Annotated in this window: 160 protein-coding genes, 4 pseudogenes and 1 riboswitch (1 of these 165 only partly in view); of the genes and pseudogenes, 50 read left to right on the top strand and 114 right to left on the bottom strand. The window is 47.3% G+C overall.

Features of this window, described 5'->3' with window-relative positions:
* From AC3WQ3_RS06330 to AC3WQ3_RS06295, 8 genes are all read right to left on the bottom strand, one after another.
* The coding region (locus AC3WQ3_RS06330) for a protein kinase domain-containing protein (protein WP_492471742.1) at nucleotides 1–795 on the bottom strand (795 nt) is incomplete at its 3' end.
* A gap of 195 nt (nucleotides 796–990) precedes the next feature.
* Entirely contained in the window at nucleotides 991–1,764 is a 774-nt protein-coding gene (locus AC3WQ3_RS06325; RefSeq protein ID WP_492471741.1) for a hypothetical protein, read from the bottom strand.
* Nucleotides 1,765–2,437: 673 nt separating this feature from the next.
* Nucleotides 2,438–2,701, bottom strand: a complete 264-nt coding sequence (locus AC3WQ3_RS06320; protein WP_492471740.1) for a tyrosine-type recombinase/integrase — start codon at nucleotides 2,699–2,701, stop codon at nucleotides 2,438–2,440.
* Nucleotides 2,686–3,498 (bottom strand): tyrosine-type recombinase/integrase, encoded by an 813-nt coding sequence (locus AC3WQ3_RS06315; RefSeq protein WP_492471739.1) that lies wholly within the window; start codon nucleotides 3,496–3,498, stop codon nucleotides 2,686–2,688. Before AC3WQ3_RS06315 ends, AC3WQ3_RS06320 begins: the two co-directional genes overlap by 16 nt.
* 285 nt (nucleotides 3,499–3,783) lie before the next feature.
* Nucleotides 3,784–4,956 carry a glycoside hydrolase family 88 protein gene (locus tag AC3WQ3_RS06310; RefSeq protein WP_492471738.1) on the bottom strand — a complete coding sequence of 391 codons (1,173 nt, stop codon included), beginning with the start codon at nucleotides 4,954–4,956 and terminating at the stop codon, nucleotides 3,784–3,786.
* Between the two features lie 77 nt (nucleotides 4,957–5,033).
* On the bottom strand, nucleotides 5,034–5,837 hold the full coding sequence (locus AC3WQ3_RS06305) for a polysaccharide deacetylase family protein (RefSeq protein ID WP_492471737.1): 804 nt from the start codon (nucleotides 5,835–5,837) through the stop codon (nucleotides 5,034–5,036).
* Nucleotides 5,838–5,848: 11 nt separating this feature from the next.
* On the bottom strand, nucleotides 5,849–7,051 hold the full coding sequence (locus tag AC3WQ3_RS06300; RefSeq protein WP_492471736.1) for a serine hydrolase domain-containing protein: 1,203 nt from the start codon (nucleotides 7,049–7,051) through the stop codon (nucleotides 5,849–5,851).
* Nucleotides 7,018–8,991 carry an alpha-amylase family protein gene (locus AC3WQ3_RS06295; protein WP_492471757.1) on the bottom strand — a complete coding sequence of 658 codons (1,974 nt, stop codon included), beginning with the start codon at nucleotides 8,989–8,991 and terminating at the stop codon, nucleotides 7,018–7,020. Before AC3WQ3_RS06295 ends, AC3WQ3_RS06300 begins: the two co-directional genes overlap by 34 nt.
* Nucleotides 8,992–9,149: 158 nt before the next feature.
* Between AC3WQ3_RS06295 and AC3WQ3_RS06290 the strand changes: the two genes are divergently transcribed.
* Nucleotides 9,150–10,019, top strand: a complete 870-nt coding sequence (locus AC3WQ3_RS06290; RefSeq protein WP_492471735.1) for a helix-turn-helix transcriptional regulator — start codon at nucleotides 9,150–9,152, stop codon at nucleotides 10,017–10,019.
* 92 nt (nucleotides 10,020–10,111) lie between these two features.
* Here the strand turns inward: AC3WQ3_RS06290 and AC3WQ3_RS06285 are convergent, their stop codons facing one another.
* A complete protein-coding gene (locus tag AC3WQ3_RS06285) occupies nucleotides 10,112–10,972 on the bottom strand; it encodes a helix-turn-helix domain-containing protein (RefSeq protein ID WP_492471734.1) in 861 nt (286 codons plus the stop codon).
* A 76-nt stretch (nucleotides 10,973–11,048) separates the two neighbouring features.
* On the opposite strand from AC3WQ3_RS06285, the gene AC3WQ3_RS06280 reads away from it, so the two are divergent.
* From AC3WQ3_RS06280 to AC3WQ3_RS06270, 3 genes are all read left to right on the top strand, one after another.
* Nucleotides 11,049–11,705: a hypothetical protein gene (locus tag AC3WQ3_RS06280; protein WP_492471733.1), complete on the top strand. Its 657-nt coding sequence runs from the start codon at nucleotides 11,049–11,051 to the stop codon at nucleotides 11,703–11,705.
* Between the two features lie 30 nt (nucleotides 11,706–11,735).
* Nucleotides 11,736–15,728 (top strand): glycoside hydrolase family 2 protein, encoded by a 3,993-nt coding sequence (locus tag AC3WQ3_RS06275; protein ID WP_492471732.1) that lies wholly within the window; start codon nucleotides 11,736–11,738, stop codon nucleotides 15,726–15,728.
* 78 nt (nucleotides 15,729–15,806) lie between these two features.
* Entirely contained in the window at nucleotides 15,807–16,772 is a 966-nt protein-coding gene (locus tag AC3WQ3_RS06270) for an alginate lyase family protein (protein ID WP_492471731.1), read from the top strand.
* A gap of 53 nt (nucleotides 16,773–16,825) precedes the next feature.
* Here the strand turns inward: AC3WQ3_RS06270 and AC3WQ3_RS06265 are convergent, their stop codons facing one another.
* The 4 genes from AC3WQ3_RS06265 to AC3WQ3_RS06250 form a co-directional block, all read right to left on the bottom strand.
* Nucleotides 16,826–21,337: an Ig-like domain-containing protein gene (locus AC3WQ3_RS06265; protein ID WP_492471730.1), complete on the bottom strand. Its 4,512-nt coding sequence runs from the start codon at nucleotides 21,335–21,337 to the stop codon at nucleotides 16,826–16,828.
* A gap of 51 nt (nucleotides 21,338–21,388) precedes the next feature.
* On the bottom strand, nucleotides 21,389–22,258 hold the full coding sequence (locus AC3WQ3_RS06260; RefSeq protein WP_183522861.1) for a carbohydrate ABC transporter permease: 870 nt from the start codon (nucleotides 22,256–22,258) through the stop codon (nucleotides 21,389–21,391).
* Nucleotides 22,259–22,277: 19 nt separating this feature from the next.
* Nucleotides 22,278–23,177 carry an ABC transporter permease gene (locus AC3WQ3_RS06255; protein WP_236414948.1) on the bottom strand — a complete coding sequence of 300 codons (900 nt, stop codon included), beginning with the start codon at nucleotides 23,175–23,177 and terminating at the stop codon, nucleotides 22,278–22,280.
* An 84-nt stretch (nucleotides 23,178–23,261) separates the two neighbouring features.
* Nucleotides 23,262–24,824 (bottom strand): extracellular solute-binding protein, encoded by a 1,563-nt coding sequence (locus tag AC3WQ3_RS06250; protein WP_492471729.1) that lies wholly within the window; start codon nucleotides 24,822–24,824, stop codon nucleotides 23,262–23,264.
* Nucleotides 24,825–25,152: 328 nt separating this feature from the next.
* On the opposite strand from AC3WQ3_RS06250, the gene AC3WQ3_RS06245 reads away from it, so the two are divergent.
* Nucleotides 25,153–27,510, top strand: a complete 2,358-nt coding sequence (locus AC3WQ3_RS06245) for a helix-turn-helix domain-containing protein (protein WP_492471728.1) — start codon at nucleotides 25,153–25,155, stop codon at nucleotides 27,508–27,510.
* A gap of 190 nt (nucleotides 27,511–27,700) precedes the next feature.
* On the opposite strand, the gene AC3WQ3_RS06240 is transcribed toward AC3WQ3_RS06245, so the two are convergent.
* The 9 genes from AC3WQ3_RS06240 to AC3WQ3_RS06200 form a co-directional block, all read right to left on the bottom strand.
* The gene (locus AC3WQ3_RS06240; protein WP_492471727.1) at nucleotides 27,701–29,422 is read right to left on the bottom strand and encodes a helix-turn-helix domain-containing protein; all 1,722 of its coding nucleotides are present in this window, start codon (nucleotides 29,420–29,422) and stop codon (nucleotides 27,701–27,703) included.
* A 45-nt stretch (nucleotides 29,423–29,467) separates the two neighbouring features.
* Entirely contained in the window at nucleotides 29,468–30,244 is a 777-nt protein-coding gene (locus AC3WQ3_RS06235) for a ferric iron reductase (RefSeq protein WP_492471726.1), read from the bottom strand.
* A gap of 1 nt (nucleotide 30,245) precedes the next feature.
* Nucleotides 30,246–31,286: an ABC transporter substrate-binding protein gene (locus AC3WQ3_RS06230; protein WP_492471725.1), complete on the bottom strand. Its 1,041-nt coding sequence runs from the start codon at nucleotides 31,284–31,286 to the stop codon at nucleotides 30,246–30,248.
* Nucleotides 31,287–31,772: 486 nt separating this feature from the next.
* The gene (locus AC3WQ3_RS06225) at nucleotides 31,773–32,369 is read right to left on the bottom strand and encodes a chloramphenicol phosphotransferase CPT family protein (RefSeq protein ID WP_492471724.1); all 597 of its coding nucleotides are present in this window, start codon (nucleotides 32,367–32,369) and stop codon (nucleotides 31,773–31,775) included.
* Nucleotides 32,370–32,566: 197 nt separating this feature from the next.
* Nucleotides 32,567–33,082 (bottom strand): NUDIX hydrolase, encoded by a 516-nt coding sequence (locus tag AC3WQ3_RS06220; protein ID WP_492471723.1) that lies wholly within the window; start codon nucleotides 33,080–33,082, stop codon nucleotides 32,567–32,569.
* 79 nt (nucleotides 33,083–33,161) lie between these two features.
* Nucleotides 33,162–33,449 (bottom strand): hypothetical protein, encoded by a 288-nt coding sequence (locus AC3WQ3_RS06215; protein ID WP_492471722.1) that lies wholly within the window; start codon nucleotides 33,447–33,449, stop codon nucleotides 33,162–33,164.
* Complete coding sequence (locus AC3WQ3_RS06210) at nucleotides 33,446–34,174, bottom strand: hypothetical protein (RefSeq protein ID WP_492471721.1); 729 nt, start codon at nucleotides 34,172–34,174, stop codon at nucleotides 33,446–33,448. The genes AC3WQ3_RS06215 and AC3WQ3_RS06210 overlap by 4 nt, the downstream gene beginning before the upstream one ends.
* A gap of 64 nt (nucleotides 34,175–34,238) precedes the next feature.
* Nucleotides 34,239–34,805, bottom strand: a complete 567-nt coding sequence (locus tag AC3WQ3_RS06205; protein ID WP_492471720.1) for a histidine phosphatase family protein — start codon at nucleotides 34,803–34,805, stop codon at nucleotides 34,239–34,241.
* A 573-nt stretch (nucleotides 34,806–35,378) separates the two neighbouring features.
* Nucleotides 35,379–35,945, bottom strand: a complete 567-nt coding sequence (locus AC3WQ3_RS06200; protein WP_433708328.1) for a TetR/AcrR family transcriptional regulator — start codon at nucleotides 35,943–35,945, stop codon at nucleotides 35,379–35,381.
* A gap of 177 nt (nucleotides 35,946–36,122) precedes the next feature.
* Between AC3WQ3_RS06200 and AC3WQ3_RS06195 the strand changes: the two genes are divergently transcribed.
* Both AC3WQ3_RS06195 and AC3WQ3_RS06190 read left to right on the top strand, forming a co-directional pair.
* Entirely contained in the window at nucleotides 36,123–36,824 is a 702-nt protein-coding gene (locus AC3WQ3_RS06195; RefSeq protein ID WP_492471719.1) for an NAD(P)-dependent oxidoreductase, read from the top strand.
* A gap of 113 nt (nucleotides 36,825–36,937) precedes the next feature.
* Entirely contained in the window at nucleotides 36,938–37,867 is a 930-nt protein-coding gene (locus AC3WQ3_RS06190; RefSeq protein WP_492471718.1) for an oxidoreductase, read from the top strand.
* Between the two features lie 106 nt (nucleotides 37,868–37,973).
* On the opposite strand, the gene AC3WQ3_RS06185 is transcribed toward AC3WQ3_RS06190, so the two are convergent.
* The 4 genes and pseudogenes from AC3WQ3_RS06185 to AC3WQ3_RS06170 form a co-directional block, all read right to left on the bottom strand.
* A complete protein-coding gene (locus tag AC3WQ3_RS06185) occupies nucleotides 37,974–38,159 on the bottom strand; it encodes a patatin-like phospholipase family protein (protein WP_492471756.1) in 186 nt (61 codons plus the stop codon).
* 456 nt (nucleotides 38,160–38,615) lie between these two features.
* Nucleotides 38,616–40,625: a B12-binding domain-containing radical SAM protein gene (locus tag AC3WQ3_RS06180; protein ID WP_336780972.1), complete on the bottom strand. Its 2,010-nt coding sequence runs from the start codon at nucleotides 40,623–40,625 to the stop codon at nucleotides 38,616–38,618.
* 506 nt (nucleotides 40,626–41,131) lie between these two features.
* Nucleotides 41,132–43,012 (bottom strand): DNA helicase RecQ, encoded by a 1,881-nt coding sequence (recQ, locus tag AC3WQ3_RS06175; protein WP_492471717.1) that lies wholly within the window; start codon nucleotides 43,010–43,012, stop codon nucleotides 41,132–41,134.
* A 338-nt stretch (nucleotides 43,013–43,350) separates the two neighbouring features.
* Nucleotides 43,351–43,620, bottom strand: a pseudogene (locus AC3WQ3_RS06170) (Rpn family recombination-promoting nuclease/putative transposase); the annotation flags it as partial.
* 155 nt (nucleotides 43,621–43,775) lie between these two features.
* On the opposite strand from AC3WQ3_RS06170, the gene AC3WQ3_RS06165 reads away from it, so the two are divergent.
* On the top strand, nucleotides 43,776–44,300 hold the full coding sequence (locus AC3WQ3_RS06165) for a DUF5412 family protein (protein ID WP_492471716.1): 525 nt from the start codon (nucleotides 43,776–43,778) through the stop codon (nucleotides 44,298–44,300).
* 236 nt (nucleotides 44,301–44,536) lie between these two features.
* On the opposite strand, the gene AC3WQ3_RS06160 is transcribed toward AC3WQ3_RS06165, so the two are convergent.
* From AC3WQ3_RS06160 to AC3WQ3_RS06140, 5 genes are read right to left on the bottom strand one after another with little or no spacing between them, the layout of a single operon-like run.
* The gene (locus AC3WQ3_RS06160; RefSeq protein ID WP_492471715.1) at nucleotides 44,537–45,673 is read right to left on the bottom strand and encodes a glycosyltransferase; all 1,137 of its coding nucleotides are present in this window, start codon (nucleotides 45,671–45,673) and stop codon (nucleotides 44,537–44,539) included.
* Nucleotides 45,674–45,721: 48 nt separating this feature from the next.
* Nucleotides 45,722–46,468: a class I SAM-dependent methyltransferase gene (locus AC3WQ3_RS06155; protein ID WP_492471714.1), complete on the bottom strand. Its 747-nt coding sequence runs from the start codon at nucleotides 46,466–46,468 to the stop codon at nucleotides 45,722–45,724.
* Complete coding sequence (locus AC3WQ3_RS06150; RefSeq protein ID WP_492471713.1) at nucleotides 46,455–47,930, bottom strand: nucleotide sugar dehydrogenase; 1,476 nt, start codon at nucleotides 47,928–47,930, stop codon at nucleotides 46,455–46,457. The genes AC3WQ3_RS06155 and AC3WQ3_RS06150 overlap by 14 nt, the downstream gene beginning before the upstream one ends.
* Nucleotides 47,931–47,962: 32 nt before the next feature.
* Nucleotides 47,963–48,952, bottom strand: a complete 990-nt coding sequence (locus AC3WQ3_RS06145) for a polysaccharide biosynthesis protein (RefSeq protein ID WP_336780975.1) — start codon at nucleotides 48,950–48,952, stop codon at nucleotides 47,963–47,965.
* Between the two features lie 18 nt (nucleotides 48,953–48,970).
* The gene (locus tag AC3WQ3_RS06140; protein ID WP_492471712.1) at nucleotides 48,971–49,660 is read right to left on the bottom strand and encodes a glycosyltransferase; all 690 of its coding nucleotides are present in this window, start codon (nucleotides 49,658–49,660) and stop codon (nucleotides 48,971–48,973) included.
* A 250-nt stretch (nucleotides 49,661–49,910) separates the two neighbouring features.
* On the opposite strand from AC3WQ3_RS06140, the gene AC3WQ3_RS06135 reads away from it, so the two are divergent.
* A complete protein-coding gene (locus AC3WQ3_RS06135; RefSeq protein WP_336780977.1) occupies nucleotides 49,911–50,621 on the top strand; it encodes a GT-D fold domain-containing glycosyltransferase in 711 nt (236 codons plus the stop codon).
* Nucleotides 50,622–50,865: 244 nt separating this feature from the next.
* On the opposite strand, the gene AC3WQ3_RS06130 is transcribed toward AC3WQ3_RS06135, so the two are convergent.
* Nucleotides 50,866–51,273: a hypothetical protein gene (locus tag AC3WQ3_RS06130; protein WP_153977464.1), complete on the bottom strand. Its 408-nt coding sequence runs from the start codon at nucleotides 51,271–51,273 to the stop codon at nucleotides 50,866–50,868.
* Nucleotides 51,274–51,463: 190 nt separating this feature from the next.
* Here AC3WQ3_RS06130 and AC3WQ3_RS06125 point away from each other — a divergent pair, with 190 nt between their 5' ends.
* The 12 genes and pseudogenes from AC3WQ3_RS06125 to AC3WQ3_RS06070 all read left to right on the top strand — a co-directional run bounded on the left by AC3WQ3_RS06125 (nucleotide 51,464) and on the right by AC3WQ3_RS06070 (nucleotide 61,008).
* Complete coding sequence (locus AC3WQ3_RS06125; RefSeq protein ID WP_154892473.1) at nucleotides 51,464–52,585, top strand: RluA family pseudouridine synthase; 1,122 nt, start codon at nucleotides 51,464–51,466, stop codon at nucleotides 52,583–52,585.
* Nucleotides 52,586–52,639: 54 nt separating this feature from the next.
* Nucleotides 52,640–53,218 carry an SLOG family protein gene (locus tag AC3WQ3_RS06120; protein WP_095360495.1) on the top strand — a complete coding sequence of 193 codons (579 nt, stop codon included), beginning with the start codon at nucleotides 52,640–52,642 and terminating at the stop codon, nucleotides 53,216–53,218.
* Between the two features lie 112 nt (nucleotides 53,219–53,330).
* Nucleotides 53,331–54,167 carry an adenosylmethionine decarboxylase gene (speD, locus tag AC3WQ3_RS06115; RefSeq protein WP_095289300.1) on the top strand — a complete coding sequence of 279 codons (837 nt, stop codon included), beginning with the start codon at nucleotides 53,331–53,333 and terminating at the stop codon, nucleotides 54,165–54,167.
* Between the two features lie 180 nt (nucleotides 54,168–54,347).
* Nucleotides 54,348–54,839 (top strand): annotated as a pseudogene (locus AC3WQ3_RS06110) (GNAT family N-acetyltransferase); the annotation flags it as partial.
* Between the two features lie 120 nt (nucleotides 54,840–54,959).
* Nucleotides 54,960–55,394: an NUDIX domain-containing protein gene (locus AC3WQ3_RS06105; protein WP_492471755.1), complete on the top strand. Its 435-nt coding sequence runs from the start codon at nucleotides 54,960–54,962 to the stop codon at nucleotides 55,392–55,394.
* Between the two features lie 16 nt (nucleotides 55,395–55,410).
* Nucleotides 55,411–55,932, top strand: a complete 522-nt coding sequence (locus AC3WQ3_RS06100; protein ID WP_492471710.1) for an ankyrin repeat domain-containing protein — start codon at nucleotides 55,411–55,413, stop codon at nucleotides 55,930–55,932.
* Nucleotides 55,933–56,142: 210 nt separating this feature from the next.
* The gene (locus tag AC3WQ3_RS06095) at nucleotides 56,143–56,652 is read left to right on the top strand and encodes an RNA polymerase sigma factor (RefSeq protein WP_354477818.1); all 510 of its coding nucleotides are present in this window, start codon (nucleotides 56,143–56,145) and stop codon (nucleotides 56,650–56,652) included.
* Nucleotides 56,653–56,654: 2 nt separating this feature from the next.
* Nucleotides 56,655–57,992 (top strand): DUF4179 domain-containing protein, encoded by a 1,338-nt coding sequence (locus tag AC3WQ3_RS06090; RefSeq protein WP_492471709.1) that lies wholly within the window; start codon nucleotides 56,655–56,657, stop codon nucleotides 57,990–57,992.
* A gap of 94 nt (nucleotides 57,993–58,086) precedes the next feature.
* Complete coding sequence (locus AC3WQ3_RS06085) at nucleotides 58,087–59,130, top strand: S66 family peptidase (protein WP_492471708.1); 1,044 nt, start codon at nucleotides 58,087–58,089, stop codon at nucleotides 59,128–59,130.
* A gap of 64 nt (nucleotides 59,131–59,194) precedes the next feature.
* On the top strand, nucleotides 59,195–59,500 hold the full coding sequence (locus AC3WQ3_RS06080) for a hypothetical protein (protein ID WP_095289295.1): 306 nt from the start codon (nucleotides 59,195–59,197) through the stop codon (nucleotides 59,498–59,500).
* Between the two features lie 344 nt (nucleotides 59,501–59,844).
* Nucleotides 59,845–60,540 (top strand): threonine/serine exporter family protein, encoded by a 696-nt coding sequence (locus tag AC3WQ3_RS06075; protein WP_483312574.1) that lies wholly within the window; start codon nucleotides 59,845–59,847, stop codon nucleotides 60,538–60,540.
* A gap of 18 nt (nucleotides 60,541–60,558) precedes the next feature.
* Complete coding sequence (locus AC3WQ3_RS06070; RefSeq protein WP_402873608.1) at nucleotides 60,559–61,008, top strand: threonine/serine exporter family protein; 450 nt, start codon at nucleotides 60,559–60,561, stop codon at nucleotides 61,006–61,008.
* A gap of 132 nt (nucleotides 61,009–61,140) precedes the next feature.
* Here the strand turns inward: AC3WQ3_RS06070 and AC3WQ3_RS06065 are convergent, their stop codons facing one another.
* The 10 genes from AC3WQ3_RS06065 to AC3WQ3_RS06020 form a co-directional block, all read right to left on the bottom strand.
* Nucleotides 61,141–61,686, bottom strand: a complete 546-nt coding sequence (locus AC3WQ3_RS06065; protein WP_492471707.1) for a DUF2569 domain-containing protein — start codon at nucleotides 61,684–61,686, stop codon at nucleotides 61,141–61,143.
* 103 nt (nucleotides 61,687–61,789) lie between these two features.
* On the bottom strand, nucleotides 61,790–63,652 hold the full coding sequence (locus tag AC3WQ3_RS06060; protein WP_492471706.1) for a transglycosylase domain-containing protein: 1,863 nt from the start codon (nucleotides 63,650–63,652) through the stop codon (nucleotides 61,790–61,792).
* Nucleotides 63,649–64,371 carry a HAMP domain-containing protein gene (locus AC3WQ3_RS06055; RefSeq protein WP_492471705.1) on the bottom strand — a complete coding sequence of 241 codons (723 nt, stop codon included), beginning with the start codon at nucleotides 64,369–64,371 and terminating at the stop codon, nucleotides 63,649–63,651. The genes AC3WQ3_RS06060 and AC3WQ3_RS06055 overlap by 4 nt, the downstream gene beginning before the upstream one ends.
* A gap of 116 nt (nucleotides 64,372–64,487) precedes the next feature.
* On the bottom strand, nucleotides 64,488–65,630 hold the full coding sequence (locus AC3WQ3_RS06050) for a sensor histidine kinase (RefSeq protein WP_492471704.1): 1,143 nt from the start codon (nucleotides 65,628–65,630) through the stop codon (nucleotides 64,488–64,490).
* A 66-nt stretch (nucleotides 65,631–65,696) separates the two neighbouring features.
* Nucleotides 65,697–66,428, bottom strand: a complete 732-nt coding sequence (locus AC3WQ3_RS06045) for a response regulator transcription factor (RefSeq protein ID WP_492471703.1) — start codon at nucleotides 66,426–66,428, stop codon at nucleotides 65,697–65,699.
* Complete coding sequence (locus tag AC3WQ3_RS06040) at nucleotides 66,425–67,366, bottom strand: aminoglycoside phosphotransferase family protein (RefSeq protein ID WP_492471702.1); 942 nt, start codon at nucleotides 67,364–67,366, stop codon at nucleotides 66,425–66,427. Before AC3WQ3_RS06040 ends, AC3WQ3_RS06045 begins: the two co-directional genes overlap by 4 nt.
* A gap of 134 nt (nucleotides 67,367–67,500) precedes the next feature.
* The gene (locus tag AC3WQ3_RS06035) at nucleotides 67,501–67,959 is read right to left on the bottom strand and encodes a DinB family protein (RefSeq protein ID WP_492471701.1); all 459 of its coding nucleotides are present in this window, start codon (nucleotides 67,957–67,959) and stop codon (nucleotides 67,501–67,503) included.
* 197 nt (nucleotides 67,960–68,156) lie between these two features.
* A complete protein-coding gene (locus AC3WQ3_RS06030; protein ID WP_492471700.1) occupies nucleotides 68,157–69,098 on the bottom strand; it encodes a YwqG family protein in 942 nt (313 codons plus the stop codon).
* Between the two features lie 150 nt (nucleotides 69,099–69,248).
* Nucleotides 69,249–70,538, bottom strand: a complete 1,290-nt coding sequence (locus tag AC3WQ3_RS06025; RefSeq protein WP_492471699.1) for an ammonium transporter — start codon at nucleotides 70,536–70,538, stop codon at nucleotides 69,249–69,251.
* On the bottom strand, nucleotides 70,535–70,954 hold the full coding sequence (locus AC3WQ3_RS06020; RefSeq protein ID WP_127539634.1) for a hypothetical protein: 420 nt from the start codon (nucleotides 70,952–70,954) through the stop codon (nucleotides 70,535–70,537). Before AC3WQ3_RS06020 ends, AC3WQ3_RS06025 begins: the two co-directional genes overlap by 4 nt.
* 196 nt (nucleotides 70,955–71,150) lie before the next feature.
* Here AC3WQ3_RS06020 and AC3WQ3_RS06015 point away from each other — a divergent pair, with 196 nt between their 5' ends.
* Entirely contained in the window at nucleotides 71,151–71,642 is a 492-nt protein-coding gene (locus tag AC3WQ3_RS06015) for a DinB family protein (protein WP_492471698.1), read from the top strand.
* A 134-nt stretch (nucleotides 71,643–71,776) separates the two neighbouring features.
* Here the strand turns inward: AC3WQ3_RS06015 and AC3WQ3_RS06010 are convergent, their stop codons facing one another.
* Together AC3WQ3_RS06010 and AC3WQ3_RS06005 are read right to left on the bottom strand one after the other, a co-directional pair.
* Nucleotides 71,777–72,283, bottom strand: a complete 507-nt coding sequence (locus AC3WQ3_RS06010; protein WP_286458640.1) for a GNAT family N-acetyltransferase — start codon at nucleotides 72,281–72,283, stop codon at nucleotides 71,777–71,779.
* Nucleotides 72,284–72,416: 133 nt separating this feature from the next.
* The gene (locus tag AC3WQ3_RS06005; protein WP_154892485.1) at nucleotides 72,417–72,839 is read right to left on the bottom strand and encodes a winged helix-turn-helix transcriptional regulator; all 423 of its coding nucleotides are present in this window, start codon (nucleotides 72,837–72,839) and stop codon (nucleotides 72,417–72,419) included.
* Between the two features lie 167 nt (nucleotides 72,840–73,006).
* On the opposite strand from AC3WQ3_RS06005, the gene AC3WQ3_RS06000 reads away from it, so the two are divergent.
* On the top strand, nucleotides 73,007–73,213 hold the full coding sequence (locus AC3WQ3_RS06000; RefSeq protein WP_492471697.1) for a DUF1272 domain-containing protein: 207 nt from the start codon (nucleotides 73,007–73,009) through the stop codon (nucleotides 73,211–73,213).
* Between the two features lie 58 nt (nucleotides 73,214–73,271).
* Here the strand turns inward: AC3WQ3_RS06000 and AC3WQ3_RS05995 are convergent, their stop codons facing one another.
* The 3 genes from AC3WQ3_RS05995 to AC3WQ3_RS05985 form a co-directional block, all read right to left on the bottom strand.
* Nucleotides 73,272–74,198: an alpha/beta fold hydrolase gene (locus AC3WQ3_RS05995; RefSeq protein WP_492471696.1), complete on the bottom strand. Its 927-nt coding sequence runs from the start codon at nucleotides 74,196–74,198 to the stop codon at nucleotides 73,272–73,274.
* 310 nt (nucleotides 74,199–74,508) lie between these two features.
* On the bottom strand, nucleotides 74,509–75,747 hold the full coding sequence (locus tag AC3WQ3_RS05990; RefSeq protein ID WP_492471695.1) for an MFS transporter: 1,239 nt from the start codon (nucleotides 75,745–75,747) through the stop codon (nucleotides 74,509–74,511).
* A gap of 22 nt (nucleotides 75,748–75,769) precedes the next feature.
* Nucleotides 75,770–77,446, bottom strand: coding sequence for a glycoside hydrolase family 43 protein (locus AC3WQ3_RS05985; RefSeq protein WP_492471694.1), 1,677 nt, complete (start codon nucleotides 77,444–77,446; stop codon nucleotides 75,770–75,772).
* A gap of 273 nt (nucleotides 77,447–77,719) precedes the next feature.
* Between AC3WQ3_RS05985 and AC3WQ3_RS05980 the strand changes: the two genes are divergently transcribed.
* Both AC3WQ3_RS05980 and AC3WQ3_RS05975 read left to right on the top strand, forming a co-directional pair.
* The gene (locus tag AC3WQ3_RS05980; RefSeq protein ID WP_154892488.1) at nucleotides 77,720–78,619 is read left to right on the top strand and encodes a helix-turn-helix domain-containing protein; all 900 of its coding nucleotides are present in this window, start codon (nucleotides 77,720–77,722) and stop codon (nucleotides 78,617–78,619) included.
* A gap of 220 nt (nucleotides 78,620–78,839) precedes the next feature.
* Nucleotides 78,840–79,385, top strand: coding sequence for a GNAT family N-acetyltransferase (locus AC3WQ3_RS05975; RefSeq protein WP_492471693.1), 546 nt, complete (start codon nucleotides 78,840–78,842; stop codon nucleotides 79,383–79,385).
* A 24-nt stretch (nucleotides 79,386–79,409) separates the two neighbouring features.
* On the opposite strand, the gene AC3WQ3_RS05970 is transcribed toward AC3WQ3_RS05975, so the two are convergent.
* From AC3WQ3_RS05970 to AC3WQ3_RS05960, 3 genes are all read right to left on the bottom strand, one after another.
* Nucleotides 79,410–80,342 (bottom strand): prenyltransferase/squalene oxidase repeat-containing protein, encoded by a 933-nt coding sequence (locus AC3WQ3_RS05970; RefSeq protein WP_492471692.1) that lies wholly within the window; start codon nucleotides 80,340–80,342, stop codon nucleotides 79,410–79,412.
* Nucleotides 80,343–80,424: 82 nt separating this feature from the next.
* The gene (locus AC3WQ3_RS05965) at nucleotides 80,425–81,930 is read right to left on the bottom strand and encodes an alpha/beta hydrolase family protein (RefSeq protein WP_492471691.1); all 1,506 of its coding nucleotides are present in this window, start codon (nucleotides 81,928–81,930) and stop codon (nucleotides 80,425–80,427) included.
* Nucleotides 81,931–82,260: 330 nt separating this feature from the next.
* Nucleotides 82,261–82,833, bottom strand: a complete 573-nt coding sequence (locus tag AC3WQ3_RS05960) for a Crp/Fnr family transcriptional regulator (RefSeq protein WP_336780995.1) — start codon at nucleotides 82,831–82,833, stop codon at nucleotides 82,261–82,263.
* Nucleotides 82,834–82,943: 110 nt separating this feature from the next.
* Between AC3WQ3_RS05960 and AC3WQ3_RS05955 the strand changes: the two genes are divergently transcribed.
* The 5 genes from AC3WQ3_RS05955 to AC3WQ3_RS05935 all read left to right on the top strand — a co-directional run bounded on the left by AC3WQ3_RS05955 (nucleotide 82,944) and on the right by AC3WQ3_RS05935 (nucleotide 87,716).
* On the top strand, nucleotides 82,944–83,906 hold the full coding sequence (locus AC3WQ3_RS05955; protein WP_336780996.1) for an NAD(P)-dependent alcohol dehydrogenase: 963 nt from the start codon (nucleotides 82,944–82,946) through the stop codon (nucleotides 83,904–83,906).
* Between the two features lie 256 nt (nucleotides 83,907–84,162).
* Nucleotides 84,163–84,510, top strand: a complete 348-nt coding sequence (locus AC3WQ3_RS05950; RefSeq protein WP_183522822.1) for a winged helix-turn-helix transcriptional regulator — start codon at nucleotides 84,163–84,165, stop codon at nucleotides 84,508–84,510.
* Between the two features lie 162 nt (nucleotides 84,511–84,672).
* The gene (locus AC3WQ3_RS05945) at nucleotides 84,673–85,014 is read left to right on the top strand and encodes an antibiotic biosynthesis monooxygenase (protein WP_154892494.1); all 342 of its coding nucleotides are present in this window, start codon (nucleotides 84,673–84,675) and stop codon (nucleotides 85,012–85,014) included.
* A 244-nt stretch (nucleotides 85,015–85,258) separates the two neighbouring features.
* The gene (locus AC3WQ3_RS05940; protein ID WP_492471690.1) at nucleotides 85,259–86,140 is read left to right on the top strand and encodes an SDR family oxidoreductase; all 882 of its coding nucleotides are present in this window, start codon (nucleotides 85,259–85,261) and stop codon (nucleotides 86,138–86,140) included.
* A 382-nt stretch (nucleotides 86,141–86,522) separates the two neighbouring features.
* Nucleotides 86,523–87,716 carry an MFS transporter gene (locus AC3WQ3_RS05935; RefSeq protein ID WP_492471689.1) on the top strand — a complete coding sequence of 398 codons (1,194 nt, stop codon included), beginning with the start codon at nucleotides 86,523–86,525 and terminating at the stop codon, nucleotides 87,714–87,716.
* A 421-nt stretch (nucleotides 87,717–88,137) separates the two neighbouring features.
* Here the strand turns inward: AC3WQ3_RS05935 and pyrH are convergent, their stop codons facing one another.
* The 8 genes from pyrH to AC3WQ3_RS05895 all read right to left on the bottom strand — a co-directional run bounded on the left by pyrH (nucleotide 88,138) and on the right by AC3WQ3_RS05895 (nucleotide 96,389).
* Nucleotides 88,138–88,875, bottom strand: coding sequence for a UMP kinase (pyrH, locus tag AC3WQ3_RS05930; RefSeq protein ID WP_336780999.1), 738 nt, complete (start codon nucleotides 88,873–88,875; stop codon nucleotides 88,138–88,140).
* A gap of 488 nt (nucleotides 88,876–89,363) precedes the next feature.
* Nucleotides 89,364–90,143 (bottom strand): alpha/beta hydrolase, encoded by a 780-nt coding sequence (locus AC3WQ3_RS05925; protein WP_492471688.1) that lies wholly within the window; start codon nucleotides 90,141–90,143, stop codon nucleotides 89,364–89,366.
* A 533-nt stretch (nucleotides 90,144–90,676) separates the two neighbouring features.
* Nucleotides 90,677–91,252, bottom strand: a complete 576-nt coding sequence (locus tag AC3WQ3_RS05920; protein ID WP_492471687.1) for a GNAT family N-acetyltransferase — start codon at nucleotides 91,250–91,252, stop codon at nucleotides 90,677–90,679.
* Nucleotides 91,253–91,614: 362 nt separating this feature from the next.
* Nucleotides 91,615–92,001 carry a nuclear transport factor 2 family protein gene (locus tag AC3WQ3_RS05915; protein WP_336781010.1) on the bottom strand — a complete coding sequence of 129 codons (387 nt, stop codon included), beginning with the start codon at nucleotides 91,999–92,001 and terminating at the stop codon, nucleotides 91,615–91,617.
* Nucleotides 92,002–92,640: 639 nt separating this feature from the next.
* Nucleotides 92,641–93,102, bottom strand: coding sequence for a GNAT family N-acetyltransferase (locus AC3WQ3_RS05910; protein WP_336781011.1), 462 nt, complete (start codon nucleotides 93,100–93,102; stop codon nucleotides 92,641–92,643).
* Between the two features lie 92 nt (nucleotides 93,103–93,194).
* Nucleotides 93,195–93,761, bottom strand: coding sequence for a DUF1361 domain-containing protein (locus tag AC3WQ3_RS05905; RefSeq protein ID WP_492471754.1), 567 nt, complete (start codon nucleotides 93,759–93,761; stop codon nucleotides 93,195–93,197).
* A gap of 437 nt (nucleotides 93,762–94,198) precedes the next feature.
* Nucleotides 94,199–95,839 carry an SNF2-related protein gene (locus tag AC3WQ3_RS05900; RefSeq protein ID WP_492471686.1) on the bottom strand — a complete coding sequence of 547 codons (1,641 nt, stop codon included), beginning with the start codon at nucleotides 95,837–95,839 and terminating at the stop codon, nucleotides 94,199–94,201.
* 61 nt (nucleotides 95,840–95,900) lie between these two features.
* On the bottom strand, nucleotides 95,901–96,389 hold the full coding sequence (locus AC3WQ3_RS05895) for a DUF6022 family protein (protein ID WP_154892517.1): 489 nt from the start codon (nucleotides 96,387–96,389) through the stop codon (nucleotides 95,901–95,903).
* A gap of 154 nt (nucleotides 96,390–96,543) precedes the next feature.
* Here AC3WQ3_RS05895 and AC3WQ3_RS05890 point away from each other — a divergent pair, with 154 nt between their 5' ends.
* Nucleotides 96,544–97,239: a MerR family transcriptional regulator gene (locus AC3WQ3_RS05890; protein WP_492471685.1), complete on the top strand. Its 696-nt coding sequence runs from the start codon at nucleotides 96,544–96,546 to the stop codon at nucleotides 97,237–97,239.
* Nucleotides 97,240–97,421: 182 nt separating this feature from the next.
* On the opposite strand, the gene AC3WQ3_RS05885 is transcribed toward AC3WQ3_RS05890, so the two are convergent.
* From AC3WQ3_RS05885 to AC3WQ3_RS05860, 6 genes are all read right to left on the bottom strand, one after another.
* Complete coding sequence (locus tag AC3WQ3_RS05885) at nucleotides 97,422–101,090, bottom strand: GH32 C-terminal domain-containing protein (protein WP_492471684.1); 3,669 nt, start codon at nucleotides 101,088–101,090, stop codon at nucleotides 97,422–97,424.
* A gap of 287 nt (nucleotides 101,091–101,377) precedes the next feature.
* A complete protein-coding gene (locus AC3WQ3_RS05880) occupies nucleotides 101,378–102,280 on the bottom strand; it encodes an ROK family protein (protein ID WP_492471683.1) in 903 nt (300 codons plus the stop codon).
* A 19-nt stretch (nucleotides 102,281–102,299) separates the two neighbouring features.
* Nucleotides 102,300–103,775 (bottom strand): glycoside hydrolase family 32 protein, encoded by a 1,476-nt coding sequence (locus AC3WQ3_RS05875; protein WP_492471681.1) that lies wholly within the window; start codon nucleotides 103,773–103,775, stop codon nucleotides 102,300–102,302.
* 31 nt (nucleotides 103,776–103,806) lie between these two features.
* The gene (locus tag AC3WQ3_RS05870) at nucleotides 103,807–105,414 is read right to left on the bottom strand and encodes an ABC transporter substrate-binding protein (protein ID WP_492471680.1); all 1,608 of its coding nucleotides are present in this window, start codon (nucleotides 105,412–105,414) and stop codon (nucleotides 103,807–103,809) included.
* Between the two features lie 56 nt (nucleotides 105,415–105,470).
* Nucleotides 105,471–106,352: a carbohydrate ABC transporter permease gene (locus AC3WQ3_RS05865; protein ID WP_095289251.1), complete on the bottom strand. Its 882-nt coding sequence runs from the start codon at nucleotides 106,350–106,352 to the stop codon at nucleotides 105,471–105,473.
* 15 nt (nucleotides 106,353–106,367) lie between these two features.
* On the bottom strand, nucleotides 106,368–107,303 hold the full coding sequence (locus tag AC3WQ3_RS05860) for an ABC transporter permease (protein WP_492471753.1): 936 nt from the start codon (nucleotides 107,301–107,303) through the stop codon (nucleotides 106,368–106,370).
* A 464-nt stretch (nucleotides 107,304–107,767) separates the two neighbouring features.
* On the opposite strand from AC3WQ3_RS05860, the gene AC3WQ3_RS05855 reads away from it, so the two are divergent.
* Nucleotides 107,768–108,835 carry a LacI family DNA-binding transcriptional regulator gene (locus AC3WQ3_RS05855; RefSeq protein ID WP_492471679.1) on the top strand — a complete coding sequence of 356 codons (1,068 nt, stop codon included), beginning with the start codon at nucleotides 107,768–107,770 and terminating at the stop codon, nucleotides 108,833–108,835.
* Between the two features lie 193 nt (nucleotides 108,836–109,028).
* On the opposite strand, the gene AC3WQ3_RS05850 is transcribed toward AC3WQ3_RS05855, so the two are convergent.
* From AC3WQ3_RS05850 to AC3WQ3_RS05835, 4 genes are all read right to left on the bottom strand, one after another.
* Complete coding sequence (locus AC3WQ3_RS05850; protein ID WP_492471678.1) at nucleotides 109,029–109,475, bottom strand: DUF1569 domain-containing protein; 447 nt, start codon at nucleotides 109,473–109,475, stop codon at nucleotides 109,029–109,031.
* A gap of 173 nt (nucleotides 109,476–109,648) precedes the next feature.
* Nucleotides 109,649–110,827, bottom strand: a complete 1,179-nt coding sequence (locus AC3WQ3_RS05845) for an MFS transporter (protein ID WP_336781020.1) — start codon at nucleotides 110,825–110,827, stop codon at nucleotides 109,649–109,651.
* Nucleotides 110,828–110,849: 22 nt separating this feature from the next.
* Nucleotides 110,850–111,668 (bottom strand): MerR family transcriptional regulator, encoded by an 819-nt coding sequence (locus AC3WQ3_RS05840; RefSeq protein ID WP_492471677.1) that lies wholly within the window; start codon nucleotides 111,666–111,668, stop codon nucleotides 110,850–110,852.
* A 756-nt stretch (nucleotides 111,669–112,424) separates the two neighbouring features.
* Nucleotides 112,425–113,141: a class I SAM-dependent methyltransferase gene (locus AC3WQ3_RS05835; RefSeq protein ID WP_492471676.1), complete on the bottom strand. Its 717-nt coding sequence runs from the start codon at nucleotides 113,139–113,141 to the stop codon at nucleotides 112,425–112,427.
* 318 nt (nucleotides 113,142–113,459) lie between these two features.
* Between AC3WQ3_RS05835 and AC3WQ3_RS05830 the strand changes: the two genes are divergently transcribed.
* Both AC3WQ3_RS05830 and AC3WQ3_RS05825 read left to right on the top strand, forming a co-directional pair.
* Nucleotides 113,460–113,702: a (4Fe-4S)-binding protein gene (locus tag AC3WQ3_RS05830; RefSeq protein WP_095289244.1), complete on the top strand. Its 243-nt coding sequence runs from the start codon at nucleotides 113,460–113,462 to the stop codon at nucleotides 113,700–113,702.
* Between the two features lie 2 nt (nucleotides 113,703–113,704).
* Nucleotides 113,705–113,983, top strand: coding sequence for a GNAT family N-acetyltransferase (locus AC3WQ3_RS05825; protein WP_336781024.1), 279 nt, complete (start codon nucleotides 113,705–113,707; stop codon nucleotides 113,981–113,983).
* A gap of 331 nt (nucleotides 113,984–114,314) precedes the next feature.
* On the opposite strand, the gene AC3WQ3_RS05820 is transcribed toward AC3WQ3_RS05825, so the two are convergent.
* The 3 genes and pseudogenes from AC3WQ3_RS05820 to AC3WQ3_RS05810 all read right to left on the bottom strand — a co-directional run bounded on the left by AC3WQ3_RS05820 (nucleotide 114,315) and on the right by AC3WQ3_RS05810 (nucleotide 116,391).
* Entirely contained in the window at nucleotides 114,315–114,518 is a 204-nt protein-coding gene (locus tag AC3WQ3_RS05820) for a hypothetical protein (RefSeq protein WP_492471752.1), read from the bottom strand.
* 246 nt (nucleotides 114,519–114,764) lie between these two features.
* A pseudogene (locus tag AC3WQ3_RS05815) lies at nucleotides 114,765–114,926 on the bottom strand (maltose acetyltransferase domain-containing protein); the annotation flags it as partial.
* Between the two features lie 88 nt (nucleotides 114,927–115,014).
* Nucleotides 115,015–116,391 (bottom strand): MATE family efflux transporter, encoded by a 1,377-nt coding sequence (locus tag AC3WQ3_RS05810; RefSeq protein WP_492471675.1) that lies wholly within the window; start codon nucleotides 116,389–116,391, stop codon nucleotides 115,015–115,017.
* A 120-nt stretch (nucleotides 116,392–116,511) separates the two neighbouring features.
* On the opposite strand from AC3WQ3_RS05810, the gene AC3WQ3_RS05805 reads away from it, so the two are divergent.
* Nucleotides 116,512–117,390, top strand: a complete 879-nt coding sequence (locus AC3WQ3_RS05805) for a helix-turn-helix transcriptional regulator (RefSeq protein ID WP_336781027.1) — start codon at nucleotides 116,512–116,514, stop codon at nucleotides 117,388–117,390.
* A gap of 141 nt (nucleotides 117,391–117,531) precedes the next feature.
* Here AC3WQ3_RS05805 and AC3WQ3_RS05800 read toward each other — a convergent pair whose 3' ends face one another.
* The 3 genes and pseudogenes from AC3WQ3_RS05800 to AC3WQ3_RS05790 all read right to left on the bottom strand — a co-directional run bounded on the left by AC3WQ3_RS05800 (nucleotide 117,532) and on the right by AC3WQ3_RS05790 (nucleotide 120,195).
* Nucleotides 117,532–118,005, bottom strand: a complete 474-nt coding sequence (locus AC3WQ3_RS05800; RefSeq protein WP_492471674.1) for an HIT family protein — start codon at nucleotides 118,003–118,005, stop codon at nucleotides 117,532–117,534.
* Between the two features lie 123 nt (nucleotides 118,006–118,128).
* Nucleotides 118,129–118,512, bottom strand: a pseudogene (locus AC3WQ3_RS05795) (helicase); the annotation flags it as partial.
* A 540-nt stretch (nucleotides 118,513–119,052) separates the two neighbouring features.
* Nucleotides 119,053–120,195 (bottom strand): M23 family metallopeptidase, encoded by a 1,143-nt coding sequence (locus AC3WQ3_RS05790; RefSeq protein ID WP_492471673.1) that lies wholly within the window; start codon nucleotides 120,193–120,195, stop codon nucleotides 119,053–119,055.
* 251 nt (nucleotides 120,196–120,446) lie between these two features.
* Here AC3WQ3_RS05790 and AC3WQ3_RS05785 point away from each other — a divergent pair, with 251 nt between their 5' ends.
* The 4 genes from AC3WQ3_RS05785 to thrS all read left to right on the top strand — a co-directional run bounded on the left by AC3WQ3_RS05785 (nucleotide 120,447) and on the right by thrS (nucleotide 125,375).
* Nucleotides 120,447–121,208: a response regulator transcription factor gene (locus AC3WQ3_RS05785; RefSeq protein WP_492471672.1), complete on the top strand. Its 762-nt coding sequence runs from the start codon at nucleotides 120,447–120,449 to the stop codon at nucleotides 121,206–121,208.
* Nucleotides 121,205–122,971 (top strand): sensor histidine kinase, encoded by a 1,767-nt coding sequence (locus AC3WQ3_RS05780; protein WP_336781031.1) that lies wholly within the window; start codon nucleotides 121,205–121,207, stop codon nucleotides 122,969–122,971. Before AC3WQ3_RS05785 ends, AC3WQ3_RS05780 begins: the two co-directional genes overlap by 4 nt.
* A 330-nt stretch (nucleotides 122,972–123,301) precedes the next feature.
* The gene (locus tag AC3WQ3_RS05775) at nucleotides 123,302–123,451 is read left to right on the top strand and encodes a hypothetical protein (protein WP_164764247.1); all 150 of its coding nucleotides are present in this window, start codon (nucleotides 123,302–123,304) and stop codon (nucleotides 123,449–123,451) included.
* The gene (thrS, locus tag AC3WQ3_RS05770; protein ID WP_492471671.1) at nucleotides 123,444–125,375 is read left to right on the top strand and encodes a threonine--tRNA ligase; all 1,932 of its coding nucleotides are present in this window, start codon (nucleotides 123,444–123,446) and stop codon (nucleotides 125,373–125,375) included. The genes AC3WQ3_RS05775 and thrS overlap by 8 nt, the downstream gene beginning before the upstream one ends.
* Nucleotides 125,376–125,485: 110 nt before the next feature.
* Here the strand turns inward: thrS and AC3WQ3_RS05765 are convergent, their stop codons facing one another.
* Nucleotides 125,486–126,349 (bottom strand): SDR family oxidoreductase, encoded by an 864-nt coding sequence (locus tag AC3WQ3_RS05765; protein ID WP_492471751.1) that lies wholly within the window; start codon nucleotides 126,347–126,349, stop codon nucleotides 125,486–125,488.
* A gap of 137 nt (nucleotides 126,350–126,486) precedes the next feature.
* On the opposite strand from AC3WQ3_RS05765, the gene AC3WQ3_RS05760 reads away from it, so the two are divergent.
* Both AC3WQ3_RS05760 and AC3WQ3_RS05755 read left to right on the top strand, forming a co-directional pair.
* Complete coding sequence (locus AC3WQ3_RS05760; RefSeq protein ID WP_492471670.1) at nucleotides 126,487–126,984, top strand: hypothetical protein; 498 nt, start codon at nucleotides 126,487–126,489, stop codon at nucleotides 126,982–126,984.
* A 54-nt stretch (nucleotides 126,985–127,038) separates the two neighbouring features.
* Entirely contained in the window at nucleotides 127,039–127,770 is a 732-nt protein-coding gene (locus AC3WQ3_RS05755) for an MBL fold metallo-hydrolase (RefSeq protein WP_492471669.1), read from the top strand.
* Between the two features lie 170 nt (nucleotides 127,771–127,940).
* On the opposite strand, the gene AC3WQ3_RS05750 is transcribed toward AC3WQ3_RS05755, so the two are convergent.
* Nucleotides 127,941–129,146 (bottom strand): PQQ-dependent sugar dehydrogenase, encoded by a 1,206-nt coding sequence (locus AC3WQ3_RS05750; RefSeq protein WP_492471668.1) that lies wholly within the window; start codon nucleotides 129,144–129,146, stop codon nucleotides 127,941–127,943.
* Between the two features lie 328 nt (nucleotides 129,147–129,474).
* Between AC3WQ3_RS05750 and AC3WQ3_RS05745 the strand changes: the two genes are divergently transcribed.
* Nucleotides 129,475–130,563, top strand: a complete 1,089-nt coding sequence (locus AC3WQ3_RS05745; RefSeq protein WP_154892539.1) for a M24 family metallopeptidase — start codon at nucleotides 129,475–129,477, stop codon at nucleotides 130,561–130,563.
* 130 nt (nucleotides 130,564–130,693) lie between these two features.
* Here AC3WQ3_RS05745 and AC3WQ3_RS05740 read toward each other — a convergent pair whose 3' ends face one another.
* Together AC3WQ3_RS05740 and AC3WQ3_RS05735 are read right to left on the bottom strand one after the other, a co-directional pair.
* Nucleotides 130,694–131,377 (bottom strand): queuosine precursor transporter, encoded by a 684-nt coding sequence (locus AC3WQ3_RS05740; RefSeq protein ID WP_154892540.1) that lies wholly within the window; start codon nucleotides 131,375–131,377, stop codon nucleotides 130,694–130,696.
* A gap of 224 nt (nucleotides 131,378–131,601) precedes the next feature.
* Nucleotides 131,602–132,999, bottom strand: a complete 1,398-nt coding sequence (locus tag AC3WQ3_RS05735; RefSeq protein WP_492471667.1) for an L-cystine transporter — start codon at nucleotides 132,997–132,999, stop codon at nucleotides 131,602–131,604.
* Between the two features lie 335 nt (nucleotides 133,000–133,334).
* Between AC3WQ3_RS05735 and AC3WQ3_RS05730 the strand changes: the two genes are divergently transcribed.
* On the top strand, nucleotides 133,335–135,035 hold the full coding sequence (locus tag AC3WQ3_RS05730; protein WP_492471666.1) for a methyl-accepting chemotaxis protein: 1,701 nt from the start codon (nucleotides 133,335–133,337) through the stop codon (nucleotides 135,033–135,035).
* A 176-nt stretch (nucleotides 135,036–135,211) separates the two neighbouring features.
* Here AC3WQ3_RS05730 and AC3WQ3_RS05725 read toward each other — a convergent pair whose 3' ends face one another.
* The 11 genes from AC3WQ3_RS05725 to cobD all read right to left on the bottom strand — a co-directional run bounded on the left by AC3WQ3_RS05725 (nucleotide 135,212) and on the right by cobD (nucleotide 146,745).
* On the bottom strand, nucleotides 135,212–136,774 hold the full coding sequence (locus AC3WQ3_RS05725) for a cobyric acid synthase (protein WP_492471750.1): 1,563 nt from the start codon (nucleotides 136,772–136,774) through the stop codon (nucleotides 135,212–135,214).
* A gap of 94 nt (nucleotides 136,775–136,868) precedes the next feature.
* Nucleotides 136,869–137,855, bottom strand: a complete 987-nt coding sequence (gene cobS, locus AC3WQ3_RS05720; RefSeq protein ID WP_492471665.1) for an adenosylcobinamide-GDP ribazoletransferase — start codon at nucleotides 137,853–137,855, stop codon at nucleotides 136,869–136,871.
* Nucleotides 137,852–138,412: a bifunctional adenosylcobinamide kinase/adenosylcobinamide-phosphate guanylyltransferase gene (gene cobU / locus AC3WQ3_RS05715; RefSeq protein ID WP_492471664.1), complete on the bottom strand. Its 561-nt coding sequence runs from the start codon at nucleotides 138,410–138,412 to the stop codon at nucleotides 137,852–137,854. Before cobU ends, cobS begins: the two co-directional genes overlap by 4 nt.
* A complete protein-coding gene (gene cobT, locus AC3WQ3_RS05710; protein ID WP_492471663.1) occupies nucleotides 138,409–139,536 on the bottom strand; it encodes a nicotinate-nucleotide--dimethylbenzimidazole phosphoribosyltransferase in 1,128 nt (375 codons plus the stop codon). Before cobT ends, cobU begins: the two co-directional genes overlap by 4 nt.
* A 48-nt stretch (nucleotides 139,537–139,584) precedes the next feature.
* A complete protein-coding gene (locus tag AC3WQ3_RS05705; RefSeq protein WP_492471662.1) occupies nucleotides 139,585–140,418 on the bottom strand; it encodes an ABC transporter ATP-binding protein in 834 nt (277 codons plus the stop codon).
* Nucleotides 140,415–141,461, bottom strand: a complete 1,047-nt coding sequence (locus AC3WQ3_RS05700) for a FecCD family ABC transporter permease (RefSeq protein ID WP_095360590.1) — start codon at nucleotides 141,459–141,461, stop codon at nucleotides 140,415–140,417. Before AC3WQ3_RS05700 ends, AC3WQ3_RS05705 begins: the two co-directional genes overlap by 4 nt.
* A complete protein-coding gene (locus AC3WQ3_RS05695) occupies nucleotides 141,458–142,459 on the bottom strand; it encodes an ABC transporter substrate-binding protein (RefSeq protein WP_375335116.1) in 1,002 nt (333 codons plus the stop codon). The genes AC3WQ3_RS05700 and AC3WQ3_RS05695 overlap by 4 nt, the downstream gene beginning before the upstream one ends.
* A gap of 409 nt (nucleotides 142,460–142,868) precedes the next feature.
* Nucleotides 142,869–142,997: riboswitch (cobalamin riboswitch) on the bottom strand.
* A 172-nt stretch (nucleotides 142,998–143,169) separates the two neighbouring features.
* Entirely contained in the window at nucleotides 143,170–143,817 is a 648-nt protein-coding gene (locus AC3WQ3_RS05690) for a histidine phosphatase family protein (RefSeq protein WP_492471661.1), read from the bottom strand.
* Nucleotides 143,808–144,788 carry an adenosylcobinamide-phosphate synthase CbiB gene (gene cbiB, locus AC3WQ3_RS05685; protein WP_492471749.1) on the bottom strand — a complete coding sequence of 327 codons (981 nt, stop codon included), beginning with the start codon at nucleotides 144,786–144,788 and terminating at the stop codon, nucleotides 143,808–143,810. The genes AC3WQ3_RS05690 and cbiB overlap by 10 nt, the downstream gene beginning before the upstream one ends.
* Nucleotides 144,789–144,829: 41 nt before the next feature.
* Nucleotides 144,830–145,627 (bottom strand): adenosylcobinamide amidohydrolase, encoded by a 798-nt coding sequence (locus AC3WQ3_RS05680; RefSeq protein ID WP_492471660.1) that lies wholly within the window; start codon nucleotides 145,625–145,627, stop codon nucleotides 144,830–144,832.
* Nucleotides 145,627–146,745 (bottom strand): threonine-phosphate decarboxylase CobD, encoded by a 1,119-nt coding sequence (gene cobD / locus AC3WQ3_RS05675; RefSeq protein ID WP_492471748.1) that lies wholly within the window; start codon nucleotides 146,743–146,745, stop codon nucleotides 145,627–145,629. Before cobD ends, AC3WQ3_RS05680 begins: the two co-directional genes overlap by 1 nt.
* A 221-nt stretch (nucleotides 146,746–146,966) precedes the next feature.
* Here cobD and lplA point away from each other — a divergent pair, with 221 nt between their 5' ends.
* Together lplA and AC3WQ3_RS05665 are read left to right on the top strand one after the other, a co-directional pair.
* The gene (gene lplA / locus AC3WQ3_RS05670) at nucleotides 146,967–147,968 is read left to right on the top strand and encodes a lipoate--protein ligase (RefSeq protein WP_492471658.1); all 1,002 of its coding nucleotides are present in this window, start codon (nucleotides 146,967–146,969) and stop codon (nucleotides 147,966–147,968) included.
* Between the two features lie 280 nt (nucleotides 147,969–148,248).
* Nucleotides 148,249–149,052, top strand: a complete 804-nt coding sequence (locus AC3WQ3_RS05665; protein WP_095289219.1) for a Cof-type HAD-IIB family hydrolase — start codon at nucleotides 148,249–148,251, stop codon at nucleotides 149,050–149,052.
* Nucleotides 149,053–149,247: 195 nt separating this feature from the next.
* On the opposite strand, the gene AC3WQ3_RS05660 is transcribed toward AC3WQ3_RS05665, so the two are convergent.
* Nucleotides 149,248–149,580: a hypothetical protein gene (locus AC3WQ3_RS05660; protein WP_492471657.1), complete on the bottom strand. Its 333-nt coding sequence runs from the start codon at nucleotides 149,578–149,580 to the stop codon at nucleotides 149,248–149,250.
* A gap of 40 nt (nucleotides 149,581–149,620) precedes the next feature.
* Nucleotides 149,621–150,559 carry a DMT family transporter gene (locus tag AC3WQ3_RS05655; protein ID WP_492471656.1) on the bottom strand — a complete coding sequence of 313 codons (939 nt, stop codon included), beginning with the start codon at nucleotides 150,557–150,559 and terminating at the stop codon, nucleotides 149,621–149,623.
* 120 nt (nucleotides 150,560–150,679) lie between these two features.
* Between AC3WQ3_RS05655 and AC3WQ3_RS05650 the strand changes: the two genes are divergently transcribed.
* Nucleotides 150,680–152,104 carry an aminotransferase-like domain-containing protein gene (locus AC3WQ3_RS05650; RefSeq protein ID WP_492471655.1) on the top strand — a complete coding sequence of 475 codons (1,425 nt, stop codon included), beginning with the start codon at nucleotides 150,680–150,682 and terminating at the stop codon, nucleotides 152,102–152,104.
* Nucleotides 152,105–152,262: 158 nt separating this feature from the next.
* On the opposite strand, the gene clpP is transcribed toward AC3WQ3_RS05650, so the two are convergent.
* From clpP to cysT, 8 genes are all read right to left on the bottom strand, one after another.
* Nucleotides 152,263–152,847 carry an ATP-dependent Clp endopeptidase proteolytic subunit ClpP gene (clpP, locus tag AC3WQ3_RS05645; RefSeq protein WP_492471654.1) on the bottom strand — a complete coding sequence of 195 codons (585 nt, stop codon included), beginning with the start codon at nucleotides 152,845–152,847 and terminating at the stop codon, nucleotides 152,263–152,265.
* 17 nt (nucleotides 152,848–152,864) lie between these two features.
* Complete coding sequence (locus AC3WQ3_RS05640) at nucleotides 152,865–153,734, bottom strand: RNA polymerase sigma factor (protein WP_492471653.1); 870 nt, start codon at nucleotides 153,732–153,734, stop codon at nucleotides 152,865–152,867.
* Nucleotides 153,735–153,891: 157 nt separating this feature from the next.
* On the bottom strand, nucleotides 153,892–154,674 hold the full coding sequence (locus tag AC3WQ3_RS05635; protein ID WP_127538237.1) for an MBL fold metallo-hydrolase: 783 nt from the start codon (nucleotides 154,672–154,674) through the stop codon (nucleotides 153,892–153,894).
* A gap of 187 nt (nucleotides 154,675–154,861) precedes the next feature.
* A complete protein-coding gene (locus AC3WQ3_RS05630) occupies nucleotides 154,862–155,308 on the bottom strand; it encodes a hypothetical protein (RefSeq protein ID WP_492471652.1) in 447 nt (148 codons plus the stop codon).
* A gap of 145 nt (nucleotides 155,309–155,453) precedes the next feature.
* On the bottom strand, nucleotides 155,454–156,506 hold the full coding sequence (locus tag AC3WQ3_RS05625) for a sulfate ABC transporter substrate-binding protein (RefSeq protein ID WP_492471651.1): 1,053 nt from the start codon (nucleotides 156,504–156,506) through the stop codon (nucleotides 155,454–155,456).
* A gap of 35 nt (nucleotides 156,507–156,541) precedes the next feature.
* Nucleotides 156,542–157,606, bottom strand: a complete 1,065-nt coding sequence (locus AC3WQ3_RS05620; RefSeq protein WP_095289209.1) for a sulfate/molybdate ABC transporter ATP-binding protein — start codon at nucleotides 157,604–157,606, stop codon at nucleotides 156,542–156,544.
* Nucleotide 157,607: 1 nt separating this feature from the next.
* Complete coding sequence (locus tag AC3WQ3_RS05615; protein ID WP_127538228.1) at nucleotides 157,608–158,405, bottom strand: sulfate ABC transporter permease subunit; 798 nt, start codon at nucleotides 158,403–158,405, stop codon at nucleotides 157,608–157,610.
* Nucleotides 158,402–159,217, bottom strand: coding sequence for a sulfate ABC transporter permease subunit CysT (cysT, locus tag AC3WQ3_RS05610; protein WP_127538227.1), 816 nt, complete (start codon nucleotides 159,215–159,217; stop codon nucleotides 158,402–158,404). The genes AC3WQ3_RS05615 and cysT overlap by 4 nt, the downstream gene beginning before the upstream one ends.
* A gap of 302 nt (nucleotides 159,218–159,519) precedes the next feature.
* On the opposite strand from cysT, the gene AC3WQ3_RS05605 reads away from it, so the two are divergent.
* Complete coding sequence (locus tag AC3WQ3_RS05605; protein ID WP_153977375.1) at nucleotides 159,520–159,921, top strand: secondary thiamine-phosphate synthase enzyme YjbQ; 402 nt, start codon at nucleotides 159,520–159,522, stop codon at nucleotides 159,919–159,921.
* Between the two features lie 180 nt (nucleotides 159,922–160,101).
* Here the strand turns inward: AC3WQ3_RS05605 and AC3WQ3_RS05600 are convergent, their stop codons facing one another.
* The 5 genes from AC3WQ3_RS05600 to tkt form a co-directional block, all read right to left on the bottom strand.
* The gene (locus AC3WQ3_RS05600; RefSeq protein WP_095289205.1) at nucleotides 160,102–160,683 is read right to left on the bottom strand and encodes a TetR/AcrR family transcriptional regulator; all 582 of its coding nucleotides are present in this window, start codon (nucleotides 160,681–160,683) and stop codon (nucleotides 160,102–160,104) included.
* A 5-nt stretch (nucleotides 160,684–160,688) separates the two neighbouring features.
* Nucleotides 160,689–161,321 (bottom strand): YigZ family protein, encoded by a 633-nt coding sequence (locus AC3WQ3_RS05595; protein WP_492471747.1) that lies wholly within the window; start codon nucleotides 161,319–161,321, stop codon nucleotides 160,689–160,691.
* A 167-nt stretch (nucleotides 161,322–161,488) separates the two neighbouring features.
* Nucleotides 161,489–162,844: a glucose-6-phosphate isomerase gene (locus AC3WQ3_RS05590; RefSeq protein WP_095289204.1), complete on the bottom strand. Its 1,356-nt coding sequence runs from the start codon at nucleotides 162,842–162,844 to the stop codon at nucleotides 161,489–161,491.
* A gap of 184 nt (nucleotides 162,845–163,028) precedes the next feature.
* Complete coding sequence (gene ppnP / locus AC3WQ3_RS05585; RefSeq protein WP_095289203.1) at nucleotides 163,029–163,346, bottom strand: pyrimidine/purine nucleoside phosphorylase; 318 nt, start codon at nucleotides 163,344–163,346, stop codon at nucleotides 163,029–163,031.
* A 145-nt stretch (nucleotides 163,347–163,491) separates the two neighbouring features.
* Complete coding sequence (tkt, locus tag AC3WQ3_RS05580; RefSeq protein ID WP_095289202.1) at nucleotides 163,492–165,534, bottom strand: transketolase; 2,043 nt, start codon at nucleotides 165,532–165,534, stop codon at nucleotides 163,492–163,494.
* Nucleotides 165,535–165,956: 422 nt separating this feature from the next.
* Here tkt and AC3WQ3_RS05575 point away from each other — a divergent pair, with 422 nt between their 5' ends.
* Nucleotides 165,957–166,442, top strand: a complete 486-nt coding sequence (locus AC3WQ3_RS05575) for a hypothetical protein (RefSeq protein WP_492471650.1) — start codon at nucleotides 165,957–165,959, stop codon at nucleotides 166,440–166,442.
* A gap of 71 nt (nucleotides 166,443–166,513) precedes the next feature.
* On the opposite strand, the gene purU is transcribed toward AC3WQ3_RS05575, so the two are convergent.
* A complete protein-coding gene (purU, locus tag AC3WQ3_RS05570) occupies nucleotides 166,514–167,407 on the bottom strand; it encodes a formyltetrahydrofolate deformylase (protein WP_127538223.1) in 894 nt (297 codons plus the stop codon).
* Nucleotides 167,408–167,429: 22 nt separating this feature from the next.
* Nucleotides 167,430–168,557 (bottom strand): deoxyribonuclease IV, encoded by a 1,128-nt coding sequence (locus AC3WQ3_RS05565; protein ID WP_095289199.1) that lies wholly within the window; start codon nucleotides 168,555–168,557, stop codon nucleotides 167,430–167,432.
* Nucleotides 168,558–168,724: 167 nt separating this feature from the next.
* On the opposite strand from AC3WQ3_RS05565, the gene AC3WQ3_RS05560 reads away from it, so the two are divergent.
* Nucleotides 168,725–169,195 (top strand): DUF2621 domain-containing protein, encoded by a 471-nt coding sequence (locus AC3WQ3_RS05560; protein ID WP_095360610.1) that lies wholly within the window; start codon nucleotides 168,725–168,727, stop codon nucleotides 169,193–169,195.
* A 148-nt stretch (nucleotides 169,196–169,343) separates the two neighbouring features.
* The gene (locus AC3WQ3_RS05555) at nucleotides 169,344–170,255 is read left to right on the top strand and encodes a TIGR01777 family oxidoreductase (protein WP_154892559.1); all 912 of its coding nucleotides are present in this window, start codon (nucleotides 169,344–169,346) and stop codon (nucleotides 170,253–170,255) included.
* On the opposite strand, the gene AC3WQ3_RS05550 is transcribed toward AC3WQ3_RS05555, so the two are convergent.
* The 8 genes from AC3WQ3_RS05550 to AC3WQ3_RS05515 all read right to left on the bottom strand — a co-directional run.
* On the bottom strand, nucleotides 170,244–172,049 hold the full coding sequence (locus AC3WQ3_RS05550; RefSeq protein ID WP_492471649.1) for a DUF6382 and FHA domain-containing protein: 1,806 nt from the start codon (nucleotides 172,047–172,049) through the stop codon (nucleotides 170,244–170,246). The genes AC3WQ3_RS05555 and AC3WQ3_RS05550 overlap by 12 nt on opposite strands.
* Before the next feature lie 56 nt (nucleotides 172,050–172,105).
* On the bottom strand, nucleotides 172,106–172,618 hold the full coding sequence (locus AC3WQ3_RS05545) for an A24 family peptidase (RefSeq protein WP_336781511.1): 513 nt from the start codon (nucleotides 172,616–172,618) through the stop codon (nucleotides 172,106–172,108).
* A gap of 19 nt (nucleotides 172,619–172,637) precedes the next feature.
* Entirely contained in the window at nucleotides 172,638–173,669 is a 1,032-nt protein-coding gene (locus AC3WQ3_RS05540) for a TadE/TadG family type IV pilus assembly protein (protein WP_492471648.1), read from the bottom strand.
* Between the two features lie 31 nt (nucleotides 173,670–173,700).
* Nucleotides 173,701–175,845 carry a hypothetical protein gene (locus AC3WQ3_RS05535; RefSeq protein WP_492471647.1) on the bottom strand — a complete coding sequence of 715 codons (2,145 nt, stop codon included), beginning with the start codon at nucleotides 175,843–175,845 and terminating at the stop codon, nucleotides 173,701–173,703.
* Between the two features lie 64 nt (nucleotides 175,846–175,909).
* On the bottom strand, nucleotides 175,910–176,584 hold the full coding sequence (locus tag AC3WQ3_RS05530; RefSeq protein ID WP_492471646.1) for a TadE/TadG family type IV pilus assembly protein: 675 nt from the start codon (nucleotides 176,582–176,584) through the stop codon (nucleotides 175,910–175,912).
* Nucleotides 176,568–176,756 carry a Flp1 family type IVb pilin gene (locus AC3WQ3_RS05525; protein ID WP_095289191.1) on the bottom strand — a complete coding sequence of 63 codons (189 nt, stop codon included), beginning with the start codon at nucleotides 176,754–176,756 and terminating at the stop codon, nucleotides 176,568–176,570. Before AC3WQ3_RS05525 ends, AC3WQ3_RS05530 begins: the two co-directional genes overlap by 17 nt.
* An 11-nt stretch (nucleotides 176,757–176,767) precedes the next feature.
* Nucleotides 176,768–177,637 carry a type II secretion system F family protein gene (locus AC3WQ3_RS05520; protein WP_492471645.1) on the bottom strand — a complete coding sequence of 290 codons (870 nt, stop codon included), beginning with the start codon at nucleotides 177,635–177,637 and terminating at the stop codon, nucleotides 176,768–176,770.
* A gap of 12 nt (nucleotides 177,638–177,649) precedes the next feature.
* Nucleotides 177,650–178,206, bottom strand: the 3' portion of a protein-coding gene (locus AC3WQ3_RS05515; RefSeq protein WP_492471644.1) for a type II secretion system F family protein. 205 nt of this gene lie beyond the right edge of the window; 557 of the gene's 762 nt are visible here — the last part of the coding sequence; its start codon lies beyond the right edge, outside the window; the stop codon is at nucleotides 177,650–177,652.

Genomic DNA, 178,206 nt, shown 5'->3' with positions numbered 1-178,206 from the left:
TACAGGTCTTTCACTAGGTGTATTTGAAGTTGATTCTTTTAACAATGTATGAAGAGTAACTGTAAATTTCTTTTGATAAGCTTTAAAACATATTTTTGAATCTAAATTGAAATCATCAACTTTATGCGAATATTGACCGTCAAATCCGTCTTTTACATCTGTTAAAAGTATCCATAGTGTTTTAGCTAAAGAGTAAATATCTGCAGGTTTACCATCAGACTGTATTGCATTTCTTTTCATTTCAGGGGCGATAGTATTTCTCGGACCTACAGACTCGCCTTTTTCTGTCAATTCAGTTTTTTCAGGATATTCTACTAATCCAAAATCTCCAAAAGCCCATTTATCTTTATAGTAATAAATATTACTTGGCTTTATATCTCTATGCACAATGTTCTTTTCGTGTAACGAAACTAATATTTTGCTTAAATCATAAACGCACGAAATGACATCTTCCATGCTTTTATTGTTTTTTTTACTTAATGGTATGGCTATCGGCATTGTATACCAAGGCCGATTATCTACAGCAGGTTTTTCTGGAAGGTAAATATCTATTATAGGTATTATTCCTGTTATTTTTTTTTGGTTTTCTTTTACTACGTAAATTTCATCTTTAAATCGACTATATTTTTTATTAAAACTCTTATTATCTGACACTACCAACATCTTCATTGCAAAATAATTATTATCTTTTTGAACTTTGAACACATCTGCATTTCCACCAGTACCCAAGTGACCGATTATTTTATAGCTACCAATAGTCCTACCAAACATTTTTTTTATTTGAAAATTTACCATATTGGATACTCCTTTAATGTCACCGTTTTAGCTTCTGTTATTATAGTATTGTCTCTTAGAAGTTTCGCTTAAAGTTCCTTATATTCGCGACGTCCGACGTAAGTCGGATGTGTCCGGCTGTTAACTCTCCCCTGCCTATTGCATCTGTCCGGACCGAGGGCGAAGCCCGAAGCTTGAATATATTGTTATACGCTGTTACTGCCTACTTGAGATACTTACAAATTCTTCTGATAATTTTTGATAAGCTTTTTCAATATTCCTAATAACATACTTTCTACTGGCAAATGCTTTCATAATATTTAATAAGTAAAGACAACGAAGGTAAAATGCAAAGCCTTTGTACTCGTTGAAATTAATCTCTACAATCTCTTTATTATCAATTTCATTTGTAGATGACCAGATTGCAATCATTTTGGGCTCAGTTTCTCTGTCGAGTCTCAACGTAAAGTAAATATCAAATTTCCCATCCTCTCCATACTTAAATAAGTTAATCTCATCCCACTGTAAGACAGTTATTAAAGACTCAAGATTAGATACGAACGAAGAAACCAAATCAAAATACAAATCAATTTCATTAATATCAGGAATTATGTATTCATGTTCCATCTTATTTCTAATTCTATTTAATTTTGCAAGTGAACTTGAATTAAATATTCCAATTGAGTTTAGTAGTTCAAGTTTTTTCTCGAATTTTAAGTTTCTTTTTGCGAAGATATCCTGTAGAGAGAGGGTGTACAAGAATGTATCGGTCTGACAATCAACTGCTCTCTTCAAATTCGAAATACAATTAATTAATGCTTCTGTCGTCCCTTGTATTAATTGGTTCTCGGCAAATTCTAAATAATCACGAGCATATAAATCATACTCTGGAATATCAAATCCATATCCACTAGAAGCATCCTCTTCAAGTTCTTCAAGATGGTTTAATATAAAGATAAATATTTTTTTCACTTTTTCCGATTCTGTCACCGAATTAACCTCCAAAAAGTTTTTAATGATTGCAGTAATTGCGTATAACGTTCCTGTATTCACGAACCCCGAAGGGGTTGTCTGCTGAATTCTCTTCGAATTCCTTCCCGCAGACCAAGGCTCCAACGGAGCCGCTGCTTGAATATGATGGTATTGGACGGTCTTGCCTCCTTCGAATCTACTGCACATTTCTCTTCAATGTTTCTTCATGTATTTGTTTTATGTGTTTTTTGATCTTTCATGGTTCTCATTTTTTATGTCATTTCATTTTCATTGGTCTTCGTTCTCAATATGTCCTTGATCCTCAATCTCTTCTGATCTTTTGAATGTTACTTGACCTTTTTTTTATTCCGATTTTTAAAATCGCTTTTGTCCTTCAATGTCATTTGATCTCTTCTTTGTTCCTTTTTTGTTAATTGATTTTTGACCTTTCAATTCTTTCATCCGATCCATTCAACGTTTTTAATCCATTGCAAGTCTGTTCCAATAACATCTAATTTATGCACTTCGTGAATACCACACATTCTGTACGTTATCCGAACTACGTATATGATAACCCAAAATGTTACATTTGCGTAGAAAAGTTTGGAGATAAAGGGAGACTTAGAGTAGCCCTCAACCCCCCAAATCCTTCCGATCCAGCGGGCTTTGAATACGCTGGATATTTTTCGTACTAACATGCGTATATCGCTGAGTTGTACGTTGCACTCGTATGACCAAGTAGCTCCTGAATGTAGCGCAGGTCTGTCCCGTTTTCCAACAAATGAGTGGCAAAGGAATGCCTCAGTGCATGAATACTTACCTTCTTCTCAATACCTGCACGTCGTCTTGCTTCTTCAAAAACCTTCTGCACGCTCCGCTCGGTAAGATGTCGATCAGAAGATTGCCCCGGAAACAGCCAACGATTAGGTCTATACTCAGCTATGTATTTCTGCACGATATCCCAGGCAAGATTTGAAAGAGCGTCCTCCGATCCTTGTGTCCCTTCCCCTGTCTCACGATGATTGTTTTCCTTTCAATATCCAGATCACTGCAACGCAGACGCACAACTTCACCTACTCGAAGCCCGGAAGAATAGATCAGAAACAATATGGCCTTATGTTTAGGGTTGGTTACGGATTTGAGTAATTGAGCAACTTCCTTTTCGGACAGCACTTTTGGAAGCTTGGTCTGCTTCTTGGGACGAATATACTGGATATCCGTAGGTTGAAGGAGCACATGTTTGCAATAGAAGCGGAGCGCGCTAATGGTCTGATTCACACTTGAATGGGAGATCCCTCGCTCAAGCAAACCTAAACAATACGTCTGAACATTGGATGTAGTCACATCCGTACTTTTAAGTGGAAAGCTACTCAGAAAACGTTCAACCTGATTACAATACGCTTTAATCGTTTTGCGGCTGTATCCTCGTAACTTTAGCGCCTTGATCAACTGTTCTTTGCTCCATGACTTGTTGTTTCCTCTACTAGTTTTCCATTGCTGTAGATCTTCGTTCTCAACCCATAACTCCGGGGTAATCTGAACATCATTTGGATCGAACTGATTTATGAACTCCTGAACAGCAGCGACAGTGTAGGGAATGATCCAGACTTTAAGTTTGGATTCCCACTGTCTATCCGTAATCTGGCGAATACGCTGAATATATGCTGGGTTGTATGGGATGCGAATGTGCAGTGAGTCTGTGGAACCTTTTGTTATAGTAATCTTTTCTTTATATTTAGCATGTTCACTCATCGGAAATCCTCCCCTTATTTGCATAGTTATGTTTTCCTCGAAATTCTAAAAAATAAAAAAAAGGAAGGCTCTCTTCATCCCAATAGGGAATCAGATGACCTTCCGATGCTTTCGGAACACTTATGATGTTGTAAAAGTAGTAGAGATGAGCACAGCCAGTTCAACAGCTTTTCCTCCAGCTCCAATTCGAACCGAGGATCATCATCCCAAAGCGTCAGTACGTTGTTTTTTCCAAGTCTCTTATCCATATCTCCAACGCCTTACATCATGTTCGTTATTACAGTGTTATTCCCCGTTACGCTCATACCAATAACCAGGAATATCATGCGCAAGACGCATTAACGCTTCCAGGTAAAAGTAGTCGCCCCAGATCATATAATCATCAGGGGATAAACCGCCATGGATATGATATGAGCCATGTTTAAGAAAGCCCTCAGCTTCATCGTCACCGATCGTGGCATAGTTGTTGATCAGCGATTCCATGCTTGTTGCCAGCATCTGCTCGAAATATAGACGATCTGGATCAACAGCAGGCAAATGAGAGATGAGCTCCGCCAGTCCGGCAGCGACGATCGCTGAGGCTGAACTGTCCCGGTAAGTATCCTCAGCTACAGGGGCATTGAAGTCCCAATAAGCAACATTGTCCTCGGGTAAATGTTCAAGGAAATAACGTGCCATGCGCTTGGAAGTCTCCAGAAACGCCTTATTTCCAGTATAGCGATAGGATAGCGCAAACCCATATACTCCCCAGGCTTGACCCCGCGTCCACGTCGAACCATTGCTGTAGCCTTGATGTGTGGCGCCACCTATGGGGACACCCGTCTTCGTATCCAAGAAAAACGTATGATACGAACTATCATCCCCTCTAACGATATAACGCCGTGTTTTCTCTGCTTGGATCTGTGCTATTTCACCATACGTTGGATCACCTGTCTGTTCACTTGCCCAGTACAATAACGGCAGATTAAGCAGGCAATCAATAATAATCCTCCCCGCTTCTTGCTCGTTATCTGGGGCCCCCCAGGCTTGAATATAACCGCTGCCGTCACTCGTAGTCCGCCAACGTTTCACTAATACATCAGCTGCAGCAAGAGCCAGCTCCCGAGCGCTTTCATCGCCAGTGATGATCCACTGGGCTTTGGCTGATAAACTATACAGAAATCCGATATCATGGTGATCCAGGGAGACATGCTGCTCAAGCCGCTGACGTAAACTTGCTACAGCCTCTTCTGCTGCCTTCCGGTAGCGTTCATCGTGTGAATATTCATAGCACAACCACAATATCCCCGGCCAGAAGCCATCTGTCCAGTCGTCGTTATCATTCAAAATATAAGTTCCATCCAGACTGACATGGGGAAAACGAGTCCCGAACTTATCCATATTATTTAGCGTTTTCGATAGAATGTCCTCAATGGCTCGTATATAACGTTGTTTCCCTTGTAATTCGGTTGTTTGCATTCCCTCGGTAGACATCGCACTTCAGTCCTCTCTTCATCTATTAGGAGAAATGATCCAGAGAATACAGCAAAAAAGGATCATGAACCGAGCTCGGTCAATTGGCCTGCCGCAAGCTCTACGACGTCCGTTTCCACGCTTACCCATACACGTTGTGCAGATGGATTATGGACGATCCGGTAATCTGCCGAGAATCGGAGCTGCCACAATGCATGCATATACGAAACAATTTCAGCATTCGTAGCAAACCAGATGTTTTCGTTTCCGGCAACGAGTTCTCCAAACCGATCGATCAGCTCCCAGTTGTTGTCGTTCTCAAATTCATAGCTGTGCCCCCACACATACAGCAAAGCCATCTTGGTATGCCTCTGTTTTAAAGCGAGTAACTGCTGCGCGTACTCCACCATTTGCCGATAATGGCAGGTCGGATGCCATCTCAGGAAATCTGAAGGCATATTGAACCCGAACTCGTTTGCTGCTGTCCGGGCATATTCGATCCCTAGCGAAGGCAGCAGCGAGACAAGCTGGTCGTTATATGTACCAAAAGGATAGCTCAACCCACGCACAGGATAACCAACCAGAGCCTCCAGTCCCTTTCGATCCTCCGTGATTTCCTGAACCATTTGTTCGACCGGCGACTGTTCGAGAAAAGGATGGCTGACGGTATGTGCAGATACTTCATGCCCTGTAAACAGGGGGCGTATCTCCTCCCGTGTAAGAAATCCCTCTTTTCCGAGCGTACCGCTGTTTAAGTGAAACGTGCCTTTGAGACCATATTCATTAAACTTCTCGACCAGTCTCCTGTCATGAATCTGACCATCATCGAAACTCAGAGTGATGGCCTTATGCACCCCACCCGGAAAACGATCATAGCGAATTCTCATACCAATTCCTCCTAACGATGGTTCAAGCAAGCGTATACGAGATTTCTCAATCGTGGATGCACATAGGGCTCTTGATTGTTCAACATATGCTGCGCATACATGACGGTCAGCTGAGAAGACGGGTCCATGATCGCCAGAGCACCGGCTGCGCCGCTCCAGCCAAATTCACCAAGCGGACTGAGCGACCCGCTGGTCTGCTTGGAACAATGGGTGCGAACACCAAGCCCGTAACCATACCCCGCAAGCTGCGACCACGTATAATGACTGCGGGTTGCTTCCGTCAGATGATCCGTTCTCATGAGATTCACCGTCTCGGCAGCCAGGATTCGAACGCTGTCGGGGCTTGTTCCTTGATGGGTAAGTGCATTCAGAAAGACGGCGTAGTCATCCACCGTGGAGTATAACCCGGCACCACCGCTCTCATATTCCGAACCGATCCGGTAATCGTTCCCCTCCTTGGGAATAGGTTTGCCTAAGGACTCGCTATATTCATACTGTGGAGCCAAACGGCTTCGTTTCTCTTCCGATACATCGAAGCTGGTATCACGCATCCCGAGCGGGCCGGTAATTTCCTCCCGAACATAGGCGCCGAACCGTCTTCCATCGACAACTTCGATCAAGGCGGCAAGAACGTCATGGCTTAAACTGTAGCTCCACCTCGACCCTGGTTCGAACAACAGCGGTTCTTCGGCGATGGCCGCCGCAACTTCACGGGTTGGCGCTCTTCCGCTTGTGCGTCTTACGACTTCCCGGATCGAGGGGGAACGGATATCATAAGAGAGCCCGGCCGACATGGTAAAGAGATCCCGTACCCGGATCGCTCTCTGTGCTTTCTCCAATACCATTTCACCGCTGGGCAAGGTCACTTTCACGGCCATCTCGCCATATTCCGGAAGATAGTCCGACAGCGGGTCATTTAACAGGATAGCTCCCTTTTCTACCAGCTGAAGGGCTGCCGTGCAGGTCAGAATTTTGGTCAGTGAATACAGCCGAATAATGTGCCTGTCGTGGATGGGAATACGTTGTTCCAAGTCAGCATAGCCGCTGCGGTAGCGGAAGACCTCTTGATTACGATGCAGAACCAAAACCTCCGCCCATGGAATACGCCAATCCGTCAAGCGGTCGATAAATATGGATAGCGGTTTGAAGTCCATCGCTTTGCTTCCTTCCTGTCTCAATATCACTCGTAATCGATAACTACCATCTGATGGCATTCAAGCTTCGGAACCTTGTAGCTAACCGAACCCTTCTCCCACTGAAAGGGAATGGACTGCACTTGCGGCGCCAAATACACATTCTTCACTTGATGGGGGGTCCGGATGGACACCTCAACATCATATAGGGGGATGATATCCTCAATGACTTCGATCTGTTTGCCACGGCGGACCGGGGATGCATACAGCAGATGATGGACCAGCCTTTTCTCTTGCTTTTGATCCTGCAGGGTGGTTACGCCCTGGGCAGGCAGATCGGTGTTCAGCGTTTTATTAGGCAGCAGGCGGTTCAGCGCATACAGGATCGTCTCCTTCAGGATCAGACTTCCCTGGTTCGCATAATCTTCGAACACGTTCCAAGCCAGATAGATGCCGCTGCGGCTCTCTACCATACCTGGTCCACCATATACATCGCTGCTTGGTGTATGCTGATGCGAACAGAAGGTAAAGACATCGCGGTTAAAGTACGGATCTTTCCTGCTTCCAAGCTCCGTTCCGCCGGCAAGTTCAAGCTTCTGGCCTTCCGTATACATGACAAAGGAAGCTTCCCCCAGGCTTGCAGGCTTGAACAACGGATGAAAAAAGTCCGGACGGTATGGATTCACTCCCACATATCTCACTCCGAAATCAATGGCGAAGGACGTGCCCTCCTGATCCAGACCCGACCAGCCTGTGGCGAGGACCTTACCTCCCTGCTGCAAAAACAAATCCAGCTTATCCTTCAGCTCGTCATTCACCGCCACATAATCCGGTAAAATTAGCACCTGATAATTCGTAAAATCATGCTCCGTATCAATCACATCAAATAGGATATTGCCCTCCAGCAACATGCGTACAGCGCCTGCATCCGAATCGTTCCGACTTGCGTCTTCTTGGGCTTTAGGGTGCACACCCGCTGCTTCTAAGGACAACAACGCTACATCTGCAACGTTCGCGGCATTCACGCACCATGCTTCCTTACTTTCGACTTCACGGTAAGCCGTACCGATCAATTCATAGGTTGCCGGATCCATACGGCCATCAGGTTGAAGCTGATCCCCAATCGAACACTTTGCACCATTTGCAAGACTGAGAGCGGTTTCATAGCAAAGTGCGTTTGGATGTTTATATCCGCCGAATTCTCCCCACGCGGTATGGAATTTGCCGGTCATGCCAAGAAATTCGAATCCGAGCGTTTGTACGTACCTGGCCGATAGAGGAAAATGGTCATAACCCCATCCACCTGTAGGCAGCGACTCCAGTTCCAAATGGGTATTCATTGCAGCCAAATCGCGACGACCGCGCTTGATATGTCCTCCGTTATGGAAGATGGGCAGACCTGGTTTTATCGATTCCACCGTTTCCTTCACTCTGGCTGTGTAATTGGCATATGTGCTCTCCCATAGGCTCTTCATCGCTTTCTCGTTGCGGGGGTCATCCCCCTTATGCCGTATGGTGTTTACACAGTTATGACAATAACATTTGCGTACACCCACAATATCGAGAAACAATCCGTCTGCATCATATCGGAGCAACACTTCCCGAATCTGTTCGATCAGGATATCGAGATAAGGAGAGTTCATGCAAAACTGATGGTAGCCTGGCTGCATGAAGCCTTCGGCCCAATTCGTTCGATCATTCATGTCACGGATCAGCCATTCGGGATGACGCCGGGCTAGCTTTTCATCCAAACCGGCCGAAAGGTACACTGGTGTTTTTACGTTGATTTCATGAGCTGCCTCAATCTGCGCCGCAAGCAAATCGAAGCTTAAACCCGGATGAATCTCATTGGCCTCCGAAGGATGATACGCCCAGCCATGATGGCACTTGGAGAAAACCGTAATGGAGTCAACATGCCCAAGCTTCAACATGTCTTGAAACTGCCTTTTGTCAAAACGGTCCCCAATGGGAACAATGGCTTCCGAGGTGTGAAAATCCAGATGGACTTGACGGAATCGCATGATTTCGCTTCCTTTCTCGTTCATATACCCCTAATATAGGCCTTCCAGCATTGAACGAATAGGTGTAAAGACGACTTTTTATAGCACAATTCCGACCATTCGTAATTCAGTGCATGATACAATAGGTGCACCAAAAAGTAATGGAAAGGGCTGGCCTTATGAATTGTCTTGAGCTAACCATCCCCCCACTTCCGCAGTTAGTGACGATCGGTCACTCCATCTGGGATCCGGGGCAGCAGCACCTGAGCCGTTCGTTTAACTTGTATGACATGCTCTTTGTGATGAAGGGTACCTTGTACATGGCGGAAGATGATGTGCCATTCGAAATCACAGCAGGCTCCTTGCTTGTGCTTGAGCCGAACCGTCTACATGTCGGGCATCGCCCTTGCGAGGAAGAAACGGAAATATACTGGCTCCACTTGGCCCACCCAGCGCCTGTCCGAACGATGGATAGCGGACAAATTCCATGGTCGACCCCCTTCACGAAAGGCTCCAACCTGGATGTCACTCCGCACCGGCAGGTCATGTACATTCCCAAATTCACAAGCCTGCACACCCCAAGCATTCTTCCCTTCCTACAGCGAATGATGGAGCTTCACCTAAGCTTGTCGCCCGCAACATCCTTGCCGCTGCAGGGACAGCTCGCTGGCTTGTTGACCGAACTGCAGTCAGCTATGCGCCTGCAGTATGCTCCACGCTCGAGAATATTGTGTGATCAAACGATAACCTATCTCGAACAGCATATTACCCGTCCCTTCGATGCGAAGCATATGGAAGAAACGCTCCATTTCCATGTGGACTATCTCTCCCGCTGCCTGAAGAAATACACAGGACTGAGTCCACTTCAATACCTGCACGAGCTGCAGATGAGTAAAGCTAAATCTCTTTTGGAAAATACGAGCCTTCCCGTATCCGAGATCGGTGTGCTGATCGGGATTGAGAACGCCAATTATTTTATTCGCTTATTCCGAAAAAAACTGGGAATGACACCCGGTCAATATCGTAGCACCCGCTTGGGCCGCACATGACAAAAAACAGCAGGAACGTAATCGTTCCTGCTGTTTTCTTATAGTTTCCTATAGTTTTGTTATGAGTTCCTGTTGTCTTCTTATCAAGACGTTTAGACGTATTTCTCACGATATTCCGTAGGCGTACACAGGTAAACCTTCTTGAACTGGCGGGCGTAATAATTCTGGTCCCGGAAGCCGCTCTCTTGAGCCACTTGCAGAATGGACAGGTCGGGATTACGCAGCAGCGTACAGGAATAATCCAGTCTCCGACGGATCACATAATCCATGGGCGTCGTTTGGAAATTCCTTGCGAATTCGCGAAGAAACTGTCTTTTGGACAAATACGCCCTTTCCGCGAGCATATCCAGATTGAGAGGCTCCTGAAAGTGTTCCTCCAGATACGTAATGGACTCGGCGATTCGCAGCGCTTTATTCTGAGGCCACCCGTTGTTCGCCACATAATAGCGGGAGAGCACACCCATGAGTGCCGTAAAGTAGGAACGGATCAGCATTCGGTAACCTTCTGGCCGCTGATCATGCTCATCCAGAATAACATCCAGCAGACCGGTGACCTGCCGCAGCTGTTCATCATTCAGGGTAAGCATGCCTTTGAAGTTCATTTCCTTCCGGTAGAACGGCTCGAAATAAAATAATGCCTGAAAGCCGGCCATCAGCTTCAGTTCCTGCAGCTGAGTCATCTGGTCAGGATGAAACATGACGTTGACGTATTGAATATGATCCACGTCTTTATAGCCGTGGGCTACATTGCCATGGATGAAGAACACCTGCCCGGCAGAGATCGGATACTCCCTTCCTTCGATAATGTGAGTTGCGGTACCTCCAAGAATGACAACGAGCTCGGAATAGTCATGGTGGTGGACATCAAAATCATGAGTTAGAGGGCATTTTTCGATGCGAAAAATAAAATCCGGTTCCAGCCCCAGATCCAGATAATGGCTTTTTCTATTCATGTCGCTATTATGCTAAAGAAGGTCACTATCGTCAAGGAATCCTGAAGCAAATTACAGTAACATGGGGATAAACGACATGAAACTGAGGTGGCTTATGTACCGCTATCATTTCCGTGCGCAGTGCCGCGAAAATATGGACCCGAAGCAATTGTTCCGCGAAGCTCTACCCGTACTTCAAACCCAGACGCGGGAACTCGGCGCCCATCAACTTAGTCTGTTCCATTTCGGGACACAGCTGTTTCTTTATTATGAAAGTCCGCTCCAATCGGTTAATCCTCATGATCTCTTCGCTCACTGTGAAGACGCTTTGGAAATCTGGCCCGGAACGAGCAGTGCTAGAAGGTGGGTACCGATGATCGATATATTCCACTATCACAAGCCGGTCAGCGAGAAACAATGGTTAAGACAAAACGCTTCGGCCCGGCCTTATGCCAGAATCGCCCATCTCAAGCCAGATCAAGTCGCCAGTTATGTTTTTTACCATTATCAGTATCAGGAGGAGAAGCCGGGGGATGGCGATAAGTACGGGATGATTGCCCTGCATGAGAATCTGATGTTCTTCTACTCGGAAGATCCGGCAACTATCGAGAAGCCGTCCTATTCAGGCAAGCTCTCCACATCCCATACGCCGTCTGATTGGGCGGGAACGATGGAGCCTCACTTCATACCCTGGGATTCGTCCGATGGGAGCTCACTGATCTGGCTGGAAATTCCGCTCGTTATCCGGGCATAACGAATGTCAAACGAAAGGAGTATTCCTACCATGCGAACTCAATTTTGCTTAAACGGTGAATGGAATTTCATGCCTTTGTATGAGCAGGGTACTGGCTTCGGCCTTCCTGGAGAGCTGGTTTACGAAGAGCAGAAGGTTCAAGTGCCCTCCAGCTGGAGAAGCTCCTACGAAAGGCTGCCGGGAAAGAGCTTCGGGATCATTCCTGAGTACGAATATGCGCCATATGATGTATTTCAATATCCGAAGGAGTGGGCGCAAGCCGAAGCGGGAGTTCTTCATCGATCGTTCCGGATACCTCCATCCATGAAAGAACCAGGGACACGCATCTTCCTCCGTATGGACGGGATCATGCAAAAGGCTGCCGTGTATCTCGACCATCATCTCGTAGCCATGTGGGAGGATGGTTACCTGCCTCTTCTCGTGGAGATTACTGAACTGGTCAGACATGATACGGAGCACGAACTTCATGTAGTCTGCGGCAGTTTTGACAAGGTGGAGATTCCTTCGGGTCAACAGAAAATCACAGGTCTTGCAGGCTCGTGGTTCGGTTCGATTGCCAGAGGGATATGGCAGGACGTAAATCTGGAAAGTCGGCCGGAGATTTCGCTTGCCGATGTAACGATCCGAACGTCGGTACGGAAGAATCGGCTGGAAGTAGATGCTGCGGTAATCCATCCCTTGGCTTCCTCCTTGAAGACATCCCACAAGGCTATTCTTCATGTGCGCGAAAACGGTGATTCGGCGTCCTCCCCCATTCTTCAGGCTGAAGCTGATGTGTTAGCCGTGAGCGGCCAAGGGGATTCAAGCCGACCCACGTTCCGCCTGGATTGGGAGGACGCCAAGTACTGGAATCCGGAGCAGCCTTTCTTGTACAGCTTGGAGCTTGTGCTTCTGGACGGTGACCGGGTTATCGACCGGGTGGAACAGCCATTCGGCTTCCGTGAGATCTGGACCGAGGGTTCGCAGTTTATTCTTAACGGTACGCCCATAAACTTGCGCGGTGACTCCTGGCATTTCCAGGGTGCCATTCAACAAACGCAGGAGTACGTACGCACCTGGTATGGCATGTGCAAGGAGGCCGGAGTTAACTGTGTTCGTCTGCATGCCGCGCCTCATCCGACCTATTATCTGGATATCGCCGATGAGATGGGCATGCTGATTGTGGATGAAACGGCCATCTACGGTTCGAGCAAATCCATGCCTGCCGATCATCCCGCTTATATCGCGAACTGCACAGCCCATGTCCGCAGACTGGTAGAGCGTGACCGTAATCATCCATCCATTATCCTGTGGAGCTTGCAGAACGAGATGCGCTGGGTGGACGGCCGCGATATATTCAAGCAGCATATGCCTTCCATGATGAACCTCATTCGCGAGTTAGATCCTACCCGCCCGATCATCGCAGAAGGCGATAACCGTCTCCTCCCCCAAGAACTCACAGAGGTGGAGAGCAGGCACTATAACATAGACGGCACCATTGATGCATGGGATCGGAAGGCACCTCTCGTATTCGGCGAGCATGGCGGCTGGTGGTATGTCTGTCCCCAGAACAGCAGCATGTACGTAGGCTTGGCCGCGTATCGAAACACGGATGAATGTATCCGAGGTCTGGCCGAGAAGGAGCGGCTGTTCGTGGAATATGCGAGGCGGCAAGGCGTTTCGGGAATCTCCACCTTCAACTTCGCCCATTACTTCATGCGGGCCATGCCGGAGCAAGATATTGTGCTTCCTCCATCCGCTCCAGATACGCCGGGGCCGAAACCAAAAGTCATACCCAAATACGCGCTAACGCTGAATAACGGTCTTCTTCCGAAGGAATATCCGCTTTATATGAAGAACCCGTCCTTCCCGATCATGGAAGCCTCTTTCAAGCCAGCTACCATGATACCGGCAGAATACAATCGTTCCTTCTTCGATGATGGGCCGATTTCCAGAAGCTTCGATGTCTATAACGATACCTTCCATTCAAGTCAGACTCGGATTGAATGCGAAGTACGTCAGGAAGGCAGACTCCTTCACCATGAGCTCTTCCTATTCGACCAAGAACCGGCGGATCATGAGATCGTGACCGTAACCTGGAAACCTGAGCTTGTTAAGGATGTAGCCGCTATACAAGTTCATGCTGTAATGTTTCACGATGACAAGCTCGTTCATGAGCTGAATTTGCAGTACAAACTGTATCCCTCACATTATAAAACCACCCCTGTCTCTATAGGCCGACCTGTGGCCTTCATAGGTCGGGACGAAGACTTCCATTTGTTGAACAGCCTTGTCCCGGAATGCAGACGAATCCGGCTTGAACAGCTTGGTGAGCTTTCACCCAATCACCTCGTCGTTGCAGGCAGCGGGCTGGAGGATGAGGGCGGTCAACTAGAGATCACGCTCCAAAATTATGTACGGAGGGGCGGGCGTCTTCTGCTGTTGGAACAGCTCCATCTGTCTCTGGGTCAGCTGACAATTTCGCGGCAGGATTTCATCCGCGCCCACGCGGGCAGCTATGACCATCCCATCCTTCAGGGCTTGAACGATGATGATTTGATGTATTGGCACGAAAAGATCCGTGAGGATGGCCCCCCTCCTATCATCCACGCCGCTTTCGAGAAACCGATCAAGGGCAATTTCAATATGATCTTGGAGTGCAGCGCAGGGGACTTTGGAGATGGCGGGGATCTGTGGTCCCCTCTACTGGAATACCGGAACGGCAGCGGCCTCTTCATCGCTAATCAGCTGCAGCTCATGGAGCATTTCGACAGCGTCCCTGCGGCCTGCTGCTTGTTGCGCAACATGCTCGCTTATGCAGGAAACGTCGAATCGATATCGATCCGAACGGGTGCATGGGTTGAACCGGGAGGAGCAGCAGCGCATTTCCTGCGGTCCCTTTGCCTTTCCTTCGACGTGCTCGAGAATATCACGAGCAGCCTTCTCGGGACATATCAACTTGTTGTCGTGGAGCCAAACCTCCTGTTAGATTCGAATTCCATAGCCGTTTTGAATGAATATGTTCGGCATGGCGGTAAACTCGTTGTCCTTCCCGCTGCTCCAGATCATGAAGCCTCCCTTTCTGCTCTATTGAAGCGCCCTGTCTCGATCCTGAAGCATGAAACGTATCACTTGGAGGCGAATTACGATAGGCCTGCGGTCCAAGGATTAAGTCCGGTTGACCTGTTCGGTTTCGATAAGGTTTTTCTCTCCCCCAGAGAAGTCGTTAATCGTCCCTTGGCCTCTTACAGTCTGGATACGACCGATGCGGCGCTACTATGCGCAAGCGTAGAAGGGACAGCATGGAAGGATTATTTTGTGCAAGGGCATACGTCGGAATACAGCAGGCTGGCATTGGTGGAGCTAAACAGGGATCACCAGCGTCCTGCCGGGAGTTTCGTACTGCAAGCGGAACAGGAACAAGGATGTATCATTTTATCTCAACTGCTCCTTGAACCGGATTCCGCCAAGTCCATACGCTTATACAGCCGACTTTTGGCCAATCTGGGGGCCGCCATAGACGACGGTCTTCTCTATAGCTCCAAAGGAGACGCGCACTGGTCCGTTGAAAAGGTCATGGCACTGCCTTGCAAGCCGTGGATCAATTACGAGGAAATGAAGGCCTATTATACGGATCCGGAATTCTCGCTGAACAATCTGGGCGAGGGGCTCTACGGCTGGATGCTCAAGAAAGAGCGAAGCTCTTCAGACGGTGGCTTTCATATCCAGGACCCTGGGGAGGTGCGCTGGTTCCTGAGCTGTTTCGTTCATGGTTTGGACCCCTCATGCAATCCGGTCGATGGTATCCTTCGAGGTAAGCTTCAAGTCAACACAAACTGCGAATATGAGATTTATATAAACGGGAGTCATGTTCCCGATCCGGAGAGACATATCGAGCTGCGTGCCGGCATTAATCGTCTGATCGCCATCGTGCAAGGAGCCGGGGAAGACATCCGGTTCGGAATGGTATTTAGGAACGCAGACGGTTCATACATGAGGCATCTTCAATATCGTCTGACCCTGGATGATGTGGAGCCCAAGTAAGTTTACTTTTCCGTATCTGTTACTACGACAAGGATATTAATGAATCATTCCATTTCAGAAGAGGTGGGCTGCATGCATATGAATCATCCGACTGCACTTGAAGTTCTTCTTGATCAAGCAAACGGGAGTCTATCTGCGAACAGCCATGCGATTGCCACTTGGGGGATTCCCGGCTTTTACCAGGATACTGAGGGGCACACGCTCGCGAAGCGGCGGATGGAGAAGGACGCCCAGACGGCCTATACGACTGCACTGGCTTACCGGCTGACAGGAACAGCTGCTTATGCAGACAAAGCGAAGGAAATCATCATGGGCTGGGCAGTGGTTAATCGGGAGATTACAGGTGCGGACGGACCATTGGTATCCGCCTATCTGGGGGTTGGACTCCTTCTGGCGGCGAATGAAATCAAAGAATATGTGGACTGGAGCAAAAAGGAGCGAGAAATGTTCACCCAATGGATGACCCGGGTGTGCCTGCCGGAGTGGGATCGAATCCCCCTCCGCAACAACTGGTGGAGCTGGAGTCTGTATGCCCAGTTAGCGCTGTATCGTTTTATGGAGGATAAGCTTCATTTAGCAGAAAAGGTGACCGCGCTCAAAGAACATCTCGACCACTCCCTCTCCATCGAAGGATTCATTCCGGAAGAAGCCTCCAGAGGCAAGCATTCCCTGTGGTATCATTATTTCGCTCTCGCTCCGCTAACTGCCGCCGCCAAGCTCGTCCTGGACACGACGGGAGAGGATTTGTTCCGCTGGGTCTCACCTGGCGGCAAAAGCCTCCATTGTGCCGTCGAACAATTCTTCCATTATGTCAACGGACATCTGAAAGAATGGCCATACGACGATAATCCGATCTTCCCGGCACAGCTCTCTGGCGGCACATGGCCCCTCGATCTGGTCGAGGCGATGGCGAACATCTATAAGAATCCGGACTTTGAACGTTTTGTCGCCCCTTACCGCCCAATCACAGGCAATATTAATATCAATAGCGGCCATTATCATGCTTATGCCTGGATCTATCCCGAGCTGCAATTTCAACGTTAGCTATAAGAAAAGAGCCTTTCCGAATATGATCGGAAAGGCTTTTTTTCTGTCGTCTATTCTTTTGTTACAGCCTGCACATCCCGAAGCAGGTAGGCTGCCGCCTCCTCCGTAATATGTTTGCCGCTCTGGGCTCGAACCTCATGGAGAAACGCTTCCGTATTCCCATTATCCAGTTTCTTGAGCAGGCTGTTAGCGATCCCGCCATTGTCAATCCAGGACTTTTCCTGAAAAAGTGCTACCAACGCTTTCAGTGAGCTGATGTCTGCAGAAGTTGAGAATGTCACAACCGCTTCCTGTTCATTCCCCGCTTCGTCTGTGGCGGTTACTGTGAAGGTGTGAGTTCCCAGGGGCAGCGTATAGAGAAGCACCGCCGCTCCCTGCTCGATCTGCTGATCATTGAGCCTTGCTGTACTCTTCAATTCATCAACCCCGGATACCTCATCGACAGCTGTCCAAGACAGATTCAGGGAGTCTGCACTTGTATAATCTCCAGCAAGCGGCTCTGCCACCGAAATGATGGGAGCCGAGGCATCCAGATTAAACTCCAGAGATTTCGCTTCCTCCGCGTTTCCAGATGAATCCAGTGATCGGTATAGAATGGAATAACGGCCATCCTGACTGAAGGTCAGAGAGTCTTGATATGCCAGCCAGGTATCCCCTCCATCCAGACTATATTCTGTCGATGCGGATTCAGGGCCTTCAGAAGAATGCAAGGCAAGGGTTATAGGCTGTGTATACCACCCATTCATGCCGTCCGGTTCTGCCGGACTCATGACGGCCGTGGTCTCAGGAGCAGTTCGATCCGTATCAATTAGGGAAAACTTGATATCATCAAACCACATTTCGCTGAACCCGCCTACATAGAAACCTACCGTTCCAGATGAATTGTGCTTGGTATCCGAACCTTCAAGTCTAAGTTCCCCGTTTACGTACACGCGGATGTCGGCACCTTCGGCCCGGATGCGGATGGTATACTCGGTATTAGGCTTCAGGTCCTGATCAGGCAGATTTGTCGTTTTCAGAGCTGTCCATGCCCCATTGTAAAGAATCCACTGTGAAGTGCCGTCTCCCAGCTTCTTGTATGCAATTTTCCCGGATGTGCTGGAGACGGAACGATCATATACATAAAGTGTTCCCGTATCCGGCATGACCGCCGGCGTCTTCAGCGTGAAGGTAAGGTCATAGTCGGTATATGTCTTCGAATGAAGGGCCGAGGCACCTTTGAGAATTTTATACTTTTTGTTGCCATCTACAGTTGTGATACTGCGGTTCGGGTCCACCGGCCATCCGTTCGCTCCCGAATCGAAATCCGTAAAGTGCATCACATCAGATACCTGAATGCGTACGGATGCTGAAGCTTCCGGGTTGGCGACTGATGTTACGGTGATTTCAGCCTCCCCTTCCGCCAAAGCAGTTACCAATCCATGTTCATCCACAGCGGCAATTCCCGGTTGGGAGGTATGAAAGATGACCTCCTTATTCTCGGCGTCAAGGGGATCAAATTGAACCTGCAGCTGCTTTTGTTCCCCCTTGACCATGTTGACATGGCTCTCACCCAGCAGCAAACCCGATACTTCCCTGCTTGGAACGGTAAATTTGATGTCATCAAACAGAAGCTCACTGAACCCCCCGGCATAAAAGCCAACCTGGCCAGATGCATTGAATGTCGAATCGCTCGCCTTTAGCTTCAATTTGTTATCCACGTAAACACTAATCTCCGGACCCTTAACGATGACTTTCATGTTATAGACCGTATCCGGCTGCAGATCAGGTGCAGCCAGCGTATTCTGCTTCACTGCAGCCCAGGCCGCATTATACAGGAGCCAGGCAGATGTTCCGTTTGCATACTTCCGATAACCAATCCTGCCGCCGCTTCCGCCAGAGTTCAAACGGTCAAACACATAGAATGTGGCATCATCTGCAATGATTTTCGGCGTCTTCATCTTAAAAGTCAGCTCATAATGGTTAAACTCGTTCTCATTTAACGTTGTTGCTCCTTTAACGAGCTTATACATATGGTTGCCGCCTTCCACCTCGACAATGCTCCGATTCGGGTCTGTCGGCCAGCTGTTCCTGCCGTTTTCGAAATCGGTATAATCGATAATGCCATCCCCAACTTCAACAGTAACCTGAAGCTCATCTTTCAAAGCCGGATTGTCAGCAGATACGGCTGTAATCGTAGCATTCCCTATACTAACACCCTTCAGCTTGCCGCTTGGATCCACCTTAACAATCGAAGGGTCGCTCGACGTGTACTGTATAGCGGGGTTAGTTGCGTTCCAGGGAATGACTGCGGAATACAGAGCGTATGACTTCCCGATGCCGATGGTTACGCTTTCGTCATACAATTGGATCCGATCCACAGCAATGTGATTCGGAGCCAGGTATGGACCGGCTTTTCCCTGGATTCCCATCTCGCTGAAAGGGATGCCCGGGAAGCCAGGGATCTTTTGGAACACTTCCGCATCCGGCTTCAAATTCAAATCCCCATTCGCCAGATTAACGAAGCCAGGATCATGATCCGTAATCCAGTTGTTCGCATACTGGAGCAGGTTGCGTTTGTCATTTGCTCCCTGATTATTCGTGCCGCTTAATTTCCTCGTCGGGTTATAGATCACATTGTTCTGAAACGTGTTGGTATCCGGATAAAACCGGTTCTCCGTGAAGAAATCCGCCAGTTCCGGATATTTCTCCATATGCGGTGTGCCTTCGAAATTATTGTTCTTTTCAAACAACGCCTTCCATTTGGGCATATAATTTTTGGAGATTTGCTGATCCGGTTGATCGCCTAGATACATGTCCGAATATTCATACGGTACCTTTGCATCAATAAAAAGGTTGTTCCGGGTCTTGATATGGGCACCGCCGTTATTAAGAATGGCATCGTTACCCATGCCGTTAAATATGTTCTCTTCAATGGTAATGCCCATCGTAAAGTTATCCGGATATACCCCTTGAACCCCTGCCTTGCCTTCCCCGATATTGTGGAAATAATTCCGGCGGATCAGCGATCCCCGTTCCTGAGGCGACTCGCCCAGATTCATATAGATGGCACCGAGGTCCGAGAAGGTTTTGCAGACGTCATAAATATTGTTATATTCCACGAGATGATCATTACCAAAGATCAGCATTCCCGGATGAGGAGCGTCATGAATTTCGTTGTGTGAAACCTTGTTCCCAGCACCGGTCAGGAAGATGCTCGGATTATAGGCTTTATGGTAATAAGCAAAATCATGGATATGGCTGTTCTCCACGACATTGTTGCCTGGCTCAAGCGTCTTCTTATCTCCACCATTCAGAATCACCCCGGTCCCTCCGATGTGATGAATATGGGAGCTGATCACCGCATGATTCACTCCGTCCACTTTGGCAAAGTCGTTATACAACCAGCGGCTCTGCGTATTAATCAATACGCCCCCATTGGAGAAACTCCGTATTTCGCAGTGCTCCAATCGGACGCTGTCCCCGCCCATAATGACTGCTGCGGAGTCCCGACCATTCTCCAGGATCAGGTCCTCAAAGGTCACATGCGAAAGATTGTTCGCGTTAATCATCGGTGTTTTAAGCATTGTAACCATGATCTCAGGATGATCACTTTCAAAGGCAGCCGTAGGCATAAAGTAGAGTTTGCCTTGCTTCCGGTCGATGAAATATTCACCTGGCATATCGATCTCCTCAAGCAGGTTCTGGGCAAAATGGAAGTCCGGGTACCAGTTGGTAAACAGACCGCTCATCTCTCCGTATGCCAAGGTAATCGTCTTGTTGCTTGTATCGATGGATGCCACTTGGTTGTACGACCATTCCCAGCTGTAACCGAATATGCCATCCAACCAGATGTCATCGGCCTCTTCCCAGAGATCAGGTCTTTCGTAATTGTAGGTAAAGGTCCCGCCGCGTGTCTGCAAATCAGGATCATTGCGGGTTGGTCCGGGATCGGTGATGGCGCCCATCTGGACCGTTCCATTGTTTGGCCAGCGGGCAAGGGTCATGCCTTGACCTTCGACATACAGCTCCATCGGAGGAACCTGACTGACGTCATTGGCTTTGTAATACCCATGCCGGCTCATTACACCGTAATCGGTGATGCCTTGAGCTTTCAGGTCTACCTGAAGAACCTTCGTTCTGGCATCCGCACTGATGATTCGGTCCAGGACATTCGTGTCCGTTACCGGAGAAAACCAGTTTTTTTGAAGTTCCAGACCGCCGTTTAACCGTACGCTTTCTCCGGGATAAGCCTTGTAGGTTATCCGCTTATTCTCCGTACCGGAGTCCTGCTCCTCCAGAAGAAAGCTTTCGCTTCTATTATAGGTGCCGCCCCTTAAATAGACCGTCACACCACCTTCAGGCAGCCCGGAACCCTTCTTCAATTCCCGGATTGCATCCCTGGCCTTTTCAAGTGTACGGAATGGAGCGGCTTCCGTTCCCGGATTCGAATCGTCACCATCATTTGAAATATAAAAGACAGCACCAGGGTTCACCGCATCTTCCGCATTCGCTCCCGTAACCGGCAGACACCCCACCAACAAGACCAGGATTAATGCAATAATGATTGGTCTCCTCATCATCTTTGGAAATACCTCCCTTATCAGATCAATCAGATAAAATACACATGATCACTACCCTTTTACAGATCCAATCATGGTTCCTTTTTCGAAATATCGAAGCAGGAAAGGATACATGACAATCACCGGCAAGGAGCTGACAATGACAGCCGCCATTTTCAAGCTCTCCGGCGCAGGCGGGGTTGCAAGCGTCGCCGTAGTAAACGGGTCGAGCTTGCTCTCGATGAGGATCTGGCGGACAACCTGCTGCAGCACAAATTTGGATGAATCGGTGACGTAAAGCAGGTTATCCATAAACGCATTAATGTGGTAAACGAGATTCCAGAGCCCGATCGTCACAAGAGACGGAATGGACAGCGGGAGCAGGATACGAAACAGAATTCGCAAATCCCTTGCCCCGTCAATACGAGCTGCTTCGATCAGCGCATCCGGAACGGAGCGAAAAAATGAGATCATCACAAGTACATGAAAAGCATTCGCAGCGGATGGCAGCACATAGACCCAGTGCGTGTTAAGCAGGTGCAGTTCTTTGATTAATAGATATTGGGGGACAATCCCGCCATCGAAGATCATCGTGAACAACAGCAGCATGATTAGCAGCCGCTTCATGGGCAGATCGGGTCGGGAGAGCGGATAAGCGGCGCAGACGGTAACGAGAAGAGTTAAGGTCGTCCCTACGACCATCCGAAACAGCGTATTCGCATATCCTGACCAGATTAGAGGATAGTCCAGCAGCCCGCGGTATGCTTCCCACTCGAAATCCCGAGGATAAAAATGAAATCCGCTTCGAAGTGCTTCTCCCCTACCGCTGAAGGAGACGGACAGGACATGAATGAACGGGTACACAACGATGAGTGCCAGGATGGACAATATAAGGTAGATCATGGCGGGTGCAATGAGCTCTTGCCATCTTTTTATTTTCATGACTGTCTTCCTCCTGCCTTTACCATAGACCGCTCTCGCCGCGGCTCAATTTTCGCACGGTCAGATTAGCCCCCAGAATCAGCAGGAGCCCCACAAGCGATTTAAACAAGCCAATGGCTGCCGTGTAGCTGTACTGAAACTGCTGCAGACCTACCCGGTAGACATAAGTATCGATGACGTCACCGGTTTCGTAATTGACCGGGTTTAGCAGATTGATGATTTGTTCGAAGTTTGCGCTTAGGAAACCACCAAGACTCAGAATGAACATAATAGCGACGGTGGGCATAATGGATGGGATATTAATTCGAATGATTCGCTGCCACCGATTGGCTCCGTCAATGACGGCCGATTCATGCAGCTCCGGGTTGATCGCCGCCAAAGCAGCAAAGTAGATGATCGAGCCCCAGCCGATATCCTTAAGAATTGAAGAAATGACCACAATCGGACGGAAATATTCCTTCTTTCCCATATAAAAGACAGGTTCCCCTCCAAACCACTTCACGATTTCCCCTACAACGCCGGACGTGGGAGAGAGAAAATAAATAATCAGCCCGGACATGACGACCCACGATACGAAATGAGGCAAGTACATGGTCGTCTGGATGAACCGCTGGAAATACCTTGACCTCACCTCGTTAAGTAAAATCGCCAGTATGATTGGTGCGGGAAAAGCAAAGATCATCTGATACAAATTCAGGAGCAGGGTGTTTTTAAGTAATCGATAGAAATCCCCATTCTGAAATAATTCTTGGAAATGGCGAAATCCGACCCATGGACTTCCCCATATCCCGTCGACGACCCGGAAATCCTTGAAGGCAATGACGACGCCATATAAAGGGCCGTATTTAAATACAACGAAGAATGCGAAGGCGAATAGAAATAATAAAAGCAGCTCTCCGTGTTTTTTTATTGTTTTCATGACGCACTTCCTTGTTAAACCGAACCTGGAAGACCTTCCGCAAGGGATCACTAATCCCTCACGGGTGTCCAGACCAAGTCCGAGTTATTTTTTGAATTGTGCTTGGTACATTTCATTGGCTTCCTTCGTTAATTCATCGCCTCCTTTTGCCTTCCATTCCGTTACGAATGTATCAAAATCAGTCAGAGGAATTTCGCCGCTGATGATTTGTGCAAAATATTTTTGCATGAGTGACGTCAATTCCTGTTTGTATTTTCCGTCCGAAGGCAGCACAGAGAATAACAGCGCATCGGTCCATCTTGGAGCAGATGAATATGTTTTGACCGCCTCATTCAGCTTCGGATCGGAATATTTGTCCCGATAAGCCTGAGTGGTAATGTTACCAAAAGAGAACAGACGGATTCCCAGTTGATCACGCTGCTCCTGCTTATCGAATCCAGGCAGGAATGTCGTCGCCCCCGAGGTAGCACCGCTTTCAGCAAAATCCCATTGCTCCCCCTTTACACCAAGGCTGGTCATATTGATGGTCTCTTCATCATTGCTCTGTGCCTGTAGAATTTCGAACAGCTTCTCAAGCTTCTCTGGCTGATCCTTGACTTTGCTGCCGATAACCAAGAAATTGCTCTTGATTCCCCAATCCCATGAGCCGTCACCGCCAGGTCCCTTCGGATTTTTGGAGAATGCCATCTTGGCATCCGGATTTAGTGCCAGCATTTCCTTGACTGTGGCAGATTCCGGCAGAGCGCCTTTGCTAATCTGCTCTTCAATGACGCCGATCCGGTTGTTATACAGTTTCTTACGATAGGAATCCTGTGTATCTGTAATAAATTCCGGATCGATGACCCCATCCGCATACCACTTGCGCAGCATCGCCAAGGCTTCCTTGGTCTCAGGCATGATCGATCCATTTATAATCTGACCATCCCTCTCCATCCACATGGTCGGCTCCACACCGAATGCACCGAAGATGGAATAGAATCCGGATGACCACGTGGACGTAGCCGTTCCTGTCAACCCGTACGTATCCTTCACACCGTTACCGTCCGGATCCTTTTGTGCAAAGGCATAAACGGCTTCCTCGAATTCATCCAACGTCTCCGGGACTTTCTGAATGCCAACCTGATCCAGCCAGTCCTTACGCCACAACATCCCCAGATCGTAAGGCTTCAAATCGATAAACATCGGGATAGCCCACAGCTCGTTATTAACGGTAACCGTCTGAAAAAGCTCTTTCTTTTTCTCAATATCCGCGTAATACTCCGGCATTTTCTCCTTCAACATGTTCTGATCAATGCTCATTAACACGCCCTGATTTTGGTAAGCGATTACATTAGAAGGATCACCGAGCATGAATATGTCTGGTATATCCCCGGAAGCGATACTGGCGTCCGTTACCTTCACGGGTTTGATCTTTACATTAAACTTCTGCTCCAGCCACTTCTGAACCTCCGAGTCATTGACAACTCCATCTGCGGCAAAGTGAATGCCCCAGGAGATTTCGATCGGATCGGAGTTTGCTGCCGGCGTTTCTCCTGCATTTGAACTCGGGCTTGAGGTATTCGTCTCGGAAGTGCATCCGGTAAGCAAGCTTGCCGTTAAACTTACAGCCAGTAAGATAACGCTTACAAATTTGATTCTTTTACTCAAAAGAACCTACCCCCTGTAGTTGGATTGGTTTTGGATTCGAGAATCCCGCATCCTGCATCATGACCCGGCCGGGTATTGGAAACGGTTTTTTACATACTTAAAATTTAAGCTTTAACCCTTCCGGCGCACAATCCTCTCATTCCATTTTTTTTATGTTTTTGGCTTCAGAAGCCGCGTAGAGCCACTGACGTTATTCCGTTTTTTGTATGTTTTTCAATTTCGATCTGTTCTAAGTCCGCTGGTGTGATATATAATGGACTGCACAACTGTTGAGATCATCAAATTTTATTGTAAGCGCTACCACATCTAAGGTGAGGAGTGGATTGCCATGAGGGGACTTTTTGCCATGAAAAATAACTCCATGTTCGTGAAACTGCTCCTATCGATGACTGCCATAGCTTTGATCACTGTTATTCTCATTTCTTCGGTCACTTACATGATTTCGGCTGATAACAGTGTCCGTAACGCCATCGGTTATAATGAATCTGTCTTGACTCAGCAGAAAGAGCTAATTCATAAGGAGCTGACAACCATCGGAAATGCGGCCAATAGTCTGCTGATGGCTCAATCCTATGTGTACCATACCATCGGAGGCAAGCTCTCTGTAGGTTCATTAATTGATCTATCCACTCTTGTAGAAGAGCAAAAAAAGCTCAGTCCCTACATCGATTCCATATATCTGTACTATGCCCCGCTCGAACTAGTCCTGACATCACGCCCGGAGGTAAAGACATCTCCTATAGCCGACTTTGCTGACCAATCTTGGATGGATACCTTAAATCAAGACTCAACATCTCGTACCGTCTGGTTAACGGGAAGAACGAATGGATTTTCTCCGGATCATTCTGCGACCTCCCTCATTCAGAAGATGCCACTGATTGGCCAAGTGGAGGGCGCGATCGTCATTAATTTGAATCTGGATCGACTCTTCGCTGACTACTTAAGTCATTACAATAGCAAGAAAGGCACCATCATGGTCATTGGCCCACAGGGTGAACTTCTCTATTCCGATGCTCATGACAGAGAAGCACTCCTTCAGGAATGGGATGCCGAACAGGTCACATCGGACAGCGGCTACTATATTGGCGATTCTGATCAGATCGTATCCTACACTTCATCAAATATGACAGGCTGGCGATTCGTCGATATCACCGAACGATCCGTCCTTCTGCAAGGCATGAACCGAATTAAAGTCCTCATTTGGACAGTCGCCATCCTATATATAACGGCTGCTGTTGCTATCTCCTATTTTTTATCGAGAAGACTGTATCGCCCGCTGCAAAGTGTGATTTCCTATATTGTGAGCTCTGAAGGATCCGAACGGCGCGACAGATCCGGTGCCCCTAGCAGCACGGATGAAGCAGGCTTTATCCGTCATTCATTTGAGCAGATGACACGGAACCGCGATATGTTAATCAAAGAAAAGCTAAAAGTGGATGAACTCCTCACCGGAAATCGCACGGCTATTAAGGAAAAGTATTTGAACGATTTAATCCAGGGAAACGTACAGGAGGAAGCACCAAACAGACCGGACCATGCGGCAGAGCTGCTTGGATTACAGGTTAATTTCAATCGTTTTGCCGTCCTGACCCTTGAACTCGAGGAGCATCAGCCGATGAGCGGATCGGAGGATCTATTCCATTCCCATCTGCTCCAGTACGGTCTGATGGAAGAGCTGGGAAAGGATATCAACGGAGAAATTTTTGTCAAAGACAGCAGGCACACGGTCATCCTTCTCTCCTTACATTCGGATGCCGATGATACCTTTCCTGTGGAACAAGCGAGAAGCCTCAAATCATATTTTCTCAGTCGTTATGGCATCTCTGTGACCATCGCTGTCAGCCGCATTCACTCCGGAGAACAAGCCGTGCGTGCAGCCTACAACGAGACTCAAGAGGCTTTAAATATGAAAATCTACATTGGGAAGGGCGAAATTCTGCCCTATTCGATCCTTGATGAATGGAAATCGGAAGAAGGTACCTACTATTATCCGTATGAACTCGAAACGAAGCTGCAGCAAGCCCTGCTCAAGACGGATAAAGAGGAATGTACTGCCGTAATCCGGGCCATTACCCGGGAGGTACTGAAGCAAAGGCTGGGTAAAGCGAACATTCACCAGCTGTATGTTCAATTAAGCGGGGAGCTGGTTAAAACACTCGTTCAGACTGGCGGCGAGGTGACTGCTGTTATTGGTGAAGGATCGTCCTATACCGATGCTCTGGCGCGTGCCGAAACCGTTCAGGATATGGAGACATGTGTGTTAACGATATGCAGCAAGATCATTGACTACCACCGGGAGAAGCGCTCCAAAATGACGGATGTGACTCTTCAGCTGGCAACGGAATTCATGGACAACCATTACAATAAGAATATATCTGTGGATAACGTGGCGGAACATGTAAAACGCAGCTCGTCCTACTTGGGTCGCATCTTCAAAGAGTCAACGGGCATGACGGTTAACGACTATCTCATTCAGCTGCGCATCAAACGTTCCATGGAGCTGTTGAAGCAGACAGATGCTTCCGTTGAGGAGGTTTGCCGGGATATTGGGTATGCAAACGTCAGCTATTTCAACAAAATATTCAAAGCCAGAACAGGACTTACCCCAGGACAATTTCGGCACCAACACGCGGCAGACCAACGGTTAACGCAGGGAAAGGGACCGAAGACATCCTATTTGGAATAATTTCCGAATGGATCGTCAATCAGGCCCGTCCCCAACATTCCGTTTGTTCCTGGCATTCCGTAAATAGCGATATATCACATAGAGACTCGCCTAGAAATGTAAAAAGAAACCGTCCCTTAGGTATGTGGTTGCGCACACTTCCATTTTACAAGGACGGTTTCTTTGGGTTTATCATTTTCAGGATGGGCTCTCAAGCCAACAAAGCCTGAGCAATCTGATCGATCATGCCATTGATGCCGGTCGGTCCATAACATCCAATCCATGTTGCAGCATCAACCGAGTATATATGTTGTTGCTCATTTGTATCCAGCATGCCCCAGACACTCTGCTCTGTCGCAGACATTCCCTCCTGCATGATCTCGCTGCTAAGCAAAAAGTAGTGGCTGGCATGTACGGCCGGCAGTCTGTCAATCGAAATATGATAAGCCGTGTCGGAGGGATCGGCTACAAATAACGGGGCAGGCAGACCCAGGTCTCGATAGAGCACAGCGCCTGTACGATGTGAGGCTGTATGCACCCGAACCATAGACTCGAACGGGCGAATTAGTGCCACGCTCTTACCTGCCAGTACAGGAGCAAGTTCTTCTGACAGCAATGCAGTTCGTCGATGATAATCTGCAACGATTCGCATGGCCTCTGCTCGCTTGCCTGTCAGTTCACCGAACAGACTCAGAATGGTCTGCCAGCTCTCATTGCGTTTAAACATGAGAACCGGAGCGATCCGGCTTAACCGTTCATAGTGCGCTTCATGCACCTCCGTACATATAATCAGATCCGGACACAGTCGTTCCACCGCTGGCAGATCGGGATACTCATACGTTCCGAGTAATTCGGTACCCTGAAGCCTTGCCCTGATATATTGAGGGAAATGGAATGCCGCGCTTCCCGATCCTACACTGCCTGCAGGGGACACCCCAAGTGCAAGCAGATGATCCGCATATTGTACATCGAGTACAGCAATACGCTGTGGAGATATGGTCACATCATATTGACCTCGCAAATGGCAAATCACGGTGCCTTTTGACGACTCGTACCAGGAAGCCATGCGGTTCTGCGGCAAGGGATACATCGAGAGAGCACTTGCTCTCGAAGCAGCATTTTGCCTATAGAACTGCGGAGGAACTCCATGGTATTTCTTAAACGCCCTGCTGAAATAATACATATCGCGATAGCCCATTCTGTCTGCAATTTCCCCAATGGGAGCATCCGTATGACGGAGAATCCGCGACGCACTCTCCATCCGCAGCTGGATGACGTACTCCATCGGTCCAATTTGCTTCTCCTGTTTGAACCGTCGCTGCAGTTGTCTTACGCTGCATCCCGCAAGTGCTGCCAGCTGTTTCAGCTCCAGATTCTGGCGATAATGCCCCGCTATATACGCAGCGACAACATCCACCATGTCTGACGCTGTCCCGCCCTGACCACGCTCATACTCCATAATGAGTTCGTAGAGCATCCCCTGCAGCAGTGCATTGGCATGAAATCGTTCCAGTCCTTCGCCCCTACTCCATTTCGCTGCGATTTTCTCCGCCATCTGAACCCATTCCGCCTGAGTTCGCGGGTGCTCAACAAACGAAGTACGCAGCGGGTGATTGCGGTGCGAGGGCAAAACAAGGGAGACTCCTTCCATGGAGACTGCCTTATACATGATCAAGATATAATCCATGTTGTCTGAGGTGGCCGTCAGTGTAAAGGAGGATCCCTCTATCACATGAGCAGCAAAAGAAGCTCCAATGTGGCAAACCTCACCATTCATTGCAAGCTTCCCTTCTCCGCCGCCGGCCAGCAGCAACAGATTTGATGTTAATTCGGCTTCGCTAAGACTACTGCCTGGCTGCAACGTACCGCTATGTACGTCAAGCATCTTGATCGTCGTTTCACTCCATAGACTTGTCTGTTCTTGCAGCGGCATTTCTCTCATCTCCTGACAATAGCAAAGGTAAGGTTGTTGCTGCTGTCATTTTAATTGAGATTCATTCTCATTGTCAATTTTCGGACATTTGTTGCAATACTCCTCTGACATCTGATAGTACAAGCAGCAGGTAAGGCGCTTGCTCTTCGCAACAGGAACGTTGTTTTGGATTTCTGTAAATCGCGTAAACGGATTACGTTTTACACCGAACACCTGCCCTGGCGCGCCTTGTGTCAGATAAGTAAAATCATTCTGAACGTGCTGGCTTTCCAGCCCATCATCATCTGCATCAGGTGTATACAACCGGCCAATACGTACCATGATATTCTCCCAGAGAATACTCATGGATAGAGGTGCAATCGCCGCAAGGGACTTTAACAGCGGTGTAAGCTGTACCGCAAACATCTCTTCTACCACCTTTTCCCGCCACATTTCCCTGTCTCCTGTCACTGCATCTGCCTGAAGCCGATTCACCGCCAGAAAAGGAAAACGCGTCCCCCCCTCATGAGCGGAGAGCGTCGGATGATAGAGGAAACTGTTCTCCAGCTCAAAGGAAACATGCTGATGATGAAAAGTCATCGCCGTCACCAGCGGAGCGGTCCACAGATAGCCAATTCGCTTGGCTAGCATCGAAGCGGCAACCTTCATGTCTGGCGCATCAATATACCCCTGAAACCAGCTTATATATTCTCGGCAGGCAGATGCTTCATGCAGCTCGCTCAAAGCAATGGTACGGACACTATGTTCAGGCGGCTCACCGAGCCATATCGAATGATCCTCCACGGTCTCTTTCCATAAGTCTGTCGACAGATACGGGTTCATGTTAATTCGATCCGAGCAGGGCTTCCGAAGCCTGATCTACAATCAGATTAATAGCAAGAGGTCCGTAGTATGCGATCCAAAGTGTTGAATTTACATCATACGCACGGTTATTTTTCACGGCATCAAGAGACTTCCATACTGGATTGTTAATCATCGCCTCTGCTTCTGCGGCAAACAGCTCATCCGACAGTACGAAATAACGATCCGCGCCAATCTCAGGAACCTTCTCCATTGAGATTTCAACAGAGGTATCATCCTTGATTCCCTCAACGAGTGCAGGCATGTTCAAGCCCAGATCCTGATACAGAATGCCGCCTGTGCGATGCTCAATACCATGAACACGAATGCCTTCTTTTCTCGGACGGATCAGGGCTACCGTTTCATCTCCCATTTTCTCTGACAGCTTCGCCTTCAGACCAGCAACTTTGTCCTCATACGCCTGACGCACCGTCTCTGCCTCGTCCTGCTTGTCTGTAATCTTAGCGACCGTAGCTAACGTATCGCGCCAATCCTCGTAGAAGTCGAGTACGAGGGTCGGTGCAATTTTGCTTACATTCTCATACTGTTTCTCCTGAAAGTCGGTCATGATAATCAGATCGGGGTCCAAGGCTACAATCGCTTCCAGATTCGGCTCGTCCCGTGTACCCAGAACCTGTACGTCACTCGGCTGATCACCTAGGTATTCTGGAAAATCGGTGTTGCCTCCAGCGATAACACTGCCTGCCGGCTTCTCGCCAACGGCTAACATTTGATCCAGAAACTTAACATCAAGCACAGCAATTTTATTTGGTTTTTCGTTTAGTGTCAGCTCACCCTTCATGTGCTTGATCGTTACAGGGAACGCTCCGGCAGTCTGAACTTCTTCATTCGCAGGTGTCTCCGCTGGTGCTGCAGCAGACTGTTTACCACTATCTGTACCTGTTGCGGCACCGCAAGCCGTCAGAACAAGAATCAGGGCCAGCATCAGGCCCATTAACAATCGTGATTGGCGGGCAGTGTAGGCATTGCTTCCAGCCCCTTGCCCCTTCGTTCTATGATTCATGATGAATCCCCCTTATGGTTAATACTGATAATGATTTTCATTATCGAAGCATAAGGAGAGTATAAACGATCTCCGCATCGCGTTACCATGTACTTTTGCGACATTTCAGCCGGACTAATGCGACATCAACAAGCCCGTACCTAACACGTTTGATATAGAACTCACCATTTCCAAGCTACTCTGGATACTCCCTTGAGGCCTCGATCAAATCATCTTCTTCATCAAAAACGTTCAAAACTCTCTCAATGTCATTCACTTCATAGCTTCTAACAACAATAAGCTGTTGCATATGAAGACCTGGTGGGTCTATGTCCGGTCGTGACAAGTTATTTAGTAAACGTTCTGGTGTATATAAGATGCTCCACCTTCTGGAGCCGTCCGTGAAATACATTGTGATCTCTATCCAATTCCATTCTTCTGGATGATCCGATCTCACTTCATCATCAAAATGCCACTTGATCAACCTTGGTCTTGAATTCCGTTCTTTTACGATAGTATAACCTCTCTTCTACTCAACTTCTTAAATGCCGAGAATTCCTGTTTGGAATTGATATAATCTAATATCTTTGCCGCACAGTCCGCTGAACTGAGTTCTTCCGTGTTCACTTCAAGATCATATTCATCATAGGCATATATGTAGTCAAATTGGGAATGGGCAAGTCCAATTGCACGATCTCCCCTGCTTTGCTCTCTTCTGGTGAGTTCTTCCTTGGAGCAGTGCACGCCCACAAACAATATCGGATAATCTGAAAGCAAATCATAAAAACCGTTAAACCACTTGTCATTGGTAATGACCGTATCCACAATGACATTCAAACCCATCTCCGAAAACAGTTTAATGGTTGAATAGAACAATGAAACAATCGGGTCAAAAAGGATACCTGTCATCACATGAGGTTCCAATTCTCTTGTAGGTTTCATATCCGGGTATGTATTGTCGATAAACTGGTCATAATTCTGGAAAAATTGATCTACAGACAAATGATGTAAGGGAATGTCTCCCTGCTTTTTCATTTCCATCGCGATACTTGTCTTCCCCGAACTTGACGTTCCGTTCAAAAAAATAATGAGTCCTCGTTCCACATGAATCACCCTCACGTATCAGATTGGCGTATCTTTCAGAAACATGTTCCCATATCCTTGTGCCGGGGTAGTTAGCACCTGTCAAATCAAGGCCCTATGCCTGCAGCTTGAATATGATGTTATGTTTAGTCATCTTCTCTTATCAAGCAGATTTACGTATTCTTGCTCAATGGTAAGAAGACCTTTAACTTCTCCTACTATTTTTGCCTAGCCACTTCTCCTTCAAGTTCTTTTCCAAACCTGTGCTTCAAATAATATATTATTCCTGCGCGATCCACATCTGAGAACTGTCTTGGATCATCGATCATGCGATCATAGACCTCATCAATCGTTCTCCAGCCGATATTTGTCGTTTCGTCACCCTCTTGCAAGAGCTCTCCCTCCACCTGACATATAAAATACATGCCGATTGAATCCACAGGCCCTTTAATAGTTTGATATACGCAATACGGCTCCAAACATTCAACTTCAAAATTCGGGTTGATCCCACATGTATCTATTCGCTTGTGACTACCTTCTACGGCTACAACGGTCAAACCTGTCTCTTCATATACTTCTCTTCTCAATGCATCTATGATGGATTCGTAAAGTTCCAATCTGCCGCCCGGCAATTCCAATGACTCCTCATTCTTTTTATTTCGAGTTTGAATTATGATTTCTGTTCTTTCCTTATCTTGGCGTTCAATAAAAGCTCTGGCATTAACATAGAACATGAATGATTCTCCTTTAGTTAATGTCTTCATATCAAAGGGTTCATGAACATCAAAGTGTGTAAAACATAATGTGTAACTTTTATTTTCCCCATCCACCCTTTAACTTCTCAGCAATGTATAGCTGCAAACTGTGGATTTCCGAACAAACCTCTTCTTCCTCAGGTGTATTCCCATATTCCCCAAGCCAACGGGGTGTGTTGATATACCAATCGTTTGACAAATATTGTTTACGATTCCGATACTCTATCATATGGTCCAAGAGATACTCCAGAGAGCCGAAGGATTGCTTACTTTGATCGTTAACTATGATTTGTAATTTTTCAATGATCACCTGTAACATGTGTTGGATATATCCTTCTGTATTCATGAGCGTCTACCAATAAATAGCTTACTCTGAGTCCAATGTAGATTATAGCCATAACGATATAGCTCAAAGTATGGATACAGGCAGTCTTCTGCCTCCTGCAAACCTTGATAGCGGGGCCACTGCAAGTAATAGGCTACCCAATAATCGCATGCGATGGAATAGTATGCTTCACTCAACAGCTCGATATCTCCCTTGTAATTGCTACGCGAGCGAAGAAGGTCTCCAAGTGCTTCGTAAACGACCTCACTATCCTCTTCATCCGCACCTTGAATCAATCTTTGCTCTAACTTGTTAATTTCGCCTGGCTGTAATACAACAACTTCTTTCATACATGACAAAGCCCCGAATGCTTCCTTAGCTGCGTCCGCCGCTTCGTCATCCTCCGGTACCTTGGAGAACAGGAGCTTCAATCTTTGGATTAACTCCTCCCCCAGACTACGCAATGTGTCCTCGAAAGCATCCTCATTCCCACCATTGAAATAACCTGGCACATATTCGCCGGCGAAATCCTCTGGGTTCAACATCTCATAGAGCGGACGTATTCTGTCCAGAAAACGCTGACCGTCTGGAATCGGCTCAAATACTCGTTCAACCCCTGCTCCCGTTGGCATAAACCACTGAAATAATCCATAGAAATGGTCTGCTTCAACCTCATCATTATCTTCTGGCTCAAATTCGTCTCCGCCCATCGCTAGTAAATAGCGGCCGTATTCCTGTTGTTCCATCCATACCATCCCTCTCTCAGTTCAACCCAATGACTACTCTCTCTACCTACCAATTACTTTTACCCTATGCTTCCCATAACCTTGTCACTTGCTCTAATTCCATCCCTTCAAATTGAAGCTTATAGATATCGGGTTTGCTGGTTTGATTAGAAAAATCAAAGCCGTAGCTTGCATCAAAGTAATTCATTATCAACGTCATGACATGTCCGTGCGTACCAATAGCTACCTTTTTCCCCTGGTATTCTTCTAGAATTTGCTTGAACACATATACAGCTCTATTCTGGCAGACAGTGTTAGACTCGCCTCCTGGTAATGCATAATCAGGGTCTTCAAACATTCGCTTCGAAGCAGGTATAACTTCTTCATCCCTAATATGATCATCTGAAAAATGCCTTTCCCGAAGGTCCTCCATAATATGAATGTCTAATTCCAATGCTGTTGCAAGCCCCTCCAAGGTTAAGACAGCCCGGGCATACGGGCTTGAAAAGATGGTATGTATTCCTTCATCCTTTAATATTTCTGTGATTTGGGCTGCATCCCCTTTGCCCTTCAAGGTAAGTCCTCTCGTTCTTTCCGTCCCTTCCGTATACGGTGACTCCGCATGCCTAACCATATAAATGGTGGTTTTCATATGCCCCTCCTTGAATTCTTCTGACTTATAAAATTAAATTTACAATAATTTTCAGATATGTGTATAGTAGAAATAAAGCAATATTATTGGAAGTGAAATACATGTAACCAAAAGGATGAGATCATGTTTCTTTTCAAAAAAAGTATCTACTAATCTATGTATTCTTTGTACTGGCTGTCTCTGTTAGTACAATAGCGTATATGAACGGTCCATCGAAACTGGAGGAGCCAATCCACCAAGTAGTCAACCTTTCAGCCAATTCATTAACCTTCCGTGAACCAGACAAGTTGGATGCGTTTGCTGAACTCCTTGCTTTCCAGCCAGAACTTTCGTTAGGGAAATAGAGAGCGATTCACATTAGGTAAGGCAGGGCGCGGCTGTACAGTGGCAAGCCGCGTAAGGGTGAGGTGCTGCATCCAATATGTGCAGCATCTCATGGGTGGGGTTGCCCCGCGATAAGTGATCGCGTGGCCTGCTGGTATCACGGGCGCACGGTCGTGATGCACGCCAAAAGCACCACAATCGCATCGTCGTGGCGCTTCTCCCCGCTGCATGATGCCAATCCGTCTTCTTTCAACTATCAGTATCCAGATTCCTTTCCAGCAATGCACCTATGCGCTCAGCCATAATAAACGGTGGAAGAGGCTTCTCATTTTTGAACCACCATTCCACTACACCAACGATCGCCGCCCCCAGAAACTGAACCTCCACATTCATTCCTTCCGTTAATTCTGGATTGCTCCCTTCGGACATGCTGTTCCCTTTCTCCAGTTCTCCGATGAAAAACGCAAGAAACTGATTGCGGAAAAAAGGGCTTCCTTTACTCGCTAGTAGTGCAGAGAAGAATAAAGAGTGATCCTCGAAATACTCGAACCATAACAACCCCATATCGCTATAAGCGACGTCATCTTCTGTAGATTCACAGATCCCCCGTAAATTATCAATGTGTTCTTCGATGAGTTTATCCAGAAGATCGAATTTGTCCGTGTAGTGGAGATAGATCGTTCTTCGACTAACATCCGCTCTGTCGGAGATATCTTGTATCGTAATTTGATCAAATTCTTTTTCCATCATTAATTCAATAACAGCCATTTTGATAGCTTCTTGGGATTTGCGTATTCTGCGATCCACCTTTAACACTTGAGAACCACCAACTTTCCAATAATCACTACACAATTTCAGAGGATTTGTGAACTAATACACGGAATCGGTCTTTTTAAGACTTGTAGCAATTATATTTCTGTATACCATTATACATAGTTGCTTATTAATACACTACTGTGCATTTATGCATGAATGGGAATGGAGTCAATTATAATGAAAATTGCAATTATTGGAGCCACAGGGGGAACTGGAAGGAAAGTGATGAAGCGGGCACTTGAACTGGGACATGAGGTTGTAGCCATGGCTCGTCGGCCGGGAGTGTTATCCCCCGCAGAGGGACTCACCGTCAGACAGGGGGATGTATTTGACGAGTCCAGTCTGGTCAAAGCCATTGCTGGTGCAGATGTGGTCATCAGTTGCATAGGTCCTCCCAGTAACTTTTCGCCAGATTCCGCCAAGAAGAACTTTCTAAATATTAGGGCTGGAATAAATGTCATGACGGCAAACTTCTCACCAGGTACCGTCATGTCCGAAGGAATTCCGAATATTGTTGCAGCCTGTTATCGTGCTGGCGTAAAGCGCCTGGTTATGCAGAGCGGCATTAATTTGAGCGATGGAAGAGAGCTTTCCCCCGTCAATCGGTTGGCAGTTCACATGATGCGTCGCATCTTTTGGAAAGCGATTAAGGATAAAGGTATTGCAGAGCAAGCGCTAATCCAGAGTGATTTGGAATGGGTCATTGTACGGGCATCAGTACTTCAATACGCGGAAGGCACTTTTAAATATAAGGCAGGCCCATTAGCTCGCATCAATCCACTCGGGGCGCTGCCCTTTGCAGACTGTGCTGACTGCCTGGTGCGGGCGGCAATCAGTGAGCTTGCATGGACCAGAAAGATTATAAATGTTGGACGATGACATCGATGACACATGGATTTCATTGTGACATAAGCAACCTTACATTTTGGCATAAACAGCATTAATTCGTACGTTAATCGAAGGTAAATCTAACATGAATAAGGAGAATGTATATGGCAGAACGAAAATGGACCTATGATTATATCCCCAACCAAAGTGGGCGGGTTGTTCTCATTACGGGGGCCAATTCGGGGTTAGGATATCAGCAAGCGCTAATGATGGCCAAAAAAGGAGCAGAGGTGATTCTGGCAGGTCGTGACCGAACTAAAATCGATAAAGCAATAGAATTGATTGCCAATCAGGTTCCTACCGCCAAGCTGTCCAGCGTCATGTTGGATTTAGCTAATTTGCATTCAGTAGCGAAATGCGCAAAAGAAGTTAGGCAGAAATATGATCGCCTCGATCTACTGGTCAACAACGCTGGCGTCATGATCCCCCCTTTTTCCCTTACCCGGCAGGGCTTTGAACTTCAGTTTGGCGTCAATCATTTGGGTCATTTTGCTCTTACAGGTCAATTGCTGCCACTTATTCTACTAACGCCTCATTCGCGAATCGTATCCATGACGAGTTTAGCGGGCATAGCGGGGTCCATCGATTTGAATGATCTCCATTATGAGAACAGACGCTACATCAAAATGCTCGCCTATGGACAGAGTAAGCTGGCGAATCTCATGTTTATCCATGAATTAGCTACTCGGTTAGAAGCTGCTGGTTCAAAAACAATAGCGGTTGCAGCACATCCGGGTGGCTCCCCCACGAATTTGCAGCAAAACAGTGGATTTGTCTTTCGGCGAATATTAACGCCTTTAACTTCACACCCAGCATCCGAAGGTGCCCTCCCCATCCTTCGTGCAGCTTGTGACCCCAAGGCCGCTAATGGTTCATTTTGGGCACCATCCGGCTTATTCGGCTTAACCGGATCGCCGGTGGAAGTGAACATGCCTGCCAAAGCGGTGCATAAAACGAAATGTGACCAACTGTGGACGATTAGTGAGAAATTAACCAATGTATCTTATGAGGAGTTCTTCTCCGCTGGTCTGTAAAATAAAAAAGGATAATAAGCACAAAAAGTCCGGGAAAATCGGGGATAGAAAACCCTTGGATAGCATGCCCTTGGAAGGGGCAAGCCAGCTCAAGGATCAGATAAGATCATTGTTCTCTTGCCACATCTACAGCAAGGATGATGTCTACCGGTTCTTGTTTCAAGTTAGCAACCGGGAGATTGTTTAACACTCCACCATCGACCAACATGTGACCATTGGACATCGGTGGGGCAAACACTCCAAGAGCAGCAGACGTTGCTCTAAGCGCAGTCACCAAGTCATCTTGATCCATCGTCACTTATTTCCCTTCCATCAGATCGACCAGCAATGGTTTTTAACTGAATAGGTAACTGCTCGATGCATACATCGGCGATGAGATATCTCGTTTTAGAATCTTCTACAGCAATCATATCTTTACTGTTTTTTTGTTTAATTTTAAATAGTTTTGCACCTACTTTGTATAACTTGAATTTGTGGTTCTCCGAAACTTTGAAAAACAAAAAAGGAAGGCTCTTCTTCATCCCAAATAGGGAATCAGACAACCTTCCGATGCTTTCGCAGCATTAATTATATTGTAAAAGGTAAACCGGAGCGCGGCTTGTGCAATGGCAAGCCGAGTAAGGATAAGGTGCTGCTCTCATTCGGGCAGCACCTCATGGGGAAGCGCCACGACCGCAAAGCCGAGGCGCTTCTTCTGCTGCATGACGCCAATCCGGCGGCCTATGCAGCTTTTTCTTGGCCGCTGCACCTACATGGCAGCGGCTTCTTCTCCCAGCGGCAGCGTGTAATACTGCGCCTGCTGGTCTTCATGCTGCTGGTACACAACGACCAGCAGCGTCCGGCCTTTCGCGGCAAGCGGGCTGGCGCCAGCTAGCACACGCTCAAGCCGGAACGGAAGCACGTCCAGTACGGCGTGCTTCTGCAGTTCCTTTTCGCCGAGACGAAGGTCGGCGAAAGCACGGGCACCCATGACCGTCTGTGCGGTCATGGCCGAGGTCATCGGCAGCGCACGCGAAGCGCTGCCGTCCCCACCGTCCGCCGCTCCATCCGCGGCGGACCCCGCAGCCTCGCTGCCGATCACACCCGCCGCATCTGCGGCAGAGTTTTCCCCGGCAGCAGCCGAACTTGCCGCAGCGGCACCTGCACCCGTGCCGCTGCTTTCCAGCCATGCCGTGCCTGCGGCGCCGGCAACGCGCGGCAGACGAACGTCTTCGGGACGTTCAGCCAGCGTTTTCATATAGAGCGCCCACTGATCCTTCTCCAGCGCATCGTCCCACCAGATTTTGCGTGGTTTGTATTTGTGGCCAAGGAAATAATCCAGCTTCATCAGGCCGAGCACGATATCCATATGTGGCGTGTTCCGCGATTCCAGGAAGCTGTGCAGACGGGTGAACAGATCTTCGAGCTGGTGACCGATCTTCTGCCAGCCTTGACCCTCCCAGTAATCCCCGAACGCCTGGAAGAAATCAAATGGCGAGTCAAATTCCTGCTCCATCAGATACTTCAGCGTATGGTCCATCCGGTGAGCGTTCCAGTATTTCTCGAGTACATCCTCCAGCCGCTTCAAACGCACGATGTCGCTGAATGGCAGCACGTCACTGCCCAAAATCTCATACGGCGCATGATCCATATACGTGTAATTGTACTTTTCCGCATCCAGACGAAGACCCGTACCACGAAGCATTTTGAGGAATCCAAGCTGAAGCTCTTCCGGCCCCAGGGCAAATACATCGTTAAACGTCTTACGGAACGTATTGTAATCTTCCTCCGGCAGTCCGGCGATGAGATCCAAGTGCTGGTCGATTTTCCCGCTGGCTTTTACCTTGTTCACCGTACGGCTCAGCTTGGCAAAGTTCTGGCGGCGTTTCACCAGTTCATTCGTCGGATCATTCGTGGACTGTACACCGATTTCGAACCGGAACGTGCCCGGTGGCGCATTCTCTGCCAGATAATCGAGTACCTCAGGACGCATGATATCAGCTGTAATTTCAAACTGGAACACCGTTCCCTGATGATTCTCGATCAGGAATTTGAACATCTCCATCGCGTAATCGCGCTTAATGTTGAATGTCCGGTCCACAAACTTGATCAGCTTCGCACCCTTCTCAATCAGATACAGAATGTCCGACTTCGTCCGTTCAATATCGTAATATCGCACGCCGACCTCAATGCTGGACAGACAGAACTGACAGCTGAACGGACAGCCCCGGCTGGTCTCAAAATAAACAACCCGTTTCCCGAGATCCGGGATATCCTCTTCAAATCGGTGCGGTGACGGCAGATCGTTCAGATCCGCCTTCGGCCGTCCTGGCATGAGAATGACCTCTTCCCCTTTACGATACGCCAGTCCATATACAAAATGGAACTTCTTGCTTCCCTCCAGCTCCGTCAGGAGCTGATGCAGCGTCTCTTCCCCTTCACCCATGACGATGAAATCGACATTGGGAATCCGGTTCATCCAATATTCCGTGTCGTAGGACACTTCCGGACCGCCCAGCAAAATTTTCACGTCAGGCATAACCTTTTTCAGGTTATCAATGACCTTGATTGTCTCTTCAATGTTCCAGATGTAACACGAGAATCCAATCACGTCCGCGCCGCGCTGGTACAGGTCAGACACAATATTCATGACTGGATCCTTGATCGTATACTCCGCCAGCTCAATATCAAAATCCTTCTCACTGTAAGCCTTCAGACACCGCAGAGCCAGCGAGGTATGGATGTACTTTGCATTTAATGTAGAGAGAATAACCTTCATGGTTCACAACCTTTGCCTGGACACCCAGACCATATTTTTTTGGTAAAAGTAAAGCGCCACAGTCATCCAACCCCGGATGCTGTTCGTGTAAACCTATATCGACACCCCGATTTAGATGCTGTTTGTGTAATCCCTATAAATAGCCATTCCACGGATCATGGACATATTCCAATTTTGTCTTTCAAAGGGTGGACACCTTTTTCAAAAAGACATCTACTCCCTCGGCCCCTCCAACCTACTACATATAGATCCAGAGACACTCATCGAAACCATATCCTGTGTAATCCAACCATCGCTTTCTTCAAAAGCAATGTCCACCTTATGAAAGACAATCTATCTCATTTCGTCCACCATATAGAGACACTCGAAAAACTTCAACCCCATATAGCCTCGCCAATAACTGGATTCAAGTTCTGTTCACGATCCACAATCCATGATTCGCAATCAAAAATCAACATCCATCATTTCATAAGCACCGTTCTGGAATTAAAACCTTGCCCTTTTACTTAATCATACTCGTAAAAAGCATCATCATCCGTATCCACTTCTTCGCCCGTTTGCTTCTGGAAAAACTCGAGGAATGGCAGACCATACTTGCGGTACTTGACCTCACCGACCCCTTTAATCATCAGCATGTCACGTTCCGTCTGCGGACATACCACACTCATCTCGCGAAGCGTTGCATCATTGAAAATAATATACGATGGCACATGCTCCTTCGCCGCCAGATCGCGCCGGATCAGGCGCAGCTGCTCGAATACCGTCTCGTTGACCGCCGATGGCATCGCATCGCGACCCCGACGTCCGCCATAGTTTGTACCTGAAGCCGTAGCCGCCGTCTTGCGTACCACACGCTGCATCACTTCACGCTGGCCTTTCAGCACTTCCACCGCCAGCGGCTGTAAACGCACGACCGGATACTGGCCCTCGGACAGCATCAGATACCCTTCGGATACCATGACGTTGATGATTTCGGCAATTTCACGTTCCGTGCGGTTACCCATCACGCCATAGGTCGGCAAGGAATCGAAGCCGTACTCCAGTACTTTCTTGGCACGCGAGCCCTTGAGCACTGATGCCACCAGAGACACGCCGTACCGCTCACGCATGCGGTGAATGCAACTGAAGATTTTCTGCGCATCAATTGTCATATCCACCAGCTCGCGGTCGTCCGTACAGGAACTGCAAATGCCGCATGGCTTGTCCTCATGTATCTCACCGAAATAATCCAGCTGCGCACTGCGCAAACAACGTGTCGTGTAACAGTAGTCCACCATCTGCTGCAGCTTCCGGTAATCGTTTTGTTTGCGGTCGCCCTCCATTGGGTTCTGCTCGATCAGAAACTTCTGGGTGATAATGTCCTGCGCTCCGAACAGCAGAATGCATTGACTCGGCTCTCCGTCCCGTCCCGCACGTCCGGCTTCCTGTACATATGCCTCCATGTTCTTCGGCATGCTGTAATGCAGCACGTAACGCACGTTGGATTTATCAATTCCCATCCCGAATGCATTTGTCGCGACCATTACCCGGATATCATCGTACAAAAACTGCTCCTGGCTCTGGGCCCGTTCATCATCCGTCATCCCCGCATGGTAGCGCCCTGCAGGCAGACCTGCCTGCAGCAAACGCTGATGCAGATCGTCCACGTCCTTACGGGTCGCGGCGTACACAATTCCCGGCTCGCTGGCATGCTCGCGCGCGTAGTTCAAAACAAAATCCTTCTTGCTCTCGCCGCGCAGCACGCTAAACGCCAGATTATCCCGCCCAAGTCCGGTCACATAGGTCTGCGGGTCCTGCAAACGCAGCAGCCGCAGAATATCGCCCATGACCTCGGGCGTTGCCGTTGCCGTAAAGGCTGCAACCACCGGCCGCTCCGGCAAACTGTCCACAAACGGCGCTACCGCCAGGTAGCTTGTCCGAAAATCATGGCCCCACTGTGATACACAGTGAGCCTCATCCACAGCCACGCAGGAGATGGGCAGCTGCCCCATCTCATCGCGGAACCAGTCCAGCTCCAGTCGCTCCGGCGCGACATAGAGCAGCTTGAGCTCACCGCGCTGCGCCGCGCGGATGCGATCATTCACTTCTTTGCCGCTTAACGTACTATTGATATAAGCGGCGGCAATGCCGGCGGTCGTGAGCGCATCGACCTGGTCCTTCATCAAAGAGATGAGTGGGGAAACGACCAGTGTCAGCCCCGGATATAACAGAGCGGGAATCTGATAACAGATCGACTTCCCGCCCCCGGTAGGCATAATACCCAGCGTATCTTCGTATTCAAGCAGGCTGGACACGATCTTTTTTTGACCCTCGCGAAAGTCGGGATAGCCATAATATTTTTGCAGGAGACCCTGCGCTTCTTCTAAAGTTGGTGCTTGCACACTCATGTAAAGACTCCTTACTTGTCACTGGTGTTCATCCACCAGCTTGGTCCCATCCGATTCTGACATCCGAACACGGCACCATTGCCGCATCCTTGACAACAAAATGGCGTTCTCATGACTTGTCCGTCAAGCAAAACGCCGCTCTCTTTAGTTTAACGGGCCAGCACCGAATGAGCAACCGCGTTTTACTGTAAAACGTTTGAAGTGCTTCGCCAAAACAAAAACAACCGTTTATCCGGTTTGGACAAACGATTGCTTTTTCGTTATGAACGAACCACACTCATATCCCGGCGGTATAATCAATCGTACCGATCAGCTCGTGTGCTCATTGTAATCAATTGCTAATCTTTCAGCGACTCAATTTCAGACTCCGACAGGCCACTGGCTTTCGCGATAACAGAAACTTCAATTCCTAACGAAAGCATATTTTTTGCAATTTCAAGAGCCTTTTTACGTTCTCCTTTTTCCGTAGCCCACTCAATCATCGAGGCTTCGTCATGCAAATACTTTTGCCGCTCTTCATACAAACGACGCGCCTCTCGATCCTGACTTAAAAACTCCAGCGTATCCATCGCTTTCTTCAGCGTAGGTTCATTCATTTGCAGCACCTCTAGTAAAATATATCATTCATATTAGGATATTTTTAACTTCATTGTAATCATTAAAACAATCCCTGTGATATCATCATTTAATGCAGCTTTAACTGATTCATGAATAAACCACCTACATATCCATTTCATTTGACTCCAAAGGAGGCAAAACATCAATGGAACGACACCATCAGGCTAATTCGAGTCCATCCACAACCAAGTCCCGCAAGCTCTGGATACGCAGACATCCCATCCTCACGACAACCACCTTATTGATCTTCATACCGTTATTCATGCTCGTCGCCTATTTCAACCTCCGTCCTTACGTCTCGACATTTGACCGTTCCGAACAGGGAGAACTAAGCTATTCTATACCTTCACGGAATGGAGAATATACGGCTGAGATTTTCGGTGTACCTTACGGCGGTGCAGCCGGTGGAGTAACCATCTGGGTGGATGTGAGGAAAACGAATGATTCGGATGTCTCCCGTGTGAAAACCATCTATCGCGCCGAGCATCACGGGAATAACCATCTGGAATGGGAGAGTGAAAATAGACTTCGGATCGAAAACTGGAGTGAATACTCGGATGAGACTATGACGCTCAACATCGACGACGAACTCTATGATGGCCGAGGCTGGGCCTGCAAAAGCCTGCGCATGAAGGACCAGTATGTTCGGTGTTTATCCCCTGAAAAATAAAATCCAACACAAAAGCAGCTCTGCTCGCCAAATTTCGAGGCAAGAGAGCTGCTTATTTCACTTCTATTAACCTATCCTTGCCTTCACGACTGTTCTAGCTTCATTATCCATACAGTTTTTTAACCACAAGACTGTTCAACGTTAAGCACAAAACGCATTCCACCGCTGACTCTACACTAACTCGTTATTCTTCCTACTATAGAACTCTACCCAAACTACTGAGATGTCTGTTCCTTTTACTTCCGAGACTGCGCTTCGTCCTGCTCTTCCCGATTACGAATTTCTTTGCGTAAAATGGCTTCCAGCTTCTGACGATTATCCAGCAAGCCGGGATCGCTCGGCAGATACTCCCGGGCTTTCGTGTTATGCATAAGTGCCTGTTCCCAATTGCCCAAATGGGCATAACAGAGGGATAGACGTGCATGCGGCAGCCAGGTGCGGCAGGCTGTGGGTACCGGGCGCAGACCCGTGTCGCGGCTGCTCACATCTACAGCCTGCATATACCAGTAGATGGCTGAGACCAGCTCCTGCCGTTCATGAAAGCAGGCCGCGATGGCACAGCAGAAATCCGCATGCGGCAGATCGTACTGGAACGACTGCAGCAGTGCACCCAGCTTGCGTCCCGGCTGACCCAGCCGCTCATAACATTCCGCCAGCCGCGCACAGGCAATGAGCCGATCCTCGCGATAGCCGCTGGGCTGCTCCAGCAGCTTCGCGTACCCCCGAGCCGCCGCCGCATAACGCTGGCGGTCATAACATTCGCCTGCATAGTAGAACAGCAGGCGACCCTGGGCTACGCCCTCTTCGGCGATCCATTTGCGCAGAATGCGCACGTTACGCGCCGAATGATGGCCCGCTTCGCGGCGGTGCGTGACGGCAATGTCTGCCGTAATGACCCCACTCGCCGGGAAGCTGAGCTGCTCGTGCAGCCGGCCATGCCAGCGGCACCCGGCATCCCGCTTGACCAGGCGAAGCCTGCGGTCCGTCACGAGCGGACTCCCCTCCGCCCCCTCGGCCAGCGTATAGTTCAAGATCACAGCTGCCGTCTCCCCCTCGGACGGCAGCTGCTGCTTCAGCTTCTCCAGCTTCGCCCGTTCCGCTGGCAGCAGCACATCATCCGCGTCCAGCCACAGGATATATTCCTGCGTGGCCTGGTCGAAGGAGTAGTTTCGAGCCGCGGCAAAATCATCCGCCCACTCATACGTGAAGATCCGGTCGGTATACTGCGCAGCGATATCCATCGTACAGTCGGATGAACCGGTATCCACAATGACGATCTCGTCCGTGATTCCGGCTACCGAATCCAGACAGCGCGCAAGCGTGCGTTCCTCGTTCTTCACAATCATGCACAGACTGATGGTGATCACGTTCACGTGCCCCTTCCTGTCGTACGCGTATTTCGTTGGTTCTTCCTACACCCGCTACCCTTCCGCATTCTCCTGACGACGAAGCCGCTTCACCTGCTCCACCGCTTGATCCAGCGCCTTCTTGCGCAGTTTCATCAGGCGAAGATGGTTCTGCTCCACCTCGGCAAAGTGCACATGATCCAGCTGCATCCACTCCGTTACTTGTTTCAGGGTTGGCGACATATGCAGCTGCGTTTTCCGCCGCTTGCGGGCCACGCAACATAAATATTTATGATGAACCTCCAGTTTCAAGACTTCAAAATACGGCATCAGGCACATCGCCAGGTTACCTGCATAGAACGTCTGCTTGTGGTCATAGAACGGATGATAGCCATACGGCACAGTTACGATCAGCTTCCCTTCCTCCTGCAGCAGCCGGTGAACCTGAAGCAACAATGTCTCCGGATGGGCAAAATGCTCCAGCACTTCTCCGAGCAGCACGGTATCGAAGGTGGTTTTTACTTTCCACTGCGTAATATCCAGCATGCGAAAATCCACATTGTTCCGAACAGGTTTGGACTCTTTGGCGAGTTCTGCCTGCGCATACCGGATACTCTCTTCTTCCAGATCGACCCCTGTTACACGAAACCCCTCACGCGCCAGTAAAATGGAGGTAATCCCCTGACTGCATCCAACGTCCAGAATTCGTTTACCGGTTGCTTCCCGGCACATCCAGTGGATACGGGTCCGGGTGGCTTCATGGGAATCTTCCGAGTTGATCTCGCCATAATATCGTTCACTTACCCGATCATGATTCGCCATGAGTATCCCCCGATTTCTCTTGAAGATGTTCAGGTTCTTCCTTGGCTCCACCCTGAACTTCCGCTGTGTTCGGCTGCACGTGTTGCTTTTGATCATCTTCTGTCTTTGGCACTTCATTCATTACCGGGACACTTTGCACCGATGCTGCCTCAGGCCGATCGGGCTGTCCCAGCACCACAATATGGCCTCCGTGGCACCCGGCTGTTGCATTCCGAGTATCGAAAATGAGCTTCGCATGATCCGCCATTTCCTGATAATTGAAGCCCGAATGGTCGGTCGTGATGATCACCAGGTCGGCCCAAGCCCACAAGCCCGGCACAGCAGGCTGAGACTGAAGCACAGAGCCATCATCCTTGCGGAAGACCGTTACCATCGGATCTGTGAAAACAACCTCTGCTCCCGCTGCGCTCAGCAGGCGGAAGACGTCCAGCGCCGGCGATTCACGCAAGTCGTCGATATCCTTCTTGTAAGCCATGCCTGCCAGTACAACGCGTGCTCCCTGAACCCGCGTACCCGCCTGTTCCAGCAGTGCTGCTGCACGCTGAACCACACGCTCCGGCATCTGCCGATTGGTTGCGTCTGCGAGTGTGATAAATTTCAGGTCTGATCCCTGCCGGTTAGCCGCCCAGGACAGATAGATGGGGTCAATGGGGATACAATGTCCACCGATGCCTGGGCCCGGATAGAACGGCATATAGCCAAACGGTTTGGTTGCTGCCGCATTCAGCACTTCCCAGATGTTCACGCCCATTTGTTCACAGGCAGGCGTGAGCTCGTTCACCAGCGCAATATTGACGCTGCGAAATGTATTTTCAAACAGCTTCGCCGTTTCGGCCACGGTCGTTGAACTTACTGGAACAATCTCATTGAGAAATGAGCCATAGAATTCTTTACCATAAGACAGGCAGGCAGGTGTTGATCCACCGATAATCTTCGGGGTGTTTTTTACACCATAGTTTACACTGCCCGGGTCCACCCGTTCGGGAGAATAACAGACATACAATTGTTCGCCTGTTCTCCAGCCTGTGGCTGCTTCAAGCGGCTGCTTCACATGCTCCTTCGTTGTGCCGGGGTACGTCGTGCTTTCCAAAATAACCAGGCTCCCCTCCTTCAAATAAGGAGTCATGCCATCCACCGCTGCAGCAATATATGAAATATCCGGCTGATGATCAGCCGTCAGCGGCGTAGGCACACAGATAACAATGACATCTGCCTGCGTTACTGCGGCATAATCCGTACCGGCTGTAAACAACCCGGCTTGGGTTAGTGATTGTATGATCTCGTCTTCAATTCCAATGACATAAGAATCACCCGCACGAAGTCTTGCCACCTTGAAAGCATCTATATCGATCCCGTGAACGCGATAACCGGCATGTGCCATCTCCACCGCCATGGGAAGTCCAACATAACCAAGACCAATCACGACGGCTTTCAGGGAGCGGCTGTTTATTCTGTCTTGCATATGATCCACTTCCAAACGCTCCGCCTCCCTTGTTAGTCGATATAGCCGCCTGCACGCAAAAATTCGGCAATGGCCTGCCGCTTCATCAAGTCACTGTCCGAACCGTACTCGGAGAAGGTCACTCGGGGCAGTGTACGATATGCATCGGTCAGGCGCTTGTCCGGTTCCTGCGGCAGGATCACGTAATATTGCTCATCGTATTGATAGGTACGCGGCGCCTCATAAGGCGAAATCAGCACTTCATGCAATTTCTCGCCTGGGCGTATGCCGGTAACCTTGTAGTCGCTTGCCGGACGTCCGGCCTGTTCCAGCATGACCGACGCCAGATCCGTCATCTTACAGGCTTTCATTTTCATCACAAATGTCTCTCCGCCTACCGCAGCCTCAGCCGCCTTGAGCAGCAGATAGATGGCTTCCGTACGTGTCAGGAAAAAGCGGGTCATGCCCTTATCCGTTATGGTCAGACTTTTGCCTTCATCGATCTGGCGACGGAATAGCGGCACTACACTGCCGCTTGTACCCAGCACGTTACCACCGCGGATGCAGACAAACCGGGTGTGTTCACTCAGCCAATTGGCACGGATCATCATTTTTTCGCCAAGAGCCTTCGTCATGCCGTATACGTTAATCGGATCTACCGCTTTGTCGGTTGAGACATCGATGACTTTGGGAATCTGCATACGGATCGCGGCGCGGATAATATTCTGCGTACCGATGACATTCGTTTTAAACGCTTCGTCCGGCTGGTCCTCGCATACCGGAACATGTTTTAATGCAGCCAGATGAAAAAGGACGTCCACACCCTTGCACGCATCCTCCACTGCGCGGTAATCCCGGATATCCCCGATGAGGAAACGCAGACGGGCATCATGGTTGAATTCCCGCTGCATGGCAATCTGGGCATATTCATTACGCGACAGAATGCGAATCTCTGCAGGGTCCTGTTCCAGCAGAACCTCAGTCAGCTTTTGACCCCAGGAGCCTGTTCCTCCAGTGATCAGAATCGTTTGTCCTTTAATCATGGATGAATCCCTCCCTGGTCAGATCATGAATTCACGTAATACCTGAGCCATCTCGTCCCGGCTTAACCGGTCTTTTGGCGGTACCTTTTTAACCGACGTGTTGTTTGAATGAACGATATTGACATAATTCCGCGGAGCGAGCAGCTCGTGCGGCAGATCGATGACATTGCCATGCGTACCTCTGCCCGGGAGCTTCACCCGGTATCCTGCTGCATACTCGGCCGTTTTGTATAAGTAGACATAGAATTGTGGTGAACGGTGAAATGCCGGGGCCATCTCGTTATTCACGCTGTCCCACAGGTAACCGTTCTGATTGATTAGTGCCACCGTCTGTGGCTGTGGCTGCACGTCATAGAGCTGCTGGACGAAGGTTCGGTGATACAGGTCATCTGAATCCAAACGGGCAATATAGATGTGCTCGGCTCCTTCTGCAAAGGCCAGAATCGCCCGTACACTCTCGATATGGGTCCCGAATCGAATATTGCTGGGAAGGGGCTCCTGCTGGGCAAGAATCTCCTGCATCAAATCACCCGACTCCTTGGATAGCTTCACAACCGTCAGAAAATCCTGATTCGTCTGCGCCTTAAGGGAGTGCAAGGTAAAGGTGCGAAAAATGCTCATTCTCCGCTCCAACCATTCTCTAGTAAGCCGCTGCGGGTCCATCCCGTAGTTATTGAAATTAATCTCAATCACAACTTTCCTAGACATAACATTCCTCCTCCTTCGAATCTGCCAATCTTCCTGTGCCGAGATCAGATCCATTTCATAGTTTTTGGCAGTCGACTCTATAGCGTATGAAAGGAAGATAGAACCGGTACGGACACTTGCACTAGTTCCTATATAAATAGATTGATATACTCCCCCAAGATTGACCCTGCGGGTTGAACGTACAAAACGTTAAGGGAGCGCGAACATAGAATAGAGCAATTCCATTTTCAAAGGAGGTCCGTAAGCTGCTATGAATTCAAAATATCTTGAAATGGATGGTGTGCTGGATCAGCTGGAAGCGGCGATCAGAGAACAGCGTCCATTCTCTCTTGTTCGCGTAGGAGATGGCGAGAATATTGTCATGTCCCAGGAGACCGTATGGACGACGGAGCAGGTTCTTCAGGAGCGCTGGGCCATTAAGGCCAATCTGGGGCAAAAAGGGCTTACCCTTCCCAATCTGCAGCTCCGGGATGAAGTGGCTGCTTCTCTGCAGCGGGCCGATCTCGTCGGTGTGCTTCCCTACGGAGACAGCTCAATCAAAGCCCCAGACCATCTCAAACGGCCGCTGACCGACATGCTGTTCGCCCATTTCGGCATCTCCCCTGCGCTCACTTGCCATGCCTGCGTGAACAGGGAATTAGCCCAGACGCCTCGCTTCTGGGAGATGCTCGCAGGCAAACGTATTCTGCTGGTTACCCGCGAGCTTGAGGCACTGCATAACATGCTGGAGCGGGAACCCTATCATCTGAATATTGCAGCTGCATTGCCCTTTGATCGTTGGGAACAGATGGGAGAAACACTGCAGTGGATTCAAACTAACCCGGATGCATTTGACGTTGCCCTCTTCTGCTGCGGAGTTAATGCGGTCGTCCTGGCCGAACGCACAGCTGCACTGGCGGGTAAAGTGGCAATCGACTTTGGAAAAGCCAATAACATCATTCTCAAAGGCCGTGCCAACTGATCTGCATTTATGAAACCTGATGGAGTAAAGCGTCACCCTCGTACGCTGTACAGCAAAAAATCCCGGACTCCTGGAGCCGGGATTTTTTTGCTTCTCTGGTAGATCTCAATCCAAGGATACTTCCTTGAGCGCCAGACCATGTTACACCAGCATCACTAGTTTGTTCCGGGTGTATGCAAACTCTGCTGGTCTTGCGAATCAGAATTTTTGACGCTCTACCTTCGGATCAAAGATTACATATCGGCTAGGTCGTTGCTGCAATGCCATAAAACATTTCCGGTCCGGTACGCACTGCCGTGGACACACCGGAAATAAACGAAGTATACACACTCTCCAGAGCAGGTGGTGCTGACAGGTCCTGTGCCGTAAACGAATGGAATTCAGCCCCGCCGTTCTGTCCTATCGTGCCTTCAGCCCGATAGATTAAAAAGAACGGATCATAAAAGCTGCCTCGGACGATTTCGACAACGAACGTATCTCCGATCTCCCCGGTTACACCAACCGTGCCATTCAAGGTGATAATGGGATTCGCAACACCAAGGGTCTGAAGGCCAATCGATCCGAACGCTTCCGGGGATGGACCCAGAGATAAACCGGGCTGTCCTACGGTTCCCGAGTTCATCGAAGTTCTCATATCGAGGAACACACCCATGAGTAACACCTCCAATGCTGTGGGATACGTTATTCTATGAATCTCGATTCTCGCTCGCTTGGATGGATACCAGATTCGTTCCACCTATTTTTATTTGCACCCGGTTAATGGTATATTGAACTGCATAAACGAAATGAACGGATCGTATGCACACAAGCGGTACAGGCTGTTCAGAAGGAGATTAGTATTCATGAATAAACGCAATCGATCAACAGGCCGTCCATCAGCCAAAGGTAAAGGACCAGCGAGTGCCTCGGCAGCACGTTCCCCGAAAGCAAACGCTTCGACTTCGTCTTCTGGGGCTTCCACATCCCGTAATAGCGGAGCATCGAAGCAGCCCTTAATCTCGAAGTCCCCGGCAGCTTCCAAGCCCAAACATTCAGGTGCTCCTAAACGCGCGGGCAATGCCCATTATCGTAAGCAGGAACCACCTCGCCAATATAAAGTAACTGAACCGGATGAGCTGCTGAACTTCCTGCTCCAACATCTAAAATCAGGCCGGAATGCAGTCAAGTCCATCCTGGGACGGGGACAAGTATCCGTAGATCAGACCGTAGTCACCAAGTTTAACCATCCGCTGACGCCTGGACAGATGGTATCCATCAGCAAGGAAGGCGCCGTAGCCGCACCAACCATGTCAGGACTCACGATTTTGCATGAAGACGATGACATTATCGTCATTCGCAAGGATGCCGGACTGTTGTCCATTGCAGCAGATCGGAGCGATGAGATTACCGCGTATCGTCAACTGACGGAGCACGTACGCCGCACCGATTCGCGGAACCGCATATTTGTCGTGCACCGGCTCGACCGGGATACATCAGGTGTCATGATGTTTGCGAAGAGTGAGGAAGTGAAGCAGAATCTGCAGGACAACTGGAAGGACAAGGTGCAGGAACGCGTATACGTGGCGCTTGTCGAAGGTCAGGTAGCCAAACCGGTGGGCACCATCTCCTCGTGGCTGAAGGAGAGCAAAACGCTGAAGATGTACTCCAGCCCACGTCCCAATGATGGACAGCATGCCGTTACACACTATAAAAGACTGCAATCGAACCGTGAATTCTCCCTGCTCGAAGTTCGGCTGGAGACCGGCCGCAAAAACCAGATCCGCGTGCATATGGAAGATCTCGGCCATCCCATTGCAGGTGACAAGAAATATGGTTCTCGCACCAAAACACTCGGACGTCTTGGACTCCATGCGCGCGTGTTATCCTTCATTCATCCTACGACGGACGAACTCATGACCTTCGAGACGGATATTCCGAAGCAATTCCTCTATCCTTTCCGTACAGATGCGCCAGCTTCGAAGTAACCTTGATGGTTAGGCGTTTAGAGGACAAGTTGTGCTGGGAAGGAGGAATTTAAGCTGAAAAACCTGTTAATTACCGGATACCGGGCACATGAACTGCAAATTTTCGGACAGAAGCATGAAGGAATTCCCTTCATCAAAAAGGCTATCTCCTCCCGTCTCACGCCACTTGTGGAGGATGGTCTGGAGTGGGTGCTGACGCCTGGACAATATGGTGTGGACCTGTGGGCCTGCGAGGTGGTACTTGAGCTAAAAAAGACCTATCCCCACTTGAAGCTGTCCATCATCACTGCGTTTCAGAACCCGGAGGAACAATGGAAGGAAGACAAGCAGGAGTACTACCGCACCATCCTTCAGGGCGTGGATTACTACGGAGCGGTGAGCAAGCAGCCTTACATCGGCCCATGGCAATTCACAGCACGCGATGACTTGCTGCTGCGCAAAAGCGATGGCATCCTGCTGGTTTATGATGAGGATGCCGCAGAGGGCAGCCCCCGTTTTGTAAAGGAAAAAGCCGTGAAGAAGCAGCAGAATGAGGATTACACGATCATCAGTGTCACTTCCGAGGATATTCAGTCCATCGCCGAAGACGAGCGGATGAACAGTGTAAGCGAATATGAGGACTCCTCATTTTAAAGCGCCTTGAAAAGCCGGAATTCGCACTTATGTTTTTTTTGGCGGAAGGTTGGGTATAAGTAGTATTAAAACTGCGATTACCATGTCGTATGGATAAAGGGGAACTGCAGCCATGACATTAACGCCTGAGCAGCGCATTCAACTGCATGGGTTCAACAACCTGACCAAGTCGCTGAGCTTCAACATGTACGACATCTGCTACACAAAAACCAAAGAAGAACGCGAAGCTTATATTGAATATATCGATGAACAGTACAACGCGGATCGGCTGAGCAAAATTCTGAAAAATGTCGCAGATATCATTGGTGCGCATGTACTCAATATCGCGCAGCAAGATTATGTCCCCCAAGGGGCCAGTGTGACGATGCTTGTCTCGGAAGGACCGATCGTGGAGGTTCCGGAGGAATCATTTGAAGAATCCCCAGGTCCGCTCCCGGATAATGTGGTCATGCAGCTCGACAAGAGCCATATCACCGTTCATACGTATCCTGAATTTCACCCCAGTGAAGGAATCAGTACCTTCCGTGCCGACATCGACGTCTCCACCTGTGGGGAAATCTCGCCGCTGAAGGCGCTAAATTATCTGATCCATTCCTTTGACACGGACATCATGATCATGGATTATCGGGTACGTGGATTCACGCGGGATACGAGCGGCCGCAAGCTGTTTATCGACCACGAGATCGGTTCGATTCAGAATTATATTCCGGACGAGATCAAAAAAGGCTTCGACATGATTGACGTTAACGTGTATCAGGAAAATATTTTCCACACGAAATGCAAGCTGAAGGCGTTTGACCTCGACAACTACCTCTTTGGTTATACCAAGGACAAGCTGAGCCAGGCGGAACAGCATGAAATTACGGAGTGGCTGAAGCTTGAGATGGATGAGATTTATTATGGCAAAAATATAAACCGTCCTTCTGTACAGAATTCCGATTCGTTATAATCCATCATCGGGCTATGCGCCCCACTAACAGGGCTTTGCTGACAAACGGGTCGGCAGAGCCTTTTTGCTGTCCTTCGGTAATTGTCTGGCATCCATAGTATAATAAACATACGAGATATTTTTTAGCTTACACGACCTAAAACCTAAAGCAGATTATAAATCAAAAGAGGTGTACGCAGCATGGCTCCACGTAACTTGAATGCTTTTCACGGCTCCAAAGTCCGGCTCGCTGCCCCATGCCCGGAAGATTGCATGCGTCTGGCACGTTACACGGACAATTACGAATATTTGCGCAACCTGGATACAGACATTGCGGTTCCGCTAACCCCGGACGAGACGGGTTCATCTGCTGTTCGAAGAGACAACGGTTTTGAATTTGCCCTGCGAACACTGGAGGACAATCGATTTATCGGATTTACCGCTCTTTACCGAATTGAATGGAACAATCGCTCAGCTCGTCTTGCCATTGGCATTGGTGAGGATAAGGATCGTGGTCAGGGATACGGGAGTGATGCACTTGCCCTGATTATTCGGTATGGCTTTCATGAACTGAATCTGAACCGGATTGCGCTGGAAGTGATTGAATACAATGAAGCTGCCAGACGGGCCTATCTAAAAGCCGGATTCCGGGAGGAAGGTCGGCAGCGCTCCGCTGTCTTGCGGGATGGAACCCATTATGATCTGATCTCCATGAGCATTCTGGCTGAGGAGTGGGCAGCTCAGACTGGACTTCCGCTGTCGTTTCAATCCACATCAACTTCAGCGAAACAAAAATCCGAATATGCAGCATCAATGCTGCCTGCTGCAGCTGCCTCCGACCAACCTCGCATTGGTGTCGGGGCCGTCATCCTGAACGATCGCAATGAAGTGCTTCTGGTGTGGCGCAACCGCCAGCCGGAGCAGTACACTTGGAGCATTCCCGGGGGCAAAGTCGACCCTTACGAATCACTGGAAACGGCTGTCATTCGGGAGATCAAGGAAGAAGTGGATCTGGATATTACCATCGATCAATTACTCTGCACCGCTGAGACGATTCGTCCGGAACGAGAAGAACATTGGATATCGGTCCTCTACTCAGCCCGGAATATCCGCGGCATCGCCCGGAACCTGGAAGAAGGCGGCGCAATTGGCGAGATCGGCTGGTTCCCGCTCCATAACCTGCCTTCCCCACTCGCCTGTTTTGCCGTACCTGCCCTCGAGGCAGCTAAGCGACTTTATATGGATTAGAATGGAGGTCATTCGGTTGAATCAATCCGAAGCAATTCACGCATTATTTCAGGCAGCGCAACATGGTGATATAGCGAAGCTGCAATCGGTTCTTGCTGCCTTCCCTGAGCTGGCCAACACCGAGAATGGAGATGGGCTTACCCCACTGGGATATGCCTCGCATTATGGACAAGCAAATGCAGTTCGTACTCTCCTGGATCATGGAGCAGAAGTAAATGCCATTTCTCATTCCAGGATCTCATTCATTCCTTCCAATACGGCACTGCATGCAGCGCTTGCAGGGGAGCGTTCTTCAGAGGTCATCCGTTTGTTGCTGGAATACGGAGCATCTTGCAGCATCCTTGACAGCGATGGACAGAACGCCCTCCATTCTGCAGCCTTTCATACGGATCAGGCTGAACTAATTCAACTGCTGCTTCAGCATGGTGCGGACCCGAATGCTCTGAATGCAGCAGGTCAAACTTCACTGGACATTGCAACTGAACGCGGCAACACTTCTACCTCCTCATATCTACGAGAAGCAGCTGCAACCAAATAGTAATGCATCGCAGGCCAAGTGAAAACAAAACGTGAATAACCGTCAGGACTCTTGTTGCACTACAAAGAGACGGCCTGGCGGTTGTTTGCTGTCTGCTTCAATGTAATGAACGAGAATTTGAGCAATGATCTACATAATTTTCTAAAAGCAAGAACCGATTGGCCCTTCACACGGTCTAATACGAAACAAAGCCATGAAAGGAGGCGCCATGTGACCCCTACAGAGCTTACCGTTGCCGCACAAAAAGGGGATGCTGAGGCTTTTGCTGCCTTGATGGCAATGCATCAGAGCCGCCTGTATCGGATCGCTTATGCTTACCTGCACAACGAGGGTGATGCCCTGGAAGCGATACAGGAGTCTACATACCGAGCATACCGCAAACTAAAAAAACTAAAAGAGCCTTCATACTTCGGCACCTGGCTCATTCGTATCCTGCTCAATTACTGTGCAGACGAGCGCAAACGGAAGAACCGTTACAGCCCCGTCACGGAGATGCACGAACCGAGCAGCTGGGATCGGCCCGAAGACCCGGATCTCGCCGCAGCAGTATCTGCTTTGGACCCGGATTGCAAGCAGATTATTATCCTGAGTTATTTCGAAGGATTCTCCCTGACCGAAACCGCAGAGATCCTCGACATTCCGGTTGGTACGGTCAAATCCCGACTTCACCGGACACTTGGACAGCTTCGTGCTCAGCTAGAAATGAAAGGAGATGCATGATTATGACCGATGAACAGAAGCAGTTTGAAGATTTGGAACAACGTCTGCATGGACGTAAAACGGAATACGATACGATCGCCGTCCCGGATGCTGCGGTGCAGCACTCCGTACAGATCGGAATACGTCAGGCTGCACGCAGGCACAAATCGCGGGTACGCTGGTACATGAGCTCGATCTCGGCAGCGGCCATCATCCTGCTGTTTACCGGATGCATCCGAGTCTCCCCTGCCTTTGCCTCCTTCGTGGAGCAATGGCCTGGCATGGAGGGCATCGTCAGCATGATTCGCCAGGACAAAGGCCTGCAGATGGCGATTGATCAATCCCTGCTGCAGAAGGTCGGGATTACCGACGAGCATGACGGCGCTTCCGTGACCATTGACGGTATTATTACTGACGAGTCACGCATGGTCATTTTTTATACGATGAAAGGCATGAAAGATCTGGAGAAGGGTGAGTATGATATCGACTTGCTTGATGAGAATGGTGACAATCTTCCTGTTGGGTTTAGCTATGGTTCACCGAGAACGACTTCTAATGAAAATGTTGATGAGAATATGATTGATGTTATCTTTCCCGACGAGGTCTCACCACCGGACGAGCTGAGTGTGGTGTTCAAAACCAGAGGTAAAGCGAATCCTGGAGAATGGAAGGTCACTTTACCTGTAGACAAAAATTTAACCAAAGGCATGAAGAGAGTTCTGCCGGTGAATCAAACATTAACGGTAGATGGGCAGCGTATTGATGTCAAACAAGCTACCCTATATCCGACTCGTCTCGTGCTTGATGTGACATTCGATCCGAAGAATACGAAGAAGGTGTTTGGACTCAGCGATCTTCAACTGGTCGATGAACAAGGGCGTGCATGGAGAACGGACACAACAATGGGTGGCGATGACGAACGTTCCATTTACTTTGAGAGTATGTATTTCTCCATACCGAAAAAGCTTACTTTGCAAGGATCTGGTCTTTCTGGTCTGGATAAGGATGAACTGGATCTCTCCCTTGATTTGGAGTCTGGGACTATTACAGGAGGTCCTCCAACTATGAAGTTTATGGGAAGCCGGATTGCTGGAAAAGACCGGATTCTAATGTTCTCTGTACCAGACATGGAGGGCGGATTTGCTTTGGGCTTTACCGAGATTAAAGACGAAGCTGGCAAGAGTTACAATGTGCCAACCTCCAGTTGGCGTACTAAAGATGGAGATTCTTCTGGGATTACAACTGTCCACTCTACTGTAGAAAACGGAGCAAAAATAAAAGGCCATCTACAAATGAAGCTGAGCACTTATCCAATGAAAATCACAGCACCATTCTATCTCGAAATTCCTTTGGATAACTAATTCTAAAATAACGGCTGGAATCAATAGGGATATTCTATATAATGGAAATCATCTATCAAACAAACAATGATGAACAGAAACGGAGGCTTACACTATGAATACCCATTCCATCCGTTATCCCCAGCCGCTTGCCTCAGGAGACACCATTGGCGTGCCTGCACCTTCAAGTGGTGTGGATGAGTCCCTGCATCATTATCTGAATGAGAGCAAACGCAATATGGAGCGACTTGGTTTTCACGTTCAGGAGAGTCTCTGGCTGCGGCAAAATGTCAAATGTGTAAGCTCATCCAAAGAGAACCGTGCAGAAGAGCTGAACACCTTTTTCCATGATCCAGCGATCAAGGCCATCATTCCACTTTGGGGCGGAGAGTTTTTGATGGATATCCTGCCATTGCTGGATTGGGAAGCTCTGCGGTCACTACCGCCAAAATGGGTTCTGGGCTACTCGGATATCAGCACCTTTTTATTCGCCTATACCCTGCTCACGGGAACGGCTACAGCACATGGCACCAATTATGTGGACCTTAGATCGAACAAGCTCGATCCGGTGACTGCCCGCTGGATTGATGTATTACAGACGGAGCAGGGAGGACAGATTACGCAATCTTCCTCCACTCATTATCAATCAGCCTGGATACGGGAGTCACCCGGTTTCAATCTGGACACCCCTTCTCGCTGGAAACTTCTCGGTCAACCAGATGATGCAAATGCCTCTGTTACGTTCTCGGGACGACTCTTGGGCGGCTGTATGGATACGATCACCTGCCTAATCGGCACTCCTTACGCGCCGGTTGCATCGTATCTGGACCAGTATTGCGCAGATGAAGGCACCATCTGGTATTTGGAGAGCTGCGAGATGAACGCAGGGGATATTTATCGCCATCTGTGGCAGATGAGACAGGCCGGCTGGTTTACGGGCGTAAAGGGCTTTTTGTTCGGCAGACCTGCCGGTTATTCGGATACCGGAGATTTCAACTTTATCGATGCCCTGTCCTCGGCACTGGGCGATCTGGATGTCCCTGTACTATACGATGTGGATCTCGGCCACATCCCGCCGCAAATGACTTTTGTGAATGGAGCACTGGGCACCGTCGATTACCGGGCTGGACGCGGAACACTTCAGATGTCACTTGTGTGATCACCTTTTGTAGGCAGATGCATACCTTGAAGTAAGAACTTATTTTGAGGAAGGGTTGTGCACCATGTCTGAATCCACATCCACACCATCCGCACGCGTCGTCTATCAGGCCAATCAACCGATGCTCCAATCCGTGCAAAGTGTGCGGAATATGCTTCATCATACAGCCCGGCAGTATGTGGGCCAGAAAGTACAGGTCCAAAATATCGATGGTCAGGTATGGGAAGGCGTCATCATCAGTGCTGATCGGGGAATTCTGTATCTCCAGGTTACACCAATGCATGGATACCCGGAGCCGCGCGCACTGTTTGGTCCAACCATCCTGCCACTCGTGCTGTATGAGCTGCTGGTTATTACCCTGTTAATGTAGTCCGAACAATTTGCAATAACGCAATATTCAAAAGGCTTCGCTCCTGTAACCTCCGGGGATCAGGGACGCAGCCTTTTTGGTTCTGCTGCAGACTATTGAGCGGATGTATTAAAAATGTGTGTATGACTTTATCGCTCGTGCGGTATGTTTCCGTGTTAACGTGTGAAATATGATACAATGGTGTCGGCCCCAGGCCTTATTTCATAAGAAACGGAGCATGATCCCGCTTGGAATACAACTCTCTTGATCCCCTTCCCACGGTCCAGACCGAGAAGGAGATTCCGGAAAAGAATACGACTGAACAGTCCCGCGTGATTGCCATCTGCTTGTTGGCAGGCAAAATCATGCTGCAAAGCGGGGGCGAAACCTACCGTGTGGAAGATACGATGAAACGGATGGCTGCCGCCCTGGGACTCCCTCATTCACATAGCTATGTTGTACCGACAGGTATCTTTTTCTCGGTGGATGCTACCGAACCAGCCAAGCTGATTCGGATCTCCGAGCGCACCACAGATCTGGATAAGGTATCCGAAGTGAACGCCGTCTCCCGCCGCATAGGCCAAGGGGAACTCTCCGTTCAGGAAGCCCATGATCTGCTGCTGCAGATTGAAGGTAAACCCTCTTCCTATTCTGCACGGGTCAAACTGTTTGCCGCGGCACTATCGAGCGGTTGTTTTACCATCATGTTCGGCGGAGGCTGGGATGACTTCCTGCCTGCCGTGATCTGCGGAGGAATCGGTTATGCCGCAGTTATTGTTTTTCACCGGCTGGTGCTGGTCAAGTTTTTCGCAGAGCTCAGCGCTTCTTTTGTTATCGGCTTGCTCGCCTTCTTACTTGTTGCTATCGGAGCTGGACATGAACGCGACAAAATCATTATTGGATCGGTCATGCCGCTCGTACCCGGACTCCTGATTACCAATGCGGTGCGTGATTTGATGGCTGGACATCTGGTGTCCGGGTTATCCAAGGGAGCTGAGGCGTTCCTGACGGCGTTTGCCATTGGTACAGGCATTGCGGTTGTATTTTCACTTTTTACGTAAGACGGAGGTATGCAGGTTATGCTTCATTTTATAGAACAAGCCCTGACCAGCTTTGTCGCTTCGGCTGCGTTTGGCATCATATTCAATGCTCCACGCCGCATGCTGCTTCATGGCGGCTTCGTCGGCATGATCGGCTGGATTATTTATGTCGTGCTGGAATATGCGGCAGATGCCGTTCCTGCTACACTTGCAGCTACCATCGCAGTTGGTGTGATCAGCCAAATGTTCTCCCGTCTGTTCCGGGCGCCGGTCATTATCTTCAGCGTTGCGGGTATCATTCCACTCGTCCCTGGTGGTCTCGCGTATAACGCGATGCGCAGTTTTGTACAGAATGACTACAGTGCGGCCATCGAGATGGCTGCCAAAGCACTAATGTTATCCGGAGCCATCGCTGTAGGACTTGTCCTCTCTGAAGTTCTCAACCAGATGATACGCCGACTGCCTGGCGCGCTAAGGGCCAAGTCCTAATCGGTTCAGGAATTACATATCGACTCATACATCTGATGGTCATAGAAAAGGCCCGTTTCATCAGGATTTAACCTGATCATAACGGGCCTTTTAAAATTTAATGCTTTTGGGTGATTGCTTGGTAGGAATGGATTACTTTACGAATGTGTTTTTCACCCGGACCGACTTCAGAAAATATGGGATGAAGATGCAGCATGTCAGTATCGATCTGATGGTTAAATTCCGTGCGGGAGTTGTATCGAACGCGTTCAGCGCTCCTGGAATCTCAGTCTGACCAATCATGATCCATGTCCCAATGGCAGCCAGCACGTTAGCCAAGTACAGCATGATCATCATGCGTGGAAACTGCCTTTTTTTCATATACAACAGGACCAAATTCACAATAACAATGATCAGAAGAACGACGTTACTTATGGCTCCGTACCATAATAACGGGTTCATGACACGATGGTACAGGTCCAGATCCGCTTCACTGAACATTCCCCGACCGGCCGGATTCATGATAACAGAAACCTGGGACAGATCCACAACCAGTAACAGCAGCGAAGCAATTAAGCTAATCTGAATTAGAATAAGCCAGCCGCCCAATCCGGATATTCCAGGCAGCTCCACCCTTGTCCCCGGTTCAGAAAAAAATGATCTTGTGTCAACCTCGGTGATACGTTCTTGATCTCCCATCTCATCCTCCCTCCAAACTGTTAAAACGTACATTATACCTCATGATCCATATTTTGTGTTGTAAATCAGGAAATAAAATCCAACAGGTTGGATCCATTCAGCTTTACCGTCCTGCACGGTTCATTACTGATGCAAACAAATCTGCCGCTGCCCCACTTCCCGAACGCATGTAATGTTCTGCATCGGTGTGGTCAAATCCCATCCAGACAGCTGCAGTCCACTTGCTCGTGTAACCGACGAACCACAGATCCCGATTACCCTCCCTGCCGATCCCAGGTACTGCTGCCTGTGTCGTTCCCGTCTTCCCCGCCACCTTATACCGGCTCAGCTGGGCCCGGCTGCCGGTTCCCTGGCTAACCACATTTTGCAGCATCATGGTCATTGTATTAGCCGTAGTGGACGTGATCACCTGCTTGTTCTCGGGTCGATACGCGTAAATGATTCGTCCATTCGTGTCCCTAATCTCCCGAATTAGATGTGCTGTATTGAATCTGCCATCATTCGCAAACACGGAATAGGCCTGGGCCATTTTCAGCGGCGATACGCCTTTATGTACACCTCCCAGCGCAATGGAGAGGTTGTAATCTTCCTGATCCAGTTCAATCCCCAGTCGGCTTGCAAACTCATGTGCCTGCTTCAGCCCCGTCTGATTCAGAAGCCATACCGCTGGTGCATTAATGGATTTCTGGAGTGCAAATGACATCGTGACAGAACCTCTATACTGTCCTCCCAGATTGCTTGGTCGATAACTGCCATACGACGTGCGTTTGTCAGGCAGCATGCTCTCCGGTTTAAAATGACCGGATTCCAGAGCTGGACCGTACGCAATAATCGGCTTAAATGCCGAACCAGGCTGCCTCGCGTCGGTGATTGCCCGGTTCATGCCACCTGTCACCGGATTTCGTCCACCCATCATCGCTTTCACTTCACCATTATGCTGATCAACAATAACCATACTGGCCTGTACCTGTTCATCTTTCCGATCATCACTAAAATGTGAGGGGTCACGGAATGCTTCCTCCATGGCTAGCTGTGCCTGGCTGTCGAGTCCGGTGTGAATGGTCCATCCTGCAGATTGAATATCCGCTTCTCGTTTGCCAGTAAGATGAGCAGCTTCCTCCATCACTGTATCCACCGCAGATATATAATCCGGCTTAGGTTGTTCTGCACCACCTGACACAGATGCTGCTTCAGGCGGCGTATAGTCTACGCGGCGTGCTTCCTGCATTTGTTCTCGGGTAATCAGCCCATGTTCGTACATGAGAGCTAGGATGACGGAGCGTCTGTGCTTGGATCGCTCATCATCATCCACCGGATTATAGATGGAAGGCCCCTTGGGAATACCCGCCAGCGTAGCGATCTGCCATAGCTCAAGCTGATGCAGGTCTTCATGGCCGAAGTAACGCCGCGCGGCGGCTTTTACTCCATACTGCTGGCGCCCCATATAAATATGATTCAGATACATTTCCAGCAGTTCATCCTTGTTAAATCTCTTCTCCAGCGAAATGGCTATCGACATTTCGTTCACTTTCCGCACCAGCGTTTTCTCTCCGTTCAAGTACAGATTTCTGGCCAACTGCTGCGTAATGGAGCTGCCTCCCTGACTCCAATCCATATGTGCGATATCCTGCACAACAGCCCGGCTTATACCGATATAATCGATCCCTTCATGCTGATAAAAACGGCGGTCTTCCGTAACCAGAAATGCCTGTATTAACAGCTCGGGCATGTCTTCGAGATCCGTATATTCTGCAAACCCGCTCGACTGCGTACGGAATCTGGCAATTTCAGCTCCAGTCGAGTCAGTAATAACGGTCGAAGAGGCTTGGGCTATGGCCTCCGGATGATTACGCACCATAGCCTCACCGTATAGAGCCATATAGAGAAAACCCATTAGTAACAAAACAACAACGACTACTGCTGCGTCAAAAATATAATAAATTCCCTTCTTTATCTTCTTTCTCAATATCCCTGCTCCTTGCCTTCCTGTTCTTCCGGGAAGGCATGTTCACGCGCATCCAGGTAAACGGACTCAAGCGCATGCTGTAACAGTAATGTCTGTTCATAGGCAAGCCTAACCCAATGCTCTATCTCAGCTTCGTCTCGGCAGTGTCCTTTCATGATTTCCTCCAGTGCAGAACGAACACCATACAGCGTCAGTTTGATCGGCAAATCGGATTGCGCCGAACCTCGCTGCACTTCATCTCTTTTCATCCTTTCATCAGCATGATTATCGAGACCTGGAGTATATTCAGTCATTGAAGCGAAACCTTCACGTCCACTCAACTTCCCCTTGTGCATGCGGAGCGCAACGTCATTCAGATTGGCTGCGATCTGCCGGAGCTCACCTCCATTCAACACCTCAATCGGGGCAGGGATCTGCCCTGCAGCCATCTCCTGTGTTACCAAGGTAATCCGGTTCATATCGTCTGAAATTTTCTGGGATCGAATCCAAAAGAACAGAGCAAATAAGGCTCCTCCGATGAATATCAAGAAGGGCCTTGTTCCGACATGGTTGATTCCCCAGTGGACCATACGAGTGAACCCTGTCGCCTCAGACAAGATGTGATGATAAGCGAAACGTGACATGCGATAAACGACAAACAGGAGCATGGCGCTAAGCAGCGCACTTGCTCCACAGATGTATATGTATCTTAATCTGACTGTACGTAATGAACCTCTCATATTCGGTCTCCTCCTCCATTTAAGTAGATCCTTGTGGATTGAGGTTAAGCTTACCGAATACTTCTTAATAAGGAAGTGGTTAACTTCTTATCATTTTCTTAAAATAGCTGCTTTTGTTACCTTCCCTGTTCCTCTGAAACATGATGAACAGAGGCAGGAGCCAGCGGGAAGCGGGTCACAAAATCCGTTCTGCCATTCTCACTGAATGCGGCGATATGGCCATTATGCAGCTCAATCATGGATTTGGCAATAGCGAGGCCAAGCCCCGTGCCTCCCGTTTCGCGCGAGCGGGATTTGTCGACCCGGTAGAACCTTTCGAATAAATGAGGCAGATCCTGAGCCGGGATAGATTCTCCATAATTACTGATACGGGTCACTGCTTCTCCCTCATCAAGGGATAATGCAATTTCAACAACTTTCCCTTGTGCTCCATACCGGATTGCATTGCTGAACAAATTCTCGTAGGCCCGGACAAGTTCTCCCGGAGCTGCCATAATCCAGAGCGGCTCCTGACCGCCAGTGATCTTGTACGTCATGCCTGCCTCTTCCAGCATGGGAGCAAACTCCTCAGCCAACTGCATCAGAAACGGATTCAGATTAAGCGGTGTCAGAGACAAGGGAAGGCTTCCACCGCTAACACGTGTATACTCGAATAAATCATCAATCAATTTCCTTAAGGTTAAGGATTTCTCATATGCAATGCTGACATAATAACGCATTTCAATCTCGTCCTGGTACCGATCCTTCTCGATGTACTCCAGGAAACCAAGAATGGAGGTCAGCGGGGTTCTAAGATCATGAGAGATACCCGTGATCAGGTCATTTTTGGCAGCTACCGCACTTCGCTCTTCCTGCAGCGATTGCTGCAATTGCTCGGCCATCTGATTGATGCTGGCAGCAACCACGCCGAATTCGTCCGATGTCTTCACCTCGATCCGGTGTGACAGCTCCCCTTTGGCCACCTCCTGGATGCCGTCAGTAATTTCATCCAGAACCAGCATCACCCTGCGCGTGAACAGGAAAAAGAACAGTACAAAAGCTAACACGCCGATCATAATCATCAGCGGAACAGAACCAACATGGTTAATCAGCCACCGGATTCCTCTGGCTGGAATGGAGTAATCGGGATATACCTGAGCTGCCAGAATCGATTGCACAACCTTGCTGCCGCCATACAGAATAGCTGCCGTCAAAATCCCGCTCAGCAGAAAGGCATAGATAAACTTCCACCGGACCGTATTAATCAATTTTGAATTCATTCACAAGACTCCCTGCTCATGTGCTTCAACTTCCATGCAACGTGGCGATATAATTGAGCATTTGTGTTACGGCTTAATCATTTTGTAGCCAACGCCCCATACAGTTTGAATAAACTTCGGATGTTTGCTGTCGACTTCAATTTTCTCGCGAATCTTCCGGATATGTACCATCACCGTATTATTGGATTCCATAAATTCTTCTTTCCATACCTGTCTGTAAATCTGCTCCATGCTTAATACAGAGCCTTGATGACGTGCGAGCAGTTCCAGCACGGCAAATTCTCGCGGAGTTAGCCGAACAGGCTGCTCGTCTACCCAGACCTCATGTGTATCCGTATTGATGACCAGATCATCGATGACCCATTCATGCTCCTTGTGTTCCCGTCCTTCATTGAACGTATAGTACCTGCGAAGCTGGGATTTGGCCCGGGCAACAAGTTCAAGGGGATTAAACGGCTTGGTCACATAATCGTCCGCACCAATGCTTAGTCCCGTTATCTTGTCGATATCCATGCTCTTGGCGGACAGCATGATGATAGGCATCTTCTGCTCTTCTCTGATCTTCATGCACGCTTCGATTCCGTCCATATTCGGCATCATGACATCCAGAATAATCAGATCGATCTGTTCTTTCTTCAGTTGTTCCAGTGCTTCGATTCCGTCACTTGCCGTCAAAACCCTGTAACCTTCATTGCCAAAATAAATCTCCATCAGTTTAATAATTTCCTGCTCGTCATCCACAAGCAGAATGGTAGCTGGCTGTGCCACGGCATTATTCCTTTCGATTCCATGAATCATTGATTCTTCAAATTATACCACCGGGGAACGAATCTGCGAAAATCATCATGATCTACCCGAACACGCTCAATCTTGTCCATCATGTCATTTGTCTCTTCCGGTTTCACCTGCTGGATCCACACCACAGAAGATACAAGCGCCATTGCTGTGTATAAGGAATACAACCTCCAGAACTGCTCGTCAGGCTCGTTACCGCCAAAGTAACCCTGGATCTGTCCAATGGAATAGGGAATGCTCGTCTCGGATGCAAACAGGCCCAGCTTCAGAAATTCATGAACCGGATCACCCTGGTCAAAGCGGTTGAAATCAATGACTCCTGCAAGCTTATCATCCTTGATGACAAGATTGCCCGGATGAAAATCATCATGCTGGAATCCATCGGGCCGATGTTTCATCCAGTCCAGATTCTCCTCGATAAATGCCAGAACATGCTGATCATGTTCCATTTTGACAGAACACTGTCTATACTTCTCCACATAACGCTGATGCTTCTTGCTCTTGCGTATGTACCATGATTCTGCTTGGTCCTCTACCTTGAATTGGTGCATTTTCCGCAGCTCAGCACCTGCTTGCACACCTATAGCCCACTGGCTCTGTTGGTTCATCTTCGGGAGCACCTTCGATGCGTCTTCACCCTCTATGTAGCTAAGCAGCATATAGCCATTATCTTCATCAAGTCTCCCCATGCTAACCGGTAACGGGCAGCGAACCCCCAACTCCTGCATGCCCGCCATGCATTGATATTCATTTCTTTTCAAGGGTTCTTGAGACAAGGCAAATGTGCGCAGCAACAAATCCCCTCGACCCGGGATTTTGACCTTGAACTTCAGATCAGAAGAATAACCTTCCGTTATTGGCAGAAGCTCCATCGTCTGTTGCAGCTTAAGAATATTTCGGAGCTTTTCTTTTAACGCATCATACATCATTTTCTGTCCCATTCCTCCTCCTAAATTATTGAAGCGTATGATCAGCTTGTTGGTCCAGTGTGCGTTACCTGCACCCGATTGCACGATTCTATGTATGGAGTAGATAGACACGATTCAGGAAATACCAAAATGTACTATGTAGTTCACTATGCAAACAATACTACGCCAGGCTCGATCCCCTCCAGAGTCAGCATCGTGTACAACTGTCCTCTGTGATGATAGATATGCCCCATCATTTCGAGCAGCCATTCCAAACGGCTGTATGAAGCCCCCCAAAAAGAGTCCGTTACCTTCAACAGTTCCTCTGTGTTAAACTGCCTGTACCGCTGATATAGATACATCCGATTCTCTGCTAGGGACTGCTTGATCTCGCTCAGCGTACGGGGATGATTCATCTCGTAGAACATCGTCATCTCTTCTTCCGTTGCACCTTCGGATATGTACACATCTGCACGGCAGATCAACGACAGATGAGACAGCAGTTCACCAACCGAGCGCTTCCCCTCAATCGGAGTTAAAGCCAAGTCCTGTTCGGACAGCTGATCACAGATGTCAATCAACGATGTGACTGCCACATCAATATGTTTGAATACGGATTCTATCATCCGAACCACTTCCTTTTTATCCCATTATACAGAACATATGATCTCATTTCAACCCAGACCATATCCCCTATATAAATAAACAGGTTGTGCACCAAAACCAACATTCACTGAACAAAAAATGAACAAAAAAATCCCTCTTCCATCATATGGACGGAAACAGGGACGTTTTTGTTGCTTCTATACATTTAATCCGGATCTTAGCTTGAATATAACGAACAATACGTTTGGTCGAATCTTCCGGCAAACAGATCCGATTTACGAATGAAAAATTGCAGTTCTCCGCAGTCCCACCACTGGAAACCAATCGCGTCATGGGTATCTATCTTAAGAAGGAGCAGCGTATCCTCCAGTTCCTGCCGTGTGCGTTCCGGATCTCCGCCATAATGGGCAGTCAGCTTGTTCTCGCATTTCTCTTCATCATACTCGTATTCTTCACCAAATACGATCTGTAACAGGGCTTGATGCTCTGCATCCGGGTGCTGGCCGTCAGGGTAACCGAACATTCCGCCCCAATTCTGGGTACTCGGATGATTCCAGTCTGATTCGAATTCAAGATACCGCTCATACAGCCCCCCTTCCGGGTCTGCCACTTCATTCTCGCCCGTCTGCTGTGCGGATAGTGCATTCAGCGCCTGGGCATCAACATAAGCATATGTAGGAAACTCCAAATTAGGCAGTACCGTAACGGCATGTGCAGCAAATTCGGTCTCCAGCGCGGTAACGCCTTCAGGCTCACGCCTAGTCAAGTTATGCGAATCCGGCTCATAGATCACATGATGTTCAATATTGTAGGCGGGCTCATCGACTCCAATAAAAAAGTAGAGCATTCCCCGTTCAGGCAAGCTCACGCGCCCATCATTCGGGGTATATGGAAGCAAGTCCACAAGATTCAGCTGGGCAAGAAAAGTCATCGGCACACCATCCTGTGTCAGCGGCCACTGGATATGCTCAGGGAGGTCCGGATTGCCGCCCACACGTGAATTGCCCGTTCGGCGATATTCATCGAGTGTCGATACATCCAGCCGGATTCCCCAGCGACTTGAGGATACCAATAGATCAGCGGCAGTGCCCAATCCGTACTCCTCCAGCGTTTTGCGAGCTTTTCTAGTCAGACGTTCACATTGTTCGGGTTTAATCATTCAGATCCTCTCCTTCAGCCAATACATCTATGGTGAGACATATTCACGTTCACACCTGTATATTCTTCCGGGACGAGTTCTTTCCCTGCTTGTGGTTAAAAAAAGAGACCCGCAGAACCATCCGCAGGTCTCCTTACATATACAACCTTGTTAACGAATCTGCTCGGACGAATCACGCTGTAAAGCCCGAATGTGCTCTTCTCCATCGAGAAACTCATGAGCCTGATGCGCAGCCATCACGCCATGGTAGCTAATATCCAGTCCCAGATCTTCCTCTTCTTCCGTGGAGCGAACAGGTACCATTTTGCTAATGAGCTTCAGACCGAACCATGTCATGACAAAGCCCCAAATGACAAGCGCCGCGAGTCCCAGTGCCTGAACACCGAGCAGCTTCCAGCCACCGCCCATGAATAACCCGCCGTCTGTGGCGAACAGCCCTACAGCAATCGTCCCCCACATCCCGGATGCCGCATGAACAGGGAAAGCACCAACCGGATCATCGATCCGGCGACGTTCAAGCCAATTGGTTGCTGCCATCATGAGCAGTCCGGATACCGCACCGATAAAGATCGCTGCTGCATCGCCAACAAATGCACAGCCTGCCGTAATCCCCACCAGACCGGCAAGGGATCCATTAATGACGGACGGAGCATCTGAACGTTTGAAGCGGAACAGCGTGTATAACATCGTAACCGCTCCACCCGAGGCAGCTGATAGCATGGTGACAATCGCAATATGGCCGATTCTTGCATCCGTAGCGCTCAGCGTGCTCCCGGCGTTGAAGCCGAACCAGCCAAACCACAACAGAAATGCACCTACGGAAGCAAGCGGAAGATTACTGGGAAGAGCAATGGCACTCACGCCATGAGGCGTGTATTTGCCTTTCCGCGGTCCAATAATGATTGCTGCAGCCAAGGCCGAGAATCCTCCCAGGGCATGAATGACAGCCGATCCTGCAAAATCCTGCATGCCCAGCTCGCTGAGCCAACCGCCGCCCCATGCCCAGTGACCGCCAACCGGGTATATTATAGCCGTCATCAAAATGATATACAGGAGGTAGGCCCGGAAGTTGATCCGTTCTGCTACCGCACCTGATACGATGGAAATAACAGCGATGGTGAACGCGGCCTGGAACAGCCAGAACGTTTCAAGCGATACAGGCACGTCGATATGAGACAGATCGCCATTCAGGAAGAATCCCGTAACTCCAACAAAACCGCCAGCATCAGAGCCGTACATCAATCCGAATCCAACAGCATAAAACAGTAATGTGCCTATCGTAATGTCGGCAAAAACCTTCATGATAATGTTCACACTATTTTTATAACGGACAAACCCAGCCTCCAGGAGGGCAAACCCACCCTCCATCAATAAAATCATGGCCGCACTCAGTACCACCCAGACCGTATCGATCCCGGAGCTTAACGTCTCCAAAGTCATGCTTGTACATCCTCCGTTTCACTAAGCTGTCTGATCTCGCGGATCATATCGGGCGGAAGCTCAATCTCCCCTTTCTCCTTGATGTGAGGATGCTCGATTTGCTCCATAATCCGATCCAGTTCACGAATATGACGGCGGATCTGTTCCATCTTGCGAAAGCGCTCCTTCACCTGCACCATATATTCCACGGCCTGATGATGGGAGGCAGGACGGCCTGCGAACCACTTCCGTACGGGCGACATGGATTGATAGGCGACTTCCTCCGCACGCTTCTTTTGTTCAAATTGTTCAATTTTATGTTTGAGGGTTCCAATCTCATTTTCTTTTTTGACCTTCAGCTGCTCGATAAGGTACAATAAATCGGACGATGATATTTGCAATGCTGTATGGTGGTACACCTCGTCGATCACTAACATATCATGTCAGGACTCCTTACATATCAAGTTACTTGTTACCGATTATAGTTTGCCGTGGTCTGCTCGTCAATCTTTTTTTGGAGTCCAATTATTTGGATGAGAAGTCGTTCTTCGCAGACGGCTTTATTTTTGGTTGTATAATTACACATAACAACATTAATTCGGCATGAACCCATGTATAAGGAGAGGAATGCACATGTTAACTCGCAATGACGATATTCGGCATGAGATCTGGCAGACCGTCTCGGAGCTGGACGAAGAACAATTGAACCGGAAACCTGCACCGGAGCAATGGAGTGTTATGCAGGTACTCCGTCACTTGAACCTGATGGAGCGCATCATCGTGAAGCAAGCTGAGCTTGCTCTGCAGAAGGAACAAAATGTGACCGTCGATAAAAAACCTTACGAACTTTCACTGGACCGCAGCCGTTCCCTTGATGCTCCGCCCCATCTGCAGCCTCCAGCAGAGCCGGAATCCCTAGCTGACGTTCGCCGGGATCTAGAACAATCCCATCAGGCATTGACTGATTTCGCCCAAAACAATGACTCCTCCCTGCTGCGGAGCAGGTCTTTCCCTCATCCTGTATTTGGAGAGATGGACCTTGCCCAGTGGGTTGATTTTGCAAGCTATCATGAAGAACGCCATCTCGGGCAGATCAAGGATATCAAGCAGGCGCTCGGATTCTAAGAGCTCTCCGCATCCAAAATAAACACGTAAAAAACCTCCAATGCACGTCAGCGTGAATTGGAGGTTTTTTTAGTTCGAAGTAGTCATTAATAATTAAAATACTGATCATGGCTCATGGCCTGACAGCAGATCATTCACATTATTTTTTTGCCCAAAATCGCCAGATCCCGGTTCACACCGTCCAGTACAGCCACTTCCGGATAGTAGCCCCATTGCTCAAAACCATGCTTGCGCAGCAAACCAAGACTTGGTTCATTATGTCCAAAGACAAAGCCCAGAATCGTTGTAATTCCCAGCGCAGGACAAGCAGCAAAAATCGTATTTAACAAACGTCCACCGGCCCCGATTCCCCGGCATTGCTCATCAACGTACACACTCACTTCCACTGTACCGTTGTAGGCTGGCCGCCCGTAAAATGAACTCAGACTGGCCCAGGCCACAACCTGTCCTTCAAGTCTCATCACCCAGAGTGGACGACGGTCCGGTGAATGCTCCTCAAACCAAGGCACGCGCTGCTCAACCGTAACAGGCTCCAGGTCTGCTGTCACCATCCGGCTCTCGATTGTGGAATTATAAATCTCCACAATTCTCGGCAAATCCTCAAGACGCGCATATTCAATCTGCACACGTTCCAGCTTCATGTCTACTCCTCCATCATTCCAGATCGAACTCTAGTATGACGAATATTATAACGGAGAAGGCAAGCAGACGTCATCCCCCAAACATTCCTATGCAAAGGCGAGGGAATAACATGAACGGTTTACTCCATTGAATTTAGTTGATTGCTTTACTCTCCACAGGTGAAGAAAGTCTAATCAAGGTCGATGGCTGTCCAAATGCCATGGAAGCATCTATAAAACTCTCTAGAGATTGAACAGAATCCGTCAAAACCTTGATTAAATAATTGTACGATCCAGCCAGCCGATGACACTCCATCACACTTGTATGATCTTTGCAAAACGCTGTGAACTGTTCACACTTTGTATTGTTATAGAGGATAAATGCTGTAATAGGTTTGTCTATTTTGTCCGGATTGATGATTGCTTTATAGCCAGCGATAATCCCTTTCTCTTCAAGCTTCTTAACTCTCTCGTTCACTGCAGGGGTAGATAACCCTACTTTTTTCCCTAGTTCCGTAAAGGAACACCGGGCATTTTCCTGCAAGTGTAATAGTATGTCTCGATCAATCTCATCCATGCTTATAACTCCTCATTAAGAATTTTAAGTGAAACCCTATTTTTTCAACTAAAAAGAAAGTCATTCTATAAAATTACAATCAGATCATTATGTAAGGGGAGCAACGGTTTTATTAAAATTAGATTAATAGAACGTTTCAAAAAATAAAAATACAGGAGGTCTTTACCTTGTCTTTAGAAATGAGAAATACATGTCAAACCTGCGAAAGCAGGCTCCATACGGATTCTTTAGCGTATATTTGTACGCATGAATGTACTTTTTGCCATGAGTGTACTGTGAAAATGAAGTATGTGTGCCCTAATTGTAAAGGAGAACTTGTACAAAGGCCAAGAAGTAAATCTTCAATGAGTTGTCCCCTTTCACCTGTTAAATGAACAAAAGCAGTCGATCATGGATCGGCTGCCTTTTTTTAAAATTTCTCGTTGAGCTTCCTTATTCCCTATCCTCAATATCCTTCATGAATTTCAAGACAGCTTCATTCATCTCCTTGGATTGGGTCCAATGAAGGTAATGATGACCTTGCAAAGGGATGATTGTACTCGCAGGATGATCCGTAAGTTGGGTTTGTAAAAAAGTAAATAAAGATTTACCATCCTCCCTCACCCTGTCATCTTCTCTGCTAAAAAACAACACAGGCATATCTGATGGAAAGGACATATGAGCTGTTTTTTTCACATTATCACCCAATTCATTGGTCTCTTGAACGACATTTTCGTTGTAAGCATTCCATGCTGTAATGGCTTTGGTCATTGCTAGATTCTTGTCCGAATAAGTACCCTCACTCGCAAGGGGAAGATAATTACGAGCATCCAGGGAGATGGCGAGTCTAGCCAATCCAGAGGGTGCCATATATCTCATATAACCTGGCATGGATGGAGGAGTTTCATTGAAGTAATCGAAAGCTGCTGGCCACGTTGCGTCTATGCCTACAACCGCCTTAACCTCTTCAGGATATTTATGAGCATAGTACATGCTATAAATTCCGGAAACAGAATGCGGCATTAATACATATGGCCCTGGGATATTCAATTGCTGCAGTGCACTTCTCAGTTCCCCAACAATGTGTTCCACCGTTCTTTTCTCATCGGTCATATCACTCCAGCCATATCCGAACGGCTCTACCACGACAACTTTGTTATGTGTGGACATTTCATTCATTAAAGGCTCAAAATCCAGTACAGGCGAGGCAGTTCCCAAGCCGCTTAATAATACAATAGTGTTTGGTCCGTCCCCTTTTGTGTAGACATGCATCCGTCCATTCTCCACTTGGGTATACTTTCCTAATGCCGGATATTTATCTCTTTCTGCCAGCTTCATGATGTGATGAAAGCAAATCCAGATGAGTACAACGGACAACATGAACACAAGCATCCTCTTGAAGATGGTTAGAATCTTACTTTTCTTTTTGATATTCAATTCATACTTGGCTCCCCTCCATATTTTTTCCGTCGTCAAAATGCCTTTTTCATTCCTCCATTTGTTATTAATGTTTTACCTTGGGAACGATCATAACCCTCCAGGTTAAAGGTGAAGTACGGACCCAGTTTAAGTTAAGTTTAAATTTTGGTTTTTTTCATCTTTCTTGATAGAAAAAAATAAAGAAGACCATACCTGCTGGCATGGTCTCCTTTATTCCGTTAGATTACTTCGTTTAAAGACGAGTTATAATCTATCTAGTTACCGATTTAATGGAGAGGATTGAAATTCCTCCGATAATTGCAAGAACAAATGACATGATAAAAATGGACGAGAACCCGATCTGAGCAATCATAAAAGCTGCAATCACTGGCGCAATCGCTTGTGTCACGGTATTCCCCAGGTTATAGATTCCCAAAAACAATCCAACTTGTTCCTTATCAGGAATAACTCTTAAATTCAATAGATTATCCAGGGAATTCCATATCCCCATTCCCAGGCCAGCCATAAACCCATAGATAATGATACCCACATCATTTTGCAGGAAGAAAAGGCTCAGTGCCCCGATTCCCAGTGCAATGGTCGACAAACCGACCGGTAGTTTCAAAATATTAAACTTATCGGAAATAGGCCCGGCAATAAAACCCATGACTATGCCAAAGATCAACATAATGATATTGATTAATTGCACTGACTGCTGTGTAGCTGAAGTATCTTTGTGCAAGAAATCTGTCATGATGAATAATAAGTAGCCTGTTATCGCAAAATTCCCAATCCCTTGAGATATCTTACCGATTAGCGCTAAGTAATAGTCACGGCCAACAGACCATTTTGGAAAAACAGCCAGTACCTCTTTGACTGAAAGCTTGTTCTTCTTTGGCAATGAGGATTTATCCATCTTTTCTTCCAGGTTCGATGGTTCACGTACAATAAACGCTGCAATCAGTGTACCGATGAATGTAATGATGCCGAAGATAATAAACCCTAAACGATATTGACTCAAGAAAACGGCTGCTAAAATCGTAAAACCATTGTTACCAAGCGCCATACCCAGTCCACCATAAGCTGACGAAGCTGTCCCTTTGCCGCTATCCGGCGCCAGATCCAACCAGGCAACCATTGGTGCGACAATGAAGTTTAATGCAATTTGACCAAGCATCCAACTTAGCAATAAAAAAGGAATGGAATTGGCCGTGGAAGCGAGGATCATGGCTAACATAAATACAAATGCCCCAGAGACGAGCCAAGGCGTCCGCTTTCCGAAACGTGATTTGGTGCGGTCAGAGAAGTATCCGGCTACCATATTCGAAATAGCTGCCACGATCATCCCTAATGCCGAAAACAGTGCTAAGATGTTGATTTTGTTTTCCGCATCCAACTGCTGTATCATTGCTGGCAAAAACAAGCTTGCTGTAGCAATATATGGCCCCAGCCAAGAAGCAGGCCCAATGATTAAACCTGGTACTAAACGTTTAAGCGGTATCGTTGTCATGTGTAATTTCCCCTCTGAAGGCTTAATCATTCTTAACTGAATAGAAGTCAAAATCTGCATATGAGTCATGCTGATGTGCATCAACCGAACCTATGAAGTTAAACAGCCCGGTAAACCCACCTATCTCACCTGGCTGACCGTTAACACCTTCATCAGATAAATACGCAGCATCAATCGTATTTGCTAATACTTGCCATTGTCCATCCGGTTCCAAGCGGTAAAAAATATCTGCAATGCCTGAATTATAGTTCAATTTCAGATCAATCACATTCTCAGGAACCGGGATCGTTTCTTGAAGCAATTCATTACGATTCCCTAACTTTGCTTGCAATACATTTAATACCGTTCCATGAGATAATTCGGAATAGGTTAAGTGAGCGTAGAGCCAGTTATTTGAATCATAGTAGAGTCCCATACCAGCCGTTTCCGAGTAGTGATCAGGGGTAAATTGAACCCTTGTTTGAAATTCATAATGAAATGATGTCACCCGAGTTGCCATCAATGCCGGATTCACTTGCGAAAAGAAAGAGTTCTCTCCGTATATACGCAAGTATCCGGGACGTTCCATCGTGTTTACCCAACCAGCTTCTTGATTTCGATATGGCGTCATAAACTGCACACCATAGGTTGCATCATCAAAATGATCATGAACGTCATGAGATGCTGGAGAAGATAATTGAACTCCCTCCATGCTCTTCACTTCCATTTTGGCCAAGTTGGACCCATCTTCCATTTCAAGCCAACCGTCCTGTGACCACTTCATTTTTTGAATTGACGTTTCCCGTCCCAACGGATTTAGCAGGGTACCTTCAAGAGGTCGAGACATGAGATGAGCAATATACCATTCACCCGTATGGGTTTGTACTAATGAGCCATGACCTGCTTTTTGCATTTTTGAAGTTGGATTGTACATTTCAAAATGTCCTGCATCCGGATCACCAAGTGAAAACAAATGCCTTGGTGAAGAGGTGATGATTGGCTCTTTGGAAGGATGCGGTTCATATGGTCCAAAAATATTTGTTGATCGTCCCATCTCTACACCGTGTGCATAGCCTGTTCCACCTGCTGCAATGATAAGGTAGTAATACCCGTTATGTTTATAAATCTGAGGTGCTTCTGCACAACCCCGGCTGGTAAACCCCTGGGTTACCCGTTGCCAAGTCCCGATAATCTTTCCTTCATCTAAATCAAACTCAGCTATTACAATATGCCCGGGTGCTTGATAGCCTTGACGCGTTTCCCATTCAAGTATGGAAATGTAGTGTCTTCCATCCTCGTCATGAAATATAGCTGGATCAAAACCAATGGATGTAAGATAAAGCGGTTCCGACCATGGCCCATTGATATGATCTGCCCATATTGCGTATGAATCGGCATTAAATTCACGACCTGCCATATTCGTCATGTGGGAATACGCGAGCCAATACTTCTTCGTGGATGCATCATAAGATAAATGGGGTGCCCAGATCCCAGCAGGTGTATACGTCCCCCGTAAATTGACTTCGCCCTCTTTCAATACAAAGTCAATGAGCTCCCAGTTTGCCAGATCTGTTGATTTGAAAATTTGTATCCCTGGATTCCAGTGAAAAGTGGACGTTGCAATATAGTATTCATCATCAACCCGGATAATCGACGGGTCTGGAGCCATTCCAGGTATTACAGGATTATTAATCATTGTCATTTCTCTAATCCCTTTCATAGTCATCTGTTTGGTTCAGCACTATTTTAAGCGCTTTCTATTTTATGGCGAGTCTTACCCTTTTTACTGAGATCGCCAGCAACAAATTGATACCGTTTTCTTTTTTGACTATAATAAACGTAAACTCTTGCTGAATATCGATAATAGAAGATATATCAAGGTCAGTTACGAAAGCGTTTCCCTGTTGCTTACTTATATTATAATAACGATTCATGTCGAATTTCGATTGCATCATTAACGTTTAATTTACCCAAATCAAAGGTGGTCACATGGATGGATCATAACATGCAAGCATTTATAGGCAGCACAACAGAACTTCTTCCACGCATTGATTGGAACATTCGCTTTTTTGGTGCCCACAAGCAAACGGTTCCTTCTCCATGGTCCATGACCAAAGAGTTCCATCATGCTTTTGAGATTTTAATTGTATTGGATGGTGCGCAAGAGACCGTTCTTGAAAATGAACAATATATCATTCAACAGGATGAGATTCTCCTTATTCCTCCTGGTTTTGAACATACCAACCATTGTATCTCTCCCGAATCCATGACCTATTTTTGCGCTCATTTTGATATTGATGAACCTGCTCTGCGTATGAAGATCATGAAAAACTGTGATTGGGTCTATACCCCTTCCAGTCCATATCACAATAGGTTAAGGACTTGTCTGCAAAAATGGATAGACATTCTAAATGATAGAGAAATATTGTTCGCTACGGCAAAGTTAAGGGCACAAGTGGTCCTCTTTGAACTATTAGAAATTCTGATGGATATCCAACCAACAACCACAGACGTAAGAACAAATCAATCCATCACGACAGCAAAATATGCGAAGGAAATTGCCGAAGCAATAAAGTGGACCTTCAAAAAAAGGTGCATTGAAACAAACGGTAGTGTAGATTTTACGATTCATATCCAACCGATCATTGCCTCCCTCGGCATCAGCCCCAACTACGGTTTGGAAGTCTTCCAAAAAATATATCAAATGTCGCCGCGAAAATACTTGTCCGATCTAAAACTTCAAGAAGCAAAGATATTACTACAGCAGCCCCAGTTGTCGCTGAATGAAATAGCAAATCGGTTAGGATACAAAAACCTTTCCCACTTTAGCCGGCAATTTAAGAGATGGACTGGAATAAATCCTTCGGAATTTCGGAAAAAGACTAGCATTTAACCGTTTAGCTTGGACTTCCTACATTCTCGTCCAAAACCAACACTGGAATGTGTTCAAACAATTCCACCTGTTAAAAGAAGCCAACTCGTCATAATGACAGGTTGGCTTCTCTTTTTGAATGGCTCTTTTCGTAAAAATTGTTGCTTATAATGATAACAATGAGTAATTTACTTTTTGTGGTATTATATAAATCAAAACGTCCTAAAAGGAGTGTGTAATAATGGATCGTGAGAGTACAATCATTATTTCCCCATTAAATTATGAACTAATAGAGGATATCAATAAGACAAATGATTCGTTTAACATATATGGTAGAGTTGTCCCCAGTCTACAATCAGGAAGATGGTCTTATACTGAAGAACTTTATGATGAAGCGAGAGAAACTCGTTTTCCAGATGACAACCTGGATTGGAGCCAATATATAAACCGAGAGGAACAAGCTTTGTTTTTAGCTTATATGAATAATACTTGTATAGGACAAATTAGAATCATTAAGGATTGGAATTGCCTCTGTTATATTGAAAATATTGCTACTAAAAAGGATTATAGAGGCAGTGGCGTCGGAAAGCTGCTCTTACATAAAGCAGAAGCGTGGGCCAAACAAAGAAAACTGATCGGAATGTCCTTGGAAGCACAAGATGATAATCTTGGTGCATGCCGATTTTATGTGAAACAAGGATTCATACTAGGTGGAGCTGACACACTGAAGCAGTCATATAACCCTAATATTGAAACCACTTTATACTGGTATAAGTTATTCAAGTAACAGTTGTGTAAATCTGTATAAATATCACTTCATATCAGAAACGTCCTGCCTATCAGCTGTGTTCGACATTTGTTTAATAACTCGATCCAACTGGCTGGTCAGATAAGGTGAAACATCGCCTATTCTGGACAATTCTTCTAGCAAGGGAAAGGTGTCTCCATTCCATGGCCCCTGTGGATCAAAAACTTGTCTGCCAATTCGCATATTGCCTGCTCTTATATAGGGTTTCAATCGTTCCAATCCCTCAACAATCAACTCATCCGGAAGGGCTTTGTTCCTGCGCCTTGACCATTCTACCAAGTAAGACATTCCCCGCAATATATCATATTCAAAAAATCTCGGGAAGCAGGGTTTCAGCCAGTCTGTATTAATGATGTTCCCATCATGTTTAGAACATACAAGACGATGCTCTATTAAATAGCGTGCACCTTCATCGAGAAACACGGCTTCCTGTTCCGTAAAATCGCGGTTTGTATGCCATAAGATAGCCTCCAGAGGCGGAAGGGTAGAAACAATAGAACTTTTATGGGAATGAACATAAGCATCAGGATCACAGTTCAATCCACCATCAGGTAACTGATATTTCAATAGCCATTCGCGAATCCAGGGAAGTTCATGATCCAAATCACAGCCATAAGCTTGGAGAATCATATAGTACACCGCAAGTTCACAATGACAGCAATCCATCTTCATTTTGTCACTTTCGCTTGTTGGATGATCATTGGGGGATACAATGAACTTCTGCCAGACTTGCGTTTCCAGCCAACCTTTCGCCTGGACAATAGCAGATTCGGGGATTTTGTCCACTTCTCCCATTTCGTGAATTGCTGCCATATGCCACCAGGCCCCATTCCATTTATGTCGGCTGTATTCGCTGCTGAACTTTAGGTTCGGGGAAGAATCCAAGAATCTGATCGATTCATCGATAGCTAAACAGATTGATTGATTATTTTCCATCTAACCTCGCTCCTTTTAACAACTGATTTCACGCTTAATTAAGACAGGTTCTCTTGCATTTTCACTCTGCCATCTACCGTAGTTATAACAGAGAGTTTACGAAATTCACCTCTGGAAAGAAGCTGTTCGGTCCTTTCATTAAGGTTCCATTTTGATGTTTTAGATATAAATTGAAGAAATCCAGCATGTAGGCACTGATAGCGAAGTTAGCTCTTTGGGGTGCAATCTTTCCTGTAATACCCAGCAGGTTGAAAATCGGTGAAATGAACTGTACATCGGTAAAATTCAAGTGTTCCGTATTTTCGATATAAAGGATTTGCCCCCCTTCGTCGGCCGCTAGTCGCATCCGTTCTAGCTCTAACTTTTTGTCTTCCGTTACTTGATCCTCCCACTCTCTTGTTGAGCCCATGCGTTTAAGTTCTTCATCCGTGTATACCCGGTTTTCCATCACCATTTTTAATTTTTCGAAATAGCTTTCCGAGTTGATAAACAAAAACGGCTTTTGCAGACCCTCTCTGTCACTCAAACGATAAAGCCCTCCATCAAGGTCTATTCCGACCGCGATTCGCGGATCGTATGAAGCGTCATAAGCGGTCGCTCCGCCGATGGAATGACCGAACACCCCAATATGATCGAGATCCAACCTTCCCTTTAGATTACTTGGGATCTGTCCCGATTGGATAAGCTCGAACTGGTCCAGCGTAAAGATTACATCGTTAGTTAACACTCCCCCCAACTTGTCGCGAATGCTTCTACTCTCCGTATAATCCTGATCCGGCGAAAATAAGTCGTTGGTTGTGTCGGTTGTGATTCGACCGTCCGGAAACTCGGTTGCAAATGTGTTGTAGGTGTGATCGATCACTGCCACGATATATCCGTGACTGGCGAGATGTTCGGCTTGCGTCGTGTGAAGGAACCTGGAAGAGCCAAAACCGGGACTTGCAAGGATCAATGGGTATGCGTTCTGTTTCGAAGAGACTTTGGCCTCCAAAAAAGAATGATTGGATACATACTGAAGGTGCTGAAACGTAAACCCGGGAAGGCCATAATTCCCAGCCATATAAGGTAAAATCTCCGTATCAGGAATAAAGGGAGCGTAATGGCCAGTGCCAGCCTGAGCCGGATACCATACCTGAACCATCAATTCCCTTTTACCTTTCGCGGTTTTCCCAAACGTCTCCTCGCGGCTTGAATCAATAAAATGGAAAGCTTGCGTGCCAACTTTCCACTCACCGGTTGGCACCGGAAGGTTGAAGACGGGAAATACGTAGAGGAGGCACCCTGTTGTAATTAGCCCTATCCCGACAAAAAATTTGCCGAGTACCTTTCGGATTCGAGAGACATTCCGAATGACTTTCGGCTTGATGAAAATGCCAATAAGCAAAATGATAAACATTAGGATTATGAATCCGTATAGAAATAAAAGTTGAATCCTGTATCCTTCGACAAGCAAGTGTACCACTACAAAAGTAAAGCTTGCCCCGCTTGTCCCGAGCAAGGTTGATTTTCGAATACGTTGATTATTGAGGAACAGGAGCACCAACAAGCAAACACTTAAAAAGATAAGCAGCATTTCTAAAGGCCTCACGCCAACTCCCCCTTAAAAATAATCCTATATGTGGATTAGTCTAAAGGAGCAGCTATGTGACTACCATTGATTTAAATGACAATAGCCTTACACACTTGTAAGAATCTTCAACATATTTCCCAGCTCTGTGAGGTGTTCAGAGGAGTGGCACTTATCAGAAATACTATGTTTTTGGATGTTGTTTTCTGTTTGTCTCTTCTTAATGAATTAATGAGTGGAAAATCACGAATAGAGGGAGCTCATTCCTGCATTTATGGCTTCTATTGACTTAAGTCAATGCAAGGAAAAAGCCCCTTGGATACAATAATGATGTTCAAACCCGTAAAAATTTTATAAGATTCTCTTCTTGATTCGACTTAGCGACTCAGGAGTAATGCCGAGATAACTAGCCAGTTGATGCTGTGGTACCCGGTCGATTAGAAAGGGGCGTTTATTTAGAAGTGTCTTGACCCGTTCTTCCGGCGAAGAAGCAATGAAAGAAGCGAATTCATCCTGGACCTGGCCCAAATTCTCCTCCACCATTCTGCGTGTCATGAATTCTAATTGGGGGTGTTTCTTGTACATGTCCATTTCCTTATCCAGATCGCCTACCACCATAACCGAATCTTCTACGCATACGAACGTGTAATCGGAAGACTTGTCTGTTTTATGATGATTAAACATCGCGATGGCTTGCTCTTCGGTAAAGAAATTTGAGGTGACCTCTCTGCCCCCCTCATCAATTGAATACTTTCTTACACAGCCTTTTAAGATGAAATAGCACGCTGTCGGGTTATCTCCTTGATTAAAGAGCACGGTACCTTTGGGGTACTCTTCCACATGGATTTCGTTCACTATGGCTTGCTGATCTTTCTGATCAAGAGAAGTCCATTTTGACAGGTATTTGTACAGGATGTCTTTCATTGTCTCTGGTCTTCACCTCTTTCTCTGTCTTTACTTTCCCTATCCATTTTCTTACGTCAAGAGCATCATGTAAATGTCTATTACCGTAAATTACCGTTAGGAGGGTTACCATGAGAGCTATGGTTCAAATTTCGTACGGTCCACCGGACGTGATTGTATTGCAAGAAATCGCGAAACCATCGCCTAAAAGCAAGGAACTGCTCGTACGTATTCAAGCTACCACAGTAGGACCATCGAACTGCGCGTTCCGCAAAGGTGATCCGTTTATGATTAAACTGTTATACGGGTTGTCCAAGCCAAAATTTGAAATAGGAGGAACTGAATTTGCTGGAGTGATCGAAGCGGTCGGCAAGGAAGTACAGCATTTTAAGCCAGGAGACCGCATTTTGGGAATGAGTGTCAAGGATTTCGGTACTTACGCTGAATATATGTGTATCTCAGAAGATAGCCCTCTTGCACTTATTCCCGCCAATATTACCTTTGAAGAAGCCGTCGGCATTTGTGACGGGGGTACTACTGCGTTAACATTTTTAAGAGATCAGGCAAAATTGCGAAAACGACAGAAAGTGCTGATTAATGGCGCCTCAGGCGCCGTCGGTATTTATGCCGTGCAATTAGCCAAATTTTTTGGTGCTGAGGTAACCGGTGTTTGTTCCAAATTGAACGAAAGTCTGGTAAGGAATGCAGGGGCAGACTTCGTTATAGATTATACCCGGGAGGATTTTACGAAGTCGGATAAGGCTTATGATATTGTTTTTGATGCTGTAGGCAAACGCTCTTTCATGGAATGCAAGCGTGTGCTTACAGCCGCGGGAATGTATCTGACTACCGAACCTCGGTTGTCTACCCTGATTCAGATGATGTGGACATCTTTGTTCAAAGGCAAACGGGCTATCTTCGCCACTGCAGGTCTCATGCAAAACAAAGCGAATTTGAAATTTCTTATGGAGCTCACTAACAATGGCACTCTGAAGGCTGTAATCGATCGTCGATTTCCTTTGGAGTGTCTGCCTGATGCTCACAAGTACGTAGAGACCGAACGCAAAAAGGGAAACGTGATTATTCAGATCTAAAGAAATCGCGCCATAACTACCAATCATTAAGCAAGAATTCGGGAATCAATTTGGGAATAAGTTAGACTTATGATTGTGGGTAAGGTATCCTCCCCTCAAATTAAGAAAAGCAGCGGATCACATGGATCAGCTGCTTTCTTTGCATGATTGAGTTATCGTTTTCCGTTAGACAGACAGAATATACGGCAAGATAGGTGGATTGAATCAACATATGTAATATAATAATTAAAAATTAAATGAGGATGGTGTTTCTCAATTGAAAACTTTTTATTGTGATCTGGAAATAACCTTAGATGTCATTGGCGGAAAGTGGAGACCTCTTATTCTATATTACTTAATAAAAGGTCCTAAACGGACTGGTGAATTGAAAAGGCTCATCCCATCAATCTCTCAGAAAATGTTAGTACAGTCGTTGCGGGAGTTGGAGAGTAATCATTTGATTATAAGAACAATGTTCAATCAGGTACCACCAAAAGTGGAATATGCAATATCCGAAATGGGTATGTCACTTGAACCCACTTTGCGCGCGCTTTGTGATTGGGGTCAGGATTATGCAGAGAAGGCATTGAACAAGGATGAATATCGCAGATTAAATGTGGAATAAAGTAATTTTAAAAATCAATTTATTCTTTACTTCATCACAATTATCACTATTTGGTTACTATATCACCAAAAAGTACGTACTATTTTAAAAGTGATACATCGTACATAATGAGACTTGTGGCCATGAAGAAAATCAAAGGGTTAATTAAAGGAGTGTGTAGTGATGTCAACAAATAACAAGCAAATCATACTCAATATACGTTTTAAAATTAAGCCTGGTAAGAAAGAAGCTTTCCGTGAAAGTCTATTTGCAATGATTAGTAACTTCAAGAGTGAACCTGCCTTTGTCAATGCGATCGTCTCCGATGATCTGGATCATTCTGATGATCTTGTCATCTATGAGATCTGGCAGGGAACAAGAGAAAGTTGGGTTCAACACGAACTTACTAAACCTTATCGTGCTGAGTATGAAGGTGCACTTACCAACCTTATTGATGATAGAATCGTTAGCTGGCTTGAACCAATCGGTGAATGGGGAAGTGCATTGACGAATGTAAGACGATAAGTTTTTTAAAGATTAGGATCATCCCTTGTACAGTAAGTTAATAATTTTTTTTGATTTTAATGTAACAAAAATAGTTACATTAAAATAATATCATACCCAGTTCACCTTCATTGGAGAACAAAAATGTGAAACAAGGACTTTCAGTCAAGCATATGGTCATAAAACTGGTGAACGATTCGGAAAGTTGTGATTGGTTTCTTGTTATAGATTAAAGCATAAATAAAAGTACAAAGGGGTTATTAATATGGGTAAAATACTGATTACTGGAGCAACAGGTAATCTCGGCAGCAGGACTCTAGAGCTTCTTCTTAAAAAGGTTCCGTCCAATCAGATCGCTGTATTGGTACGTGATCCGGAATCCGAGAAAATCAAAAAGTTTGTTCAAGAAGGTATAGAAGCTCACCAGGGAGACTATTTTGATTATGACTCACTTCTGCGAGCTTTTAATGGTGTTGAAAAAGTTATGCTTATTTCCGCGCAAGCATTTACCGACCGCAATACGCAACATTTCAACGTCATCGCAGCTGCAAAACAGGCTGGTGTCAAACACGTGATTTTCACGTCGATCATGCGAAGAGAAAATTCAAATCTTATTTTGCCCGAAGTATCGATGTCAGACTTATTTGCCGAACAAACACTTAAAGCATCTGGATTAGCCTATACCATACTGCACAATCCACCGTATCTTGAAGTCATGCATTCGTATTTCGGAGATGCGCTTAAAGTCGGCGTACGAGTACCAGCGGGTTCCGGTAAAGTAGCCGCTGCATCTCTGGAGGATTTGGCGGCAGCCAACGTAGCCGTTCTCACTCAAAACGGACACGAAAATAAGTCATATACTTTAAGTGGCAGTGAGGGAAGCTCTTTTGCAGACATCGCTGAAGCCCTCTCGGAGATTAGTCAGGTAACTATCCCTTATGAGGTAATTAGCGAAAAGGAATATATAGACACTATGGTAGCGAATGGCATGCCTGTTCTTATGACTGATTTCTTATTAGGTTGGGTGCGTGGAGTCAACACTGGAGAATTCTCGGAGACGTCTGGGGATCTTGAACGTCTGATTGGCCGAAAACCAATGACATATAAGGAATTCTTTAAAATCAAATCTCCGTTTTCTAAAAATTGAAGATTGAAAGCTGGAATGTTACAAACTTAATTCTATGAAAAGATTAGAGAGATTTGCACGAAAGAAATACTATGGGCCACAAAGAGCAAAGCATCATTCATTATCACCTCGGTGATCCTCACGAGGTTCTTGATGTGATATACGAAGAACTAGCCAACCATATAAATGATTGGCTATTTTCTATTCAGCGTTATTACAACATACTTCTCCAATTCAGCTGTACTCTGATCAGCTGATCACTTGGTAATATGGTTAGACGCTCAACAAGTCGTTGAATCGTTGAGATATTTTTATAAAATGCGATTTACAAATCCTCCACCTGCGTATTAAGATGTTTACATCGTGTAAAGGTTGACACAATGTAAACAAAGGAGCTCATTTTATGTTATCAAAGTCGGTTCGCTTCCCACTCTTCATTTTAATGTTAAATCTATTTATAGCTTTATTGGGTCAAGGAATGCTTATTCCAATATTGCCTGATTATTTGAAGCTATTCCATGCAGGCGGAACTGTCGCTGGTTTTCTGGTCGCTGCATTTGGGGCAGCTCAATTCTTATTTTCACCTCTGGGAGGGCAATTATCTGATCGATTTGGACGCAAAAAGTTAATCATGGCCGGCATGTTTCTTTCTGTCGTTGCGGATGTCATATTTGCGCTTTCGACTTCATTGCCTCTGCTTTATGTCGCTCGCTTTATTGGTGGAATCAGCTTAGGTTTAATGATTCCATCGAACTTGGCCTATGTGGCCGATATTACAACTCACGAAACGCGAGCTAAGGGTATGGGGTATTTTGGAGCAGCCATGAATTTGGGAATGGTACTTGGACCCGGTCTTGGTGGTCTCATTGCCGAAATGGGCATTCGTATGCCTTATTTCTGTGCGGCTGGTCTTGGATTGGTCGCTACGCTGCTAACACTCCTATTGCCCGAGACACTTGCGCCTGAGAAAAGAACGCGCTCTTTACGCAATCCGGATGGAAATCACTTTGGAAAAAAAGTTTTGAGTTCCTTTAAAGTTCCCTATTTCAAGTACTTACTTCTGCTTCTCGTTATGACCTTCGGCCTCATGAGTTATGAGACGGTATTTGCCCTTTTCGTAGAGAAAAAATACGGGTTTGATGCTGCTACAATCTCTATCATTATTACGCTAGGGGCCATAATCGGTATTGTTATTCAAGTTTGGTTGCTTGATTGGTTTGTGAAACGGATGGGTGAGATCAAGTTAATTAGACTATCTTTGATTATCGCGCCTATCGCTTTAATGTTAATGCTGATTAAAGTTAACCTTGCTTTTCTTTTATTCGCTTCTGCATTATTCTTTGCATTTAATTCTTTTTTGCGACCTTCCGTCAGTACGCTAATATCCAAAAACGCAGGAGATCGACAAGGGTATGCATCAGGTCTGAATACCACATATTCCAGTCTTGGAACCATATTTGGCCCGCTTATTGCAGGTTCTTTATTTGATTCAAACATTAACCTTCCTTATATTTTTGGGGCAGTCATGCTTCTGGCTTCTCTGCCGCTTACCATGAATGTATTCCGCTCCAGGAAAGGAAAATCTACAAGTGAATGAAAATTGGCATCAGCAATAAAAAATAAACATCGTGATGATCTGATTTCAGCACGTAAAGAGCTTACTTTGAATTATGGACGCTGATGAAGTGCACTGACAAAAAAAGAAAGACCGAATGTTGGCTTGAACATTCAGTCTTTCTTTTTTGTCGTATGAATTGTCTGCTAGATAACTTTGTTACATTTAATCCATTAAGCCCTAAAATTCAACCTTGTTTTTGCTGGTTTGCTCATGCGGAGGTCTTTAATAAATTCAACCCACTCAAAAAAGCTGCCAAATTAGCGACTCCCCATGGAACAAGATTACATATCAGTATAAACACAAATCCACTCCTATGGCGTAGTGGGTTTGTGTTTATACCTTTCTTTTATGGAACTATCGTTCCGCTAAAATCAAGGAAGAGTATTATTTCTAACATATTTCATTCCAACTCTAAAACGGATTCGCCACTAATTATCGTACCGTTATTCTTACCTTCACAAATTTCTTTCATCGAACCTGGTTTATCGAAGTTAAACACATGCATTGGCAGATTGTAGTCTCTTGCTAAAATGAAAGCGGATTGGTCCATTACCTTTAAGTTTTGTTTTAAAACGTCGTTGTAATGAAGCGAACGAAATTTCCTTGCATCTTTATCCAATTTAGGATCTGCATTAAGAACACCGTCAACACCTTGCTTCGCAACTAACAAAGCGTCACAATGAACCTCAATGGCTCTTTGTACTGAAGGATAGTCTGTTGTAACGTATGGTTGACCATTCCCCCCTGCAAAAATTACAAGATAGCCTTTTTCTAGATGGTGGATTGCTCTCAGACGGATGTATGGTTCTGCAACTGAAGTAATAGGTATTGCCGTCATTACACGTACTTCCTTTTGGGTCTTGGCTTTAAGAACTCCACGAAGCATTAAACTATTTACTACAGTCGCAAGCGTCCCAATGTTATCAGCTTCTGCCCTTTCGATCCCCCAGCTTTCCGCCATATTCCCTCTGAAAATGTTACCCCCACCTATAACTAACGATACTTCAACGCCTAAATTCACTACTGACATAATTTCATCCGCAATATACTCTAACCTTTCTGGCTCAAAACCAAATTCAGAGTTTCCTGCTACTGCACCACCACTGAGTTTAACGAGAACCCTTTTGTACCTTGACAATGATTACACCCCCATAAAATAAAAACACTAAAGCAATAAATGCTTTAGTGTTCTAATGGAATGGAAATATGAAATTACGCAAGTCGACTGAATGTAAGTCTTCTGTTTCCACCTCATACTCCCACCCCTTCATGTTTTTTCCATCAAGTGATTTTACATTACGTGACGGTAAATTGCAATTACCGTAATCTACATATTTTTTATTACACATAGTTACCTTACTGACTGAGCTTTAATATAAATCGCACCCCGGTCAATAAACAAAAGCAGTCAACCATCAGATTGACTGCTTTTGTTTTGTGTTAGCCAACGTACCTAACTCGAAACATTATTAATATTGTTAACAACATCTTCTATAGTAACTCCCTGAAGGACCTTTTCTAAAGCTGACTGGGCAAAAAAAATAGGCTCAATCGTTTTTTACAATTGTTTTCCGACGGGACAATCTGGATTTGGATTTTTTTACTTTTGATAATTCACCGTACATGTCATACACGATCTAAAGGAAGCCATTTCAACACGTCTTGAATCGTTTTATCCCAGAATGCCCAATCGTGTACACCTGGCTCTTCAGCGTAAGTGTAATCCAGGGAAGATCGCTCAAACGCTTCCTTCAGTTCAATATTTAGATCGTATAGGAAATCATTCGTACCGCAAGCTTGGTAAAACGCGGGTTTGGGTCCAGCTGTGCGATCATTGGATTGAATCAGATGGTAAAGATCGTTATCTGTTCCCGCATGTGGTCCGTCTCCGAATGCGAGACGCAGAAACGGAGGAAACTCGCCGTCCGGCCCCGGGCTCCAAAACGGGAAATTACCCGTCGAAAGTCCAGCGGCCGCAGCGAACATATCAGGTTTGCTTAGCGCCCATTTGAATGCGCCGTAACCACCCATCGATAACCCAGCGACGTAATTTTCCTCGCGAGCGTCTGATAGCGGAAACAAGGACCGGGCAATCTGGGGCAGTTCTTCCATCAGGAAGGTGCCGTACTTTCCTCCGTACGCCATATCCGTGTAAAAGCTTAATTGGACTTGAGGCATCACGACAGCAAGGCCCAGCTCGGAAACATAGCGTTCAATCGATGTACGTCTTAACCAAATCGTATCGTCATCAGAGCCGCCATGCAGCAGCCAGAGGACGGGATGCCGTTCCCGGATAGCGACGCCTTTCATCCCGATTTGCCCCTTGGTTGCCTGAGGTACAATAACGGTCATTGACGTGCTAAGTCCTAACGTTTCCGAGAAATAATTGCATCGAATCATTGCCATTGTACATTCTCCTCACACTCAAATTATTTAAACAACCACATATCTTTTCCGTTCGGTCAATGCCGGCTGTTATCGCTGCCTCTCAGCCTTATATATGCTTGATTTCATTTTAAGGGAAGCGCTTTCATATTTATATACAACAAATCCGACAAATTTTCATTTCATAATTCGAGTTTTTAGGAATATAGTTACACTTAAAAACATTAAAACTCACGTTTCAAAGTAGTTAAGGGTATTTTTCGTTAAATGAAGAAAATGTCCTTTTACTCAAAATTCCCTATTAATGGATACGTTTCTCCTTGACACAAATTAAAACTAACCTGCCCGTTATTTGAACAAAAGCAGCTGATCACTTTGACCGGCTGCTTTCTTAGTTCTATTACGCTAACGTTTTTCCGTTGGTTCAAATAGAAAGAGCAGGCTGTGGTTGTCTACTCAAAAATATGTGTAATCCACCCTTTAGTTCAACGAATATCAGATAACCTTGTTTATACCTAACCTATGAATAAGGAACAACCTCTCTAATTACTCACTTATTCAGAACTCGTGCTGAAGCGAAAGACTAGCTTTTCTCCATCTTCAGGATGATAACGAAGTTCTTCGGAGTATTTCCCGTTGGTACATGTGTTAAGTGTTTTTCGCCAGAAACGTTTCGCACGTTCGTTTCGTTCGGTGGGATTTGTTTGTAATTCCCATTGCCCTGGCATCTTTCCAATAATCTGTCGCACCGCTTCTTCTCCAACACCCTTTCCTCGATAATTACGTAATAGGAAGAACTCATTCATGTAATAATCGATATAGTGAGGACAGGGTATGAAAGGGGAAGTAGCCACAAAAGCAAGCCCTGCAGGTATATCATCCACTGTGATCAGATAAGGGAATAATATGTTCGGGTGTTCCCACCAAATATCAAACACGCGATTCTGTTCCATCGAAGTTCGGGTATCATCATTCTCAAACACCCCATAACGATTGATTTTGTGTTCCCATACTTCAGACAAATCATGCAGATAAAGAGGATAAATATTATTGATAATGAACTTCTCCTCCATACCGCATAGTCTAGCGGTAACATTTAACTTATTTACTTCATGATTAACGCAATCCATTTTGCAACTCCTCCGATTCCTATACTCTCAATCAACGATATTACTGATTCTTCCATAATTCTTTCCTAGCAACAGTATGAGGTGAATATCGCATCCTTTATAGGCAGAGTATTTATATAATCATTTTTTACATAACAAAAGGCCCGTGTTGGTTTTATCCAACATGAGCCTTTTGTTATGCCTGCGTTTTATAAACAATCTTCTTCATGCTGCCATGGGATAGACAGTAGGAATTCGCGAGTTGATTCACATGCATACCCTGCCTGAAAAGCTTCCGAATTATACCCAATGATCCTGAGGTGATTTTAAAATTATGTCCTTGTTAATTCAACTAACCTGCCCGTTAGTTGAACAAACGTGGCTCAACTGTAATCTTCAACTAACGAGAGTTTTCCTTCCCTTATCTTAAACGTTGAGTTACCTTTTAACTCCAGCTTATCCCCACTCTTTAATCCATTGGGTAGATCCACAGCTAAGATACCCTCGTAATGGATTCCAACCTCTACCTTGTCATCCCTTATAACATTGTATTCGGTAATTGTCTGGCGACGGCTGGAGAACATCGTTGCGGACTGTTCTGCCAACTCCCTAAATGCTTGTATTCCTCTGGTTTCTATTGTCGTTTCTCCATTGGAAATATTTCTGAATATGATGTCCATATGCAAAAGTTCAACCATTCTTTCAATTTCATATGAATTGTATGCTTCAAGATAATTTTCAATTATATCCCTTATTCCTTTACGCTCCATAACAGGACTCCTCTCTTGACATTAAGGTGACACCCTAGTAAACCAAAACAAGTAGTTCTCGAAGTCATACTACCATATATTTAACATTTCCTGTTAGCTTAGAGAAAAAGAGCAGTTGCCAACGAAAAAACTGTTCCTGGCCGTCTTGAATTAACGTTTCTACGTTAGTTTAAAAATGACAGGAGTTAAATTCTTTTCAATTTAGATGTTCCAAAATCCAGGACTAATCCAATCACAAACCAAAATATTATACGAAGTAAATAGAGTAGCGTGAATGAAACTTTAAAATCGTAGGATTCAATTATCCAAAAAGGGGGACTCGTAAAAAATAACAATAAGTTTTTATCATCTTTCCCCATAATTTTATACAGGACAACGACAATAGCAACGATAGTCAATCAAAAGTTTAACCTCTTAAATATTCTCACAGGATTGCCCTCCTGAACTCGCTAATTCAAAACGAAACGGATCGTAAAGACAGCATCACCTTTATCCAGTGCTTTATCATCTTAATAATTCATGCAAGTTGAGTAGAAAAAGCAGCCGATTACACTGGTCAGCAGCTTTCTTAATTTTGAGTCCATCTGCCTCATGATACGTTAATGCATTCTGTCTCTACGAAGATCAAATACTTGCTGCTCAGTCCCAGTGCTTTTCTAGCGCTTCTTTACTCTGAGAAAAACCATTTCTTGAATAGAATTCAACGCTCTCGCTGCTTGGCCAAAGAATGAGAAACTCGACCTCATTCTCTTTTGACCAATTTTCCATAGCATTATGGATTTTTGACCCGATACCTAAGTTTCTGAAAGCCGGAAGAGTATAAACATTGGTAACGTAACCGTAATAAGGGTCTGAAGATTTTCCTGGACGCGGAACTTTATGTATTAGCTGCAGGTACATATGTGATACAAGACTTCCACCACTTTCTGCAATCCAAATATACCAGTCTCCGCTTTGGATTGCTTTTAGCAAAAACTCACTACATATCTGGTTAAATTCCTCAAATGTAACGACATTATTAGCATGCTCTTCTTCCGAAAAATCCCAACGCATTTGTACAAGCTGAGGGATATCCTCCGATGTTGCCAAACGAACTCGCATGATACACCCCCTACTATTGTAAATATATTCAATTTATCTTATCACACCTTCACCCTAACCTACCGTTAGCTTAGTGAATTAAAGAGCAATATTCATTCTCTACTGGACCTTGCAGTCAACAAGGATACAATAATGTATGCAAATATTTGTATTAAAAATACAATAGTCACAAATTCAATAACCATGTTGTTCCTTGCAACAAGATCATGCACGATATCCATAACAATTTGCCAAGGCCTGGACAATACATCCCATGAATTCCACCGATTAAATCTCCCAATGTATACACCCAAACTACTCAACATTAAAATAACGCCAATAACCATCATGTTAATGTACTTACTGAATAACTTGTTTAACACACCATGTATTTGAATGATTGAGCACGTCGAGAGAAGTAAGCCTAGTATGGCTACAGCGAACGTTAGGGTGAGGTTATACCAAAAATCAATATGGATCCAAAATTGTGTTCCTTCTTGAGCATTGAAATATCTGAATGAATGCAGGATTTCAGTATAAAGGTATGCCGAATTAGGCAAAAAAAATAGCCAAGCCGCACTTATCGGCACCAACCAGATCAGACTCGTTTTCGTTAATTTCTTATTGAATATGTATCTAATGCATGATGAGATAATATATGGTACCCATGCCAGGAACATATCCCAGGTTAAGAATTGATACATATTCGTATCAGATTTGATACGTAAATACATCGCAACACCTAAACAACATAACGTAACCACTAGCAAAGTTAAAATAAATCGAAAATCTTGAACAGGATGTTTGTTATCTTTCATTTCGTTGGTTCCCAATCCTCTCCCTGGGGATTTAAAAATGCCTTGTTGTAATCTCCTTTAGATCGGTGCTTTCTATAAAAGAACCCCTAGTAAGAATCATCTTAACAGAAACGTTTATTACAGGGAAAAGTTTGCAATCGAAGAAGTGAATTTCTTTTTACGTTAACCTGCCCGTTAGTTGAACAAAAGCAGCTGATCACTTTGACCGGCTGCTTTCTTAGTTCTATTATTCTATCGTTTCCCGTGTATAACCTATAAACTGCTGCACTAACCTGCCCCTTACGAAAGTCACAATTCCTTTATAGGACTTGATTGATAAGCGATTGGGTCTTGTTAAGATTCTGAATTGGCTTTGTAATCGATATGTCGTGAGGGTCGATTATCTTGTCCGATTGTGATTGCTTGAGACCTAAAACGTCTAGCATGACGGGATCAGAACCTTCCTCTGAATTTAAGTAGACTACTGTGATTTTCTCCTTTTGTCCTTCCCTGTTTAATCGACCAATGATTTGCTCGTGTACCTTAGGCGACCAATCCAACTCTCCGAACAATATAGTTGAACAGCGGTACTGCAAACCGTCCAACCCTGCACCACTACGCAACGATAATATGAATACATTCGTTTCCCCTTGAACAAACCGCCTGACGGATTCAGTCTTCTGTATATCCGACTCACTGCCTGTATACATAGCTGGACAATAGTTTGTCAATTCCTTAAGCCATATTTCATAAACATCCCGATGCCATCCGACAAGAAGCAGGGGCACTCCTGCTTCTAACAAACGCTTGGCATATTGGGCAATACCCGCTGCCTTAGCCACACCCGTTGTCTGTCTCATCAAAAGCTCCAGTTCACGTGCTGCTGAACCACGCTCCAGATATGTCCCTTGGGAAGCTCTTAAGGCAAGTTGTTTTGCTTGAGCTTTTATCGTTTTTAACTTAAGTAGATCGGGCTCTACCACTTTAACGATCTGGTTGATCGGGGGCAATTGTTGGCCAACCTCACTTTTCGTCCGCCGGAGCATGACATTCTGCTCACGTAGGAAACTGCCTAGCACAACCGGGTCATGAACTTTCCGATCACTGTGGCACCATTCCCGAATAAACTCTGAATAGGTTCCCAATAGGTTGGGGTCGAGAAATTGTAAGACATTCCAGATCTCGGTACCGTAGTTGTAAATCGGTGTTGCCGAAAGACCCAACCGAAATTCTGTTCCATCGGACAAAATTTTCGCGGCCTCGCCTTTATTACTTGTGAGACCGGTTCGAAGTTCTTGAATTTCGTCATAAATGACACATTGGAAGTGGCCATCTGCAAAGAAGTTCTTCCAACCGGCAAGCTGACTATATTTGAACAAATACACATCTGCATCAGGGATCGAATACGGTCGCGTTCTTTCGATTTTATGAACAATAAGTTCGGTGAATGATTCAATCTTCTCTTTCCATTGGTTTTGAAGATGGGCCTGAACGACAACAGCAGCAGGATGGGTGTCCGGTTCCAGCAACATGCCAGCCGCTGTGTACGTTTTTCCAAGACCCAGATCATCACCGAGGAGTAGAGATCGACGTTCTAAACACAGATCGATTGCCTGCGATTGATAATGGCGAATCTTCTGTCCAGGTTTCAGTCCCGGGCGCAGAATGGGATCATAATCAGGAGTGAGTATCTGTTCCAGATACGCTTTTGTCTCAAAGAACTTATCGTGACCACGCAAAAGTTTAGCTCTGTCTTCCGAACTTATCTCCATCGGATATCGCTGAATAAACCAGGCAAGATCCACACAAATATTCGATCTGTTTGAAAACCAAAAAGTGCCCACTTGTTTCATTGCTATGCGTGGAAATAGCTGCTTCAAGCGAATGGAGACATGTGGATGGACTCCACTTAACTTCCACCTACCGCTCACCAGTTCGATTTTTCCGTACATCGTTCCCATTTACCCACCTTCCAAAGGATCATTATATGCCGATATTGGCTTCTTTCCTTACCCCCTCTATCTATCCCTTGATAAGTCGGATTCCTTGCACGATCTGTTCCCTCTCAATTTCCCTCAACGAAAAGAGTACAGGCGCTGTAGGAATCTCAAACTTCAGATGAGAATGAGGAATTTCCGTTAATAAAGTCCCAATAGGTTGTTGACTTTCTTTGCTGCGTACAACATTCCAAAATAACCTGGACCTGTTGTCCTCTGATCCCCACTTTTCAAGCGAATTTCGAAATAGTAGACATTTTCCGATAACAAAATCATGGTCCTCAAGGGGTTCCATTACTTCAAAGCCGGCCTCCTCAAGGCTATCAAAAATCACAGGCATCAGCTGATCTAAATACAGGCCATAGGCAGCATCCTCGATCTCACGAAAAGCGACCATGAGTTGGTCGTGTAACGAGTCGTACAAAGGCTTCCATGCCGATTCAATATACTGATTGCCCACTTGGGCAAGCTCTTCGATTGTCATGTCGTAACGGAATACTGGATGAAGTGTCATTCTTATTCCTCCTTGAGTTGAGTTTGACTTCATCATACAACATATAAGCCAATTGGAATGTTTTCTTCGAAATGGACAAATAAAATCAACAAAAATACAGATAAACGTTACAATAGGTTTAATGTTTCTTCCTGAAAGGCGGGATAACACAAAAATGGGACCCAAAAAACTGGCGAATAAATTTATGATAAGCGCTAACACTTTGAGAAACTACGAAGCGAAGGAGCTAATCCCTCCTGCTGAGCGTTCTGCCAATGGATATCGCATGTATACGGAACGGCATGAGGTCTATCTGGCCTGTATTCAGGCTATGGCGCCTGCTTTCGGAATGGAAGTAACAACCGTGGTGATGCATGCTCTCCAAAGAAATGAGTTGGAGGAAGTATTGTGGGTCGTTAGGGAAAGGGAGGTCAAACTGTATGAGGAAAAAGCAAGTTTAGATCAACTGGTAGAGGAGTTGAATTCATATGCCGACGGAAGCCAAGCTTACGACTTCAATCAGCGTTTCCGCATCCACGAGGTCTCTAGACGGACAGGGGTCCCTAAATCAGCGATCCGTTACTGGGAGAAAAGCGGTCTGTTCACTACTGAACGTGACACTGATAACAAATACCGTCTGTATAATGAATCGCACCTGCTTAAGATTAAGATGATCCAGATATTGCAAAGTTCCGTTTATTCTGAGGAGACCGTAAAATTAAAACAATCAATTGCATGTTTAGAAATCCAAAACCTCGAGCAGGGAATTAATGTTGCAGAAAGGATACGAAATCACCTGAACAATACAATTAAACATCAGATGACGGGTCTCTACTACTTGCATCAATTGATTCGATCACTAGATATTTAAGAAATAACCGTAGAGCTCCCATACCATTATAGCTACACTACAAACGCCAGACTTTACAGTTAGAGGACTACACTTAACGTGCAGTCCTCTTCCACATGACTTATTCAAATGATGAAGGCGCAGATCAACATTACAAGTCATTAATTCTGTGACCTTTAACTCTCTAGAACACCACGCCACGGTTATTGCACTTTGTTTTCCAAAGTCCATTTTTGATACTCATCTTCAGGGTTGACTTGATCCATCACCAGCTTGGTCCCATCTTCCGATACACGGAGTGCACTCCCGTTGTGCACACTTCTAATGCTTACCGTCCCATCATCGTTTTTGGAAATGTTCCAGCGTTGATTGGGATACCCGAGATATGGATAGAGTTGTATACGATTCTGACCGACATCCCAATCCAATGATACCCCGCTGACGGTACGGATGGAGTAAGAACCGGAATCATCACCGGTAGGCACCAGTATCCAAGTATAACTTGATTCTTCACCATCCTTTTCGGTACCAACATTCACAACCTCGCCTGCTTGGGATTGCATCGCTTGTAGGGCCACAGGAAGCTCTGCACTCCGAATGATCACGGTCTCCAGAACTGCTTTTTTCATGTCAACTGCATTCACATGCTGGAAAGACGCACTGCCTCCAAACGTATGAACACCGAAGTGTCCCTCGGCAAACGTGCCATCCTGAACATCCATGATCCGTTCACCGTCCAGATCCACCTGAATACGAGTTCCCTTCGCCTGAATCTGGATATGGTAAGTCTGATCACCCCGAATGAATTTTGGAATGCGGGCAAGTACCTGCCGATTCTCGAACTTTCCGTCCACTTTATAAAACAGGCGAATCGCCTTCAGGTTGGGATCAATATTCAGATAATAACCACTTCGTCCATCCTCGCTTGCCCGAAACAGAATGGAACCTGCTCCCCCATCAGCATCCAGCTGCAAGTCAGCCTCATATCGGAAGTCTCCCGCAGTCTCTTGCGCGATATACTGTGAATCACTGCGGTCACTGCCCTGTATGCCATGGTCCGAAACAACCCACTGGGCAGACGGTCGATCCTTTTGCCAGCCGGATAAATTCGTGTGGAATACGCCATCCGTTACCGTAATCGGTATTTTGGCAGTAGCTTTGCCATTAGCCATGGAAGCCGTCACCCAAGCTTCCCCCTTGCCTACAGCACGAATCGCAGCATGTGTTTTGCCAGAATCAACGATTTTCACCACTTTAGGATTACTCACGGTCCATTTCAGCGGTTGGGCACCTTTTCCTGGTCCACCTTCAGCCGAAGCGTAGAGGGTTTCGGTATGACCCACATTCGCTAATCTTATCTGCGTATCTGCAATAATCTTCGGAGCGGAGGACATACCTTCTCTCCAGATATTATCCAAGGCATATACATTCATTGAGATCACTTTCACATCTCCACCAAGGCTGTAGAACGCCATCGACCTTCCAGCCGGATCCGGAAAAATGACATCTGAGAAAACCATTCTGCCCTCATTGCCAAACACTTCAACAGAAGCTTCATCAACAAATATTCGCAGCTTGATCCTCCCGTTTTCAGGTTGTAGCGCAGCTTCGTGTACTTTTGTAAATAAGCCCGAGAAACCCACGTCTCCCGAAGCAGTGCGATCCACGAACATCGTCTCTTTCTCCGTCTTGTAGCCCACGGTTGTTTGTTGCCCTTCCCTTTGACGCAGGTGAAAACCAAACTCCATAACGGGACTGCCTGCCGGAATTTCCACTTCCGCTTCAATCTCGTATGCACCCGCACTCAGACCTTTGAGCACATTCTGCGATCGTGGCCCGACCACCAGCTGCTCCGCACTGTACAGGTTTTGCCGAAGTGTCTCCAGTTCGATAACAGGCTTTTGTACCAGACGTACACCCTCATCTGTTGCTCGGAGAGAAATTTCTCTCGGAATAGTCAATTGACCTTTCCAAGGTTTCGTCGGGAAATCAAATGGATAATCCCAGTTCGTCATCCACGCAAGCATCACTTTCCGCTGATCCGGCATATTCGCAAATGACATCGACGCATAGAATTCCTTGCCGAAGTCCGTCTTCAGCACTTTCCCGGCAGGATGGTCGTTCACGAATTTCCCCTCCGCTGTCAGCTCGCCTACAAAGTATTCCGCATCCGATCCTTGCGTCTTCGTATTGGCTCCGGTACTGATCATAAGCACCCACTTACGCTCATTCGTCCCCTCTACAGGCAGCTGAATCAGGTCGGGACACTCCCATACCCCTCCGCGAATGTATTCCCCATATCCGAAGTTATCGGTTAATGTCCAATCAAGCAGATTCGTTGAGGTAAAAAACCGGATATGGTCCCCGCCAGATACCACCATGATCCAGCGGTTGTGCTCTTCATCCCGAACGACCTTCGGATCGCGAAAGTCCCAACTCCCCGGGTCTTCGCCATTTTGTCCAGGGTTCTCAATCACAATCGGATGGTCTTCAGCGTACTGCCAATTCCGGCCTTGATCCGTACTGTATGCGAGACCAATACGCTGATTGCCACCAGGCTTACCTGGATGGTACGACGTATAGTATGCGATCAGACCTTTACCACCGGAATCCGAGAACAGGCCGGATGCGTTGTTCAGATCCGCAATCGCTGATCCCGACCATACATGACCCAGATCATTCCACGGCAGTGCAATGGGTAAACGCTTCCATTTTACAAGATCCGTACTGACTGCATGGGCCCATGTCCCTCCGTCCTGGTGAAATAAATGATACTCCCCCTCGTAATAAACCAATCCGTTCGGATCACTTGCGGACCCTCGAATCGGAGAGTAATGATATTGGGGACGGTATTTTTCCGTATAATACATCGAATTTTCCGTGATGTACGTATCTTGAAAATAGGCGACACCCTGTTCGACTTCAAGTCCGGCATATCCCTCGGCATAACTAGAATCCGTGACCTCCACAGCCGGTGCTGCATATCCATCCACATACACCTGAATCAGGCGACCGGAGGCAACCACTTCGATATGGTGCTTTGCTGCCGGTTGACTTGGGTATGTACGATCCGAATTCGCAAGAATCGTTCCATCCGCCTTTTGAAGCTGTATCCGAACCTCTTCCCCTTCTCTACGAAGTGCCGCTTTGTATCCCTTTGTCCCATCTGTATTCGACCTGAATAGTAGAGCTGCGAAGCTCATATCGGCCAAAGATACATCTCCCTCAAGTACAAAATCTTTAGCCGTTTTCTCGTATATGATCCGGGTTTCCTCTTGCGTACTTCCTTTACCCCGATATCCCTGGATATCCGGCTGCCAATCGCCTTCACTGTAAACGGGATTACCCAGATTTCCATTCATGGTACTGATCTTCACATTTTGGAACAAGCCTGATCCGTCCCACACATGGAGCCCCAGCTTGCCTGATATATACGCACTGTCTTTCACATTAATCACCGGGTCGTACCCACCATCCCAATACACCTGCAGCCTCTCGCCAACCGCTTTTACTTTCATATGATAAATGCCGCCAGACTCCACGGTTACCGAGTACTCTTCCAACAATGTACCTGACCTGCCACTGGCATCTTTTAAACGAATCAGACCAGCCTGAGGAACCACTTGCAGCATATAGGAGGACCACCCCGTATCATTGGAACGGAAAACAAGACTGGCATCTGCCTTCATATCCTGGATTAACAGATCCGCTTCATAAATAAAATCCTCGGCCCGCATGTCCGATAGGATGGTCACATTCTCCTTCTCTTCGGAAATCAAATGAAGTCCTTCATTTGTATCTTCAAAATTGCCTTTACCATGCAATATCCAACCGGACAAATTCGTTACTGCCCTGGACACGTCCATTTTCATCGGAACCGCCTCCGTATGTTGAGTTTGAGATTCTGGACTCTTGGATGATGCCGTACTCTGCTGCATCGTAATCTTATCCAGATGAGTAGTTATTGAATACGCTTCCACAGAAGTGGAACCAAGGACACAAGATAACAAGACGCAGCTAATGGACCTTAAAATGAATCTCACGAATATCCCTCATTTCTCTGCGTGATATAGAAAAACAAAGAAAGGACGGTGCATTCCCTTAAACAACTGAATCAGTCTTTTAAGCGATTTGCTCCGTCCTTTCCCGAACATGTGGATTACAATGATACCGATGAATCAATCTTGACTTGGTTAAGTGCTTCAATGCCCAAGGCTAGTGCACCGTATAAACCCGCGTGTTGTCCCAATCCTGGTGCAACAATATATTGGTCGATGTACTGCAGCAATTCAGGCACGTTCACATAACCATGGAGATTGTGTACAACCTGTTCCCGAATCATGGGAAACAGATGCATTTGCTGCATGACTCCACCGCCCAAGATGATCTTCTGTGGTGAATGCAGCAGGATGGACGTCGTAATCGATTCGGCAATATAAAAGGATTCGATCTCCCATGCCAGGTGGTCCGTCGGTAGCTCGCTGCCGGGTCTCTGCCAGCGGGCTTCGATGGCTGGCCCTGCAGCCAGTCCCTCCAGGCAATCCCCATGATACTTGCATAAGCCCGCAAAGTGATCCTGCGGATGGCGCCTCGTTCGGATGTGTCCACCCTCTGGATGCAGCAATCCGTGTATTCTTTTTCCTCCAGCAATAAGTCCAACGCCAACACCTGTACCAATCGTATAATACACACAGTTGTCCAAGCCCTGCGCAGCTCCCCATGTGACTTCCCCCAGAGCAGCAGCATTTACATCCGTATCCCACCCAAAGGGAACAGGGAATTCACGCTTCAAGATTCCCACCACATTGCAGTTTTCCCATTCGGACTTCGGAGTTGTGGTAACGTAACCATAAGTAGGGCTATCCGGCTTCAGATCGATCGGACCAAAGGAACCAATGCCGATAGCCACTACCCCTTTATCTCTGAAATAGTCACTCACCTTGGCGAGTGTAGTCTCGGGATGCTCCGTCGGAAAACTGCACCATTCCTCCATATGTCCTTGTTCGTTGCCTATTCCGCATACAAATTTCGTTCCGCCCGCTTCAATGGCACCTATACGCATCTACCTGCCCTCCTTCTCTTTATTTCTCATGGGCCTCCACCTTAATGGGAGACAATTCGTAGATATGAAGAGCAGAGAAGACCATGTCTTCCTGATCAGCATCAACCGTAATTCGCGCAGCATCTGCATCCGGATAGATCAGGTCAGTAATAACGGCCTGACCGTCACTCGCAAATACCTCAACCGAAGAAGAATCCACATAGATACGCAAATGTTGAACCCCGCCCTGAACACTTGCGGTGTGACGTCCCAGGAAATGTTCATGGAAATCAACGATGCCTGATCGACTGCGATCAACGTACACCTCACGCTGATTCGCGTCTGTACCAACGAGCGTTTGATGACTGGCGCTGCTTCTCAAGGTAAATTGAACGGATTGCTCCGATTCCCATTGCGCATCGACTTCATAGCTCACCAGCTGCAGCGTGCTAAGATGTTTCCTCGCCTCTTGGACAGAAACGTTGTGCAGGGTCAATATCGGTTTCCGGGCTTGCTCCATCTCACGGGCCGGGCGCTGAACCAATGTGACTGTACCGTCTATCGTTTCCAAAGTAAGCTCCCGAGCAATCGTCATCGCGCCGCGATAACCTTCGGTTGGCGTTTGGTTGGCATACATCCAGTTGCTCATCCAGCCCATAAACAGGCGTCTGCCGTCTTCTGCCGGAATGTCGGACCAACTGACTCCTGCGTAGTTGTCCCGGCCATGGTCAATCCAGCGAACCGTGCGGGAAGCTTCATCCGGAACAAACGTCGACCCATCAAAATCTCCGATAAAGTACTGCGTTCGCGAGCCTTCCTTGAACGCAGGATCTGCACCGATACTGACAAGCATGACCCATTTTTCATGCCCATGGTCCCCATCCACCGCCAGCGAGAAGAGATCAGGACATTCCCACACGCCGTCATGTGAACCGATGCCTGTGCCGAATTCACTGCCGAGTGTCCAATCTTTCAGATTAGGAGAACGGTACAAGCATACCGTCTGACCACAGGCAATGATCATCACCCATTCCTTGCTCTGCTCATGCCAGAACACCTTGGGATCACGGAAATCGACATAAGACTCATGCTCCAGTACCGGATTGCCCTCATATTTGTTCCACGTGCGGCCATTGTCCTTGCTGTACGCAATGCTCTGCCGCTGAATCGGGTTATCGTTCGGCACTTCCAGGTGATGCGTGAATATCGCCACCAGTCCTGGTTCCTCATCAAAGAAGCCGGAAGTATTATTCCAATCCACTACAGCACTTCCTGAAAAGATCATGCCGTGTTCATCCGGCGCCATAGCCACAGGAAGCTCTTCCCAGGTGAACAGATCTTTCGTCACGGCATGCCCCCAATGCATCGGTCCCCATGTTGTGCCAAACGGATGATGCTGATAGAACAAGTGATACTCCCCTTTGAAAAATACCATGCCATTGGGATCATTCATCCACTTCTCATTCGGCGAGAAATGATAAGCACCTCGGTAATCGGTTGTTGAAATCGTAGACATGTAGGTTCTCTCCTTTGAAATACACCGTTTTTTATTTTGTATTGCGGTCATATCCCGCTTGTTTAATTTGAAGCCATTCCTGCAGTCCAAGACGTTCCAGCTCTTTCAGATAGGCATCCCATTCCTGCTCGATTTTCCCGTTTTGATACCATTCCGTGCGCATGCGCAGTACATAAGCGAACAGGTCGGTTTCAATGGTGGACAGTCGGTCGAGCTCATCAATGGAGAAAAATACGCTTGGATAGACGTTTTCCGCTTTCATATGTGGAACCATGACCCGATCCAGAAGCTCCATGCGCCATGCAGCATCTTCTGGTTTAGTCGTGTATTTGTCGTAGTAACTGTCGAGAATCGCCAGTGGTCCGGCAATGCTCGTTTTTTGTCTAAGTTCGACAGGCGCAGCCCCTTCTAGCGGCAGATGCTTCAGCATGCCCTTGGCTTCATCGAATTCAAAAATATTTTGCTGCGTTTCATCCCCGTACGTTCCCCAGTTGTTTTGGATCGATTGGAGCGGATCGTACAGCTGGTCTACCCACTTCGCTGTGGATTCCAGATTTTTATTGCTGCTCGTGATAACCATACGTCCTCTGTCGAGTCCGATCCCATTGGTTCTCGTAACATTTCTCTCTCCATCCGGACCGGCAAGCGGAGGCAACACATCATACGTGTCATTCATTCCCGTAATGTTGGCCTTATCCCATGTGAAATACATGCCGTACTTATGGTCCTTGCCTTTGGCCAGATACGTATTCCAATCCTGCTGATAGGCTTCCACATCCACAAGACCTTCCTGGACAAGCTCATGGATATATTTCACAGCTTCCTTATAACCTTCATCCGCTGCCGTAAAGACGACCTTACCCTCGTTTGTTACCACGGTATGGTCCCAGTTCTCCCCAAGTCCGAATGCGGCAAAGAGAAAAGTCAGATCTTCTCCGCCCGGCTTGTTAATGAACGACAACGGAATTTCATCCGCTTTTCCATTTCCATTGGGATCTTGCGTTTTGAAGGCGATTAGCACTTCCTTCAATTCCTCGGTCGTCGTCGGCATTTTCAGTCCGAGTTTATTCAGCCATTCCACATTGATCCAAGGCAGATTATCCACCGCTTGTATCCGCTGCTTGCCGCTTCCCAGTTCCTCGATCCATGGGAAAGAGTAAATATGTCCATCCGGTGCCGTGATCATGCTCTTGTATTCCGGAGCTTCCTCCAGCACCTTTTGTAGATTGGGCATGTATTGTTCGATCAAGTCTTCGAGCGGAATGATGGCCCCGTCCTTGGCCAGTTTCAGGAGATCATAATCTCCGTAACCTGCGTCAAAAATGGCATCGGGTAAATCCCCGCTGGCCACCGCCAGATTTCTTTTTTCGGCAAACACATCACTCGTGTAGTTCTTCCAGTTGATATGCACATTGGTCTTTTCCTCAAGTCGCTTGTTAATCAGTTTCTCGTTCGGATCGGCCGGAGCCAGCGGCGAGCTCTGTGTGATAAAATTCAGTGTCACTTTCCCGTCGGGAGACTGGGCTTCACTGGCTGCGCCGCCGCCTCCACCACCACAGGCTGTGAGCAGAAGTACAGCAGACAACATGGAAAGGGATACCGATGTAATGCCTCTTTTGGACTTTTTCACTTTTTTCATGACGTGACCTCCACTTTATATTGTTGGATCTGACTTAAGATATCTCAGGCTGTTCACTATTTGAGTGAACCTACCATGACACCCTTTTCGAAGTACTTTTGAAAGAACGGATACATGATAATCAGCGGCAGACTCGAAATGACAATCGCAGAATACTTAATCATCTCGGATAACCGTTTGAGCTCCGCCATGGCAAGCTGATCACTGATCATGCCCGGTGCAGCCTGGTTCTGAATCAGAATGGAACGCAGAACGAGCTGTAAGGGATGAAGATTGGGATTATCCAAATAAATCATGGCATCAAAATAAGAATTCCACTGCCCGACGAACGCGTACAATGCAAGGACAAAAATGATCGGTTTGGATAGCGGAATGACAATCTGAAAGAAAATCTTCATATCGGAAGCACCGTCCACGTTCGCTGCTTCTTTCAGTTCCCTGGGTACACCTTTGAAAAAAGTTCTGGAGAGAATGATGTTCCACACGTTAACCGCTCCGGGAATGATGATCGCCCATATGGTATCCAGCATGCCGAGATTACGCACAAGCAGATAAGTCGGAATGAGACCACCACCGAAGAACATCGTAATGATAAACAGGACCATGAAAAATCCTCTTCCCGCCAGCCTTTCCTCAGACAAGGCATAACCTGCACAGATGGAAACCGCCACGGTCACGAAAGCAAACGAAACCGAGTACAGCACCGCATTCGCGAAGCCTCGAATCATGGCCGGATTGGACAGAATCATCTGATAACCATCCAGACTCCAGTCGGATACATTGAAGGACAGTCCCTGATTAAGCAGTACGGTTGGATCCATAAAGGAAGCGATAACAATATAAATGAGAGGAACGACCACAACCAGTACAGCACAGGTGAGAAAGATGGCGTTCAGTGCGAGGATCAGACGATCCAGCCCCGTCGGTTTGATAGTCATGAGTGATACTCCTTTCTAATAAAGGCCTTCGCCTTCGTTTAATTTCTTCACAATCAGATTCACGGTAACGAGCAGGATGACGTTAATGACAGAGTTAAACAATCCTACGGCCGCAGAATAGGCGTAATCGCCGGACTGCAATCCGACCTTGTACACATAGGTGGCAATAATCTCGGATGAAGGCAGGTTCATGGATGTTTGCATCAGGTATGCCTTTTCGAATCCGATGGACATAATTCCCCCAGCTGCAAGGATAAACACAATGGCCATAATCGGACGAATGGTCGGAAGGTCGATGTGGCGAATACGCTGAAGGAGGTTTGCTCCGTCCAGATTGGCTGCATTGTGAAGCTCAGGATCAACATTGGCTAGTGCTGCAACGTAAATGATCGAGGCCCAGCCTGCCCCCGTCCAGATATCGGACAAGATGTAGATCCAGCGGAAATATTCAGGTTCGGACATAAACATGATCGGCTGACCCGTAATCCATGTAGTCAATTGATTAATAGGACCCGTCGGCGATAAGAAAATGAACAGCATGCCCACAACGACTACAACCGATATAAAATTTGGGGCATACAGAAATAATTGAATGTTCTTCTTCACTCCAGCTTGGCGTACCTGATTCAGCATGAGTGCCAGCAAAATCGGCACCGGGAAACTGAATATCAATCCCAAAAAGCTGAGCTTAAGCGTATTCATAAAAATCACATCAAAATTGGGTGAAGCCAAAAACTTCTCGAAATGTTTCAAGCCCACCCACTCACTGCCCATAATTCCCTTGATCGGACTGAAGTCCTTGAATGCGATGATGGCTCCATACATCGGAATGTATTTGAAGATCAGTGTCAGGATTAGAGCTGGCGCAAGCAATACATACAGGAAATAATTCTTTTTGAGCTGCTGTAATGAATGAAAAATGGAACTCCTCTCTTTGAGGCTCTTCCCCATCCTCTTATTTGTGTTTACTGTGTTATCCAACATACGACCCCCGTTCATCATTAAAGTTTACAATTGCTCATAGAAAGGGCTTTCAATATTTACAATTGCTTATTTGATATTTTACAATTTATCAGGATATGTATCATTTAGTCAATACAAAATGTGAAAAATAATTGTGCATTTGCTTCACTTTTTATGCATAACTGTGTTCTGATTGTAGATTTAACGGAATAATTATCCAAAAAAAGCCTGTTATATAATGTATTTCATCCTGTAACAAAGGTTTCTGCATTGGCTGTGTACGATGTAAACTTAAATGACGAATAAATAAAGAATGCGAAATTCGAAATTGACAAAAACAATTATAAATTGTGCATTTGTAAATTTACAATTGCTATTTGCTTCGATATATTATACATTTGACTTATAAAACACTTGGGACGATCAATTGACCAATAGAGGTGAGGCACGACATGGCAAAAGAGAAAGTAACGATACAGGATATCGCAGATGCTTTGGGCATCTCCCGAAATACGGCTTCCAAAGCCCTGAATGATAGCGGAAACATCCCGGAAGAAACACGGAGTCGGGTGATTAAGAAAGCCATTGAGTTAAGATATAAACAATTTGCTTATATGGAAAGTGAGCATGTCCTGAGCAAAACGCCGGGCAATATCGCCCTCTTAACAGAGAACCTGCCGAATACGTCTCATTTTGGATCGCTGCTAATTAGCGGTTTGGAGAAAAGAATTAGTGCTGAGGGTTATAATCTGTCCATTCATATCGTTCGTGAAGTTGATGAAGAAGCCCTTACCCTACCTAACAATTTTGATATTTCCAAAGTGGACGGCATCATCTGCATCGAGTTATTCAACCTGGAATATACCCGCCTCATCACAGAGCTCGGAATTCCCACGGTCTTTATCGATTGTGCAGCCAACATCTGCTATCCGGATTTTCATGCGGATCTGCTTCTTATGGAGAATGAACATAGCACTTATCAGTTAACCAATAAATTAATTGATAGCGGCTACAAAAGTATCGGATTCGCAGGAGATTACACTCACTGTAAAAGCTTCAACGAACGATGGACTGGATACCACCGGGCGATGTTGGAATCGGGATTGCAGGTCGATCCAGCCCACTGCATTACAGACAATGATAAGCTGTTCTTCTCCAAACCTGGTTGGCTAAGGGAGCGAGTAGCTGCACTGGAGTCGTTCCCTTCCGCATATGTGTGTGCCAATGACTTCATTGCGGTGGATCTAATCAGAGCTTTCAAATTAAGAGAGGTAACGGTTCCGCAGGATATTGTGGTATGTGGATTCGATAATGCACCTGAATCCAGAATTATTGAACCTCCGTTAACGACGGTCCATATTTATAGTAACGAGATGGGGATTAAGGCAGCCGAAATGCTGTTATCCCGAATGGAAAACCCCGAACAGCCTTATCAGGTCTCGCATATTGTGACTGCACCCATTATCAGAGAGTCGACACCTGGAATTATGCCAGCCGAGCCGACTCTTGTCAGAAAATAAGATGGAGAAATATACCCTATTTGAGTTGAAATACGTCTGATGACGTTCTCTGAGCGTGCAAGTTGGAACCAAAAAGAAGTGGATACCCTACAGATGGGTGTCCACTTCTTTTTATTTTCTAACTAACCTCTTCTAGCTTGCCTCAGTTCATCCTGTGCATTATCTCTATGTGTTCAGCCCTTTTCCTTACTTCTTAAACACCAAATTGCTTCAGATGATGGTCCAAGTGCTTGTAGATTCCCTTACCCCATTCCTCGGAAGTGAGTCTTCCAAAAAAAGGATGAGGAAATGCACCGTTTTTGACACCTTCACGTTGTATCGTCAAGATATTTTGTTTGAGCTTTTCTTTTTCTACTTCAAACTCTCTTGTATCCACGATCATCATGCTTGGAATCGTAGACATATTGCGGGGAAGTGGCTTGTCATTATAAAAAATGGGTTTTGCAAACTTTCCAACCACTATGCCTAGCAAGCTTCTTGCGGAACGGGCTTTTCCCGTTGCTATGTCTTGGAACGAAGAGCAATGAGCAAGCATCTGAGCAGCATTCATGCGCCCCCACTCAGGTTGAACATCTTGCTCTAATTGATCGATGCGTCCCAAGATTTCTTTTGCAGCCGATAGATCAAAAATCGTTTTCACTAAGACATAGGCCTCCTAACCTTGACAAGAAAAGAATCCACAACAAAAATATTACCATATTATTCAAGTAGAATGTGGATTAAACCAGACCCTTTTATGATTAAAACAGCCAATCACAATGATCGGCTGCTTTCTTGTTGTTATTGAATTATCGTGGAAGTCCAGTTCTTCTCTTACTTAGTCATCATAGGCGTTTCCGCCTTAATACGGCTTGCTCTATTAAACAGTAGGATAGCCAAAATTAAAGCTATACCGACAGCGGCAAATCCCAACCAGTTCAGATACAGAACAGACGTACTTCGAATGACGAGACCGCCTACAGCAGATCCCAGTGCAAAACCGAATTGAATGAAAGACGTATTTACACTAAGAGCAATGTCCGGATTTCGAGGCGCCAGAGTAACTAAGTATAGCTGCTGGGCTGGGGAGATACTCCATGTTGATAGCATAAAAATCATTAGAATCAAGATGAATGCCAGGAGATGGATACCCGCTAGCGCGAACATAAGGAGCGTGACTCCCTGTAACAAAAGCCCGAGAAGAATGGTGAATTTGGAACCCTTGGCATCTGCCAATTGTCCACCCATTCTTGATCCTACAAAGCTGCAAATGCCTGCTAAAAATAGAACACCACTAATCTCGGTCATGGCAAGAGAGGATGTCTCTTGCAAGAATGGCGTAATATAAGTAAATAGTGTGGCGTAACCGCCGACATACAACAATGTTACGATCAAAGACATCAGAATAGTCGGATTTTTCAGAATAGAGAGCTGCATACCAAGGGTAACCTTCTCTTCTTCTTTGATGGCTGGCACCATCTTATAGATGACTAGTAATGGAAGAATACTTAATACACCAATTAGAATAAACAAGACTCTCCAGCCGAACATCTCACTAAAAAATGTGCCTATAGGGACACCGAGCACTAACGCACTGCTAAGTCCCATCAAAATGATCCCGATGGCATTGCCCCTTTTTTCCTTCTCAACCAGTCGAGTTGCTACGGCCATAGCGACAACAGTAGCCATCCCTCCACTAGCTCCCTGGATTACACGGATCCATAACAATGTTTCATAAGCAAGATCTGCAAACATGAGTCCGTTGCTGACAATAAATACACCGAGGGTTGTCATCAGTAATGTCTTGCGATCTGCATTAATCGTAAGTGTGATCAATATCGGGGAAACAATGGCCGCAGCGAGAGCAAACACCGTGACTAGCAACCCAGCTTCGGAAGTAGATACCCCTAGGTCCATGGCAATCATCTCTATGACTCCAGTAATAATATATTCAATGGTCCCGATCAAAAAAACGGCCAATGCCAGCACATAGATGATGCCTTTATTTTTCATTTCACACCACTCCACCTTCTCATTAACTATTTCGTATTGGAATTTGTATCTCAATCAATTTTGCATCTCGTTCCGAGGATAACGGTAAATACAGTTCCCTGCCCGGTTCGCTTTCCTTGATCTGATAGTTATTATTTTCGATCCATTTCGCTAAATGCACACAGGCCGCACCATCAAATTTGGAATCGGAATGAAAAGCCATTGTGGCCATCATCGGTTCAGGAGGAAGGATTCGCAGCTGAAAAGGCTCTGGAGAGGATTGAAGCTCACAGGTTAAAAAATATCCCACTTCAAACTCAAACTCATCTTCTTTTCCGTCGATGTCTTTCCACAACACAACCTGAGGGCCTTCGATATACTGCCGCATTTCGGTGGTTAATAACAGATCGAATTGACGAAATAACTCTGGAATGTCTTCTTCTCTTCCGTATGCTTTTTGATAAAGGAAGGTTTGAGCAGCTTCAGCTTTGATTCGGATGTCTTGACCCGTTTCGAATTGCCCCTCCCTTTCAATGAGCTGCATGCGCTCTTCAATCCTGACAAGTTTGGCTTGTTCCGTATCAATGATTTGCTGGATTTCGCTTCTTTTCAGCCTAAACATGCCTTGAATGTTCTCCAATGTGATATCTTCCTGGAGCAGCTGTGTTATCTGAGGTAATGTAAAACCCAACTCCTTATACATCAAAATCCGGTTGAGCTCCAGAAGCTGATCTGCGGAATAGTAACGATATCCCGTGTGGTGATCTACTTTTCTTGGCTTGAGTATGCCAATCTGGTCGTAGTAACGCAGGGTTTTAAGTGAGATCTTGCTTAATCTGGAAAATGCACTAATTTTGAACAACATATCATCTCCAATCGATAACTTAAGGTGAGTATACAGTTTCCTGTGCAGGGGAAAGTCAAGGCTGTCAGTGCACTTTTTAATTTAGCCGAACAAAAGCAGCCGATCCCGATACTCGGATACTCGGCTGCTTCCTTGGTAATATTGAGTTTAGAATCTATCCGACATATTTAAGAATGAGCTGGTATATGGCTATGGAGAACCCCAAAATACTTGCTTTCACTTTAGCTGGATGATTTCTTCTACCGCCAAATAAATAAAGGAACATGATTATAAATCCTATAGGAATCCATAGCTGAAAGTAACCCTTTGATGTGTAACTAGTGTACATCGGAGTAATGGTAGTACTGAATAAAAAGTAAAAAAATACCGTAAAGCGTCTTGTTTCTAATTGTTTGCCCCACCTTACTAATAAGAAAATAATAACTATTAAGATAATCGTGATGTGTAAAGGGGGAATAAGTATCGTAACGTTTCCAAATGTTAAATCCATTTTTGCGTTGCCCTCCTTTTTTCACCTACTCATGCTCATCTTGCATTGCTTTCAGCATCTAAATCATGAAGCATCCATTATATCAGAATTAGAACCATTTATTGTATAATATTAGGAAACAAATATTCCTATCACCATTAAATTATAATTAAAGCATACATGGTAAAAATGACAAAAGCAGCCGATCTTGTTGATCTGCTGCTTTTGTCGTATAAAAGGCGCTATCCTTTTTAGCGATCACTATAATTGCGCTTTTCATAACTCTATTTTACGCAATGAAAAATAAAAGATCGGCTTTCAGAATTTGCGTATTTAAATTCCCAATCCCCAAATGTTTCAATTTTCGAAAAACCGGCTTGTTTCAATGACTCATCCAATTCTTCTTGCTTTCGAAATCGTATCTGCATTTTTTCATGAACGAGGACTTCGTTTGTTTTTGTATTTTTCACAGTTTCATAGAACGTATAGACATCTTGCTCAAACCCCTCATATTCTGTATAGATTTCAAGTGGGTCTCCACTTAGCCTGTCTTTGGCTACATCCGGACTCATATCCTTCTCCCACTCTTCCCACACTTTTACCAGAGGATTTCTTGTATCAAAAATAAAGTGACCGCCAGCTTTAAGGGATCGGAATACGTCTGAGATCACTTGTTTCCAACTATCATCTGTAAGAAATACCTGTGCAACATTGGCTGTCATAATAACCGCGTCATACGTATTGGTTTGTAAATTGGAGCTGTCTCCTACAATCCAGTTCACATGGCCTGAATCATCCTTACTTCTCGCCAGTTTAATCGCTTCTTCATGGGGATCGATGGCTGTGATTGTATATCCGTTTTGAGCAAGCTGTGTAGTCCACCTTCCTGTTCCACAGCCTAAATCAGCTATAGACTCCACTTTCAATCTCTTTAGCAATGCAAGGAAAAATTCATCATCTTTTCCCCAAAGGTTAATCTGGTCATATACTAATGGAATCATAAATGTTGTTTCCCACTTTCTATATCGTTTTTTGCGATGATTCTGGATATTACATAAGTATAAACGGATATTCCTAAAATGGTTCATTTTATCTGCCCGTTAGATGAATGAAAACAACCCATCACCACTAATGCACCAAAACATTAGGAGAATCGTCACGTTGACTTATCCCTATTTCCTCATTATAATTCGGACATCGAGAGCCAAGCCAAACATTGCTGGCCACGGTTGCCAATGCCATGTCGGTTCAGAAGGTTCGCTTTCATAGTATGAATCTTGTCTATAAACAAACTCAAAAGTGAAAGATGTGAATGAACGATGAGTAAACAGAAGTTGTACTACGGTAAAGATATCGAAGTCATGTTTGATTCTGAGGTATGCATTCATTCCGGCATTTGCGTAAAGGGCCTCCCTGCTGTGTTTGATCTGAGCAAACGTCCTTGGGTTAATCCCGATGGCGATACTTCAGAGGCCATTGCCCGGCATATTGACACATGTCCAAGCGGAGCACTCACGTATAAACGTCTGGACGATGAATATTCAACAAGGAAAGAGGGATGAACATGCATCATGTAGAACATGAACCTGCTAATAAAAGATTTTTTATTCAAGATAATGGCGACATTGCTGCGGTAATGACCTATGTAATCTCAAGTCCGGAGCTGTACATTATTGATCACACGTTGGTTGAAAATGCTTACCGGGGACAAGGGCTTGGCGACAAGCTGCTCAAAGCTATGGTGGAATACGCGCGGGAAAACGGTATCAAGATTTTACCTTTGTGCCCGTTTGCCAAGGGACGTTTCGACCGCATCCCAGAATACGCGGATGTTCTCAATTAATAAACATTGAATGATGGCCATATTAAGAGAAAAGAGCCTGAGAGTACGAGATCTCTTCGTCCCCTCTGGCTCTTTTGCATTAACTGCTCCTGTCATTTTGGTGGGCATCTTCATGAAAGTAATGTTCAAATTGTTTTTTCATTCGATTTGCTACCACGTGGGTGGAACGCGAATACACAATGGCTGATATGACAAAATACAGAGAGACTATTGTTATAATAAAATAAATGATAACCAACGGAAAACTCCTCTCTAATAGATGGATGTTCGAAAATCCTCTGGTTCTATATGGCTTTTAGATAAGCCGTAATCTAAACGATTGTCCACTCTTTTACCATTCAACTTGATCAAAACGCATATCTTTATAGTAGAACTCTTTATCATGATCCGTAATCTCACGAAGAACTTTGCATGGATTTCCAACAGCAATTACATTCGCAGGAATATCCTTGGTTACTACACTCCCAGCACCGATGACACTCCCTTTACCAATCGTGACTCCTGGTACAATAATCGCTCCGCTCCCGACCCACACCCCATCCTCAATGACCACTGGTAATGCAAACATCCCGCCTTCTTTGCGCTTTTCCGGGTGTACAGGATGATTCGTTACAGCAATCGTAACATTCGGGCCAAACATGACATCATTACCAATGGTAACTTTGTAGTCATCAACCACCGTTAGATTGAAGTTAATATACACATTATTTCCTACAGTCGTATTGGAACCGTATGACATACGAATGGGAGGCTCCAACCATACATGTTCTCCTATACTTCCAAAAAGTTGTTTCATTAACATTTTGCGTTTTTCAACATCATCCGGATGCAAATGATTAATTTCATAGCATATCGCCTTACCACGCTGGCGTGCTTTTGCCAACTCCTCAGCCTCTTTCGGATAATTAGTATCATCATCGGTAAATAATTGTTTGCAAGCCATTCGTTCTTGAATATTCATACTATATTCTCCTTTATAACTGCATTAGATTTATTAAAGTAACTTGCAAACCTCTCCGTTTTGATCAGGTTTAGGCAAAGTTTCTGGTTAGATTATTCAGCCACTTATACTGTCGGTATCGCATTAAAGCAATAGGTAGTTTAATGATCTCATCTAAGCTGATGACGGTATACAGTAGAATCGGCGGTACATGCCACACAAATGCACTTAGGTAACTAAGCGGCAGAATGATTAACCACATGACAACGGTGTCACACCAAAATCCAAATTTGGAATCCCCACCAGCCGTGAATATACCCGCTATCGTTGTAGAGTTTATCGATTTGGCTATACAATAATACGCACTAATGTACAGCATGCCATCTAGGTAACTCTGAGCAGTTGCATTCAAATTCGCAACAGAATATACGAGCGGTTTAATGAGCAGAATCATGCAGCCGGCAATCACTCCAAACCATAAAGCATAAAAACACATTTTGTTGCCAGCATATTTTGCTTTCTGCAATTCACCTTGTCCCAAATACTTCCCAACAAGTACAGAGCCCCCAGTAGCGATGCCTCCGCAGAGAACCACTGCCAGATTTTTAACGACAGACGCTATTGAATTTGCGGCTACCAGATCGGAGTTTACATGGCCTATTATTGCAGCAGTAGCGGTAAGTGCCCCTCCCCAGACCATATAATTCCCCTGCACAGGCAGCATATACTTCAAGAAATCTTTTAATAGATTACGTTGGATGCTGTCACGTACAGGCAACCGAAAACGTATGGGTCCTTTGATTATGGAGTCAAGTATGCAGCAGGTTAGTTCAACAACTCTCGCTAATACCGTGGCAAGCGCAACCGCTGATATGGCCACTTCGGGTCTGGATGGGAATAATACAAAAATGCAAATGGCATTGAGCAAAATGTTTAAAATCAATCCTACGGAACTAATCCACGCACTAAGTTTTGCATTCTCCATACTTCGAATCACACTGAGATACATCTGTGATATTCCCATCACAAGATAAGAAAAGGAATTCATTTGTAAAAACCTTGAGCCGTATTGAATCAGTTCGGCATCATTGGTGAATAAACGCATAAGTGTATCCGTCAGAAAGAAGGAAGATAAGAAAAACAAAATGGAGACACCAAAGGAAAACATACACGCGATGCTCAAAATGCGCTGTATGATCGAAGTATCCTTCTTCCCCCAGTATTGCGCAGTGAGGATACTTGCTCCCGCTGACATCCCCATATAAAACAAGGATAATGCAAAAGTAATTTGCCCTGCGAGTGATACAGCTGACATTGCAGATTGACTAATCATCCCCAGCATAAGTACATCAACAGATATTACGGTTGCTGATATTAAATTTTGTAACGCAATGGGAATGACGAGCGTCATTAACTCCCGATTAAAATCACGATTGCCAGATCCCAGATGTTGAATGCGGTTTCTCACCTATATCCTGTCCTCTCGGCTGATTTCACAATATAAGGATAGGATAATATCGTTGTTGTATCCATCAATATTGGCTATAATTTTATAAAAATCGTATATTTTCAAAGGACGGTCTCTTTGATGACAAATTTAGAGGTGTTTTCTGATTTATCCGAACGTTTGGATTATAACCTTCCTGATTTACCGCTCTATGTCCGGAAGGGAAGCCTACATCAATTTAACAATTATGCAGCAGTAGCGCACTGGCATGTGGACATCGAGTTTATCTATGTATTGCAAGGATCGATGGATTTCTCTGTTAATGGAACTATTACTCGATTGCATCAAGGTGATGGACTTTTTGTGAATAGCCAGCGTTTGCATTACGGTTATTCTCTTGCAGACCAAAACGATTGTGTATTTCTTGTCGTCGTCATTCATCCCTCTATCCTTGGCGAGAAGACTTCATATATTCAATCCTACTGGGGAGAAAAGTTTGGTTTAACGATGGCTGATTTTCTAGTTCTCACAGCTGAGGTGGATTGGCAACGAGACACATTACTGTCCATTCAAGAAATCTATCAGGAAATGCATAAAGAACATACTCCTCTCAATCCGCTTCGTCTGGCATCGCAAGCTTTATCTTTGTGTGCAACAATAGGAGATCATTTACAACCAAGCACTGGGCAACCTGGAGTATTGATGCATGTTCAAGAAATGACCCGTTTCATTCATCAAAACTATGATCAAAAAATAACGCTTGAGGAGATCGCATCTGCAGGAGCCGTCTGCAGAAGTCGGTGCTGTACATTGTTTAACAAGTATGTAGGCCAGACACCCAACAATTATGTCACTCAATATCGCCTTCAAAAAAGTTGCGAAATGTTAAAAGAGACACAACGATCCATAAGTGAAATTGCACTTGCCTGCGGTTTTCAGAGTGCCAGTTATTTTTCATCGATTTTCCGCAAACAGATGGGGGTAGTTCCACAACATTATCGAAAACAAGCTAACGAATAACCACCCCAACGTGAAACAGGTAAATAAAAAGACACTCAACATGCTACGAATGTAAAGACCGGATCGAAGATACAGAAACAGCACCGTATCCTCCGTTTAAGAAGAACATGGTGCTGTATAACCGCATGAAGACTCATGACCTTAGATGTTTTCCTTGATCCAAGAACGCAACTTGTCAGCATAGAAAGAGCGCTCTTCTGGATCGGACTGTGAACCCTTCGACAGATAAAGTTGATCATTCCTATATCTAGGGTAAACATGGAGATGGTAATGCCACACGTCTTGATTGCCGGCTGGTTCATTATGCTGCCTTGTAGAAATCCCCTCACATCCATATGTACTCTTCATCGCAATTGCTGTAAGCTGGGCCGCGCGGTGAATCTCGGCAGCGTAATCTGCAGGCAGTTCATAGATGTTCTCGAAATGTTGATTGGGCACGATAAGAACATGTCCTTTATTGTTTGGCCACCATTTGCCCGCTATAAATGCGGTTACCTTTTCATTCTGATAGATGATATCCCTTTGTTTTGTTCCCTGGTCAGGTCTCTCGATACCCCAAATACAGCAAAATGGACATTCGTATCCTTCGGGCTTGTGTGAAAATACCGCTGTCATCTCTACTTCCCAACCCCTCTCCTATTTTTTCCTATTGTCTATTAGACGCAGGCAACTCCTGCTCGTTGTATTACTCTGCCTGTTAGCTTAACAGATTAACTATGAATAGATTTGAACACCTTTTCAATCTTTAAGCGTCTTATTGGTTTGACTAAAGATAAAATGATCATTAGGATTCCAAACATGCAGATGATCGGCCCGGTATCCACGTAACCACAATACACCGTTAATTCGTCTAAGATAAAACCCTTTTGGAAAATCATCGTCTTCAGTTAGTATCTCTGATGCAATTGTGATGGAGCCCACTGGAGCTCTATGTTTTTGAATAGGTTGCCCCGAGTAACCTTCAGTCTGTTCCAGATACACAAGTCTTAGATGAGGCCTCAGCTCTAGCGGGCACAATTCCAAATCTAGTTCACTTGCTCTTTCAAAGATCTGACGAGTAGTAGCTCCATCAGGAAAACCAAGTTTTCCAACGGATAATTCTACGGTCTGCATAATGTACTTCTACCGTTGTGCTGTATTGAGCAATCGTTTCCCGTTAAACATTGTGGGCACTACCTTTTGCTATCTTCATTAATCTTTTGTTTATATCGAATTATGGCGAGAGGCAGATTAATCATTCCAAGAGTGAAAGAAGATACCATAGATATCCATTGAGGTATGGTAAGATAATAATTTGGTTTTCCGTCTCCTACAGGTCCTACTTTGGGTTGGTAGCTATCCCACCATTCATATAAGAAACCAACAGCAGGTGCTAATATACAAACTACACTTCCAGCGATATGTAACACATACCTGTTCACCCCTAATCCCTCCGTTCATATATTCCTGTCTAGAATTCTCTTTACATAATATGTAATCTAAGAGTTGGAAGTCACACTAACCTGCACATTTACTTAAAGTAAAGACAGCCGGCGAATTAGCCGGCTGCCTACCTTAATTATAATTCTATGTTTCAATCTGGAATTACGATAACATATGTTACATTTTTTAAAAAGAGATGAGCCTCCCCCCCATCCACCTCTCCTACCAACAAATACCCAGCTATTCAGGAAGTCCCTGAAACGTGTTTCCGCGTGTCAACACCTGACTCGGATCTGCCCAGCGGATCTGAACTGAACGGGAAGTGAACAGATCAGGTCCGTCTGAGACTTGAAAATGCAGATGCGCCTCACTGGAGTTACCGGAATTACCAAGCTGCCCGATGAGATCTCCCTGCTTGACTTTATCCCCTGTTTTTACGGCTGCACTCCCTTGCTTGAGATGTGCGGTGATGCTGTATTCCCCATTTCCATGATCGATGACGACAACATTCCCTGCCGGCTCTTCAGCATTCATCACGCCTGGCGTGTTATCCGGAATGTCATTTTTGACTTCAACAACCGTCCCATCTGCAGCTGCATAGAGCGGCTCACCAAAAGCATAATAGTTTTCATTCACAGCGGCCTCCCCTTCATAACTTGAATCTTCCTTCGTGCGAATAATGTCCAGTGCGTAACGCTGCGTTTCATGCGCATAATGATAATTGGACATCACATTATTTCCTCCCCAGAACACGAACCATTCCCCCTTCATAGGAAACTGAAATTCGGTCTTGGTAAATGCCTTGTCCGTCTCCTCATGCGTTTCAAGTGGCTGGATCAACAGCCCGTCAATCTGATGATCCTCGGCAAAATAGGCCTGTATTCCTCTGGTCCCCGTCTGATCCTTCCAGGAATGCTCCATCAGGTTGTTCATTTTGACTTTCGTAACCTGTTCCCAGGAAGTGACCCCCTCGGTGAAGCTGTCCACAGACGTCTTAAACTCTTCCAGCGATATCGTTTCCTGAAGTTCCGGGCTCATTTGATTGTAAATGTCCTCCTTCGAACCGTTCATCAATGTATCTATGAAATGTTCAGGCGTAATCATCGCGTCCTCCTTTGCTGAGTTCGTCTCTTCCTTATTGGTGTTTTCTGCTGCCGGCGCATCACTAGATGCCTGTTCTGCTGATGGCCGTTCCCTCTGGTCAGATGATTCTGTAGTGCCGCAGGCTGACAAGAGCACACACGCACCAAGTGCTGCGGCAAGCAGCTTCCAGCTCTTATGACTTCTCCGCAAGTCTTTTTGCACATCATAACCTGCTTTCATCCGTTCCTTTTGAATGAACATTTTGGCCCGCCGCTTGCTTCCCATATGATTTCTATTCACTTCCCTGCACCCCTTCTGTACAACAATATCTTTCCAATCCAGTGTACAAAACCAATCTTATCCTCCGTCTAACCTCCTCTTACGTCTATCATAACTTTGAGGCAGGCTGCTGCTTCATAATTAAGATTCTGTTAAGGTTACAAACACGCTCCACGGCCCTTATGAATGGTATGATAGATTAGATAGACCAACGCAGATAAACATAAGGAACCACTAATATATACATAAAAATCAGGAGGATCTCTTACGTCATGGATAACGTTTCAATCCTGCTTGTTGATGATGAACAGGCGATTTTACATATGTTAAAAACAGTTCTGCTCAAGGAGCAATTCGTAGATATTGACACGGTCACCACAGGTGAAGATGCGATTGCCGCATGTGAAAAGAAAACCTATCACTGCATCGTGCTGGACGTCATGCTGCCAGGCAGAAGCGGGCTCGAAATTTGTCCATTTCTGCGCCAATTGACCGATGCACCGATTCTCTTTTTAACCGCCAAAACAACCGATTATGACAAGTTGACCGGCTTCGCGGTTGGGGGAGACGATTATGTTGTTAAACCGTTCAATCCACTTGAAGTGGTCGCACGGATGAAATCACTGCTGAAGCGGTATTTGCCCAGACAGACAGAATCAGGCAGGCTGCTTCCGAATTATGACGTAAATCCGTCATCTCCTTCCCCGCAGAAAGGGATATATGATTACGGACGCTTTCAGTTGAACGAGCACGCCGGTGAACTCAGGGTCGAAGGTCAGCTGGTAGGGTGTCCGGCTCTGGTGTATCAGCTGCTGCTCTTTTTCTGCAAACATCCCAATCGAATCTTCACCAAATCCGAATTGTATGAACGGGTATGGGATTCGGAGGCCCTCCGTGATGACAACACCGTCATGGTTCATATTCACCGAATTCGTGAGCGTATTGAAGCCGATCCCTCCAGCCCTGAACTGCTGGTGAATGTCCGTGGTTTGGGATATAAGCTCGTTCAGCCCGAGACGGAGCTCCGAAGATGAGCATACGCCGCAGATTGATGACACGGTTCATTGGCCTGCTTGCGGGTGCTGTAATTCTGATCCTGGTTCTCGGTGGAAGCATCGCATATTGGGTCATCCAACAGTTGAATGAAGCCAGCCTTGTTGACGATTTTGCCTCTGTCGGGCTCGAACAGCTGATCAGTACCGCAGAGATTTTGCCGGACGGTACCGTACAATATGATCCCGCACTGCTAAAGCGTGTGGAGGAGAACAACGGCTGGCTTCAGGTTCTCGATGAGCAAGGCCGTGTGGTGGATGCCTTTCACACCCCTTCCGATGTCCCGAATCACTATAAACCCGGAGAACTTCTATCCTATTGGGAGGGAAAAAAGCCCTTTCCCTACCAGCTCTATCTGCTCATTCGGGAAAGAAAGGGGATCAACTTCACCCTGCTGTACGGGGAGAGCAATCAGGCGGTAACGATTTTGGATCATATCTACACCGATGGAAGCTATGCCAACGGCAAGCTTGTACTGCCCTCCGAGCAGCAGGACATCCTTCGCTCGGCGGACGCCTATCTTGAGATTTTGGATGAGCAGGGACATGTCCTTACTTCTTTCAACAAACCTGCACTTGGCACACCTGACAGCTACAGCATTCAGGACCTGATTTTGCGCACACGATACCCCACCAGGTACGGAATAACCACAGTAACCATCTATGATGAACAGGATCAATTGACCTGGATGCTGAGTGTTCCTCTTGCGAGCAGTCCGGCAGGCATGAACGAGAATCCCTTCGGTTTTATTTTTGGTCCTGCCCTGGCTGCACTTCTGGTATCCATCATCATCCTGCTTGTGCTGCTTGCATTCTGGTATGCCAATCGCTTCGGTTATCCCATGCTGCATATGCTTCAATGGCTCCAGCGGCTTGAACGTGGACACTACGAAGAGCCGGCTGGCACCCGGGGCAAGCCACGCAGCCAGAAGCATAACGGAAAATGGCGTCAAAAATATCGGGTATATGCGGAAGTGCTGCACTCTATCCAGTCGTTGTCGAGCACACTTAAACGTGATGAAGAACTCCGCAAACAGACCGACTCTCTGCGCGAGGAGTGGATTGCTGGGATAACTCATGATCTGAAGACACCCCTGTCCTCCATCCAGGGATATGCGCACATGCTGGAAGCCGAGAAATACAACTGGAGCTCCGAAGAAATACGGGAATTTGCAGGCATCATGCTGGATAAATCCATGTACATGGACCGGCTGGTGAACGACCTGTCCATGACATACCGGCTGCGCAGCGGTGGATACCAACTCCCTATTGAACAAACAGACGTAAATGCGCTACTTCAGGATCTTGTACATCGTGCCGAGCGTAACCCGGCTTATGGAGAAGGCCGTATTACATTCCAACCTGCCACAGTCGCAGTGCATGGTTATGTACATATCCCGTCCTTCGAACGAATTGTCGATAATCTCACCGCCAACGCCCTGCTGCACAATCCACCAGAGACGAAGCTGACCATTCGTGTTGAGCCAGGTGAGCAGACCGGTGACTTCCTCATTCAATTTGCCGATGATGGCCGCGGAATGGATCAGGAGACGGTATGGAGGCTGTTCGAACGATACTATCGCGGCACGGATACGGCGACATCCGATGTCGGATCAGGCCTCGGCATGGCGGTAACCAAAGGGCTGATTGAGGCCATGAAAGGCCGAATCGAGGTTCAATCCCATCCAGACCAGGGAACCACCATACGTTTGATATTTGATCGTCATTCGGATGAAGCGAAATAAAACTCCGCTTGACCTTTTGATTTTCAGTCTATATAATCGACACTCAATAACACCTGTTCCAATATATTGATATGGATCTCAAGTTCATTTCAATTCAAATGAACTGACAATAACTTTGCATATTGGCGATGACCAGAGACATGATTTCGTTTGCGTGCTGCCCAGAGAGAGAGGGGATTGGTGAAACCTTCTTCAGCGAACGGAGCGGAATTACCCCTCTGCAGCCGTGGCCTCGAACCTCAGCTTGGCGGGCTTTCGATGAAAGTTTCGTCCGGTTGTCAGTAGAGTTCACCGCCTGATCCCCGATAACGGATCCCAATGAGGGTTATGATGTTTCCTGTTTTGCGGCGGCTGGCCGATGCAGGGGATATCATAACCAAATTAGGGTGGAACCACGAGCTGAGCGCACTCGTCCCTTTTCCGGGACGGGTGTTTTTTGCGCTTCCATTTCAAACATTGGAGAGTGGTTTGCATGAGTAATCAACAAGGTAACCCTATTGAGATTCGCCTTCAAGGTGGAGCAGTTCGTTCGTACGAGGCAGGCATAAGTGTCGGAGAAGTCGCTTCGTCCATTAGTACTAGCTTGGGTAAACAGGCCATCGGAGGCATTGTGGACGGTGTAAACGTCGATCTGGACATGAAGCTTGAACAGGACTGCGAACTCGTCATTGTTACACTGGACAGCGAGGAAGGACTGTATCGTCATCGTCATAGTACTGCGCATGTGCTCGCCCAGGCTCTCAAGCGGATCTACGGTGCGGAACAAGTCAAACTGGGGATTGGCCCCGTCATTGAAGATGGCTTTTATTACGATGTGGATCTGGAACATGCCTTGTCCATCAGTGATCTGGCTGCTATTGAGCGGGAAATGAACAAGATTGTACAGGAGAATGTGAAGATCAGCCGCCGGGTGGTTAGCCGTCAGGAAGCCCTTCGCTTGTTCGAAGAGATTCAGGATCCGTATAAACTTGAACTGATCCATGATTTGCCGCAGGATGCGGAGCTTTCGATCTATGATCAAGGGGAGTTTTTTGATCTGTGCCGGGGCCCGCATCTTCCGTCCACTGGCCGGATCAAAGCCTTCAAGCTGCTGAATGTGGCAGGGGCTTACTGGCGGGGCGATTCGAACAACAAAATGCTGCAGCGAATCTACGGCACTGCCTTTCCAAGCAAAGCCCAGCTGGACGATCACCTTAACATGCTGGAGGAAGCCAAGAAGCGGGATCATCGCAAGCTCGGCAAAGAGCTGGGGCTGTTCATGTTCTCGGAAGAAGCGCCGGGTATGCCCTTCTATCTCCCGAAAGGCATGACTGTCCGTACAGAGCTGGAGCAATTCTCACGCGAGCTGCAGCTGCAGGAAGGGTACCAGGAGGTTCGAACTCCGCTGATGATGAACAATCGTCTGTGGGAGCAATCCGGTCATTGGGAGCACTATAAGGACAATATGTATTTCTCAGAAGTGGATGACGCTACATTTGCTCTGAAGCCGATGAACTGCCCGGGGCATATGCTGATTTTCAAAAATGCGCTTCATTCCTATCGCGAGCTTCCCATTCGCATGATGGAATTCGGCCAGGTTCACCGTCATGAATTCTCGGGTGCACTGAATGGCATGATGCGAGTACGGACATTTTGTCAGGATGATGCCCATCTCTATGTGATGCCGGAACAGATTGAGGAAGAGATCAACCAGGCGATATCCCTGATCGGACGCATGTACGATATTTTTGGTTTTGAATACACAATTGAGCTATCCACTCGTCCCGAAGACTCCATGGGGTCGGAAGAGCTATGGGATCAGGCGGAACGCGCCCTGCAAAATGTACTGGATCGGCGCGGTGTGAAATACCGCATCAATGAAGGAGACGGAGCCTTTTATGGGCCGAAGATTGACTTCCATATTCTCGATGCGCTGAAACGCAGCTGGCAGTGTGGAACAATCCAGCTTGATTTTCAAATGCCGGAGAAATTCGACCTCACTTATGTTGGCGAGGACAGCCTGAAACACCGTCCGGTCGTGATCCATCGTGCCATCTACGGCTCCATTGATCGCTTCATTGGCATTCTGACTGAGCATTATGCGGGTGCTTTTCCACTCTGGCTCGCTCCGGTTCAGGTGAAGCTGCTCCCGGTATCCGATCACTATGCGGATTATGCGCTGCAGGTACAGAGTCAATTGCGAGCAGCAGGCATTCGGGTTGAAACGGATCTGCGCAGCGAGAAGCTGGGGTACAAAATTCGTGAAGCTCAGATGGAAAAGGTGCCTTACTCGCTCGTGCTCGGGGAAAATGAGAAAAACGCCCTGTCTGCCTCTGTCCGCGCATACGGTCAGGGAGATCAAGGCGTTCAGAGCATTGAAGCATTTATCCAGGAAGTACAGCAAGCCGTGCAAGCAAAAGCCTAAAATGTCTATCCTAGCGAGTTAACGCAGATGATATAAGTAGATGAGTGTACTATGATCACCTTTGATCATTTACTGAGATGAGACTGGTCCTGCACCTCAGCCTGGAATCATCACAATTTCTCATCAGGCTTCAGCCCGACCTGCTGTTCGCTCCATGTCCAGAAACGTTCAGTCACCGCATCATCGACGGCATGTGCTTTGAGCTTCTGCTCTTTCTTTTGATAAAAGTAACGTCCTGTAATTTCTGCTACTTCCGGGCTGGTGGCCAAATAAATCGCCGTTTGGGCCCCTTCCTCGGGTGACAGAAAAAAAGGAAGCTTGCCGATCAATGCCATGATACGTGTACCAAAACCGGTATTACGATCCACGCCGATGCTTGTTCCAACTGCGCCAGGATGCAGACAATTCACCGTAACTCGGCTACTCGCCACTTTGCGGGACAGCGCACGGGTGAACAGTACGTTGGCCAGCTTGGACTGGGCATAGCTTTTAATCGGGTTATAGCCCTTCTTGAGATGCGGGTCGTCGAAGTGAATCCTGCCTGCTTTGTACGCACCCGATGAAACATTCACGACTCTTCCCTGCTCCGCAGCCTGCAAAGGCTGGATCAAGAGCAATGTGAGCAGAAAATGTCCCAGATGGTTAATGCCAATGCTCTGCTCAAAACCATCCGAGGTCTCCTGTCTTTTCAGCATAACCACGCCGGCGTTATTCACCAAAACGTCAAGCGTACTGTAGCGTTCGCGGAAGGAGCGGGCAAAATGGCGGATGCTCTGGATGGAACCCAGATCACACAGCATTAGCTCAATCGCATTAGAGCCTGACTCACGCAGGGCCTCTTGCAGAGCCTGCTGTCCGCGCTTCTCGCTGCGGCAGGCCATAATCACCCTATAGCCTTGCCTTGCAAGTTGAATGGTGGTTGCGAGCCCCATGCCGGAATTTGCTCCGGTTACAATGGCTGTTTTCATGGACATCGGATACTTCCCTTCTGAACCTAGGTTCAATGATTGGATGACTGGACAGAATCCTACCCCCATTGGAAAAGAGGCACTCCGAGTAACAATATGAGATAATGAAGTTATCACATCTTGGTTTCCATGGGAGGACAGGTATGCTGACCAAAGACGATTTTAAAAAAATCAAAAAAGAAGCAAAGCTTGAAATCGCAGTTCTGGAACAAGAGTATCATCATATGGGACAGGAACTCGATTCACCGCAATGGGATCAACGTAAACATCGAAGATATGCATCCCTTGTCATTGAATGCTGCTCCATTCTTGAACACATGTTAAAACAGCTGTATCAGAGCATCTATCAAAAAAAGTTTAATTCGACCGAGCTGATGAAAACTCCTGCTTACCGTGCACGGTCCAATATGGAGATCCTACAGGCCGAATTAAATAAACTACAGATCGCCCTGAAACCTGGGAAAGAAAACATGGAACATGCTCTCAGTCAGGTCTTCCAGGCGAGGAACAAGCTCATTCTTGAGAATTTCTCCTTTGACTCCATCGTCAAGGAAGGCATGCAGGCTGAGGAAACCTTTGAAGCGATGCTGGATACGATCCAGAAGTACAGAAAACACTTAAAATATCTTCGTCCAGAATAAGCACAAGCCATATTATCCAAAAAAGGAGGTGGACCGGACTCGATCCGGAAACCTATGACTAATCCGACAACAGATTTTACTGTGCTGCATCTCAATATCCCTACACCTTCAGGAAACAGCCCAATCTACCCTGTCATGCTGCGCGATGAGGACGGCATCACCCTCGTGGACACAGGCATGATCGGCCAATTCGAGGGTTTGGAGTCTGCACTGGAGCAGGAAGGCGTACAGCTGGCTGATATCAAACGCATCATTTTGACACATCAGGACATTGACCATATCGGTAATCTGGGTGCCCTTCTGGATGCGATACCTGGACTTGAGGTCTGGGCACATGCAGATGAGATTCCTTATATTAAAGGTGAAAAGCCATTGATCAAGTTCACGCCTGAACGCAGAGCCATGCTTCCCGCACCTGTGCTTGCCCAGGCTGATCAGCTCCTCTCCCAGCTGCCTGAGATCGAGATCAGCAGAGTTTTGGAAGATGGGGACATGCTGCCGCTTCAAGGCGGAATTCAGGTCATCCATACCCCTGGACATACCCCGGGGCATATCTGCCTGTACTTCCGTGAATCGGAATTCCTGCTGGCTGCCGACGAGCTGCGTGTCGTGGACGATGAACTGGTCGGACCTGCCCCGCCTGCAACACCGGACATGCCCGAAGCGCTGAGAAGTTTGAATAGACTGACCGGCCTGAAACTGAACAAAGTGCTCTGTTACCACGGCGGCGAATACACTAATGAACCAAGCGCACATATCGCCAAACTTGCAGAAAGCGCAGATTAACTGGCAGTATCCATCTTCTATGTGCTTCAATATATAAAGCAATCAAGGGGCTGTCCCAAAGTCATGAACTTGGCGGGACGCCCCTTTTTCTCTTTTAACGAACAGGAACCGGGTTCTATGAGAAGCATGCTTGAGCTCCGATAATAGTAATGGAACCCGGATGCATCAGCTCAACTCTCCGGTGTAAGCACAATGATGTGGTCGTCCCCATCCCTCGGAGTTCCTCTTCCGTCCCGATTGTTCGTCAGGATATATAACTTCCCGTCCTCTCCTGAAGTCACGTTTCGAATGCGTCCCCACTCATCTTCAAAAATGGGCTCCACCTTCTCCACTTGTGTACCATCCTCGGACAGGGTAATATGCAGCAATTGCTCGCCTCTCAGGTTAGCCGCAAGCAATGAACCCGCCCACGGTCCTTCCTCTATAAAAGCAATACCCGATGGTGCCCATGTATCGTCACCACTATGAGTGATCGGAGCCCGGTAGGTACCATTGTCATCCTCATCGCCTTCAACTTCAGGCCAGCCATAGTTCTCCCCTGCTTCAATCCGGTTAATCTCATCGTAGTTACGCTGACCGTGCTCGGTAGCATAGAGGTACTTATTATCCGGATTCCATGCAAGACCCTGGGCATTGCGGTGTCCCATGCTGTATACAGGGGAATTCGGCCACGGGTTATCTGCAGGGATCGATCCGTCGAGACCAATCCGCAATATTTTGCCACCCAAGCTGTTCTGGTCCTGTGCCAGTTCGGGTTCATAACGTTCACCGGTTGTAATGTAGAGCATGTTGTCCGGACCAATCTTAATGCGGCCTCCATTATGATTGGTCCCGCCAGGGATCTTACCCAGCATTTCCTTGTCGATCACGGCTTGATCTCCATTCACCTTCAAGCGCAATACCCGATTTGCGATCTCGTTCCCTTCAAGGTAGGAATGGTAGGCGTAGAGATAACCGTTATTCTCAAAGTCCGGATCTGCAGCCAGACCGAGCAAGCCCCCTTCTCCCTCTTCATTAAACGGAGCCTCAAACGCAATAAGTGGTTCGGTTTGCAATTCTCCATCCTTAATGACCCGTATCGTTCCAGGACGCTCCGTAACAAACATCCGTCCGTCTGGTACGTTCACTAGTTCCCAAGGTGCGTTCAGTCCAGTGGCCAGAACCGAAGCCTGATAAGGGATAACCGCATTCTCCTGTGTTCCTTCTTCCCCGGTACTCGCCTTGTCATTGCCTCCATTTGCCGTCTCTCCCTGACCTGTGCCTTGACCTTGAGACACCTGCTGCGATTCTGTGGAAGGATCGCCTGAAGCACAGGCCGTTAGCAGTGCCATACCTAACAGCGAAGCGTATAGTGGAACACTTACTCGGTTATTCATCATCTCATCTCCTTCTATTGAATTAGTGTAGTTCGAATCTATCAAATGCTGCTGCGATATGTTCAAGGATATTTATTCTCCGTATCTGTCCTTCTATCGGAATCTCTATCGGAATCTCTATTTGTATCAGGTTCTGAGTCGTTATTTGTACCGTTATCGGTCCACCATTCTCAACGGCTTTTCGCCCTGTATTTACCCCTCTCCATGTTCGCCTAAACGGGAAATTGACCACAATAAATGGAGCTTCTCCGTCACTCCCCTTTGGCATTTTTCAATATTCTTCTATAATAGAAGGATAGAAAGAACTGAAAGGTGGAGCTATACACATATGAATCAAAGCCCGTTATCCCGTCTGGAAGCTGATCTGTCTGCACAAGGATTGGACGCCATGCTGATTACAGATCCGAAACATATCTACTATTTAACTGGTTTTGCAAGCAACCCGCATGAACGTTTTCTCGGTCTTGTTCTCGCCCGTGGCGAGGAACCTTTACTGATTGTGCCTGCCCTAGACGCTGAAGCTGCAGCAGCCGCCTCCTCGGTAACCCGTATCGCAACTCATACCGATACCGACAATCCCTATGCATTATTCGAACGTTATCAGGGACGCCTCGGCCGGATGGGCCTTGAAAAAGAATATGTCACCGTTGCGCGTTACGAGCAGCTGACCGCTGCCCTTGGTGCAGTCAAGTTCGAGGATGTCGGTCCTCTGCTCCGTACACTGCGCGTCAAGAAGACACCGGACGAAGTTGCCCGCATCCGCCATGCCATTCATCTTATTGAAGAAACCCTGCGCCTGGGACTGTCCCATGTACGCTCAGGCGTAACCGAGATTGAACTGGTCGCTGAAATGGAATATCAGATGAAGAAACTGGGTGCAGATGGTCCCTCCTTCGATACCATGGTGCTTACCGGACCCAAGACAGGTCTGCCGCATGGTACACCGGGTGAACGCAAGCTGCAGCATGGCGACTTGCTGATGTTTGATATGGGCGTATACGCTGCAGGGTATGCATCTGATATTACGCGTACATTTGCTTTTGGTGACATTTCTCCTGAACTGAAAACCATCTACAATACCGTGCTTGCCGCAAACGAAGCTGCCATTCGTGCAGTTAAGCCAGGCGTGGCCTGTGCCGATATCGACCGTGCAGCACGTCAGGTGACGGAAGATGCCGGATACGGCGAACGATTTATGCACCGTGTTGGACACGGTCTGGGAATTGATGTGCACGAGTATCCTTCCCTGCATGGACAGAATATGGATCTTCTGCAGGAAGGCACCGTATTCACGATTGAACCAGGCATCTATACCCCTGCAGGCGGAGTACGAATTGAGGACGATGTTCTTGTCACAGATACCGGAGTTGAAGTGCTGACTTCCTATCCAAAAGAACTGCAGATCCTGACAGACTAACCTCTAAGATATGCAATTAAAAATAACCCGCGAAACCATATCCATATGGCTTGCGGGTTATTTTCGTTATAAGACTTGTTACGTTGCTAACAACCATACTCGAATGAATATGGATGTAGACGAGATCGGATTAGACTTCATCCTTGATTTTAAAATTACGCGCTGCGTATATAAACGGCGTACCCACCGCGGTCAACACGAATTTGATAATGTACGTTGTCAGGAAGATTTCGAGCCAGATATCCCATGGATAGATAAACGCAAATGCAATCGTGCAGAATACCAGTGTATCCACAAAGGAACTGACGATCGAGCTGCCGTTTGTACGAATCCACAACTGATTGCGTCCAGGTGCCACCTTGCGCAGCATACTGAACAATCGCACATCCAGGAACTGGCTAATGAAGTACGCTGTCAGACTTCCGAGTGCCAGACGCGGCAGCAGTCCAAACAATTTTTCCATCGACTCTTGTGCAAAGTCCGTCGGTGCCGGTTCGAAGAAGATGACCATCTGCATCAGTACCGTCGTCATGATTAGCGTGAAGAATCCGAACCATACAGCCTTCCGCGCTTCACCCGATCCATACTTCTCATTGAGAAGGTCACTGGTCAGATACATGCTGACATACATCGTATTGCCAAGCGTCAGTACAATTCCCATAATATCTATCGTTTTGGTCACCTGAATATTGGCTATAACCGTAGCCACACCAATCCAGGCATACAGACCCTTTTTACCGAACAGACGGTAACACAATAGGAAAAAACCATACGTTACGAGAACAAAAAGTGCTCCCCAACCCAAATTAAACATAAATAAATACACTGCCTTCCTAGTTTTGATTACGCGGGATGGTTACGAACCGCGGTCTGGCCTGGGGCCAAAACATGAATACTCTATCACATTTCCCATCCATTGAACAGCACTAAATAACGACAATCTGCGATTATGCAAAAAAGCCGCCCTACGGGTAACCCGTAGAACGGCTAATTTTGGCTTATTGCTGTGCATAAGCCATCCAAGTTATGAAGTCCGGATTATACTTGAACAGCGGAATCCAGATCACGGCTTTGATCATTGAATGTATCCTGGTCATTCTCTTTCAGGATTTTACTGGATACGAGACCAGCGGTCATCGAATCGTTCACGTTCAGTGCCGTACGCCCCATGTCGATCAGCGGCTCAACCGAGATCAGCAAGCCTGCGAGTGCGACTGGCAGGTTCATCGTGGACAATACGATCAGGGAAGCGAAGGTTGCCCCGCCGCCTACACCGGCTACGCCGAATGAACTAATCACGACAACCAGGATCAGGGTAATGATGAAGTCCCAGCTCATCGGGTCGATACCGACCGTAGGAGCAATCATCACCGCCAGCATGGCCGGATAGATCCCGGCGCAGCCGTTTTGACCAATGGTAGCCCCGAAGCTTGCCGAGAGATTCGCAATACCTTCGGATACGCCCAGTCTCTTCGTCTGTGTCTCCACGTTAAGCGGGATTGCAGCCGCACTTGAACGGGATGTGAAGGCAAATACCAGGGTTGGCAGAACCTTTTTCACATATGTCAACGGGTTGAAGCCGAACAGCGCGATAATAATCAGGTGGATGATAAACATCACAATCAAGGCAACGTAGGAAGCAATGACGAACTTGATTAATTTCAGGATTTCATCCGGATTCGTGGTGGCCGTTACTTTCGTAATGAGCGCCAGAATCCCGTATGGAGTCAGCCTGAGCACCAGAGTTACGATCCGCATGACTACAGCATATACCGCATTCACCATGCCTCGGAACGTTTCTGCCTGCTGTGGTTTCTTGCGATCCAGTCCAAGTACCGCCACACCAATAAATGCCGAGAAGATAACAACAGCAAGGGTAGACGTGCGGCGTTCGCCGGTCATATCTGCAAATGGATTGGAAGGAATGAATTCCAGCACCTGCTGCGGAATCGTCTGATCCTGTACATCAACAAGACGTTCCTCCATCTTCTGTCCCTGCGCGAGCTCTCTGTCCCCGCCTTCAATCTCAATGGAGGTCAGGTTGAAGCTCAGACTTGTTACAATACTTACACTTGCCGCAATAGCCGTCGTAATGAGCAGAATCGCAATGATCGAAAAGCTCATTTTGCCGAGGTTTTGCTTGCCTTTCAAATTCATGATGGCCGAAATAATGGAAACCATGATCAGAGGAATCACGACCATCTGCAACAATTTAACATATCCTGAACCGACAAGATTAAACCAATCAACAGACTTGGCAACAATGTCAGAATTAGACGAGTATATCAGTTGAAGAATGATGCCATACACAACCCCGATTCCCAGACCCGCGAATACACGCTTGGTAAAGGAAATATGTTTCTTTTGCATCCAATACAGGACGCCTAGAAGAACGAGCATAATCACTACGTTCAGAATGACTAGAAAAGTATCCATCTTGTAAATCCTCCTCAGAATGTGCATACCGATTGAACGGTTTTTTTCTATTCGCTTTACGCGATATTGAACAATATATCATATATCAAACTATTCTGGTAGGTATTAATTGATATTATGTAATATGCATGTAACACATTCATGAATTTCTGAAAAAAATTCACCGTTTAATGAAAATTCTTCTATTCAACCCCCGGTTAATTTTGTAATATAGGTATATCCGCTTATTCCCAAGTTTTCTCAACGTGAAAATTAGGCCTTTTTTCGTTGGTACATAGTCTTACGATACGGAAAAGCGACAAATGTTAATGAACATGACGTGAAAGGATGATCCTATGTTTCGTAATCGTACGGTTGCCGGCAAAATCAGAGGCACGCTGTTCCTCGTTCTACTGGTCGCTTCCCTGTTGTTTAGTATCAGTTTCTATGCTGTATCCATGAATATTATGCAGAGCTATGTGCTTCCACAGTTCGACAAGGTCCTGAACACGTCCATTCAGGATATATATAAGAACGTCTCCTCCTCCAAGATTTTGCAGGTGCAGAGTGGCGGTGCGGGTTCTGAAGGTGCTGCACTGACGGTTGAATCCTATTTAGCTGAAAAAGCAAAAGAACATAACTTAGATGCATCCTACGTTGTATCCATCCAGGAAGGCAAAGCAACGGTTGTCATTGCTAACGCAGCCTCAGAAATGAAAGCCGGAGATGAAATCAGCGTGCAATCCGCGATGAATACGGCAGTAGAAAGCAAAAAAATGGTTATCAGTGACGTTTATTCCGATTCCTTCGGCGTACATAAAGCAGCCTTTATTCCGATTGCGGGCAGCAATATGATTATGGCAGTAAGTATGGATGCCCAGTTCATTCAGGATAAAAACGTTCAGATCTTCTGGTTATGCCTGTGTATCACAGCACTCGTCTTCGTGCTCGGTTGGCTGATCTCGGCCAGCATGATCAAAAGAGTAACCAAACCGATCATCCAGCTTGTACAACACAGCAAACAGATTTCCCAAGGTGATTTGACCGCCGAGCTGCAAATCAAGGGCAAAGACGAAATTGCACAGCTCGCCGCAAGCTTCCAAACGATGACCCACAATTTGAAGGAAATGATCAGCCGTGCACTGTCTACCTCCAATGAAGTGGTTCAGGGCTCCGATGACCTGTTAAGACGGGTGGAGTCCATGTCCGGTATGGTCAAAAACTCCAGCCGCTCTGCGGAAGATGCCGAAAAAGGCAGTGTGACCATTGCTTCAAGCGCTGCCGAGAACGCGAGAGCCATGGAAGAAATTACGCAGGGCATCATGCATATCGCCTCTTCTGCTGCTGAAGTATCGGAGCAGATTGGTGAAGCTGCAAATGAAGCCGTCAACGGTAACCGTCTCGCACAGGATGCTGTTCAGCAAATGGAACGTGTCGGCCAGACGGCAAACGAGTCACTGCGTTACGTGGAGACGATGAATGAACGTTCCGTAGCGATCGGCACGATTGTTACATCCATTTTTGAAATTACGAAACAGATCAACATGTTATCCCTTAATGCTTCCATTGAAGCAGCACGTGCCGGAGAGCATGGCCGGGGATTCGCTGTCGTAGCAGGTGAAGTCCGCAAACTGGCGGAACAGTCCAAAACAGCCACGGAGGAAATCGCCGATTATCTCGGAACCATTCGGGAGGATGCGGAACGTTCGGTGAGTGCCATGAACCGGGTAACCCAGGAAATCGGGTCTGGTACCCATGTCGTTCAACAAGCGGGAACGGCCTTCCAGCAGCTGAACGAACTGATCCAGAACGTCAACCTGACCATCCAGACCGTCTCTGCTTCCACAGAGGAAGTCTCCGCAGGCGCAGAGGAAGTTAGTGCATCCGTTGAAGAGACAGCACAGATTACATCCAGATCACGCGAGAGCATGCAGCAGATTGCTTCTACCGCCGAGCATCAGCTCAGTGAGATGGATTCCCACTCGGGTACGGTTCGTCATCTGCATGAACAGGCCATGGAACTTCAGTCTGCGATGAAGAAATTCAAAATTAACTAAAATAACAATCCAGGTATAACATTAAACCATCATTCCCTTACGTGAACCACAATTAAACCACAGACATGCAAATACCCCCATGCGTAACAGCAGCCCGTTTCCGGGTACTGCCAATACACATGGGGGTGTTTTTTATGAATAGGTTATAAATTGCTGATCATCCATCAGCTTGCTATTCAATCCTTAACAGTTGAAGCGGGATCTCGGTACTGGATTCCCATAATTTCGTATACACGTTTCATGTCCAGGGCTGAGCGCAGAGATTCCGCTACCCGGTCGAACTCCATCTCCTTGCGTTCATGAGCACTATAGGTTTCCTGAAGCGGAGCAAGTCCTTTCCCTTGCCGAAGGCCATTAAGCCAGGAGCGGCGGAACTGGTCACTTTCAAACAAACCATGCAAGTACGTTCCCCATACTTTGCCATCCGGACTCCCCCAGCCTTCCTGAAAAGGCTGACCACCTGGATGAGCAATCTCAAACAGCGCACTCACTTGCTTCGCATCATGGGACTCGGTCACGCCCATATGAATCTCGTACCCATTCACGGGCATGGAATCAACTGAATCTTGATCCCCATATAGACGAATCGGATGCCGCTGCAGCACACGCCCTGAAGCTCTAACGGTCTGTTTATGTTCCAGAAAAGTGGTCGACAGCGGTAGCCATCCCAGACCCCGTGCCTCCTGAATCTGATTAGCTTCCACTGCAAACGGATCTTTTAAATGCTGGCCCAGCATCTGATATCCACCGCATATGCCCACAAGCTGTACATGATCACGTTCAGTCCGACTCGCGATAGCTTGCTCGAGACCCGATTCTCTCAGGAATGCCAGATCACCAATCGTATCCTTCGTACCGGGAAGCAAAATGGCATCCGGCTGGCCCAGTTCTTCCGGGGAAGTCACATACCGTACATTGACATCCGGTTCACGGGACAGCGAGTCAAAGTCCGTAAAGTTGGAAATGCGCGGATAACGAATAACGGCAAGATCCAGCTCCCGTTCCCCTGATTTGCCGTGACGCATGGAGTCCAGCACCACGGAATCCTCGGCTTCAATCTGAATATCTCTTATGTAAGGCAGTACGCCCAATACCGGAATGCCTGTCCGCTCTTCGAGCCAGTCGAGTCCGGGCTGCAGCAGGGACAGATCCCCCCGGAATTTGTTAATGATAAATCCTTTTACACGCTGGACCTCATGCGGCTCCAACAGCTCAAGTGTGCCTACAATGGAAGCAAACACGCCTCCGCGATCAATGTCCGAGATCAGAATGACTGGCGAATCCGCCCAGCCTGCCAGATTCATATTGACAATGTCCCGGTCCTTCAAATTAATCTCGGCCGGACTGCCTGCGCCTTCCATCAATACAATATCATAGGTTTCGCGCAGCCGATTCAGCGCATCCATGACTGTCTGCTTCGCTTCCGGCAGGAAATGCTGACGATAGTCCGAAGCACTCATCTGGGCAAAAGGTTCACCGTGCACCACGATCTGCGAGTGCATATCCCGCACGGGCTTGATCAATATCGGGTTCATATCCGTTGTTGCTTCAATACCGCATGCTTCTGCCTGTGCTCCCTGGGCTCTGCCAATCTCCTTGCCATCTTCGGTTACATAGGAGTTGAGCGCCATATTCTGTGATTTAAACGGGGCCGGTCTGAAGCCATCCTGCTTGAATATCCGGCATAATGCCGTAGTAATAACACTCTTCCCCACATCCGATGCCGTACCTTGCAGCATCAATACCGCTGCTTGTCCTACAGGCGTATCCTGCACGTTCAATCACCTCAGCTCTTTCGCGTTATGCTCCACATTACTCATTTCCGTTCGTTCCCTATAACAAAAATAATCCCTGCAGCAAACTTAACACCGTCAGCAGAGCGGCTTCCAGCAGCTCATTCATCGCACCATATGTATCTCCAGTAAGTCCGCCCAGCCTCTCGCTGATGCGTCCGGCAACGAACTTGCCGATGAGATACGCCGCCAGCGGTACCAAAATGGCAGCTGCAATAGGATATAGCCACCAAGGTAATGTCCCAAGGCCCCTGTCCATCGCCAGCATTTCTACCATACTGCTGCCTGGCTGAAAGATCCACACCGCGGCAAGTGTAATGACAGCCGCCAGGATGGTCAGTCCAACCGCAGCGCTCCGTGCCCGCTGGACTTCTTTTCGTTCACCAAGGCCCTTGAACAGGACTGCAAGTCCATCGTCCCCCCTGGCATTCGGCCAAGCCGAAATGGCATATACCATGAACCAGCGGCTCCAGATCATGGGCAGAATCAGCAGCGCTCCATACAGCCAGTTCCCACGTGCGATAAAATCAGCAATTAACGCTGCTTTCATCATGAGCAGCAGCACACATGCAATCACGCCCATGGCTCCAACGCGGCTGTCTTTCATAATCTCCAGCATTCGCTCACGGGTACGATAGCTGAGCAGGCCATCCGCTGTGTCCATCCAGCCATCAAGATGGAGTCCCCCCGTAAGCCATACCCAAAGGGTCAGGGTCAATACAGCCGCTGGGAACGATGGCAGCAGTGCACCTGTAAGCGCGCCACCAACCCAGACACTTAACCCAATGGCTGTACCGACCAGCGGATAATACACTACGCTTTCCCGCAGCAGTGGCGGAACGAAGTCAATCTGCATTTTCACCGGAAAACGGGACAAAAATTGAAAAGCGGCCGCAGCCGCATGTTTTTGATCCAGTCTGTTTACATTCTCCGCATCCAGAGCAGGGCCATGGTTAACCTGATTCGTATTGACGCCACCGCTATTATTCTCATGATTTTGCTGGCTGCCGTTACCGTCATGGCTCATAAGCGATACTCCTTGCTCTTCAGCTCCATTGCAATCCCTACCGTTACCAGGAAAACCTCGCGGCTAATGGCAGCAACTCGCTGATTCAATATGCCCGCCAGATCCCGATATCTTCTGCCAAGCGCATACTCCGGTACAATGCCGTCCCCCACTTCATTCGTAACCAGGACAAGCAGCCCGGGATAGGACTTGATGGCAGTTACCAGCGCATTCATATGATCCAGAACAACCTGCTCAGGCTCTTGCTCATGGGTAAGCAGGACGTTGGTCAACCAGAGCGTCAGGCAATCCACCAAAATGGTCGGAGCTGACGATCCTGTATACGATTCTCCCATTCTTGTAATGAGTTCTGGCAGTGCCAAGGGTTCCTCCACGGTATGCCACAGGTACCCCACTTCATCCCGCTGATTCTGATGCAGACGTATCCGTTCACGCATCTCGTCATCATACGCCTGTGCGGTTGCGACATACCAGGCCTCGGAGGAGCGCTGCATGCAGAGACGCTCGGCGAAGGAGCTTTTGCCGCTCCTTGCCCCGCCCGTTACAAGTACGCTCATGGAGATACCTCTCCCCGAACTGTCGAAGCAGCTGTCGATGAGTCATCCGCGCGCCCATTCTCATTCGAGCCTCCCGATACACCAGCACTTGCAAATGTGGCCATCTCATTCAGAATACGGCAAGCCGCATCGATCAAATGAAGGCTGAGCACACCACCTGTTCCCTCACCCAGCCGCATGTCCAGATCCAGCATCGGTTTGAGGCCAAGTTCGCGCAGAAGCGCAGCATGTCCACTTTCATGCGAGGTATGGGAAGCAATCATATATTCCACACTGACCGGAGCAAGCTGTCTCGCAATCAGTGCTGCTGCAGTGGAGATAAACCCATCCACCACAACAGGGCAGCCATGAGCTGCCGCTGCAAGGATGACACCTGTCAGTCCGGCAATTTCCAATCCGCCCACTTTGCCAAGCACATCCAGGGCATCGTCTGCATCCGGTGCATTCACACTAAGCGCCCGGCTGACTACAGCAGCTTTACGCTGTAAACCTGCGTCATCCATCCCTGTTCCCCGACCAACCGCAGATGCGGGTGCCGTTCCGGTTAAAGCACACATGACTGCCGCACTCGCTGTAGTATTTCCGATACCCATTTCACCGGTGACAAATAATTGAGTTCCCTTGGCGACTTCAGCAGCCACAACCTCGGCTCCGGCAAGAATCGCCTGGATCGCTTCATCACGGCTCATGGCTGGACCCTGCGCCATGTTGGCTGTACCTTTGCGTACTTTGCGGGAGACCAGGTCCGGGTGTTCCAGATCGGCATTCACGCCAATGTCCACACAGATGACATCTGCCCCTGCATGGCGCGCTAGAACGTTGACGGCCGCTCCTCCTGCCAGAAAATTATGAACCATCTGCGGCGTTACCTCTGCCGGGAACGCACTGATGCCTTCGGCAACGACGCCGTGATCGGCAGCCATAACAATGACGGCCCTGCGATCCAGACAAGGCCGAGCCTCGCCGGTTATCCCCGCAAGTCGAATAACCAGCTGTTCCAGTTTGCCCAGACTGCCGGGCGGTTTCGTTAATGAATCCACATGTGCTGAGGCTTCTGCCGCCACTTCTTCATTAGGACCCACGATCCGATCGATTAACTGTTCCAACGTCTGTTCATTATTCATACCGCCAGCACTTCCTTCATCAAAATATAGGGTTGCCCCGCTTTTCGTTCACTCGTGTTCTCGCCGCAGCAACAATTGCGGCAATCCAGTATCGGGATGATTCACCATGGCCGGGTTCACCCGGAAGATATCCCGAATGTTCTCTTTCGTCATCAGCGAATGTGGTGTTCCACTGCTTACGCACATGCCCTCGCGCAGGGCGAGAATCTGATCGCAGAATTGCGCAGCGAGGTTCAGATCGTGCAGCACAGCTACAATGGTAATCTTGTTTTTTTGCCGCCAGGAAGATAATAGCTCCATGAATTGCAATTGATATCGGATATCAAGAAATGTGGTTGGCTCATCCAGCAATAACAATTTGGGCTCCTGGGCCATGACTTTGGCGAGCGCCACCCGCTGCCTCTGCCCGCCGCTGAGTGCATCGAGCGGCCTGTCGGCCATTTCGGTCAGACCCAATTCTTCCAGTACCCGGTCCACCACGGCTGCTCCATCCGCCGATTCCCTGCCTAACCAATTCTGATAAGGATAACGTCCCATCTCCACCACATCTCGGACAGGATACGAGATGGCAGGCAGGCCATCCTGCTGCAGCACCGCAATCATGCGGGACAGGTCTTTGCGAGTGTAAGAGGTAATCTCCCGCCCTGCAATCTGAATGCTGCCTGCACCAGGCTGTTCCGTTCCTGCAATGAGCTGGAGCAGCGTTGATTTTCCGCTTCCGTTTGGACCAACGACACCCCACCATTCGCCTTCTGTAACACGCCAGTCCACGTTATGCAGTGCCCGGTGCTCTCCATACATTTTGCCTGCCCCCGCAACTTCAATCAGCGGATCCTTTGGGGTAACGCTTGTACCCATGTTTGTACTCATGCTTGTACTCATGGCATCACCCCTTTTCGCAGCTTTTTATTCCGATGCAGCAGATACGCGAAGAAAGGAGCTCCGACAAAGGCCGTCACCACACCAAGCGGAATTTCGGTCGGTGCCAGCAGGGAGCGTGCAATCGTATCGGCCCATACCATGAAGATGGCTCCGCCAATCGCGGACAAGGGAACCAGCAAACGATAGTCAGGCCCAACAATCAGCCGAAGAATATGCGGGATAACAAGACCTACGAATCCAATGACACCCGAAACCGAAACAGCCCCGGCGGTAAGCAGTGTTCCTACGGCAAGGACGGATAGCTTCAACCCATCCACCTGGACACCGATATGTGCAGCCTGCCGTTCCCCAAGTGCAAGAACATTCAAGGAACGGGCACGGCTCCAGAGGAAAATCAGACCCAGTATAAAATACGGGAAAAGGATGGCCGTATACGACCACCCACGCAGAGCCAGACTTCCCATCGTCCAGTATATAATTTCGTTAATCGTCTGTTTCGACATGGTCGACAGGAAGGAGACCACCGCTCCCAGAAAACTTTGCATCACCACACCAGCCAGAATCAGGCTGTGCGTAGGTATTTTGCGCCCTTCACGAGCCAGGGCGAGTACAAACCATAATGTAAGCACGCCCGTCAGAAACGCAACGAGCGGCAAGGTCCAGATTCCGATCAGTGCATACTGCAATCCGAAGAAAATCAGAAAAGCAGCGCCCACCGATGCGCCAGACGATACGCCAAGCGTAAACGGATCTGCCAGCGGGTTACGAAGAACCCCCTGGAAGCCCGCTCCGGCGATAGCCAGCGATGCACCCACGAGTACAGCAAGCAGTACCCGCGGGAACCTGACCTTCCATATAATCTGCTCGGCTGCCGTACTCCAGTCGGGCGTGATCCAGTCTCCGATCCATGGCATGTGATGAAGCAGAATGCCTGCAATGTCACGGACAGGCAGAGCCACTGAACCGATGCCCGTACAGATCAGCACAGTCAGCACAAGCAGCAGAATTCCGGCTGTTCCGTACACTGCCAGCTTTTTACTCATTGGAACAGGTCAGGATAGATCGCTTTGGCAACAGCTTTCAAACCTTCCGTTACACGTGGGCCCGGACGGCTCAGCAAATTGGCATCCAGGCCAATGACTGCATCGTCTTTCACCGCCGTGATTTGATCCCAGCCGCTGCGCTCTTTGATGATCTGATCCAATGTTTTGGAGTTCTCATCAATAACATCATTGGCGTACAGAATGACATCCGGATTGGAAGCGATAATGTTCTCTTCGTTAATTTCATTCCAGCCCACGAGGTCAGAAGCAACATTGATCCCACCGGCTACCGTGATCAGTTCATCCATGAATTCGCCTTTACCCACAGTCCAGCCCGGGGAGAATTCAACATATACCTTTTTCTGATCTTCCGACTTCACAGCCTTGACCGCTTCGGTTACGTCCGCTACGTCCTGTTTCATCTTCGTGATGAGCTCCTGTGCCTGCTCCTGATGATCCGTGATTTTGCCGAACGTTTCGATGTTGTTCATGACATCGTCTATCGATTTTGGATCCGTTTTGAAAATGGTGATACCCAGTTCGCGCAGCTTGGTCACAGCTTCTTCGCTCATGGAGATCCCTGTAAATACGATGTCTGCTTCAGCTGCAATGATTGATTCTTCATTGGGCTTCGACACACCGCCCATTTTCGGTTTGGTCGTTGCAGCTTCCGGATAATCGTCATAGTCGGATACCCCTACGATCTGCTCGTCCAATCCAAGGGCGAACAATGACTCGGTTTCTGCCGGAGACACGGATACGATTTTGGCAGGCGCTTTCTCAAACGTGAAGGATTCACCTGTCGCATCAGTTACCGTAAGTGGATATTGTGTTTTGAGATCCGTCTGCTCCTGGCCTTGAGATTGCTCCTGTGCCGGCTGCTGCGTAGACGTACCTGTTCCCTCGCTCGTTGTTGCGTTTCCACATCCGGCCAAAGCCAGTGTAAGCATCGCTGCTGTCAGCAGGGACGCCATGCCTTTCCAATTCTTGATGTTCATTCTGTTCATTCTCCCCTTCTCTATTTGTACTATTTCTTGCAACATGCTCAAACTCCTACTCCCCATACTTTGGTGTTCCTATATAAGGTTTGAACTGCAGCGTTTACACGTTAACGGAGAGTGCAGAACCGATCTGAAGAAACGAAGTGTTCGCATTTATCACCGGATTTCCCCTTTTGATAAGGGGATCAAAGAAATCTGGGGATAACAGCGATCGGAAGATGGTACTGCAATCGTAGTGGTCTAGTGTAAAGCTTACAGGTTCATCCTATATGAACAAAAAAATCCCCGATCCTTAGGTCAGGATCAGGGATGACGTCTCGCATATGGCGATCTGCACATCTACAGCGTACCCGCTGTTCATGCACATAGAATTGCCCGAAACGCTGTCCTTTCCTCGAAGGAACACCGGTTTGTACGTCCAGGGCAGGTAACCTGACTTACAGGACTGCTCGTCCTGATTTACAGTGGCGGGACCGTGCCGGATTCACACCGGCTTCCCTATTTCACCCATTGTGCCGTTCATCGTTTGCATTAACTCGATGAGCTCTTCTTGCTCGCACAAGGGACCCGTGGTCGCTGATATTGTAACCATTCAAGTGAGCATGTCCCATCCATCAGCGCTTAAGCGCATAACGAGATATGTATTCATGCTGAAGTCACACTTCTGTTGTGATTATAGGTTATATTGCACATCCTTACAACCCGATTCACGGAAAAGACACCCTGCTTGAAACCCAGCTATTTCCGCTTTTTTCAAGCCGAACCTTACTTGCCTGCCCCGGAATGACCTGTGTATCCCAGAATCCCAGTTCCGGTATGAGACGTGACATGGCATACCGAATGACACCGCCATGGGTAACTACAGCAATCGCAGGAACATGATTTTCTTCGGAATGTTCCTCTGACGAACCGGACACAAGGCACTCCTTCACGAAGGAGTCGATCCTCGCAGCAAATGCCTGCCAAGGCTCGCCGCCCGGTGGGGTTACATCCTGCGGTGCATCAATCCAATTCCGATAGAGCGGATTGTCCTTGAGCTCATTGTAAGTCATCCCTTCCCATTGCCCAAAATCAATCTCACGCAAACGCGGATCATACTGTACTTGTCCTGCTTGTACCGGAGCAATTCGTTCCACGGTCTGCCGGCAGCGCAGCAGATCACTGCAATACAGTGCATCCCATGTGATCCCGCGAATGGACTGGCGAAGCGGCGCCAGTTCCCGCTCTGCATCCGGCAGGAGACCGATATCGGTATGTCCGAGGTATCTCTTTTCCACATTCCAGGAAGTTGTCCCATGACGGATAAACATGATCTCCCGCATTTCAGTTCCACGCTTCCCGGATTCTACTTCCATAACAGTGCACCTCCTGCTGTCCAGATGCCGAACGTTACCAACCAGCATAACAGCACAAAAGCTCCCGCCGACCAGAACATCAAACGCGTGGTCCGCACGATATCCTCTGCTTCCATCAGCCGTGTCTGATCACCCATATAAGCTCGAAAAGAAGCCACGCCGTGGTAGACGTTATGCCCGCCAAGCCTGATACCCAGCGCTCCCGCAACGGCAGACTCCGGGAATCCGCTGTTCGGGCTTGGGTGCAATCCGGCATCCCGACGAACCATGCGTGCAGCGCCTTTTGCATTTAATCTCATGAACCATGCACCTGTAATGAGCAGCAAGGCGGTAAGCCGCGCCGGAATCCAGTTCGCCCAATCATCCAGACGAGCAGAGGCCCAGCCAAGATGCAAATACTTTTCATTTTTATAACCAACCATGGAATCCAGCGTATTGACGGCCCTATAGGCCATCGCAAGCGGGGCACCGCCAATCAGGGCATAGAACAGCGGGGAAACGATGGCATCCACGATGTTTTCGGCTACAGTCTCCACGGTTCCCCTCACCACATCCGGTTCATCCAGATGCGCTGTATCCCGCCCCACGATCATACCAAGGGAACGTCTTGCCGCTGGCCAATCCCTTTCTCTCAGATGACGATACACTTCCATGCCTGCATCCTTCAGTCCTTTGGAAGCAATGGTGGTGGCAATCAGTACCACTTCAGCGATAACGGCAACCACCGGGTGAACAAATCCAAGGATGTATAACACTCCCCAAGTAAGCACCAATGAACCACCCGCAATGACGATCGGAAATAGCAGCCCTGCCCGTTTCAGCCCCTGATCGCTGCTCACTCGTTTTCGTATGGTCCGCTCCAGTGCAGAAATTCCTTTCCCGATGCCGATTACCGGGTGGGGAATCCAGCGAGGATCTCCAATGAGGCGATCCAGTATGTATGCTGCCAAAATAATCCATGCCCCTGTCATTCCTGCCCATATGGGCCAGTCCGCCCATTGACTCAGAGATATCATCGCTTGCTATTCCTCTCTTTCCACGCCTGTCCAGCTTGCAAACTTTCGGTAACGGCATCATAGACGACACGCCCAATACCTGCCCCAATTACTGTGGCTGTACCTGCGTAAGAGATCAGTGGTTTCCCCTCCACCTGACTCGTGGCAAGCACAATGGCATCCGTCGTCGTTCCTGTTGCAGTCAGTCCATTTTCCGCATCCATTACACCGCAATCCGAGAGCGCTGCCGTTTTGGCTTCCACTGCTGTCTGAATGGCATTGACCATGGCTCCGGGCGTCATGCGGCCGTTGATCCATAACATGATATTGATTGTACCGGGAGTGTAGGGTGACTCTGCTGCTATGCCCTCTGGGCTAGTTATGTTCCCTGCAGCATTAAATACGGTTCTTGTGGAGCCTGCACGCGCAGCATTGGATACACCTGCTGTCGTACAGCACAAGATCCCTGCTTCATCGCCCACAACTTCCTGAACCGATGTGTGCTCAAGCTTAACGGCTGTTAGCAATCCGGCACACGCTGTTGTGCGTTCCTCCCACCCTCTTAGGAGGTCTGCAATATCACGCGGCGGGTCGTCACAACGATAATGCTTGTCTACATAAATATTGAATATGCGATCCAGCTCGATCATCCCCCCGCCGTACACGGCACTCGAAATGGCGCTTACCGGGTTAGGGATCGCTGCTCGAATATGGCGTTCATGTGCGCTGATGGTTAACCCGGGCCATGCAGATGAAGTATATTCATTTTGCTCTGCATTTGCATGGTTAAAGTACTGCAAGAATGGCAATGCCATTACTCCGCCCCCCTTACCGTTGGCACCGGATTCGTTTGTCCGCTCACACTTCTCATTTCGTTCACCAGACGAAGATTCGACTTCGCGTCCTTCACTGCCAGTCGGATATGTCTTTCCCCAAGTCCAGGGTACATGGCGCAGCTTCGGATCAGAATTCCCCGCTCCCCCAGAGCCGCTTGTATGGTTGCCGCTGTCCATGGCCGCGGCACACGTGCCAGCAAGAAGTTCGCTTCCCCGCGTGTCACTTCGCATCCACAGGCTTCCAGGCCGGATGCCAGTTTCTCTCGTTCAAGAGCCACCTGTTTCAACGTCTCCCGTTCAAAAGCTTCCCCGCTGCTTAGACAGGCTTCTCCCGCAATCAGTGCCAGTCCGTTGACACTCCAGGTTACCTGTTTCTCCGTCATGGCACGAATCAGATCCGGGTGTGCAATCGCATAGCCAAGCCGAAGACCCGGAATGGCATAAAATTTGGTCATCGAGCGAATGATGATCACCTGTGGGTAATCCTGTAATCGGGAAGCCAGGGATTGTCGCTGCGTTTCAGGAATGAAATCCATAAATGCCTCATCGATCACCAGGACAGTATCTGTCTTCTCTGCATGACGGGCCAGCCGCTGCAATACTTCAACCGGATACTGTACTCCATTGGGATTGTTCGGCTGTCCAAGAAACAGCAGGTCCACCTGTTCCATCAGCCTCTCGATATCTTCGGGAGCTGCTCGCCATTCGAGCTCCTCCTGCCCCAGAACATGATGCATTTCTGCCCCAAATTGCTTGGACAATGAACGATACTCCGAGAACCCCGGTTCCACTGTGCCCACCTTCCGGGGAGAGAGTCCTAGCAGGATCAGAGCCATGCTTTCCGCAGCTCCATTCCCTATAGATATATATTCCTCTGACAGGCCGAGGCGTTCCCCAAGCAAGGATTTGAATGTCCGATGTGCAGGATCAGGATAACGAAGTATCGCCCGCATCCCTTGCTCCAACGCCTTCAGAACATCCTTGGGTGGACCCAGAGGGTTAATGTTTGCACTAAAATCAAGGAAATCCTCAGGACTCCCGCCAAATCTTGACGCAGCAGTCTCCACGTCACCACCATGTCCAAAAACTTCAATGATACCGCTCATTTTTGTCCGTCATCCTTTCTGCATGTCATTTTTATTATGGATGGCGTAACTGTTACGGGTCAATCCTGATTTGCCTAAACCATCCATTCCCTGCTTCAATTCCTTTGTGTCCAAACGACAATTCGATTACAATAGAAGAGGAATTTTGATTCGCAGGCGCAACACTACATAAGGGATCATCGTCCCTCACATACATTAATGGAGGAATGACCATGCTGTTTGTTGATAACCAGGGCATTACAGATCCTTCTGTAAACCTCGCGATTGAGGAATACATTTTGAAGCATCTGCCGATGGATGACAGCTATCTGCTGTTTTACATTAACCGCCCTTCCATCATTATTGGAAAACACCAAAATACTATCGAAGAGATTAACATCGAATATGTTCAGGATAACGGTGTGCAGGTTGTACGTCGTCTCTCCGGAGGCGGAGCAGTCTACCATGATTTGGGCAACCTCAATTTTAGTTTTATTACCAAGGATGACGGACAATCCTTCCACAACTTCCGCAAGTTCACCCAGCCTGTAGTGGAAGCTCTGCAGGAGCTTGGTGTGAATGCCGAGCTGACCGGACGCAACGATCTGCAAGTCGGGGAAAAGAAAATCTCGGGTAATGCCCAGTTCTCCACCCGCGGACGCATGTTCAGTCACGGAACGCTCATGTTTGACCTTAATCTGGATCATGTTCAGGCATCCCTGAATGTTAATCCTGAGAAATTCAAATCCAAGAGCACCAAATCCGTACGCAGCCGGGTCGCCAACATTCGGGATCTGATTGACAGCAACCTGACCATCGAACAATTCCGGGACGAGCTGTTACGCCACATCTTCCGTATGGAGCCGCAGGATGTTCCCCAATATGAACTCACGGAGAAGGATTGGGACAAGATCAAGGAAATCTCCTCTGAACGTTACAGCAACTGGGACTGGAACTATGGATTGTCTCCCGAGAGCAATGTGAAGCATACCCGCAAATTCCCTGTCGGCATTATCGATCTGCGCATGAACATCAAGGATGGACGAATCGAGGATATCAAAATCTTCGGTGACTTCTTCGGTGTAGGCGATGTAGCGGATATCGAAAATATGCTGCGCGGCAAGCGTTATGAGGAATCCGAGGTACGTACGGCACTTGAAGACCTTGATGTGAAACACTACTTCGGTAACCTGGAGCTGGAGGACTTTATCGGCCTCGTTTTCCTGGAAGAATAGATTTAGATGTAAGTATAGTTTTAGAACGAATTCCTTTATTACACTTTAACGGAAAAAGCTGAATCAATCTGGAGAAGCAAAGCGTTCGCCTAAAAGCTTTCTGAAAGAAAGCTGCATCGGAAGCATAAGCTATCCCTGGATTTTCCCCTTTACATAAGGGACTCAAAGAAATCTAGGGATAACAGTGATCGAAAGATGATTCTGCGTTTGGATTGATCTGGTGTAATGATGGATCCATTCGTTCGTGATTATAGATACAGATAAAAGGAGAGAAACTCAAATGGCTTACAAACTGATGGCAATCGACATCGATGATACCCTCATCAACGACAACAAGGAAGTAACCCCTGCAACACAAACGGCATTGGAGCAAGCGGTTGCTCATGGTGTAGTCGTTACCCTGGCAACAGGTCGTGCCTATGCTTCGGCACAAGCACTTGCCCGCCAAACGGGATTAAACGTGCCGATCATTACGTATCAGGGCGCTTTGGTCAAAAACCTGCTGGACGAGAAAGTACTCTATGAGCGCTATGTACCGCAAGACGCTTCCCGCAAATTGTACGACTACTGCCTGGAGAACAATCTCCATCTTCAAACGTACATTGATGACAAGCTGTATGCTCGCGAAGAGAACGACAAACTGCGTGATTATGCGAAGCTGAATGGTACCCAGTACCATATCGAGCCGGACTTCATCAAAGTTATTGAACAACAAACACCAAAATTGCTTATCATCGATGAGCCAGACTACCTGGATAAAGTGGCCGTTGACCTGCGTGAATTGCTTGGACCAGAAGTCCATATCACGAAGTCCAAACCATACTTCCTTGAAATCATGCATCGCGAAGGTACCAAAGGCCATGCCCTTACATTCCTGGCGGATCACTTTGGTCACCAATTGAGTGAATGCATTGCGATCGGTGATTCCTGGAATGACCATGAAATGCTGGAGGTTGCCGGCCTAGGCGTGGCTATGGGCAATGCGATCCCTGCTCTTAAAGAGCTGGCAGATTACATTACGGCAAGCAACAACGAAGACGGTGTAAAGCAGGTCATTGAGAAATTTGTTTTGAACGCTGAGTAATGCGATAACGCTAATCATATGGTAAAAAAACAGCCCTGGGCAGCGAATAAACTCGCTGAACCTGAGGCTGTTTTTGTTTTGATTGTATCACCGGATTGGATAGCGATCCACCCAGGCAGCAAGGAGCGAGAGAGTAAATGCCGAACAGATCGTTGCGTAAAATTTGATCATGCTACTCTCCCCTTTGACCTGCTTTTATCGATCTTGGCCGTCATATGAACCTCGTATGTTGCTTCCGTACTGCTCATCAAACTCGCGGTTCCGTTCCCGGATCTCTTGTATCGTCTTTCCCTTGTTCATACCAGCAATCAGAACAGTCAACAGAAACACCACACCCATAGCAAACAATAAGATCGCCACAACCAATCCGATGAGGCCACCTGTCTCCGACACAGCTTCCAAATAACGTCCCCATTTGGTGGACCAGACAGTTACTAACGGAATGTGTATAACAGCAGCAATATGAATAATGCCATAAAGTACAATGCCCGTGAACAGAAATATTGCACCGAGTCTTTGTCTGTTCAACCTCATTCCTCACCTCATTCCTTTGTAAAAAAGGTAATACCTATTTTACCACAGGTTTGGAAGTTTGCACCAATGAATTGGTTCGTTTACCTCTCTTCAGCCAGCTCATCACGTTCTCATTCATTGCCAGCAAGCCGGATACAACAAGCACCACACCGATCCAGGTGATCCAGCTTACATGTTCACCATAGACAACCGCTCCAAGACCGACCGCAATCGGAGGAGAAATGTACAGCCAGGTTGCCGGGAACAGCGGGTTGGTACGCGACATAATCCAGTAGAACAGGCTATGCCCTACCATTGAACCAATCACCGTCAAGTAGATCAGGGATAAGATCGCCGGAGCCCAGTCCAGTCCAGACGTGCTCCACGATTCGGTCACCGCCGAGAGCCCGGATAACAGCAAGCCTCCATACATCATCTGCACGGCGTTAATCGCTACGGGACTTGCTTCCTTGAACTGGTTGATCACCTTCTTGGAGTACAGGGCGCCTGCCGAATAGCATACTTCTCCCACAAGTACGGCGATACACCCCCATAACCACAGTGAACTCCCGCCAATGGATACACCGGGTAACACGACAAGCACAACGCCCCCGAAACCGATCAGGCAGCCTGCAATCATGCGGGCAGAGGTTTTCTGCCGCAGCAAAGCAGTCTGCATTACCATAATCATCAGCGGTCCGGTAGCTGATAAAATGGCACCAACCCCTGAGCTGACATATTGCTCTGCCCAGTATAAAGTGGCAAACGTACCAAAAGTAAGCCCTGCTCCGGTCAGGAGCATTTCTTTTCTCCACAGCAGGGACAGACTTACCTTCCCTTTCATCCACATCCATGCAAACATCAATGCACCTGCAATGATAAAACGTAATCCGGCCGATAGAAAAGGCGGCATGCCTGCCTCGACCCCAATTTTAATCGCCAGGAACGTTGTTCCAAAAACAAGACACATTACCGTAAATGCTGCTGCAACCATGCTAGCCCCTCCTTCATCTGCTCTCCATCATAAAGCACTGTCTACAGAACAGAATGACGAAAACAGAACAGAATCCGCTCATTTCCTGTTACAATAGAGTCCAAAAGGAGCGTGAGTCGGGTGGGCAAAGCCATGTTGATGACAGATAACAGCCTTAAACTTTATGAACAGGTGGTTCATTATCTCGTGGTGCGTATTGAGGCGGGAGAGTGGGCCGAACATGAAAAGCTCCCTTCGGTGCGAAGCCTGTCCGAGCAGCTCGGTGTACATCGGCTTACGGTATTCAAAGCCTATCAGGAACTGAAGGAACGCGGGAATGTGTACGTGAAGGACAAGTCCGGTTATTATGTCAGCCCAGCTGACCCTTCGCCTGTAGCGGACCAGGCAGATGACCCTGCTGTATCCGCATGGCTGCACTGGGACTCACTCGCGCGCGTGCAGTCCCTTGAAGCCGAATATCAATTTTCGAAGTCATTGATTGATTCCGCCCTGCTCCCTAACCGTTACTGGGGAGAACTCATGCGGGATTTGCTGGATCAGTATCCCCGGCTGCTCGGCACATATTCAACCATTCAGGGTGATGTGGAGCTGCGTAGTGCGCTGGCAAGCCATCTGACACTGAAAGAGCGATTTTATATCTCAGCAGAAGAAGTACTTATTACCACAGGAGCGCAGCAGGCCATTGATCTGATCTCCCGAAGCCTGGTCAGACCGGGGGACCGTGTCCTGATGGAAAGGCCGACCTACGGCCCTGCCATGGAAATTTTCCGCAAACAGGGTGCACGCCTGATCTTCACGGATATACACCCGGCGGGTTATGATCTGGAACAGATTGAGCATCTAATGAAGACGGAGAAGCCCCGCGTATTTTACATGACGCCAACCTTCCAGAATCCGACTGGCATTAATATTCCAACCGAACAGCGGAAACAGCTTCCCGAACTTGCCGAACAATATGGATGCTTTCTCGTTGAAGATGACAGCACGTACGATATTTATTTTAAGGAGAAGCCTCCGGCGCCAATCTTTACGTACGATACGACAGGACACACGCTCTACATTCGCAGCTACAGCAAATATGTTGCGCCGGGTCTGCGTATTGCGGCCATTATGTGCCGTCCCCGGTTTATGCCAGGACTGCAGGCGGTGAAAGCATTGGCTGATAACGGAACTCCCCTTCTGAACCAGAAGCTGTTTCTCCGTTACTTTCAATCTCCGCGCATGCATCAGCACCTGTCGAAGCTGCGTACCGCCATACAATTACGGATGGAAGTCATGGAAAAATGTCTGCAAGAAACAGACTGGAATTGGACCCGGCCTGAGGGCGGACTCAACATCTGGGCGGAGCTTCCGGAAGGCATCGATACAGGACGACTGCTTCACCAGTGCATGGAACATTCTGTGGCGTTTGTCCCCGGAACGGTATTCGATCCTTCGGACGCTTCCGCCAGTCGCAAGCTGCGTTTGTCCTTCTCCTATACACACGAACAGCAGATTCGCGAAGGGATGAACAGACTCATGGAACTAGTTAAAAGGATGGATTAGCTCCCGTATGCTTCCACTAATGAACGGACAACCACAATGGAATTACAGTGGAATTACAGTGAAATTACAGTAAATGAATCAAAGAGAAGAGCCCGGAAGATCATATGACCTTCCAGGCTCTTTAGATGCTTTAAGGTGTAAATTATACGGCTGCTTGCTTAATCCGTTCTGGATATGACTTTGTCCACCAGTCCATATTCCACCGCTTCCGCTGCGGTCAGGAAATAATCGCGATCCGAATCTCTCTCGATGCGCTCCAGCGGTTGGCCTGTATGGTTCGCTAACAGCTCATTGAGCCGCTGGCGGTGCTGAATGATTCGGTTGGCATGAATCAGCATATCCGATGCCTGCCCGCGCGTACCCCCATGGGGTTGATGGATCATAATCTCACTATTTGGCAGAGCGAACCGTTTTCCTTTGGTTCCCCCGACCAGCAGAATCGTACCGAAACTCGCGGCCATGCCAGTGCAGATCGTTGAAATATCCGGCTTCACAAATTGCATCGTGTCATAGATTGAGAATCCGGCTGTAACAGATCCACCCGGACTGTTGATGTACATCTGGATATCCTTTTCGGGGTCCTCTGCGGTCAGAAACAGAAGCTGGGCCACAATGGCATTTGCCATCTGATCCTCAATCTCCCCGGACACCATAATGATTCGATCTTTCAGCAAACGTGAATAAATATCATAGCTCCGCTCACCGCGGGTTGTCTGTTCAACTACATAAGGTACATGGTTCATGCCTGTCGCCTCCCGGTTTACGCAACCATAAGCCCGGTGTATCCTCCTCCATACATCATTGAAGTCATGCCGGAATTGGAATACCCACACATCATTGGCTGCGTTGATGAAGACGGCAAAGACTGCTGCAGAATCGTTCCTGCCACGGCCACCGGATCATCCGTACGGTTGAGGCACAGATCAATCAGACGCGCCGCATCTCCACTGCGAAAAGCCATCAAATAGCTTCGCAGCTGCTCTGCGCTCACTGAATCTTCATCTGCGCCACTCGCTGCTTCGCCTTCCGTTTCCAGGCGGCTTCGTCTGACGCGTTCCAGAGCAGATCTGGCACGATTCAGCGCGGCTTTGACCGCTCCTTCCGATGTATCCAGCATCTCCGCAGTCTCTGCCGTCGTGTAACCCATTAAGTCACGTAATACATATATCGCTCGCTGCCACGGCGGCAGCTCATGGACAAGGATCTGAACAGCAGACTCGATCTCCTCGAATCGCTCCTCCTCCGCACATTCTTGCATAAATGGTTTCAGGCTATCCAATTTACAAGCGAGCTTCTCCCGCTTCCGTATGACGTCAATCCAAGTGTTGCGCGCAATCCGGATCAGATAGGCTTCCCAGTTCATCTCTTGCTTTGTACCACAGGACTGCATAGCCGAAGAAGCCAGCATTTTCACGCAGGTATCCTGAACCAGATCCTCGGCCTCCCAGGTTGAACCAGTCAGAGACAGACAATAAGCGTAGAGACTGCTCATCAGATCCGGCAGCATACTTTCCATCATCTGTTCCACGCTGTATTCAGCCTGATGACCAGTCTGAGTATATGGTTTGAATGGGTTACGATGATCATGTGGTCTGTTGATTCTGCAATCCACGGACTTCACAAAGGCCATGTTTGGGGCCCCCCTTTGTTGGTTCCTGATTGATCTTGCTTCATGTCATGCTTTTCGATGACTTGCTCTTATGGTCTTACACTATGTAAACGAAGAACCTCCGGTAAAGGATACGCTCTTCTGTATTTATTTTTTTATATGCCAACTAGGTTCTAACTTAAACGCTGCCCAAAGGTACCTTCATGCCTGTAGCTGCCAGCGTAATACCTGGATTCAGATCGTAGTTTTGCTGTACATCCACGTCATGAGACATATGGGTAAAATAGGTGCGCCCCGGTTTCAGTTCCCGCAGCAGTTCCTGCGCCTCACGCATATCGTATACGGAACGTGTGGAGAATTCCGCAAGCTCATGGACAAAGCTCGTTCCGAGCACCAGCAGATCCAGCCCGTGCAGCGGCTTCTTCTCTGCTTCCTTCAGATCGATGGCATCCGAACAATACGCCCAGCTGTACCCTTCCCGCTCAAGCCGATACGCGTAGGAATAACCGTTTTTACCATGGCAGACCTTCCAGGAGTGCACGTTCCAACCGCCAAGCTGGATATCATCATCCGTTTCCAGAAAGTTCATGTGCCGGCTTAGCCAAGGAAATTGCCCCTGAATGGTTGTGATTACTTCGCGCGGTGCGTACAAGCTGCCCTTAACCCCCAGCCAGCGGCAGGCATCCGCCCATTCCGGCAAACCTCCAATATGGTCAAAATGCGCATGTGTCACCAATAATGTATGAACCATACGCAATCCCTGATCCTCCATCTGTGATCTCCAGTCTGGTCCGCAGTCAATCATAAACGGTTCGGCTGCGCCATCTGAATGGATCAGAACAGAAGAACGTTTACGCTGGTTGATCCCGGTCAGGCGGGCCTCCGTGCAGACTGCGCAATCACAGTATACACGCGGTACGCCCATGGCATCCCCGGTTCCCAGAAATGTTAGCTGATTCAATACCGTGATCCCCTCTCTATCCGATGCTGTACTTTCTAAGAAGTTCTGTTTCCTAAATTGTATATCCTTGCCCCCTGCTTTTGCAAAAAAAAGCTCTCCCTATGCAGTTCTAATCCTGCACTAGGGAAAGCCTGATCTCTGACTACATGTAGTCAGCGTATGTAACTTCTACTTGTCCCCTTGTCGCCTAGACCAAGGCACGCAATTTCAAGGTCAATTCCTGACCCTCGGGCACATCTCTCGAATCCGTAATGACCCAATTCGATGCAAGGCGCTTCGCCAGCACTTCTGCCTGCTCCGGCTTCAACTTCAGACCGGTTACTACGCCCTCACCAACCGTGAAATCACGCTCCGGCTGAAGATCAAATGCCTTCTCGATCCAGATACCCAGCCCGCCCCGGGTATTAAATGTCATCCGGTAGCCGCCTCGAACTGCGGCTTCCAGGTTCTCGCCGTGCTCATCCGCATACGTGAAAAATTCATCATATTTGTAATCCTCTTCGGATACCGCGTCAAAAGCAGCCACATCCTTGGCCTGTATAGCTCTCAGTATCTCAGCGTCAGACATCCCCTTACCACGGGCTTGTTCCAGCCGAATTGCCGTACTCTGGGATAATTTGATCTCTGAACTCATTATATTCACACCTTTCTGCAGGACCCTCCAGACAGCTTGGTCTGCACACTACTATATGATTTCCATTTACAGCAAAAAGCCTTCATCTCTACTATATTCAGCGAAATGAAGGCCTCATGTCAATGCTTGGATAACACGTCACCAATCACAAGCCTGCCAGCACCTGATACCATACTCCGCGTTTGGAATATAGCGTACTGCGGACTTCGTCCCAGCCACCAAGGTAATGGATATCAAACAGACCTTCAGGAGTTGGAAACGAGGATTCAGTCTCGGCAAATACATTCGGGTCTACCGAACGAAAACCATGCTTGGCAAATATCCGCTGAGCCTCCGGAGTTCTCAGGTAGTCCACAAAGGCCTCTGCCAACTCCCTATTCCCATGTTTATCCGCATATTTATCCACCACTACCGCCGGATTTTCAATCAGAATGGTATTCTTCGGTACAACGATATCGTATTTAACCCCCTGGGCTATTCGGGCAAGCAATTCATTCTCATAAGTCACGATGACATCGCCGACGCCATATTCAAAGGCTGCCATGGAAGATCGGCCGCTCTTATCCAGCGACTCGACATTTTCATGCACCTTCTCTAGAAACGCTTTGGCAGCGGCAGGGTCCTTCTGGCCCTTTTCTTCCGACATCTTCAGCCCAGCTCCGTAGATTGCATTGATATCCCATTGGGCTCCGCCTGACGTTTTGGGATTGGGATACAGCACCTTGACTCCCGGCTTGGTCAAATCCTCAAAATCACGAATTCCAAGTGGATTGCCATCCCTTGTTCCAAGAACAACAATCGAACGTGTAATCATGCCATCATTCGGCGTTTGTTTCCAATCGGAAGTCACGAGGTCGGCTTTGACCAGTTTATCGATGTCACTTTCCATGGCAAGCAGTGCCACATCGGCCTCGAATCCACCGACGATGGCTCTTGCTTGTGTACCAGAGGCTTCATAGGACTCCTGGAAATTGACGGTCTGTCCGGTTTTTGCCTTCCATTCCTCCTTGAACTTGGGCAGCAGCTCTCCGATAGCATCCTTGGCTACACTGTATGCACCAATGACAAGCGTATTGGATTGTTCAGCTGCAGAGGGTTCGTTCTGTTCGCCTTCCGCTTCCTGATTGCTGCAGCCTACGGTCATGCAGACGAGCAGAAGCATAAGGACAGCGTATAAGGGGATTCTTTTCTTCTTCATCGTCTGCATGGGGCAGCCTCTCTTTCGAGTGCATTTTAGATCATGACCGGCATTGGATCTTCCTTCAAACGATTCTCGACAACCCAGCTATCCGTATCGTTAAATAGATAAGCCCGGTGTACAAGCACCCGAATCTGTTGACCAATCTCCAGTGTCGTTTTCTCAAGTGAACGATAGGTGATCAGCTTGTGTCCCTGTACCTCGACTTCCACCATCCACTCACTACCGCGGAAGTGAAGATGCTTCACCGTGCCCTTTTCGGTAGCTGACAGCATGGAAAACTCGTTTTTCAGACCAATCTCGATATACTCAGGCCTGATTAAGGCACGCGTATGATCTCCTTCGACCGCATGTTCGAAGCCTTTAAGCTGCGAGGCATCCTCCACAACGGTGGATTCACCAATAAAGGTTGCAACAAATGGAGTCTGCGGATTTTTGTAGATATCCCACGGTGTTCCTTTTTGCTCTAAACGGCCTTGGCTGATAATCATGATCTCATCTGCAACTTCGATCGCTTCATCCTGGTCATGTGTTACAAATATCGAGGTAATGCCGACACGCTCAATCAGCTCTCTCAACCATGAACGCAGCTCTTGGCGAATCTTGGCATCGATGGCGGCAAAAGGCTCATCCAGCAGCAGCAGCTGCGGCTCAGGAGCCAAAGCTCTGGCAAATGCGACACGCTGGCGCTGTCCACCGGACAGTTGATGCGGATAGCGCTGTTCAAAACCTTTTAGCCCGGTCAACTCAACAAGTTCCATGACCCGATCGCGAATCTGGGCTTTGGGTGTCTTTTTGACCTTAAGTCCAAAAGCGATATTATCAAAAACCGTCATGTGTTTGAACAAGGCATAGTTCTGAAAAACGAACCCGATTCCCCGCTCCTGCGGAGGCAGATGATTCACAACCTTGCCGTGAAAGCGAATCTCTCCGGAGTCCGGGTTTTCCAGACCGGCGAGCATGCGCAGAATAGACGTTTTGCCTCCTCCACTGGGCCCTAGCAGACCGATCAGATGGCCTTTGGCAATATCGAACGAGACATCTTTTACCGCATGAAATTGACCGAAATGTTTGTTCAGATCACGGACTTCCACATGCATATCAATGCACTTCCTTTCGCTTCTTGGCCCATTCCATCATGAGCAGCAGCCCAACGGAGAAGGTAACCAGTACCAATGCCACACCATTTGCGGCAGAGACATTAAAATTCTCAACATCCTGATAAACAAGCGTTGTTGCCGTCTGCGTTTTGTTCATAATATTGCCTGACACCACGAGCACTGCACCGAACTCTCCAAGCGATCGTGCAACGGTAAGTACAAGCCCGTATACAACAGCCCAGCGGATGGAAGGCCAGGTGACACTCCAGAACGTTCTCCACCCATACGCGCCAAGCGTTGAAGCCGCCTCTTCCTGCTGCGAACCGAGTTCCTGCAGGACCGGCATGACCTCCCTGACCATCAGCGGGAATGTGACAAACAGCGTTGCAATGACCATACCCGGGAAGGCGTAGACTACATTGAAGCCGATTCCTTCAAAAAAGCCACCCATAATGCTGTTCGGCCCAAGCAGCAATACAATCATCAATCCGCCAATGACGGGGGACACCGCATAAGGCAGGTCTACAATGCTGTTCAGCAATCCTTTGATGCGATCACTAAGCCATCCGGCACGAACGAGATAAATGGCCATCATAATGCCAAACAATGTATTTAACAGCGTGACGACCAGAACAACAAGTCCGGTCATCATCAAGGCATGCAGCGCCTCAGGGCGCATCAGCCCATCCAGGAAGCCTCCTGCACCGTCTTCAAATGCTCCGAGCAAAATGCGTCCCAAAGGAATTATCAGAAGCACAATAAATACCGCAAATGTCAGTCCGATTAATAGCCGTCTCATCGTCTTCTCCCCCGCATCTGCACCAGATTAATCAGCCAGAGGATCAGGAAAGAGAGCGTGAGGAGCAGCACGGATACAGCAGCTGCACCCGTAGGATTGTCACTTTCAATCTCGCCGTAAATAAATACGGAAGCCGTCAGTGTTCTGCCCGGGATGTTACCCGCCACCAGCACAACTGCTCCAAACTCTGCAAGTGCTCTGGAGAAAGCAAGCATACCACCGCTAATCATGCCTGGAGCCATAGAAGGCAGAATAACCTGCCTGAACGTACGTGCCTTCGATGCACCCATGGTATAGGAGGCCTCTTCCTCAGAAGGGTCGATCTCCTCCAGCAGCGGCTGCACCGCACGAATCACGAATGGAAACGTAACAAAGGTCATCGCAATGACGATCGCAGGCTGATGAAACACGATTTCAATTCCCATGGTTTCAGCCAGCTTGCCTACAGCACTGACCGGTCCTAGCAGCAGCATAATCATTAATCCGCCAACTGCAGTAGGAAGTGCAAAGGGCAGATCTACGAGACTGTTGAGAAACGATCTCCCAAAGAAACGATAACGCGTGAGTACCCAGGCAATCATGGTGCCCAGTACCACGTTAATCAGTGTGGCGACAACAGCCAGACGAACGGTCAGCAATACGGCTTTCCACGCGATTGGATCCATGATGCTCTCGGCGAAATTGCTCCATCCTTCAGAGAAGGAATTGACGTACACACCGATAATCGGAAGCACGATGAGTACAATAAAATATAGCAATACAGTACTGCGGAATCCCCAAGTCCATCCCTTGTGACGAAGAACGGTGTTCATTGCTGCATTCCCTCCCAGCCTCCGGCTCCATATCCGGTCGGCAGTCTCCCTGCTTTGGTACATTCATTTTCCTAAGTTGGATTATATCACTTTAGCATTATTCCCATTAGTCTACTTGGTTTTTTGCTTATCTGATACTTTACCAGTTTGCAGTGCTAACCGTCAATGTTTTTATTGTATATAATTTGGGCGATTAGCAGATGATTTGTTAACCATTTTGCCCGTGAATTGTGGTTTGTTTGAATTGGAGTGGTTAAGGTACAATCTAGAAGAGAATTTAAGAGGATAAGGAGTGCTGCCAGATGTTATATACGAAAAAAATATCGACTTCCAGACGGGATGAAATCAAGGATATTACCAGAGAAGTAGAGCAGGTTGTCCGCAATAGCGGTGTACAAAACGGAACTGTACTTGTCTATTGTCCCCATACCACAGCTGGTATTGCCATTAATGAAAATGCCGACCCGGATGTTAAACATGATGTGCTGCTTCGTCTGGACGAGGTGTATCCTTGGGAACATCCCCAATATCGACATGCTGAAGGGAATACTGCTTCCCACCTGAAATCAATCACAACCGGTCCATCTCAAACGGTGATTATTCATGAAGGCCGATTATTACTCGGCAGATGGCAGGGTATTTATTTCAGCGAATTCGACGGCCCTCGTGAGCGGGAATATTTTATCAAGATCATGGAAGGCTGATTCAGCCAAACGCAAACAGGCGGACAACCCTGATTTAGGGCTGACGATCCGCCTGTCTTGGTCTTTCGCGCTAATAAACTTTCGCGAGACAACGTTATAAAGAATTAATGTTATGACAATTCACCGCCCTGAAGTATAGGAGTGCGACAATAGCGCCTTTTATAGGACGCCAGGCTGGTGTTATAGATTGCGGCATAGTACTTTGACATGAGATAATGCCGACGATTCAATCTCAGCAAACGTTACACGATCCTGAATATAATACGATATAAATCCGTGCATGGACAAAAACAGTGTGCGCGGCACACATTGGATATCCTCATCCGTACAGCCTTCCTCGTTCATGTACTGCCTGACAATGGAAGCAAACAATTCGAAGCATCTTCCCTGCTCCGTACGACAATAGGATAACAGCTCCTCATCCCGAATCATGAACATAATCTCGTATTGATACGGATTCTCCAGACCAAAACGAATGAATTCGAGCATGATATGCTCTACCTTGCTCATACCGCCCACGACTGGCCTGACCATGGCTTGCAGCAGCAAATGTCCCAGATGATTGAAATCTTCTACCACAATGGCATAGAACAATTCTGCCTTTTCCTTAAAATGATAATACAGCGACCCATGACTATAGCCCAGATGCTGGCCGATGCTTCGCATCGAAATGGCGCGGTATCCTTTGGTAATAAAAAGATGTCTCGCCGCCTCCAGGATCCGCTCCCTCGACAACTCTTGTTCGACTGCTCTTCTAGCCATATATTTTATTCCCCTTCAATAAAATAAAGCCGCTGTCCCTCCGTGATCCGGGATTGCCCTTGCGTCAAATCCGTGATCCAGGCGATAAATGCCTCGGTTTCACTATCCGGCGGAAGACAAGTCAACGTAACCTTATCGGTGAATCCAGTTTCACCCGTACGGACTTCCCGGCTTCTTAATTCATTTTCCACTTTTCCCAGCCACGTATAATCCAGTTCCACAAACACTTCACGATGAAGCACTTTGGTTATAGCCTCTCCAGCTTCAATAGCCGCTACAGCGCCATCCGTATATGCACGGATTAAACCGCCAGCCCCAAGCATGATTCCCCCAAAATACCGTGTAACCACAATAGCCACATTTTTCAGTTGCTGATTTTTGATGACTTCAAGAATGGGTTTCCCAGCAGTTCCGCTTGGTTCCCCATCATCGGATTGCTTCTGGATCTCATCTCTTTCCCCTATCATGTAAGCGGAACAGTTATGAGTGGCATTCCAGTGTTTCTTCTTGATTTCATCAATAAAAGCAACTGCTTCTTCTTCCGTTGTAACTGGTATAATATGACCGATGAAACGCGACTTCTTGATGACAATTTCCAGATTGCCCGGTCCTCGAACCGTGCGATAACGTTCAAGCATTTCAATCCAACTTTCCGATTTAATCCATTTTACAAGAAAGCAGTTCCCCGCGCGGACGCGGATGAACTGCCTTGGTTTAAACATCCGGGGATCACTGCATTTACCTCACAATGAAACCCGGGTGTCATTACACATGCTTTATTTAACTATATGAGTCAAACCATGAATTATTCAGAAAGTCTCGCTTCAAGCGCTGCTTTCTCTTCTTCAAAGCCTGGTTTGCCCAGCAATGCGAACATATTTTTCTTGTAAGCTTCTACTCCTGGTTGGTCAAACGGGTTGACGCCCAGCAGATATCCGCTGATGCCGCATGCTTTTTCAAAGAAGTATACCAGATATCCGAAAGAATATGGAGACATATCCGGAATATTCACAATCAGGTTTGGAACTTGGCCATCTGTATGTGCAAGCAGCGTGCCTTGGAACGCTTTTTTGTTGACGAAGTCCATTGTTTTGCCTTCAAGGAAGTTCAGACCATCGAGGTCATCCGGATCAGCTTCGATCGAAATATGCTCGGATACTTCAGCTACCTGAATGACGGTTTCGAAAATGTTCCGGCTTCCTTCCTGGATAAATTGACCCATGGAGTGCAAGTCCGTGGAGAAATCAACAGATGCAGGATAGATTCCTTTGTAATCTTTACCTTCACTCTCTCCGTAAAGCTGTTTCCACCACTCGGATACAAAGTGCAGGGATGGCTCGTAGTTTACGAGGATTTCTGTTCCTTTACCTTTGCGGTACAATGCGTTACGAACAGCAGCATATTGATATGCTTCATTCTCAGCTACATTCGGGTTGCTGTATTCTTTGGATGCGTCAGCTGCACCTTGCATCATTTCTTCAATGTTAATGCCAGCTGTAGCAATCGGCAGCAAGCCTACTGCTGTCAGTACCGAGTAACGTCCACCTACATCATCCGGAATAACGAAAGACTCGTAACCTTCTTCGTTCGCCAGTTTTTTCAGTGCGCCGCGCTCTTTGTCTGTTGTAGCATAGATACGTTTGCGAGCTTCTTCTTTACCGTATTTTTTCTCCAGGGCAGCACGGAAGATACGGAAAGCAATGGCTGGCTCGGTTGTCGTACCGGATTTGGAGATAACGTTCACGGAGAAGTCTTTGCCTTCAACCAGATCCAGCAAGTGAGTTACATATGTGGAGCTAATATTGTTTCCTGCGAAATAGATTTCAGGCGTTTTACGTTTATCTTTTGGCAGGTTGTTATAGAAGGAGTGTGTCAGCATCTCAATCGCTGCACGTGCACCCAGGTATGAACCACCGATACCGATAACGATCAGTACTTCGGAATCACTTTGGATTTTGGCAGCCGCCTTTTGAATGCGGGAGAATTCTTCCTTGTCATAAGCGGTTGGCAGGTCAATCCAGCCCAGGTAATCGGATCCGGTTCCTGTTCCGTTGTGGAGCTGCTCGTGAGCCAGACGAATCGGTTCAGCGAAATAGTCCACTTCATGCTGGTTTACAAATTGCAAGGCAGTGCTGTAATCAAACTTCACTTTTTTTGCCATGATCTAAAAACCTCCTGATATCGGTAGCTTATTTTTCCGTTTTCCATTCAAACAACTTAGCATAAGGATACTTCAAATCCACGGGGCTGACAAGCTTGCAGCTTGAACTTTGTCACTTCAAATTCAAGAAGCAAAAAGGGTAAACCAAACCCGCTGATTGCGGGTTTTGGCTACCCTTCTTGTATTATTCCGCCGGGTACGAGCAGCAGTAGTCGGTAACGCTGCGTATCTCCAGTTTGAATTTGGATTCGGCAGGCACGTGGAACGTAGCTTGACCTTGAATCTCTTGCCAATCTTCTTCTCCGGGAAGCAATACTCTCAGATCGCCGGACAGAATCTCCATGATTTCACGGGAATCTGTACCGAACTCATAGCTGCCTGGGAGCATGATGCCCAGAGTCACTTTGCTGCCATCCCCCAAAATAACCGTTCTGCTGGTTACCTGGCCATCATAATAAATGTTGGCCTCTTTTACTACACTGACTTGATCAAACTGTGACATGCGTACCCGCTCCCCCTGAAGTTAATGAAAACAAAAGGCAAAACAGATCAGGATGAATTCTCATCCTTACTCTGCCGGAAATAACTTTGCTGCCACGAACCGAACAAATGAATCTGATCAATTCGTAGCAGCGTTTATCAAGCTATTACAGCAATGCTTTTACGCGGCTAACCACGTTATCAACTGTGAAGCCATACTCTTCGATAACACGGTCGCCAGGCGCGGAAGCACCGAATGTGCTGATTCCGAGAATGTCGCCTTGATCGCCAACATATTTCTCCCAGCCCATTGGATAAGCCATTTCAATGGCCAAACGAGCTTTTACATCTGGAAGCAAGACGGATTCTTTGTAAGCTTTGTCCTGTTTCTCGAACAGATCCCAGCTCGGCATGCTGATTACACGAACTTGGATTCCTTGTTCAGCCAGTGCAGCTTGAGCTTTGACAGCCAGTTGCACTTCGGAACCTGTAGCGATGATTTGTGCTACTGCTTTGCCGTCTTTTGCATCGGAAACAACATAAGCACCGCGTTTAACGTTCTCACGGGAGCCTTCTACTGTTCCTTCCAGGATCGGCAGGTTTTGACGAGTGAGTACGAGTGCTACCGGGTTGTTCTTGTTCTCAAGCGCATAAGCCCATGCAGCAGATGTCTCATTACCGTCAGCCGGACGAATTACTGTCAGGTTAGGAATGATACGCAGGGACGCAAGTTGCTCAATTGGCTCGTGAGTAGGACCATCTTCACCAACAGCGATACTGTCGTGAGTCAGAACGTATGTCACAGGCAGACCCATCAGGGCAGCCAGACGAACAGCCGGACGCAGGTAGTCAGTGAACACGAAGAATGTACCACCGAATACTTTCACACCGCTGTGCAGTGCCATACCGTTCATTGCTCCAGCCATACCGAATTCACGGATACCGAAGTAGATGTTGCGGCCAGAGTAATCTTCTGGTGCAAAGTTTGCAATGTTGTTCAGGTGTGTCATTGTGGAGCTTTCCAAGTCAGCAGATCCACCAGTCAGATGTGGCACGTTGTGCGCCAAACCGTTCAGTGCATTACCGGAAGCAACACGAGTGGAAAGAGCCTTGTCTGTTGCAGCATATTTAGGCAGATCGCGATCCCAACCTTCTGGAAGGTCACCGTTGATTGCTGTTTCGAACTGAGCTGCCAGCTCAGGGAATGCTTTTTTGTACTCGGCGAATTTCTCGTCCCAAGCCTTGTTTGCGGAGATACCACGATCTTTGACCTGTGCAAAGTGATCGCGAACTTCAGCTGGTACGTGGAAATCTTCCTCGTAAACCCATTTGTAAAATTCTTTGGTCAGTTTCGCTTCGTCAGCACCCAGTGGGGAACCGTGAGTACCGCCGTGGCCGCCTTTACCTTGTTTGTTCGGGCTACCATAACCGATAACAGTTTTCACTTCGATCAGTGTAGGACGCAGTGTATCTGCTTGTCCTTCCTGGATTGCTTTTTCGATTGCAGGCAGATCGTTACCATCTTCTACGCGCAGCACTTGCCAGCCATAAGCTTCGAAGCGTTTTGCGATGCTTTCGGAAGAAGACAGGTTCAACTCACCATCAAGCGTGATGTCGTTGGAGTCGAACAACATGATCAGTTTACCCAGGTGCAGACGTCCGGCAAGGGAAGCTGCTTCGTGGGATACGCCTTCCATGAGGTCACCGTCACCACAGATTGCGTAAGTGTAGTGGTCGATAACGTTGAATTTATCCTTGTTGTATGTCGCGCCCAGTTGTGCTTCAGCCATAGCCATACCTACAGCCATTGCAATACCTTGACCCAGTGGGCCAGTCGTAGCATCAACACCTGCAGTATGTCCGAATTCCGGGTGACCCGGAGTTTTGCTTCCCCATTGGCGGAATTGTTTCAATTCTTCCATAGGAAGATCGTAGCCGCTCAGGTGCAGCAAGCTGTACAGCAACATGGAGCCATGTCCTGCAGACAGCACAAAACGGTCCCGGTTAACCCAAGTTGGGTGGTCCGGGTTATGTGTCATCGTTTTTGCAAAAAGTTGGTACCCCATTGGAGCGGAGCCCATAGGCATTCCCGGGTGTCCCGATTTTGCTTTCTCGATTGCATCAATTGCCAGAGTACGTACAGTTGTAATCGACAGGTTGTCGATTGTGTTGTTCTCGTCCTTTTGAATCGCTTCGTTCTTGTCAGTCATGGTTTGTCCTCCTCATGTCTTTAGATAAGTCGGGTGCGCAAGCGAATCCCTCTCATCATACAAGCAAACCGTATATAACAATAAGTGAATCCGCTTGAATGTTTCATTTTGACTTATTCACTTTTGTATTGTATCACTTGGCGTGAAGCTTTTCCATAACCTTCTTTTAGAAGTTCCGGAAAATTCGGTTGTTTGTGGGTGAGGCGGGTTTATTCCAGCGCAGAATAAAAGGTGTTCGGTAGAGCATCTAAGCCCATGTCCGGCTTGGCAAGCCTCGCTAATCCATCGGATGAAGTATAACCTTTAACCGGAAAACCATACACTTTTTAGAGCTCGAAGTTTTTTTCATATGGTATCGTTCAAGTTTCTGATTCGAAATCCCTACGGCTGTGTTACTCTCAGAAAGAAAGGAGGCTTGCCGCATGTCAGGACCACAAGCTATACAGCCAAAGTCGTCAAATCATCCATTACCCTGGATTGCAGGGACGTTAACAGGCATCATCACCGGTTTATTTCTTGGCTTTTTTCTTAAAGTGGTTCAGGCTTACACGGGTGAAAAGGTGTATATCCTGCTGCTGAATGTTGATTTTGTGCCCTGGCTTCCGCCCATTTTGCCTGAATGGTTCGAATTTACGCTCCATCTTCTTGTTTCTGTCATCATCGGCCTCTTCTACTTCTGGTGGATTCAACGTTCCGATTTCCCCTTGGTTAAAGGCGTTTTGCTCGGTGCGTTCTCCTCCCTGCTATATATTCCGCTCTCTCTGTTATCTGTACGAGTTCCAGGCTTATTGGATTTCAAGGCCATATCGCTTTGGATTATCGGACACCTTCTATTTGGTATTCTCCTTGGCGTCTGCGGACGGATATGGAAACGACAAAAAGGCGATTCCCATTCAGCTCGCAAATAGGAAGTCGCCCTTCTTATCTTGGCCGATTCACATGGTCCCGAATCAACCTTGCACAGTATTAAAGCATCAAGCTAAAATACAACGGTTTTGTTTTCGTGAACCAGAATCCGGTCCTCAACATGCCACTTAACCGCACGTGCAAGTACAACGCGCTCAATGGTACGTCCGATCCGTTTCAATTCGGTCACATCATCTCCATGGCTTACACGCTGAACGTCCTGCTCGATAATCGGCCCGCCATCCAGTTCTTCGGTCACATAATGTGCTGTTGCTCCGATAATTTTAACACCACGATTGTACGCCTGTGCATACGGTTTACCACCGACAAATGCCGGAAGGAAGGAATGGTGGATATTAATAATCCGGTTGCGGTAATGTTCGATGAACATTGGAGAGATAATCTGCATATAACGCGCAAGAATAATGACATCAATATCGTTACCGATGACGTCCAGCTGACGCTGCTCCGCTTCCTTTTTCGTATCAGCCGTCACCGGAATATGATGATAAGGAATGCCGAATGATTCCACGTAATCCTTCATATCCAGATGATTGCTTACCACGAGAGCGATATCAGCATCAAGGTCACCGGCTTGCCATTGCCACAGCAATTCAACCAGACAGTGATCTTCCTTGGATACAAAGATAGCGAGTTTCTTCTTGCGGCTTACCGCAGAGAGAGACCACTCCATCTTGAAGCGCTCCGCCACTTCCGCAAAATCAGCTTCCAGCTTGGCGAGACTCGCTGTCAGTTCCGGAAGATCGAATTCAATACGCATGAAAAACATGCCGCCAGCCGGGTCCATGGTGTACTGGTCAGACTGAACGATGTTTGCACCATGCTGGTGCAGGAAATGCGATACGGCAGCTACAATTCCTGGACCATCCGGACAGGAAATAAGCATCCGCGCCCGATCGGCGCGGTTTTTGGAATCAGGACGTGCTTGTTTTGCATGAATCTCCATCGGGCTATTCTTCCTCCTTCAATTAAGCCGTGACCAGCAGTTCTTTTCCTGCAAGCCAGGCGATCAAACGATGATTCACTTGCTCTTCGTTCAAATGCGGGAACAACGCTGCTTCCGCTACCAGATCATACAACCGCTCCAGCGGTTCACGCGGATCAGCCTTTTTGGCTTTTGCATCATTCTTGAGCAGCGTCCAAACGTCGAGAATATAGGAACGCGAGTCAATCTCTTTCCCTTGGAAGAAGTGCTGCAGCTGCTCCACCTCTGTCAGGAATTCCGGACCAAACCGGCCACTCACATCTCCACGAAGCAATGCAATTTCCACCTCGTACATTGGGCGTTGTGTCTTGGCTTCCTTCCCGATCCAAGGTGTCTCCAGAATAAATGGACGTCCTTGAAGCGCCTCGTGATGAACGATGCGGTTAATCGCTTCAAAACCAATCCAGCCGGAACCAATCGGTGTATGACGGTCCTTACGTGCACCTACTGCATTCTTACTATCATTAATATGCATTACGGTAATGCGGTCAAGCCCTACCGTGCGATCAAACTGCTCAAGTACACCATCCAGATCATTCACAATATCATAGCCTGCATCATGAATATGGCATGTATCCATACATACAGCGAGACGTTCGTTGTGCGTAACCTTCTCCATGATCTGTGCGATCTCTTCGAAGCTGCGACCCATTTCGGTCCCTTTTCCAGCCATTGTTTCAAGAGCAATCTTTACATCGGTCTCTTTGACACCGTCGAGCACTTCATTGAGCCCTTCGGCAATTCGTCCAATACCATAATGAGCATCCTTATCCGTAAAGGCGCCGGGATGCAGCACAATATTTTTGACACCAATGGCATGCGTGCGGCGAATTTCTTCCTGAAGGAAGCTTACAGCCAGTTCATACGTGTTTTCTTTGTAAGAACCAAGGTTAATAATGTATGGCGCATGGACAACAATATCTTCCATTCCGCCCTCTTGCATGGCAAGCTTGCCTTCCTCGATATACATGGACTCAATAGGCTTGCGGCGCGTATTCTGCGGTGCACCCGTATATATCATAAACGAACTGGAACCGTACGAGGACGCTTCCTTCGTTGCACTCAATAATCCCTTGTCCGAAAAGGACACATGGGAGCCGATTTTCAGCATCATTGATCCCCCTTTTTCTGAATTATCCCTTATTCTAACGCGATTATCGAAATAAATCTAGAAATGCGCTATAATTCGGGTTACAGGCTATTTTTTACAGCCAATTTGGAACATGGTGGGCGGAATCCGTCTTTCCGTGAAAATCAATGAACCGAGGTGACTCCGCAATGATTTTCGGCTCCTACGCCATGACGTTAGTCAGCAGTTCCCCCAGCAATTGGTTTATGAATACGATCGCATTCTGGACATTTCTTTTGCTTGGCAGCATGTGTATCGGTGGATTTTTTATGATGCGCAAGTTTTTGAAAGTGCTCCCAAAAGCGGATGGAAAATCCAAACTGGATTGGCAAAATTATTGGGTCGAAACAAGCCGCCACCTGTGGACGGACGAAGCCAAGGCTTTTCTGGATCAACTCGTAGAGCCTGTACCCGGTCCGTTTCGCGATATCGCCAAACATTCAATTGCAGCAGAGATTGGTAAAATTGCTGTTGAAAACAAGGCAACCGAGGTGTCCCGAGATCACTGCATCAAAGGATACATTATAGCCACACCGAAGCGTGATAATAAGTTTTTGGTCAAATTTTTGGAGAAAAACCAAATTGATTACTCGCCTTATAAACATCTGATGAATAAATAAAAGAAGTTTCCATTGTGGACGGAATCGCATACTCATCTCCAACACACAAGCTCCATCAGGTAAGTCATTCGCAGACAGGCATTGCTTACCGCCGGGGCTGTTTGTTGATCCGCCATATATGAAATTCACAATACAGGAGGGCTGAAGCATGAAAATTGCCATATGTGGAGGAACAGGATTTGTGGGAAGTGCACTCGTAGATTACTGGCTGCAAGCAGGTCATCAGGTTCAGATTATCACGCGCAAACTGCCTGATCTTCATGATCCCGGTGAACGCCTTACATATATATCTTGGGAACAGCTTGAAGAAAGACCTCATCTACTGGAAGGTTTGGATGCTCTGGTGAACCTTGCCGGGGAAACGCTGAATCAGCGCTGGACGACCAAGGCCAAGCTGGAAATTGTGGAATCGAGGGTAACGACAGTATCCAAGGTAGCCCGGCTGCTGGCTAAACTTGAACATAAACCGGAGGTTGTCGTGCAGGCATCCGCCATGGCTATATACGGAACCTCTCCGTCGGAGACATTTGATGAAAGTTCCCCGCAAAAATCAATGAACTTTCCGTCCCGGGTTGCCGAACAATGGGAGATTGCTGCAGATGCAATCCAGGATGTGAGACTTGTCAAAATTCGTGTCAGCCTCGTACTTGGTCATAAAAGAGGAGCCTTTCCGTTAATGAAGCTGCCATATATGCTTGGCGTAGGCGGCAAAATTGGAAGTGGTAAACAGTGGACGACTTGGATACACATCTTGGATATTGTAAGGCTTATTGATTTTACGATTCACAATAAGGAAATCTCGGGTCCGGTGAACGCATCCGCTCCGAACCCCGTGACCAATGACGAGTTTGGACGCACAGTTGGCAAGGTCTATCATCGTCCTCACTGGTTCCCGGTCCCCGGTTTCCTGATTAAAGCAGTGGTTGGAGAACTCTCTGTTGTATTGCTCCAGGGGCAGCGTGTCATTCCGCAGAAGGCTCTGGATTACGGGTTCCAATTTACATTCCCAACCTTAACCGATGCCCTGGAAGATTTGAAGCATCGCGGATTATCCGACTGAACGGTAGGTATAGACGGATTCTGCCAGCATGAAGGTATCTCCGTCTTCCAGTGGATATTCTTTATAGGGTGCAAGAGGCTTACCCTGCAGTAAGGTGCCATTCACAGAACCCAGATCCTTAATGACATAGCCCGATTTGTTCCTGCTCAATTCCACATGAGCACGGGACACACCGGTTGTTGAATCCACCCATTGAACCATCTCTGCCGATCGGCCGATAACAAAAGAAGCTCCCTGCACATCCATCCGCTCATTCCGGTTACTTGCCCCTAATCGGCGTTCCAGATAAAAGGATGGCGTTACTGGACCGACGCCCTTTGCTGGTTCCCCAGTCATACTTTGCAGATTTACTGTTGCCTCCGTTCCAGATTCAGTCCGTATCAGCTCAGACGTTGGAGCAGTAATATGATCGAACTGTTGTTGGATCATGATTGATGATTCTGATTCTGGTTCGGTATGTAATTGTTGAAAGCGCGAATTCAGAGTTGTACTGGCAATACTCGCATATCCCTGTGCAGGTGGGTTATTGTCAGTCTTCAGCTCTGATTGGTTCCAGCGCCAGCTCTCCTGATATAGTTCTTCTGATTCCTCTTCATTTTTAGTTCGGTTATGACCTAAATTAAGAAATGAAGCTTGATTAATCCTTCTGAGCCCTGCCGCTTTGGATATACCGAATTTCCCTTTGCTAATCCAGGCCCAGCCTGCAACCGCAAGTAAGGCGACACTTAGAACGATGGATATTATCATAGGTGTCTGACCGGGCTGCTCCATATAAGCGAATCTCCATACCAGAGCTATACCGACCATGCAAATAAGAATAATATACGTCACTTTCGACGTTCCCGTCTTTTGTTCCATTTCCAGGTTCTCATCAAATGTAGTTTCGTTCGATTTGTGCACCGCTGGATCGGTTCTGTCTGTAAAAGGAGACGAGCCTTCTCTAGAAGGACGTGTGCTCAGGAAGTTTGGACTAAACCTGTTACTGTTTGATCCTTCCTGCTCCAATACTTGATCCGGCTGTTGACGAGAATTGGAGTACGTTTCAGCCCGCATTTTGTCTTGGTCAGGCTTCGATCGGTCATGCTGTCTATGCAATCGTGGCAATTGTGCAAACTCAGGTTCAGATTGAACATAAGCAGAACGTTCGTTCACATTCCCATTCTCTCTTGATTCGTTCACACGAGAAGACAAAAATGTAGAGCTGCCTGGCCCCACCTGTTCATCCGCGTAGAGTTCCAGTAACAATTCCTGCAGCTGTCCAACATCCCACCGTTCGTTATCACATAGCTGCAGAACCCGCTGAATGCCTTCACCCTGCAACTCCTGCACATGAGCCATCAGCCGGATGACCAGTTCACGGAATTGCGCCGGAGTCGGATCCACTACCACAGAATCCTGAATCGGTACATAAACCATGCCCAGCTCACCTTGTTCCAGTGAACCTTTTACAAATATGCTCTCTTCCTGCAGCATCAGCTTACGGGGTTCGAGCATGTATTGACGGCATTCCGTGAAGGTGTCTGCGAGCTGAAACAATAGACCGTACAGCACACGCAGTTTAATTTTCCCTGCCTTTAGGAACTGGGATAACATTTTATACCCGGAAATATCATATTGAAGAGTAACGTTGCGATCCATCTCACGAATGTGGAGCGGAAGCAGGCGAGGAATATCATTGGAGGACATCATCCCCGTCTGTACACGGCTTAATTCGTCCATCCGTAATCCTTCGGCTTTTTCCAGAACCATAAATGCTCCGCCGTTCCGTATAAAATCTTTCGTTAATCCATGCATGCCAATCCTCTCTTTCCGGTGTAAATTCAACTTCTACTTTCTTTTCTTGAATCAATCTATGAAATCATATAAACATAGGCACTGATAAAGCCTGGCAATACAGCCAGCATGAACGGGAACTTGAGCGTTTTCTCCTTGCTGACCAGTTTGAGTGAACCGAGCATGAAAAAGCCTGCAAGCCCACCGGCCATGTTACGAATCCGTTTGGCTGAATCCCTTCGGAACAACAGAATAATTAAGCCGATTGCCCCGGCATATAGAACGGAATACACAACAACGTGAATTCCAAAAGAAATGCCCGTCCATGCTCCAATCCCGCCAAACAATTTTACATCTCCAGCTCCTACTGCTCCGATCGCGTACATCACCAACAAAATGCCAAAACAGGCTGCAAACCCCGCGGCAGAGAAGATCAAGCCTTCCCATCCATCCCATACCCCATGGGCCAGCACACCTAAAACGGTTACAGGCAAGGTCAGCAGATTCGGAATTTTCATGGACCGCACATCGGTTACAAAGGCAGTCACCACGTATAGGCCACAGGCTGCAATGAACCATTCCACCCCCATCACTCCTCTATCCATATCACTATTTTCTCGATGCTACATTAAACTCAGTTGTTATATCACTGCCATCCGCGGTTTCCACTACAAATGTCCAGGTCCCTTCCGTCGTGCGAGTACCTACAAACCAGTTCCACTCGATCAAGCCATTCTCCTCGGCTGTAGCCCAGCCAATATGCTTCGCTGTACTTTCTCCCGACTTATAAAATATCGTTAGGTTTGCAGTGGCCCCTGGTTCCACCTGAACCTTGATTGTTGCATTATTCCCTATGTAAGCAGGCTCTGGCTTGGATAACACGGTTATTGAACCTGCAGCGTCTCCATCGCCATTATTACTATTAGAACCTTCTCCCGTATCTCCGATCCATACGCGCTCAGCGGCAGCAGCCTGAATCCGTAATGGTTTGCCGAGGAAAGGCACTTTAATCGGCAGTTCGTAACTGAGCTCCAGCCTGAAATACGGATTTGTTTTGTTCTTGAGATCAGGCACAGATATCCCGTTAACATGTATACGCTCCATGTCCAGCAATTCCGGATCTATAAAAGGTTGAAGCATGGGTTTTACAGCTGGATCAAGTACAGTCTCGATAACCGAAGTCTTAATCTCCTGCAAAGGCTGCTCCCCACTGGCTGCAGCCGCACGCACCCAATTGCTTAACGGATCCGGCAGAGCCGAGGCATACTCTTCAGCCCATTCCGTTAAAGACAACTCCGGTATGCTCCAGCCGCTTCCCTTCTCTCCACCACCAGCGGAATCCGATGGAGTGAAGACAAGCGAAACTGGATAGATCTTGGTGGAGAGCTGCTTTACGGCTTCACCCGCTGTACTTTGCAGGGCTGTCGAGATCAGTGTCATTTGTACGATGTAGACAAGGAACATGACAAAGAACAGAAACACAGGCAGAACGAGCGAAGCTTCCAATACAATGCTTCCCTGTTCCTTTTTTGAGGAGCTTGCCTGCTCCGGCAGAGATTTCAATTGTTCCATTTTGCGCAACCGTGTTAATCGAAGCAGCCATCGTGCATATTCTTTTTGGTCTAGCTCCTGCTTCTCCATAATCCCTCCACCTGAAAAGGTACGGCTTGATTCAATAGGAATAATCCGTCCTCCGGTCTATGAATAATCGCCCATCTTCAACCTGGTCTGCATTCCCCATAACTGCACCTATACTTTTGATCACCCCTGGCAAAAACCATAACTTTACACTGCTGCGTATGTTCCCTGATGCATACGTTTGTTTTTCATCGGGATTAACGCCCGTATTCAGCCGAATTAATGCCAGCATTCTGGACATTTTACGTTCATTGTTACTGTGCATTAAAAGGAATAGTCTTAGATGGTCCCTATATGTAAGCTTAACCTTGATATATTTGGACAACTCCACACTGCCCTCTTTGGATAGCTTCACCATATCCGCTATGGCGTGAGTAATCCCGTATAAAATTGCAGCCGATAACACCAGAAGGGGATTACCGAGTTTACTGTTCTCAATTAATCCTTCTGCGGTTCGAATCGCCAAACGCATACCAAATATTTCTGCATATGCAGCCGCAATGTTGCCTGAAGGATTGTGAAACCCGTAAATGATATATTCCAGCTCCTGATTCTCCAGTTTGAAGACCTCACTCGAATCCCCGCTCCCCTCAGTCCAATCGAGCAGCTGTCCAAAATCCATCGAATTGAAATAAGCGAGTGCGTATTCATTCTGGAATAATTCATCCCCTAGACTATCCAGCAGGCCAGACATCCCGCCAAATAAACTGTCCATTCCATTCATGGCGTCACCGCCTGAATCGTAAGGATCGCCTGCAATTTCCGCCTTTTTGGCCTCCTCCCGGATAGCCTGGTTAAATGCAATGTTGGCATTATAATATTGCTCCAACTGCTTGAACGCTTCCGTTGATCCGGAATGTCCATTTTCGATCTGTGACAATATGCGCTTTATGTCCTTTAATTTTGCCTTGGACTCCTTGTCGTTGGCCTTTCGCTGCGCATCAGATCCCCGACCTTCCTCAAGCAGCTGTTTGCTCTGAAGAATGACATTGGAGGCACCACTTCGTACATAAGAGTCCATGTATCGTTCTGTGACCTGACTCGCCTGTCTCACAGCAGGCTTAACAGGCACACCGCTCTGACCCGTCACATTGCGAAGCTGTGTATTCAGCTCAAGGCTGTCTTTTCTAACCTGATTAAAGTCTGAGGTTTGGGAGCGGATATGTTCTTTTAACTTTTCAAACAATGAATCGGCTCTCACCAACTCAGAGGCAAGTGAACGTGTATCTTTGGCTTCGCTGCCTGATCCCGTAGATGGTGGACTCTGCCCAGGGAGGTTTGAATTCCCGACTTTTTCATAACTCGCATTCTGGGAACGGTTCTCCCCTTCAGCGATAACACGCTTCATTTCCTCGTTAAGATTACGCGCTTCATCAATCAGAGTCTGGGCTGCCTCGAGCTTCATCTGATGCGCCTGTTGTGCCGGCTGCAGAACCATACTTATACCGGTAACCACATTACCAACACCTGTCCGGTAACGAGCCAGCTCCAGGATATACTGCTGCTGGTTGAATGGTAGTCCTTCGTCTGCTTGTTTCTTGCTTAGATAATCCGTATAACGTGCTGCGATCTCGGCAGCAGTCTCCGGCGTTTCTTCCATCATTTCATCGTAAATGGCAGGTGAGGGAGGGCTCATGATCAGAGCAGGGAGATCTTTCAATGTATTGGCTGAATCGGTCTGATTGGCTATCGCCTCATCCAGCAAATCCTCACGCTTGTCATATAGCTTCTGCAATTTCTTGAGCAAGTCTACGGTATGCGCGGCTTCTTTCATCTCCTCTGACATTGGCTTGAAGCGATTGACCACCTCTAACGTAAAGTCAACCGGAGCCCGATATTTCATGTCCTCCTGAATCTGGCGATTGAAGATATCATACCTGCCCAATTCCCGCTCCATGCTCAGGGTGCTTGTATCCCACTGTATATCCAGAATGGGGAATCCATCCTTCACAGCCGATGGCTTGACACTATCATTCAGTACCTTGGCCATAATGGCTTCACCACTACTGTCTCCATAACCAAACAACCCATATTCCCGGAGTGACGTGTCGTATGCAGACATTACCGATCTTAATGCTGCATGAGCCATGCGTTCTGATTGAACTTTGAAGGCCGCTATCCGGGCATAATCAATGAATACGGCGACAAACATATAGATTCCCGCCAGGATTAAGATCATGAACAGGGTCACAGCACCTGATTCACCGTCTTTTTTTCTGAACAGCGCTGCTCTCCTCCTCTCTCTACTTTTTGGTTTTTCCAAAATGCTGCAGGACCTGTCCTGCTTCAGCTGCTGTACCGGTTGCCTCGCCGCCTTTCCCTTTGAATTTGGCAGCATAATAACGGACCAGATCCACCGTTCGGATAAATTCCGCCGGCTCGACAACCGCTGATGAACCTTGCGTCAGAACACGGTCACCCGAATCAAACAAAAAAGAAGGAAGAGGCAAAGAAATAACCTGCTCCAGCTTGGTCGTAACTTTTCGCTGTATCAAGGAATTCTGATACTCGATCGTTCCACGCATCCCACCTGGCATGTTCTGAACGGCTTGAGATAGCTTCTGTTCAGTCAGACTCCCACCTTCACTAGCAGGCACGGGAACACTAATCTGATTATCCGCACCAGCCCAGCCAAACAGAGCTCCGAGCAATCGGTCATCCGTTAATCTCCAGTAGAGATGGTCATGTTCATCCGCCGCTACTTCACCTGTCATGGCCTGCTTGTGACTGTTATCCCAACTGTAGGCGGCTCGTTCCGATGCTGCATAGGCATGCTGGTTTAAAAAGGTTTTTTGATACATGTACATCGTGAAAAACAGAATTAACATGAGAATAAACAGCACCACCGGGAAGACCATGGAAGCCTCGATCGTGAAGCTTCCATCTTCCCTTTTGAATCGTTTACTCAAAGAATTCATCACTCTTTTTGCTAACTTGACCAAGTAAACGAGTTACCAAGGTTTTAATTTGATCTTTGAAAATCAAGGCAATAATAATGATGACGCCAATAATCAGAATCAGCTCCAGCGTACCCAGACCGTCCTCTTCGTTCCAAAATGTACTTGCTTTGCTCTTCAATATTTCCTGCATTTCCATTCCTCCTACATATTCATCATCATAAAAGCAGGTGCTCCGATCATAACCACAATCGTAAAAAAGATCAGAACCATCGGAAACACCAGTTTGGAAGATGCCTGTTCTCCCTTCGCCCGACTGACAGCCTTGCGTTTCTCCCACAACACATGGGACAGATCCCGCAGCGCGAGTACAAAGTCACCTCCCCCACGGCGGAAATTCAGCAGAACTGTCGTCGTAAAAATCGTAACTTCCTGCACACCACAGCGGCGGCTGAACTGTTCAAACGACTGTTGAAAAGAGTACCCGTTATTCCAATCACCGACCGTCTTCCGCAGCTCGTTGTAGAGCGGATGGTCTCGCTCTCCCTGACTTGCAACACAGTGAACGATAGCCCTTTGTACGGTTTCCCCTGCCCCAACAAGCAGGACAATCCGGTTTAACAGCTCGGGCAGCTCCATCAGAATATCCTGGTCTCTTCGCTGTACCTTGGTATGAAGATCTTTATAGAGTGCAAAAGGCAGTGCAACCGCTAGGGCAAGCCCGCCTAACAGACCTCCATTTCCGATATCGCCAACGAGTGATAACAGACAGCCCACAAGCAGCATCAGCCAGGCATACGTCAGCATTTCAGCACTATAGAGCATCGTTTTCTCTCCGCTGTGCTGTATGCCGTGCATTTTCTGGATAGCATGCTGCATGCGGAACATTAGCACAGGCAATCTTCGGCCTACCTCGTATCTGTCCAGTAAAAACAGAAAGGGTCCATGCAGTTTTTTCAGACGTAAACCTTCCATATGAAGTTTGCGCAGATGGCGGTAGGTATGTCCTCGCGTACGATCCAGGACCAGCCACCCTGCTCCGAGCACCCCTCCGAATATAACGGGAAGCAGCATCGAATCAGCTCCTTATACTTTGATATCCATAATGCGTGTAATCCACAGATAACAGCAGGCGAGCACTACCAAAGCCATGCTGGAGATCAGATATCCCATACCGCTATACAGTGGTTCCATGAAATCCTTGGCCGTCAAATTCAAAAAAATAAGAAAAATAAAAGGCGCGGCAAACATTGCCTTGGACTCAAACCTTTTCTGTGCCACAGCGACCATGATATCCTGCTGGATGTCCAGCTTCTCGCCAATCACAGCAGAGGTTCGGCGAACCACCTCGACCAGGTCTCCACCCGTCCGCTTGCACGTGATGAATACATCTGCAAAATTCGTTATATCCTCGATGCCAGCCCGGTCAGAAAAGTCCTGCAGCGCCTCCTCAATCGGTTGACCATATTCCATTCTTGTCCGCAAAATAGTGAACTCCCGAATGAGATCGGTATCCGCTTCAGGATTGAGCATTCGCAGATCTTCTACCGATTCCTTAAATCCATTCTCCACGGATTTCCCCGCAGCCAGTGCGGAGGATAACGCATATAACGCTTGTTTAAAATGTAAACTCAGTGTCATTC

The organism is Paenibacillus sp. FW104-T2, assembly GCF_058789975.1.
This window is presented reverse-complemented; position numbering and strand designations above follow the sequence as displayed.

What these genes read in the sequence shown, in the direction of transcription:
- AC3WQ3_RS06315 (WP_492471739.1), bottom strand. Translation starts at nt 3,498, where the DNA reads ATGAGTGAACATGCTAAATATAAAGAAAAGATTACTATAACAAAAGGT.
- AC3WQ3_RS06310 (WP_492471738.1), bottom strand. Translation starts at nt 4,956, where the DNA reads ATGCAAACAACCGAATTACAAGGGAAACAACGTTATATACGAGCCATT.
- AC3WQ3_RS06305 (WP_492471737.1), bottom strand. Translation starts at nt 5,837, where the DNA reads ATGAGAATTCGCTATGATCGTTTTCCGGGTGGGGTGCATAAGGCCATC.
- AC3WQ3_RS06300 (WP_492471736.1), bottom strand. Translation starts at nt 7,051, where the DNA reads ATGCCATCAGATGGTAGTTATCGATTACGAGTGATATTGAGACAGGAA.
- AC3WQ3_RS06295 (WP_492471757.1), bottom strand. Translation starts at nt 8,991, where the DNA reads ATGCGATTCCGTCAAGTCCATCTGGATTTTCACACCTCGGAAGCCATT.
- AC3WQ3_RS06290 (WP_492471735.1), top strand. Translation starts at nt 9,150, where the DNA reads ATGAATTGTCTTGAGCTAACCATCCCCCCACTTCCGCAGTTAGTGACG.
- AC3WQ3_RS06285 (WP_492471734.1), bottom strand. Translation starts at nt 10,972, where the DNA reads ATGAATAGAAAAAGCCATTATCTGGATCTGGGGCTGGAACCGGATTTT.
- AC3WQ3_RS06280 (WP_492471733.1), top strand. Translation starts at nt 11,049, where the DNA reads ATGAAACTGAGGTGGCTTATGTACCGCTATCATTTCCGTGCGCAGTGC.
- AC3WQ3_RS06275 (WP_492471732.1), top strand. Translation starts at nt 11,736, where the DNA reads ATGCGAACTCAATTTTGCTTAAACGGTGAATGGAATTTCATGCCTTTG.
- AC3WQ3_RS06270 (WP_492471731.1), top strand. Translation starts at nt 15,807, where the DNA reads ATGAATCATCCGACTGCACTTGAAGTTCTTCTTGATCAAGCAAACGGG.
- AC3WQ3_RS06265 (WP_492471730.1), bottom strand. Translation starts at nt 21,337, where the DNA reads ATGATGAGGAGACCAATCATTATTGCATTAATCCTGGTCTTGTTGGTG.
- AC3WQ3_RS06260 (WP_183522861.1), bottom strand. Translation starts at nt 22,258, where the DNA reads ATGAAAATAAAAAGATGGCAAGAGCTCATTGCACCCGCCATGATCTAC.
- AC3WQ3_RS06255 (WP_236414948.1), bottom strand. Translation starts at nt 23,177, where the DNA reads ATGAAAACAATAAAAAAACACGGAGAGCTGCTTTTATTATTTCTATTC.
- AC3WQ3_RS06245 (WP_492471728.1), top strand. Translation starts at nt 25,153, where the DNA reads ATGAGGGGACTTTTTGCCATGAAAAATAACTCCATGTTCGTGAAACTG.
- AC3WQ3_RS06240 (WP_492471727.1), bottom strand. Translation starts at nt 29,422, where the DNA reads ATGCCGCTGCAAGAACAGACAAGTCTATGGAGTGAAACGACGATCAAG.
- AC3WQ3_RS06235 (WP_492471726.1), bottom strand. Translation starts at nt 30,244, where the DNA reads ATGAACCCGTATCTGTCGACAGACTTATGGAAAGAGACCGTGGAGGAT.
- AC3WQ3_RS06230 (WP_492471725.1), bottom strand. Translation starts at nt 31,286, where the DNA reads ATGAATCATAGAACGAAGGGGCAAGGGGCTGGAAGCAATGCCTACACT.
- AC3WQ3_RS06220 (WP_492471723.1), bottom strand. Translation starts at nt 33,082, where the DNA reads ATGTTCTATGTTAATGCCAGAGCTTTTATTGAACGCCAAGATAAGGAA.
- AC3WQ3_RS06215 (WP_492471722.1), bottom strand. Translation starts at nt 33,449, where the DNA reads ATGAATACAGAAGGATATATCCAACACATGTTACAGGTGATCATTGAA.
- AC3WQ3_RS06210 (WP_492471721.1), bottom strand. Translation starts at nt 34,174, where the DNA reads ATGGAACAACAGGAATACGGCCGCTATTTACTAGCGATGGGCGGAGAC.
- AC3WQ3_RS06205 (WP_492471720.1), bottom strand. Translation starts at nt 34,805, where the DNA reads ATGAAAACCACCATTTATATGGTTAGGCATGCGGAGTCACCGTATACG.
- AC3WQ3_RS06195 (WP_492471719.1), top strand. Translation starts at nt 36,123, where the DNA reads ATGAAAATTGCAATTATTGGAGCCACAGGGGGAACTGGAAGGAAAGTG.
- AC3WQ3_RS06190 (WP_492471718.1), top strand. Translation starts at nt 36,938, where the DNA reads ATGGCAGAACGAAAATGGACCTATGATTATATCCCCAACCAAAGTGGG.
- AC3WQ3_RS06185 (WP_492471756.1), bottom strand. Translation starts at nt 38,159, where the DNA reads ATGGATCAAGATGACTTGGTGACTGCGCTTAGAGCAACGTCTGCTGCT.
- AC3WQ3_RS06180 (WP_336780972.1), bottom strand. Translation starts at nt 40,625, where the DNA reads ATGAAGGTTATTCTCTCTACATTAAATGCAAAGTACATCCATACCTCG.
- recQ (WP_492471717.1), bottom strand. Translation starts at nt 43,012, where the DNA reads ATGAGTGTGCAAGCACCAACTTTAGAAGAAGCGCAGGGTCTCCTGCAA.
- AC3WQ3_RS06165 (WP_492471716.1), top strand. Translation starts at nt 43,776, where the DNA reads ATGGAACGACACCATCAGGCTAATTCGAGTCCATCCACAACCAAGTCC.
- AC3WQ3_RS06155 (WP_492471714.1), bottom strand. Translation starts at nt 46,468, where the DNA reads ATGGCGAATCATGATCGGGTAAGTGAACGATATTATGGCGAGATCAAC.
- AC3WQ3_RS06150 (WP_492471713.1), bottom strand. Translation starts at nt 47,930, where the DNA reads ATGCAAGACAGAATAAACAGCCGCTCCCTGAAAGCCGTCGTGATTGGT.
- AC3WQ3_RS06145 (WP_336780975.1), bottom strand. Translation starts at nt 48,952, where the DNA reads ATGATTAAAGGACAAACGATTCTGATCACTGGAGGAACAGGCTCCTGG.
- AC3WQ3_RS06140 (WP_492471712.1), bottom strand. Translation starts at nt 49,660, where the DNA reads ATGTCTAGGAAAGTTGTGATTGAGATTAATTTCAATAACTACGGGATG.
- AC3WQ3_RS06135 (WP_336780977.1), top strand. Translation starts at nt 49,911, where the DNA reads ATGAATTCAAAATATCTTGAAATGGATGGTGTGCTGGATCAGCTGGAA.
- AC3WQ3_RS06130 (WP_153977464.1), bottom strand. Translation starts at nt 51,273, where the DNA reads ATGGGTGTGTTCCTCGATATGAGAACTTCGATGAACTCGGGAACCGTA.
- AC3WQ3_RS06125 (WP_154892473.1), top strand. Translation starts at nt 51,464, where the DNA reads ATGAATAAACGCAATCGATCAACAGGCCGTCCATCAGCCAAAGGTAAA.
- speD (WP_095289300.1), top strand. Translation starts at nt 53,331, where the DNA reads ATGACATTAACGCCTGAGCAGCGCATTCAACTGCATGGGTTCAACAAC.
- AC3WQ3_RS06105 (WP_492471755.1), top strand. Translation starts at nt 54,960, where the DNA reads ATGCTGCCTGCTGCAGCTGCCTCCGACCAACCTCGCATTGGTGTCGGG.
- AC3WQ3_RS06090 (WP_492471709.1), top strand. Translation starts at nt 56,655, where the DNA reads ATGACCGATGAACAGAAGCAGTTTGAAGATTTGGAACAACGTCTGCAT.
- AC3WQ3_RS06085 (WP_492471708.1), top strand. Translation starts at nt 58,087, where the DNA reads ATGAATACCCATTCCATCCGTTATCCCCAGCCGCTTGCCTCAGGAGAC.
- AC3WQ3_RS06080 (WP_095289295.1), top strand. Translation starts at nt 59,195, where the DNA reads ATGTCTGAATCCACATCCACACCATCCGCACGCGTCGTCTATCAGGCC.
- AC3WQ3_RS06075 (WP_483312574.1), top strand. Translation starts at nt 59,845, where the DNA reads ATGCTGCAAAGCGGGGGCGAAACCTACCGTGTGGAAGATACGATGAAA.
- AC3WQ3_RS06070 (WP_402873608.1), top strand. Translation starts at nt 60,559, where the DNA reads ATGCTTCATTTTATAGAACAAGCCCTGACCAGCTTTGTCGCTTCGGCT.
- AC3WQ3_RS06065 (WP_492471707.1), bottom strand. Translation starts at nt 61,686, where the DNA reads ATGGGAGATCAAGAACGTATCACCGAGGTTGACACAAGATCATTTTTT.
- AC3WQ3_RS06055 (WP_492471705.1), bottom strand. Translation starts at nt 64,371, where the DNA reads ATGAGAGGTTCATTACGTACAGTCAGATTAAGATACATATACATCTGT.
- AC3WQ3_RS06050 (WP_492471704.1), bottom strand. Translation starts at nt 65,630, where the DNA reads ATGAATTCAAAATTGATTAATACGGTCCGGTGGAAGTTTATCTATGCC.
- AC3WQ3_RS06045 (WP_492471703.1), bottom strand. Translation starts at nt 66,428, where the DNA reads ATGATTCATGGAATCGAAAGGAATAATGCCGTGGCACAGCCAGCTACC.
- AC3WQ3_RS06040 (WP_492471702.1), bottom strand. Translation starts at nt 67,366, where the DNA reads ATGGGACAGAAAATGATGTATGATGCGTTAAAAGAAAAGCTCCGAAAT.
- AC3WQ3_RS06035 (WP_492471701.1), bottom strand. Translation starts at nt 67,959, where the DNA reads ATGATAGAATCCGTATTCAAACATATTGATGTGGCAGTCACATCGTTG.
- AC3WQ3_RS06030 (WP_492471700.1), bottom strand. Translation starts at nt 69,098, where the DNA reads ATGATTAAACCCGAACAATGTGAACGTCTGACTAGAAAAGCTCGCAAA.
- AC3WQ3_RS06025 (WP_492471699.1), bottom strand. Translation starts at nt 70,538, where the DNA reads ATGACTTTGGAGACGTTAAGCTCCGGGATCGATACGGTCTGGGTGGTA.
- AC3WQ3_RS06020 (WP_127539634.1), bottom strand. Translation starts at nt 70,954, where the DNA reads ATGTTAGTGATCGACGAGGTGTACCACCATACAGCATTGCAAATATCA.
- AC3WQ3_RS06015 (WP_492471698.1), top strand. Translation starts at nt 71,151, where the DNA reads ATGTTAACTCGCAATGACGATATTCGGCATGAGATCTGGCAGACCGTC.
- AC3WQ3_RS06010 (WP_286458640.1), bottom strand. Translation starts at nt 72,283, where the DNA reads ATGAAGCTGGAACGTGTGCAGATTGAATATGCGCGTCTTGAGGATTTG.
- AC3WQ3_RS06005 (WP_154892485.1), bottom strand. Translation starts at nt 72,839, where the DNA reads ATGGATGAGATTGATCGAGACATACTATTACACTTGCAGGAAAATGCC.
- AC3WQ3_RS05995 (WP_492471696.1), bottom strand. Translation starts at nt 74,198, where the DNA reads ATGTTGTCCGTTGTACTCATCTGGATTTGCTTTCATCACATCATGAAG.
- AC3WQ3_RS05990 (WP_492471695.1), bottom strand. Translation starts at nt 75,747, where the DNA reads ATGACAACGATACCGCTTAAACGTTTAGTACCAGGTTTAATCATTGGG.
- AC3WQ3_RS05985 (WP_492471694.1), bottom strand. Translation starts at nt 77,446, where the DNA reads ATGAAAGGGATTAGAGAAATGACAATGATTAATAATCCTGTAATACCT.
- AC3WQ3_RS05980 (WP_154892488.1), top strand. Translation starts at nt 77,720, where the DNA reads ATGGATCATAACATGCAAGCATTTATAGGCAGCACAACAGAACTTCTT.
- AC3WQ3_RS05975 (WP_492471693.1), top strand. Translation starts at nt 78,840, where the DNA reads ATGGATCGTGAGAGTACAATCATTATTTCCCCATTAAATTATGAACTA.
- AC3WQ3_RS05970 (WP_492471692.1), bottom strand. Translation starts at nt 80,342, where the DNA reads ATGGAAAATAATCAATCAATCTGTTTAGCTATCGATGAATCGATCAGA.
- AC3WQ3_RS05960 (WP_336780995.1), bottom strand. Translation starts at nt 82,833, where the DNA reads ATGAAAGACATCCTGTACAAATACCTGTCAAAATGGACTTCTCTTGAT.
- AC3WQ3_RS05955 (WP_336780996.1), top strand. Translation starts at nt 82,944, where the DNA reads ATGAGAGCTATGGTTCAAATTTCGTACGGTCCACCGGACGTGATTGTA.
- AC3WQ3_RS05945 (WP_154892494.1), top strand. Translation starts at nt 84,673, where the DNA reads ATGTCAACAAATAACAAGCAAATCATACTCAATATACGTTTTAAAATT.
- AC3WQ3_RS05940 (WP_492471690.1), top strand. Translation starts at nt 85,259, where the DNA reads ATGGGTAAAATACTGATTACTGGAGCAACAGGTAATCTCGGCAGCAGG.
- AC3WQ3_RS05935 (WP_492471689.1), top strand. Translation starts at nt 86,523, where the DNA reads ATGTTATCAAAGTCGGTTCGCTTCCCACTCTTCATTTTAATGTTAAAT.
- AC3WQ3_RS05925 (WP_492471688.1), bottom strand. Translation starts at nt 90,143, where the DNA reads ATGGCAATGATTCGATGCAATTATTTCTCGGAAACGTTAGGACTTAGC.
- AC3WQ3_RS05920 (WP_492471687.1), bottom strand. Translation starts at nt 91,252, where the DNA reads ATGGATTGCGTTAATCATGAAGTAAATAAGTTAAATGTTACCGCTAGA.
- AC3WQ3_RS05915 (WP_336781010.1), bottom strand. Translation starts at nt 92,001, where the DNA reads ATGGAGCGTAAAGGAATAAGGGATATAATTGAAAATTATCTTGAAGCA.
- AC3WQ3_RS05910 (WP_336781011.1), bottom strand. Translation starts at nt 93,102, where the DNA reads ATGCGAGTTCGTTTGGCAACATCGGAGGATATCCCTCAGCTTGTACAA.
- AC3WQ3_RS05905 (WP_492471754.1), bottom strand. Translation starts at nt 93,761, where the DNA reads ATGTTCCTGGCATGGGTACCATATATTATCTCATCATGCATTAGATAC.
- AC3WQ3_RS05900 (WP_492471686.1), bottom strand. Translation starts at nt 95,839, where the DNA reads ATGGGAACGATGTACGGAAAAATCGAACTGGTGAGCGGTAGGTGGAAG.
- AC3WQ3_RS05895 (WP_154892517.1), bottom strand. Translation starts at nt 96,389, where the DNA reads ATGACACTTCATCCAGTATTCCGTTACGACATGACAATCGAAGAGCTT.
- AC3WQ3_RS05890 (WP_492471685.1), top strand. Translation starts at nt 96,544, where the DNA reads ATGGGACCCAAAAAACTGGCGAATAAATTTATGATAAGCGCTAACACT.
- AC3WQ3_RS05885 (WP_492471684.1), bottom strand. Translation starts at nt 101,090, where the DNA reads ATGAAAATGGACGTGTCCAGGGCAGTAACGAATTTGTCCGGTTGGATA.
- AC3WQ3_RS05880 (WP_492471683.1), bottom strand. Translation starts at nt 102,280, where the DNA reads ATGCGTATAGGTGCCATTGAAGCGGGCGGAACGAAATTTGTATGCGGA.
- AC3WQ3_RS05875 (WP_492471681.1), bottom strand. Translation starts at nt 103,775, where the DNA reads ATGTCTACGATTTCAACAACCGATTACCGAGGTGCTTATCATTTCTCG.
- AC3WQ3_RS05870 (WP_492471680.1), bottom strand. Translation starts at nt 105,414, where the DNA reads ATGAAAAAAGTGAAAAAGTCCAAAAGAGGCATTACATCGGTATCCCTT.
- AC3WQ3_RS05865 (WP_095289251.1), bottom strand. Translation starts at nt 106,352, where the DNA reads ATGACTATCAAACCGACGGGGCTGGATCGTCTGATCCTCGCACTGAAC.
- AC3WQ3_RS05860 (WP_492471753.1), bottom strand. Translation starts at nt 107,303, where the DNA reads ATGGGGAAGAGCCTCAAAGAGAGGAGTTCCATTTTTCATTCATTACAG.
- AC3WQ3_RS05855 (WP_492471679.1), top strand. Translation starts at nt 107,768, where the DNA reads ATGGCAAAAGAGAAAGTAACGATACAGGATATCGCAGATGCTTTGGGC.
- AC3WQ3_RS05845 (WP_336781020.1), bottom strand. Translation starts at nt 110,827, where the DNA reads ATGAAAAATAAAGGCATCATCTATGTGCTGGCATTGGCCGTTTTTTTG.
- AC3WQ3_RS05835 (WP_492471676.1), bottom strand. Translation starts at nt 113,141, where the DNA reads ATGATTCCATTAGTATATGACCAGATTAACCTTTGGGGAAAAGATGAT.
- AC3WQ3_RS05830 (WP_095289244.1), top strand. Translation starts at nt 113,460, where the DNA reads ATGAGTAAACAGAAGTTGTACTACGGTAAAGATATCGAAGTCATGTTT.
- AC3WQ3_RS05825 (WP_336781024.1), top strand. Translation starts at nt 113,705, where the DNA reads ATGCATCATGTAGAACATGAACCTGCTAATAAAAGATTTTTTATTCAA.
- AC3WQ3_RS05805 (WP_336781027.1), top strand. Translation starts at nt 116,512, where the DNA reads ATGACAAATTTAGAGGTGTTTTCTGATTTATCCGAACGTTTGGATTAT.
- AC3WQ3_RS05800 (WP_492471674.1), bottom strand. Translation starts at nt 118,005, where the DNA reads ATGACAGCGGTATTTTCACACAAGCCCGAAGGATACGAATGTCCATTT.
- AC3WQ3_RS05785 (WP_492471672.1), top strand. Translation starts at nt 120,447, where the DNA reads ATGGATAACGTTTCAATCCTGCTTGTTGATGATGAACAGGCGATTTTA.
- AC3WQ3_RS05780 (WP_336781031.1), top strand. Translation starts at nt 121,205, where the DNA reads ATGAGCATACGCCGCAGATTGATGACACGGTTCATTGGCCTGCTTGCG.
- AC3WQ3_RS05775 (WP_164764247.1), top strand. Translation starts at nt 123,302, where the DNA reads ATGTTTCCTGTTTTGCGGCGGCTGGCCGATGCAGGGGATATCATAACC.
- thrS (WP_492471671.1), top strand. Translation starts at nt 123,444, where the DNA reads ATGAGTAATCAACAAGGTAACCCTATTGAGATTCGCCTTCAAGGTGGA.
- AC3WQ3_RS05765 (WP_492471751.1), bottom strand. Translation starts at nt 126,349, where the DNA reads ATGTCCATGAAAACAGCCATTGTAACCGGAGCAAATTCCGGCATGGGG.
- AC3WQ3_RS05760 (WP_492471670.1), top strand. Translation starts at nt 126,487, where the DNA reads ATGCTGACCAAAGACGATTTTAAAAAAATCAAAAAAGAAGCAAAGCTT.
- AC3WQ3_RS05755 (WP_492471669.1), top strand. Translation starts at nt 127,039, where the DNA reads ATGACTAATCCGACAACAGATTTTACTGTGCTGCATCTCAATATCCCT.
- AC3WQ3_RS05750 (WP_492471668.1), bottom strand. Translation starts at nt 129,146, where the DNA reads ATGAATAACCGAGTAAGTGTTCCACTATACGCTTCGCTGTTAGGTATG.
- AC3WQ3_RS05745 (WP_154892539.1), top strand. Translation starts at nt 129,475, where the DNA reads ATGAATCAAAGCCCGTTATCCCGTCTGGAAGCTGATCTGTCTGCACAA.
- AC3WQ3_RS05740 (WP_154892540.1), bottom strand. Translation starts at nt 131,377, where the DNA reads ATGTTTAATTTGGGTTGGGGAGCACTTTTTGTTCTCGTAACGTATGGT.
- AC3WQ3_RS05735 (WP_492471667.1), bottom strand. Translation starts at nt 132,999, where the DNA reads ATGGATACTTTTCTAGTCATTCTGAACGTAGTGATTATGCTCGTTCTT.
- AC3WQ3_RS05730 (WP_492471666.1), top strand. Translation starts at nt 133,335, where the DNA reads ATGTTTCGTAATCGTACGGTTGCCGGCAAAATCAGAGGCACGCTGTTC.
- AC3WQ3_RS05725 (WP_492471750.1), bottom strand. Translation starts at nt 136,774, where the DNA reads ATGCTGCAAGGTACGGCATCGGATGTGGGGAAGAGTGTTATTACTACG.
- cobS (WP_492471665.1), bottom strand. Translation starts at nt 137,855, where the DNA reads ATGAGCCATGACGGTAACGGCAGCCAGCAAAATCATGAGAATAATAGC.
- cobU (WP_492471664.1), bottom strand. Translation starts at nt 138,412, where the DNA reads ATGAGCGTACTTGTAACGGGCGGGGCAAGGAGCGGCAAAAGCTCCTTC.
- cobT (WP_492471663.1), bottom strand. Translation starts at nt 139,536, where the DNA reads ATGAATAATGAACAGACGTTGGAACAGTTAATCGATCGGATCGTGGGT.
- AC3WQ3_RS05705 (WP_492471662.1), bottom strand. Translation starts at nt 140,418, where the DNA reads ATGAGTACAAGCATGAGTACAAACATGGGTACAAGCGTTACCCCAAAG.
- AC3WQ3_RS05700 (WP_095360590.1), bottom strand. Translation starts at nt 141,461, where the DNA reads ATGAGTAAAAAGCTGGCAGTGTACGGAACAGCCGGAATTCTGCTGCTT.
- AC3WQ3_RS05695 (WP_375335116.1), bottom strand. Translation starts at nt 142,459, where the DNA reads ATGAACATCAAGAATTGGAAAGGCATGGCGTCCCTGCTGACAGCAGCG.
- AC3WQ3_RS05690 (WP_492471661.1), bottom strand. Translation starts at nt 143,817, where the DNA reads ATGGAAGTAGAATCCGGGAAGCGTGGAACTGAAATGCGGGAGATCATG.
- cbiB (WP_492471749.1), bottom strand. Translation starts at nt 144,788, where the DNA reads ATGACAGGGGCATGGATTATTTTGGCAGCATACATACTGGATCGCCTC.
- AC3WQ3_RS05680 (WP_492471660.1), bottom strand. Translation starts at nt 145,627, where the DNA reads ATGGCATTGCCATTCTTGCAGTACTTTAACCATGCAAATGCAGAGCAA.
- lplA (WP_492471658.1), top strand. Translation starts at nt 146,967, where the DNA reads ATGCTGTTTGTTGATAACCAGGGCATTACAGATCCTTCTGTAAACCTC.
- AC3WQ3_RS05665 (WP_095289219.1), top strand. Translation starts at nt 148,249, where the DNA reads ATGGCTTACAAACTGATGGCAATCGACATCGATGATACCCTCATCAAC.
- AC3WQ3_RS05655 (WP_492471656.1), bottom strand. Translation starts at nt 150,559, where the DNA reads ATGGTTGCAGCAGCATTTACGGTAATGTGTCTTGTTTTTGGAACAACG.
- clpP (WP_492471654.1), bottom strand. Translation starts at nt 152,847, where the DNA reads ATGAACCATGTACCTTATGTAGTTGAACAGACAACCCGCGGTGAGCGG.
- AC3WQ3_RS05640 (WP_492471653.1), bottom strand. Translation starts at nt 153,734, where the DNA reads ATGGCCTTTGTGAAGTCCGTGGATTGCAGAATCAACAGACCACATGAT.
- AC3WQ3_RS05630 (WP_492471652.1), bottom strand. Translation starts at nt 155,308, where the DNA reads ATGAGTTCAGAGATCAAATTATCCCAGAGTACGGCAATTCGGCTGGAA.
- AC3WQ3_RS05625 (WP_492471651.1), bottom strand. Translation starts at nt 156,506, where the DNA reads ATGAAGAAGAAAAGAATCCCCTTATACGCTGTCCTTATGCTTCTGCTC.
- AC3WQ3_RS05620 (WP_095289209.1), bottom strand. Translation starts at nt 157,606, where the DNA reads ATGCATGTGGAAGTCCGTGATCTGAACAAACATTTCGGTCAATTTCAT.
- AC3WQ3_RS05615 (WP_127538228.1), bottom strand. Translation starts at nt 158,405, where the DNA reads ATGAGACGGCTATTAATCGGACTGACATTTGCGGTATTTATTGTGCTT.
- cysT (WP_127538227.1), bottom strand. Translation starts at nt 159,217, where the DNA reads ATGAACACCGTTCTTCGTCACAAGGGATGGACTTGGGGATTCCGCAGT.
- AC3WQ3_RS05605 (WP_153977375.1), top strand. Translation starts at nt 159,520, where the DNA reads ATGTTATATACGAAAAAAATATCGACTTCCAGACGGGATGAAATCAAG.
- AC3WQ3_RS05600 (WP_095289205.1), bottom strand. Translation starts at nt 160,683, where the DNA reads ATGGCTAGAAGAGCAGTCGAACAAGAGTTGTCGAGGGAGCGGATCCTG.
- AC3WQ3_RS05595 (WP_492471747.1), bottom strand. Translation starts at nt 161,321, where the DNA reads ATGCTTGAACGTTATCGCACGGTTCGAGGACCGGGCAATCTGGAAATT.
- AC3WQ3_RS05590 (WP_095289204.1), bottom strand. Translation starts at nt 162,844, where the DNA reads ATGGCAAAAAAAGTGAAGTTTGATTACAGCACTGCCTTGCAATTTGTA.
- ppnP (WP_095289203.1), bottom strand. Translation starts at nt 163,346, where the DNA reads ATGTCACAGTTTGATCAAGTCAGTGTAGTAAAAGAGGCCAACATTTAT.
- tkt (WP_095289202.1), bottom strand. Translation starts at nt 165,534, where the DNA reads ATGACTGACAAGAACGAAGCGATTCAAAAGGACGAGAACAACACAATC.
- AC3WQ3_RS05575 (WP_492471650.1), top strand. Translation starts at nt 165,957, where the DNA reads ATGTCAGGACCACAAGCTATACAGCCAAAGTCGTCAAATCATCCATTA.
- purU (WP_127538223.1), bottom strand. Translation starts at nt 167,407, where the DNA reads ATGGAGATTCATGCAAAACAAGCACGTCCTGATTCCAAAAACCGCGCC.
- AC3WQ3_RS05565 (WP_095289199.1), bottom strand. Translation starts at nt 168,557, where the DNA reads ATGCTGAAAATCGGCTCCCATGTGTCCTTTTCGGACAAGGGATTATTG.
- AC3WQ3_RS05560 (WP_095360610.1), top strand. Translation starts at nt 168,725, where the DNA reads ATGATTTTCGGCTCCTACGCCATGACGTTAGTCAGCAGTTCCCCCAGC.
- AC3WQ3_RS05555 (WP_154892559.1), top strand. Translation starts at nt 169,344, where the DNA reads ATGAAAATTGCCATATGTGGAGGAACAGGATTTGTGGGAAGTGCACTC.
- AC3WQ3_RS05550 (WP_492471649.1), bottom strand. Translation starts at nt 172,049, where the DNA reads ATGCATGGATTAACGAAAGATTTTATACGGAACGGCGGAGCATTTATG.
- AC3WQ3_RS05545 (WP_336781511.1), bottom strand. Translation starts at nt 172,618, where the DNA reads ATGGGGGTGGAATGGTTCATTGCAGCCTGTGGCCTATACGTGGTGACT.
- AC3WQ3_RS05540 (WP_492471648.1), bottom strand. Translation starts at nt 173,669, where the DNA reads ATGGAGAAGCAGGAGCTAGACCAAAAAGAATATGCACGATGGCTGCTT.
- AC3WQ3_RS05535 (WP_492471647.1), bottom strand. Translation starts at nt 175,845, where the DNA reads ATGATCTTAATCCTGGCGGGAATCTATATGTTTGTCGCCGTATTCATT.
- AC3WQ3_RS05530 (WP_492471646.1), bottom strand. Translation starts at nt 176,584, where the DNA reads ATGAATTCTTTGAGTAAACGATTCAAAAGGGAAGATGGAAGCTTCACG.
- AC3WQ3_RS05525 (WP_095289191.1), bottom strand. Translation starts at nt 176,756, where the DNA reads ATGCAGGAAATATTGAAGAGCAAAGCAAGTACATTTTGGAACGAAGAG.
- AC3WQ3_RS05520 (WP_492471645.1), bottom strand. Translation starts at nt 177,637, where the DNA reads ATGCTGCTTCCCGTTATATTCGGAGGGGTGCTCGGAGCAGGGTGGCTG.